This is a genomic window from Pseudomonas sp. GW821-FHT03E01 (genome assembly GCF_059420765.1).
The window spans coordinates 1-227,814 of the sequence record NZ_JBWKUI010000014.1 but is presented as its reverse complement, the minus strand read 5'-3'; the positions used below and the strand labels follow the sequence as shown (position 1 = coordinate 227,814).

The window sequence follows — 227,814 nt, the reverse complement described above, 5'->3', positions numbered from 1 at the left end:
TGCTCGCCACGGTGTTGCACGAGCTCACCCACATCTACGACCGCGCACGCCTGTGGCCGGACGCCGAGCGCACACTGATCCAGCGCTGCACACAACGTAACAGCAGCTCCGGACTGATCGGCATCCCGGATCAGTGCCGCGGACAGACCGACCGACGCTGGACCCTCAGCGACGACCCTCGCCTGCTTGATCTGGCCGGCTGGCCACAATACGTCGGTCGGCGCGGCGAGCGCGAACAGCACAACCGGCAGATTGCCCGCAGCCCGGACATCTACGAGACGAGCAGCCCGAAGGAGTTCGTCGCGGTCAACATGGAGTACTTCCTCCTCGACCCAAGCTATGCCTGCCGTCGCCCTGCGCTGTATCGCTACTACAAAGAACACTTCGGCTGGGCGCCCGCCGCCAAAGACACCTGCGCCCGATCATTCGCCTTCCTCAATGCCGGTAATGATTTCGCCAAACAGCCCTTGGGCCAGGTCGATCCGGAACGGGTGTATGCCGTCGACTATCTGCTGGCAGAAGCCAATCAGAACTGGGTCAGCCGCTGGGGTCACAGCATGCTGCGACTGGTGATCTGCGCGCCCGGTCGGCCTCGCGGGCCGGATTGCCGCCTCGATCTGGATCAACATCTGGTGCTGTCTTACCGCGCCTTCGTCGGCGACGTACAGTTGTCGAGTTGGGATGGGCTGGTGGGCAAATATCCATCGCGCCTGTTTGTGCTGCCGCTGGCCCAGGTGATCGACGAATACACCAAGACCGAACTGCGCAGCCTGGCCTCGGTACCGCTGAACCTGTCGCGCAGCGAGATCGAAGACGTGGTGGAGCACGCCGCCGAGATGCACTGGAGTTACGACGGCAATTACTTCTTCCTGTCCAACAACTGCGCCGTGGAAAGCCTGAAGCTGCTGCGCAGCGGCAGCAATAATGCCCAGCTGACAGGGCTCGACAGCATCATGCCCAACGGCTTGCTGGAAGTACTCAAGAGCCGTGGACTGGCGGATACCAGCGTGCTCGACGACCCTCGCGAAGCGTTACGCCTGGGCTATCGCTTCGACTCCTTCCGCGAGCGTTATCAAGCGATGTTCGAGGTGCTGAAAAAGCACTTGCCGATCAAGCAGGAAAAGGTCGAAGACTGGCTGGCATTGAAAGCTGATGAGCGCCGCAAATGGATTGACCAGGCGGACCTGCGCACCAGCGCGGCATTGCTGTTACTGGAGCAGGCGAGCTTCCGCCAACAATTAGTATTGGCCCAGGACGAAGTGAAGCAACGCTATCTGGGCGCTCAGGAATTGAACAACGGCAGCATGGATAAGGCCAACGCGACCTTGAAGCAGATTCTCGCCAACAGTGGCTTCCTCAGCCGTCCGGCCGAACTGCTCGGCACCGGTGGCTATGGTTTGCCGCAGCCGAACGAGTGGACGCGCCTGGAGTCGGAAAGCAATCTGCGTCAGAAGCAGCTTCAAGTGCTGACCGGGGACCTCGACAAGGAAGTGCGAGCGCTGCTCGAGCCAAGCCGCGCTGCTGAAATGGCCGCCAACGAAGAGAACCTGAAACAGGTTGGCGAACATTTGAGGAAGTTGCACAAGGCTGCGGGTGGGTTGGAGTTGCCCTGAAAGCAAAAAGGGCTTCAGAACATAGTCCTGAAGCCCTCGGTCTTGCTGTATGTGCTGTGCCGCGAGGCACTAATTCCTCTCTTACTTTCAGCTGACCCGCGCTTTACGCACGCCGTCGGACAAGGCCGCGCACAGGCTGAGTACGCCCTCCACAGCCTGATCAGGGGTCGAGGCGTTGGCGATGTGATCAATCAGCGCCGACCCCACCACCACACCATCAGCCAGACGCGCGATTGCCGCTGCCTGTTCCGGTGTGCGAATACCGAAGCCGATGCTGATCGGCAGATCGGTATGGCGACGCAGACGGGTGACGGCCTCTTCGACATGTTCCAGAGTCGCCGCGCCCGCACCGGTCACACCCGCCACAGACACGTAGTAAACAAATCCGGAACTGCCATTCAGTACGGTCGGCAGACGCCCATCGTCAGTCGTCGGAGTGGTCAGACGGATGAAGTCCAGGCCCGCCGCCTGTGCCGGGTCGCACAATTCAGCGTTATGTTCTGGCGGCATGTCGACCACGATCAGGCCATCGACACCGGCTTCTTTGGCTTCAGCGATGAAACGCGGCACGCCGTACATGTGAATCGGGTTGAAGTAACCCATCAACACCAGCGGAGTCTCGCTGTTGCCTTTGCGGAACTCGCGAACCATTTGCAGGGTTTTCGCCAGGTTCTGCTTGGCGCCCAAGGCACGAATGTTGGCCAACTGGATCGCCGGACCATCGGCCATCGGATCAGTGAAGGGCATGCCCAACTCGATCACGTCGGCGCCGGCACCGGGCAAGCCTTTGAGGATCGCCAGGGACGTGTCATAGCTCGGATCGCCGGCGGTCACGAAGGTCACCAGGGCGGCGCGGTTCTGTTCCTTGAGTTCGGCAAAACGCGTTTGCAGGCGGCTCATCAGTGTTTCTCCTGCTTGGACTGCACTTGTTGAGAGTTTTCCATGTGGTGCATCACGGTTTGCATGTCTTTGTCGCCACGGCCGGACAGGTTGACCACCATCAGGTGATCTTTCGGCAGGGTCGGTGCGCGCTTGAACACTTCGGCCAGGGCATGGGCGCTTTCCAGTGCAGGAATAATCCCTTCCAGGCGGCAGCACTTATGGAATGCGTCGAGGGCTTCGTCGTCGGTCACCGAGGTGTACTGGACGCGGCCGATGTCATGCAACCAGGCGTGTTCAGGGCCGATGCCTGGATAGTCGAGACCGGCTGAAATCGAGTGCGCGTCAATGATCTGGCCATCATCGTCCTGCAACAGGAACGTACGGTTACCGTGCAGCACGCCTGGTACGCCACCGTTCAGGCTGGCCGCGTGCTTGCCGGTTTCGATGCCGTAACCGGCCGCTTCGACGCCGATGATCTCGACGCTCTTGTCATCGAGAAATGGGTGGAACAGGCCCATGGCATTGGAACCACCGCCGATGCACGCCACCAGGCTGTCTGGCAGGCGACCTTCCTGGGCTTGCAACTGCTCGCGGGTTTCCTTGCCGATGACGGCCTGGAAGTCGCGAACCATGGCCGGGTACGGGTGCGGACCGGCCACGGTGCCGATCAGGTAGAAGGTGCTGTCGACGTTGGTCACCCAGTCACGCAGGGCTTCGTTCATTGCGTCTTTGAGGGTGCCGGTGCCCGCGACTACCGGGATCACTTCGGCGCCCAGCAGCTTCATGCGAAACACGTTGGCTTGCTGACGTTCGATGTCAGTGGTGCCCATGTAGATCACGCATTCGAGGCCGAAACGCGCGGCCACGGTGGCGGTCGCCACGCCGTGCATGCCGGCGCCGGTCTCGGCGATGATGCGTTTCTTGCCCATGCGCCGCGCCAGCAGGATCTGGCCGATGCAGTTGTTGATCTTGTGCGCGCCGGTGTGGTTCAGCTCTTCGCGCTTGAGGTAAATTTTCGCGCCACCGCAGAACTCAGTCAGGCGTTCGGCGAAATACAGTGGGCTTGGACGTCCGACGTAATCACGCTGAAAGTAGGCCAATTCTTCTTTGAATGCCGGATCTTCCTTGGCTGCTTCGTATTCACGGGCCAGATCGAGGATCAACGGCATCAGGGTTTCGGCGACGTAACGGCCACCGAACGCGCCAAACAGGCCGTTGGCGTCGGGGCCGTTGCGCAGATTAGTCTGGGTCATGGGTCGCTCCAGTTGTATTCGAGAGGTGACGATGGGGTTCACTCTACCCCTGACATCCCACGCTGAAAACCGATAAGATCGCCGCAACCTGTCAGGAAAACTCACAGATCCCATGAGCCATGACCTCCCCCCGCTGAACGCGCTTCGCGCCTTCGAAGCCACTGCCCGCCTGAACAGCGTCAGTCAGGCTGCCGAACAGCTGCACGTCACCCATGGCGCGGTCAGCCGGCAACTCAAGGTACTGGAGGAACACCTCGGCGTGAGCCTGTTCATCAAGGATGGACGCGGCCTTAAACTCACAGATGCCGGCGTTCGATTGCGCGATGCCAGCGGCGAAGCCTTCGAGCGTTTGCGCAGCGTTTGCGCCGAGCTGACCCAAAGCACCGCCGATGCGCCGTTCGTGCTCGGCTGCTCGGGCAGTCTTTTGGCGCGCTGGTTCATTCCGCGTTTGGGGCGCCTGAATGCGGACCTGCCGGATCTGCGCTTGCACCTGTCGGCTGGCGAAGGCGATCTCGATCCACGACGGCCCGGTCTGGATGCCCTGCTGGTGTTTGCCGAGCCGCCGTGGCCGGCGGATATGCAGGTCTACGAGTTGGTGAGCGAACGCATCGGCCCGGTCATGAGCCCGCGATTTGCCGGCTACGAAAGGCTACGAAACGCACCAGCAAGCACACTGTTGAGCGAACCCTTGCTGCACACCACCTCACGTCCGCAAGCCTGGCCGATCTGGGCACAGCAAAGCGGCCTCGACGACAAGGCGCTGAAGTACGGTCAGGGCTTCGAGCATTTGTATTATTTGCTGGAAGCGGCAGTGGCCGGGCTGGGCGTGGCCATCGCGCCCGAGCCGCTGGTGGCCGAAGACGTGAAGGCCGGTCGCCTGGTTGCGCCATGGGGCTTCCGTGAAACCCCGGCGCAACTGGCGTTGTGGCTCCCCAAGCGCGCCGCGGACGGGCGCGCTCGGCAGTTGGCGCAGTGGCTTAAAAACGAACTGCGCCAGACACCTTAATGACCGCGCTTGAACAATAAATAGGCCGCAAGCAATCCCAGCGCACCAACGGCAACACCGGCTGTAGTCCAAGGGTGCTCCTGGGCGTAGTCACGAGTCGCGATCCCGGTTTCACGGGTTTTGACCTTAACCTCTTCATAAGCATCGGTGAGCAGATGGCGTGAGTGTTTCAGCGCGTTCTCGGCGTTGCTTTTCAACGTCTTGATAGTTTTACGCGACTCGTCCGAGGCGTCGTCCTTCAAGCTTTCCAACGATTTCAACAGACTCTCGATCTCGGCTTCCATGCTTTGCAATGAGGCGTTGCGTAACGACGTGTTGGCCATGATGGCTCTCCTGCATTGTTGATGAGTGACGTGTGTTGGTTGGGACTTCAGGGGTTCGAGAAAGTGCAGTAAATCTGAACGTCACTACGGATTGGTCGACAGAAGAAATAAGAAAAATCACTGCTAGGCTGTATTTCACACCTCAAGGAGAACGCCATGTCTGACCATCACACCTACAAGAAAGTCGAACTGGTTGGCTCGTCCACCAGCAGCATTGAAGACGCCATCAACAATGCCTTGGCCGAAGCCAACAAAAGCCTCAAGTACATGGAATGGTTTGAAGTGACCGAAACTCGCGGGCATATCAAAGACGGCAAAGCTGCACACTTCCAGGTGACACTCAAAGTCGGGTTCCGGATTGCCAGCAGCTGAGTTTGAGCCAGCCGTCTGAACTTGCGCGACGACTGAATGCCATAGGAAACAGCAAAGCGCTACAGAATGAGCGCATCCGGTAGCTGGATGCCCTCCCTCTATTGATCCGACCAAGGAGTGCAACCCATGAAGAAGTTTATTCTGGCGGTAGGTTTGTTGAGCCTTGCGGGAACAGCCTTTGCCCAGGTCAAGTCGTGTGAAGAGCTGAAAGCCGAAATTGCTGCAAAACTGGACGCCAAGGGTGTTTCCAATTACACGCTGGAGATCGTCGACAAAGGCACTGCTGCCGGTGGAAAAGTCGTCGGGAAATGCGAGAAGGGCTCCAAGGTAATCGTTTACAAACAGGGCTGACTTCCCTCAATAACGAAAAGCCGACGCCATGGCGTCGGCTTTTTGTGGATGCCGTTTAAGTGTCAGCCCTTCATGACCTGCGCCAACAGTTCATAGGAGTGCACGCGATCGGCATGTTCATACAGGTCACAGGTGAAAATCAGTTCATCCGCCTGGGTCTGTTCGATCAGCACCTCAAGCTTGGCGCGGATTTTCTGCGGGCTGCCGACCATCGCCAGCCCCAGGAAATCACCGACCGCTTCTTTCTCATGGGGCAGCCACAGGCCGTCCATGGTCTTCACGGGTGGGCGTTGCACCAGGCTCTGGCCACGCATCAACGCAAGAATCCGCTGGTACACCGAAGTGGCCAGGTAATCGGCCTGCTCGTCGGTGTCTGCCGCCACCAGCGGCACACCGAGCATCACGTAAGGCTTATCCAACACCGCTGATGGCTTGAAGTGGTTGCGGTAGACGCGAATCGCTTCATGCATGAAGCGCGGTGCGAAATGTGAAGCGAAGGCGTAGGGCAATCCGCGCTCACCGGCCAGCTGCGCACTGAACAGGCTCGAACCCAACAACCAGACCGGGACATTGGTGCCGGTACCCGGCATGGCAATGATCCGCTGATCCGGCGTGCGTGGGCCGAGGTAGCGCATCAACTCGGCCACGTCTTCCGGGAAATCGTCGGCGCTGCCGGAACGCTCGCGACGCAAGGCGCGGGCGGTCATTTGATCGGAGCCGGGCGCGCGCCCCAGGCCCAGGTCGATCCGGCCTGGATACAGGCTTTCAAGGGTGCCGAACTGCTCGGCGATCACCAGCGGCGCATGGTTGGGCAACATCACGCCCCCCGAGCCGACACGAATGGTCGAAGTGCCACCGGCCAGATAGCCCAGCAGGACCGAGGTCGCCGAGCTGGCGATCCCGTCCATATTGTGGTGTTCGGCGACCCAAAAGCGGTTGTAGCCGAATTTTTCGACGTGCTGCGCCAGGTCCAGGGAATTGCGCAGAGACTGGGCCGCACTGCCGTTCTCGCGCACGGGCACCAGATCGAGGGTCGAAAACTTGATCTCAGACAGTCGTTTCATAAACCTGCTTCTCCAATGGGTAAGCAGGTTTTTTCACCAACGAAAACCTGCCGAGGCTATAAGCGTGTTCTATGCAATGAGGGCATATACCCGAGTTTCAATAGAAGAGACAAAATTCCTGCACGATTAGAGGACTGATCAGATGAGGTGAACTTTGCCCGACGGTCTATCCTCAGAACCCTGGTAACCGAAAACCACGAAGGCGCGACGTTTCGCACCGGATCTTGAGGAGGCAGACATGGCTATCACAAAGAAAGCATCGGCTCATTGGGAAGGTGACCTGAAAACCGGCATTGGCTCAATCTCCACGGAAACCGGCGTACTCAGAGAAGCCCCTTACGGCTTCAAGGCCCGTTTCGAAGGCGGTAAAGGCACCAATCCGGAAGAGTTGATCGGTGCGGCCCACGCGGGCTGTTTCTCCATGGCATTTTCAATGATTCTCGGCGATGCCGGCCTCAAGGCCGACAGCATCGACACCAATGCCGAAGTCACTCTGGACCAGGTGGACGGCGGCTTTGCAATCACCGCAGTGAAACTGATCCTCAAGGCGAAAATCCCTGGGGCGACCCAGGCGCAATTCGAGGAATTGAGCAACAAGGCCAAAGAGGGCTGCCCGGTGTCCAAGGTGCTGAATGCGAAAATCAGCCTGGATGCGACGTTGGTCAGCTAAACCGATAAAAGATCGCAGCCGTCGGCAGCGCCTGGATTATTGATTGATCGGTAGGCGCTGTCGAAAGCTGCGATCTTTTTTTGCGTTGGAACAAAACATGGCTGGCGTAATTGTGGTCGAATAAATGACAGCAGCTTTAGCGCATCACCGTGCGCGCTGCCTCAAGGGAGCTTCAACCATGAAACGTTTTGCCTTGGCGGTTATCTGTTGCACGCTGGCCACATCGGCTCTCGCGGTAACCAAATCGTGTGAGGAACTCAAGGCTGAGATCGAAGCCAAGATCCAGGCCAATAACGTCTCGTCCTACACCCTGGAAATCGTCACCGACGACGAAGTGCACGATCAGAATATGGTGGTCGGCACGTGCGACGGCGGCACGAAGAAAATCATCTACCAAAAAAATGACCGTTGATTCGCCTCACATGAGGCAGTAGCTCTCGCGATCTTCGGCGACAATCTCCCGCTTGGCGTTATACAGCCGGGCGCTGGGGCTGAACGCTATGGAGCGAGCCTCCAACAGATAACGCTGGCCGGCCTCGAAATGGTCGTAATTGATGGTCAGGTAGCATATTCGCTCCAGAGGAGTGTTCAGCAACCCCGGCCCTCCGCCAAACACTTCAAAGTCAAAACGTACCCTGAGCTCATGACTACCCGGGGTGACCTGAAAGTAACGGCCATCGCTCAACCGCTGGTTGTCCAGACGATCGGCCATCAGCAGTTTCCCGCCGGGAACTGGCGTAGCGAAGTCGACCCAGGCCATCTGCGGATTGACCGCCGGCAACGGACTCGTGCAGCCGACAAAGGCACCTGCAGCGAGCAACAGCAACAACCTGCGCATGATGAATATCCCAAGGACTGATCATTCAGCATAGCGCCGATCAGGTGCGTTGGCAGCCCGCTGGCTTACCCTGCCCAATCACTTTTCGCTGCTGATCATAAAGCTTTGCCCACGGCCGAAAGCCGATATTCCCCGCTTGCAGCTGATACCGCTGCCCGGCGTTGAAGTCCTTGAATTTCACATTCAACTGGCAGTCGCGCCACAACGGCTCGGCATCGGGGCCAATGTTGGTCGGCTGGACCGCGAACAAATAGCGAACCTTCAGCTCATGGCTGCCGGGCTGCACCTGGAAGTAGCGCTTGTCGATGGACGCCTTGTCATCGACTTTCAGCGCTTGCAGCGCGGCGTCTTGTTGTAATGGATCAAGATCGATCCAGGCCTGCGAAGGATCAGGGGTGGGCAATCCGGCACAGCCGGCCAGCATCAGCAGGCCTCCCGTCAGCATCAATTTGCGCATAGCGGAGCTCCAATAGGCGGGATAGTCTTGCGGGCAGACTTTCCAGGGATTTTTTTATTTTGATCAGGCCGCGTCCAAGCCTTGGGTTACTTGATCGCGTTTTACGCATTTTGTTTCCGGGTGTTTTTCTTTTGTCGCTCAATGGCTGCGCGAGCGTCAGCTATTACGGCCAATTGGCCAGTGGTCAGCTGCACTTGCTGCGGGCCCGGGAGCCGATTGCCAATGTGATTGCCGACCCCGACCGCGATCGGCAATTGCGTGCGCACCTGGCCCAGTCACAAAAGGCCCGAACGTTCGCCAGCCAACACCTGCATCTGCCGGACAACCAGAGCTACCGCTTGTACGCCGACATCGGCCGACCGTTTGTAGTCTGGAATGTCTTCGCCACGCCGGAGTTTTCGCTGAAGCCGCAGAACCATTGCTTCCCCGTCGCCGGCTGCGTCGCTTATCGCGGTTTTTACAGTCAGAGCGCTGCTCGCGGTGAGGCCGCCTTGCAACGCCTGCAAGGTATGGACGTGTCGATCGGCGGCGTCGAGGCCTATTCGACGCTCGGTTGGTTCAACGATCCGATTATTAGCTCGATGATGGCGTGGGGCGACGAGCGGTTGGCGACGCTGATATTCCACGAACTCGCGCACCAACGTTTTTATGTGAAAGACGACACCGAGTTCAACGAGTCCTTCGCCACGTTCGTCGAACAGGAAGGCACTCGCCAATGGCGCGCATTCCGAGACATGCCGCCGGATAATGGAGCGTTGGTACGCCAACGCGACCAGTTCATCCAATTGATTCTGGACACCCGCACCCGGCTTGAACGGCTTTACGCCCTACCGCTGCCGGCCGACCAAATGCGTGAGCGAAAAGCGGCCGAGTTCGAACAATTGCGCCGTGAGTACAGGACCCTGCGTGACAGCCAATGGGCTGGCAACAATCGCTACGATGCATGGATCAACGCCCCGATGAACAACGCCCGATTACTGCCGTTTGGTTTGTATGACCAGTGGGTGCCAGCGTTTACCACACTGTTCAGGCAGGTCGATGGTGATTGGGTGAGGTTTTATGCGGCAGTGGAGAAGGTAGGCACGTTGCCGGTTGGGGAGCGCAAGGCGGCGTTGAGGGCGTTGGCAGGATCAGCGAATTCCGGTGGCTGAACGGGCACCTTCGCGGACTTGCCCGCGAGGGGATTTGATCAGCGCTGCAAAAACGCCTGATGCAACTCATCCAGCGTCTCGAAGTGATACGCCGGTGCTTCGGCGCTCAATTCTTCCCGGCTGCCAAACCCATAACCCACCGCTGCCGCGTCCAGCCCATTGCTGCGGGCACCGATCAGGTCGTGCTTACGGTCGCCGATCATCAGCGTATTGGCCGGGTCGAGACCTTCTTCGGCCATCAAGTGTGCAATCAGCTCGACCTTGTTGGTCCGCGTGCCATCCAGCTCACTGCCATAAATCATCTTGAAATGCTTGGCGAAGTCGAAGTGCCGGGCAATTTCCCGGGCGAAAACCCATGGCTTGGAGGTCGCGATGTACAGCTGCCGCCCTTGGCCACCGAGGGTTTCCAGTAGAGGCGTGACGCCGTCGAACACGCGGTTTTCATACAGGCCGGTGACCTTGAAGCGTTCACGATAGAAGTTCACTGCCTCCCAGGCCTTGGGTTCGTCGAAGTCATAGAACTGCATGAACGCCTGCAACAATGGCGGGCCAATGAAATGTTCGAGCCTGGTCAGGTCCGGTTCATCGATACCCAGTTTGCTCAGGGCGAACTGGATGGAGCGGGTGATACCTTCGCGCGGGTCGGTCAGCGTGCCATCGAGGTCGAACAGTACGGTTTGGTAATGCATGGAAATTCCTGAGCAATAGCGAGACGCTTTCCGTTATCAAGAGGCTTAGAGCTGGTCGTAGCCTTCGGCCAGATGCAGGTCCTTGAGCTTCACGTAATTCGCTGCACTGTAGGTGAAAAAGGCTTTTTCCTTGTCCGTCAGCGGCCGGATCTGCTTCACCGGGCTCCCGACATAAAGGAAACCGCTTTCCAGGCGCTTACCCGGTGGCACCAGGCTACCGGCGCCGATGATCACATCGTCCTCGACCACCGCACCGTCCATGACGATGCTGCCCATGCCGATCAGAATCCGGTTGCCCACGGCGCAACCATGAAGCATGACTTTATGCGCGATGGTCACATCGTCGCCGATCAGTAACGGAAAGCCATCGGGGTTGAATGGCCCTGCATGGGTGATGTGCAACACGCAGCCGTCCTGCACGCTGGTGCGCGCACCGATCCGGATGCGATGCATGTCGCCGCGGATCACCGTCAGCGGCCAGACGGAGCTGTCTTCGCCGATTTCGACGTCGCCGATCACCACTGCCGAGCCGTCGACAAAAGCGCCTTTGCCCAGCAGCGGCGTGTAGTTCTGATACTTGCGAAGGGTCACGATAGGGTTTCTCTCTGTTGCCGATAGCTGCGGTGAGCGTCGATTGTAATTAAGATGGGCGCATGTTTCTTCCGCATGTTTTCCAGCCAAGGTGCCAACCGTGAGCGTGAACAACCCTCTTCTGCAGTCCTACGACCTGCCGCCGTTCTCGGCGATCCGTGCCGAACACGTGCAACCGGCCATTGAAAAGATCCTGGCTGACAACCGCGCCGCCATTGTCGAAATCCTCAAGACCCAGGCCAAACAACCGACCTGGGCCGGCCTGGTGCTGGCGATGGACGAACTCAACGATCGTCTGGGCGCCGCCTGGAGCCCGGTCAGCCACCTCAATGCCGTGTGCAACAGCGCTGAGTTGCGCGAGGCTTACGAGTCCTGCCTGCCGGCCCTGAGCGCCTACGCCACCGAGCTGGGCCAGAACCGTGAACTGTTTCAGGCCTATGAAGCGCTGGCGAACAGTCCTGAGGCCGCCGGTTTCGACGTGGCGCAGAAAACCATCCTGGAGCACGCCCTGCGTGACTTCCGCCTGTCGGGTATCGACCTGCCTGAAGCCGAACAGAAGCGTTATGCCGACGTGCAGAGCAAACTGTCGGAGCTGGGCAGTCGCTTCTCCAACCAGTTGCTCGACGCCACTCAGGCCTGGACCAAGCACATCACTGACGAAGCCGCCCTCGCTGGCCTGACCGATTCGGCCAAGGCGCAGATGGCCGCCGCCGCGCAAGCCAAAGACCTCGACGGCTGGCTGATCACCCTGGAATTCCCGAGTTACTACGCGGTGATGACCTACGCCCAGGACCGCGCCCTGCGCGAAGAAGTCTACGCCGCCTACTGCACCCGTGCGTCGGACCAAGGTCCGAATGCCGGTCAGAACGATAACGGCCCGGTCATGGAAGAAATCCTCGACCTGCGTCAGGAACTGGCAAAACTGTTGGGTTTCACCAGCTTCTCGGAGCTGAGCCTGGCGACCAAAATGGCCGAATCCAGCGATCAGGTACTCAGCTTCCTACGCGACCTGGCCAAGCGCAGCAAGCCGTTCGCCGTCCGGGATCTGGAGCAGCTCAAGGCCTACGCCGCCGAACAGGGTTGCCCGGACCTGCAAAGCTGGGACAGCGGTTTCTACGGTGAAAAACTTCGCGAGCAGCGCTACAGCGTTGCCCAGGAAACCCTTCGCGCGTACTTCCCGATCGACAAGGTTCTGGGTGGGCTGTTCGCCATCGTCCAGCGGCTGTACGGCATCGAGATCGCCGAGCTGAAAGGCTTCGATACCTGGCACCCGGACGTTCGCCTGTTCGAAATCAAGGAAAACGGCCAGCACGTCGGCCGCTTCTTCTTCGACCTCTATGCCCGCGCCAACAAGCGTGGCGGTGCCTGGATGGACGGCGCCCGCGATCACCGCCGCACAATCAATGGTGTGCTGCAAAGCCCGGTAGCGAACCTGGTGTGCAACTTCACCCCGGCCGACAGCGGTAAACCAGCCCTGCTGACCCACGACGAAGTGACCACCCTGTTCCATGAATTCGGTCACGGCCTGCATCACCTGCTGACCCGCGTCGAGCACGCTGGCGTGTCCGGCATCAACGGCGTGGCCTGGGATGCGGTCGAGCTGCCAAGCCAGTTCATGGAAAACTGGTGCTGGGAGCCGGAAGGTCTGGCACTGATTTCCGGACATTACGAAACCGGCGAACCGTTGCCTCAGGATCTGCTGGAGAAAATGCTCGCGGCGAAGAACTTCCAGTCCGGACTGATGATGGTCCGCCAACTGGAGTTCTCGCTGTTCGACTTCGAGCTGCACGCCACTCACGGCGACGGCCGCAGCGTGTTGCAAGTGCTCGAAGGGGTACGTGATGAGGTTTCGGTCATGCGTCCACCGGCCTACAACCGTTTCCCCAACAGCTTCGCCCACATCTTCGCCGGTGGCTACGCGGCGGGTTACTACAGCTACAAGTGGGCTGAAGTATTGTCGGCCGATGCCTTCTCGAAATTCGAAGAAGACGGCGTGCTCAATGCCCAGACCGGTCGTGCCTTCCGCGAAGCGATCCTGGCACGAGGTGGTTCCCAGGAGCCGATGGTGCTGTTCGTCGACTTCCGTGGCCGTGCGCCATCGATTGACGCACTCTTGCGCCACAGCGGCCTGACCGAGGACGCGGCAGCATGAGTGAGGGACCTGTGATTACCAAAAAACGCTTTATCGCCGGGGCGGTCTGCCCGGCCTGTAGCGAGCCGGACAAATTGATGATGTGGAACGAAGATACCGTTCCGCATCGCGAGTGCGTGGCCTGCGGTTATTCCGACACGCTGAATGAACAAGGTCTGTCGGTGCCCAAGGAATTGGGCACCCGGGTTAACACCTCGGCACCCAAGGTGCCGGACGCCAAGGTTCAGGCCGTGCAGTTTTTCCCGAACCCGAAGCTGAAGAAAAAGCCTGACGAGCAACACTGAGTATCGAAAAACACCTTCCACTGCGCAACGCAGTGGAAGGTGTTACTTACTCGACATGGGCCGAGTTGAACCAACTCTTCATCGAACACATGGCAAACGGACTTGTGCTGCACTCACCATTGGCCAGCGCCGTACGAAGTTTGTCGACATCGGCCTGCATCATGTAGCGAATGCCGTCCTTGAAGTGGGTGCTATCGCCAAAACCGCCCTGAGTCATTTCACTCAGCGCATCTTCCTTACTCCAGCCCTGCACCACCACACGGTACATCGCCGCCATCAGGCCGGTGCGATCCGAGCCGTGTTTGCAGTGCATGAGCACAGGCCCTTTGGCCTCCGCGCTCTGAATCGTGCGAAGAGCCTTGAGCACATCACTGTCATCCACATGATTGGTGCGGTAGGGCAGTTGTATCTGGGTGATTCCGGGTTTTGACAACCAGCTCGAGTCCGGTTCAGGCAGGAAGTTGATGACGGTGGCGACCTTGAGTTTTTCCAGCAACGGCACCGCCCCCTTGTCCGGCAACGCACTGCGATAGAGGGTCGGGGACATCTGATAGAGGTTGTACTGAACCTCCACCGATTGAGCCCAGTCCGCAGGCCGGGATAGAGCAGCGTCGTCAGCGTGGGCCAGCGTCAGGTTGAAAAGTGCGGCCAGCGACAAAAGAAGCGTCGCAGGTAGAAGGCGCAGTAGGGACATGCTCAGGCGACCGTGAAGTGGTGGATAAGTGATCGATAGCCTGAACTCGGGACAGTCAAAGACCTGTGAGGGCACTGTCAAAGAATCGTGAATAGAACAGCAAATGCCCGAGGCTGGTGGTCATTCAGATCAGTCAGACTGTCCGACATCGCTAGTTGATTGAGAGACACTATCCGGCAAGACCTTGAGTTAATAGACACCGATAAAACCAGGCCTGCATGGAGTCTCATGCAGACCTGGCAACAACTATCAACTTCAGGGATTTACGATACTGGAATAAGCCTTGGCCAAGGCCAGCAGTTTTGCTTTGTCATCACCATCGATATCGCCATCACCGTCCACATCGCTGTTAATGGTTTTGATCGTGAAGGACTGACCACCATCGCTGGAAACCGCTGTCACATAGACGGAATCGACCAGTGCCTCTGTCTGCACTTCATTTACCGCATCCCATCCCGGCTCTTTACGGGCAAGCTGCATCGATACTTGTGCTTCGCGAGGATTGGTTATGCTGGGCGCCAACAGTTGTAAAAAAATACCACGCTGATTAAAAAACGACATGACTAAATCCTTTTAATTAATAATCCACGACAACTTCGTGTGGCAAGGATAGTACTAACAGCCTTTGTAATTTCGCCACTTGATATATATTTCCGGTGATGACAGTTGCGCGATGCGCTTGATCCATAAACTTGTCTTGTTAGTTCCTTTATATAATCTCCGATGTTCACTCGCCGAACGGCACTGGTTTGTCGCTTTCCTCCTTGATACTGTATGCACATACAGCCAATGGGTTTTTATCGATGAACACGCCTCTGCCACCCCGCGGTCGCGGCACCGCCACCAACCCGCACAACCGTTTCGCACCGAACCGTTCGGTGGCCGAGGATGACGGCTGGTATCAGGAAGCGCCGATCACCCAAGGCACCGAGGTGCGCATCGAGACGGCGAAGACCATCATTACCCGCAACAACTCGCCGGACTTGCCCTTCGACCGCTCGATCAATCCCTATCGTGGCTGCGAGCATGGCTGTATCTATTGCTACGCGCGGCCAAGCCACGCTTATTGGGACATGTCGCCGGGTCTGGATTTCGAAACCAGACTGATCGCCAAGACCAACGCCGCCGATGTGCTGGAAGAACAACTGTCCAAACGCGGCTATCAATGCGCGCCGATCAACCTGGGCTCCAACACCGATCCTTATCAGCCGATCGAGCGTGAATACAAAATCACCCGCAGGACCCTCGAGGTGCTGCTGCGCTATCGCCATCCGGTGACCATCATCACCAAGGGCTCGCTGATTCTGCGCGATCTGGACCTGCTGGCCGAACTCGCCGAGCAACGACTGGTGGCGGTAATGATCAGCCTCACCACTCTGGACGATGAGCTCAAACGCATCCTCGAACCCCGTACGGCTGCGCCCAAGGCACGACTGCGGGCGATCCGGGTAATGCGTGAAGCGGGGATTCCGGTGGGTGTCTTGTGTTCACCGATGATTCCGATGATCAACGACAGCGAACTCGAAAGCCTGCTGACTGAAGCCCATGCGGCCGGAGCGCAAACTGCGGCTTACATGATGTTGCGCCTGCCGCTGGAAGTGGCGCCGCTGTTCGAAGAGTGGCTGGCCGCCCACTATCCTCAACGTGCAGCTCATGTGTTGAGCCTGATCCGCCAGAGCCGTGGTGGGGAGCTTTACGACAGTCGGTTTGGCGCCCGTATGCGCGGTGAAGGACCGTTTGCCGATCTGCTGGCGCAGCGTTTTGCCAAAACCATCAAGCGCCTGGGGCTCAACCGTCGGGAAGGTTTCGATCTGGACTGCAAAGCCTTTTGTCCGCCGGGTCGCCAGATGTCATTGATTTAAGGACAATCGGACCTATGGTGGAGTAGTGAAAAAAGTACGTCGCGTTCAAGCTGGTCATATTTCTTATGACCTGGAACGTACGTTCTAGAGCGCTTGATTCAGTTTGAGTTAAGCTTCGGCCGCTACCTTGTTCATCGAGTGACTGATGGGTCTGCTTTTCGACCTGGATGTTTTTTATACAGCCACTGGCTTCACATCGGACAAAACGGGAAAATTCCCTGACTCCGCCAAAGAGGATGAATCATGAGTGACAAGGATAAACAGCCTTTGGCTGCGTCGGCTTCAGCCCAACCCGAGGCGGAAACCGCCGATGCAGCGCTGCAGCATATCGTTGACGGCTTTTTGCATTTTCATCACGAGATCTTTCCGCAGCAGGAAGAACTCTTCAAAAAACTCGCCACGGCCCAGCGGCCTCGGGCGATGTTCATCGCGTGCGCCGATTCGCGCATTGTTCCCGAGCTGATCACCCAAAGCGCCCCCGGCGACCTGTTCGTCACCCGTAACGTCGGCAACGTCGTGCCGCCTTATGGGCAAATGAACGGTGGTGTTTCCACAGCCATCGAATACGCAGTGCTAGCGCTCGGCGTGCAGCACATCATCATCTGCGGCCACTCCGACTGTGGCGCCATGCGCGCAGTACTCAACCCGCAGAGCCTGGAAAAGATGCCGACGGTCAAAGCCTGGCTGCGCCATGCGGAAGTGGCGAAAACCATGGTTCAGGACAACTGCCATTGCTCGAATGAAAGCGAGAGCATGCACATCCTTACCGAAGAGAATGTGATCGCTCAGTTGCAACATTTGCGCACGCACCCGTCGGTGGCCTCGCGCATGGCCAACGGTCAGCTGTTTATCCATGGTTGGGTGTACAACATCGAAACCAGCGAAATCCAGGCTTACGACGCGGATCAGGGTTGTTTCCTGCCGCTCGATGGCAGCCATCCGATTCCGGTGGCGACGCCCAAAGCGCGCTTCTAAATCCTCTTCGTAGCCTGTCTCACAACAACGTTTGCGAGACAGGTCAACAGATCCCTGTGTGGTTTAGCCGAGGCTGCTGATCAGGCAGCCCGGCTTTGCCATGCCTGAAGAAAACTTCGGGAGAGTCACCATGCGTGCCGCTCAATTAAAAGCTGTTCTGCCACGGGAGCTGCTGGCTTCGGTGGTTGTGTTTCTGGTTGCCCTGCCTTTGTGCATGGGCATCGCCATCGCCTCTGGGCTGCCACCGGCCAAAGGCCTGATCACCGGCATCATCGGTGGGCTGGTAGTTGGCTGGCTTGCCGGTTCACCGCTGCAAGTCAGCGGTCCGGCGGCAGGCCTGGCGGTATTGGTGTTCGAACTGGTGCGCCAGCATGGTATCGCCATGCTCGGGCCGATCCTGCTACTGGCGGGTTTTCTGCAATTGGTAGCCGGGCGTTTGAAACTGGGTTGCTGGTTTCGGGTCACGGCGCCGGCTGTGGTGTACGGCATGCTCGCCGGCATCGGCGTGTTGATCGTGCTGTCGCAGGTGCACGTAATGCTCGATGCCGTGCCCAAGCCCTCAGGGCTGGATAACCTGGCGGCCTTTCCTACTGCAGTGATTCAGGCTTTGCCTTCGTTTGGCTGGCAAGCGGGTTTGCTCGGGCTGTCGACCATTGCCGTGATGTGGCTGTGGGAAAAATTCCGCCCGCATTCCCTGCGTTTCGTTCCCGGCGCATTGCTCGGGGTCGGTCTAGCAACGATCGCCAGCCTGGCGCTCGCCTTGCAGGTCAAACGTGTGGAGGTCCCGGCTAACCTGGCGGAGGCCATCGATTGGCTACGCCCGGCGGATCTGCTCAACCTGGCTGACCCAACCCTGCTGATCGCCGCCTTCGCCGTGGCCTTTATCGCCAGCGCCGAAACCCTGCTCTCGGCCGCCGCCGTGGATCGCATGCACAGTGGTCAACGCTCGGACTTCGACCGCGAATTGTCGGCACAAGGTGTGGGCAACATGTTGTGTGGCCTGCTCGGCGCGCTGCCGATGACCGGGGTGATCGTGCGCAGCTCGGCCAACGTTCAAGCCGGCGCCACCACCCGCCTGTCGACGGTGTTCCATGGCCTGTGGTTGCTGGCTTTCGTACTGCTGCTATCGAGCGTGCTGCAAAGCATTCCGGTGGCGAGCCTGGCGGGCGTGCTGGTTTACACCGGTTTCAAACTGGTGGACCTCAAAGCCTTTCGCGGCCTGGGCCGTTATGGCCGGATGCCGATGTTCACCTATGCGGCGACTGCACTGGCAATCATCTTCACCGACCTGCTGACGGGCGTGCTGATCGGCTTTGGCCTGACGCTGGCCAAACTGGCCTGGAAGGCTTCGCGCCTGAAAATCAGCCTGATCGATCTACCGGCGGACGGCGAGATGGAACTGCGTCTGGTGGGGGCGGCGACTTTCCTCAAGGTGCCGGCGTTGACCCAGGTGCTGGGGAGCATTCCCGCAGGCGCGACGGTGCATGTGCCGCTCAATAACCTGAGCTACATCGATCACTCGTGCCTTGAGTTGCTGGAGGAGTGGGGCCGGGCCAATGCGGCCAAGGGTTCGAAGTTGGTGATTGAAGCGCGGGGGTTGAAGCGCAGACTTGAAGGGCGGTTGCGGACCACCACCGGGGTAGGCTCAACGGGCGGTTGAAGCCCCCCTGTAGGAGCGAGCGGTGCGGCGATCCGACTTGCCCGCGAAGCTTTTGGCGTACTTTGGGACGCCTTCGCGGGCAAGCCTCGCTCCTACAGGGTTGCATAGACTTACGCGGCTGGTTGATCCAGCTCCAGCTCCACGCCCAATTGGCGCGACAGACACGGCCAGCGCTTCCACGCGGCGCCGGTGTCCGGGCTGTTGAGTTTCTCGCGGTAGGCCTCCACCGACTCCAGCGCGAAACTTTCATCGTCAAGCATCTCGTCCACGGCGTGATGCACCGCCTCATCCAGTTGGTTGGCAAATTCCTCGCCAATCAATTGGTGGGCAATCAGGTTGGCGACAGTCATGTCCAAGGGGATCAATGGCTGACCAAAATGCTTGATGTACAGGTCGTTGACCTCTTCGACCAGGCGGTGCGCCAGATAAGCTTCGTCCAGCAGGCTGTCCAGGCCAACGTGACCGGCCATGATCGCCGGCGGTTGGAGGAAGAACTGCTCGGCGATTGTCAGCACCGGCTTGATCTGCGATTCGATGCCCGCTTCCCTGGCGACTTCATTGGCTGCATCCAGCAGGTCTGGCACTTGTTCTATATACGCGGCCACAAAACGCGTCATCACGCCGTTAGCGTCGACATCCGGCAATTGGATGGCGGAGTGAAGGTGCGGCAGTTGGGTTTCCAGCTGACGAGTCAGCAGGCCGGTCTCGGCCTCGTGTTGTTGGGCTTGTTGGATCTGCTCGCGCAATGCGGCGGTGTTCATGAAAACTCCAGGAAACAAAGGCAATGAAATAGGGAAGACATAACTTAGCTGGCTCAGGAAAAAGGCTAAGACGCATTTGTCATAATTATTTCATCCTTGAGACATCGAAGTTATATCGATTTGCCACCACTCGTCTGCATCCTTCTCCATTCGTGACCTGGAACGCAAGTCCAACCTGTTTCAGCTGATTTACCCCATCGCGTTGCGAGGTGGCAGTCGCTGTCTATACTCGGTTCTGAATGGAGTTAGCTGATGACACCCGACTGCATACGCAGCAAGGCTCGGCGATTCAAGTTCGTGGTCTGAAAATGCCGCTCCCTTGCCGCAGGCGTTACGCCTACGGGATAACAAGAACGATAAGGGGAACCCGCAATGATGCGACATCCACATGTCTGGATGGGCCTCCTGTTGTGGTCGATTTTCAGTCAGGCGCAAGCGGCCTGGACTGTCAATATGGCGCCTGGAGCGACTGAGATCAGTCACGCAGTATTCGATCTGCACATGACCATTTTCTGGATTTGTGTGGTGATCGGCATCATCGTCTTCGGCGCCATGTTCTGGTCGATGATGATCCACCGCCGCTCGACCGGGCAGGTGGCCGCAAAATTTCATGAAAGCACCACCGTTGAAATCCTCTGGACCATCGTCCCCCTGCTTATCCTGGTAGCCATGGCGGTCCCCGCAACCGCCACACTGATCAAGATGTACGACAACACGGAGCCGGATATCGATATCCAGGTCACCGGCTATCAGTGGAAGTGGCATTACAAATACCTGGGTCAGGACGTCGAATTTTTCAGCAACCTGACTACCCCCGCCGATCAGATCCACAACAAGGAAGCCAAGGGCGAGCATTACCTGCTGGAGGTCGACAAGCCACTGGTGCTGCCGATCGGTGCCAAGGTGCGTTTTCTGGTGACCTCCGCCGATGTCATCCACTCCTGGTGGGTGCCGGCCTTCGCAGTCAAGCGCGATGCTATTCCGGGCTTCGTCAATGAATCCTGGACCCGTGTCGACAAGCCCGGCATCTACCGTGGCCAGTGCGCCGAGCTGTGCGGCAAGGACCACGGCTTCATGCCGATCGTGGTCGAGGTCAAGGAAAAGGCCGACTACGAAAAATGGCTGGGCGAGCGCAAGGCGGAAGCCGCGCAACTCAAAGAGCTGACCAGCAAGGAATGGACCCTCGACGAGCTCAAGGAGCGCGGCGACAAGATTTATCACACCACTTGCGTGGCCTGTCACCAGGCCGAAGGCCAGGGCCTGCCGCCGATGTTCCCGGCACTCAAGGGCTCGAAAATCGCCACCGGGCCGAAAGAGGCTCACCTGAGCCTGGTCTTCCATGGCAAGCCCGGCACCGCGATGGCGGCGTTCGGCAAGCAGCTCTCGGAAGTCGATATCGCGGCGGTCGTGACCTACGAACGTAACGCCTGGGGCAACAACAAAGGCGACATGGTCACCCCTAAAGAAGTGCTGGAGCTGAAACAGGCGGAAAGCAAATGACCCGGTCTATTGCGTACTCAAGGAATCGGTCGGGGCATGACGTCCCGGTTCGCCCAGCCCAGCCGTTTGCAGGAGACAGGACATGACTGTTGTAGTCGATGACCATGTTCATACCGATACCGCCCACGCCCACGGCCCCGCCAAAGGCCTGATGCGCTGGGTGTTGACCACCAACCACAAGGATATCGGCACGCTGTACCTGTGGTTTGCATTCACTATGTTCCTGCTGGGCGGCTCGTTCGCCATGGTGATCCGTGCCGAGCTGTTCCAGCCGGGACTGCAAATCGTCGAACCGGCGTTCTTCAACCAGATGACCACCATGCACGGTCTGGTGATGGTCTTCGGCGCGGTGATGCCGGCCTTCGTCGGCCTCGCCAACTGGATGATCCCGTTGATGATCGGCGCGCCGGACATGGCCCTGCCGCGAATGAACAACTTCAGCTTCTGGCTGTTGCCGGCCGCGTTCATTCTGCTGGTATCGACCCTGTTCACCCCCGGTGGCGGGCCGAACTTCGGCTGGACCTTCTACGCACCGCTGTCGACCACCTACGCGCCGGAAAGCGTGACGTTCTTCATCTTCGCCATCCACTTGATGGGGATCAGTTCGATCATGGGCGCAATCAACGTGATCGCGACCATCCTCAACCTGCGCGCCCCCGGCATGACGTTGATGAAAATGCCGCTGTTCGTCTGGACCTGGCTGATCACCGCGTTCCTGCTGATCGCGGTGATGCCGGTGCTGGCCGGCTGCGTGACCATGATGCTGATGGACATCCACTTCGGCACCAGTTTCTTCAGTGCCGCCGGTGGCGGTGATCCGGTGCTGTTCCAGCACGTGTTCTGGTTCTTCGGTCACCCCGAGGTGTACATCATGATCCTGCCGGCCTTCGGTGCCGTCAGCTCGATCATTCCGGCGTTCTCGCGCAAGCCGCTGTTTGGCTACACCTCGATGGTCTACGCCACGGCCAGTATTGCGTTCCTGTCATTCATCGTCTGGGCGCACCACATGTTCGTGGTCGGCATTCCGCTGGTGGGCGAGTTGTTCTTCATGTACGCCACGCTGCTGATCGCAGTGCCGACCGGCGTGAAGGTGTTCAACTGGGCCAGCACCATGTGGCAAGGCTCGCTGACCTTCGAGACGCCGATGCTGTTCGCCGTGGCGTTCGTGATCCTGTTCTCCATTGGCGGATTCTCCGGGCTGATGCTGGCCATCGCCCCGGCAGACTTCCAGTACCAGGACACCTACTTCGTGGTCGCGCACTTCCATTACGTGCTGGTGCCGGGGGCGATCTTCGGGATCTTCGCCTCGGCTTACTTCTGGCTGCCGAAATGGACCGGCCACATGTACGACGAAACCCTCGGCAAGCTGCACTTCTGGCTGTCTTTCATCGGCATGAACATGGCGTTCTTCCCGATGCACTTCGTGGGCCTGGCGGGCATGCCGCGGCGGATTCCGGACTACAACCTGCAATTCGCCGACTTCAACATGGTGTCGTCGATCGGCGCGTTCATGTTTGGTGCCACGCAGATCTTCTTCCTGTTCATCGTGATCAAGACCATTCGCGGCGGCGAGCCGGCACCGGCCAAGCCGTGGGATGGTGCCGAAGGCCTGGAATGGAGCATTCCATCGCCCGCGCCGTATCACACCTTCACCACACCGCCGGAAGTGAAATGAAACGCCTCGGTCCTGTAGGAGCCGGCTTGCTGGCGATGAACGCAGCGCGGTGTGTCAGACACTCCGCCTTCGCTGGCAAGCCAGCTCCTACAGGATATGGCGTAGAGGCTGGAAATAATGGCTGACTCGATCTCGATGAAGAAACTGGTCACCCGCCTGTTACTGGTGGTGGCGGCGATGTTTGTCTTCGGCTTTGCCCTGGTGCCGATCTACGACGTGATGTGCAAGGCATTCGGCATCAATGGCAAAACCGCCGGGCAGTATGAAGGCGAGCAAACGGTCGACGCCTCGCGGCAGGTTCGCGTGCAGTTTCTGTCGACCAACGCTGCTGACATGCCCTGGGATTTCTATCCCAAGACGGATGAGCTGACCGCGCACCCCGGGGCGGTGAACGAGATGATTTTTATCGCCCACAACCCCACCGACCGGCCGATGAGCGCCCAGGCGGTGCCGAGTATCGCGCCGAGTGCAGCCGCGGCGTACTTCCACAAGACCGAATGTTTCTGCTTTACCCAGCAAGTGCTGCAGCCCGGTCAACGCATCGAGATGCCAGTACGGTTCATCGTTGACCGCGACATGCCCAAGGATGTGAAGCACCTGACGCTGTCCTACACGCTGTTCGATATCACCGCACGTCATCCGCCCGTGGCTGTTGCAGCAAGCACAGGTGGCTAGGCGTTAAAGCGTGCCCGATAAGGAGAACAATAAATGGCAACTCATGAACATTATTACGTTCCAGCCCAGAGCAAATGGCCGATCATCGCCACGATCGGCATGCTGGTCACGGTGTTCGGCCTGGGCACCTGGTTCAACGACCTGAAGGCTGCGCGGCCGGAATCCCATGGCCCGCTGATCTTTTTCGTCGGCGGACTGCTGCTGGCCTACATGCTGTTGGGCTGGTTCGGGACGGTGGTCAAGGAGAGTCGCGCGGGGTTGTACAGCCCGCAACTCGACCGCTCGTTCCGCTGGGGCATGAGCTGGTTCATTTTCTCGGAGGTGATGTTCTTCCTGGCCTTTTTCGGTGCGCTGTTTTATGTGCGCAACATCGCGGGCCCGGCACTGGGTGGTGAAGGCACCAAAGGCATCGCCCACATGCTGTGGCCGACGTTCGAATTCACCTGGCCGCTGCTGAACAACCCGGACTCGAAACTCTTTCCTCCCCCCAAGGAAGTCATCAGCCCCTGGGGTCTGCCGCTGCTCAACACCGTACTGCTGGTGAGTTCCAGCGTCACCGTGACCATCGCTCACCACGCCTTGAAGAAAGGCCATCGCGGGGCGCTGAAAATCTGGCTGGCGCTGACCGTGTTGCTCGGTTGCGGCTTCCTGGGCTTTCAAGCCAAAGAATACCTGCACGCCTACCACGAACTGGGCTTGACCCTCGGTTCCGGCATCTACGGCGCAACGTTCTTCATGCTCACCGGTTTCCACGGTGCCCACGTGACCATCGGCACCATCATTCTGTTCGTGATGCTGATGCGCATCATGCGCGGGCACTTCAATGCAGACCACCATTTCGGCTTCGAGGCGGCGACCTGGTACTGGCACTTTGTGGATGTGGTGTGGATCGGGTTGTTCGTTTTCGTCTACGTACTTTGAGCCTGGCACTCATGACTACCAAGGCACGTGGGACACCAACTGGCCGCTGAAAAAACCCCAGGCGATCAAGCCGACAGTAATGGCGGCCAGCGCAACACGAATACTCAAGGCGATGACCAGGCGATTCGAGCTGCTGTCGTCCTTGACCAGAAAAAACAGGCCGCTGAACAGGCTGACAACCGTGGCAATCAGCATCAGGACGATGGCTGCTTTGAGCATGGTGACACTCCGGGGGACAGGCGATGCATGTGAGTATAGCTATCGCGATGACCGACTTTCTGGCGACGCCATGAAGCGCTTCCGGCTGGGCCTCGTGCCGACTCTGGTGGTCGCGGTGCTGCTGCCCTTGCTGGTGTCACTCGGCTTCTGGCAGTTGAGCCGGGGCGCGGAGAAAAGCGCGCTGCTGCAAAATTACGCCGAGCGCCGGGCGGCCGAACCGATGGCCAGCACCGAACTGCAACACACCGAAGATCCGGCCTTTCGCCGGGTTCGCCTGCACGGCCAGTTCGATGCCGAACACAGCCTGCTGCTGGATAACCGGCAGCGCGACGGCAAGGTCGGGGTCGAGCTGTTGCAACCATTTCAGGATCAGGCCACCGGGCTCTGGTTGCTGGTCAATCGCGGCTGGCTGCCGTGGCCGGATCGGCGTACCCCGCCGTCATTCACCACACCGACTCAGGTGTTGAGCCTCGACGCCTGGGTCTACGTCTCCCCCGGCGCAACGTTCCAGTTGCACGCCGACCCCAACACCACGACCTGGCCACAACTGATCACCGCCGTTGAACCGGCCAGGTTGTGGACGGCGCTTGAACGTGACGGTTTCGCCTACGAATTACGCGCGCAAAGTGGCCCTGCGACCTACCGGGCCGATTGGCCGGTGGTGGCCATGGGGCCGGAAAAGCACCTGGCTTACGCCGTGCAGTGGTTCGCCCTGGCGATCGCGCTGTTCGGCCTTTATCTCTATCTCGGATGGCACAACGCAAAGGAGAACAATAATGGGAGTGGCCATGAATCCACCCGGAATGTCTGAGGCGAAAACACCGGTGAATCGGCGGCGCGGACGCTTGCAGTTGCTGCTGATCCTATTGGGGGTGATCGGTCCGATGATCCTCGCCACCGGCATGTACAAATTGCAGTTCTGGGTACCCGAAGGCCGCAGTTATCACGGTGAACTGATCGGCAACGGCCAGACCCGCGCCGACATCGGCGTACAGGCGCAGGAAGACCGCTGGCAGTTGCTGGTAACGGCACCGAAGGACTGCTCGGTGGATTGCCAGCAGCTGGTTTATCTGGCGCGGCAGATCCAGATCGGCCTTGGTCGCGATGCTGCCCGCGCCAGCCATGCGCTGGCCATCGCGCAGCCGCTGAACAGCGATTACGAGACTAAACTTCAACGCGAGTACCCACAGTTGCAACGCTACTCATTGGACCTGCCGTCCTACATCAAAGGCGCGCAGAGCAATGACACGCCGCACCTGTGGATCATCGACCCTCACGGCAATCTGGTGCTGCGTTACGACCCGACGGTGAAGGGCAAGGATCTGCTCAACGACCTGCGCCACCTGCTGAAACTGTCGAACATCGGATAAGGGCATCGTCATGGCCAAACCTGGATTTCGCCTCGCGCTGTTTGCCACCTTGCTGGCACTGATTGTGGTGTTGCTCGGCGCTTACACACGCCTGACCCACGCCGGCCTCGGCTGCCCGGACTGGCCCGGCTGCTACGGTTTTATCAGCGTGCCGCAAAGCGAAGCCCAGCTGGCTCATGCCGAACTGCATTTTCCAGACACCCCGGTGGAAGCCCACAAGGGCTGGAACGAAATGGTCCATCGCTACTTCGCCGGCACGCTGGGGCTGCTGATCGCGGTGCTGGCGGGCCGCGCCTGGGTCCATCGTCATCATCCGGGGCAGCCGGTGAAGTTGCCGCTGTTCCTGCTGGCGTTGGTCATTGGCCAAGCGGCTTTCGGCATGTGGACGGTGACGCTCAAGCTTTGGCCGCAAGTGGTCACCGGACATTTACTCGGTGGTTTTGCGACCTTGAGCCTGTTGTTTCTGCTGACCTTGCGCCTGTCCGGCGTATTGCCGGCGCTGACCGTGCCTCGACGTTTGCAATACTGGGCAACCGCCGGCTTGCTGTTGGTGATCCTGCAAATTGCTCTCGGTGGCTGGGTCAGCTCCAACTACGCGGCGGTAGCCTGCATCGACTTTCCAACCTGCCACGGCCAATGGCTGCCGCCGGCTGATTTCGCCAACGGTTTTCACCTGACCCAGCACATCGGCCCGAATTATCTGGGCGGGCAGCTGGACAGCGATGCCCGCACCGCGATTCACCTGACTCACCGCATCGGCGCGTTACTGGTCACCTTTGTTCTGCTCGGTCTGGCTTGGCAACTGAAGGTCGTCGGCATGACGCGCCTGGCCGTCATGGTGCTGATCGCCCTTGCCGCACAAATCACCTTGGGCATCAGCAACGTGGTGTTCCACTTGCCGCTGCCGGTGGCCGTCGCCCACAACGCCGGCGGTGCGGCGCTGTTGCTGACGATGGTGCTGGTCAATTATCACGCGCGAACCAGCCTGGTTCGGGTCAAGCATCAGCCCCCTCGGCGCTGGCGACTACGCCTGCGTAAACACTCGGCCGGGCCCATAACAATAAAAGGAGAGATGCCATGGCGACTCTGATCGGCGAACGTCACAGTCAGGCCATCTGGCGAGACTATCTGGAACTGACCAAGCCGAAAGTGGTGGTGTTGATGCTCATCACCTCGCTGGTCGGCATGTTCCTCGCGACCCGCGCCGGGGTGCCATGGACGGTGCTGGTGTTCGGCAATCTGGGGATCGCCCTGTGTGCCGGCGGTGCCGCGGCGGTCAATCATGTGGTGGACCGGCGCATCGACGCGGTCATGGCCCGGACCCACAAACGGCCCCTGGCCGAAGGCCGGGTATCTCCAGCCGCCGCGCTGACCTTCGCCCTGATACTGGCGATGCTCGGCCAGGCCTTGCTACTGACTTTCACCAACCCGTTGACGGCGTGGCTGACCCTCGCCTCCTTGCTCGGTTATGCCGTGGTCTACACCGGTTTCCTGAAACGCGCGACGCCGCAGAACATCGTCATCGGCGGCCTCGCCGGAGCTGCCCCGCCACTGCTCGGCTGGACCGCCGCCACCGGTCATGTCGGCGCCGAACCATTGTTGCTGGTGCTGATCATCTTCGCCTGGACCCCACCGCACTTCTGGGCGCTGGCGATTCACCGCAAGGAGGAATACGCCAAGGCTGACATTCCGATGCTGCCGGTGACCCATGGCGAGCACTACACCAAAGTCCACATCCTGCTCTATACCTTTGCGTTGCTGGCCGTCAGCCTGATGCCCTACGTGATCCACATGAGCGGCGTGCTCTACCTGATGTGTGCCCTTTTACTGGGCGCAAGGTTTCTGCAATGGGCCGTGGTGCTGTACCGTGGCACTCGACCGCACGCGGCGATCAACACGTTCAAGTACTCTATCTACTACTTGTTCCTGCTGTTTATCGCGCTGCTCGTAGACCACTACTTACTGCTGATCCTATGACCCGAACCCAGAAAACCGTCTTCATCCTCGTTGCCCTGATCGCGCTGATCCTGGGCCTGACCGTCAATAAAGTACTGACCGGGAAAAACCAGGGCGACCCGACGGCGCTGATCGATGCAGGGATCATCCTGCTGCCCCAAAGCCGCAATCTGCCGGACGTGAAGATGACCGATCAGGACGGCAAGCCAGTGGCGATCAACGAACTGAAAGGCAAGTGGAGTTTGCTGTTCTTCGGCTACACCTTCTGCCCGGACATCTGCCCGACCACCCTCGCCCAGCTGCGGCAGATCAAGAGTGAACTGCCGGCGGATGCGGTGAACAAGTTGCAGGTCATCCTGGTCAGCGTCGACCCGAACCGCGATACGCCCAAGCAACTCAAGCAGTACCTGGGCTACTTCGATCCGCAATTCATCGGGCTGACCGCAGCCTCGGTCGAAGACCTTCAGAAAATGGCCAACGCGGTGAGCATTCCGTTCATTCCGGCGGACACCAGCAAGCCGAACTACACCGTCGACCACAGCGGCAACCTGGCGGTGATCGGACCGGACGGGACTCAACGCGGGTTCATTCGTGCACCGCTGAATAACCAGAAACTGGTGGCGCAGTTGCCGGTGATGCTCAACCGTCAATAAGCACCACACTCTTTCTAGGAGCCAGGCTTGCCGGCGAAGGCGATCTCACGGGCGCCTTCGCCGGCAAGCCTGGCTCCTACAGAACGGGGCAAACAGACAAAAAAAGGGGCGCATTCAATTCAATGCGCCCCTTTTTCGTTTACGTCAGCCGATCAGAACGCCGGCAATACCGCGCCTTTGTACTTCTCGAGAATGAAGGCTTTCACTTCCGGGCTGTGCAGGGCAGCAACCAGTTTCTGCATTGCCGCGCTGTCCTTGTCGTCCGGACGGGCAACGAGGATGTTCACGTACGGCGAGTCGCTGCCTTCGATGACCAGCGCGTCCTTGGACGGATCGAGCTTGGCTTCCAGCGCGTAGTTGGTGTTGATCAGCGCCAGGTCGACCTGAGTCAGCACGCGGGGGATGGTCGCGGCTTCCAGTTCACGGAATTTCAGATCCTTGGTGTTCTCGGTGATGTCCTTCACGGTCGACAGGATATTTTTCGAATCCTTCAACTTGATCAGGCCAGCCTTCTCCAGCAGCAACAGCGCACGGCCGCCGTTGGTGGCGTCGTTCGGGATCACCACGTTGGCGCCGCCCGGCAGCTCTTCCAGTTTCTTGTACTTGCTGGAGTAAGCGCCCAGCGGCTCCAGGTGCACACCGGCAACGCTGACGAGGTTGGTGCCCTTGGCCTTGTTGAACTCATCCAGGTACGGTTGGTGCTGGAAGAAGTTGGCGTCCAGACGCTTCTCGGCCACCTGTACGTTCGGCTGGATGTAGTCGGTGAAGACTTTGACTTTCAGGTCCACGCCTTCTTTGGCCAGGGCTGGTTTAACGAACTCGAGGATTTCCGCGTGGGGCACCGGGGTGGCCGCAACGGTCAAGGTGTCGGCAGCGTGGGCGGAAAAGGCTGCAATGGCAGCGAATGCGACGAGTAGTTTTTTCATTCAGCTAACTCCTTGTGAGGCGCCAGTCTTCGGCGCCTGCCAGCGAATGGCCGGCTCATGTCTTAAGTGACGAAAACTGTTTATTTGCGGGAGAAATGAACCACCAGCTTGTCGCCGACGGTTTGCAGCACTTGAACCAGCACCAGCAGCAAGACCACAGTGACCACCATCACGTCGGTCTGGAAACGCTGGTAACCGAAACGGATCGCCAGGTCGCCCAAGCCGCCAGCGCCGACCACACCGGCCATTGCTGTGTAGGACACCAGTGTAATCGCTGTCACCGTAATCGCTGCGAAGATGCCCGGGCGGGCTTCCGGCAGCAAGGCGTTGGTGATGATCTGACGGGTCGTCGCGCCCATGGCCTGGGTCGCTTCGATGATGCCGCGATCCACTTCACGCAGGGCGGTTTCCACCAGTCGCGCGAAGAACGGCGTGGCGCCCACCACCAGCGGTGGGATCGCACCGGCGACACCGAGGGAGGTGCCGGTAATCAATACGGTGAACGGAATCATCACGATCAGCAGAATGATGAACGGCAGCGAACGCAGAATGTTCACCACCAGCGATAGCATCGCGTAGACGCCTTTGGCTTCCAGCAACTGGCGCGGGCTGCACAAGAACAACAGCACGCCCAACGGCAACCCCAGCAGCACGGTGAACAACAGCGAACCGCCAAGCATCAGCAGGGTGTCGCCGGTGGCCAGCCAGATTTCGTACCAGTCGATATTGGAAAAGAAACTCATCAGGACTTCCATCAGCGCAGCACCTCCATATGGACATCAGCTGCGGTGAAGTGAGCAAACGCCGCTTCCATGTCGCCACCGGTGACGGCCAGGGTCAATTGGCCGTAGGGAACCTCTTTGATGCGATCGATACGACCGGCCAGGATGCTGTAGTCCACGCCCGTTTCCCGGGCGACGGTACCCAGCAATGGTGCGTAGGTCGCTTCGCCCTGGAAGGTCAGACGCACGATGCGGCCCGGCACATGAGCGAAGTCGTCGCGCTGTTCGTTCTCGTCGATCTGCTCGTCTTCCTGGACGAAGCGCTTGGTGGTCGGGTGCTTGGGGTGCAGGAACACTTCGGCCACCGAACCTTGCTCGACGATCACACCGGCATCCATCACCGCCACCTGATCGCAGACTCGACGAATCACATCCATCTCGTGGGTGATCAGAACAATGGTCAGCTTCAGCTCGCGATTGATCTCGGCCAGCAATTGCAGAACCGACGCCGTGGTCTGCGGGTCGAGGGCACTGGTGGCTTCGTCGCACAGCAAAATTTTCGGCTTGGTTGCCAGGGCGCGGGCGATGCCGACACGCTGCTTCTGACCACCGGACAGTTGCGCCGGGTATTTTTTCGCATGGTCGGCCAGGCCAACCCGCGCCAGCAACTGCGCCACACGCTGGTCGATTTCGCTACGCGACAGCTCACCGGCGAGGGTCAGCGGTAGCGCAACGTTATCGGCCACGGTCTTGGACGCCAGCAAGTTGAAGTGCTGGAAAATCATCCCGACCTGCTGACGGAAACGTCGCAGGCCGTTGGCATCCAGCGCTGTGACTTCTTCACCATCGACGATGATCTTGCCGCCACTGGCGTTTTCCAGGCGGTTGATCAGGCGCAGCAGGGTACTTTTTCCCGCACCGGAATGGCCGATCAGGCCAAAGACCTGACCGTTCTCAATCGTCAGACTGGTCGGATGCAGGGCGGGAATATCCTTACCGGCGACGCGGTAAGTTTTGTGGACGTTTTGAAACTCGATCACGTAGCGAACCTTGTGGGGCGCGTTAGAAAAGGATCAGCGGTTAGCCGGGCGCGCATTTTAGCCTGTCCGTATAGAGGTTCTTAGCATTTATTTCGCCTTCAACCAGCGATTTGGCAATAAGGCGATCAAAGGTAGGAACCTGGGACCGAGGCAATTGCGGCCTGATGCATCTAGAAAAGCAAAAGATCGCAGCTTGCGGCAGCTCCTAAACGGTCCGTTGGAGCTGCCGCAGGCTGCGATCTTTTCTTTATGGCTTGCGAGGGCTCAAAACCATCTGCGCCGGAATATTGCGCAGAATCTGCTTCTCAAGCTTCAGATCAAACCCCGAATCCAGCTTCTTCACCCGTTTGGTCAGCAACGTGGCCAACCATGGGTAGTCCTGAGTACGGGGAACCTGAATGCTCACGTCGCACTGATAATTCACCACATCGGCGGCGATAGCATCCAGTTGACGACGAAGTTTGCTCATATCGTTGAGGCTCAATGCCACCGTCGTGCTTTCAGCCGTCGGGTCGATCACTTTGGCCTGCGGTCTGGCTTCGGCAGCCTTGAGGGCCGCTTCGGCTTTATCCAGTTCAGCCTTGCGTGCATGAACGATGGCATTGTTAACGCCACCGGTCAGCGCCGGGGCCTTGGGCATCAATACCCGGGCACGGCTGAGGGCAGTGGCCGCGGCATTCACATCACCTTTTTGCAACACGATCTGGCTGCGCAGTAAATAGGCTTCGGCCAATTGCCGCTGGTATTGCTCAAGGGATTGATCGTTGGGCGACTCGGCCTGCAAGGCCGCCAATTGATCCTCGGCGGTGGCCAGCTCGCTGCTGGCCAGGCTTTGTTCCAGTTGTGCAATAGCCGTGGCCCGTGCATCGGGGGCCTCGGTGGCCGCCGGCGGCGTGCTTTGGCAAGCACCCAGTAGCAGCGAAAATGCGACAAGGAGCAGATAACGGGAGGCGAACGGCTTCATTCCTGCGACTCTCTATTTGCGCAAAAAACGAGCAAGTCTACACCCCTCGGCGGGGCAGGACAAAACTCAGCAGAAACAACGCGGCGGCCGCCACCACAATCGACGGGCCAGCCGGGGTGTCCTTGAACCAGGACAACGCCAGCCCGCCACACACCGCGAGCATGCCCAGCAGGCTCGCGCCCAGTGCCATCTGCTCCGGCGAGCGGGCGTGACGCTGTGCCGCAGCCGCCGGAATAATCAGTAACGAAGTTATCAGCAACACGCCGACGATTTTCATCGCCACCGCGATCACCACGGCGATCAGCAACATCAGGACCAGACGCAACGCCGCCACCGGCAAACCTTCCACCCTGGCCAGTTCTTCATGCACGGTGATCGCCAGCAAGGGTCGCCACAGCGTGACAAGCAATACCAGCACCGCCGCGCTGCCGCCGAGGATCCAGGCCAGATCGATCGGGCTGATCGCCAGCAGGTCGCCGAACAGATAGGCCATCAGGTCGATCCGCACTTCATGCATGAAGCTTAGTACCACCAGGCCCAGGGAGAGCGTGCTCGGTGCGAGAATTCCCAACAGCGTGTCAGACGCCAATGGCTGCCGCTGTTGCAGCGTCACCAGCAACACTGCCAGCAACAGGCAGCCTACGGTGACAGCCACGGTCGGGCTGACATCCAGCAGAAAGCCCAGCGCCACACCCAGCAGCGCAGCGTGGGACAGGGTGTCGCCGAAATAAGCCATGCGCCGCCAGACCACAAACGAACCCAACGGGCCCGCAACCAGTGCCAGGGCCAGACCTGCAAGCAGGGCGAAGAGCAGAAAATCAGCCATGCTTGCAGCTATCTCCATGAACGTGGGTATGGGCCGACGGGGTCGCAATGACCACCGAGCCATGCAGGTCGTGAGCGTGGTCGTGATGGTGGTGATAAATCGCCAGACTTTGTGCGTTCTTTCCGAACAGTTCGACGAACGCGGGATCGCCGCTGACCTGCTCGGGATGCCCGGAGCAGCAGACATGGCGATTCAGGCACACCACCTGGTCGGTGGTGCTCATCACCAGATGCAAATCGTGAGAGACCATCAATACGCCGCAGCCATGACGGTCGCGCAGACGTGTGATCAGGCTATAGAGCTCGGCTTGACCGGCCACGTCGACGCCTTGTACCGGCTCATCGAGCACCAGCAACTCCGGCTCGCGCAGCAATGCCCGGGCCAGCAGTACTCGCTGCATTTCGCCACCGGAAACACTTTGCACCGGGCTGTCGATCACCTGCTCGGCGCCGACTTCCTTGAGGGCGGCCAAGGCCCGAGCGCGGTCCACGCCAGGGACCAGACGCAAGAAACGCAGCACTGATAGCGGCAGGGTTGGATCGACATGGAGTTTTTGCGGCATGTAACCGACGCGCAACTTCGGCTTGCGCCAGACGCTGCCGCTGTCCGGCGTCAACAAACCGAGCACCGCGCGCACCAGCGTGGTTTTGCCGGCGCCATTAGGGCCGATCAGGGTAACGATCTGCCCCGGCTCGACGCTCAGTTCGATGTTATCCAGCACGTTTTGCCCGGCAAAAGTGACGGCCACCTGCTCAAGACGGATCAGCGCATTGCTCATTAAGCCCCCTGGCAACCCGAGCAGAGACCGATGACTTCAACAGTCTGGGCCTCGACGATAAATCCGACGTCCCTGGCGCTGCCGACGATCGCGTCGCTGATGGACTTCTGTTCAAGCTCGATGGCGGCGTGGCATTGGCGGCAAATCAGGAACTGGCCTTGGTGAGCGTGTTCCGGGTGATTGCAGCCGACGAAGGCGTTCAGCGAGGAGATGCGGTGTACCAGGCCATTTTCCAGCAGAAAATCCAGCGCACGATACACGGTCGGCGGCGCAGCTCGGCGGCCGTCCTGCTCGCTGAGCACCGCCAGAATGTCGTAGGCACCCAGCGGTTTATGGCTTTGCCAGACCAGTTCCAGCACCCGCCGGCGCAAAGCGGTCAGGCGTAGCCCCTGACGTGCGCACAAGGCATCGGCCTCAGACAATGCGCTATGGACGCAATGAGAGTGGTCGTGGGGACGACTGGCAATCGGTGTTTTAGGCATGAGCGGCGACGAGTGTTGTGAGAGACGTTATTATGTTACCCGTTCTCGCCTCTTCGAGTGGTCATCGTGTCCCGACTTTTTTCTATCTTTGTCGCATTTGTCGCAAGTTTTCTGCTGATCGGTTCAGCCCAGGCCGAAGTCAAAGTACTTACCAGCATCAAGCCGCTGCAGCTGATTGCTGCTGCGGTGCAGGAAGGTGTGGCGATTCCGGAAGTGTTGCTGCCACCCGGGGCATCGCCGCATAACTATGCCTTGCGCCCATCCGACGTACGGAAGGTGCAGTCGGTGGACCTGGTTTACTGGATCGGTCCGGACATGGAGGGTTTTCTGCCTCGCGTACTGAAAGGTCGTACGCTGCCCAGCGTCGCAGTGCAGGATTTGCCTGGCCTGAAGCTGCGACGTTTCGCCGAAGACAGCCACTCCCACGCCGAAGAAGCCGATGAGCATGACCACGATCATCGCCCCGGCAGCCTGGATGCGCACTTGTGGTTGTCACCGATCAACGCCCGAGTGATCGCCAGCAAAATGGCGGCCGATCTGAGTGCAGCCGATCCGGCTAACGCGGCGCGCTATCAGAGCAACCTCAAAGCCTTCGATGAACGCCTGGATGCCCTGGACCTACGCCTGAAGGCTCGCCTGGCAGGGATCGCGAACAAGCCTTACTTCGTGTTCCACGAAGCCTTCGACTACTTCGAAGACGCCTACGGCCTCAAGCACGCCGGTGTGTTCAGTGTCGCAGCCGAAGTACAGCCCGGTGCCCAGCACGTCGCGGCGATGCGCGCGCGGTTGCAGGAAGTCGGCAAAACTTGCGTGTTCAGCGAACCGCCGCTGCGCCCGCGCCTGGCAGAAACCCTGGTGGCCGGGCTACCGGTGAAACTGGCAGAGCTGGATGCGCTGGGCGGGTACACGCCAGCGACCGCCCAGGGGTATGAGCAGGTGCTGGAAAAATTGGGAAATGATTTGGCCGGGTGCCTGGAGTCGTTGTAAGCGGGAAGTTTGGTAGTGAATCGTTCGCGGGCAAGCCTCGCTCCTACAGGGATCGCGCACATCCTGTAGGAGCGAGGCTTGCCCGCGAAGCTTTTAGAGGGCGAAAGGCAGCGGCGTGTCGACCTTCTGCCGCTGTGCCAAGCGCAGTTGAAACTCCATCGGATCGTGAATCAACACGTCCTGCCCGGCGAAAGACTCCGCCGCAATCAACCGCGACAACCAGAACCGCACGCACGCCACGCGCAGCATGGTCGGCCACAGCTCCGCTTCGGCAGCGGTGAACGGTCGCAGCGCGGCATAAGCGCCCAGCAACGCCCGCGCCCGAGCCCCGTCGAGCTGCCCTTGCTCGTCCGAACACCAGTCGTTCAAGGCAATTGCCACGTCATAGAGCATCGGCCCTGAACAAGCGTTGTAGAAGTCGATCAACCCGGTCAGGTGCGTGCCTTCGAACATCGCATTGTCGCGGAACAGATCCGCATGGATGTTGGCCCGCGGCAGCGCCAGAATTTTCGTCTTCTGCTGGGTGATCTCTTCCAGAGCCCGTTGCAGCAAATCGCTTTGTTCGGCGTTCAGGTGCGAGAGAAACTGCGTGCCCTCTTCCAGCATCCAGTCCAGGCCACGATCGGTTTTGCGCTTGATCATGTTGGCCTGGGTCGCCAGGTGCAGGTGAGCCAGCAGCTCGCCGACCTGAGCGCAATGCTGGGCGTTGGCGTCCTTGATGTGCTTGCCCGCCAGACGTGGCTGCAACAGCGCAGGTTTACCGGCCAGCTCACGCAATGCAACGCCGTCGGTGGTGCGCAGGGCATAAGGCACAGGCAGGTTGGCGTCGTGCAGCACGTCGAGCAGTTCGATGAAGAACGGCATCTCCTGCACCGGACCGCGCTCGACCAGGGTCAGGACAAACTCGCCCTGCTCCAGGCTGATAAAGAAATTGGTGTTTTCGCTACCGGCGGCGATCCCCTGGAAATCAAGCAGGCGGCCGAGCCCGTAAGGGGCGAGAAAGGTTTCCAGCTCGGGCCGAGCCAGGGGGGTGAACACAGACATGGTTAAAACTGCCAGTACGGGCGCCGCGGTTGAGCCAGCGCCGATTGAAATTAAGAAACTACTTCCACTCAAAGATTTTCCACGAGGGAATCAGCATATCCGGCTGATCCGAGCGGATATAGTTTGCATCTGTTCCGTCCGCACGTATCAGAAAGTACGGTTTTCCGACCTTCGGGGTGACCTTGATCGCGTACACGAAGCCGTTCTGGCGATACTCCTGAATGGTTTTATCGCCTTCCGTGCGGATCGTTACTTCCGGGTCCGCCGAGGGCTTGTCATCCGCCGCCATGACAGCCAATGGAGTGATTGCAAACAAGCCAGCCAGCAACAAGCGATTTAGTGTGCGCATGATAACCTTGTCCCTTTGTCGTCAACGGTCCCGCTATTCTAGCGCCGGACCCGCCGAAAAGGTTGATCCTGCTCATGAGCCAAGCCCCCCTCGTCCTGGTGGACGGTTCTTCTTATCTGTACCGCGCCTTTCACGCGCTGCCTCCGCTGACCACGTCCAAAGGCCTGCCGACCGGAGCGGTCAAAGGCGTGTTGAACATGCTCAAGAGTCTGCGCAAGCAGTACCCGGACAGCCCGTTCGCCGTGGTGTTCGACGCCAAGGGCGGGACGTTCCGCGACGCGATGTTCGCCGAATACAAGGCCAACCGCCCAAGCATGCCTGACGATATGCGGGTCCAGATCGAGCCGCTGCACGCCAGCGTCAAGGCCTTGGGCTTTCCATTGCTGTGCGTGGACAACGTCGAAGCGGACGATGTGATCGGCACCCTGGCCCGCAGCAGCGCGGCCGCCGACCGTCCGGTGGTGATTTCCACCGGTGACAAGGATATGGCACAACTGGTCGACGGGCACATTACCTTGGTCAATACGATGACCGGTAGCGCGCTGGACGTGGAAGGCGTGAAGGAGAAATTCGGCGTCGCTCCCGAGCAGATCATCGATTATCTGGCGTTGATGGGCGATTCGTCCGACAACATCCCGGGCGTTCCGGGTATCGGTCCGAAGACCGCTTCCGGCCTGCTGGTTGGCGTGAATGGCGGCCTGACCGAGCTCTATGCGCAGCTCGATATCGTCCCGACCCTGCCGATTCGCGGCGCCAAGACCCTGCCGGCCAAGCTCGAAGAGCATAAGGAAATGGCCTTTCTTTCTTACCGATTGGCAACCATCAAGATCGACGTGCCGCTGGACATCGGCCTCGACGATCTGCAGATGGGCCCACCGGATCACGACAAGCTTGCCGAACTCTATTCCCTGCTGGAGTTTAAGAGCTGGTTCGAAGAGAACCAGCGCGACGCCAAGCGTTCGGGTCAGGACATCGTCGAGGTCGCCCAGGAGCAGCCGGGTGCCGCCGAAGCGAAATACGAAACCATCCTCGACCAGAAGCGCTTCGAGGCCTGGCTGGACAAACTCGACAAGGCGCCGCTGATCGCCTTCGTCACCGAAACCAACGGCAGCGATGCCCAACACGCGCAACTGGTAGGCCTGTCGTTCTCTGTCGCGGCCAACGAAGCAGCCTACATTCCGCTGACCCATTCCTACATGGGCGTACCGGAACAACTGGACCGTGACACCGTGCTGCTGGCGTTGAAACCGCTGCTGGAAAACCCGAATAAACTGAAAGTCGGCCAACATGCGAAGTTCGACACCAATATCCTCGCCAATTGCGCCATCGGTGGCGATCAGAACAACGGGATTACTGTTCAAGGTATTGCCTACGACACCATGCTCGAGTCCTACGTACTGGACTCAACGGCCACCCGCCACGACATGGACAGCCTGGCGCTCAAGTACCTGGGCCAAAGCAAGACCGACATCCAGGAGATTGCGGGCAAAGGCGTCAAACAGCTGACCTTCGACCAGATTTCCCTTGAGCTGGCGGGTCCCTATGCCGCCGAAGACGCCGATGTCACCTTCCGCCTGCATCTGGTATTGCAGGAAAAACTGGCCGCGACGCCAAGCCTGGTCAAAGTGCTCAACGAGATTGAAATGCCGCTGATGCCGGTCCTGGCCCGTATCGAGCGCCAGGGCGCGCTTGTAGACGCCAACCTGCTGGGCATCCAGAGCGTCGAGCTGGGCGAGAAACTGGTCGCCCTTGAGCGTGAGGCCTTTGCCATTGCCGGTGAAGAATTCAACCTTGGCTCGCCAAAGCAACTGGGCGTGATCCTCTACGAAAAGCTCGGTTTGCCTGTACTCAGCAAAACCGCCAAGGGTCAGGCGTCGACTGCCGAAGCCGTGCTGGCCGAGTTGGCAGAACAGGACTACCCGCTGCCCAAGGTGCTGATGCAATACCGCTCGCTGAGCAAGCTCAAAAGCACCTACACCGACCGTTTGCCAGAGCAGATCAACGCACGCACCGGGCGCATTCATACGTCTTACCAGCAAGCTGTCGCAGCCACCGGGCGTTTGTCGTCCATCGACCCGAACCTGCAGAACATTCCGATCCGTACCGCCGAAGGTCGCCGGATTCGTCAGGCGTTCGTCGCGCCGAAAGGCTACAAACTGCTGGCCGCGGATTACTCGCAAATCGAACTGCGGATCATGGCGCACCTGGCCAAGGACGAAGGCTTGCTGCATGCCTTCCGCAACAACCTCGACGTCCACCGGGCCACGGCCGCAGAAGTGTTCGGCGTCGAGCTGGATGCGGTCACCAACGATCAGCGTCGAAGCGCGAAAGCCATCAACTTCGGCTTGATCTACGGCATGAGCGCGTTTGGCCTGGCCAAGCAGATCGGCGTTGACCGCAAACAGTCCCAGGCCTACATCGACCGTTATTTCGCCCGTTATCCCGGCGTGCTGCAGTACATGGAGCGCACGCGCGCCCAGGCCGCCGAGCAAGGCTTCGTCGAAACCATCTTTGGTCGTCGCCTGTACTTGCCGGAAATCAACGCGAAAAACCAGGCCCTGCGCAAAGCTGCCGAGCGCACGGCGATCAACGCCCCGATGCAAGGCACCGCGGCGGACATCATCAAGAAAGCCATGGTGGCGGTGGACAACTGGCTGGCATCGTCAGGCCTGGACGCCAAAGTCATCCTGCAGGTACACGATGAATTGGTGCTCGAGGTGCGTGAGGACCTGGTCGACCAGGTACGCGAGGAGATTCGCGTGCACATGAGCAACGCCGCACAACTGGACGTACCGCTTCTGGTTGAGGTGGGCGCAGGCAACAACTGGGATGAGGCGCACTGAGCCACCTGAAAAGACGTTTGTGCTGCGGCCTGGCGCCGCAGCACATGACGAAGGGCTATAGAGCGAAAAACGACAGTGATTATTTCCAAAGGATTTTGAAAATAGTCTGAACTAAATCCGCGAACCGCCACTCAGAGATACTGAATGGCTGGTGAAGCCCTTCGATGCTCCTATGTTGTGTTAAGTGTTGGCAGATATCTGGACCCCGCCCTAGCGGTCCGGAACTTGAACCCCGGAACTTCTCCCTCCCCATACGAAGTCCGGGGTTTTTTTTGCCTGCCAATTGGCCTCGAGAGACTTACTCGGCAGCCTCGGCACCCTTGTCCGCCAACTCCATCCAGTCCGCCAGTACGGTGTAGGCTTCTTCCAGGCCCATGCGCTTGGGGGCCGAAAACAGCTGGATAGTAATCGTATCGCCCCAACCCTTGCGGATTTCCGATTGAACCTTGAGCAGCGTGTTTTTTGCCGCGCCGTAGGTCAGTTTGTCGGCCTTGGTCAGCAGGATATGCATCGGCATGCCGCTGGCAACGGCCCAATCGAGCATCAACAGGTCGAAGTCGGTCATTGGATGACGGATGTCCATCATCAGAATCAAACCTTTCAAACTCTCACGGCCACCCAGATAGGCTTCCAGGTGACGCTGCCAGTGCATCTTCAACGGGATCGGTACTTTTGCATAACCGTAGCCTGGCAGGTCGACCAGACGGCGTTCATCGTCTAGCTTGAAGAAGTTCAACAGCTGTGTGCGACCCGGTGTTTTCGAGGTCCGCGCCAGGCTGGCGTGGGTCAGAGTATTCAACGCGCTGGACTTGCCGGCGTTGGAACGCCCGGCGAAGGCCACTTCAAAGCCTTCGTCGTCGGGACATTGGTCGACTTTGGCGGCGCTGAGCATAAAGGTGGACTGTTGGCACAGGCCGAGGATGGGATTCTTGAGTTGCATGGGATTTCCGATGTGGGCGGCGCCGGGAATGGACGCGGCAAGCAGTGTCGTTTCCGTTTCAGTGACGCCAGTATATAATGCCGCAGATTTTGTGTGCGCTTTGTCCCAGCGTAGGATGAAGTTCACGAGAGCGATTGACCTTGATTGCGCATTAGAACGCAGCACGCTCTCAACCCTGAAAAGGTCGTTTTATGACGAAATGGCTGCTAGCTGCCGGTGTCTTGATGCCGCTTTACAGCGCTCAGGCTACACAGGATCCGGAAGCTGTGTACAACCGTGTTTGTGGTGCCTGTCATTCCGGCCAACTACCCATGGCGCCCCGCAGGGGCGATCAGGAAGCTTGGACGCCGAGGTTGGCGAAAGGTATGGAGACGCTGGTGCAACACGTGACCCAGGGTTTCAAGGCGATGCCGCCGCGTGGTTTGTGCATGGACTGCAGTGCCGAGGATTACCGAGACATCATCCAGTGGATGAGCGAGTAAACCCGGTCCATAACTCTTTAACCCTTAGCCGTAGTTGGATTAGCTGATGAACAAATTGATCGTGAGTCTGCTGTTGACCGTGGGGATCTCCGGTATTGCCCATGCTGCAGGTGATGCGACTGCTGGTCAGGCGAAAGCCGCAGTATGTGGCGCCTGTCATGGCCCGGATGGCAATAGCATGGCGCCTAACTTTCCGAAACTGGCAGGCCAGGGCGAGCGTTATCTGAACAAGCAGCTGCACGACATCAAGTCCGGCAAACGCACGGTACTGGAAATGACCGGCCTGCTGACCAACCTCAGCGATCAGGACCTGGCCGATATCTCCGCCTACTTCGCCAGCCAGAAAGGCAGCGTCGGTGCCGCCGACCCGAAAATCGTGGCTCGCGGTGAAGCACTGTTCCGTGGCGGCGACCTGGCCAAAGGGCTGCCAGCCTGCACCGGCTGCCACTCGCCCAATGGCGCAGGCAACGCAGCTGCCGGCTTCCCGCACCTGGGCGGCCAGCATGCTCAGTACGTCGGCAAGCAATTGACCGAATTCAGAAAAGAAGAAGGTGGCCGGACCAACGACGGCGACACCAAACCAATGCAAAGCATCGCTAAAAAGCTGAGCGACGAAGATATCGCCGCCGTCTCCAGCTATATTCAAGGCTTGCACTAAGGCCTGTGATCGAGCGTTGTGAGTGATGTACATCTCTTGCAACGTTAACTCTCGATTAATCCGTCGATGCAAACATAAAAAGGGTAGCTTTGGCTGCCCTTTTTTGTGGCCGCTGCCGTTACACTACAGAACTCAAGCCCGCCGGAATCTGTCTGAAAACAGGTCGCGCGAGGCGCCCAAATTGTCCAGGAGTAAAGCATGCGTAATCTGATCATCAGCGCCGCACTCGTCGCTGCCAGCCTGTTCGGCATGACTGCCCAAGCCGCCGAAAAACCTGAAGCGCCCTATGTCGAACTGAGCAACCCGGTCCCGGTGGCCGAGCCTGGCAAGATCGAAGTCGTGGAGCTGTTCTGGTACGGCTGCCCGCATTGCTATGCCTTCGAACCCGTCATCAACCCATGGGTTGAAAAGCTGCCTTCCGACGTGAATTTCGTACGTATCCCGGCCATGTTTGGCGGCCCTTGGGATGCCCACGGCCAGATGTTCCTGACGCTTGAGGCCATGGGTGTCGAGAGCAAGGTTCACGCTGCGGTGTTCAACGCAATCCAGAAAGAACACAAGAAACTGACCGACAAAGAAGACATGGCGGACTTCCTGGCGACCCAAGGTGTAGACAAGGAAAAATTCCTGGCCACCTTCGACTCCTTCGCCATCAAGGGCCAGATCAACAAAGCCAAAGAGCTTGCCAAGAAATATGAAATCTCCGGCGTGCCTACCATGATCGTCAATGGCAAGTATCGCTTTGACATCGGCTCTGCCGGCGGCGCCGAACAAGCGTTGAAACTGGCTGACCAACTGGTCGCCAAAGAGCGAGCGGCAACCAAGGCCGTTGCCAACTAAGCGCGGCGACCGCCATGCGCCGCTGGGGAACTGAACGCATCGTTGGCCTGCACGACCCGCGGGTCAACGAGCATCACCTGGAATCAACGGGGTTGCCCGTGGACAGCCGTCTGCGTTTGCTCAGTTTCAATATCCAGGTCGGCATCAGTACCGAGCGTTATCGGCACTATCTGACCCGCGGCTGGCAGCATCTGCTGCCGCACACCGGGCGTGCCGACAACCTGCAAAAAATCGGCAATCTGCTGGGCGACTTCGATCTGGTCGCCTTGCAGGAAGCCGATGGCGGCAGCCTGCGATCGGGCTACGTCAATCAGGTCGAACACCTGGCGCAGCTCGGCGCCTTCCCTTATTGGTATCAACAACTCAATCGCAATCTCGGTCATCTCGGCCAGCACAGCAATGGCGTGCTCAGCCGCCTGCGCCCGTGGGCGATCGAGGATCATCCGCTGCCGGGGCCCAAGGGTCGCGGGGCCATTCTGGTGCGCTTCGGCGAAGGTCCGGAGGCGCTCGTGGTGGTGATGATGCACCTGGCGCTGGGCGCTCGCGCCCGTAGCATGCAACTGGCTTACATCCGCGAGTTGATCGGCGGTTATAAGCACCAGGTGCTGATGGGCGATATGAATACCCACGCCGGTGACTTGCTGCAACATTCCCCGCTGCGCGATTTAGGCCTGCTCGCGCCGCAGATGGAAGCGACCTTTCCCAGCTGGCGCCCACAGCGCTGTCTGGACCACATTCTGCTCAGCCCCACCCTGACGCTTGAAAAGGTCGAGGTGCTGGCACAACCCATTTCCGATCACCTGCCGGTCGCGGTAGAAATTCGTCTGCCGGGCTCGCTCACGGCCGATGCATTCCCCGCGTTGAGTCCTGTCTGAATGAGCGACGAAGCACAGCGCTGGAAAGAGAAATACCTCAAAAGCATCGAACAACAGGAAAAGCTCGAACGTCGATGGGACGCCCGGCTCGACCTGCTGCGTCGCGGGCTGGTGCGCAGCACCCTGGCTGCCGAAGGCACCGATCGCGCCGTTGACCTATGCATGAAGGAAATGCGCGAAGTCGTACGCACAGACGACATGGACGCCGGCCTGGCAGCCTTGCTGCCGCGCCTGGAAAAAGCCGTGCTCGACTCCGAGCAACGCCGGGAAACCCGGGTTGATCAAGTCAGCGCCGCACTGACGGCGCTGGTCTCTCAGTTGCAAGCATTGCCGCTGCCACGGGAAGTGAGCCGGCCACTGAAGAGTTTCGCCAAGCAGCTGAACGGACGTGTCGGCCAGGCTCGCGAAATCCCGTTGCTGCTCAGCGAACTGAGCGGCTTGCAAGGCAAAGCCTTGAGCCTGTTGGAGAACCCTGTGGAACCGGGTCGTCCGGGTTTTCTGCAGCGCCTGTTCGGTAGCCGGGATGCAGACGAGGCTGCGCCACAGATCGCCGCCCCCGAATTGCCAATGCCTGCACCGCAACCTGTCGAGCCGGTTGCAGCTCCACTGGCCGAACTCCCACTCGCGACGGCCAATCTCGCGCCAGCCGCCAACAAACCGCAAGCGGTAATGCCAACCGTTGAAGCTGCCCTGCCCGCCGCTGCGCCCGCTGAACCCGTGGACACTCCGGCTCCCACAGCAACAACGGCACCCATAGCCGAAGTCGTGGCGTTCGCCCCGCCCATCCTGGAGCCAGAGGCCACGAGCAGCCAGGCCCCGGAGCCACAAATCCAGCCGAACCTCGAACACCCGCAAGAGCCGGCTCCATCGATCGCCGTACCGGCCACCCAGGCTCCGCCGGCAATCAACCCGGATGAACTGATCCCGGAGGCCAGCGATCCGCAGACGTCAGAACACGACATTCTGTATGCCCTGCCGGACTCGCCGGAACCGTCCTACAGCTCTGTGGCCAAGCACATCGAAGACACTCTGCTGGGCCTTCTCGACGACCTGACGCTGCCCGAACGCCATCGACCGCAAGCCGAAGCGATGCGCAATCGTCTTCAAAACGGCTTGAATTGGTACGAACTGCTACCCATCCTCGATGATCTTGCAACATTAATGCTGGCCATTACCGACAGCGGCCAACACGAATTCGAAGCCTATCTGCAACGACTCAACGAACGCCTCGAATCATTTCAGAGCAACCTGCAAGCCGCCAGCGAAGGCCACGCCGACAACCGCTCTGCCGCGCGAGTGATGGACACGCAGATTCGCGAGCAAGTCGACGGCCTGCAAAGCAGCATGCAGGACGCGGCGGACCTCGATGACCTCAAGCACATGCTGGAAGACCATCTCGAAGGCCTGCTCGGCACCATGGACCAGCACCAGAAGCAACGCGACGAGCGCGAGCAGGAAGTCGCTGCCCGCCTGCAAAGCCTGGCTGAAAGGGTGGCCCACATGGAGCAGGAAGCGCTGGGTTACCGCGAGCACCTCGAAGAACAGCGCCAGAAGGCTTTGATCGATCCGTTGACCGGCCTGCCGAATCGAGCGGCCTGGAGCGAACGGCTGGACCACGAAATCAGTCAATGGCAACAACACGGCAATACCCTGTTACTGGCGATGCTCGACCTCGACCATTTCAAACGCATCAATGACAACTACGGCCATCTCGCGGGCGACAAGGTGCTGAAAATCATCGCCAGTGTGCTGCGCAAGCGTCTGCGCGGGACGGACTTCATAGCCAGGTTTGGCGGTGAGGAGTTTGTGCTGTTGATGCCTGCCACGGCGCCGATGGCCGGCGCGAAACTGTTGGAAACCTTGCGCGCATCGATCGAAGCTTGCCCATTCCACTTCAAGGGCGAGCGAGTCACTATCACCATTTCCATGGGACTGACCGCCTTCAGAGCGGGCGAACATAGCGACCTGGTGCTTAAAAGAGCTGATCAGGCGTTATATCGCGCGAAAAACACCGGGCGTAATCGGATAGAACTGGGCTGACAGTTAATTGTTCCATTTTGTTTAAAGGCGCGCTTTTGCGGTCGGCGCGCAAGGCAATACGTTACACTGTTGCATTATTGTCTCGTGTATATTGCCTCCACCATGAAACTTCTTGCTCTTATTGCTTCGCTGCTCGTATTAGCCGGTTGCGCCAGCGGTCCCCGGATTGACACCAGCCACCCTTCTGTCAATCACGACAGCCGTATTCAGTTCGTGGTGATGCATTACACCTCCGCATCCCTGGAGGACTCGCTGCAATTGCTGACCCATGGCGAAGTCAGCAGCCACTACCTGATCGGCGACGACGAGCACGCCACCATCTATAAGCTGATGGATGAAAATCTTCGAGCCTGGCACGCCGGCGAAAGCCAATGGCAAGGCCGGACCTGGCTGAATTCCAGTTCCATTGGCATCGAAATCGTCAATCCGGGCTTCCAGGACACCCCGACCGGGCGTCTCTGGTATCCCTACAGCGAAGCCCAGGTCCAATCGATGATCTTTCTGCTCAAGGACATCAGCAAGCGCCAGGGCATCAGCCCTCGCCATATCATCGGCCATAGCGACATCGCCCCCATGCGCAAGCTCGACCCTGGCCCGCTGTTCCCCTGGAAACGCCTGGCGGCCGAAGGCCTGGGAATCTGGCCGAACGAGCAGGCCGTGGCGCGTCAGCAAGCGCAGTTCGCCGTGCAGCTGCCAAGCATCAGTTGGTTTCAGGCACAACTTGCCCGCCTGGGCTACGCCACGCCACAAACCGGCGAACTGGATGCAGCGACACGCAATGTGCTGGCGGCTTTTCAGCTGCATTTTCGCCCGTCCCGTTTCGACGGCACGCCGGACGCGCAAACCGCGGCGCTTCTCCAGGTGTTGAACCAGACAAAATAATGACGCCCGCCCGACGGTCAGGGTCTTTTCCCAATCAGCAGCTATAACTCATTGGTAATCCTTCGGATATTCCATGATGACGGCTGCTCGAGAGAAGCTGCGTAGCTGGTTCTATCGCCCTTGGTTTCTGGCGACGCTGGCGGCTGCCTTGAGTGCCACGCTGCTGATGACCGGCAGTCTGTTCATTGCGATGCATCAGGTCGAGGACAACGAAAGCCAGGAGATGAACGCCCAGGGGGAGCGCTTTCTGGTCCGTCTGGAGCAGCTGTTCGGGCAACTGCGCGAAAGCCTCGATGACCTTGAAGCTCAACCGCTGCGGGGCTGCGACGATGAAATGATCGCCACATTGCAGCAAGTCAGCTTCAATTACCGCTTCGTTTACGAAGCCGCTTACATGGATGCTTCAGGAATCTGCTCCAACCGCCCACGCCAGGAAGGGCTTTCGGTGATCCGGCCACCGGACATCGAGGGCCCCACCTACAGCTATTGGTTGAACACCACCACCGAACCCGATGAGAACCGCGCCGCACTGATGCTGGGGCGTGGCAATTTCCGGGTGGCTACGTCTCGCGGGCATTTGACCGACATGGTTGATCTGTCTCCGGGGAGCAGCCTGCTGGTGGTGCTCGACCACGACACCCGCGCGATTCCCGTGCTCGGTGCCGAGCAGGAGTGGCCCCCGACGCAACCCTGGCCCCCGAAAAATCACGATGCACTGCAAGTCACCCCTACCCGCCTGATTTACCGAATGCCGACCAACACTCCCGAATACCAACTGGTGCTGATCACCCCGCGTACCGGGATGCATGTGCCGGCCGTTTGGTGGTGGCTGCTTCCGGCCAGCCTCGCGCTAAGTGCCTGCGTAGGCATTCTGGTGTTTCTGCTGGTGCGCCAGCGTCAATCACTGGATGCCGAACTGCACGGCGCGATACAACGAGGCGAATTGCAGGTGTTGTATCAACCGATCTTCGACCTCGACAGTCGCAACTGTGTCGGAGCCGAAGCCTTGCTGCGCTGGCGAAGGCCGGACGGCACCTTGACCAGCCCCGAGCTGTTCATTCCCATGGCGGAAAACACCGGCCAGATCCGCCAGATGACTGATTTCGTATTACAGCGCCTGCTGGAACAGCTCGGACAACTGTTGCGCGCCAATCCGCAGTTGTATATCTCGGTCAACCTGGCGGCCTGCGACGTCATGGTGCCGCGTATCGGTCAGGTGATGGCGCGCCTGCTGGCCTTGCACCGTGTAGCCGCCAGACAGATTGCCTTTGAGGTGACCGAGCGCGGATTGGTTGATGTCGTGGTGGCCAGAGAAAACCTGCAGGCCTTGCGCGATGTCGGGCATCAGGTGCTGATCGATGACTTCGGCACTGGCTATTGCAGCCTCGCCTACCTGCAAACACTGCCCGTGGACTGCCTGAAAATCGACAAGGCATTTATCGACGCGCTGGGTCATGACGCCGCCAGCAGCGGCGTGGCACCGCACATCATTCGCATGGCCCAGGCCCTGCAACTCAAGGTGATTGCCGAGGGCATCGAACATGAAGCCCAGGCAGAGTTTCTGAGCAGCGAGGGGGTGAAGTTCGGTCAGGGCTGGCTGTTCGCGCACCCATTGAGCGCTGTGCAATTCATCGAATTGATTACCCGTGGCCGCCGACAGGCAACGCGGCGTCTGGATGACGAAGACTGAGAGGGTTCAGGCTTATACCGCCAGCGCCATGTAGAACTGCGAACCCTGCCCCGGCCGTGAGTACACGCCCATCCGCCCACCGTGCAACTGCACGATCTCCTTGCACAGCGCCAGACCGAGCCCGGCGCCGCCCTTCTTGCGGCCGACCTGAACAAAAGGCTCGAATATCCTTCCTTGCTGGCTGTAGGCAATGCCTTCGCCGTTGTCTTCGACACTGATAATCACCCGCTCCCCATGACGTCGAGCCTGCAAACGTATCAGCCCGTCGCGGGAGGTATGACGCAAGGCGTTGTCGATCAGGTTATCGAGCACCCGCTCCAGTTGCGCCTGATCGGCTTGCAGCCGTGGCAACGTTCCCTGCACTTCCACCAACAGCTCAATGCCCTTCTCCTGCGCCGGGCCGGCAAAGCGTGCCTGGGCCTGCTCCAGTAAATCTTTGATGGAGCACGGCGCCAGGGTGAGTTTTTGCAGGCCATTCTGATAGCGAGAGAAATTCAGCAGGTCGTTGATCAACTGCATCAAGCGCTGCATTTCTTCATTCACGGTGTTCAGCAAGTCGGCCTCACGGGAATCCTCGGCAAAATGCGCCCGCTCGCGGAACAGGCCGAATGCCATGTGCATCCCGGTGACTGGCGTGCGTAACTCATGGGAAGCACGCAAGACGAACTCGCTGCGCACCCGTTCGAAGGCACGCTGTTCGGTGACGTCATGCAACACCATCACGGCGCCGAGAATATGCCCCTGGGTATGGCTGACCGGCGTCAGGCTATACGTCAGCAATCGCGACTCCCCGTCAACCTCGATGCTCAGGTCGTCCGGCACTCGCTCCAGGGTGCCGCCGCGCAGCACCAGGTGCAGTTGTTCATCCACTTCGGGACGCTCAAGTGCCGTGCCCAGCCCTTGGCCGAGACGCTCGGTGTCCCAGCCTAACTGGCGCTGAGCCACCGGGTTGAGGTGCTCGAGCTGACCTTGACGATCAATGATCAGCAAACCGTCGTCGATGCTATCGAGCACTGCTTGCAAACGCTGCTGTCCGGCGAGTAGCTCGTCGATATTAGTGGCTTGGTGCTGTCGCAGGGCCTCGGCCATGATTCCGAAGCGTCGGGTCAGCTGGTTCATTTCCACTGCGGAGGAAATCGGCAGAGTCACTTCGAAATTGCCTTGGCCGATGTTGTCAGCCGCCGCCGCCAGGGCCTCGATCGGGGCTCCGAAACGCTGGGCGATCGCATGGGCGGTAATGAACCCGATGAACAGCACCCCCACCCCGATCAACCCGAGCAGGCCGGCAATCAGCAACGCGCGGTCCCGGGCCTGGCGTTCGGTTTCACTGATGTTATCCAGCGCGCGCTTCTGTTCGGCGATCAAACCGTTGCGCAACGTGTTGAATTTTTCCGTGAGATCCCCGCCCCCAGTGAGCACCTGTGCTGTATCGCGGGAAAGATCGTAGGCCTGCAGAAAGCTCTGGTAATCAGCCTTGGCTTTTTTGAACCCGTACTGGGCGCCCTCGCTGGACGGCTCGCGAGCAATGCCTTCATCGAGCAATTCGAGGTAATGCTGTCGGGATGCCTCGAGCGCCGCGGGATCAGGCTTCTCGCCGAGCATGATGATCAGTTGATCACCCAGGGTCTGGCGCAGCTTCAATCCCAGGTCCAGCCTGACGAAGTTGTCACGGATCAGGGCCTCCTGCGTACCAGCCATCTGCATCACGCTGACCAGCCCGAGCAACAGCCCGAGCAGCGCCACGGTGATCAAGGCTGAAATACTCAGGAACAACCGGGTGCGCAATGTCATCGCCAGTTTCATCGGGTGCAGCTCACAGGTTGTACTGCTTGCGTTTGCGGTACAGGGTCGAGGCGTCGATACCCAGGGTCTTGGCCGCCTGATCCAGGGTATCGGCGGTGGCAAGGACCGCGCCGATGTGGGCTTTCTCCAACTCATCCAGGCTCAACGCGGCGCCAATGCGTGGCGTACTGTTGGTCGGAGCTTCGGCCATGCCCAAGTGGCTGATCTCGACCCGCTCCTGCGGACAAATAATGCTCGCCCGCTCCACCACGTTGCGCAGCTCGCGGATATTGCCGGGCCAGCGGTAGCTGAGCAGCGCCTCGCGGGCCTCGTCGCTGAAACACCGGGCCGGACGCGAGTATTCCTTGACGAAGCGCGCCAGGAAACGGTCAGCCAGGTTCAGGATGTCTTCCCTGCGTTCGCGAAGCGGCGGCAGGTGCAAAGTGATGACGTTCAGCCGATAGAGCAAATCCTCACGAAAGCGCCCGTCGCGGACCATGTCTTCAAGGTTGAGGTTGGTAGCCGCGAGGATTCGCACGTCGGCGCGACGGGTCACCGGATCACCCACACGCTCGTATTCCTTGTCCTGGATGAAACGCAGCAACTTTGGCTGCAAAGTCAGGGGAAAATCGCCGATCTCGTCGAGAAACAACGTTCCGCCATCAGCCTGATTGACACGCCCCAAGGTGCTTTCGCTGGCACCGGTGAACGCGCCACGGCTGTGGCCGAAGAGTTCACTGTCCATCAATTCCGCTGTCAGGGAGGGGCAGTTGATGGTGATGCAGGATTTCTTCTGGCGTTTGCTCCAGCCATGAATGGCCTGTGACAGCTCACCTTTACCGGTGCCGGACTCTCCGAGAATCAGAATGTTGGCGTCGGTACTGGCGACCTGGCGGGCGGTTTCAAGCACCACTTTCATCGCCGGGCTGTGGGAGTCCAGCCCCTCCTTGGGTTTACGCACTTCACCTTCGAGGGCTTCCAGGCGTGCCGAGAGTTGCCGCACTTCCAGCTGTTTGGCGGTGGCCAGACGTAACTGATCGGGGCTGCAAGGTTTGACCAGATAGTCGGCGGCACCGGCCTGAATTGCATCCACGGCAGTGTCTACGGCGGAGTGAGCGGTGACGATCACCACACGCATCCAGGGCGCCTGAATTCGCATCTGGGCCAGCACATCGAGGCCATTGTCTTCACCCAGGCGCAAATCGAGGAAGCACAGATCGAAAACCTGACGCTGCAACAAGGCTTCGGCCTGAGCAGCGCTGGTCGCGGTGGCCACGCTGTAGCCTTCGTCTTCGAGGCAATAGCGAAAGGTTCGAAGGATGGCGGATTCGTCGTCCACCAGCAGAATGCGGCCTTGATGCTCAGTGGCTGATTCCATGTTCCTACGCTCCTTTAATAGGTGTTCTTGGTTAGTCCCGGAAAAATCGGGCAAGTTGCATGATTGATTCTGGTCGATTCCAGCCACAACAGGCTATCTATCTACTCAAAGTTCAGCTAATACGCTGATTTATTTGAACTTTTATTTACAGACCATTCTTTCAGCGATTGCCTGCGTCCCTTTCTGACATCTACGCCCTCCCCGCAATTCCAAAAATATTGAAAGTGCCTGCGAACTCATCGTGCATTACGCACGACTGCAAACGGATCATCGTGCAGGATGCGTCTAAAACGTTTTCTACAAACACAATAACCTTTTGATTTCTATCGTATTTATTCTTTATTAAAGCTGGCATGCAGGCTGCAATGGTCTAGGTAATCAGGGCATTTAATGAACCAGCGCCCGCCAAAGATCACTACCCGTATGGGAGGAACTTCAGGATGAATCGCCAAAGTGCCGCCCAATTGCGTCTTTCGCCACTGCATGTCCAGCAAGGCTTGTTTGCCCTGTTGGCGTTGTTGATCACCCTGATTGGTGGCCAGCAGTACATGCGTTGGGAGCAAAGCGCGCAACCGGCGCCAGTGCACCTTTCGATTCCACATCCCCCCCAAAGCCACTTCAGCGCCGTCAGCAGCAACCCGGCTGACAACGCCTCAATACGAATGATGGGCGTCGACCAGGCCCGGCCTGTGGACGAGACGCCCTCCCAGGAACGTTGGGTGTTTTAAGCAAACGAACTTGGCGCGCTCAACGCGCCGGGAAATGCACCACAAGCAACATCCTTAAATAGAAGCGTAAGGAGAATCACCATGTTGAGCTGGGCAATCACATTCCTGATCATTGCCATCATCGCTGCAGTATTGGGCTTCGGTGGTATCGCGGGCACCGCCACGGGTATCGCCAAGATTCTCTTTGTCGTATTCCTGGTGATGTTCATTGCTTCCTTCTTCTTTGGCCGTCGCGGTCGAGGTTGATATGTGTGTTTTGGTTAAAGACATTGGCGGCCGCCCTGCTTCTGGGCGGCAGTGCCATGACGATCGCGGCCACCCACGCGACATGCCGACTACCGCTTACTCGGTAAACCGGACGAAGGCATGCAGAAGATGTGGATGGCGCGACTGAAGAAAGATCCACGCCGGTATTGAGTTCGAAACACGAAAGAGGCCTCACGCTTCTTTCCACTGCGCTACCCGAGGACGGTAGACGCATGACCAAGGGGTCGGGACGTTCTGACTGCTTCAGGGTCGGAGTGACCTACGGGTACAGGGAGTAGCCGCGCAAGGGCCGGGTCAGGTGAAGCTGCGACGCAAGTTCGTCGGCCTAGCGTGGCTCGACGGACTTGCGGAGAGCTTCAACGTGCAAAACGTTGATCTAGAGCATTCTGCTCATATGTTCTTGCTGCATATTCCCCGCAAAACCGTTTCGCGGTGTTTCTTCGTGACCGTATATCGAGAAAGCTCTGACTTTCATGAGAAGAAAAATCGCAGTCGAACGTAGGACATCTCCTAAATTTTCACTGGTTCAAAAAAACATCAACCGGCGCTGAAATGGCCGGTTCACGGCACTTATACCTGCCGAAATGTCGCATTCGAACCGGCTGGGACGTGGGTTTCAGTTGAAAAATCTCATGCCGATTCGGCATAGGGTAGGCGTTTACGGCATTAGACGGCGCTTCCCCGCATCGGAATAGTTGCGCCTTTTTCGCTGCCAGAGAGCTGTAAATGCTCGCTCGCGGGGACCTTATACGGGGGTTGGTGCAAGACGGCTTCGCCATTGAGCGTTGCAGTTCATGCATCGGCCTGAGTCAAACGCAAGTAAGGGTAAAGATATGAAGAAGGCAAAGCTTAGCCTCGCCTGGCAGATCCTCATCGGTCTGGTTCTGGGGATAGCAATAGGTGCACTGCTCAACCACTTCAGCGCTGAAAAGGCCTGGTGGATCAGCAACGTCCTGCAACCAGCAGGCGATATCTTTATCCGTCTGATCAAGATGATCGTGATCCCGATCGTAATCTCCTCGCTGGTCGTCGGCATCGCTGGCGTTGGGGACGCGAAAAAACTCGGGCGTATCGGTCTGAAGACCATCATTTACTTCGAGATCGTCACCACCATCGCCATTCTGGTCGGTCTGGTGCTGGCCAACGTGGTCCATCCGGGCAGCGGCATTGACATGAGCACCCTGGGTACCGTGGATATTTCCAAGTACCAGGCCACTGCTGCCGAGGTTCAGCATGAACACGCGTTCATCGAAACCATCCTCAACCTGATCCCGTCGAACATCTTTGCGGCCATGATGCGCGGCGAGATGCTGCCGATCATCTTCTTCTCCGTGTTGTTCGGTCTCGGTCTGTCGAGCCTGCAATCGGACCTGCGCGAACCTCTGGTGAAGATGTTCCAGGGCGTGTCGGAAAGCATGTTCAAAGTCACCCACATGATCATGAACTACGCCCCGATCGGCGTGTTCGCACTGATCGCGGTGACCGTGGCCAACTTCGGCTTCGCCTCCCTGCTGCCACTGGCCAAGTTGGTCGTCCTGGTTTACTTCGCCGTCGCCTTCTTCGCCTTCGTGGTGCTGGGCCTGATCGCTCGCCTGTTCGGCTTCTCGGTGATCAAGCTGATGCGCATCTTCAAGGATGAGCTGGTCCTGGCCTACTCCACCGCCAGTTCCGAAACCGTGCTGCCGCGCGTGATCGAGAAGATGGAAGCCTACGGCGCGCCGAAAGCCATTTGCAGCTTCGTGGTACCGACCGGCTACTCGTTCAACCTCGACGGTTCGACCCTGTACCAGAGCATCGCGGCGATCTTCATTGCCCAGCTGTACGGCATCGACCTGTCGATCAGCCAGCAACTGCTGCTGGTGCTGACCCTGATGGTCACCTCTAAAGGCATCGCCGGCGTACCGGGTGTGTCCTTCGTGGTGTTGCTGGCCACTCTGGGCAGCGTCGGTATTCCGCTGGAAGGCCTGGCATTCATCGCCGGTGTCGACCGCATCATGGATATGGCCCGTACCGCGCTGAACGTGATCGGCAACGCCTTGGCCGTGCTGGTCATCTCGCGTTGGGAAGGCATGTACGACGACGCCAAGGGCCAGCGCTACTGGAACTCCCTGCCGCACTGGCGCAGCAAGGAAAAGCTGCCGGTTGGTGAAACCTCCAGCAACTAATGCCCGCTCCCACAAGAGCCCCCAACAAACCCCGGAGAAATCCGGGGTTTGTCGTTTCTGCCTACCCCGCTATCATTCGCCGCATCTTCCGGGGGATTTGACTGATGCTTAATGGCCTGTGGCTTGGCTTCTTCATCGTGGCAGCCGTATCGGCGCTGGCGCAGTGGCTGATCGGTGGTAACGCCGGGATCTTTGCGGCGATGGTGGAAAGTATTTTCGCCATGGCCAAATTGTCGGTCGAGGTCATGATCCTGTTGTTCGGCACCCTCACCCTCTGGCTGGGCTTTCTGCGGATCGCCGAGAAGGCCGGGATCGTCGAGTGGCTGGCCAAGGCGCTGGGGCCACTGTTCCTGCGTCTGATGCCGGAAGTGCCGGCCGGCCATCCCGCCATCGGCCTGATCACCCTGAACTTCGCCGCCAACGGCCTGGGCCTGGACAACGCCGCCACACCGATCGGCCTCAAAGCCATGAAGGCGCTGCAAGAGCTCAACCCCAGTGCAACGATCGCCAGCAACGCGCAGATCCTCTTCCTGGTGCTCAACGCCTCCTCCCTGACCCTGCTGCCCGTGACGATCTTCATGTACCGCGCCCAGCAAGGCGCGCCCGATCCGACGCTGGTGTTCCTGCCGATCCTGCTCGCCACCAGCTGCTCAACCATCGTCGGCTTCCTGAGCGTAGCGTTCATGCAACGCCTGCGCATCTGGGACCCGGTGGTGCTGGCGTACCTGATTCCCGGCGCCCTCGCCCTTGGCGGCTTCATGGCACTGCTGGCGACGCTCTCGGCGACCGCGCTGGCGAGCCTGTCATCGGTCCTCGGCAACGTGACGCTGTTCGGCTTGATCATGCTGTTTATGATCATCGGCGCATTACGCAAGGTGAAGGTCTACGAGGCATTCGTCGAAGGCGCCAAAGAAGGCTTCGACGTCGCCAAGAACCTGCTGCCATATCTGGTGGCGATGCTCTGCGCCGTGGGTGTGCTGCGGGCGTCCGGGGCGCTGGACTTCGGTCTGGACGGGATTCGTCACCTGGTGGCGTGGGCCGGGTGGGACACACGCTTCGTCGATGCGCTGCCGACGGCCATGGTCAAACCGTTCTCCGGCAGTGCCGCCCGGGCAATGCTGATTGAAACCATGAAGACCGAGGGGGTGGACAGCTTCCCGGCGCTGGTGGCGGCGACAGTCCAGGGCAGTACCGAAACGACCTTCTATGTCTTGGCGGTGTATTTCGGCGCGGTGGGCATCCAGCGTGCACGGCATGCAGTGGGCTGTGCGCTGCTGGCGGAGCTTGGCGGGGTGCTGGGGGCCATCGGGGTTTGCTACTGGTTCTTCGGCTAAACGAAAACCCTGTGGGGGCAAACCCACTCCCACAGGGTTCAGCGGTGGCTTCAGGGCCTCAGCGGCGGCACGACTTTCTGACCCTGCTCCACCGTCCAGGCCACCACCTGTGCCGTCAACTGGTCGCTGGCCTGGCCGAACCCGGCGACCACCGCCGGCACCTTCACATCGCTCAACGGCTGACGCACTTCAAAGCGCCGACTGGCGAGGATGCGCTGGTCATACCCACGCACCAGCAATGCATCCAGCCGCACGACCACGCTCGCCGTCGTGCCTTGGTATTCGGTCTGGAACGCCTGCAGGTTGCCGCCCAGCTCCAGGTCCGCCTGCAAATTGCTGTCATCGGTGCTGAGCAACGGCACCCGACCGTCACGCTGGAAACCATCGAGCAGACGATTGCGCAGCAGCACCGGCGCCGGGTCGCTCCAGCGGGAAGCCTTGTAGCTGCTGATCAGGTCACCTTGAGGGATCACGGCGATCTTCGGGTTGTTCAAGGCTTCGCTGGTCTGCGGCTTGGCCAGCCGCAGCGACCAGTGCAGCGCCGTGCTGTGATTGGCCGGTGCGCCGCTCTGGGCCGAGGGCAACCGGTAGACATCGGATGGCTCGGACTTGGGCAGAATCGAGCAGGCACTGGTCAGGGCAAAACCGACAGCCAAGGCTAACGGGATCAGCTTCATGGCGTGAACTCCTTGTTCTTGTCACTGCCCAGCAGGTAACCGCTGGGGTTGGCCTCAAGCCGCTGGGAAATGGTGCGCAGCGAGCTCAAGGTGTCGCGCAACTCACGCACTGCCGGCGCCAGGCCATTGAGGCCCTGCATGCCGTTGTTGAGGGAATCCTGATTAGTGGTGAGCAATGAGTTGATGGTCGCGCTGCTCCGTTCCAGGGACTTCATGGCTTGCTCGGCACTGCCGAACATCTGCTTGCCCTGATCGTTGAGCAGGCTGTTGGCGTTGCGCATCAGCCCAGCAGTTTGTTCGAGTGTGGCGGAGGCCTGTTTACTGATCGACGCCAGTTGCTGCATGGCTTGGCCGATGTCGCCGCGCTGGTCGGCGATGATGCCGGTGGTTTGCTCCAGATGCTCAAGGGTCTTGCTGATGCGCTCGACGTTTTCCGAAGAAAACATCTGATTGGCGTTCTGCATCAACACGTTCACACCGGTCATCAGATCGTTACTGTCGCTCATCAAACGGGCGATAGGCGAGGGTGATGCCACGATGGTCGGCAAATTGCCGCCCTTGCCCTTGAGTGTCGGACTTTGCGGCGTGCCGCCGCTGAGCTGAATGATCGAGGTGCCGGTGATCCCGGTCAGCGCCAGTTTGGCCTGGGTGTCTTCCTTGATCGGGGTATCGCCGCCCAGGCGGATCCGCGCCAACACCCGGCGCGGATCATTCGGGTCCAGGCGCAGCGTCACTACGTCGCCGACCTTGATCCCGCTGTACTGCACGGCGCTGCCCTTGGACAAACCGCTGACCGCCTCGTTGAAGACGATTTCATAATCCTTGAATTCAGTGTCGACGCTGGACTTGGCCAGCCACAGACCGAAGAGCAGGGCGCCTGCCACCACTATGACGGTGAACAGGCCGATCAATACGTGATGGGCTCGGGTTTCCATGTCAGACCTCGTTGAGCTGGTTAGCGGCCGTCAGCGCCGCGCGGCCGCGAGGGCCATGGAAGTATTCGTGAATCCACGCGTCGTCGGTTTCCGAAACCTTGTCGATGGCATCCGCCACCAGTACTTTCTTTTGCGCCAGCACCGCCACCCGGTCGGTGATGGTGTAGAGCGTGTCGAGGTCGTGTGTGACCAGAAACACACTCAAACCCAACGCGTCGCGCAGGGTCAGAATCAATTGATCGAACGCCGCCGCGCCAATCGGGTCGAGACCAGCGGTGGGCTCGTCGAGAAACAGAATGTCCGGGTCCAGCGCCAGCGCCCGGGCCAGGGCGGCGCGCTTGATCATGCCGCCAGACAGTGAAGCAGGGTACTTGTCGGCCGCCGACAACGGCAATCCGGCCAATGCCAGTTTCACCGCCGCCAGGTGCTCGGCATCGGTACGGCTCAGGCCGGCGTGTTCGATAAGGGGCAGGGCGACGTTCTCGGTCACTGTCAGCGAAGAGAACAGGGCGCCTTTCTGGAACAACACGCCGAAGCGCCGCTCGACCAGCGAACGCTCGTGCTCCGACAGGCTCGGCAAGTTCTTGCCGAAGACCTTCACCAGCCCTTCGCTGGGCTGGCGCAAGCCGACGATGCTGCGCAACAGCACCGATTTGCCGCTGCCGGAACCGCCGACCACCGCCAGAATTTCGCCTTTGTACAAATCCAGGTCGAGGTTCTCGTGCACGCTCTGGCGGCCGAAGCGATTGCACAGCCCACGGACTTCGATCACCGCCTCGGAAGGCGCTCGGGGTAGACGACTCACCAGCCCATCTCCATGAAAAACAATGCGGCCACGGCATCGAGGACGATCACCACGAAAATCGACTGCACCACACTCGACGTGGTGTGCGCACCGACGGACTCGGCGCTGCCGCTGACCTTGAAGCCTTCAAGACAGCCGATGGCGGCGATCAGGAACGCAAAAATCGGCGCTTTGACGATCCCCACCAGGAAGTGCTGAACGCCGATGTCCGATTGCAGCAGCGACAGGAACATCGCCGGCGATATATCCAGCGACAGCGCACACACCACGCCACCGCCGACAATCCCCGACAACATCGCCAGGAAGGTCAGCATCGGCAGCGCCACCAGCAACGCCAATACCCGCGGCACCACCAGCAACTCCATCGGGTCGAGGCCGAGGGTGCGGATCGCATCGATTTCTTCGTTGGCCTTCATCGAGCCGATCTGCGCGGTGAACGCACTGGCGGTGCGGCCGGCCATCAGGATCGCGGTGAGCAACACGCCGAATTCGCGCAAAAAAGAAAACGCCACCAGGTCCACGGTAAAAATGCTCGCGCCGAAGCTCGCCAGCACAGTCGCACCGAGAAACGCTACCACGGCGCCCACCATAAAGGTCAGCAGGGCGACGATGGGAGCGGCGTCGAGGCCAGTCTGCTCAATGTGCGCGACCATCGGCGTGAGGCGCCAGCGCTTGGGACAAAACAGCCCGCGCGCGATGGTTTGCAGGATCAGGCCGACAAAACCCAGCACCTGCAGGGCGTCCTGCCAGACCGCATCGACCGCACGGCCGATACGGGTCAGCAGTTGAATGCCGACGCTGATTTCCGGCTCTTTGATCGGCACGCAGAAATCAGTCAGCGAGCAATACACCGTCTGCAACAAGGCGCGATCGGCGGAGGAAAGGGTGCAATCAGGGTGTTCGGCGGACTTGCCCAGACGCTCGGAACCCAGCAACTCCACCAACAGCGATGCACCCGCCGTGTCCAGGGCACCGAGGCCGTTGAGGTCGATGGGGGTGTTGTTGTCGTATTGGCCACGGAGCTTTTCGCTCAGGTGGCTGAGATCGGCGTAATGAGCGAGCGTCCAGTCACCCGTGACCCGCAGCAGGGCAGGGATGTGCGAGGTATCCAGTCGGACATTGCCAGGCGTTGTGCTGCTGGTCATAAGCTCCTGCTTGTTCGGCAATTGCGCAGACCAGATTAATAGCACGAACCGCGTTACTTATCTTTGATGGGTGTGCTGTCCATGACCTTGAAGCGCAGCACGCCGATCAACTGGCCGTCTTCGGTGAGCACCCGAACTTGCCATTTACCCGCGGGATTGCCGGGGAAATTCTGCTTGTGGGTCCAGGCGCGGTAGCCTTCCTTGCGCCCGCCGTGGATATCCAGAGGGATGCGGTCGACCTCTTTACCGTTGAACATCCAGACGTGATAAATCCGCTCGTCCAGCCCCCGTGGGGCATTGATCGCGGTGTAGGCGTACAAACCGTCGCCACGAATCTGCTCGGCGCTGACTTCTTCCAGGCTCTTGCCGGGGGTGCGGTCCTGCATTTGGGTGCTGATCGCCACATCGGTCATCCACAGGGTGGCCGGCGGAACCCAGGAACGCAGCACCCAGCCGACAGCGCCGATGCCCACGGTGATGCTGAGGATCGCCAACGCATTGCGCACGGTCCGAATCGGGAAGATCGACGCCAGACTCGGGAACGACAGCACCATGGCAATGCCCAGCGCCAGTTTGAAGCTCTGGGAGGTGGTCAGGTGCAGGATGACGGGCAGGGCGGTCAGCAGGGCGGCGAAGAGGGTCAGGGTATGCAGCGCCAGGAATGCCCAGCGGCGCGGCGCCAGCCATTTGTAGTAGAGCGGGTCGGTGATCGAGATCAACGCCGCCATGCCCAACAACCCCGTGAAAAACAGTTGGCCGCTGTTCCAGGTGGTGGTGATGAAAAAGAACGGCAGGACGAAGAACAGGCTTTCCTGATGGATCATCTGCGTCGCATAACGCAGCAGGGGCTGGGGTATTTCGCGCTTGAAGACCTTGGCGAACAACTCAGTGAGGCTGTTTTCCAGCATCAGCCAGACCCAGCTGACCAGCATGATGGTGGTGATCCAGGTCGCCAGGCCTTGCTGGCGATCCACCAAGATGAAGCTGCCGACCCCGGAAATGAAACCGCCGAGCGCGATGACCCCGGGGTAGCGCTTCATCAATTCCAGGATGCGCTGTATGTACAGGGTCAGAGTCGGCATTCGGCGGTTCACAATAGTCGTGGGAAAAATCCCCGACAGGGTACCGTCCGAGGGGGCCTGTGGCGAGGGTTCCGGTTACGTTGACCAACCCCAAACCCTGTGGCGAGGGAGCTTGCTCCCGCTGGGTCGCGAAGCGGCCCTAAAACCACCCACCGCGTAATTTCAAGTAGATCTCCGATACCGGTTTACGGCTGCTGCGCAGCCGAGCGGGAGCAAGCTCCCTCGCCACAGGGAAATAACTACTTTCTGCGGTGAACACGCCAACCCAATGCCCCAAGCACCATCAATCCAAATACCCCGGCAATCGCCCACATCAACTGGTCATAACTCACCAACGGCTTCTCGATCCGCAAATACCCCGGTTGCAGCAGCAACTCACGCATCGCCTGGTTCGCCTCGGCCAGCGTCACTTCTTGCAGTGCCTTGGCCGGGTTGGTGAAATGGCCGTCCTCGTAGTCCCCAAGGGCGCTCCAGTAGTAATCCGCCAGGGCGCTGTTGCCTTGCACGGCCCAGGCCTGACGGGCGATGGCGGCCTGCTTGAGGCGGGCGAAGGTGGTGGCGTCGAGACCGTCCTTGAGCAAACCGGCTTTGAGCTCATCCAGCACCTGTTCAGCTGCCGGCACGTCGCCGCGTTCAAGATCGGCGTTCAGGCTCATGAAGCCCACTCCGCCAAACACCTCACGCTCGGCCGAGGGCCCATAGGACAACCCATGGACCAGGCGCAGTTGGCGATAAAGCGCCCAGTCCAGGTAGTCCTTGAGCAGATCGAACGTTTCGTCGGGCTGGTCTTCCTGCACCGGTTCCGGCACCAGCCAGTGCAACTTGGCGCCGCCACCGACAAAACCGTGGCTCAGAGTACGCTCGTGGGCCGCGCTGGCCTGGATTGTCGGCAAGGGCAGGTGATCGGCAGGCTCGACGGCTACGAGCGCGCCATACGCCCGTTCCAGATAGGCCGGCAGCAGGCGGTCGAGCTCGCCGACCACGATCAGGGTCATGTTGTTGGGCGCGTACCAGGCTTTGCGCACCTTCTCCAGTTGCTCGCGGGTCAGGTGACTGACTTCGGCGCGCTCCTGGCATTTGAGGCCCAGTTCCACCGCCAACTGATTACTGGCGGTGTGGCCCAGGTCCTGGCGATCCAGCCAGCGTTGCAGGTGCGAATAATGGCCACCGTCTTCGCGCTCGACCACCTGCTTGGCGACGTTGATAGCGTTGTCGTCGATACGGGTCTGGGTCAGCAGAGCCAACAACAGATCGAGGGCCTTACGCTGGTTTTTCGCCGGTGCTTCGATGACGAACGTGGTGTCGGCGTTGCTGGTGTAAGCGTTCCACTCACCCCCCAGGGCCTGCATGCGCTCCTCCAGACCACCTTCGCCGGTGGCGTCGATGCCGCTGAACAGCAAGTGTTCGAGCAGATGCGGCAGCTCCTTGTCGGCGCAGCTGAAATCATCCAGACCCACGCCGACTACCAGCCGAATCGCCACATGCCCGCGCTCGGTGCCCGGTTTGAGGACCAATTGCAGGCCGTTGGGCAGCGTATAGCCCTCGACCTGAAAGCGATCCAGGGCAAATGAGGGCAGGGCGCCGAGCAACAGACAAGCGAATAGCAGACAGCGCATAACGAGTTTCCGTACGACAGCGTAAGTACAACAGACTTCAGGCAACTGTGGACGTTCAGGGTGAATGAGTGATGTCAGCCAAATCGTCGACCGCCAGAGCACCGGTGTCCGAAGTGCCCAACACCGCATAGGCACTGCTGCAAAACAGCGAATTGAGGCGCCTCATGTCAGCGATCAGCTCCAGATGCAGCGAACTGGTCTCGATGCTTTGCACAATCTTACGGTGCAAACGACTGACATGAGCGTGGGCCAGGCGGCGTTCCTGTGCGCGAAAGCGACGTTTCTCACGCAGTAACTGGCGAGCACTTTCCGGATCGGAACTGAGGAACACCGACAACCCCAGGCGCAGGTTGGCAATCAGCTGGCTGTGCAGGCCCGCCAATTCTTCCAGACCGACCTCGGAAAATGACCGCCGCTGCGCGGTTTTCTGCTGCTGAACCTTGCGCAGCATGCGTTCGATCAGGTCACTGGCCAGTTTCAGGTTAATCGCCAGCTCGATGGTTTCAGCCCACCGTTGGCTATCTTGTTCGCTGAGGTCTTCCCGAGGCATTTGCGCCAGATAGAGTTTGATCGCGCTGTAGAGCGCTTCGACATCATCGGTCAGGCGACGGATTTCCTGGGTAACGGCGGTCTGTTTGCCACGCAGTACGGCGAGCATGGCTTCGAGCATGTTGTCGACCAGATCGCCGATGCGCAGGGTTTCCCGGGCGGCATTGGCCAGCGCCAAGCTGGGGGTCACCAATGCCGTCGGGTCAAGGTGCCGCGGTTTGGCCGTGCCGTTGATGTCCGGCCGCTCCGGCAGCAGCCAAGCACAGAGCCTGGCCATCAGCCCGACGCTGGGCAACAGGATCAGGCAGCGCGCGGTGTTGTAGAGCAGGTGGAAGCCGATGACCATTTCCTGAGCGCTGAAGTCGAAGCTGTCGATCCAGTGCACCAGTGGATCGAGCACCGGAATGATCAGCAGCAGACCAATCAGTTTGTACAACAGGCTGCCCAGCGCCACCTGACGGCCGGCGGCGTTCTGCATGCTGGTGCTGAGGAAGGCGAGAACGCCGCTGCCGATGTTGGCGCCGATCACCAGGCCGATGGCCACTGGCAGGCTGATCACGCTGGCACCGGCGAGGGTCGCGGTCAGCAATACGGCGGCCAGGCTGGAGTATGAAATCATCGCGAACAGTGCACCGACCAGCGCATCGAGCAGGATGTCGCCGGTCAGTGAGGCGAAAATCACCTTCACTCCCTGAGCATGAGTGATCGGCGTGGCGGCCTCGACGATCAGTTGCAGCGCCAGAATGATCAGCCCCAGACCGATGCTGACCCGCCCCATCTGCCCGACCCGGGTCTGCTTGCGCGACAGAAAGAAAATCACCCCGAGGAAGATCAGCAGCGGTGACAGCCACGACAGGTCGAGGGTCAGTACCCGCGCCATCAGTGCGGTACCGACGTCGGCACCGAGCATCGTCGCCAGGGCCGGGGTCAGCGCCATCAGGCCCTGACCGACAAACGAAGTGACGAGCATGGCGGTGGCGTTGCTGCTCTGGACCATGGCGGTCACCATGATCCCGGCGATAAACGCCAGCCAGCGCCTGGCCATGTTCTGCCCGATCACATGGCGCAAGTTGGAGCCATAAACCCGCAGGATGCCGGTTCGGACGATGTGCGTGCCCCAGATCAGCAAGGCCACGGCCGATAACAAATTGAGCAGGGTGAGCATACAGGCCCCCTGTGGTGGTAGCGCCCCAGCGGGGCAAGTTAACGATGCCGCGATCTTCTACGTTCTGTACTTAAGCTGTAGTTGGCTAACGGTCTGGACGCCAGCATCGCATAGCTAAAGAAGCGATTGAAACAAAACTGTCATGAAAACAGTTTGATGCAGACATGACAAAGGGGCCCGAAGGCCCCTTTGTCACAGCAGGGTGTTCGGGTTACTGACCCGGAACATCCTTGCGCAGTTTCACCGGCTCTTGCTGTGTGCGTTTTTTCGCAATCGCGGTGCGCATCCTGATGTTGATCGCTTCCACTGCCAGCGAGAACGCCATGGCGAAGTAGACGTAGCCTTTCGGCACATGCACATCGAAAGATTCGGCAATCAGCACGGTACCGACGATCAACAGGAAAGACAGCGCCAGCATTTTCAGCGACGGGTGCTTGTCGATGAACTCGCTGATGGTGCCGGAAGCCCACATCATCACCAGCACTGCGACGATGATTGCCGCGACCATGACCGGTACGTGGGACACCATGCCAACGGCAGTGATGACGGAGTCCAGCGAGAACACGATGTCGATGATCGCGATCTGGATAATGGTGTAGAGGAAGTTACCGCCCTTGCCACTTGGCTCGTCGCTGGTTTCATCCTCGCCTTCCAGCGCGTGATACATCTCTTGCGAGCTTTTCCACAGCAGGAACAGACCACCGAAGAACAAGATCAGGTCACGCCCGGAAATACCCTGGCCGAACACTTCGAACAGGTCCGCGGTGAGACGCATGACCCAGGTGATCGACAGCAGCAACAGAATCCGGGTGACCATGGCCAGCGCCAGGCCGAAGATCCGGGTACGCGCCTGCATGTGTTTGGGCATGCGGCTGACCAGGATCGAGATCATGATGATGTTGTCGATGCCCAGGACGATCTCCAGGGCGGTCAGGGTGAAGAAGGCAACCCAGATTTCAGGGTTGGTCAGCCATTCCATGTGTATTCCTTTGAGGATGTGTTTAAACCACGAAGGGCCCAGGCTTCAAACAAAGCCTGGACCCCTCATGGCGAGTCTTGGCTTATAGCGTGCTGAACAGTGGAAATATCCCCATCAGCAAGGCCGCCACCAGTATGCACAGGCAAACCAGCACCGCCCACTTCAAGGTGAACCGCTGATGGTCACCGAATTCGATACCGGCCAGGGCCACCAACAGGTAGGTCGATGGTACCAGCGGGCTCAGCAAGTGGACGGGCTGACCGACGATCGAGGCACGTGCCATTTCTACCGCGGTTATACCGTAATGACTGGCGGCTTCAGCAAGCACTGGCAACACGCCGTAATAAAATGCGTCGTTCGACATGAAGAACGTGAACGGCATGCTCACCAGCGCGGTGATCACGGCGAGGTACGGGCCGAGGAAATCCGGGATGACTGCCAGCAGGCTCTTGGACATGGCGTCGACCATGCCGGTGCCCGTCAGGATACCGGTGAAGATACCCGCGGCAAAGATCAACCCGACCACCGCCAACACGCTACCGGCGTGGGCCGCAACGCGGTCCTTCTGCTGTTGCAGGCAAGGATAGTTGACGATCATCGCGATACTGAACGCCACCATGAACAGCACTGGCAGCGGCAACAGGCCGGCGATCAAGGTGCCCATCAGTGCCAGGGTCAGCGCGCCGTTGAACCAGATCAGCTTTGGACGACGGGCGTCCGGGAACTGCGAAACGCTGATTTCGCTGTGGTCGATTTCATCACCGACCAGATGCAATTCACCCAGACGCGCACGCTCGCGTTTACCGTAGACATAGGCAATCGCCAGAATCGCCACCACACCGGCCAGCATCGCCGGAATCATCGGTACGAAGATCGCGGACGGGTCCACATGCAGCGCACTGGCCGCACGAGCGGTCGGACCGCCCCAAGGGGTCATGTTCATCACGCCACCGGCGAGGATGATCAGACCGGCCATGATCCGCGGGCTCATGCCGATGCGGCTGTAGAGCGGCAGCATGGCGGCCACGCAGATCATGTAAGTGGTGGCGCCATCACCGTCCATGGACACGATCAGCGCCAGCACGGCGGTACCGACCGACACCTTCAACGGGTCGCCCTTGACCAGTTTGAGGATCTTGCGCACGGCCGGGTCAAACAAGCCGGAGTCGATCATCAGGGCGAAGTAAAGGATGGCGAACATCAGCATCACGCCGGTCGGCGCAAGCTTGGTGATGCCTTCGAGCATCATCGGGCCGATCTTCGGCGAGAAACCGCCGAACAGGGCGAAGATGATCGGGATGATAATCAGGGCAATCAGCGCGGACAGGCGCTTGGTCATGATCAGGAACATGAACGTGATGACCATGGCAAAGCCAAGGAAAGTCAGCATAGGAATACTCCAGGCGTAGCGCGGCTAGGGAATGGGCGAACCGATGAGGTCAGCGCAGAACGGGAAGCACGAAACGTACGGGCGGAGGTGCAGCGAAGAGGCGGATAGGAGCGGACATCAGAATCACCATTGTTGTTGTTAAATGGGCCGGGCGGGCAATGAAACACTCGCGTTGGCCAACCGGTCTGTTGCCGGCAGTGAGGCGATCCTAATCGGGGAAGCTTTCAGCCAGCTTTCGCGGATGAAAGCATTGACCGAATGTACGACCGGTCGTCGGCCGGGTTGAAAGTCTGTAGATGTGGGTCAGGAGCAAGACATTGGCGACCCCATGCAGGATATCGCCCACTGCCATTGCTCGATTTGCCGTCCGGCGAGCCCGAAGAACAACTCTGATCAGAAAACAGACAGGTCCAGCGGCCGGATCGCACCCATCCAGATCGCGTGTTCGGTGTGGTCGAGCAGATCGTTGCCGGTCTCCGGGTGCAGGAACACCACCAACCCCTTGCGATTGAGCGCCAGCCACGGCAATACCTCGCCAAGGTATTGCGGCTCGAAAGCCAATTGGCAGCTCCAGTCCGGGTGCGGGCCAACCAGGCGTTCATGCACGCGGCCCATCTTCAGTGGAAACAATTGTGCGGCCTGCTCACACAAGGCCCGGGCCTGCGGGAGAGTATTGGCGTCGAAATAGACATGGGCGTGGTAGCCCTTGATCTGTTGCATCTGAAACCCCTTTGAACCTGGTCGAACCCACACCGTTCCCCACAGGTCTTACGTTATATAGGCAGGACGTTCGGAGCACAGCCATGAAAAATGCCGAAACCCCGGTAGTGAAGGTAGTGCTTTATGGTGCCATGAGTAGCCTGGGCAGTGCGCTGATGGCGGAAATGCTGCGGCGCCAACATGAAGTGATCGCGATTCTCGATGACCTGACGGCACTCGCGCCACGCCCCGGATTGCGCACCAAGGCCGGCAATCTGTTCGATGCCAAACGGGTCAAGCAAAGCGTGGCCGGCTGTTCGGCGGTGATCTGCCTGCTGGATGCGCCGGGGTTGCCGATGAACAGCGAACACATCGAAAAATCCATCGTGCCTGGCCCGGTCGAGCAGGTGCTGGCAGTGGATGCACTGATTGACGGCATGCAGGCCGCGGGTATCGCGCGGTTGTTTGTGGTGGGTGATTTCGAGGTGCTGGACGATCCGGAGATAGAAGACGAACTGCAACGCCACGCCGCAGAAGAAATCCGCGAGGCACTGCAAAGCAGCCCATTGCACTGGACCCTGGTGAATGCCCCACGCGGCGTACCAGGACTGTCCATCGAGCATTTCAGTCACGTCAGCACGAGCCTGGAACCCGGCCTGGCCGAACCGCTGGAACGGCTGAACCGAGTTGCCGTCGGGATTGCCGATGAGTTATGGCTGAATTTGCATGTCGGTCAGCATGTGAATTTTGTCGCGACTTCGGAACCGTAAAGCCCTCATACCGCAATCGATGGCAAAGGAAGACCATTAAGCGATTGCGCACTGCTGGCCTGTTCCGCCATCAACCAATCCACAAATGTTTGAATCAACGCCCCGCGCCGTTTGCGCTGGGGCAGGACCACGTAATAACCCAGCCTGGAAATCACTGTCTCGGCAATCGGTCGACACAACAGACCTTGCGCCAGCAAGTTATCCACAAGGTGCCGCCAACCGATCGCAACGCCCTGGCCGCCAATCGCCGCTTGAATCAGCAAGGTGTAATTGTCGAAGCGCAGTTGCCCCGGCGCTGGCGCCGACGTGATCCCCAGTTCGCGAAACACGCCGCTCCAGTCGAACCAGTTGCTGCTGTGTTCGCCACGCAGGTGCAACAGCGGAAACTCCAGCAATGACTGAGCCGGCAAGGGCAGGGGACGATCCTTCAAGAGCAGCGGGCTGCACACCGGAAACACTTCTTCACTGAACAACCAATGGCTCTCGCCTTGCTTGAACCGGCCATCGCCGAACAGCACCGCCACATCGATATCAGTGCGCAGCATGTTGTGGCTGCGCTCACTGGTAACCAGGCTGACGTCCACTTGAGGATGGGCGGTATGGAAGCGGTGCAGCCGTGGCATCAGCCAGTACGCGGCGAAGGCGAAGTCGGTGGCCACCTGCAACACTTCGTGTTGCTGCTGTGCACTGATCGCGCTCAATCCGGCGTCGATATTCTGTAAACCGAGCTGAACTTGCTCAAACAGAATCGCGCCAGCCTCGGTCAGTTCGATACCGCGATAAATGCGGTCAAACAATCGTGTAGCGAGCTGCTCCTCCAATCGTTTGATCTGCTGACTGATGGCCGGTTGCGTGGTGCCGAGCTCCACTGCAGCGGCAGTGAAACTGCGCTGGCGGGCCGCGGCTTCAAAGGCGCGCAACAGGTCCAGAGACAAATCACCGAGGGCGTCATACATAAGCTGTGCTTATCCTAGTCATTGCCTGGCGTGGGCTTTACCACAAGTTCCATGGGTTGCATGCTCGATCACAGCACTCTCGCATAAATATCCACTATGGAATGCCGCGATCACATGAAGCGCAAAAATATTCTTTTCATCATGGCCGATCAAATGGCCGCGCCAATGTTGCCGTTCTACGGCCCTTCGCCCATCAAACTGCCGAATCTGAGCCGCCTCGCCGCCGAAGGCGTGGTGTTCGACGCCGCGTACTGCAACAGCCCGCTCTGCGCACCGTCACGTTTCACCCTGGTCAGCGGTCAGTTGCCGAGCAAGATCGGCGCTTACGACAACGCGGCCGATTTCCCCGCCGACGTTCCGACCTATGCCCACTACCTGCGGCGCCTCGGTTACCGCACCGCGCTGTCGGGCAAAATGCACTTCTGCGGTCCGGACCAGTTGCACGGCTATGAAGAACGCCTGACCAGTGACATCTACCCGGCCGACTACGGTTGGGCGGTGAACTGGGACGAGCCGGACGTGCGGCCGACCTGGTACCACAACATGTCGTCGGTGCTGCAAGCCGGGCCCTGCGTGCGCACCAATCAGCTGGATTTCGACGAAGAGGTGGTGTTCAAGGCCCAGCAATACCTGTTCGATCACATCCGCGAGGATGGCGATCAGCCGTTCTGCCTGACCGTGTCGATGACGCACCCACACGACCCGTACACGATTCCCAAGGCGTTCTGGGATCTGTACGACGACGCCGACATCCCTTTGCCGGAAACACCCGCACAGGATGAACTCGATCCTCACTCCCAGCGCCTGCTCAAAGTCTATGACCTGTGGGACAAGCCGCTGCCTGTGGATAAGATTCGCGACGCGCGCCGTGCCTACTTTGGTGCGTGCAGCTATATCGACAGCAACGTCGGCAAACTCCTGCAAACACTCGAGGAAACCGGGCTGATCGATGACACCATCATCGTGTTCTCCGGTGACCACGGCGACATGCTCGGCGAGCGCGGCCTCTGGTACAAGATGCACTGGTACGAAATGGCCGCCCGCGTACCGCTGCTGATCAGTGCGCCGGGGCAATTCGGCGCCGGACGGGTCAGCGCAGCGGTATCCACCGCCGACCTGCTGCCGACCTTTGTGGAACTGGCCGGCGGCTCATTGGAGCCAGGCCTGCCGCTGGACGGCCGCTCGCTGGTTTCACACCTGCAAGGGCAGGGCGGTCACGACGAGGTGTTCGGTGAATACATGGCCGAAGGCACCATCAGCCCGTTGATGATGATTCGTCGCGGCGCCTACAAATTCATCTACAGCGAAGACGACCCTTGCCTGCTCTTCGATGTGCATAACGACCCGCGTGAACAGGAAGAACTCAGCCATTCGCCGCAACATCGTCAGCTGTTCGAGGATTTTCTCGCCGAAGCACGGGCCAAATGGAATATCCCGGCGATCCACCAACAGGTGCTCGCCAGTCAGCGACGCCGGCGTTTCGTCGCCGACGCCCTGACCATCGGCAAGCTGAAGAGTTGGGACCACCAGCCGCTGGTAGATGCCAGTCAGCAGTACATGCGCAACCACATCGACCTCGACGATCTGGAGCGTAAAGCCCGTTATCCACAACCCTGCCAAAACCAATAATGTTAAGGGGACGTCCATGCAAAAGTTATCCACAGTACTGACAGTCGGGCTTCTGGCTCTGGGCAGCACCTCGGCCTACGCCGAGCAAAGCTGCGAAACGGTGAAGATGGCCGACCCTGGCTGGAGCGACATCGCCGCCACCAACGCCATCACCGGGATTCTGCTGGACGGCATGGGCTACAAGGCCAAGGTCGACACGCTGGCGGTGCCGATCACCTTTGGCGGTCTGAAGGATGGCCAGGTGGACGTGTTTCTGGGTAACTGGATGCCGGCGCAGCAAGGCTTCTACGACAAGTTCGTGGCCAACGGCGATGTCACGCAGCTGGCGAAGAACCTCGACGGCACCGAGTTCACCCTGGCGGTCCCGGATTACGTCTGGGACGCGGGTGTGCATAACTTTAACGACCTGAACAAGTACGCCGAGCTACACCCCAAAGAAGTCGACAAGAAGATCTATGGCATCGGTTCCGGTGCCCCGGCGAACATTTCGCTGCAAGAGATCATCAAGAAGAATGACTTCGAGATGGGCCAGTGGAAACTGATCGAGTCCAGCGAGCAGGCGATGCTGGCCGAAGTATCCCGCGCGGTGAAGAAACAGAAGTTCGTGACCTTCCTCGGCTGGACGCCACACCCGATGAACGTGCAGTTGAAAATGCATTATCTGAAGGGTGGCGAGAAGTACTTCGGTGACACCGGCAGTGTTTATACACTGACCCGCAAAGGTTATGCACAGGCCTGCCCGAACGTCGGCAAACTGCTCACCAACCTGAGTTTTACTCAGGAAATGGAGAACAGCATCATGGCCGAAGTGGTGAACAAGAAGGTCAGCAACGCCGACGCGGCCAAGGCGTGGATCAAGGCCAATCCGGTGGTGCTGGATAAATGGCTGGAGGGCGTGAAGACCGTGGACGGCAAGGATGCTCTGCCGGCGGTCAAAGCCAAGTTGTAAGGTTCCCCTGTGGCGAGGGAGCTTGCTCCCTCGCCACAATGATCTGCCCACTACGAGCCAATGCTTTACCCTGACGATTTACCCCGTACCGAGAGGTCCCATGGCCTTCCCCAGCCGCCATTCACTCTTTCCCTTCCTGACCTGGTTGCCCCGGCAAACCCGCGCCAGCGTCGGTCGTGACCTGATCGTCGGCCTGAGCGGTGCGATTCTCGCGTTGCCACAATCCATTGCCTACGCCCTGATCGCCGGCCTCCCACCGGAATATGGCCTGTACGCCGCCATCATCCCGGTGCTGATTGCCTGCCTCTGGGGTTCGTCGTGGCATTTGATCTGCGGCCCTACGGCGGCCATTTCCATCGTCCTGTATGCCAGCGTCAGTCCTCTGGCCGTCCCTGCATCGCAGGACTACGTCACGCTGATCCTGCTTCTGACTTTCCTTGCGGGCATTTTCCAGTGGTTGCTGGGTTTGCTGCGGTTCGGCGCCCTGGTGAATTTCGTCTCTCACTCGGTGGTGCTGGGCTTCACCCTCGGCGCGGCGGTGGTGATTGCCATCGGGCAGCTGCCGAACCTGCTGGGGCTGGATGTGCCCAATCAGGCCACGGCGCTCAACAGCTTGATGATGCTGCTCAATCATCTCGGCGAAGTAGACAAACCCTCGCTGCTGCTGGGCCTGGCCACAGTCGCGGTTGGCATCGTGCTGAAACTGCTGGTGCCGCGCTGGCCGACGCTGTTGATCGCTCTGGCCCTGAGCGGATTGCTGGTGTGGCTGTGGCCAGCGATGTTCGGTCATGTGAAGCTGGTCAGCGCGTTTGTCGGGCGGCTGCCGCCCTTCAGCTCGCTGCCGCTGGATCTGGACCTGATATTGCGCCTGCTGCCCAGTGCGGTGGCGGTCGGCATGCTCGGGCTGGTGACGAGCCTGTCGATTGCCCGCTCCCTGTCGGCCCGCTCGCAGCAGTTGCTCGATGCCAATCAGGAAGTTCGCGCCCAGGGTTTCTCGAACATGGTCGGGGCGTTTTTTTCCGGTTCGCTGTCCGCCGGTTCCTTCACTCGCTCGGGCCTGAGCTACGATGCCGGCGCCTGTTCACCGCTGGCCGGGGTTTTTTCGGCGCTGTGGGTGGCTCTGTTCGCGATCTTCGGTGCGGCATTGATTGCGCACATCCCGATCCCGGCCATGGCTGGCAGCATCCTTTTGATCGCTTGGGGATTGGTGGATCATCGCGGCATCCGTGCCTTGTTGCGGGTCAGCCATGCCGAATTCCTGGTCATGGCGCTGACCTGTGTCGCCACCCTGTTGCTCGAGTTGCAGACGGCGATCTACGCCGGGGTGCTGGCGTCACTGTTCTTCTACCTCAAACGCACCTCACAGCCACGGGTGCAGCACTGGCGCAATGGTGACGAAGACATCCTGAGGGTCGGCGGCTCGATCTTTTTCGGCGCCAGCCATTACCTGCAAGTGCGCCTGCAACGGATGCAAGGCCCGCGAGTGGTGATCGAGGCACAGCAGATCAACTTCATCGACTACTCGGGCGTGGAAATGCTGCACCAGGAAGCACGACGGCTGCTGCGTCAGGATCGCAGCCTGACCCTGCGGCAGGCACGGCCGCAAGTGGTGGAGGAATTGAGGAAGCTGGAAGGCGCGGAGAAATGCCCGATCCGGTTTGAGGACTAAACGCCACTGTTTTGACAAACAGATAACCTGTGGCGAGGGAGCTTGCTCCCTCGCCACAGAACTACAGCGCCAGTTGCCGGCGAAGTTCGGCCAGCACCGGCGCCGTATCCGGGCGCACACCGCGCCACAGATAGAATGCTTCCGCCGCCTGCTCGGCCAACATGCCCAAGCCATCCATCGACACGCCAGCCCCATGTTCACTGGCCCAACGGCAGAACGAGGTTGGGTCCTTGCCGTACATCATGTCGTAGCAAACCGTCTTGCCCGGTTCGATCAAACTGCCGGCAATCGGCGGTACATCGCCGGACAAACTGGCGGATGTGGCGTTGATGATCAGGTCCACCGGCTCGCGCAGCCAGTCGAAACCGCTGGCCGACACCGGCCCCAGATCGGCAAACAATTGCGCCAGCAATTCGGCTTTTTCCACGGTGCGGTTGGCAATGATCACCGACGCCGGTTGCTCCGCCAGCAGCGGCTCCAGCGCGCCGCGCACCGCACCACCGGCCCCCAGCAGCAGGATGCGTTTGCCCGCGAGGCTGAATCCGGCGTTGACCGTCAGGTCCCGCACCAGCCCGGCACCATCGGTGTTGTCGCCCAGCAGACTGCCATCAGCCAGTTTGCTCAGGGTATTCACCGCGCCGGCCCGTTGCGCCCGCTGGGTCAAGCTGTTCGCCAGGCGATAGGCGTCTTCCTTGAACGGCACTGTCACATTCGCCCCACGGCCTTCGCGGAAAAACTCCAACGCACAGCCGGAAAAATCGTCGAGAGGTGCCAGCAAGGTGCTGTAGTCCAATTTCTGCCCGGTCTGCTCGGCGAACAGACGGTGGATCAGCGGCGACTTGCTGTGGCCGATCGGGTTACCGAATACGACATAACGGTCCATCAGAATTCCTCGTTCAGGCCTTGGCCAACCAATCGCGGTCTTGCAGGAAGTATTCGGTCAGGCGTGCTTCTTCACTGCCCGGCTCGGCCTTCCAGTCGTAGGCCCAGCGTACTTGCGGCGGCAGCGACATCAGAATCGACTCGGTACGCCCGCCCGATTGCAGGCCGAACAGCGTGCCGCGGTCATAGACCAGGTTGAATTCAACGTAACGACCACGGCGAAACTCCTGGAACTCACGCTGTTTGGCGCTGAACGCATCATTCTTGCGACGTTGCACGATCGGCAGGTACGCGTCGATGAACGCATCGCCGATGGCGCGCATGAAGGCGAAGCTGGTATCGAAGTCCCACTCGTTCAAGTCATCGAAAAACAGGCCGCCGATGCCCCGTGGCTCATGGCGATGCTTGATGTGGAAGTAGCTGTCGCACCAGGCCTTGTAGCGCGGGTAAACGTCCGGGCCGAACGGCGCGCAGGCCTGTTCGGCGACGCGGTGCCAATGCACGCAATCTTCTTCATTGCCGTAATAAGGGGTCAGGTCGAAGCCTCCACCGAACCACCAGACCGGCTCTTCACCTTCTTTTTCGGCGATGAAAAAGCGCACATTGGCGTGGGACGTCGGCACATGGGGGTTATGCGGGTGAATCACCAACGACACGCCCAAGGCTTCGAAGCCTCGACCGGCCAGTTCCGGCCGATGGGCGCTGGCGGACGGTGGGAGGCCGCTGCCAAACACGTGGGAATAGTTGACGCCGCCCTTTTCGATGACTGCGCCGTTCTCAATCACCCGGGTGCGACCACCGCCGCCGGCAGGCCGGGTCCAGGCGTCTTCGACGAAACGCGCGCCGCCGTCTTCGGCTTCCAGGGCAGCGCAAATACGGTCTTGCAGGTCGAGCAGGTAGGCTTTTACGGCCTCGGTGCGGGTAGTCATGGCATCACCTTGAATCGGGCAAAGCTACGCGGCGCTCCATCAGAGCGGGGGGCCGGCGCAAATGGGTCCGTAGCATAACATCGCAGGCGAGCCTGCCGCAGTTGACGAAGATCAAGCTTGGGAGTTCGATAGGGCGCTTGGCGCTACGACTCTAGAAGCCAAAGACCTAAGGAGAGAGCAGATGGCAAAGCGTATCCAGTTCCGCGTCCATGGCGGCCCCGAAGTGCTCGAATACGTGGATTACCAACCCGCCGAGCCCGGCCCGCAACAGGTACGCGTGACCAACAAGGCCATTGGCCTGAACTTTATCGACACCTATTACCGCAGCGGCCTTTATGCGCCGCCAGCCCTGCCATCGGGCCTGGGCGCCGAAGGCGCGGGCGTGGTCGACGCAGTCGGTAGCGAAGTCACCCGCTTCAAGGTTGGCGATCGCGTGGCTTATGGCAGTGGCCCGTTGGGCGCCTACAGCGACGCGCATGTCTTGCCGGAAGCCAACCTGGTGCACCTGCCGGACGCCATCAGCTTCGAACAAGCCGCCGGCGTGATGCTCAAAGGCCTGACCGTGCAGTACTTGCTGCGTCAGACCTATGAACTCAAGGGTGGCGAAACCATCCTGTTTCACGCCGCGGCCGGCGGCGTCGGATCGCTTGCCTGCCAATGGGCCAAGGCCCTGGGGGTGAAGCTGATCGGCACGGTCAGTTCAGCGGAAAAAGCCGCCCTGGCGAAAGCCAATGGTGCCTGGGCGACCATCGATTACAGCCATGAGAACGTCGCACAACGCGTGCTGGAACTGACTGACGGTAAAAAAGTCCCGGTGGTGTACGACGGTGTAGGCAAAGATACCTGGCTGACATCGCTCGACAGCGTTGCGCCTCGGGGGTTGGTGGTGAGCTTTGGTAATGCTTCAGGCGCAGTAGACGGGGTGAATCTGGGGATTCTCGCGGCCAAGGGTTCGCTGTACGTGACCCGGCCGACGCTGGCGACCTACGCCAACAATGCTGAAAACCTGCAACGCATGGCTGATGAACTGTTCGAGATGATCATCAGCGGCAAGCTGAAGGTGGACATCAGCCAGCGGTATCCACTGGCTGATGCAGCGAAGGCGCAGACTGAGTTGTCGGCGCGCCGTACGACTGGTTCAACGATTCTGTTGCCTTGAGGGCCTCTTCGCGGGCAAGCCTCGCTCCTACAGGATTTGTGTCGTTCACACGATCACGGAACGACATTGATCCCCTGTAGGAGCGAGGCTTGCCCGCGAAGAACGATGACGCGGTCTCAATCCGGGCGCACCACATGCCCCGTCGCCAGATCGCGAATCACACTCGGATTCTTGCGCCCGCCCAGATTGCCACCGAGTACATAATCAACCTGCCCCCGGAAATACTGCTCCACGCGAATCCGCGTCCGTGCCGCCGGTCGGCCCTGAGGGTTCGCCGAGGTCGACACCAGCGGGCCGACCACCGCACACAAGTCCCGCACCAGAGGGTGGTCGCTGACCCGCAACGCCACCGTTTCATGCACACCGGTAATCCACTGGGGCAACAGATTCTGATGCGGCACCAACCAGGTGTTGGGGCCCGGCCAGGTGCTGGCCATGCGGTCCATCCACAACTCCGGGAAGTCTTCGAACAGGAAGTCGAACTGACGAATATTGTCGGCCACCAGAATCAGGCCCTTATCCACAGATCGGCCCTTGATCATCAGCAGACGATCCACCGCCTCTTCGTTCCACGGGTCGCAACCCAGTCCCCAGACGGCTTCCGTTGGGTAGGCAATGACCGCCCCGGCGCGAATTTCTCGTGCGGCTTGTTGCACACGCCAACTGTTAACCATGAAAAAACTCTCCGGAATAAGGCTCTGCGCAGTTTACCGATCTTCCTTATAAAACCTAGTTTACCCGCGCAAACCATCGACCGCTCTCACAGACCGCCCGGCCATCCATCTCCAGCTCCGTCAGCGCTGCCAGCACTTTCGACAAGGCCCAGCCGCTGGTGACCGCCAGGGCTTCGCTGGTATGAGGCGCCGCGTGGAGCAACATGAGCAGTGGATGAGTTACCGTCGTTTGCGGCGTTTCTGTGGATAACGGCAGCCGTTGCCAGCCGCGCAAGGCCTCAAGGATGTGTTCGATGGTTTCCACCAGCACCGCACCGTCGCGGATCAACTGATGGCAACCCTTTGCGCCAGGGTGGTGAATCGAACCTGGAATCGCATACACCTCACGCCCCTGTTCCGCCGCCAGCCTCGCGGTAATCAATGAACCGCTGGCAATACTTGCCTCGACCACCAACACACCAAGGGACAAACCGCTGATGATTCGATTGCGCCGGGGGAAGTTGCCCGGGGAAGGCCCGGCGTCCAGCGGGAACTCCGAAAGTACCGCGCTTCCCGAGGCGATCATGGCGTCCGCCAGTCGTCGATTGCGCTGTGGATAAAAATTTTCAAGTCCAGTGCCAAGCACCCCTACCGTTTGCCCGCCAACGTCCAGAGCCGCCTGATGCGCGGCGGCATCGATGCCCAGGGCCAGACCGCTGGTGATGACAAAACCGGCGCCGGCCAGACTGCGGGAAAACGCACTGGCGGTATCCATGCCCGGTCGCGATGCGCGACGGCTGCCGACCATCGCCAACTGCGGTTTTTCCAGAATGCCCGGATCGCCCGCGACGAATAATAGCGGCGGCGCATCACTGATTTGCGCCAGCAGCGCGGGGTAGTCAGGTTGGTCCCACATCAGTAAATGCTGGCCCGGACGCTCTAGCCAGGCCAATGCGTGGCTGGCGCCATCACGAATTTCACTGCAGCGCCGGGCCTCCGCGCAAGCGAGGGGCAGGCCCAACGCGCGCCAGGCACTGGCGGGTGCGCTGATGGCTTTAGAGGCAGAACCGAAAGCCTCCAGCAACTTCTTGAAACGTGCCGGACCGAGTTCAGGCAAAAGGTGCAGGCGTAAACGGGCTTCCAGTTCCGCAGGGGAAACGGACGTACAGGCAGACAGCGACATGGATCATCCTTGATCGTTATAAGGTCCCGTCGAATCGGGAATAAGCTGTGGATAACTCTGTTGGTAACTTGTGAGCAGGCTTAAGGATTTCGCACCTTGTCCATCACCGCCAAGGAGCGCGATGCGTTGAGCACCAGCCCGTAGCTGAGCTTGTCGTAGGTGCGGAATACCATCAGCAGGCCGGCCCGTTCGTCGGGGATTTTCAAGGGCTGACCGGTGATCCGGTCGCGCACGGTTTCGCCGGTTTTCATCACCACCAGCACATTGCCCTCGGCCAGGCCATCGCGCTGCCCCTTGTTCAGCGTGACGACATCCAGCGCGCCAATCTGGGTGACCCCACGCGGCACATCGATGATCAGGCCATTGATGTCGGTGGTTGGCGCACTGGGCATGAAGGTCGAATTGATCGAGCGCTCTTCGCCGCTGAACAACCGGTCGCCGAGTCGCACCTCTTGAGTGGTGCGTTGCAGGGCCAGGGTGGCGACGTCACCTTCAGTGGCAATGATCTCGCCGCCACCGATGTCGTCGGCGTTGATCCCCAGGAACTCCTTGCTCTGTGGATCGGTGTAGACCTTGCCCTGACGAAAGATGCCGTAGACCGGTTGTGCCGGATCGAAATGGCCACGCGCGAAGATTCGATCGCCGGTGCCGCTGAGTACCCGTTCGGCATCTCCGGCAACGATGTAGGGCGCCTTGTCGAAATCCTCGACCTTGTCGACGATGCGATTGCTCAACAGAAAACTGTTGATCAACTTCAGCGGAATGCTCGGGATGGCGTCGGCCACCGGTGAACTGCGGACTCGTGGCGACAGCTTGATGGTGCCCCGGGAAGCGCCGCGGTTGAGGGTCAGGCGTGGCTGACCGTTGACGTAGACCAGCGACAGCGTATCGCCGGGATAGATGAGATTGGGGTTTTCAATCTGTGGATTGGCTTGCCAAAGCTGCGGCCACTGCCACGGCTCACGCAGGTATTTGCCGGAAATGTCCCAGAGTGTGTCCCCTGCCACCACGGTGTATTGCTGTGGAAAACCTTCCCTGAGTTGCACTTGCCCATGCGCAAAACCGGCCGAGGCCAGAAGGAGCAAGGCGAGTAGTGATTTCCTCATGCGGTGAATCCCTTTATTATGTACGTTCGCGTGAAACGCCAGAGCCCTCGTGGCTCGCCTCCGGCTCATTATTGAAAAGCCGGAAGCTACGTTCACAACGGTAGCCTGCATCTTCGGACTCGCCAGGCCATCGACCCGACTTTACCTCACACGTGCAGCAATTAAGCTTATGGCCATTTTAGACATCCTCGAATTCCCCGATTCGCGCCTGCGCACTATCGCCAAACCAGTGGCCGTAGTGGACGACGAAGTGCGTCAGTTGGTCGATGACATGTTTGAAACAATGTATGAAGCGCCAGGCATCGGCCTCGCCGCTACCCAGGTCAACGTGCACAAACGTATCGTCGTGATGGACCTCTCCGAAGACCGCAGTGAACCGCGGGTGTTCATCAACCCCGAGTTCGAAACCCTGACCGACGAGATGGGTCAGTACCAGGAAGGCTGCCTCTCGGTGCCGGGCTTCTACGAAAACGTCGATCGCCCGCAAAAGGTCAAGATCAAGGCCCTGGACCGCGACGGCCAGCCTTACGAACTGATCGCCGAAGGCTTGCTCGCCGTGTGCATCCAGCATGAATGCGACCACCTCAACGGCAAGTTGTTCGTCGATTACCTGTCCACGCTCAAACGCGACCGGATCAAGAAGAAACTGGAAAAGCTCCACCGCCAGAACGCTTGATGCCCTTCTTTCAAAGGCTTGCCGCGGCAAGCCTTTTTCTTTTCAAGATGCTTTGCAATTGAGAGCTTCCATGACTGAGCCACTGCGCATTGTCTTTGCCGGCACCCCGGAATTCGCCGCCGAACACCTCAAGGCCCTGCTGGGCAGTCCTTACGAGATCGTTGCGGTCTACACCCAACCGGACCGTCCGGCGGGCCGTGGACAGAAGCTGATGCCAAGCCCGGTCAAGCAATTGGCTCTGGAGCACAACATCCCGGTGTTGCAACCGCCAACCCTGCGCAACGAAGACGCTCAGGCGGAACTGGCCGCGCTGAAACCGGATTTGATGGTGGTGGTCGCCTACGGCCTGATCCTGCCGCAAGTGGTGCTGGATATCCCACGCCTGGGTTGCATCAACAGCCACGCCTCCTTGCTGCCACGCTGGCGCGGTGCGGCGCCGATCCAGCGTGCCGTTGAAGCGGGCGACAGCGAAAGCGGCGTGACCGTGATGCGCATGGAAGCCGGCCTCGATACCGGGCCGATGCTGCTCAAGGTCACCACGCCGATCAGCGCCGAAGACACCGGCGGCAGCCTCCACGATCGCCTCGCAGAGATGGGCCCACCGGCCGTGATCCAGGCGATTGCCGGCCTGGCTGCGGGCACACTGGAAGGCGAAGTGCAGGACGACAGCCTCGCCACCTACGCACACAAATTGAACAAGGACGAAGCGCGCATCGACTGGAACCGCCCGGCGGTTGAGCTGGAGCGTCTGGTTCGCGCCTTCAATCCATGGCCGATCTGCCACAGCACGCTGAACGGCGAAGCGCTGAAAGTGTTGGCCGCAAGCCTGGCCGAAGGGCAGGGCGCACCGGGGAAAATCCTCAGCGCCAGCAAGGACGGCTTGATCGTCGCCTGCGGTGAACAGGCGCTGTGCCTGACCCGTCTGCAATTACCCGGCGGCAAGGCACTGAACTTCAGCGACTTGTTCAACAGCCGTCGTGAGAAATTTGCCGTCGGCACCGTCCTCGGTCAAACGGCAGACGCTCAATGAACCCACGTCTGGCCGCCGCCAAGGCACTTGCTGCAGTCCTTAACGGAAAAGCCTCACTCAACAGTTCTCTGCCGACACAAATGGACAAGGTCGAAGACCGCGATCGCGGCTTCACCCAGGACCTGGCGTTCGGCACGGCTCGCTGGCAGCCGCGCTTGTCGGCGTTGGCGGCCAAGCTGCTGCAAAAGCCGTTCAAGGCGGCTGATGCCGATGTCGAGGCGCTGTTGCTGGTGGGGCTTTATCAACTGCTCTATACCCGCGTCCCGGCTCACGCCGCCATCGGCGAAACCGTCGGTTGCGCCGACAAACTGAAAAAGCCGTGGGCTAAAGCCTTGCTCAACGCCGTACTGCGCCGCGCCCAACGGGAAAGCGAAGCGCTGCTGGCCGAGCTGGAACGCGACCCGGTGGTGCGCACCGCCCACCCGCGCTGGCTGCAAAAATCCCTCAAGGCCTTCTGGCCTGAACAATGGGAAGCCATTTGCGCAGCGAACAACGCACACCCGCCGATGATTCTGCGGGTCAATCGTCGTCATCACACTCGCGACGCTTACCTTGGCTTGCTGAGTGACGCTGGCGTAGCCGCCAAGCCCTGCATTTATAGTCGCGACGGCATCATTCTCGATGCTGCTGCCGACGTGCGCAGCCTGCCGGGTTTCGCCGAAGGCTGGATCAGCGTGCAGGACGAAGCCGCTCAATTGGCCGCCGATCTGCTGGACCTCGCGCCGGGCCAACGGGTGCTGGACGCCTGCTGCGCACCGGGCGGCAAGACCTGCCACATCCTTGAGGCCGAGCCCAAACTGGCCGGCGTGGTGGCTGTGGATCTGGAAGCCAAGCGTCTGGTGCGGGTGCGGGAAAACCTCGCACGCCTGGGTCTGAGTGCCGAACTGATCGCCGCCGACGGTCGCGATACCGCCACCTGGTGGGACGGCAAGCCGTTCCAGCGCATTCTGCTCGACGCGCCATGCTCGGCCACCGGGGTGATCCGCCGTCACCCGGATATCAAACTGACCCGCCAACCCGACGACATCGCCGCACTGGCGGTGCTTCAGGGCGAACTGCTCGACGCCATGTGGATAACTCTGGAGGTGGGCGGCATTCTGCTTTACGCCACCTGCTCCACGCTGCCGACCGAAAACACCGAAGTCATCGAAGCGTTCCTCGCCCGCACGCCAGGCGCCCGTGAACTGGACCTCGCCACGGCCGCCGGCATCAAGCAGCCCCATGGTCGCCAGTTGCTGGCCCAGGAAGGCGGCCACGACGGGTTCTACTACGCCAAGCTGATCAAGATTGCCGCCGCGCGCGGTTAACCGGGTTTAAGGGAGTGACTGGATGAAGATCATCATCCTCGGCGCAGGGCAGGTCGGCGGTTCGCTGGCAGAACACTTGGCCAGCGAGGCCAACGACATCACCGTGGTCGACACCGATGGCGAACGCCTGCGCGACCTCGGCGATCGGCTGGACATCCGCACCGTGCAGGGTCGCGGCTCGCTGCCAACCGTACTGCGGCAGGCTGGTGCCGACGACGCTGACATGCTGGTGGCCGTGACCAACAGTGACGAAACCAACATGGTCGCCTGTCAGGTCGCCCACACCCTGTTCCACACCCCCACCAAGATCGCCCGGGTCCGCGAAGCCGCGTACCTGACCCGTGCCGAACTGTTCGACAACGAAGCGATTCCGGTCGACGTGCTGATCAGTCCGGAGCAAGTAGTCACCAATTACATCAAGCGCCTGATCCAGCATCCGGGCGCATTGCAGGTGATCGACTTCGCCGAAGGCAAAGCGCAGCTGGTAGCGGTCAAGGCGTACTACGGCGGGCCGCTGGTGGGCCAGCAATTGCGCCAGTTACGCGAACACATGCCGAATGTCGAAACCCGCGTCGCGGCGATTTTCCGTCGTGACCGGCCGATCCTGCCCCAAGGCGATACGGTGATCGAGGCTGACGACGAAGTGTTTTTCATCGCCGCCAAAGCGAACATTCGCGCAGTGATGAGCGAAATGCGCCGCCTCGATGAAAGCTACAAACGCATCGTCATCGCCGGTGGCGGGCAGATCGGTGAACGCCTGGCCGAGGCCATCGAAAGCCGTTACCAGGTGAAGATCATCGAGATGAACCCGGCCCGCTGCCGCTACCTCTCGGACAACCTCGACAGCACCGTGGTGTTGCAGGGCAGTGCTTCAGACCGGGATCTGTTGCTGGAAGAGAACATCGCCGACGCCGATATTTTCCTGGCCCTGACCAACGATGATGAAGCCAATATCATGTCTTCGCTGCTGGCCAAGCGTCTGGGCGCGAAGAAGGTGATGACGATCATCAACAACCCGGCCTACGTCGACCTGATCCAGGGCGGCGACATCGACATCGCCATCAGTCCGCAACTGGCGACCATCGGCACCTTGCTGGCCCACGTCCGGCGCGGGGATATTGTCAGCGTGCACTCACTGCGCAGGGGCGCGGCGGAAGCCATCGAGGCGATTGCCCACGGCGATGCGAAGTCGAGCAAGGTGATCGGCAAGGCCATCGAAAACATCGGCCTGCCACCGGGCACCACCATCGGCGCGATCATCCGCGATGAAGAAGTGATCATCGCCCACGACGACACCGTGATCGAAACCGGCGACCATGTGATTCTGTTCCTTGTGGATAAGAAGCATATTCGGGATGTGGAGAAGCTGTTCCATGTGGGGTTGAGCTTCTTCTGATCCGAAGGCCTCTTCGCGGGCAAGCCTCGCTCCTACAGGTTTGAGCCGTCCAGCTATTATGCGAACGACTGAACCGTGTAGGAGCGAGGCTTGCCCGCGAAGGCGATTTCGAACTCCCCCAAAAAACCAGAGGTGCCACCCAATGATCGAATCCCTGGAAAAAATGCTCGCCAAGGGTGTGGATAACTCATTGCTGCGCTTCGGCCTGGGCAAGGGTTATCTGGATCTTGGGGAAAACGCCAAGGCCGCAGAGCATTTCCAGCGCTGCGTCGAGTTCGATCCGAAGTATTCGGCAGCCTGGAAGCTCTTGGGCAAGGCCCATCTGGCGCTGGCGGATTATGCGGCGGCGCGACAGGCTTGGGAGCAGGGTCTGGAAGCTGCCCGCGCCCATGGCGACAAGCAGGCGGAGAAGGAGATGACGGTGTTTCTGAAAAAGCTTGAGCGACAGGCGCACTGATCAGCGGTAACGCAGGCCAAGATCAATAGATCGCAGCCTGCGGAGTTATCCACAGCAACCTCAATACCAGCGTGCTTCGCCCGGTGGACGCTTCTTGAAGCGCTTCATGCTCCACATGTACTGGCTCGGATAAGCCCGCACGTAGCGCTCGACTACCTGGCTCATGGCCGCGCAGGAGGTTTCGGTATCGGTGCTGTACATGGCCTCTGGCGCGGCTTCGAGAATCACTTTGTAACCCGAACCGTCCGGCAACCGCAGGGCATGCAGGAACACGCCGACCGCTTTGCCACCGGCGAGCATGTTCGGCACGAATTTGCTGGTCAGGGCCTGAGTGGCGAAGAACGGCACGAAGATCCCGGCGGATTCGGCCGGTTCCGGGTCAGCCGGAATGCCTACCGCGCCCCCCTTGCGCACTTCCTTGATCACGCTGAGGATGCCTTCCTTGGTGGAAGCCGCCACCCGGTTACCCAATTGCACCCGCTGCTTGCGCAGCAACTCATCCACCGCCTTCAGTTTTGGCGGACGGTAGAAAATGATCGGTTTGCACTGGCTGCAATAGAAGTGGTTCAACACTTCCCAGTTGCCCAAGTGGCTGGTGATGCCAACCACGCCTTTACCGGACGCCAACGCCTCTTTCAAAACGTCGAGGCCTTCGACTTCGCGCACCAGTTCAATGGAACGCTGGGCCGGCCAGATCCACGCGCAGGCGCTTTCAGTCAGAGACTTGCCGATGTCTTTCAGGCTTTGACCCACCAGACGCTCACGCTCGGCCGGGTCCATCTGCGGAAAGCACTTGGCGAGGTTGATCCGCACCACGTCGCGGGAACGGTTGGGGGTTTTCCACATGATCCAGCCAATCGCCGAACCCACCGCCTGCACTGCCCGCCATGGCAGTAGGGCAAACAGCCGCAGAGCGCCTACCAGCAAGGCGCCTTTAAACTTATCCACAGGTCACTCCTGATCTTGTGCTGTGCGCGAGGCGGCTATTCTAACCGCCGTTCGTCAACGTGGCGTAGCGATCGCAATCCAGGGTGTGGTCCATGACCATGCCTGAAGCCTGCATCAGCGCGTAACAAATGGTCGGGCCGACGAACGTGAAGCCGGCTTTTTTCAGGCCTTTACTCATCTCGATGGCGGCCGGTGTCACCGCCGGCACTTCACTGCGATCCTTGAAATGATTGATCACCGGCGTGCCGCCGACGAACGACCAGAGAAACGCCACCGGGTCTTCCAGCTCCAGCCAGGCCTGGGCATTGCGCCGGGCTGCGTTGAGTTTGAGACGATTGCGGATGATCCCCGGATCGAGCATCAATTCATCGATTTCCGCATCGCTCATCTGCGCCACGCGCTGCACGTCGAAGCCGAACAGCACCTCGCGATAACGCTCTCGCTTGCGCAATACAGTGATCCAGGAAAGCCCGGCCTGGAACCCTTCGAGCAAAAGCAACTCGAACAATCCCTGCGCATCGCGTAGCGGCGTGCCCCACTCCTGATCGTGATAAGCCATGTACAGCGGATCTTCGGTACACCAAAAGCAGCGTGGCATAAGGCTCCAGGGGGCGTGCGCAGGACCGAATCGGGTATACTCCCGCTCTTTAAATCGCAGCCCAAGAAACAGGTGAATTTCGTGAGCCAGCCTACGCCAGCCGTGCGTACCTTCCAAGACTTGATCCTCGCCCTCCAGCAATACTGGGCCGAGCAAGGTTGTGTGGTACTTCAGCCCTACGATATGGAAGTAGGCGCCGGCACTTTCCACACTGCCACGTTCCTGCGCGCCATTGGCCCGGAAACCTGGAACGCCGCTTATGTGCAGCCCAGTCGTCGCCCGACTGACGGCCGCTACGGTGAAAACCCGAACCGTCTGCAGCACTACTATCAGTTCCAGGTAGTGCTGAAGCCGAACCCGGACAACTTCCAGGAACTGTACCTGGGCTCCCTCAAGCACGTGGGTCTGGACCCGCTGGTGCATGACATCCGTTTCGTCGAAGACAACTGGGAGTCGCCAACGCTGGGCGCCTGGGGTCTGGGCTGGGAAGTCTGGCTCAACGGCATGGAAGTGACTCAGTTCACTTACTTCCAGCAAGCGGGCGGCATCGAGTGCTACCCGGTGACGGGCGAGATCACTTACGGTCTGGAGCGTCTGGCCATGTACCTGCAAGGCGTGGACTCGGTCTACGACCTGGTCTGGGCTGACGGTCCGTTCGGCAAGGTGACCTACGGCGACGTGTTCCACCAGAACGAAGTGGAGCAGTCGACCTACAACTTCGAACACGCCAACGTCGAGAAGCTGTTCGAACTGTTCGACTTCTATGAAAGCGAAGCCAAGCGCCTGATCGAACTCGACCAGCCGCTGCCGTTGCCGAGCTACGAAATGGTGTTGAAGGCTTCCCACACCTTCAACCTGCTGGATGCGCGCCGGGCGATCTCGGTGACCGCGCGTCAGCAATACATTCTGCGTGTACGCACCCTGGCGCGTTCCGTCGCGCAAGCCTATCTGCTGGCTCGCGCCAAGCTCGGCTTCCCGATGGCGACCCCGGACCTGCGTGATGAAGTACTGGCCAAGCTGGAGGCTGCACAATGAGTGCTCAAGATTTTCTGGTTGAACTGGGCACCGAAGAACTGCCACCCAAAGCGCTGAACACCCTGGCCGAGGCATTCCTGGCCGGTATCGACAAAGGCCTGCAAGCCGCGGGCCTGAACTACGAGAGCAAAACCGTCTACGCCGCGCCGCGTCGTCTGGCCGTGCTGATTACCGCGCTGGCGACCCAGCAGCCGGATCGCAGCATCAACCTCGACGGCCCGCCACGTCAGGCTGCGTTCGATGCCGAAGGCAACCCGACTCAAGCAGCCCTGGGCTTCGCCAAGAAGTGCGGCGTCGAGCTGAGCGAAATCGATCAGAGCGGCCCGAAGCTGCGCTACAGCCAAAGCATCGCCGGCAAGCCGACCGCGAGCCTGATGCCGACCATCGTCGAAGATTCCCTGAACGACCTGCCGATCCCCAAGCGCATGCGCTGGGGTGCTCGCAAGGAAGAATTCGTTCGTCCGACCCAATGGTTGGTGATGCTGCTCGGTGACCACGTCATCGACTGCACCATCCTCGCCCAGAAGGCCGGCCGCGATTCCCGTGGTCACCGCTTCCACCACCCTGAAAGCGTGCGCATCACCTCGCCGGCCAACTACCTGAACGATCTGCGTGCTGCTTATGTACTGGCCGATGCCAACGAGCGTCGCGAGCTGATCAGCAAGCGCACCAATGAACTGGCGACCATGCAGGAAGGTACGGCGATCGTTCCGCAAGCCCTGCTCGACGAAGTGACCGCGCTGGTTGAATGGCCGGTGCCGCTGGTGTGCTCGTTCGAAGAACGTTTCCTCGACGTGCCGCAAGAAGCGCTGATCACCACCATGCAGGACAATCAGAAGTACTTCTGCCTGCTGGATGCCGACGGTAAGTTGCTGCCTCGTTTCATTACCGTGGCCAACATCGAAAGCAAGGATCCACAGCAGATCATCGCCGGTAACGAGAAAGTGGTTCGCCCACGCCTGACCGACGCCGAGTTCTTCTTCAAGCAAGACAAGAAGCAAAAACTCGAAGAATTCAATCTGCGTCTGCAGAACGTGGTGTTCCAGGAAAAACTCGGCAGTGTCTACGACAAGGCCGAGCGCGTGTCGAAACTGGCGGCCTACATTGCCGCTCGCATCGGCGGTAACGCTTCCTGGGCGGCGCGTGCCGGCCTGCTGTCCAAGTGCGACCTGGCGACCGAAATGGTCGGTGAGTTCCCGGAGATGCAAGGTGTCGCCGGTTACTACTACGCCCTCAACGACGGCGAGCCGGAAGACGTCGCCCTGGCGCTGAACGAGCAGTACATGCCGCGCGGTGCCGGCGCTGAACTGCCTACCACCCTGACCGGTGCGGCCGTGGCCATTGCCGACAAGCTCGACACCCTGGTGGGCATTTTCGGTATCGGCATGCTGCCGACCGGCAGCAAAGACCCGTATGCCCTGCGCCGCGCCGCGCTGGGTGTGTTGCGGATCCTGATCGACAAGAAGCTCGACCTCGACCTGAACGACGCCGTGGCCTTCGCCGTGAATGCGTTCGGTGCCAAGGTCAAGGCTGCCGGCCTTAATGATGCCGTGCTGGAGTTCATCTTCGACCGTCTGCGTGCCCGTTACGAAGACGAAGGCGTGGACGTCGCGACCTACCTGTCGGTACGTGCCCTGAAGCCGGGTTCGGCCCTGGACTTCGACCAGCGTGTACAAGCGGTAGAAGCGTTCCGCAAATTGCCGGAAGCCGCTGCCCTGGCCGCCGTGAACAAGCGCGTGTCGAACCTGCTGAGCAAAGTCGAAGGCTCCGTGCCGACGGTCGTTGAAGCCAAGTACTTCGACAACGCCAACGAGTTCTCGCTGTATTCGGCGATCCAGCAGGCAGACCAGGCTGTGCAGCCAATGGCCGCTGCCCGTCAGTACAGCGAATCGCTGGCGCGTCTGGCCGCATTGCGCGAACCAGTGGATGCGTTCTTCGAGGCCGTGATGGTCAACGCCGAAGACGCCAAGGTGCGAGCCAACCGCTATGCGCTGCTGGCGCGTCTGCGTGGGTTGTTCCTCGGCGTCGCCGACATTTCGTTGCTGGGCTGAGGAGCTGCTGTTGAAACTGCTGATTCTCGATCGGGACGGGGTGATCAATTACGACTCCGATGCGTACATCAAGTCGGTGGAGGAGTGGATTCCACTCCCCGGTTCGATCGAAGCGATCGCGCAGTTGAGCAAGGCCGGCTGGACGGTGGCGGTCGCCACCAACCAGTCGGGCATCGCTCGCGGCTATTACGACATCGCCACCCTGGAGACCATGCACGCCCGCTTGCGCGAGTTGGTGGCAGAGCAGGGCGGCGAAGTCGGTCTGATCGTCTATTGCCCGCACGGGCCAGACGATGGCTGCGATTGCCGCAAGCCAAAACCCGGGATGTTGAAAACCATCGCCGCGCATTACAACGTTTCGCTGACGAATCTATGGTTCGTCGGCGATACTCTCGGTGACCTGGAGGCCGCCAAAGCCGTCGACTGTCAGCCAGTTTTGGTAAAGACCGGGAAAGGCGAAAAGACTCAGGGCAAGACCCTACCGGCAGGCACCTTGATTTTTGACGATCTGGCGGCGATTGCCGCGGAACTTATCCACAACTAAGGCTCTTCTGACATCCTGGCCAAGGACTGATCGGGAGTGCGCTTGAATAGGCGGGCAGTGCCCGCAACGGTAAATGTCGCCATGTCGATACTGCAGGCCATCAGAACTTTCCTCTTTTACCTGCTGCTGGGCACCAGTTCGTTACTCTGGTGCACCCTGAGCTTTTTTATCGCGCCGTTTCTGCCGTTCAAGGCGCGTTATCGCTTTATCAACGTGTACTGGTGCCGCTGCGCCTTGTGGCTGAGCAAAGTCTTTCTGGGTATTCGCTACGAAGTGAAGGGCGCCGAGAATGTGCCTGAACAGCCCTGCGTGATTCAGTCGAACCACCAGAGCACCTGGGAGACGTTCTTTCTCTCGGCCTACTTCGAACCGTTGAGCCAGGTGCTCAAGCGCGAACTGCTCTACGTGCCGTTCTTCGGCTGGGCCATGGCCATGCTGCGGCCGATCGCCATCGACCGCGACAACCCGAAAGCCGCGCTCAAGCATGTAGCGAAGAAGGGCGATGAACTGCTCAAGGACAATGTCTGGGTGCTGATTTTCCCGGAGGGGACTCGCGTTCCCTACGGCACCATCGGCAAGTTCTCCCGAGGCGGCACCGCGTTGGCCGTCAATGCGTCATTGCCCGTGCTGCCAATTGCACACAATGCCGGCAAGTTCTGGCCAAAAACCGGTTGGGCCAAAAAGCAGGGCGTGATCACCGTGATCATCGGCGCCCCGATGTACGCCGAGGGTAGCGGGCCACGGGCCATCGCCGACCTGAATGACCGGGTGCAGGCCTGGAACGAACAGATGCAGCGCGAAATGGGTTCGCTGCCAGCAGCCCCGGCAGCACCGAGTGCGACCGACCAAGTGACTGTCTGAAGTTCTGTGGATAACCTGTGTACCGTTTTGTTGAAAATCGCTGTATTTAGTTTTTAAGCTTTTGATTTTCATACATATTTCTTAAGCAAATAAAACTTCTGAAAACGTGCATAAGTTTTTTTCGGACGTAAAAAAACCGGCTGATATAGCCGGTTTTTTTATGCCTGTAAAAATGATCAGGCTCACTCGCTCAAAAGGGGTAGCTGGACACTGAACGTCGTGCCTTGTCCTACCACGCTATGACAGGAAATCCGCCCGCCGTGACGATCCACCACCGCCTTGACCATGGACAACCCCAGCCCCAGGCCGTCACTGCCGTGAGCCGATGCAAAGCGTCGATACTGACTGAACAGCTCGGGAAGCTCTTCGACGGCAATCCCTCGGCCCTGGTCGACGATCTCGCACGTTAACCAACCCTCGGTACAACTCACCCGCACGGTGATCCGCGAACCCGCCGGACTGTACTTGATGGCGTTTTCCAGCAGGTTGAACAGTGCCCGTGTCAGTAACGACTGATCGGCCAGGACCAGCGCTTCAGCATCTTCGTCGAGGTCATGCAGCAACTGAATGTTCTTCAGATGAGCGATGCTCGAGGCCTGGTCGAAAGTATCGAGCAGCAACATCGCGAACATGCTCGGCTGAAACTGATAGGCCTCGGATTCAGCCTTTGCCAACTGCACAAAGGCCTCGGTCAGGTTCAGCGCCTTGCGCACTTGTAACTCGATCTGACTGAACACTTGAGTGTCGCCAGACACCTGATGCCGCTGAACGTCGAGCAAAGCCAGAATCGCCGAGTGGGGGGCCCTCAGGTCATGAGACAGAAAACGCAGCAACACGGCCCGCTGCTCCTCGGCGTCCCGTTCGACGCTCAAGTCAGTGAGGCTCAGTAACCAGCCAATCACCGAGTCGCCCTCGGCCGGCAACAGCGGCGCCAGGTCCAGACGCAGGCTGCGTGCCTGAGTGTCACGAAACTCCAGCAGCTCCAGGGTCGACAACGCCGGCAGCGTTCCATCGGACGGCACCGGGTAACCCAACTCGCTCAGTTGCTCGAGCATCTCCTCGCCCACCAGGCTGCTGGAAAATATCTCCCGAGCCTTACGGTTGGCCAACAGAATGCGCCCGTTCGGATCGCTGATCAGCGTCGCCACCGGCAAGTACTCAAGGCCATCGGCAATGAAACGCCGCGTGTCACGTGTCCGGCTCATGGCCTGTTCCAGCGCGACGATTTGCCCTTGCAGCACATCGCCAGCCGGGGCCTGGGTCCGGCGGCGTTCGGGAAACACTTTCGGCTCGCTGTCCAGACGCGCCAGTTCCCAGCCGAAATAGGCGAGCACCGCATTCAGCCTTCGCCAATTCCAGATCAGGTAACCCAACAGCATACCCAGCAGACTCGCGGCCGGTGACCACCACCAACCAAGACGCAACAGCAGGCTCGAACCCAGCAGCGCGACCGCCATTGCCCCCAGGGTCAGCCATAACGCGCGACGCGGACGCACCAACATAAGGCCCAGCAACTCACCGACAATCACCACCGATAACAACGCCGCCAAACGTTCATCGAGAGCCACAATGTTGCGCTGTTGCAGCAACCCATTGAGGATATTTGCCTGAATTTCGATGCCCGGGGTGGTGCCCATGCTCGCCGATTGCGGTGTCACGTAACGGTCCCCCAAACCTGGAGCGGTGGAGCCGATCAGGATCAAGCGATCGCGCAGCAATTCGGGCGGGACTTCACCGCGCAAGACGCTGACGTAGGGCACACTGGGAAAACCCGCATCGGAACGGATGAAAGGAATCCGTATTTTGTGGGCTCGCTGCCAGCCTTGCGTCGACGGCAGGGCCGGGGTCCCGGGCATCGGTACATTCTCCTTGTCGGTAAGGGTCTGTTCGTACAGCAGCCAGGCCAGTTGCGCGCGTGTTTGTTGTGCCGGTCCTTCGCTTAAATACACACTGCGCACGATCCCGTCGGCATCCGCTTGGGCATTGATGTGCCCGATGCCTTTGACGCAATGGCTCAGTGGCGCCACCGGTTCAATTTCCCCCAAAGGCTGTCCATAACGCGCCACGCCTTCACGCAGCAACGGCACGAAGACATTTCCGGCACGGCAGGCCGCCTGGGCCAGAAGCTGATCGTTGCCGGGATGGCTATCGGGCTCGCTGAAAATCACGTCGAACAGAATGCCTTTGGCGTTCGCAGCGCCTAGCCGATCAAGCAACTGCGCGTGCATGGCCCGCGACCAAGGCCATTTGCCTAGCTGCTGCAAGCTGTAGTCATCGATCGTGACGATGAGTATTCGTGGGTCCACCGGCAGCGGGCTCAGCCGACGCAGGTTGTCGTACAGCAGATTGCTCAAGACCAGGCCATGGGTCATGGACAGCACTGCCGTCAGCGGCAACAGGATCAGACTGACCCACAGCCACTCGCGGACCATCCGCCGAAACAGCCGCTGAGCCTGGGTCGGCTCGCGGCCGTCCTTCCTTGGGCGGCCCTTCATCGGTCGTCGGCCAGGGCGCTATTGGACACGCGTGGTCCTGGGGTAATAGAAAATGTCATACACCCCGGTCTCTCCTTCTAACCCCTGAGCGTCATACGCCGACAGGCGAACATGGTAGAACAACGCTTTCAGCCCGCTGAATTTGACCTCGGGCGTGCTGGAAAACTGCTCTTGCTTGATGTCCAGAAAGTTCGCGTCGGTGGCCACTTGCGCCCGATAACGCGTGGCGCCTTCGATGGGCTTCATGATCAATTGCCAGACAGGCACATTACCCGTTTGACCGGCCTGCCCCAACAAACGTGGGGCAGGTAACAAGTCGATTGGCGTCAACGTGCCTTGTTTCTGAATACGCAAGCCCTGACGGGCCATGACCTGGACTTCATCATCCTCAGGGCCCTGAGTCCGTTTGGCAGTGGAGCGGGCAGAGCGGGGGCGCGACAGTTCCTCATCACGATTGACCGCCACTTGCCCATTCAGCACTTCCAGTAATGCCTGGCCACCATCATCGTTGCGCACCCGGAAGTGCGTACCCCGTACGCCCAGTACACCGACCGGCGTGACGATCTGAAAACGATCATGGTCGCTGGCACGCTTGATCACATACGACTCGACCTGACCCTGCTCGAGGATAACCTGAGGGATCGAATGTTCTTCATTGAGGTGTAGCGTGATCTGGGAGCTGGAAGGCAGCACTACCCGCGAGCCATCACCCAGGGAAAGGCTGACAAACGCCGAGGGCGAGGTCTTGATGCCTTCCCGCTCGTCGATCGGCATGCCTTCCTGCAGTGGCGTCTGTTTACCTTTGGCATCCAGCTTCCAGGCTTCGCCAGTCAGATGTTCGACAGTCGCGGGCAGCGGTTGGCCGCGACATTGTTGATTATCATCGATATAAGGCAGACGTTTTGCCGAGGCGGCAGCCGCCGATGCACTCTGGGTGAACAATTCCATCAACCCGGCAACCAGTAAAAGACAAACGCCAGAACGGCGTGGGAGCAATAAGGTCATGAGGTTCATGGATTGGCTTTTATGCTCTTATACAAATCATGCCGGGAAACGCCCGCGCTGACGCACGATACCTGACCGGATGCTCTGGCAGATAGCCATGGGCGCAAAGGAAATGAGATGACACATCCCTGTGTCAGAACTGAGCAGGCACTCCATGTGTTTTCCCCTGAACTGCAGACCCGCCGAAAACCGGCGATCGACGGTCCTGCAGTTTGGCATTGACGCTCCCTGCGTCGGAGCACATCCCAATGCCCCTGTGCCGCTCAGCGAAAACGAATTTACCGGCATAAGCGACCTTGCGCGGTCATTCTCAATATTTGTTCAGAATTGACTGAAGGCGCCTAAAACACCCAACGTTGTTGCGCCGAGCGAATGTCGAGCTGGGCGGCTTCCACCTGTGCGGAGTGCACCGGGGCAAAGCCTGGCGAGTCGCCCATCACCGTGTTCGTCTCTGCCGGGCCGAAGTAACGCGGTGCAACATTCTGCTCGATGACTGATATTGACTGGACCGTGGTGCATCCCAATCCGAGACCCGCGGCCAACATCAACGCTGTTAATCTTGTAAACCCGTTAAAGATAATCTTTAGACGCATTTTTTCCCACAGTCCCTCTGGAGCATTCTGCCGATAATTCATCGCCTACCGGCTAAGTGATATCAGCGTATCCACACTTGGGAAGTTCACAGCAATTCGCCACAATTGTTCAGATTCAACCAATCAGCCTAAACTCCCGCAGGAATTTTCTTAACCGTTGCACTTACGAGATGAAGGAAGCACTCGGCATGCGTGTCGCAATACTGGATGACGAACCCGCCGAACTCCGCCGGGTGGAACAGACACTGCGACAGATCCCCGTCACGGGGGAGCAGACGTGGACGTTGCACAGTTTCGAGCGGGGAGAGGACCTGTTACGGCAACTTCGCCGGGAAACTTTCGATCTGCTGATCCTCGACTGGCAATTGCCCGACATCAGCGGTCTGTCGTTGTTGCGCTGGACCCGGGAACACATGGACTCACCACCGGCCGCGATCATGCTCACCAGTCGCGATACCGAAAGCGATATCGTCCAGGCCTTGAACGCCGGAGCCGACGATTACGTGAGCAAACCGTTTCGTCCTAATGAGCTGATGGCTCGGGTGAGCGCCGTACTTCGTCGGCATGGACTGCAACGCGCGGCAGCCACCGAAATACTCACATTCAATGACCTCGAATTCGACGACGCCGAACTCACTGTCACCCGTGCCTCCACCCCCATCAGCCTGACCGAACGGGAATACCGTCTCGCCCGCTGCCTGTTCGCCAATCTGGGCCGACCTTTGTCCCGTGAATACTTGTATGAGCGCTTTTGGACCCATGAAGAAATCGTGTCCTCCCGGCCTCTGGATACTCATATTTATCGCCTGCGCAACAAACTGGGGCTGACGGCTGATCGCGGTTGGCAACTGCTGACGATTTACGGGTATGGGTATCGGCTTGAGAGCGTAGCCACCGCTAGCGAATGATTCGACGAACAATAAAAACGTCCAACGCTGAGCGTTGGCAGTGTCCATTACGGTAGTTCTGCGCGGGAAATCAATACCCCGCCCATGTAGATTTCAATTGATCAATGTTCTGGCACGACCGCCTTAGTCCGAGCGCAACGTGGCTCTGGGGGCGGCATGGATTGTGTCGGCGGACTTGCGATAGAGGCCGACAGCCAATCCCATAATGATGATCGCAATTGAGATCAAGTTCAGTGTTGAGATGTGTTCGCCGATAATCAGCATCGAACTACCGATGCCGAATACCGGAATCAGCAACGATAGCGGTGCCACTGTTGAAACAGGATAAAGCTTCAACAGCGAGTTCCATCCCCAATAAGCAAAATGTGTGGCCAGATAAACCTGGAAAATAATCGATAGCACAGCTGTCAGGTCGAGACTGCTTTGCAGATTCTCAAAGGGCGCGGCACCTTGCATGAGCCAGGCGATGAAGAAGAGTGGGATGGGTGGAAACAGACTGGCCCAGACCATAAATGAAAAGATCTCTTTGACACCGGATGTCTTGATAATCACGTTGCCGACGCTCCAGGCGACTGCACTCAGCACAATCAGCAGTACTCCAAGTATCGCGTGCTCCCCTTGCTGAGTAGAAATGATGCCCGCCAACCCAACCAATGCCAGCAGTGCCCCGATAAGCTGAGCCCTACGTAGCTTCTCTTTAAATAATAACGCCCCCCAACCCATGGTGAAGAACACGCTGAGCTGGATGATCAGCGAAGCAATACCGGGGCTGACACCGACCTGGATGCCATAGTTGATTACGCCCCACATACCCAATCCGAAAATGAAGCCGTAGGCGACAACATAGCTGAACTTGATGGCGGGGCGCTTTATGAAGAACACCAAGGGTATGGCGGCGAGTGCAAAGCGTATTCCGGTTAACACAAAGGGATCGATCGAGCGTAAACCCAGCTTGGTGATTGGAAAGTTCACTCCCCACACTAAGGTGACGAGTATCGCCAGAACCAAATGTTTTTTCTGCATATCCCTAGCCTCACATTAAGCGGCACACCGCGGTATGCCTCATTCCAATCAGTTCAATGCGAACCGTTTCTGCATCAGGCATTTTTGGAGACGTGATTCTATGGTCCAAAATTTTGGCCTGCTTGCTATAGCAGGTCTATCTTTGTCAAAATCGGGCCATGTCGATCAATCCAACACTGGATCCCTACGAGCATGGAGGCCCCGATGCTGTGGTGAACCTGAGCAAGTATTCTTCGGGTACTGTTTTTGCGCGGCATACGCACAGTCGTGGTCAGTTTGCGTACGCCTCGACGGGCGCGTTGAAGATGTTCACCGATCAGGGGAATTGGGTTGTCCCGCCTCAAAGAGCGCTTTGGGTTCCCGCGTGCGTGTCGCATGAAATGCATATGCGCGGCGACGTGACCATGATCAATACTTACCTCAATGAGGCTGCCTCCATCCGCGCCGGTTTGCCGGAGCATTGCCAGGTCTACGATGTTTCGCCGTTGCTGAGGCATCTGTTGGAAGCAGCGCTGGCCATCGACCCGGAGCAAGCGCCTAGTATCCGAAGCCTGTCCGTACAGACACTGCTGGTGGATGAAATCGGCACCATGTCGGAGCTTCCATTGAGCGCACCATTGCCTTCGGAACCTCGACTGGCCGTTTCGTGCCATCGATTCTTGGATGCCCCCACGCAGAATATCTCCATCAGTGAAATGGCCAGCTGGTCGAACATGAGCCGGCGAACGTTCACGCGATGTTTTCGGGAAGCGACTGGCATGAGTTTTGTCTTCTGGAGACAGCAAGTCTGTCTACTCGAAGCCACGTCCAGACTGAGCAATGGTTCATCTATCACCGAAGTGGCGATGGATCTGGGTTACAGCAGCCCAAGCGCATTTACCTCGGTATTTCGGCGTAACCTGGGGGATTCACCGGGGCGTTATCTGGCCAAGTCCAAAGGCGCATCGATGTTCTGAGCGATTGATCAAGAAGGGTGTCTAGTCCTGAAACAGGTGTAAACCTTATTCAGGACGGGACACGCGCAATAAAAAAGGCCAACGCATAGCGTTGGCCTTTTTTGTTTTAGCGGTCCTGCCGGATCAGAAGTCCAGGTTGGACACCGCCAAGGCGTTGCTTTCGATGAAGTCACGGCGAGGTTCGACCGCATCACCCATCAGGGTGTTGAAGATCTGGTCGGCGCCGATGGCGTCTTCGATGGTCACTTTGAGCATGCGGCGCGAGCCCGGATCCATGGTGGTTTCCCACAGCTGATCAGGGTTCATCTCACCCAGACCTTTGTATCGCTGGATGGTATGACGCTTGGTGCTTTCGGCCATCAACCATTCAAGGGCTTCCTTGAATTCGGTGACGGCTTTCTTGCGTTCGCCACGCTGGATATAAGCGCCATCGTCCAACAGGGTGCTCAGTTGAGCGCCCAGGGAAACGACGGTCTTGTAATCGTTGCTGCCGAAGAAGTCGCGGTTGAAGGTGACGTAGTTCGACAGGCCGTGGGAGATCAGTTCGACCTCTGGCAGCCAGACGTTACGTTCACGGTCTTCGCGCAGGCTGGCCTTGTAGACCAGGCCGGACTTCTCGACGGTGCGCAGGCGAACTTCGTACTGAGCCAGCCAATCCTGCATCGCTGCGTGATCGGACAGTTGCTCCATGCTCACGGCTGGCAGGTAGATGAAGTGCTCGGTCAGTTCCTGCGGGTACAGGCGCGACAGGCGCTTGAGGGTCTTCATCACCAGACGGAAGTCATTCACCAGACGCTCGAGAGCTTCACCGGAGATACCCGGGGCTTCTTCGTTCAGGTGCAGGCTCGCATCTTCCAGGGCCGACTGCGTCATGTACTCTTCCATGGCGTCGTCGTCTTTGATGTATTGCTCTTGCTTGCCTTTCTTCACTTTGTACAGCGGCGGCTGAGCGATGTAGATGTAGCCACGCTCGATCAGCTCCGGCAGCTGACGGAAGAAGAAGGTCAGCAGCAGGGTACGGATGTGCGAACCGTCGACGTCAGCATCGGTCATGATGATGATGTTGTGATAACGCAGCTTGTCGATGTTGTACTCGTCGCGACCGATGCCACAGCCTAGCGCGGTGATCAAGGTGCCCACTTCTTGCGAAGAGATCATCTTGTCGAAGCGCGCCTTCTCGACGTTCAGGATCTTGCCCTTCAATGGCAGGATGGCCTGGGTCTTGCGGTTACGTCCCTGCTTGGCGGAGCCGCCAGCAGAGTCACCTTCCACGAGGTACAGTTCGGAAAGGGCAGGGTCTTTTTCCTGGCAGTCCGCCAGTTTGCCCGGCAGGCCGGCGATGTCCAGCGCGCCTTTACGACGGGTCATCTCACGGGCTTTACGCGCCGCTTCACGAGCACGCGCCGCGTCGATCATCTTACCGACGACCAGCTTGGCTTCGTTCGGGTTTTCCAACAGGAAGTCGGAGAAGTACTTGCCCATTTCCTGTTCGACCGCGGTCTTCACTTCGGAAGACACCAGCTTGTCTTTGGTCTGGGAGCTGAACTTCGGATCCGGCACTTTCACCGAAATGATCGCCGTCAGGCCTTCGCGGGCATCGTCACCGGTGGTGGCGACTTTGTGCTTCTTCGCCAGGCCCTCAGCTTCGATGTAGGTGTTCAGGTTACGCGTCAGTGCCGAACGGAAACCCACCAGGTGAGTACCGCCATCGCGCTGTGGAATGTTGTTGGTGAAGCACAACAGGTTCTCGTTGAAGCTGTCGTTCCACTGCAGGGCGATTTCCACGCCGATGCCGTCTTCACGCTGGATGTTGAAGTGGAACACCTGATTGACCGCAGTCTTGTTGGTGTTCAGGTATTCAACGAATGCACGCAGACCACCTTCATACTTGAACAACTCTTCCTTGCCGCTGCGCTCGTCCTTGAGGACGATGCCGACACCGGAGTTGAGGAAGGACAGTTCGCGAATCCGCTTGGCCAGGATGTCCCAGCTGAAGTGGATGTTCTTGAAGGTGTCAGCTGAAGGCTTGAAGTGAATCTGGGTACCGGTGGATTCGCTGTCGCCAACGATTTTCATCGGTTCTTGCGGAACACCGTGGACGTAGGTCTGTTCCCAGATCTTGCCGCTGCGGCGAACGGTCAGGACCAGTTCTTCGGACAGGGCGTTAACCACCGATACACCTACACCGTGCAGACCACCGGAAACCTTGTAGGAGTTGTCGTCGAACTTACCGCCGGCGTGCAGCACGGTCATGATGACCTCGGCCGCCGAAACGCCTTCTTCTTTATGCACGTCTACCGGGATGCCACGACCGTTGTCGCGAACAGTGATGGATTCATCCGGGTGGATGATGATGCTGATGTCGTCGCAGTGGCCGGCCAAAGCTTCGTCGATCGAGTTATCGACCACCTCGAACACCATGTGGTGCAGACCGCTGCCATCGTCGGTGTCACCAATGTACATACCGGGACGTTTGCGTACGGCATCCAGGCCTTTCAGCACTTTAATGCTCGTTGAGTCGTACGTATTTTCTTCGCTCAATGCCTTCACTCCCGATGGTCGTGGGTCTGGGTGATACGGCCCTGTTCCACGTGGAACAAAGCGACTGGCGTTTCCGTCTGCCAGCCTTCCCTCAATAATTCGTGATCTACACAGGTGATAAAAACCTGGCAGCGTAAGTCTTCCAGCAAGCGACAAAGCGCGCGACGGTGGTGCTCGTCCAGTTCGGACGGCAAGTCATCCACCAGATAAATACACTGGCCGCGTCGGGCCTGGCTGACCAAGTGCCCCTGGGCAATCCGCAATGCACAGACCACCAACTTCTGCTGACCACGGGACAAAATGTCCGCGGCGTTATGTGCGCCTAATCGGAGACGCAAATCAGCCCGTTGTGGTCCGGCCTGGGTATGACCCATTTGCTGATCCCGCTGAAGGGATCCAGCGAGCACTGCACTCAACTCACGGTCTTTGTCCCAGCCTCGGTAATAGCTGAGCGTCAAGCCCTCAAGCTCAACCAGTTCGCTCAAGGTCTGTTCAAAGACTGGTTTCAAGGCTTTGATGTAAGCGCGGCGGTATTCATCTATTTCATCGCTGGCCTGGCACAGTTCCCTGTCCCAAACCGCTTGCGAAACGGCGTCAAGTGTACCATGCCGCAGCCAAGAGTTTCTCTGGCGCAAGGCCTTCTGCAAGCGCTGCCACGTAGACATGAATCGCGGTTCCACGTGGAACACACCCCAGTCGAGAAACTGCCGGCGAATCTTCGGCGCGCCTTCCAGCAGGCGGAAGCTGTCCGGGTTGATCAACTGCAGCGGCAGAATCTCCGCCAGTTGTGCCGCACTACGGGCGTTCTGCCCGTCGATACGTATCTGGAACTCTCCCTGACGATCGCGAGATATCCCCAATGCGCTGTGCCCACCCTCGGCCAATTCGACCTGGCCAAATACTGTGCACGCCAATTGTTCGTACTGAATAACCGGCAACAGGCGGGTGCTACGAAACGAACGGGCAAGCCCCAGCAGATGAATGGCTTCCAGAACACTGGTTTTGCCGCTGCCGTTGGCGCCGTAAAGAATGTTGATTCGGGGGGAGGGGGAGAAGGTCACCGGGTGCAGATTGCGCACCGCGGTGACCGAGACGCGACTTAAGGACATCTAGCTTCTGCTGAGCATGATTACAGACGCATCGGCATGACAACGTAAGCCGAGTCGTCGTTGTCGGACTCTTGCACCAGCGCACTGCTGTTGGAGTCGGACAGGATCAGGCGAACCTGCTCGGTGGTCATCACGCCCAATACGTCGAGCAGGTAGCTCACGTTGAAGCCGATTTCCAGAGAGCCGCCGTTGTACTCAACGCCCACTTCTTCTTCCGCTTCCTCCTGCTCCGGGTTGTTCGCCTGGATCTTCAGCTGACCATTGGCCAGTTGCAGACGGATGCCGCGGTACTTCTCGTTGGACAGAATCGCGGTACGGCTGAACGCTTCACGCAGGGCCTGGCGATCGCCGAGTACCAGCTTGTCGCCGCCTTTAGGCAGAACGCGCTCGTAGTCAGGGAATTTACCGTCAACCAGTTTCGAGGTGAAGGTGAACTCGCCGGTGGTAGCACGGATGTGGTGCTGGCCCAGCACGATGCTGACGTTGCCGTCCGGTTCGGTCAGCAGACGTGCCAGTTCCAGGATACCTTTGCGTGGCACGATGACCTGATGACGATCCGGCTGACCGATATCGGCCTGCATCGAGCACATGGCCAGACGGTGACCGTCGGTCGCCACAGCGCGGATGATCCCGGCCGAGACTTCCAGCAGCATGCCGTTGAGGTAATAACGCACGTCCTGCTGCGCCATGGCGAAGCTGGTGCGTTCGATCAGGCGACGCAGTTTGCTTTGCTCAAGGCTGCAGGTCAGCGAACCCGGGCCTTCTTCCACCGTCGGGAAGTCGTTGGCCGGCAGGGTCGACAGGGTGAAGCGGCTACGGCCGGCCTTCACCACGAGCTTCTGCTCATCGACCTTGATGTCGATCAGCGCGTCGTTTGGCAGGCTCTTGCAGATGTCCATCAGCTTGCGCGCAGGCACAGTGATGGAACCCGGGTCTGCAGGCTCTTCGAGTTGCACACGACCGACCAGCTCGACTTCCAGGTCGGTACCGGTCAGCGACAGTTGCTGGCCTTCGACAACCAGCAGCACGTTGGAAAGCACCGGCAAGGTCTGTCGGCGCTCGACGACGCCTGCGACCAGTTGCAGGGGTTTCAACAGGGCTTCGCGTTGAATGGTGAAATGCATGGTCTAGTCCCTTGCCTTAATAAGCTGCGCTGGTGTTCATCAAGTGGTCAGTGTACGCAGCAGGTTCTTGTAGTCCTCGCGGATGTCCGCGTCGGATTCCTTAAGCTCGTTGATCTTGCGGCAGGCGTGCAAAACAGTCGTGTGGTCGCGGCCGCCAAACACATCGCCGATTTCCGGCAGGCTGTGGTTGGTCAATTCCTTGGACAACGCCATAGCGACCTGACGCGGACGTGCTACCGAGCGTGAACGACGCTTGGACAGCAGGTCGGAGATCTTGATCTTGTAATACTCAGCGACGGTGCGCTGAATGTTATCCACAGAGACCAGTTTATCTTGCAACGCCAACAAGTCTTTCAGGGATTCGCGAATCAACTCGATGGTGATGTCGCGGCCCATAAAGTGCGAGTGGGCGATCACGCGTTTGAGCGCGCCTTCCAGCTCACGGACGTTGGAGCGAATACGCTGGGCGATGAAGAATGCCGCGTCGTGTGGCAGATCGACTTTGGCCTGGTCGGCCTTTTTCATCAGGATCGCTACACGGGTTTCCAGCTCCGGCGGCTCGACGGCAACCGTCAGGCCCCAGCCAAAGCGGGATTTAAGGCGTTCTTCAAGGCCTTCAATTTCTTTCGGATAGCGGTCACTGGTGAGAATGACCTGCTGGCCACCTTCGAGCAGTGCGTTGAAGGTGTGGAAAAACTCTTCCTGCGAACGTTCCTTGCGAGCGAAGAACTGAATGTCATCGATCAGCAAAGCATCCACCGAACGGTAGAAGCGCTTGAACTCGTTGATCGCGTTCAACTGCAGCGCCTTGACCATGTCGGCCACGAAACGCTCCGAATGCAGGTACACGACCTTGGCATTCGGGTTCTTCTTTAATAGGTGGTTACCCACAGCGTGCATCAAGTGGGTTTTACCCAAACCGACGCCACCATAAAGGAAGAGCGGGTTGTAACCGTGCTTGGGGTTGTCCGCCACCTGCCAGGCCGCAGCCCGTGCCAGTTGGTTGGACTTACCTTCGACGAAGTTCTCGAAGGTGAAAGTGCGGTTCAGGTAGCTGGTGTGCTTGAGCGCACCTTCGACCTGCACCGTGCGCTGCTCGGAACGAACCGGGGCCTGTTGCGAACTGGCGCCGGCCATAGGGTCGAAGCTGTCGCGGGACGGCTCTTCACTGACCTCGGCAACTTTTTGCGTCGAACGCTTGGTCGGTGCCGCCGCCGGAGCAGGGGCTGGAGCGCTGACCGGTGCGGCCGCCGCCTGAGCCTGGGACGCCGCAGCGGCCAACGGGGCATTGGGTGCCGCACGCGGTGCCGAACTGCGTTTGCTGCCTATTAATAAGGAAAGCGCCGGCGCCATGCCATTGCCGTGCTCATCCAGCAGTTCAAGGACGCGGCCCAGGTACTTTTCGTTGACCCAGTCGAGAACAAAACGATTCGGTGCGTAGACACGCAACTCGTCGCCTTCGGCTTCGACCTGTAGCGGGCGGATCCAAGTGTTGAATTGTTGGGCAGGCAGCTCATCGCGCAAAAGCTCCACGCACTGCTGCCAAAGTTCCACTGACACGGATATCCCCTAAGTTGAAAGCCGGTGAGGCAAAAACAAGCGGTCATTGTAGCGGCCAGACGCCCACTTATCCACATGCAGGTTGCGCACAGGGCATGAATTATCAACGCGTTAACCCTCAAAAAGAAGACCAACGGTATGTGCATAAGCTCTGTGGATAACCGCCCATGAGGGCACTGGACAAGTGGGGGCGAAACTCGGTGGATAACCTGCCTGTGGATAACTGACCTTTCCACACACAGCTTATCCGACAGCGCAGCACAGGCTGACCACCGTTTTCCACTGTAGTTGTCATTCTCTGTACATCACGGTTTTTAAGGGCTTAAGGCAGTTATCCACAGATGATCGCGTGCCTAGCTTTTACAAGCTTTACAGAAAAGCTTTAAATATTTCCCTTCTTTATTTCTATATCTAGCGAACGACCTGCGGACGAGCAAATCCTCTGGAGATCTATTTATAAGGAAACGTTGGTTGGAAATTGACCTAGAGGCTTGCTTTCTCTAGAATCCCCGGTCTCTTAAAACGGGGGCCATTCCGGCCCGTTGTGGACGAACCAGGTAACACGACAATGAAACGTACTTTCCAACCAAGCACTATCAAACGCGCTCGTACCCACGGTTTCCGTGCTCGCATGGCTACCAAGAACGGTCGTGCCGTCCTGTCGCGTCGTCGCGCCAAAGGTCGTGCGCGTCTGGCAGTTTGATAATCCGGCACTGGAGGTGAGTCAGGACTTCAGTCGGGATAAGCGTCTGCTTACTCCCCGGCATTTCAAGGCAGTCTTTGACTCCCCTACCGGCAAGGTTCCGGGGAAAAATCTCCTGCTCCTTGCGCGCAATAACGATCTTGATCACCCCCGTCTCGGGCTGGTTATCGGGAAAAAGAGCGTAAAGCTCTCCGTCGAGCGCAATCGCCTCAAACGTCTGATGCGCGAATCGTTTCGCCTGAACCAGGATTCACTGGTCGGTTGGGACATTGTTATCGTCGCGCGCAAAGGTTTGGGTGACGTAGAAAACCCCGAATTGATTCAGCATTTCGGCAAACTCTGGAAACGTCTGGCACGCAGCAAGCCGGTACCAGCAGTCAAAGCCGAAACTGTAGGGGTAGACAGTCCCGATGCGTAAACTGGCACTCGTTCCGATCCAGTTTTATCGCTATGCCATTAGTCCCCTGATGGCCAATCACTGTCGTTTCTACCCCAGTTGTTCCTGCTACGCGTTAGAAGCCATAGAAAATCATGGCCTTCTGCGCGGTGGCTGGCTGACCTTTCGTCGTTTAGGTCGCTGTCATCCGTGGAATCCCGGTGGTTATGACCCGGTTCCACCTATCCCTACCTCCCGTTCTTCTTCGATGGCCGAGTAATCATGGATATCAAACGCACGATCCTGATCGTCGCCCTGGCAATCGTGTCCTACGTTATGGTTCTTAAATGGAACCAGGACTATGGCCAGGCTGCCCTGCCGACTCAGAATGTTGCTTCCAGTACTACCGCACCGGGTCTACCGGATACGGCGACTGGCAATAATGCTTCCGCCAGTGACGACATCCCGCGCGCCGCAAGCGATACCAGTGCAACTGCACCTGCTGAAACGCCAGTGGCTGCAAGCAAAGACCTCATCCAGATCAAAACGGATGTGCTCAACCTGGCCATCGATCCACAAGGTGGCGATGTTGCCCAGTTGACGCTGCCGCTGTATCCACGTCGCCAGGACCATCCGGAAATTCCATTCCAGCTGTTCGATAACGGCAACGAGCGGACTTATCTGGCTCAGAGCGGCCTGATCGGCACCAACGGTCCGGACGCAAGTCCTGCCGGTCGTCCGGTTTACTCCTCCGAGAAGAAGATTTATCAACTGGCTGACGGTCAGGACCAATTGGTCGTGGACCTGAAGTTCAGCAAGGACGGCGTCAACTACATCAAGCGTTTCACCCTGAAACGTGGCCTGTATGACGTAACCGTTTCCTACCTGATCGACAACCAGAGCGCTCAGCCCTGGTCCGGTGCAATGTTCGCGCAACTGAAGCGTGACGCCAGTTCCGATCCTTCTTCCAGCACTGCCACCGGCACCGCGACTTACCTGGGCGCCGCCCTGTGGACAAGTAACGAGCCGTACAAGAAAGTGTCGATGAAGGACATGGACAAGGCTCAGCTGAAAGAAACCGTCAGCGGTGGCTGGGTTGCCTGGTTGCAGCACTATTTCGTGACCGCATGGATTCCGGCCAAGGGCGAAAACAACGTCGTCCAGACCCGTAAAGACAGCAAAGGCAACTACATCATCGGCTACACCGGTCCTTCGCTGACTGCTGCGCCAGGTGCCAAAGTTGAAACCAGCGCCGTTCTGTACGCAGGTCCAAAAAGCCAGGCTGTGCTGAAACAGTTATCCCCAGGTCTGGAACTGACCGTCGACTACGGCATTCTGTGGTTCATTGCCCAGCCAATCTTCTGGTTGCTGCAACATATCCACGCACTGGTTGGTAACTGGGGCTTCTCGATCATCTTCCTGACCATGCTGATCAAGGGGATTTTCTTCCCGTTGTCGGCCGCCAGCTACAAATCCATGGCGCGCATGCGTGCAGTGGCACCGAAACTGGCCGCGCTGAAAGAGCAACATGGCGAAGACCGGCAGAAAATGTCGCAAGCCATGATGGAGCTGTACAAGAAAGAGAAGATCAATCCACTGGGTGGCTGCTTGCCAATCCTGGTGCAGATGCCGGTTTTCCTTTCGCTGTACTGGGTTCTGCTGGAAAGCGTGGAAATGCGCCAGGCGCCATTCATGCTGTGGATTACTGACCTGTCGATCAAGGATCCGTTCTTCATTCTGCCGATCATCATGGGCGCAACCATGTTCATCCAGCAGCAGTTGAACCCGACGCCTCCGGATCCAATGCAGGCCAAGGTGATGAAGCTGATGCCAATCATCTTCACCTTCTTCTTCCTGTGGTTCCCGGCCGGTCTGGTACTGTACTGGGTAGTGAACAACTGCCTGTCGATCGCCCAACAGTGGTACATCACTCGTAAGATCGAAGCGGCTACCAAAGCAGCTGCCTGATTTACACTGTGGATAACCACTCAAAACGCCCCCTAGTGGGGCGTTTTGCTATCTGTCACTTTTGTCTGGATACCGGTTTATGAGCGTTCCTCGTGAAACCATCGCTGCCGTTGCCACCGCTCAAGGTCGCGGCGGTGTGGGCATCGTCCGTATTTCCGGGCCGCTGGCGAGTGTGGCGGCCAAAGCCATCAGCGGCCGCGAGCTGAAACCGCGGTTCGCCCATTACGGCCCGTTCCTCAGTGAAAACGAAGAGGTGCTGGACGAAGGCATCGCACTGTATTTCCCGGGACCGAATTCGTTCACCGGCGAAGATGTGCTGGAGCTGCAGGGCCACGGCGGACCAATCGTCCTGGATATGTTGCTCAAACGCTGCCTTGAACTGGGCTGCCGTCTGGCCCGACCGGGTGAATTCAGCGAGCGCGCCTTCCTCAATGACAAGCTTGATCTGGCTCAGGCCGAAGCCATTGCCGACCTGATCGAGGCGAGTTCTGCACAGGCAGCACGAAATGCCCTGCGTTCGTTGCAAGGGGCGTTTTCCCAGCGTGTGCATAACCTAACCGAGCAATTGATAGGCCTGCGCATTTACGTCGAAGCGGCTATCGACTTCCCCGAAGAAGAAATCGACTTCCTCGCCGATGGCCACGTGCTGAGCATGCTGGACAAAGTGCGCGACGAATTATCCACAGTGCTTCGGGAAGCCGGGCAGGGGGCCTTGCTGCGTGACGGCATGACGGTAGTCATCGCCGGTCGGCCGAATGCCGGCAAGTCCAGCCTTCTGAATGCCCTGGCCGGACGTGAAGCCGCGATCGTGACCGAGATTGCCGGCACGACCCGGGACATTCTTCGCGAACATATCCACATCGATGGCATGCCGTTGCATGTGGTCGACACTGCCGGGCTGCGGGATACCGACGATCAGGTCGAGAAAATCGGCGTCGAACGGGCATTGAAAGCCATCGGCGAGGCGGATCGGGTATTGCTGGTGGTCGATGCCACGGCTCCCGAGGCCATTGATCCATTTGCCTTGTGGCCTGAATTCCTCGAAACCCGCCCGGATCCGGCAAAAGTGACGCTGATTCGTAACAAGGCAGACCTGACGGGCGAAGCAATTGCCCTGGAAGTCAGTAACGATGGCCACGTCACGATCAGCCTCAGTGCCAGGTCCGCCGGCGAAGGCCTGGAGTTGTTGCGCGAGCATCTCAAGGCCTGCATGGGTTACGAGCAGACCTCTGAAAGCAGCTTCAGTGCTCGCAGGCGTCACCTGGAGGCACTGCGCCATGCGAGTGCGTCCCTCGAACACGGCCGCGCACAGCTGACGTTAGCGGGTGCCGGTGAACTGCTGGCCGAAGATTTGCGGCAAGCCCAGCAGTCTTTGGGCGAGATCACCGGGGCATTCAGCTCCGATGATCTGCTGGGCAGGATCTTTTCCAGCTTCTGCATCGGTAAATAGTCCTTCTGCGTTACCCACAGACAGGCCGTTCTGGCCTGTCTGCCCCTCTTCTTCTGAAATAGCCCTCCGCTCCCGAGCAGATTTTTCTGTTCGGGCAGATTTTCCGTGCCCGGGATTTGCTCGGTCAGCCCTTTTCTGTGGATTAAGCCCTGTGAATAACTGTCGCTAAGGGCAGTTGATAACAAGGCCTCAAAACTGAAGATAACCGCCTCTGTGGATAACAGCCCCTTTCATCCACAGGCTTACACCGGTTATCCAAGGGCCTCCTCGGCACATGACCACAGGGTTTTGAATCTCTGTACACATTGAAAATAAAGGCCTGTATGAATCTATCCACAGAAAGGTGGGTCAGTAGAAATAAACATAAAAACAAAGATTTAATAAATTTCTCTCTTTTTAATTTCTATAACCCCGACTTCTCCACAGCTGGTTAAATTTTGTGCAAAGGGTTCTTTAGGAAGGGCGAAGTCCCTATACTTGCCGACCAGGTCCAAGAACCTGAGCTCAAACTATTCCGGATTACCTGACTAAAGCAGGCACGAGGTGCGTGGTGGATTTCCCTTCCCGTTTTGAAGTGATCGTCATCGGCGGCGGTCATGCCGGTACCGAGGCAGCACTTGCATCAGCACGTATGGGGGCAAAAACCCTGTTGCTGACGCATAACGTGGAAACCCTCGGTGCCATGAGCTGCAATCCCGCCATTGGTGGGATCGGTAAAAGCCATCTGGTCAAGGAAATCGATGCCCTGGGCGGCGCGATGGCCATGGCTACCGATAAAGGTGGTATTCAATTTCGCGTATTGAACAGCCGCAAAGGCCCGGCCGTGCGTGCAACTCGCGCCCAGGCAGATCGGGTTCTGTACAAGGCCGCTGTCCGCGAAGCTTTGGAAAACCAGCCGAACCTGTGGATATTTCAACAGGCCGCGGACGACTTGATCGTCGAACAGGAACAAGTGCGCGGCGTTGTCACGCAAATGGGCCTGCGTTTCTTCGCCGACTCCGTGGTGCTGACGACGGGCACCTTCCTCGGTGGACTTATCCACATCGGGATGCAGAATTATTCCGGCGGTCGCGCCGGTGATCCGCCTTCGATTGCTTTGGCACGTCGTCTGCGTGAACTGCCATTGCGTGTCGGTCGCCTGAAAACCGGTACTCCGCCGCGTATCGACGGTCGGTCTGTGGATTTCTCGGTCATGACCGAGCAAGCCGGTGATACGCCGATCCCGGTCATGTCGTTCATGGGCTCCAAAGAACAGCACCCGAAACAGGTCAGTTGCTGGATCACCCACACCAACGCCCGGACCCACGAAATCATTGCCGCCAACCTCGACCGTTCGCCGATGTATTCCGATGCCGGGTTGATCGAAGGCATCGGCCCACGTTATTGCCCATCGATCGAAGACAAGATCCACCGCTTTGCCGACAAGGAAAGCCACCAGGTCTTCATCGAACCGGAAGGGTTGACCACTCACGAGCTGTACCCGAACGGGATATCCACATCCTTGCCGTTCGACGTGCAATTGCAGATCGTGCAATCGATCCGCGGCATGGAAAACGCGCACATCGTGCGTCCGGGCTACGCCATCGAGTACGACTACTTCGACCCGCGTGACCTGAAGTACAGCCTGGAAACCAAAGTGATCGCCGGTCTGTTCTTCGCCGGGCAAATCAACGGCACCACCGGTTACGAAGAAGCCGGCGCCCAGGGTTTGCTGGCTGGAGCCAACGCCGCACTGCGAGCCCAGGGCAAAGATGCCTGGTGCCCGCGTCGTGATGAAGCGTACATCGGCGTTTTGGTTGACGACCTGATTACCCTCGGTACCCAGGAACCGTATCGGATGTTCACATCCCGCGCCGAATACCGCTTGATTCTGCGTGAAGACAACGCCGACCTGCGCCTGACCGAAAAAGGTCGCGAACTGGGTCTGGTGGATGACGCGCGTTGGGCGGCTTTCTGCAAAAAACGCGAAAGCATCGATCTGGAAGAACAACGCCTGAAAAGTACCTGGGTTCGCCCGGGCACCGAGCAGGGCGATGCGATTGCCGAGAAGTTCGGCACGCCGCTGACCCACGAATACAATTTGCTCAACCTGCTGAGCCGTCCGGAAATCGACTACGCTGGTCTGATCGCCGTGACTGGCGGGGGCGCAGAAGATCCACAGGTCGCCGAACAGGTCGAAATCAAGACCAAATACGCCGGTTACATCGACCGTCAACAGGATGAAATCGCACGCCTGCGGGCCAGCGAAGACACCAAACTGCCTGTGGATATCGATTACACGAACATCTCCGGTCTCTCCAAGGAGATCCAGAGCAAGCTCGGTGCGACCCGTCCAGAGACTTTGGGCCAGGCGTCGCGTATTCCGGGCGTGACCCCAGCGGCGATTTCGCTGTTGATGATTCATTTGAAAAAACGCGGCGCGGGCCGTCAGTTGGAGCAAAGCGCTTGAGTTCGTTGGTTACCTCGCAACATGCAGAAGAGTTATCCACAGGTGCTCGCCAGCTCGGTGTCACACTGACGGAAACCCAGCACGCTCAGCTGCTGGCTTATCTGGCTTTGTTGATCAAATGGAACAAGGCTTACAACCTGACCGCCGTGCGTGATCCGGACGAAATGGTCTCCCGTCACCTGCTCGATAGCTTGAGCGTGATGTCGTTCGTCGAAAATGGTCGCTGGCTGGACGTTGGCAGCGGCGGAGGCATGCCGGGTATTCCGTTGGCGATCCTGTTTCCTGAGTCCCAGGTGACCTGTCTGGACAGCAACGGCAAGAAAACCCGCTTCCTGACCCAGGTCAAACTCGAACTCAAACTGGATAACCTGCAAGTTATCCACAGTCGCGTCGAAGCCTTCCAGCCAGAACTGCCATTCAACGGGATCATTTCCCGGGCGTTCAGCAGCATGGAGAACTTCAGCAACTGGACTCGCCATTTGGGCGACGCCGATACACGCTGGCTGGCAATGAAGGGCGTTCATCCCGCCGATGAGCTGGTAGCATTGCCGGCAGACTTCCACCTCGATAGCGAACACGCCCTGGCCGTACCCGGTTGCCAAGGCCAACGCCATCTGCTGATACTGCGCCGCACGGCATGATTGGGAACACAAGCAAGAATGGCTAAGGTATTCGCGATAGCGAACCAAAAGGGTGGTGTGGGCAAGACCACCACCTGCATCAACCTCGCAGCTTCCCTGGTCGCTACCAAGCGTCGGGTGCTGTTGATCGATCTTGATCCACAGGGCAACGCCACCATGGGTAGCGGTGTGGATAAACACGGTCTGGAAAACTCGGTCTACGATCTGTTGATCGGCGAATGTGATCTGGCCCAGGCCATGCACTATTCCGAACACGGTGGTTACCAGTTGTTGCCGGCAAACCGCGATCTGACCGCGGCCGAAGTCGTTCTGCTGGAAATGCAGATGAAGGAAAGCCGCCTGCGCAGCGCGTTGGCGCCGATCCGTGAAAACTACGATTACATTTTGATCGACTGCCCGCCATCGCTGTCGATGCTCACGCTCAATGCGCTGGTTGCCGCCGACGGGGTCATTATCCCCATGCAGTGCGAGTACTTCGCGCTCGAAGGGTTGAGCGACCTTGTGGATAACATCAAGCGCATTGCCGAACTGCTGAACCCGAACCTGAAAGTCGAAGGCCTGTTGCGGACCATGTATGACCCGCGCCTGAGCCTGATGAACGACGTCTCGGCGCAGCTCAAGGAACACTTTGGCGATCAGCTCTACGACACCGTGATTCCGCGCAACATCCGTCTGGCCGAAGCGCCAAGCTATGGCATGCCGGCGCTGGCGTACGATAAATCATCGCGCGGCGCGATTGCCTATCTGGCATTGGCCGGTGAGATGGTTCGCCGTCAACGCAAAAATTCACGCACCGCCGCTGCCCAGGCAACTTAAGGAATCCCCATGGCCGTCAAGAAACGAGGTCTCGGACGTGGACTGGATGCACTGCTGAGTGGTCCGACTGTCAGCTCGCTGGAAGAACAAGCGGTGCAAGCCGACCAGCGTGAGCTGCAGCACCTGCCCCTGGACCTGATCCAGCGTGGCAAGTACCAGCCGCGTCGCGACATGGATCCTCAGGCGCTGGAAGAGCTGGCGCAGTCGATCAAGGCTCAGGGCGTGATGCAGCCGATCGTGGTTCGCCCGATTGGCAGCGGTCGCTTCGAAATCATCGCCGGCGAACGCCGCTGGCGCGCCAGCCAGCAGGCTGGCCAGGAAACCATCCCGGCGATGGTCCGCGATGTGCCGGATGAAACCGCCATCGCCATGGCGTTGATCGAGAATATCCAGCGCGAAGACCTCAATCCGATCGAAGAAGCGGTGGCCTTGCAGCGTTTGCAGCAGGAATTCCAGCTGACTCAGCAACAAGTGGCCGAGGCTGTGGGTAAGTCCCGCGTTACCGTGGCCAACCTATTGCGCCTGATTTCGTTGCCGGAAGTCATCAAGACCATGCTGTCTCACGGCGACCTGGAAATGGGTCATGCCCGTGCCTTGCTGGGTTTACCAGAAAACCAACAGGTTGAAGGGGCGCGACATGTTGTCGCACGGGGGCTGACTGTGCGCCAGACTGAAGCACTGGTTCGCCAGTGGTTGAGTGGCAAACCGGAGCCTGTGGAACCGGCAAAACCGGACCCGGATATCGCCCGGCTCGAGCAGCGCCTGGCCGAGCGCCTAGGCTCTGCGGTGCAGATCCGCCACGGAAAGAAGGGTAAGGGGCAGTTGGTGATCGGCTACAACTCTCTTGATGAACTTCAAGGTGTGCTCGCACACATCCGCTGAAACAATTCCTCTTGTAGCGTGAAGTCGGAAATCACTACCTGACAGTTGAATAGGGGCAGAACCGCCCCTATACTCTGCGCGCATTTTGTCGGCACAAATTATGCCAAGTTATTGAATTTCGGCAGCCGACCATTGGGGAGCAAAAGTGATGGAAAACCGCACGCCAGACCGCTTGCCTTTCCATCGATTGGCTGTTTTTCCGGTGTTAATGGCTCAATTCGTCGTTTTGCTGATTGCCGCTTTGGCGCTCTGGCGATGGTATGGAGTCGTTGCCGGGTACTCAGGACTTTGCGGAGGCCTGATAGCCTTGCTTCCCAATATTTATTTCGCTCACAGGGCATTTCGGTTTTCCGGCGCCCGAGCAGCTCAAGCTATCGTCCGGTCTTTTTATGCCGGCGAGGCGGGCAAACTGATTTTGACGGCAGTGCTGTTTGCACTGACGTTTGCAGGTGTGAAGCCATTGGCGCCGCTAGCAGTATTCGGCGTCTTCGTGCTGACCCAACTGGTCAGCTGGTTCGCTCCCCTGCTTATGAGAACAAGACTTTCGAGACCTTAGGGCGTTTGAGGCAACCATGGCAGAAACAACCGCTTCGGGCTATATCCAGCACCACTTGCAGAACCTGACCTTCGGTCAGCTACCCAACGGCGGCTGGGGCTTTGCCCACTCCGCAGCAGAAGCCAAGGAAATGGGCTTCTGGGCTTTCCACGTCGATACCCTCGGCTGGTCGGTCGCGTTGGGTCTGATCTTCGTTCTTCTTTTCCGCATGGCGGCAAAGAAGGCGACTACAGGTGTACCTGGTGCTTTGCAGAACTTCGTTGAAGTATTGGTCGAATTCGTCGATGGCAGCGTGAAAGACAGCTTCCATGGCCGTAGTCCAGTGGTTGCACCGCTGGCACTGACCATCTTCGTCTGGGTCTTCCTGATGAACGCCATCGACCTGGTACCGGTTGACTGGATTCCTCAGCTGGCCATCCTGATCTCCGGCGACCACCACATCCCGTTCCGCGCCGTGTCGACCACCGACCCGAACGCTACCTTGGCCATGGCCTTCACGGTGTTTGCGCTGATCATTTTCTACAGCATCAAGATCAAGGGCCTCGGCGGCTTCATCGGCGAGCTGACCCTGCACCCGTTCGGTAGCAAGAACATCTTTGTTCAGGCGCTGCTGATTCCGGTGAACTTCCTGCTGGAATTCGTGACCCTGATCGCCAAGCCGATCTCCCTGGCTCTGCGTCTGTTCGGCAACATGTATGCCGGTGAGCTGGTGTTCATTCTGATCGCTGTGATGTTCGGCAGCGGTCTGCTCTGGCTGAGCGGCCTGGGCGTAGTTCTGCAGTGGGCGTGGGCTGTGTTCCACATCCTGATCATCACCCTGCAGGCATTTATCTTCATGATGCTGACCATCGTCTACCTGTCGATGGCGCACGAAGAAAACCATTAAGACCAGTCTCGACTGGTCTGATGTCCCACCCGGTCAAACGGGTGGGTGCCCTAAACGGGCTATGAAACGATTTGTTTTACCGCTTTAAAATCTAAAAAACCTAAACCATACGACGTAAAAGTCGGGAGGAAAGATGGAAACTGTAGTTGGTCTAACCGCTATCGCTGTTGCACTGTTGATCGGCCTGGGCGCACTGGGTACCGCAATTGGTTTCGGCCTGCTGGGCGGCAAGTTCCTGGAAGGCGCAGCGCGTCAGCCAGAAATGGTTCCAATGCTGCAAGTTAAAATGTTCATCGTTGCCGGTCTGCTCGACGCCGTAACCATGATCGGTGTTGGTATCGCTCTGTTCTTCACCTTTGCGAACCCGTTCGTTGGTCAAATCGCTGGCTAATTACTCGGATCTTCCGGGTAATTTGGTGTGATGGACAACGTAACTGCGAGGTGTTGGCGTGAACATTAATGCGACCCTGATTGGCCAGTCCGTTGCGTTCCTGATTTTTGTACTGTTCTGCATGAAGTTCGTCTGGCCTCCGGTCATCACGGCTCTGCACGAACGTCAAAAGAAGATCGCTGATGGTCTGGACGCTGCCAGCCGAGCAGCTCGCGACCTGGAGTTGGCCCAAGAGAAAGCGGGTCAGCAACTGCGCGAAGCGAAAGCTCAGGCAGCTGAAATCATCGAGCAAGCCAAGAAACGCGGTACCCAGATTGTCGACGAAGCCCGTGAACAGGCTCGCGTCGAAGCTGACCGTGTGAAGGCTCAGGCTCAGGCCGAGATCGAACAGGAACTGAACAGCGTCAAAGACGCGCTGCGCGCCCAAGTGGGTAGCCTGGCCGTTGGCGGTGCTGCGAAGATCCTGGGCAAAGCAATCGATCAAAACGCGCACGCAGAGCTGGTTAACCAACTGGCTGCTGAAATCTAAGCGAGGGCGATCATGGCAGAACTGACCACGTTGGCCCGACCTTACGCTAAGGCGGCCTTCGAGCACGCTCAGGCCCACCAGCAACTGGCCAATTGGTCAGCCATGCTCGGCCTGGCAGCAGCGGTGTCGGAAGACGACACCATGCAGCGCGTGCTCAAGGCCCCGCGACTGACGAGCGCAGAAAAGGCCGCCACGTTCATTGACGTGTGCGGCGACAAGTTTGATGCCAAGGCACAGAACTTCATTCACGTCGTTGCCGAAAACGACCGTCTCCCGCTTCTGCCGGAGATCGCCGCTCTGTTTGACCTGTACAAGGCCGAACAAGAGAAATCGGTAGACGTTGAAGTGACCAGTGCTTTTGCATTGAACCAAGAACAGCAAGACAAACTCGCCAAGGTTCTCAGTGCACGACTCAACCGGGAAGTGCGCCTGCAAGTCGAGGAAGACTCATCCCTTATTGGTGGTGTTGTCATCCGCGCCGGCGACCTGGTTATCGATGGCTCGATTCGCGGCAAAATCGCGAAACTTGCCGAAGCATTGAAATCTTGAGTTTGAAGGGGCAGCAGAGCAATGCAGCAACTCAATCCTTCCGAAATAAGTGAAATTATCAAGGGCCGCATCGACAAGCTCGATGTGACCTCCCAAGCCCGTAACGAAGGCACTGTCGTCAGCGTATCTGACGGTATCGTGCGGATTCACGGTCTGGCCGACGTTATGTACGGCGAGATGATCGAGTTTCCGGGCGGCGTCTTCGGTATGGCTCTCAACCTGGAGCAAGACTCTGTAGGTGCCGTTGTATTGGGCGCATACCAGACTCTGGCTGAAGGCATGAGCGCCAAGTGCACCGGCCGCATCCTCGAAGTTCCGGTTGGTAAGGAACTGCTGGGTCGCGTAGTCGACGCACTGGGTAACCCAGTTGACGGCAAAGGTCCGCTGAACAACACCGAGACCGACGCGGTCGAGAAAGTTGCTCCAGGCGTGATCTGGCGTAAGTCGGTAGACCAGCCTGTACAGACTGGCTACAAGGCTGTCGATGCGATGATCCCTGTCGGCCGTGGCCAGCGTGAGCTGATCATCGGTGATCGTCAGATCGGTAAAACCGCTCTGGCGATCGACGCGATCATCAACCAGAAAGACAGCGGCATTTTCTGCGTCTACGTAGCTATCGGTCAGAAGCAATCGACCATCGCCAACGTAGTTCGCAAGCTGGAAGAAAACGGTGCACTGGCTAACACCATCATCGTTGCAGCGAGCGCTTCGGAATCTGCAGCACTGCAATTCCTGGCACCGTACTCCGGTTGCACCATGGGCGAATACTTCCGCGATCGCGGTGAAGACGCGCTGATCGTTTATGACGATCTGTCCAAGCAAGCAGTGGCTTACCGCCAGATTTCCCTGCTGCTGCGCCGTCCACCAGGCCGTGAAGCTTACCCAGGCGACGTGTTCTATCTCCACTCCCGTCTGCTGGAGCGCGCATCCCGCGTTTCGGAAGAATACGTAGAGAAGTTCACCAACGGCGCAGTGACCGGCAAAACCGGTTCCCTGACCGCACTGCCGATCATCGAAACCCAGGCTGGCGACGTTTCTGCGTTCGTTCCGACCAACGTGATTTCCATCACCGACGGTCAGATCTTCCTGGAATCGGCCATGTTCAACTCGGGCATCCGTCCTGCAGTGAACGCCGGTGTTTCGGTATCCCGTGTGGGTGGTGCCGCTCAGACCAAGATCATCAAGAAGCTGTCCGGTGGTATCCGTACCGCTCTGGCTCAGTACCGTGAACTGGCGGCATTCGCCCAGTTCGCTTCTGACCTGGACGAAGCGACCCGTAAGCAACTTGAGCATGGTCAGCGCGTTACCGAGCTGATGAAGCAGAAGCAATACGCGCCAATGTCGATCGCCGACATGTCGCTGTCGCTGTATGCCGCTGAGCGTGGGTTCCTGACCGACGTTGAAATCGCCAAGATCGGCAGCTTCGAGCAAGCGCTGATTGCTTACTTCAACCGCGATCACGCCGACTTGATGGCGAAGATCAACGTGAAGGGTGACTTCAATGACGAAATCGATGGCGGCCTGAAAGCCGGTATCGAGAAGTTCAAGGCCACCCAAACCTGGTAAGCCGCAGCGGGAGCCTAGCGGCTCCCGCTTGCTAACCTGATAGGTGTTACATGGCAGGCGCAAAAGAGATTCGCAGTAAGATTGCGAGCATCAAAAGCACGCAAAAGATTACCAGCGCCATGGAAAAAGTGGCGGTCAGCAAAATGCGCAAGGCACAAATGCGCATGGCTGCTAGCCGTCCTTATGCGGAGCGCATCCGCCAGGTTATTGGCCATCTGGCCAACGCTAACCCGGAATATCGCCACCCGTTCATGATCGACCGTGAAGTAAAGCGCGTTGGTTATGTCGTAGTGAGCAGTGACCGTGGTCTGTGTGGTGGCTTGAACACCAACCTGTTCAAGGCTTTGGTCAAGGACATGGCGGTAAACCGCGAAAACGGCGTCGAGATCGATCTGTGTGTCGTTGGTAGCAAGGGTGCGGCTTTCTTCCGCAACTTCGGCGGTAACGTCGTTGCAGCTATCAGCCACTTGGGTGAAGAGCCGTCGATCAATGATCTGATCGGCAGCGTCAAGGTGATGCTGGATGCCTACCTGGATGGCCGTATTGACCGCCTGTCCGTGGTGTCCAACAAGTTCATCAACACCATGACACAACAGCCTACCGTGGAGCAGTTGATTCCACTGGTGGCAACCCCGGATCAAGAACTCAAGCACCACTGGGATTATCTGTACGAACCGGACGCCAAAGAGCTGCTTGACGGCTTGATGGTCCGTTACGTGGAGTCGCAGGTCTACCAGGCGGTGGTCGAGAACAACGCGGCTGAACAAGCTGCGCGGATGATCGCGATGAAGAACGCTACCGACAACGCCGGTGATTTGATCAGCGATTTGCAGCTGGTCTACAACAAGGCGCGTCAGGCTGCGATCACCCAAGAGATCTCGGAAATCGTCGGCGGCGCTGCCGCGGTTTAACGGTTCAAATATTCAGAGGATCCAGCTATGAGTAGCGGACGTATCGTTCAAATCATCGGCGCCGTTATCGACGTGGAATTCCCACGCGACAGCGTACCGAGCATCTACGACGCCTTGAAAGTTCAAGGCGCCGAAACCACTCTGGAAGTTCAGCAGCAGCTGGGCGACGGCGTGGTTCGTACCATTGCGATGGGCTCCACCGAAGGCTTGAAGCGCGGTCTGGACGTCAACAACACTGGCGCAGCCATCTCCGTACCGGTCGGTAAAGCGACCCTGGGCCGGATCATGGACGTACTGGGCAACCCGATCGACGAAGCTGGTCCGATCGGCGAAGAAGAGCGTTGGGGCATTCACCGTCCTGCGCCAACCTTCGCTGAACAAGCGGGCGGCAACGAGCTGCTGGAAACAGGCATCAAGGTTATCGACCTGGTTTGCCCGTTCGCCAAGGGCGGTAAAGTCGGTCTGTTCGGTGGTGCCGGTGTAGGCAAGACCGTAAACATGATGGAACTGATCCGTAACATCGCCATCGAGCACAGCGGTTATTCCGTGTTCGCCGGTGTGGGTGAGCGTACTCGTGAGGGTAACGACTTCTACCACGAGATGAAGGACTCCAACGTTCTGGACAAAGTGGCACTGGTTTACGGTCAGATGAACGAGCCGCCGGGAAACCGTCTGCGCGTAGCACTGACTGGCCTGACCATGGCCGAGAAGTTCCGTGACGAAGGTAACGACGTTCTGCTGTTCGTCGACAACATCTATCGTTACACCCTGGCCGGTACTGAAGTATCCGCACTGCTGGGCCGTATGCCTTCGGCAGTAGGTTACCAGCCGACCCTGGCTGAAGAGATGGGCGTGCTGCAAGAGCGCATCACTTCGACCAAGCAAGGTTCGATTACTTCGATCCAGGCGGTATACGTACCAGCGGACGACTTGACCGACCCGTCGCCAGCGACCACCTTCGCCCACTTGGACGCCACTGTCGTACTGTCCCGTGACATCGCTTCCCTGGGTATCTACCCTGCGGTAGACCCACTGGACTCGACTTCGCGTCAGCTGGACCCGAACGTGATCGGCAACGACCACTACGAAACCGCTCGCGGTGTTCAGTACGTGCTGCAGCGTTACAAAGAACTGAAGGACATCATTGCGATCCTGGGTATGGACGAGCTGTCGGAAGCCGACAAGCAGTTGGTAAACCGTGCTCGTAAGATCCAGCGTTTCTTGTCGCAGCCGTTCTTCGTGGCTGAAGTCTTCACCGGTGCTTCGGGTAAATACGTTTCCCTGAAAGACACCATTGCTGGCTTCAAAGGCATCCTCAACGGTGACTACGACCACCTGCCAGAACAAGCGTTCTACATGGTCGGCGGCATCGAAGAAGCGATCGAGAAAGCCAAGAAACTGTAATCCCGGCGCCCGGCAACGGGCGCTAATTTAGGTTGAGGCAATCAGATGGCTATGACAGTCCATTGCGATATCGTCAGCGCGGAAGGGGAAATCTTTTCCGGCCTGGTCGAGATGGTGGTTGCGCACGGTGCACTGGGTGATCTTGGTATCGCCCTGGGTCACGCGCCGCTGATCACCAATCTCAAGCCGGGCCCGATCCGCCTGATCAAGCAGGGCGGGGAAGAGGAGGTGTATTACATCTCCGGTGGTTTCCTCGAGGTTCAGCCGAACATGGTCAAGGTTCTCGCCGACACCGTGCAACGCGCTGCCGACCTGGACGAAGCCGCAGCTTTGGAAGCCGTTAAGGCTGCCGAGAAAGCCTTGCATGAGCGAGGCGCGGAATTCGATTACGGTTCTGCTGCCGCACGTCTGGCCGAGGCTGCAGCTCAGCTGCGCACCGTCCAGCAGATCCGCAAGAAGTTCGGCCACTAATCGGCCATCGACTTGTTGCGCGATTGATTAAAAAGGGTAGCCTCGGCTACCCTTTTTTCTTTTTCGATATTCATCACCTGGTCGCAGTTGCTGACCACCCAGGATTGGTAGCCAGTCATGTCCCTTGAAATCGTTATCCTCGCTGCCGGCCAAGGCACTCGCATGCGTTCGGCCTTGCCGAAAGTCCTGCATCCGATTGCCGGTAATTCAATGCTCGGCCATGTTATCCACAGCGCCCGGCAACTTGATCCACAGCGCATCCACGTGGTGATCGGCCATGGTGCCGAAGCGGTGCGCGAGCGTCTGGCCGCCGATGACCTGAATTTCGTCCTGCAGGACCAACAGCTGGGTACCGGTCATGCGGTGGCCCAGGCTGTGCCGTTCATCGAGTCCGATACCGTGCTGATTCTCTACGGTGACGTGCCGTTGATCGAAGTCGAAACCCTGCAACGTCTGCTCAAGCAGGCTGCACCGCAGCAATTGGGTCTGCTGACTGTCGAGTTGGATGACCCGACTGGCTACGGCCGTATTGTCCGTGATGCCGCCGGCAAAGTGACTGCCATCGTTGAGCAGAAAGATGCCAACGCGGTTGAGCGTGCGATCACCGAAGGCAATACCGGCATTTTGGCGGTGCCTTCCCAGCGTTTGGGCGATTGGCTGGGCCGCCTCTCCAACAACAATGCCCAGGGCGAGTACTACCTGACCGACGTGATTGCCATGGCGGTCAGTGATGGTCTGGTGGTGGCCACAGAACAACCCCATGACGCCATGGAAGTGCAGGGCGCCAACGATCGCAAACAACTGGCCGAACTGGAGCGTCATTATCAGCTGCGCGCCGCTCGTCGTTTGATGGCTCAAGGCGTAACCCTGCGCGACCCGACACGTTTCGATGTGCGCGGTGAGGTTACCGTTGGTCGCGATATCCTGATCGACATCAACGTGATTCTCGAGGGCAAAGTGGTCATCGAGGACGACGTGGTGATCGGCCCGAACTGCGTGATCAAGGACAGCACCCTGCGCAAAGGCGTGGTGATCAAGGCCAACAGTCATATCGAAGGCGCGATTCTCGGCGAAGGCAGCGATGCCGGCCCGTTTGCTCGTTTGCGTCCTGGCACAGTGCTGGAGGCCCGCGCACATGTGGGTAACTTTGTTGAACTGAAGAACGCTCACATGGGCGAAGGTGCCAAGGCCGGTCACTTGACGTATCTGGGCGATGCCGAGATCGGTGCGCGCACCAACATTGGCGCCGGCACCATCACCTGCAACTACGACGGTGCCAACAAGTGGAAAACCGTGCTGGGTGAAGATGTGTTCATCGGCTCCAACAACTCGTTGGTGGCGCCTGTGGATATCTCCTCCGGTGCGACCACGGCGGCCGGTTCGACCATTACCCAGAATGTGGATAACGCTCAATTGGCCGTTGGCCGGGCTCGACAGAAGAACATCGACGGCTGGAAGCGGCCTGAGAAGATCAAGAAGAGTTAAGTTATCCACAGATCAAAAGATCGCAGCCTTCGGCAGCTCCTACAGGGAATTCGTGTTCACTCTGTAGGAGCTGCCGGAGGCTGCGATCTTTTTTTGAGTTATCCACACATCTTTTTTTCTGAAGCTGGCTTGACGAAGTTTCGCCGATAGGTTTTGATTGCTTACGTTATCTTTCGAATCGAAACTTACCAAGTCATGTCAAAGCGCAACACGCCCCAACGCCGCCACAATATCCTCGCCTTGCTCAATGAGCAGGGCGAAGTCAGTGTGGACGAGTTGGCCAAACGCTTCGAAACCTCGGAAGTTACGATTCGCAAGGATCTGGCCGCGCTTGAAAGCAACGGTCTGTTGCTGCGTCGTTATGGCGGCGCGGTCACCATGCCGCAGGAGCTGGTCGCCGATATCGGCCAACCGGTTTCGAAATACAAGCAGGCCATTGCCCGCGCCGCCGTCACGCGGATTCGCGAGCATGCGCGCATTATCATCGACAGCGGCAGTACCACCGCCGCGATGATCCCGGAACTCGGCCAGCAACCGGGCCTGGTGGTGATGACCAACTCCCTGCATGTCGCCAACGCGTTGACTGAACTCGAGCACGAACCGGTGCTGTTGATGACCGGTGGTACCTGGGATCCGCATTCCGAATCCTTCCAGGGGCAGGTGGCAGAGCAGGTACTACGCTCATATGACTTCGATCAGTTATTTATTGGCGCCGATGGCATCGATCTGGTGCGCGGGACCACCACCTTCAATGAATTGCTGGGACTGAGCCGTGTCATGGCCGAGGTCGCCCGCGAAGTGATCGTGATGGTCGAGGCCGACAAGATCGGCCGCAAGATCCCCAATCTGGAGCTGCCTTGGAGCAGTGTCCATACCCTTATTACCGATGATCGCCTGCCGCTTGAGGCCCGCGATCAGATTCAGGCCCGCGGCATCAATGTGATTTGCGCCGCTGTCAGTCAGGAGAAATAGCATGTGTGGAATTGTTGGTGCAGTCGCAGAACGGAACATTACCGCCATCCTGCTCGAAGGCCTCAAGCGTCTGGAATACCGTGGTTATGACAGCGCCGGTGTGGCGGTGTACACCAACGATGAAAAGCTCTTGCGCCTGCGTCGGCCGGGCAAGGTCAGTGAACTGGAACAGGCGCTGATCGAAGAGCCTCTGGTCGGCCGTCTGGGCATTGCCCACACCCGCTGGGCGACTCACGGTGCACCGTGCGAACGCAACGCTCACCCGCATTTTTCGGGCGATCTGGCGGTGGTGCACAACGGCATCATCGAGAACCACGAAGCCCTGCGCAAGCAGCTCAAGGCCCTGGGCCACGTGTTCACCTCGGACACGGACACTGAAGTCATCGCTCATCTGCTCAACGAAAAACTCAAAGAGCAGCCCGACCTGACCGCGGCCCTGAAAGCGACCGTCAAAGAACTGCACGGCGCCTACGGTCTGGCAGTGATCAGCGCTCGGCAACCGGATCGCTTGGTAGCAGCCCGCAGCGGCAGCCCATTGGTAATCGGTCTGGGCCTGGGTGAAAACTTTCTTGCCTCCGACCAGTTGGCCCTGCGCCAGGTCACTGACCGCTTCATGTACCTGGAAGAAGGCGATATCGCCGAAATTCGCCGCGACAGCGTGCAGATCTGGGACATCAACGGCGTGCTCGTCGAGCGTGAAAGCATTCAGTACCGTGACGGTGCCGAAGCCGCTGACAAAGGCGAGTTCCGGCATTACATGCTCAAGGAAATTCACGAGCAACCGGCCGTGGTGCAACGCACGCTTGAAGGTCGCCTGAGTCAGAATCAGGTGCTGGTCCAGGCGTTTGGTTCACAAGCGGCCGAGTTGTTCGCCAAGGTGCGTAATGTACAGATCGTCGCCTGCGGCACCAGCTATCACGCCGGCATGGTTGCCCGTTACTGGCTCGAAGAACTGGCCGGCATCCCGTGCCAGGTCGAAGTCGCCAGCGAATTCCGCTATCGCAAAGTAGTGGTGCAGCCCGATACCCTGTTCGTGAGCATCTCCCAGTCAGGCGAAACCGCCGATACGTTAGCCGCGCTGCGCAATGCCAAGGAACTGGGCTTCCTTTCCAGCCTGGCAATCTGCAACGTCGGCATCAGCTCCCTGGTGCGTGAATCGGACCTGACGCTGCTGACCCAGGCCGGTCGCGAAATTGGCGTGGCCTCGACCAAAGCCTTCACCACTCAATTGGTGGGCCTGCTCTTGCTGACCCTGGCCCTGGGTCAGGTGCGCGGCACATTGGCCGCAGGCGTCGAAGCCACACTGGTGGAAGAACTGCGTCGCCTGCCGACCCGTCTGGGCGAAGCCCTGGCCATGGACAGCACTGTGGAAAAAATCGCCGAGTTGTTCGCCGAGAAGAACCACACCCTGTTCCTCGGTCGCGGTGCGCAATTCCCGGTGGCTATGGAAGGGGCGCTCAAGCTCAAGGAAATCTCCTACATCCACGCCGAAGCCTACCCGGCGGGCGAGCTGAAACATGGCCCGCTGGCGCTTGTGGATAACGACATGCCAGTGGTCACGGTGGCACCGAACAACGAGTTGCTGGAGAAGTTGAAGTCCAACCTCCAGGAAGTCCGCGCCCGCGGCGGTGAACTGATCGTCTTCGCCGACGAACAGGCCGGCATGACCAACGGTGAAGGCACTCATGTTGTGCACATGCCGCATATCCACGACATCCTGTCGCCGATCCTCTACACGATTCCGTTGCAGTTGTTGTCGTACTACGTGGCAGTGTTGAAAGGCACTGACGTTGACCAGCCACGAAATCTGGCGAAGTCGGTGACGGTGGAATAAGTTATCCACAGGTGATCGAACCAATAAAAATCGCAGCCCACGGTTGCGATTTTTTTTACCTGAACGAAGGACATACCCGATGGACCGATTCCAGGAAATGCAGGTCTTCGCCGCTGTCGCCCAGGACCAGGGTTTCTCGGCGGCGGCGCGGCGCTTGGGGATGTCAGCAGCCAGCGTCACCCGGGCAGTGGCGGCGCTTGAGCAGCGCATTGGCACTCAGTTGCTGACGCGCACCACCCGTAGCGTGCATTTGAGCGAGGCGGGCCAGCGTTATCTGGAGGACTGTCGGAGAATTCTCGCCGAGGTGCAGGAAGCCGAGGATTCGGCCGCCGGGAGCCATGCCCAGCCCCGTGGGCAACTGACGATCACCGCGCCGGTATTGTTCGGCGATTTGTTCGTCACGCCGCTCATGGTCGGTTACCTGACTCAATTTCCTGAAGTCAGCATCAACGCTGTACTGGTCGACCGGGTGGTGAGCATGGTCGAGGAGGGCATCGATGTGGCCGTGCGTATCGGTGAATTGCCTGACAGCAATCAGCACGCAATTCGAGTGGGCGAAGTGCGGCGAGTGATCTGCGCTTCCCCTGGATTCCTGACTGACCATGGTCGGCCTCGGCATCCGGCAGACTTGAGCCGCGCCCCGATCATCGCCACCTCGTCCATCGGGCAGCCCAGAAGCTGGCCGTTCCTTGAGGCGGGAGAGCCGATCAGTGTTCGTCCGGAGCCACGTCTTGTGGTCTCTGCCAATCAAGCGGCGATCACTGCCGCCGCCATGGGCCTGGGATTGACCCGAGTCCTGTCGTATCAAGTGGCGAGCAAGATCGCCACCGGTGAGCTGGAAATCGTCCTGGCTGACTTCGAACTGCCGCCATTGCCCATTCATGTGGTCTACCAGGGTGGGCGCAAGGCCCCGACGCGGGTTCGCAGTTTTGTGGACTTTGCGGTGAAGGGGCTGCGCGAACACCCGGCCCTGCACGGCTGAAGGGTTATTGCACTGGATGAAATAATGGATTGCGTTTGCTGGTTATTCTGTTGCTTTGGTTGTGGATGGAAGATAGCGCTCCATCGGCGCTGATCCTTCCTGAGCGGCGCCACCACCCAGCGGAGTCGACCATGCAAGCCATCAAACTCTACAACTTCCCCCGTTCCGGCCATGCTCACCGTGTAGAGCTGATGCTGTCGTTGTTGCAACTGCCGACCGAGCTGATCTTCGTCGATCTGGCCAAGGGCGCACACAAACAAGCGGATTTTCTTGCGCTCAACCCGTTTGGTCAGGTTCCGGTGATTGAGGATCAAGGCATGGTGCTGGCCGACTCCAACGCGATCCTGGTCTACCTTGCGCAAAAATATGGCAACGGTCGCTGGCTGCCCACCGATCCGGTCGGTGCAGCCAAGGTTCAGCGCTGGTTGTCGGTCGCCGCCGGGCCGATTGCCTTTGGCCCCGGCAGGGCAAGGCTGATCACTGTATTTGGTGCGCCTTACAACGCTGAAGAGGTGATTGCCTATTCTCACACTTGGCTCAAAGTGATCGATCAGGAACTGGGCGCAACGGCCTATCTGGCCGGTAGCGAGCCGACCATCGCCGACATCGCCGCCTACAGCTACATCGCCCATGCTCCGGAAGGCAATGTGTCGCTGGACGACTACGCCAACATCCGGGCCTGGCTGGCGCGCGTTGAAGCCTTGCCAGGGTTTGTCGGCATGCCGCGCACCATCGCCGGTTTGCAAAAAACTGCCTGATGTTCACGGCCCTATTCAGTCGGGCCGTTCTTATTGCGCAATGAGCGCAGGGGAGAAGCCGTTATGGAACGTTCACCTTGGCATGCAGGCGAGAAACAGTTGCAAGCCCACGTGGGTGTCGCGGAGCGAATGGACGCATTGGGTCGTAGGGTGATTCGCGGCGAGATGCCGGACCAGCACCGCACGTTCTATCAGCAACTGCCGTTCATGCTGTACGGCGCGGTGGATGCCGACGGCAACCCTTGGGCGAGCATTCTTGAAGGGGCGCCGGGCTTTGCGAAGTCCCCCGAGCCCGGGCTGTTGCAGATCGGCAGCCTGCCCGGTCGCGACGATCCTGCACAACTGCAAGACGGGGCGGCGATCGGTCTGCTCGGTATCGAGCTGCACACCCGGCGTCGCAACCGTCTCAATGGTCGAGTCGGCGCTGTAACGGCGAGCGGCTTCGAGGTGACGGTGGAGCAATCCTTCGGCAATTGCCCGCAATACATTCAATTGCGCCAGTTTCGCTCGGTGCCATTGGCGGATCCGGAGACCCGTATCGCGCAGCATCTCAATGAGCTGGATGACGCGGCCAAAGCCATGATTGCCAGCGCCGATACCTTCTTTGTCGCCAGCTATGTGGACGTCGATGGCCAACGCTCGGTGGACGTTTCTCATCGGGGCGGCCAGGCCGGTTTCGTCCAAATAGAGGGCAATCGCCTGACCATCCCGGACTTCGCCGGCAACCTGTTCTTCAATACCTTGGGCAACCTGCTGATCAACCCTCGGGCCGGTTTGCTGTTCATCGATTTCGATTCGGGCGATTTGCTGCACCTCAGCGGTCGCACGCAAGTCATCCTTGAAGGCCCGCAGATCGAAGCCTTTCAAGGGGCTGAGCGGCTGTGGACATTCGAGGTGGAGCACGCGGTGCGTCGGTCCGCGGCACTGGCCTTGCGCTGGCGCTTTGACGGCGTGTCGCCCACCAGTCTGCTGACCGGCACCTGGACGCAGGCGAATGCACGCCTGCAAGCCCAGGCGCTGGGGAATCGCTGGCGGCCGCTGCGAGTGACGCGCATCGAGCGGGAGAGCCACAACATCCGTTCAATCTATCTGGAGCCTGCCGATGGCGCCGGGTTGCCGGTGTTTCAAGCCGGGCAACATTTGCCCTTGCGGTTCAACATCGCAGGCGATGTGCACATCCGCACGTACAGCTTGTCGAGCGCGCCATCCGATGACTTTTTCCGCATCAGCGTGAAGCGTGAAGGCCTGGTGTCCTCGCACCTGCATGAGCAGATTCGTGTCGGCGATGTGCTTGAAGCCCGCTCGCCTCAAGGGCATTTCACCGTGGCGCCGAATGAGCGTCGGCCGCTGGTGCTATTGGCTGCCGGCGTGGGGATCACGCCGCTGCTGTCGATGCTGCGGGAGGTGGTTTATCAAGGCCTGCGCACGCGGCGCATCCGTCCTGTGTGGTTCTTCCAGAGCTCGCGGACCTTGGCCGATCAACCGTTTCGCCCTGAGCTGGATCGCCTGCTCGACGGCCTCGGTGATGAGGTGCGGGTGCTGCGTTTGCTCAGTCAGCCGGAGGCCGATGCCCGTGAGGGTGAAGATTACGACCTGACAGGGCGCATCGACGCCGACTTGCTCAAGACCACTCTTGAGGTGGAGGACTACGACCAAGTGGATTTTGTCCTGTGCGGTCCGGGAAGTTTTACCCAGGGGCTGTACGACAGCCTGCGGGATCTGGATGTCCCTGATTCAAGGATTCATGCCGAAACCTTTGGCCCGTCGACGCTGCGTCGCAAGCCGGACCCGGACGCGGTGGTCATCGAGCAATTGCCGGCCGCTACCGTTTCGGTGCCCGTCGTGTTCCAGCGCTCTGCCAAAGAAGCGCGTTGGCAGCCGGACGGCGGCAGTTTGCTGGAGTTGGCGGAGAGCCGTGGCTTGCGCCCGGAATTCAGTTGCCGCGGCGGTTCCTGCGGGACCTGCAAAACCCGGTTGATCAGCGGAGAGGTGAATTATCCACAGCCTCCGGCGGAGGCTCCCGATGCGGGTGAGGTGCTGATTTGTTGTGCGGTGCCGGCGCAGGGTTCGCAGCCGTTGGTGTTGGATCTGTAACTGAACCAGACAACACAGAAAATCCCTCTGTGGGAGCGGGCAGTCAGGTGCTGGATACGGTGGTGGCAAAAAGTCAGGTGATCGTTGCCCGCAAGCCAACGGCTGAGTAGGGTAGCGAGCAGAGCGACAAAGGGCCTTTGAGAGGCCCTTTTTGTATTTCAGGGATAAGGTTTCTCATGGTTTTTTTCGCACGCTTGATCGTTTTGCTGGCAGCGTTGTTGCTCAACGGTTGCGAGCAATCGGACGCGCCGCCGCTCGATCAGCAACTCTATGTCTGGCAACGGCTATGGACGCCAGCCCATGACGCCGCGCTGCGCGACAGCCACACCGATTTCTCGACCTTGCGCGTGCTGGCCTTGCAGGCATTTCCACAGTCTGGCTGGAGCCGGGCGCGGATCGATCCGGCGCTGCTCAAGCGTGATGGCCGACCGCTGATTGCGGTGGTTCGTCTGGATGGCCAGCTCAATGGGCTGGACCGGGACGAGGTCACGGCGCAGATCCAGCAGGTGCTCAGCGATTGGCAAGGGCAGGGGTTGACCCTCTCCGGCGTGGAAATTGACCACGATGCGGGCAACGCCCGGTTACCGGCCTACCGCGAATTCCTCACCCATTTGCGTGGCGTTCTGCCGGCGTCCTTGCCACTGAGCATCACCGCGTTGCCGGCCTGGCTCGACAGTTCTGAATTGCCGGCGTTGCTGGCAACGGTCGACAGCAGCGTGTTGCAGGTGCACGCGGTGAGCGATCCACGGCGTGGGCTGTTCGACCCGGATCAGACACGGCAGTGGGCCAGGGCCTGGAGTCGCAACACATCGAAACCGTTTTATCTGGCGCTGCCGGCTTATGGCGTGGCGCTGTTGCCGGGGGCCGGGGGCGCGCCGGTCGTGGAAAGCGAAGTGCCCATCGAGCGAGGTGGCGAACGTCGGGAGTTGCTGGCGGACCCGCAGCAACTGAGCAAGCTCGGCGCCGAGTTGCGCGCCGATCCACCGGCCCATCTGGCCGGGCTGATCTGGTTTCGCCTGCCCCTGGCCAATGATCGCAGGGCCTGGAGCCTGACGACGCTGGGCGCTGTGGCGCGCGGCGATACGCTCGACAGTCATGTAGGGCTGAAACTCTCGGCGCAGGACGGCCTCTACGACATCAGCCTCAGCAACCAAGGCAACCTCGACAGTGCCTGGCCCGAACGCCTGACGCTGGCGGTGCAGGGCTGCGAGGGCGCCGATGCGCTGGCCGGTTATGCGTTGCAACAGCGCCCGGATCTGCTTACCTTCACCCGCCTGCGTGACGGTCGAATCCCGGCCGGCGGGCAGCGCGCCATCGGTTGGGCTCGCTGCGCACACATTGATCAAGGAGGTTCGAATGTTTACCCGTAACTGGCCCCGCCATGTGCTTTGCCTGAGCCTCAGCCTGCCATTGGGTTCGGCGCTGGCCTGCGGGCCGGACTTCCCCATGCGCCTGCTGGACAACCGTGGCCAGTCGCTGGCGGAACTGCCGGAAAGCAACTTCAACCTTGAGATCAGCCGCCTCGGGCATGCCATCGCGGGACTGAAAAATGTCACCGCCGCCACCAACATTCCGGGGGACGGTTACGGCGATGCGCCTGATTACACCCATCAGCGCGATACCGCCGAACAGGCCGGTCTGACGCCTGAACAACAAGCTTTGGTGAAACAACTGCGCAACCTGACCGATGCCCGTCAGGTTGAAGAGCAAGGCGCGAATCTGCCGGCCGAGCACAGACTCTATCTGGCTGGCGCCGTGGCGTTCAACGCCGGTGACCATGGCCTGGCCGCCGACTACTTCCAGAAAGTGCTGGCGCTGCCGGAGGAACAACGCCCGTTGCGTAGCACCTGGGCGGCGTACTCGTTGGGCCGGGCGCTGTTTGCCATGAGTTCAGAAGCAGGCGCGACCCCTGACCTGTTGGCTCAGTCCCGCAAGGCCTTCGAGCAGACCCGTCAACTGAGCATCGACGGCTTCAGCGACCCATTGGAACTGGGTGTCGCCAGCCTCGGCGAAGAAGCACGAGTGGCCCGCACCGCGGGTGATTGGGACAACGCCATCCAACTCTACGCCACGCAGAACCTTCACGGCTCGGCGGTGGGCTACACCTCGCTGAAGCTGTTGATGGCCGATCTGGCGGCGATGCCCGACGAGCAACTGGCCGGGTTGCTCAAGGGCAAAGCGGTGCAGCAACTGGTGACGGCGTCGTTGATCAGTCGGCTGGGCTGGTCATTCGGTGATCAACCGCCGAACGAACAGAAACTGATCAAACTGCTGCAAAGCAGCACCCGTGGCAGTCTGGATAATGCCGATCGCCTGGCGGCGATGAATTATCAACAGGGCGATTACGCCAGCGCCAAAGCCTTCCTCGAACAGGCTGGTGACGGTGGCCTTGCGTGGTGGTTGCGGGCGAAGCTGGCGGTGCGTGATGGCGACAAAAACGCCGCCGCAGCGGCCTATGCCAAAGCCGCCCAGGCCTTCCCGCAGAACGAATCCTGGGGCGAGCGGCGGACGCCCGACTGGGATTACGAAACGCTCCAGCCCAAATGCCGGGTCGAGGGTGAAAGCGCGATCCTGGCCCTGCAACGCGGGGATTACCTGCAGGCCTTCGATCAGCTCTATCGCAGCCAGGGCATCTACTGGTTCGACGCGGCCACCGTGGCCGAGCGGGTGCTGACCCTCGATGAACTCAAGCAGTACGTCGACACCCAGGTGCCGGCACCGCCACCGCTCAGCCAGCAGGATCGCGACAATTATGTGCCGTTGCCGGTGGCTGCGAGCCTGCGCAATCTGCTCGGGCGGCGTTTATTGCGTGAAGAGCGTTACGATGAGGCTCCGGCTTACTTTGACAACGCGGATTTGCAGGCCAAGGCCAAATGGTATGGGCAATTGCGCAAGGAGGCCGAGTCCAAATGGTGGCCGACCTCCAAGGCATTCGCTTACTACTACGCCGCGACGCTGGCTCGCTACAATGGGATGGAGCTGTTGGGCTACGAGATGTCCCCGGATTACGTGACCTTCGGTGGCAATTACAGCCTGGAAGCTCCGGAGCTCAAGGTCGGACCGCTGATGACCGAGGGCGAAGTGCAGCGTCAGCAAGCTACGGTGGCGCAACCTGATGAGCGTTTCCATTACCGTTATGTCGCCACGGCTCTGGCGAGTAAGGCCGCCGATCATCTGCCCCACAGCAGTCAGGCGTTTGCTTCGGTGCTATGCAAGGCCTCAGGGTGGGGCACCAACCTGCAAGAGCAAAGCGCGTTCTATCGTCGTTATGTCGAGGAGGGGCCCTATGTGGTCTGGGCCGGTGATTTCGGTCATCAATGCCAGGAGCCGGACTTCCAGAACGCCGACAAGCGCTATGTGACCCAGGTCACCGACGCTATGCGGTCCACGCTGCGACCCTACAAAAAACCATTGCAGATCGGCGCCGTGTTGGCCGTTACGGCAGCGGCGCTGTTGTTGATCAGTCGCCGCCGTCGGAAAGCGCGATAACGCTCAAGCTTGTTGAACAAAGGTCAGCCGCACAGCAAAACCAATCAACAGGCTGCCAAACAACCACTGCTGTACCCGCTGGGCCGATGGACTGCGTTGCAGCCAACGGCCCAACGCAGCGCCGACCAGCGCGTAGGCGCTGTCGAACAGCAAGCCGACGCCGACCAGCATCATGCCCAGGGTCGCAAATTGCGCGAGCACCGGTCCGGCTTGAGGGTTGATGAACTGCGGCAGCAGCACCGAGCAAAACAGCAGCGCCTTGGGGTTGAGCAGGTTAGTCAGCAAACCGCGCTGGATCGCCTCCGGCCACCGTGGTTTAGCAGTCGTTGCGTCTGCACCGTTCAAGCTCGGCAGCATCGTGGTGCGCAGGCACTGAATGCCGATCCAGAGCAGGTACGCGGCGCCGGCCAGGCGCACCACGTCGAAGGTCCAGGGCGCAGTCCTGAACAGCGTCGCCAAACCCAATGCCGCCAATGCCACATGACAACCGCGCGCCACGCCCAGCCCCAATGCCGTGGCCAGCGCCGCGCCTTTGCCCTGACGAGCGCCGGTCTGCAACAGCAGAATCATGTCCGGGCCCGGCAACAGGTACACCACTGTCAATGCCATGAAAAACAGCCAGAGTTCTGTCATGTCGCCCCCATTCGTTGTCGATTTGGTGGGGTCAGTCTACGGCCGAGGGGCAGGGCAGGTGGTTGCGTAGTCGGCTTCTAAAGCTTCGATATTTGGCATAACCTGCCAGTTTGTGATGATCGAACCATCAGGATCTACCAAAACATGAAACTGGACGCCTACGACCGCAAAATCCTCACGGCGCTGCAACGGGACGGACGCCTGAGCAACGTACAACTGGCCGATGAGATCGGCTTGTCGGCCTCGCCCTGTTTGCGCCGGGTCCGGATGCTGGAAGAGGCCGGTGTGATTCGTGGCTATCAGGCCAACCTTGATCGAGATGAAGTGGGCCTTGGGCTGACGGTGTTTGTCGGGGTCAAAGTCGAACGGCATAACGATGAACAAGCCGAAGCGTTTCGCCTGGCCGTGACGGCATTGCCTGAGGTGATTTCGGCGTTTCTGGTGTCCGGGGAATCGGATTTTCTGCTGCAAGTGGTGGTACCGGACTTGCGCGCCTATGACCGTTTCCTCACCGGGCGATTGCTGAAATTGCCGGGCGTGAGCGATATCCGCAGCAATTTTGCAATTCACACGGTGAAGACGCCGGGAGCGTTGCCGTTGGGGCATTTGCCTGACTGAAAAAGCGAAAAGATCGCAGTCTTTGGCCGCGATCTTTTGATCGTTCTAAATCTGCGTCGCCATCCCTTCCACATTCATCGCCGCCTGGCGCAAGGCCTCGGAGCGGGTAGGGTGCGGATGGCAGGTCAGGGCGATGTCTTCGGCCGAGGCGCTGAACTCCATGGCCACGCAATATTCGCCAATCATTTCGCTGACGCTCGGGCCCACAAGGTGCACACCGAGAACTTCGTCGGTGCGCTCATCGGCCAGTACCTTGGCGAAGCCTTCGGTTTCGTGGTTGATCTTCGCCCGGCTGTTGGCGGTGAAGGGGAATTTGCCGACCTTGTAGGCGCGACCTTCGGCCTTCAACTGTTCTTCGGTCTTGCCGACGCTGGCCAGCTCCGGTTTGGTGTAGATCACGCTGGGGATCAGGTCGTAATTGACCTCGCCAGCCTTGCCGACGATCTGCTCGATGCAGGCCATGGCTTCGTCTTCGGCCTTGTGGGCGAGCATCGGCCCTGAGGTGACGTCACCGATCACCCAGACGCCCGCGGCTTCGGTGCGGTGGCCCTTGTTGGCGAGCATGCCGCGTTTGTCGGTGGCGAGGCCGACGTTCTCCAGGCCCAGGCCTTGGGTGTAAGGACGACGACCAATAGCCACCAACACGTAGTCGGCTTCCAGCAGCTCGGCGGTGCCACCTGCGGCCGGTTCGACACTGAGTTGAACACCGCTCGCCGAGGAGGTGGCGCTGGTGACTTTCGAACTCAACTTGAAGCGGATGCCTTGCTTGCTCAATGAGCGCTGAAGGGTTTTACCGGCTTCAGCATCCACACCCGGGCAGATCCGGTCGAGAAATTCGACGACCGTCACCTGAGCACCCAGGCGCCGCCATACCGAACCCAGTTCCAGACCGATCACTCCAGCGCCGATCACCACCAGGTGCTTCGGTACTTCAGCCAGCGACAGCGCGCCCGTGGAGTCGAGGATGCGTTGGTTGTCGATGTCCACGCCTGGCAGGGGAGTGGGTTCGGAACCGGTGGCGATGATGATGTCTTTGGCGCTCAGCCGGGTCTTGCCACCCTGATCGTCGGTCACCGTGACGCTGCCCGGCCCGTCGATGTGGCCCCATCCCTTGATCCAGTCGACCTTGTTTTTGCGAAACAGAAACTCGACGCCCTTGGTCAGGCCTGTGACGCTTTCATCCTTCTGTTTCATCATCTGAGCCAGGTTGAGCACAGGTTTGACCTCGATCCCGAGGTTGGCGAATTCCGCCCCCATGGCCGCGTCGTAGAGCTCAGAGGCATGCAGCAATGCCTTGGACGGCATGCAACCGACGTTCAGGCAGGTCCCGCCGAGGGTGGCGCGGCCTTCCACGCATGCCGCTTTCAAGCCCAACTGCCCGGCGCGGATCGCTGCGTTGTAACCGCCGGGGCCGGCGCCCAGAATCACGACGTCATAGGTGCTCATGGTGCAACTCCTGGATTGAGAGGGGCGGGATCGATAAAAAGTAGTCTTCAATAAAAATTACGAACGTAATATGTGCGTTTCTCACCATTTCGGTCAAGGCTTCAGCTTGGCGACAGGTTCAGCGTTTTTAGATAGAACGATTCAGGACGAAAATTTCACCATTTTCGTTATATCGTAACGAATTGTGATGTGAGCAATGGCTGGGGTGGTATGCAAGTCGATCTCGATGGCGATGGGGCACAGATAGCAGGGCTGCCGCGCTTTCAGCAGGCGGTCGTTCAAGGACGTCGATTACGCCAATGGGCAATCGGTTTGGGGGCCTTGGCGGCCGCAGGGCTGGTGCTGGCGTTTTTTGTCGGGCTGTTTGCACCACAGTCGCTCTGGCCCGCGTTGCTGGTCAATCAGAGCGCCGGTTTGCTGGTGTTGGTCGCCGGTCTGCAGTCGGCCTGGTGGATAACGCAGTGGCGCGCACGAGCGATGAATCCATCAGTGTTGGTGCCGGTGGCTATCACCGAAGAAGTCGTTGTCGCCGAAGGTTGGTACGAGCGGTTGCTGGACGGCATCAGTCAGCGTTGGCTGCGGTTGCTTGGGCAGATCGGTGCACCGACGCTCTGGCTTGGCGGCTGGGCGTTGTTGAGTTTGTACAGCATCGAGCAGGTCTGGAACCTCGCTTTGCCACCCGCTGCGTTGGGATTATCGGCCAGTGTCGGCGCGGCGTTGTCGTTGCTGCTGGCGTTCGGTTTGCTGGTGCTGGAGCGGCAACTGGCGCAGGAAAATGTCGCCCAATGGCCTGAAGCCGGGTCGTTGGCGCAGCTGGCGCGGGTCGCGATTATTGGCCTGGTGCTCAGCGCCTTGTGTCTGTTGTTCGGTAGCGAAACAGCCGTCTGGCCGGTGCGTCTGGCGGTGCTGATCGGCTTGTTGCCGGGGCTGGTCGCCATCGAGTTGTTGCTGCGCGCCGTGTTGTCACTGTTCAGCCCCCGTCGTGAACAGCTTGAACCGACCTTGCTGGCGCGAAGCTTCGTCGCCGATATGTTGCGCTGGCCGCCACAGCCCCTGCTCGCATTGCAGCACGAGTTGCACAATCGCTTCGGTATCGACCTGCGACAAATCTGGGCCTTCACCTACATGCGCCGGGCGTTTTTGCCGGTGCTGGCGGTGGTGGCAATCGTCGGTTGGTCGCTCACCGGCATTCATGAAATACCGCTACAGGGGCGGGGCATCTACGAACGTTTCGGCAAACCGGTGGAAGTGTTTGGGCCCGGTTTGCACGCCGGTTTGCCGTGGCCGCTGGGTCGCGTGCTGAGCGTCGAGAACGGCGTAGTCCATGAGTTGGCCACCAGCGTGGGCGAAGCATCGGCCCCGGTCGCGGCCGAACCTGCCGAAGGCCCGGCACCGGCCATTGCCAATCGCTTGTGGGACGCCAGCCATGTGAATGACAAATCCCAGGTCATCGCCAGCAGCCGTGCCGACAAGCAGAGCTTTCAGATCGTCAACATGGACGTGCGCTTCGTCTATCGCATCGGCCTGAGCGATCAGGCGGCTCTGGCCGCGACGTACAACAGCGCCGACGTGCCGACGCTGATTCGCAGCACCGCCAGCCGGATTCTGGTTCATGACTTCGCCTCAAGAACCCTCGACGGTTTGCTCGGCGAAGACAGGGTAGGGCTCTCTGAAGAAATCGGCCGCGCCGTGCAGGCGGATCTGCAAAAACTCGACAGCGGCGTGGAAATTCTCGCCACGGTGGTCGAGGCCATTCATCCGCCAGCGGGGGCTGCCAATGCTTATCACGGCGTTCAAGCAGCGCAGATTGGCGCCCAGGCATTGATCTCCCGCGAGCGCGGTGCCGCAGCGGAGGCGACCAACCAGGCGCAATTGCAGGCCAGCATCGCTCGCGATCAAGCCACGGCCAGTGCGCATGAAATCAACTCGAGCGCTCGGGCCGCCGACCTGAAATTTGCCGCCGAGCGAAAGGCGTACTCCAGCGCCGGCCAGGCTTTTGTACTGGAGCAATACCTCAGCCAACTGACCCAGGGTCTGGCTAACGCCAAGCTGCTGGTTCTCGATCACCGTCTGGGTGGTAGCAGCAATGCGCCGACCATCGACCTACGTACATTCACGCTGCCGGCTGACCCTGCGCCGTCGCGTAATACCGCTCAGCCAGGAGCCGCCCATTGAGCCAGTCGACGCCTACTCACGATCATCACGACCACGATGACCACGCCGGCCACGATCACGGCCATGGCGGGCATCACCACGGTCATCATCACCATCACCACCATGGTGATCCGCACGAAGCTGGCCCTTTTCCGTGGCGGCGAATGGGCTGGGCGGCGCTGCTGGTGGCCTTTGCCGTTGCGGCGGCAAGCCTGGTGCAAGTGCGCTCGGGGGAGGCCACGGTGATTACGCGCTTTGGCAATCCATCGCGGGTGTTACTGGAGCCGGGTCTTGGCTGGCGTTGGCCGGCGCCGTTCGAGGCGGCGATTCCGGTTGATCTGCGGCTGCGTACCACCTCCAGCGGTTTGCAGGATGTGGGCACGCGCGACGGTCTGCGCATCATCGTGCAAGCCTACGTGGCCTGGCAGGTACAGGGCGATCCGGACAACGTGCAACGCTTTATGCGCGCCGTGCAGAATCAACCCGATGAAGCCGCGCGGCAGATTCGTACCTTTGTCGGCTCGGCGCTGGAAACCACTGCCAGCAGTTTCGACCTGGCCAACCTGGTGAACACCGACGCCAACCAGGTGCACATCGCCGATTTCGAAGCGCAGCTGCGCCAGCAGATCGATCAGCAGTTGCTCACCACCTATGGCGTGCGAGTGCTGCAAGTCGGTATCGAGCGCTTGACGCTGCCATCGGTGACGCTCACCGCGACGGTCGATCGTATGCGCGCCGAGCGTGAAACAATCGCCACTGAACGCACGGCTATCGGCAAACGTGAAGCGGCACAAATCCGTTCTGCGGCCGAGCGTGATGCGCGAATCGTACAAGCTGATGCCACTGTGAAAGCCGCAGACATCGAAGCCCAATCTCGCGTCGAAGCCGCGCAGATTTACGGCCGCGCCTACGCAGGCTCACCGCAGCTCTACAATTTGCTGCGTTCCCTCGACACCTTGGGCACCATCGTCGCACCGGGCACCAAACTGATTTTGCGCACCGATGCGGCGCCGTTCCGGGTGTTGGTTGACGGTCCACCGACGCTCGAAAACAAGTCCGGGTCGCAGCCATGAGTTTGGTTCCACGTGGAACAAATGAATTGAGCAGCCCCTGGATTCAGGCCGGGCGCTTGGCTTTTCTCGCGCTTTACGCTGTGACCGTGCTGGCTGCTTTGGCGTGGGCATTTTCCAATGTGCGGCAGATCGACCCGCAGAATCGTGCTGTGGTGCTGCACTTCGGCGCACTGGATCGCATTCAAAACTCCGGTTTGCTGTTGGCGTGGCCGCGACCGTTTGAGCAGGTGATCTTGTTACCGGCAGCGGACCGGGTGATCGAGCGTCGGGTGGAAAATCTGCTGCGCACCGATGCCGCGTTGCAGGCCGACCGGGTGGCGAGCTTCGCCACACCCCTCAGCGATGCGCTCGCCGGCTCCGGTTATCTGCTGACCGGTGACGCGGGCGTGGTGCAGCTGGATGTGCGGGTGTTCTACAAAGTCACTGAGCCCTATGCCTTCGTTCTTCAGGGTGAGCATGTGTTGCCGGCTCTGGATCGACTGGTGACGCGCAGTGCCGTGGCACTCACCGCGGCGCGAGACCTGGACACCATTCTGGTGGCTCGACCGGAACTGATCGGTGCCGACAATCAGGCTGCCGAACGTCGCGAACGTCTGCGCGGCGATCTGGTGCGAGGCATCAATCAACGCTTGGCCGAACTGACGGCGACCGGGCAGGGCTTGGGTATCGAAGTGGCGCGGGTCGATGTGCAATCGAGTCTGCCCGGCCCGGCAGTGAGCGCGTTCAACGCCGTGTTAACTGCCAGCCAGCAAGCTGACAAGGCCGTGGCCAATGCGCGCACGGAAGCCGAGAAGCTGACTCAGTCCGCCAATGAACAAGCCGACCGCACGCTGCAAGTGGCTCACGCCCAGGCCAGCGAACGCCTGGCCAAAGCCTCCACCGACACCGCCACAGTATTAAGCCTGGCCAAGGCGCAACAGCAGGGCACCGACCCGCAAATGCTGCTGCGTATTTACCGTGAGCGGATGCCGAAGATTCTCGGGCAGGCCGGTTCGGTGACGACGGTCGATCCGAAAGACGATTCCCGCCTGATCATTCAGGGAGCTGCGCAATGACTGCCCAAACCGCCGCCGCGCCGAGCATGTTGTCCTCGGCTGAACAACGTAGCGCCGCGCGCCAGTTGACCCTGGCCATGCTTGCACTGGGCTTGCTTGCGCTCGGCCTGATCTGGCGCTGGTTGTTGCCGGAGCAGACCGGGGTCAGCCAATTGCTGTTGGGTTTTGCTTCGTTGCTGGTGGCCGTGCCGGTCATGCGTTCGGCGTGGTACAGCCTGCGTTATCCGAGCCTGCACGGGATCACCGATCAGTTGATTGCCCTCGCCATGCTCGGCGCTTGGGCCACTGGCGATCTGCTGACTGCGGCACTGCTGCCGATCATCATGATCTTCGGCCATGTGCTGGAAGAGCGCAGCGTGATCGGCTCACAGGAAGCGATTCATGCCCTCGGCAAACTGACCCGCAGCCATGCGCGCAAGATTCAGGCTGACGGCGCTATCGTTGAAGTCGATAACGGCACACTCAAGGCCGGCGACCTGGTGGAGGTGCGTGCGGGTGATCGCGTGCCGGCCGATGGTCGGGTGTTGTCCGGTCAGGCGAGCCTCGACACTGCATCGATCACCGGTGAGTCGGTGCCCATAGAGGCCGTTGTGGGCATGCCGGTGTTCGGCGGAGCGATCAACCTTGATGGCTTGTTGCGCATTGAAGTGACCCGCACCGGTCACGAGTCGACACTGGGTAAAGTCATCGCGTTGATGCAAAACGCCGAACGCTCCAAGCCGCCGATCACCCGTTTGCTCGAACGCTACGCCGGTAGCTACATGGTGCTGGTGTTGCTGCTGGCGGCCGTAACCTGGTTCGTCACCAACGATGCCCAGGCGATGCTTGCGGTGTTGGTGGCGGCCTGTCCTTGCGCACTGGTGTTGTCGGCACCGGCCACGGCGATTGCCGGGGTGGCGGTCGCAGCTCGGCACGGGATTCTGATTCGCAGCTCGGCGTTCCTCGAAGAATTGGCTGACCTGACGTCGTTGGTGGTCGACAAGACCGGAACCCTGACGTTCGGCACCTTGCGCCTGCAATCGATCGACAGTCCGCTGAAAGATCGCAGTCACGTACTGAAACTCGCCGCCAGCCTTGGCTCTGCCAGCAGCCACCCGGTCAGCCGCGCGTTGGCCGGGTTGGTCACTCAGGAACATTTTCTGCTGCTCTCCGACATCCGCGAGCGTCAGGGGCTGGGTGTCGTGGCGATGACGGAGCAGGGCGAAGCGGCCCTCGGTCGTCCGGAGCTGTTCGCGCAATTGGGCATCGTCACCTCAGCTGTTCCCGGCCACGATGGCCCGATTGCCGGGCTGGCACTCAACGGTGAATTTCTCGCTTGGCTGTTGCTCGCCGACAGCGTCAAACCCGAGGCGCGGTTTGCCCTGAGCGAGTTGCGTGAACTGGGCTTGGGTCGTCAGTTGTTGTTGACCGGGGATCGACAAAGCGTGGCTCATACGCTGGCCCGGGATGTGGGCATCAGCGATGTCGAAGCCCAGGCCTTGCCCGAGGACAAACTCAATCGCGTGTTGAAAGAAATCGACAGCGGTTTCCGGCCGATGGTGGTGGGAGACGGCATCAACGATTCCCTGGCGCTGAAGGCCGGTGTGGTCGGCGTGGCCATGGGCGCGGGCGGCGCGGACATCGCGCTGGCCTCGGCCGATATCGTACTGATCGGCAGCGACCTGCGCCGGCTCGGAACCTGTGTGCGCCTGAGTCGCCAATGCCGGCAGACTTTACAGGTGAACGTAATCATCGGTCTGGGCTGGACCCTGGCGATTGTCGCCTTTGCCGCATTCGGCTGGCTGGGCGCGGCCGGGGCGATGATTGCCGCGCTGTTGCACAACTTGAGTACGTTATTGGTGCTCGGTAATGCTGGGCGTTTGCTGCGTTTTCAGGAGCCTTTGCTCAAGCTCAAAGATGAGGTTTGAGCGAGGCGAAAAGTTTTTTCATCGCCTCTGTAACGCCGTCAGGGCAGCGCTCTCTAGTGCTGTGTCGGGACTGAACAACCTTCCAGCCGACACCCCTGACGATTACTGAGGATATACAAATGAACTTCAAAACCGCCACCGCCGGTGCCGCTCTCGCCTTTGCCGCTGCAACAATGTTCGCAGGTGTTGCCACTCAGGCTCAGGCCGCCGACGCTGCACAGGTTCACTGCTACGGCGTGACATCGTGCAAAGGCATGAATGACTGCAAGACAGCCGAAAACGCCTGCAAAGGTCAGGCTGTCTGCAAAGGGCATGGCTTCAAGGCAATGACTCAGGCCGAATGCATGAAGGCCGATGGAAAAGTCGGCGAATAACTGACTGCCGAATGCCGTCGCGGTGGCTCTCTTGCCACTGCGGCACTTTGCGAGGAGTCCGCAAAATGTCTGCTTCCCTTTCTTGTCTGGGCTACGGCCTGGGTTTGCGCAGTGCCTACTACCAACAGATTCTTGAACAGTCGCCAGCCGTGGACTGGTTTGAAGTGGTCTCGGAAAATTTCATGGTCCAGGGCGGCAAGGCGCTGTACTACCTGGACGCCATTGCCGAACGGTATCCCGTGGTGATGCATGGCGTATCGCTGTCTATTGGCGGTCCTCATGCCCTCGATCCGCAGTATCTGCAACAGCTGAAACTTCTGGCGGAGCGAGTTGAACCGGCATGGATCTCCGATCACTTGTGCTGGAGCCGTGGCAACGCCCATCAACTCCATGATTTGTTGCCGCTGCCCTACACCGAAGAAAGTCTTTATTACGTGGCCGGCCGAGTGCGGCAGGTTCAGGACGTCTTGCAGCGTCCGCTGGTGCTGGAAAACGTCTCCAGTTACGTGCGCAGCGCTGGCGACGAATTCAGCGAATGGGAGTTTCTTGATGCGCTCAGCCGGTTGAGCGACTGCGAGCTGTTGCTGGACATCAACAACGTCTATGTCAGCTCCCGCAATCATGGCTTCGATCCGTGGACATTCATTCAAGGGCTGCCGGCCAAAAAGGTTCGACAGTTGCACCTGGCTGGCCACAGCGACCACGGCGATTACGTGATCGACACCCATGACCAGCCGGTGAGTGATCCGGTCTGGGCGCTCTATCAACAAACCCTGGAACACCTCGGGCCAGTCGCGACACTGCTGGAACGCGATGATCATTTCCCGCCTTTTGAAGAGCTACTTACCGAGTTGCAAAAGGCCCGGGCATTGGGTGATAGCGTGTTGACCCGGAGACTGAGATGCGCCTGAACGACTGGCAGCTGGCCTTTGAAACGTATCTGCTGGGTGAGCAGACAGCAGCCGATACCGCGCTAGGCGCGAGTCTTATGGGGGGGCCGACACTGGATGTGAGCACCGGGCTGGCGATCTATCACAACGCCTATCAGGCAAGGCTTCAGGAAGTTCTGCGCGGCGACTATCCGGTCATTTGGCATTGGCTGGGTGACGATGAATTCGAGCAGCTCGCGGCGGCTTACATTCGCCAGTGTCCGTCTGTTCATTACAGCCTGAGGTGGCTGGGTGAAGGGTTCGAGTCGTTTATTCGACAGCATTTAGTGCCAGAGCAAAGTGCAGCGCTGGGGGAGTTGGCGGCACTTGAGTGGGCATTCACGCTGGCGTTCGACGCGCCTGAAGGCGCGCCGCTGACGATACAGGACATGGCCGCCCTGAAGCCTGAAGACTGGCCGACGTTGCGGGTCAGCCCCAGCCCCTCTGTGCAATGGCTTGAGTGTGCTTTCAACAGTGTTGCGTTGTGGCGGGCAGTGAAGGATGAAACCGGGTTCCCCGGTAGTGCAGCGTTAGGGGCGCCCCAAGTATTGGTGATCTGGAGAGCGGGGCTGGTTTGTCATTACCGCAGCCTGGAACCTGCGGAGGCGGCAGCTCTAAACGGCTTGTTTCAGGGCGACTGGGATTTCGCTGAACTGTGCTCCGAATTAGCAGTCATCTGTGGTGAGGATGCACCCCTTCAGGCTGTTACATGGCTGAAACAGTGGGTTCAGGACGGTTGGTTGCAGCCTCGAATCATAGAGAGCAGCTATTAAATCGATAGCCGGCTATTTTTCAAGGATGGACTACCCTCAAATCAGACGTCTGAAAATCAGGGGGATTATCCATGCTCGCGCAACTTCCACTGGCCTTACAGAATCTGCAGTTGCCGCTTCGCTTGCGACTCTGGGACGGCCATGAGTTCAACCTGGGGCCGACGCCCAGCGTCACCATTGTGGTCAAGGACCCGCACATGGTTACCCAGTTCACCCATCCGAGCCTGGACGCGCTGGGGGCGGCGTTTGTCGAAGGCAAACTGGAGCTCGAAGGCTCCATCAGCGACGTGATTCGTGTCTGCGATGAATGGAGTCAGGCGCTGATCAGCGAAGACGACGATGCGCAACCGGTGCGCCTGGTTCACGACAAGGAAACCGACGCCAAAGCCATCTCCTACCACTACGACCTTTCCAACGAGTTCTATCAGCTGTGGCTCGACAGCGACATGGCGTATTCCTGCGCCTACTTCGAGACCGGCAGTGAAACCCTTGAGCAGGCTCAACAAGCCAAGTTTCGCCACCTGTGCCGCAAGTTGCGCTTGCAGCCAGGGGAGTATCTGCTGGATGTCGGTTGCGGCTGGGGCGGGTTGGCGCGGTATGCCGCGCGGGAGTTCGGCGCGAAGGTGTTCGGGATCACGCTCAGTCAAGCGCAGTTGGATTTGGCTCGTGAGCGGGTGAAAGCCGAGGGCCTGGAAGACCAGATCGAACTGCAACTGCTCGACTACCGCGATCTGCCTCAGGACGGGCGTTTCGACAAGGTGGTCAGCGTCGGCATGTTCGAACACGTCGGCCATGCCAATCTGGCCGAATACTGCAAGACCTTGTTCGGCGCGGTGAAAGAGGGCGGTCTGGTGATGAACCACGGGATTACCGCCAAACACACCGACGGTCGTCCGGTCGGGCGCGGTGCTGGTGAGTTCATCGAGAAGTATGTGTTCCCCAACGGCGAACTGCCGCACCTGGCGATGATCTCGGCCGAGATCAGCGAAGCGGGGCTGGAGATTGTCGATGTCGAGAGCCTGCGCCTGCATTACGCGCGGACCCTGGACCACTGGAGCGAACGCCTGGAAGACAATCTGGAAGCCGCCGCCAAACTGGTACCGGAGCAGGCACTACGGATCTGGCGGTTGTATCTGGCGGGATGCGCCTATGCCTTCGCCAGAGGCTGGATCAACCTGCATCAAATCCTCGCGGTGAAAGCCCATCCCGATGGCAGCCATGAACTGCCGTGGACCCGCGACGACATCTACAACTAGAGAATCGGCGAAATAAGCCGGGCGATCCGCATGCCGACCTGTTGCAGGCGGTGGGTTTCCCGGCTTTCTTCTTTGGCGATTTCGTGAGCCTGGGCGAAATCGTGGTTGAGCATCTGCTCCACTTCGGCGGCAAACCCGCTGTCGACCGTCAGCAGCATCACTTCGAAATTCAGCCGGAACGAACGGTTGTCCATGTTGGCGCTGCCGATGGCGCTGATTTCGTCGTCGATCAGCACCACTTTCTGATGCAGGAAGCCGGGTTGATAACGGAACACGCGCACCCCGGCACGTACGGCTTCGAAGGCATAAAGGCTGGAAGCGGCGTAGACGATCCGGTGATCCGGCCGCGATGGCAACAGGATCCGTACATCCACACCGCGCAGCACCGCCAGTCGCAACGCGGCGAACACCGCTTCGTCGGGGATGAAGTAAGGGCTGGTGATCCACACGCGTTCCGTCGCCGCATGGATGGCTTCGACGAAGAATAGCGAACAGGTTTCGTAGGAGTCCGCCGGGCCGCTGGCCAGTAATTGGCAGAGCACGCCGTCATCTGGATAAACGTCTGGCAGGATCAGCGGGGGCAGCGAGCGGGCTGCCCAGAACCAGTCTTCGGCGAAGGACTCCTGCATGCAGGCCACCACCGGCCCGCGAACTTGCACGTGGGTATCGCGCCAGGGCGCCAGGGGTGGTTTCTCGCCCATGTACTCGTCGCCGACATTGAGCCCGCCGACAAAGCCGACAAGCCCGTCGACCACTACGATCTTGCGGTGGTTGCGGAAATTCACCTGGAAGCGGTTGAGCCAGCCGCTGCGGGTGGCGAAGGCTTTGACCTCGATACCGGCATCTCGCAATGGTTGCACATACTCGTGGGGCAGGGAGTGGCTGCCGATGCGGTCGTAGAGCAAGTAAATCGCCACGCCCTCGGCAGCTTTCTTCGTCAGCAGGGTGTGCAGGCGTTGGCCGAGGCGGTCATCGTGGATAATGAAAAACTGGATCAGCACCGCTTCACGGGCGTTGCTGATGGCGTCGAAAATTGCATCGAACGTGGCTTGGCCGTCGATCAGCAAGTGCACATCGTTGTTTGCCAGGCATGGCATGCGCCCCAGCTTCGGCATGGCCCGCAAAGACGCGTAAGCGCTGGAGGCACGCGCAGCCAGTGCCTCTTCTACCCAGGGGCGCCAGTTCAGTTCGGAGATGGCCTTGCGCATTTCCTCGTTGGCTTGCCGTCGGGCCTTGATGTAACCATCGAAGGTGCTGCGGCCAAAGACCAGATACGGGATAAGCGTGAGGTAGGGAATGAACAGCAGTGACAGGGCCCAGGCGATCGAGCCCTGAGCGGTCCGAACGGTCAACACGGCATGGATGGCGGCGATCGAGCCCAGTGTGTGCAACAGTGCGATCAGATAACCGAATACATGCGGTCCGAAATAATCCATGGGGCAGCCTTGCTCCTTGAAGATTCAATGCTTAACAGACCATGTTCCGGGCAGAATGTCGCTATTTAATTGGCCCATGAACCGAAGCCCGTGGCTGACGTCTAACGGCCACTAATGATCAGGAGTTACTCGATGAACGTTCGTCTGCTGGGTTTGGCCATGGCGTTTGGTTTGGCACTTCCTGTGGCCGCTCAGGCACAGATGCTGCAACCGGGCTTGTGGGAGTTGACCTCAAGCAACATGAAGGTCGATGACCAGAACATGCCCGATCTGCAATTGATCCTCGGCCAACTACAAAACCAGATGACCCCCCAACAGCGGGCGATGCTGGAGAAACAAGGTATCACCATGGGCGGCAAAGGGATTCGGGCGTGCCTGACACCTGAGCAGGTGAAGAGCGACAACATTCCGCTGACGGACCCGCAATCGGGCTGCAAGCAGGAAATCACCGAGCGTACCGGTAACCAGTGGAAATTCCGTTTCAGCTGTCCGAAAGCGCAGGGCAGCGGAGTGGCCACTTTTATGAGTGACCGTGAGTTCACCACCAAGGTCAACGGCACCTTCAACGCCACCGGCATTCAGCAGAAGGGTAGCCTCGATACCCGCGCTGTGTGGTTGGGTCAGGATTGCGGCACAGTGAAGCCAAGGGCCTAAAAGCTTTGCGGGTAGGCTCGTTCCCACCAGGTCATATGTGATCCCTGTGGGAGCGGGCTCGCCCGCGAAGGTGTCCGCTCAGGCACCAGTCTTGGGCGGGTTCAACAAATCACACACCGCCTCAATCCCTTTCTCTCCGAAATCCTCCCCGCTGCCACTGCGCATGCTGACAAACCCACCGTCCTTTTCCTTCTCTCCGACCACCAACAGGTATGGCACCTTCTGGCTGTGCTGGCGAATCTTGCGGCTGATTTTCTCGTGACGCAGATCCGAGTTGGCGCGCAGTCCGCGCCGGCGCAGCGCTTCGGTCACCGAGTGCGCATAATCGCTCTGACGCTCATCGATATTCACAACCACGACCTGGGGTGGCGCTCGCCAGGTGTCCAGTTCCTGTTGGCTGGACCAACACGTGCCATAGATTCGTTGCTGCAACGTGCCGCTGATGTGGTCCAGTGCAAAGGCCTGCAACACCTTGGTGGTGGGAACATGCGGGCCTGCCGCGAAACCCTCGAAGTCCCCCAGACGATACAGCGATAGCCTTTCGGTTGGCGTTTGCTCCTGCCGGCGGATCGAATGGTTGGTCGCCGCCAATTCGCGCATACGCGCTTCGATCACTGGCAGAGCGGCCAGGGTTAAGGATCGCTGGAAAGCAAACTCATAAAAGAAGCCGTCACCCAGCGCCGATCCGGCCCGCAACTGCGTATTCGGATGTAGCTGTTTTACGGCCATGGCCAGCATCAGCGCACAGGAACGCCGGAGGATCTCCAGACCGTCGGGTTCCTGGGACGTGACGATGCTGACCCGCGCATCGCACTTGATCAGAAATCCGCAGTCCACCAGCACGCCGTCCACCCGACCCGCGAGCGCTGCATTAGCCAGGCCGAGGCTGATACTCGCGGCAACCTCAAACACGGACAGCGGTTGGTCATACTCACGCAATGAACCATCAGGCAGGGTGATGTGGATCATGATCGGTGTTCTCGAATATTTTCGATAACGTGCGTCAGCGCATAAACCGTAGCGGTAAGCCCTGACAGTTATCATTAAGACGTTTGTCGTGCCACGCAATTTGTCCCGACACGACCGTGGTGCTGACGCTGTGGCGAAAGCGATGCCGGGCGAAGGGCGTCCAGCCACATTGCGAAAGGATGGGTTGCCGGGAAACGGCCACGCCATCGGGCTCGGGTTTGATCAACACCAGGTCGGCCCAATACCCTTCGCGCAGGTAGCCGCGGTCGGGGATGGCAAACAGATCGGCGACCCGGTGACTGGTTTTGGCCACAAGGGTGGTGATCGGCACGATCCCATCAGCCACCAGCTCCAGCAGCGCGGGCAGGGCGTGTTGCACCAACGGCAAACCGGACGGCGCCTGGTTGTAGGGGCGCTGTTTTTCGGCCCAGGTGTGAGGCGCATGATCGCTGCCGATCACGTCCAGTCGATTACCCGACAGTGCGTTGCGCAAGGCGTCGCGGTCGGCCTGGGTCTTGATTGCCGGGTTGCATTTGATCAGGTTGCCGAGGCTCGGGTAGTCGCGGTCGTCGAACAACAAGTGGTGCAGACAAACCTCGGCAGTGATGCGTTTCTGTGCCAGCGGCTTGTCTTCGAACAGTGCCAGTTCACGGGCGGTGGTCAGGTGCAAAACGTGCAGCCGGGTGCCGTGACGTCTGGCTAGATCGACGGCCATTGAGGAGGATCGAAAGCACGCTTCGGCATTGCGGATAAGCGCGTGAGCGGCGGGCGGAAGGTGCTCGTCGAACAGCTCTCGCAGGTTCGCCGCGTTGGCTTCAATGCTGGGCGTGTGTTCGCAGTGGGCCAATAAAAGGGTCGGCACTTCGGCGAATAACCGCTCAAGAATTCGCGGATCGTCCACCAGCATATTGCCCGTGGAGGCGCCCATGAACACTTTGACCCCGGCCACTTCGCAAGGATTGAGTGCGGCGACGGTATCGAGATTGTCGTTGCTCACGCCGAAATGAAAACCGTAATTGGCCACTGAGTGAGTTGCCGCTCGACGTTTCTTGTCTGCCAGCGCGGCGAGGGTCAGGGTGGCCGGCGAGGTGTTGGGCATGTCCATGAAGCTGGTGATGCCGCCGGCCACCGCAGCTCGAGATTCAGTATGGAAGCTGCCCTTGTCCGGTGCTCCTGGATCACGGAAATGCACCTGGTCATCGATCATGCCTGGCAGCAGCCATTGGCCGTTTGCGTCGATTTCCACGGCGGCTTTTTCGCCTTCGATGCTGCTGGCGATCTTGACGATGCGACCGTGGCTTACCAGCAGATCACCGTCGAATTCCCGACCTTCGTTCACCAGCCGGGCGTTGCGAATCAGCACGCTGCTCATGGTCAGAACTCGTTCTGCAGGGCTTTGTAGCCGCGCACCAAATCGACGTTGGTGCGCGCTACGTCTTCGGAAAACTCCGAGGCGCTGACGCTGACGGGTGGGAACTGCGACAGGTCGGTGTTGGGGCCGATGCGTGTGGTGGAGGGCACGTAGAAGGCGTCAGGCAAGTCACGACCATCGACTACCGAGTTGTGCCGCACTACGCAGCCGTCGCCCACCGCGCAGTTGAACAGCACGCTGTTGAAACCGATGAACACGCGATTGCCGACGCTGCAGGGGCCATGGACGATGGAGCGGTGGGCGATGGAGCTGAACTCGCCGATGGTCACCGCCGCGCCGGACTTGGAGTGGATCACCACGCCATCCTGGATGTTCGAATTGGCGCCGATGGTGATTGCTTCCATCTCGCCCGAGTCGTCCACTTCATCGGCGCGAATCACCGCGTAGGGGCCGACGAAGACGTTCTCGCCGATCACCACTTTGCCGCAGATGATTGCGGTTTTATCCACGTACGCCGACTCCGCAATCAACGGCAGATCACCTGAAGGATTCTTGCGGATCATGGCTTGCTCAATGCCTCGTACAAGGTGTTGAGGTTGTATTCGAACAGCCCGGTGAAGGTGCTGGCCGGGCCAGTTGCAGCGAGGGCATCGGAGTACAACGTGCCACCGATATGCGCGCCGCTTTCATCAGCGATTTGCTTGAGCAGGCGCGTGTCCTTGATGTTTTCCATGAACACCGCTTTGACCTTGGCCTGACGGATCTGTGTGATCAGCGCAGCGACTTCGGCGGCCGAAGGTTCGCGTTCTGTGGACAGACCTTGCGGCGCCATGAAGTTGATGCCGTAAGCCTGACCGAGATAGCCGAAGGCATCATGGGAGGTGACGATTTTGCGATTACCCGGCGGCAGCGAACCGAGCTTGGCTTTAGCCTCGGCGAGCAAGGCGTAGATCTTTTTCAGATAGGCCTGGCTGTTGTGTTCGTAGTCAGCTTTGTTTGCAGGGTCGGCGGCGATCAGCGCTTTGGTGATGTTGCTGATGTACAACTCGGTGTTCGCCAGGTTGTGCCAGGCGTGCGGGTCGGGAATGGTTTCGCCGTCTTCATCCAGCGAGCGCGGAATGACACCGTGGCTGGCGTTGATGACCGGGGCTTTGGTTTCGGTGCTGGTCACCAGGCGGTCCAGCCATGGCTCGAAACCCAGCCCGTTCTTGATGATCAGTTTGGTGTTGAGCAGTGCCTTTGCATCATCCGGCGTCGGTTCGTAGGTGTGGGCATCGGCGTCCGGACCGACCATGTTGGTGATCTGAATATGGTCGCCGCCAACCTGATGGGTCATGTCGGCGAGGATGCTGAAGCTGGTGACCACCTGGAGTTTTTCCGCGGCAGACAGCGACATCGACAGCATCAGACTGAACAGCACGAGTAAAGCGCGCATCGGGTTACACCTCATTGGGATGTGAGCAAAGGCGGGCGGCGCAGCAAACCGTGTACCGGACCGAACACCACGGACAGCAGATACACACCGCCAGCCACCAGCACGATTGCCGGGCCGCTGGGCAGCGAGTAGTAGAACGACAGCAACAATCCGAGCCAGACCGAGAAGCTGCCGAGCAATGCGGCGATGATGATCAGCACCGGCAAGCGACGACTCCAGAAGCGAGAAGCGGCGGCCGGCAGCATCATCAAGCCGACCACCATCAGCGCGCCGATAGCCTGGAAACCGATCACCAGATTCAGCACCACCAGCGTCAGAAATACTCCGTGAGCCAGCGGCCCGAGGCGGCTGACGGTTTGCAGAAAGAGCGGGTCGAGGGTGTCCAGCAACAGTGGTTTGTAGATGAGCGCCATGGCGATCAGGCTGAAGCCCGAGACCCAGAGCATGCCGGTCAAGGTCGGGCCATCGACCGCCAGCGCCGAGCCGAACAACAGGTGCAACAGGTCCAGACGCTTGCCGGCGATGCCAAGGATCAGCACACCGCTGGCCAGCGATATCGGGTAGATCGCGGCCAGGCTCGCGTCTTCCCGCAAACCGGTGCGACGGGTAATCCAGGCGGCTAATCCGGCCATGCTCAGGCCGGCACCGAGGCCGCCGATGGTCAGCGCGGGCAGGCTCAATCCGGCGAACCAGAAGCCCAATGCGGCACCGGGCAAGATACCGTGAGCCACCGCGTCGCCGATCAGGCTCATGCGTCGCAGGATCAGAAAGACCCCAAGCGGTGCCGTGCTGCACGCCAGGACAAGGCCACCGAGCAGCGCTCGGCGCATGAACACGAATTCGTGGAACGGTTGCCAAAGGTAAGCAGCAGCGATCATCAAGCCACCTGCGTCTGAGGTTGTTGGCGAATCAGCTCGGTACTGGGACCGAGGACGCAACCGCTACTTTTGATCAGTAGTGCTTGTGGTATGTGTTGGCGCACGGCGGCCAGGTCGTGACACACCACGACCAGGGTTCGGCCGTCGGCATGCCAGGCGTGGATGTGTTTCCAGAGCAGCGCCTGGCCGAGTTCGTCGAGTGCGGCGTGGGGTTCGTCGAGCAGCAGCAAGGGCGCTTCGGCGAGGCTCAATCGGGCGAGTAGGGCACGCTGTAATTCACCTCCGGAGAGGGCCATCAACGGGCGGTGCTCCAGACCGGTCAGGCACCAGTCTTCCAGTGCAGACTTGAGGCGCTGGCTGCGTATCTCTGGCGCTTGTTTGTTGCCCCAGAAACCGGCAGCCACTAACGCTTGCAGACTGATGGGGAATTGTCGGTCCAGGTGTTGTTGCTGAGGCAGGAACGAAAGGCCGCCCTTGCGTGGAACATCAATGACGATGTTGCCGGCCAGTGGCTTTTGCAGGCCGGCGATGACTTTCAGCAGGCTGCTTTTTCCCGATCCGTTGGCGCCGATGACGGCGGTCAGACTCCCCTTGGGTAATCCGAAATCAACCGCTGGAGTGAGCGGCTGACCGGGTGCGCCCCAGCGCAAGGCTTGGCATCGGATCATACGGCCTCCCAGTTCCAGCGACTTTCGGCGACGGCATCGTGGGCGTGAAGGCTTTCGGCGTGGACGACTCGCACGTGAAAGGCGTTGATGCCCGGGGAGCGTTTCAATGCCAGGTTCAAGCGTCGCGCGGCGTCTTCGCAGAACATCAGGTTCTGACCGTTGGCGAGGGCGAAAGCTTGTTCGTCGGCGCGTTTCACGGCGGTTTGCACAGCGGTGCCGAGGGCCGCTTCCGCGTCGTTGATCGCAGCGATCAGCGGCAGGTCATCCAGATAGTCGTGCAGACGCAGCTGCAATTGCGCATTACTGCGTTGGCTATGCGGCGTCGCGATAATGCCTTTCGTGGAACCGAGCCAAGCCAGAACGTCTGCGTGTTGCAATGGTTGATTGGCAAAGTCATCAACGAATTGCTGCTGAATCAACTGCCTCGAAAGGGCTGCTGAGCACGGACAAGTTGAGGAATAAGGCACGTCGATTTTTAGTTCCACGTGGAACATCGCGTTTTTCAGACTCGCCTCGATGCTCACCGGATAGGTTTTCCAGCCGGCCAACGGACTGACGAGCGCGGGTCTTTTGAGCAGAAGTTCGGTGTGAATTTTTAGGTAAGCGTTGTGGGAAAGTCCTTCATGAGTCTCGAGAAAACTCAGCAAGACTCGCCGCAACAACGCGGGTGAAAGGTTTTCCTGCTCAAGCATTTCCAGCGCCAGGTACAGCCGCGACATATGGATGCCACGCGCCTCTCCATCGTCGAGGCTAACGCCAGCGTCGGCTTTTGCACTCAGTCGCTGGCCATCGAATAAAACAGGAAGAGCAATGCCGCACATGCCCACCCAATCGAGTGGCAGGGCTTGGCGTGAGGCCTGCGCGGCGATATCCGGCAGAGTCAGCGCATTCATGAGCAGGTCCATCGTGGGAGTTGATTTGGCATGTTATATTATAACAATCAAATCGACGATGCCTTTTTCGTGAACGAGCTTTCATCATGCACAGACGTCACTTGCTCAACCTGATTCTGGCCAGCGCGGCCTTTGCGTTACCTTTTGGTGTGTCGGCCACGCAAATTCGCAATGCACGACTGTGGCGTTCGGACGACAAGCTGCGACTGGTGTTCGATCTGAGCGGGCCGGTGCAGTACAAAACTTTTTCCCTGAGTGCTCCGGAGCGGCTGATCATCGATCTGAGTGGCGCCAACTTCAGTGGCGACTTCAGTCAGCTGGCGCTCGACAACTCGGTGATTCGCGCGATCCGTTCCGGGCATTTCGGTCAGGGCGATACGCGGATCGTCCTCGACCTCAGCGGTCCGGTGCAGCTCAACAGCTTCCTGTTGCCACCACAGGATGGGCAGGGGCACCGATTGGTGCTCGATCTGAAGGCCATTGCTCCGCTACAGATCGCGGCGGCGCCGTCGGAAAAACGTGAGCCCATCATCGACAAGGCTCATCCCAAGCGCGACGTCATTGTGGTGGTCGACCCTGGTCACGGCGGCAAAGACCCGGGCGCGGTCGGCGCCAAAGGTGAGCGGGAGAAAGACGTGGTGCTATCGATCGCCCAGCTGTTGGCCAAGAGGCTGAAGCGTGAAAAGGGCTTCGACGTGAAACTGGTGCGTAACGATGACTTCTTCGTCCCACTGCGCAAGCGCGTGGAGATCGCCCGCAAGCACAAGGCCGACATGTTCATTTCGGTCCATGCGGACGCAGCGCCGCGTCTCACTGCTTCAGGTGCGTCGGTGTACTGCCTGTCCGAAGGCGGCGCGACCTCGGCCACGGCGCGCTTCATGGCGCAACGTGAGAACGGCGCGGACCTGTTGGGCGCCACCAGCCTGCTCAATCTCAAGGACAAGGATCCGATGCTCGCCGGGGTGATTCTCGACATGTCGATGAACGCCACCATCGCCGCCAGTTTGCAGTTGGGCAACACGGTGCTCGGCAGTCTGGCGGGCATTACCACGCTGCATCAGAAGCGTGTGGAACAGGCGGGTTTCGCCGTGCTGAAATCGCCGGATGTGCCATCGATTCTGGTGGAAACCGGCTTTATCTCGAACGCCCGCGACAGCCAGCGACTGGTGACGGCGCGGCATCAGCAGGCGGTGGCTGATGGCTTGTTCGACGGCTTGCAGCGTTACTTTCAGAAGAATCCCCCAATGAACAGCTACATCGCCTGGCAGCAGGAGCAGAAGAAGGCACAGGCCTAGCAACCGGTCATCCGGCTGCAGGTGAACTTCGCGCTGCTGCCCCCGGAACTGGAGAACCGATTGATGGTTGTCCAGCCAACCCGGCGGTTGTAACCGACCCAGGCTTCGCCATCGGATGCGAGGCCGGTAAAGAACGTCAGTTGCCCGTAGCGGCTGTTGGTTTGCGCCCAATGGCGTTTGCCGGCCACTTCAAAGCCGCGCAAGTAGATCGTGCTACCGACGGTGTTAACGCTGTAGGCATTGCCGTCGGCATCCACGCAGGCCAGCAGATTGGCGCTACGGGTGCATTTGGCCAGGCTTGGGATCTGTCCCCAGGCTTCGACCGCAATCAGCAGCGAAAGGCTCAACAGCGAGAATCTCAGAGCGTTTCCCATGGCATTTCTCAAGGGGCGGACGGGTTAAAGCATCGTGCCCTTTGTCGTTGTGGGCAAGAGGGGGAGTGGCTTGTTTGTGTTGTTATACTATAACATAAATTAAGCCCGACATTGCGACCGGGCATCCCTGTGAGGAATACCTGATGCCCAATCGTCTTCCCGTGACCGTCCTGTCGGGCTTTCTCGGCGCCGGAAAAAGTACACTGCTGAATTACGTACTACGTAATCGCGATAATCTGCGGGTCGCGGTGATCGTCAACGACATGAGCGAAATCAACATCGATGGCAGTGAAGTTCAACGCGATGTCAGCCTGAACCGTGCCGAAGAAAAACTCGTGGAAATGAGCAACGGTTGCATTTGCTGTACGTTGCGCGAAGACCTGCTCGAAGAAGTCAGCAAACTCGCCAGGGACGGTCGTTTCGATTATCTGCTGATCGAGTCCACCGGCATTTCCGAGCCGCTGCCCGTGGCGGAAACCTTCACCTTTCGCGATGAAGAAGGGCAGAGCCTGGCCGACATTGCGCGGCTCGACACCATGGTCACCGTGGTCGACGGCATGAACTTCCTGCTCGACTACCAAGCCGCCGAAAGCCTCGCTTCCCGTGGTGAAACCCTGGGCGAGGAGGACGAGCGCTCGATCACTGACCTGTTGATCGAGCAGATCGAATTCGCCGACGTGATCCTGATCAGCAAGATCGATTTGATCAGCAGCCGCGAACGCCAGGAGCTGATCGCGATCCTCGAACGGCTCAATGCCCAGGCCGAGATCATTCCGATGGTCATGGGCGAGGTGCCACTCAAGAAGATCCTCAACACTGGGCGTTTCGACTTCGAGAAGGCCGCTCAGGCACCAGGATGGTTACAGGAATTGCGCGGTGAACACGTGCCGGAAACCGAGGAGTACGGTATTGCCTCCACGGCTTATCGGGCGCGGCGACCGTTTCATCCGCAGCGTTTTTTCAGCTTCATCGATCGCCCGTGGGTGAACGGCAAACTGCTGCGTTCCAAGGGCTTTTTCTGGCTGGCCAGCAAACACATGGATGCCGGTAGCTGGTCCCAGGCCGGTGGCTTGATGCGACACGGGTTTGCCGGGCGCTGGTGGCGTTTCGTGCCGAAAAGCCAGTGGCCGCAGGATGAAGAAAGTACCGCCGGGATCATGGAAAACTGGACGGCCGCCACCGGCGATTGCCGGCAGGAACTGGTGTTTATCGGCCAGAACATCGACTTTGCACAACTCACCGCCGAACTTGATAACTGCCTGCTGACGGATGATGAAATGGCCCTGGGCGTCGAGGGTTGGCGGCTGTTGCCCGATCCGTTCGGTCTCTGGCACGAAGAGGCGGCTGCCTGATGCTGGCGCCCAGTCTGAAGCGGCGACCGCTCATTGCTCAGGTTCAAGGTGAAACGCCAAAGGTGCTGACCGGGATTCTGGACGACGGTGTGAACCTCGCCCTCTGGCAACGCCAACTGCCGGCGCATATAGCCGATTTCGGTCGCTTGCTGTTGTCCCTGAACCAGCCGCTGGCCGAGTCGCTTTCTCTTGAAATGGCCAGTGAAGACACTGAACCCAATCTCCACGGTTTAGCCTCAGGCTTCAGCGATCTTGAAGGTTACGAAGGCTTTATCGCCGACGTTTCCTGGCTGGTCAGCGCGTTCGCCTGCCTGTTGGGTGCCCAACGCATCGGCCTGCGCCTGCGGGTTCTGGACAAAGCCATGTGCCCGCGTTTCCATGTCGATCATGTGCCGGTGCGGTTGATCACCACCTACGCCGGGATCGGCAGCCAGTGGCTGAAAGAAGGGGCGATGGATCGCCGCCGATTAGGCGAGCCTGACGCCGAACCCCAGGATGATTCGCTGATCCAGCGTATCTCCAGCGGCGAAGTGGCGCTGCTCAAGGGAGAGAAGTGGCACGGCAACGAAGGTTTCGGCTTGATACACCGTTCGCCGCAGCCGGCACCGGGCGAGCGTCGTTTGATCCTGACCCTCGACTGGCTGGGCTGACAGCTCAAGGTTTGAGCCAGGTTCCCTGGCTCTGGGCTTCGCAAAACGGCTTCAGATACGCCGCATCGGTGGCCACGCCGTAATAGTGAATATCCTGCCGGTAAGGCATATTGGCGACTTGAGCGTTGCTGCATACCCCGAACGCGCCGGCGGGGCATTGGTCGACGTACTGCACCTCGACTTTCTGCCCGGCCAGATTCGGCTGGCAGAAGCCGTCGGTGAACAGTTTTTCCGGGATGTTGCGGTTCTGCTGGCAGACCTTCACGTCCAGCCGCTCAGCCGTACTATGTACCACGCAGGCCTGGGCCAGCGCTTCACCCGACGTGAGTGCCAGAAGCAACGACCATCCCATCAACCGCATCCTTTACCTCCTCAGAAAACTTCGACCATGTTGCAGAACATTCCCACCCACGTTATCGCCGGCCCGCTGGGTGCCGGCAAGACCAGCCTGATCAAGCACCTGCTGGCGCAGCGGCCGGCCGGTGAGCGCTGGGCGGTGCTGATCAACGAGTTCGGCCAGATCGGCCTGGATGCTGCGCTGCTGACCCAGGACGTCGATGGTATCGCACTGGGGGAAGTGGCCGGGGGGTGTTTGTGTTGCGTCAATGGTGCGCCGTTTCAGGTCGGCCTCGGGCGGCTGCTGCGCAAGGCACGACCGGATCGACTGTTCATCGAGCCCTCCGGGCTGGGGCATCCGGCGCAGTTGCTCAGGCAATTGAGCGAGGCGCCGTGGCAAGGCGTCCTGGTGGTGCAGCCTTGCGTGCTGGTGCTGGACGCCCAGGCGCTCGCGGCTGGAAAACCGCTGCCAGCGGCGCAACTGCAAGCCTTGGACAGTGCCGGGTTGCTGTTGCTGAACAAGGCAGAAAGCCTCGACGACAGTGATCGCCAGCGAGTTGTCGCACAGTTGCCGTCGCGTCCTTTGTACTGGACGCAGCAAGCTGTCTTGCCGCTGAGCGAGTTACCGGGCCTCAAGGCTCAGGCTGTCGCGGGTGTGGATAACTTCATCGTGCCCAAGGGGCTGGCACAGATGCCGGCCATCTGGACTGACCCTGCGCAGCCGATTTGCTTGAGTCAGGCGCAAGAGGGTGGCTGGAGCGTCGGCTGGCGCTGGCATCCGAGTCAGACATTCGATGCCGTGCTTGTCGGAAAGTGGCTTGAGAGCCTTGAATGGCTGCGGGCGAAGCTGGTTATCCACAGCGTCGAAGGTTGGGTGTCGGCCAACGCGCTGAATAACTCGTTACTGGATTGGCAACCCAGCGAATGGCGACGGGATTCGCGCATCGAGCTGATTTTCAGTGAAGTGCAGGATGTTGAGTCGCTGCAAAGAGATCTGGCCGATTGCCGGTCGGTTTGAAGATCAAAAAATCGCAGGCTGCGATCTTTTGATCTTCAGGGACGCCACTTGGTGTGTTCTTGCCGCCACTGGCTCAATTCAATCACCTCGGCGCTGGGTTTTGCGACTTCGACCACCGGCGGTGTGTCGTCGAATGGCATTGGATAGGGCGCGAGCTCGATGTGTGCGCTATGGGCGCCGAACTGAGTGATGGTGCCGTTGTGGCGGGTTTCGCCGGTCACGGTAAATTCGAAGTTATACACACGGGCCAGGCGCCGACGGCCGTTGGCGTCTTTAATGAAAGCGATCTTCTTCAAGGCTACGTTGCCGTCCAGCAGCTCGATCCGCAGCTTGGCGCAATGCTGCTGAACCCGCTCCAGTGCGCGTTCGCGCAAGCCGTGGTTGTGCCACAGCCATGCGCCACCGGTGGCGAGCAGCATCAGCACGAAGATATTTCCTAGGGTCAGCATCAACAGGGTGCTCCAACAAGATAGTGTCAGCTTAACTGCGTCTCTGGTCTGTCGTACAGGCTGCGTTTAGTCGCATACTGCGCGGCTCGAATTTCAATCGGTTTATGGAAAACTCACCGCATGAAACGTACGCCCCATCTGCTCGCCATCCAGTCCCATGTGGTGTTCGGCCACGCTGGCAACAGCGCCGCGGTTTTCCCGATGCAGCGGGTCGGGGTGAACGTCTGGCCGCTCAATACCGTGCAGTTCTCCAACCACACGCAATATGGCCAGTGGGCCGGGGAAGTGCTGGCCCCGCATCAGATTCCGGAGTTGGTGGAGGGCATCGCGGCGATTGGCGAACTGGGCAACTGCGACGCCGTGTTGTCCGGCTACCTCGGCAGCGCGGCTCAGGGGCGGGCGATTCTGGCGGGAGTGGAGCGAATCAAATCGATCAATCCCAAAGCCTTGTACCTCTGCGATCCGGTGATGGGCCATCCGGAGAAGGGCTGCAGTGTTCCAGCCGAAGTCAGCGATTTCCTGCTGGAAGAGGCGGCGGCGTTAGCCGACTTCATGTGCCCGAATCAGCTGGAGCTGAACAGCTTCTCGGGGCGCAAGGCGCAGTCACTGTTCGATTGCCTGGCCATGGCGCGGGCGCTGCTGGCGCGCGGTCCGAAGGCGGTGTTGGTCAAGCATCTGGACTATCCCGGCAAACTGACGGATGGCTTCGAGATGTTGCTGGTGACCGCTGAAGGCAGCTGGCACTTGCGTCGGCCGTTGCTGGCGTTCCCGCGTCAGCCGGTGGGCGTTGGCGATCTGACTTCCGGGCTGTTCCTGGCGCGTGTGCTGCTGGGTGACAGTCTGCTGAGCGCCTTCGAATTCACCGCGGCGGCGGTGCATGAAGTGCTGCTGGAAACCCAGGCGTGTGCCAGCTATGAGCTGGAACTGGTGCGGGCGCAGGACCGGATCGCCCATCCCCGGGTGCGGTTCGAGGCGGTAGCGATCAGTTTGTAACGGTGTGGCGGTAGAAAAGATCGCAGCCTTCGGCAGCTCCTGCGCGTCTGTGGGCGCTGCCCAGGCTGCGATCTTTTGCTTTAAGCGTCGCCCTTGATTTCCTGATAGCGCTTTTCCAGTTCCTGACGAATCTGCCGACGCTGCTGGGCCTGCATGTACCGACGCTTGTCTTCGCTGTTCTGCGGTTGCAGTGGCGGGACGGAGGCCGGTTTACGCTGGTCATCCACCGCGACCATGGTGAAGAAGCAGCTGTTGGTGTGGCGCACCGAGCGCTCGCGAATGTTCTCGGTCACGACCTTGATGCCCACTTCCATCGAGGTATTACCGGTGTAGTTGACCGAGGCCAGAAAGGTCACCAGCTCACCGACATGAATCGGCTCGCGGAAGATCACCTGATCCACCGACAAGGTCACTACGTAACGGCCGGCATACCGGCTGGCGCAAGCGTAGGCCACTTCATCGAGGTATTTGAGCAGGGTGCCGCCGTGGACATTGCCAGAGAAGTTGGCCATGTCGGGGGTCATCAATACCGTCATCGACAGCTGGGCGTTTCCGGGTTCCATAACGTACTCACGGGTTCAAGGCAGGGTTTGGGGGGCACCTCTGTGGGTGCTTGTCGGTGTTTTTCAAACCAACAGTTATCGGGACGCCGGGCGGGGAGGCGCCGTCACGCCCGAAGCGATCTGTTTCCATATATTGCACCGTCTTTGCGCCGGAAGTCGTGGTGTTACCCTTCAAAAGCCCACCCCCGAAGGAGCCACACACCATGCATGCCATCAGTTTCATTCAGGATCTGGCAGTGATCATGTTGATCGCGGGTGTGGTGACCGTGCTCTTTCATCGTCTCAAACAACCGGTGGTGCTCGGCTACATCGTCGCCGGTTTCATTATCGGCCCGCACACGCCGCCCTTCGGCCTGATCCACGACGAAGAAACCATCAAGACCCTCGCCGAGCTCGGGGTGATTTTCCTGATGTTCTGCCTGGGGCTGGAGTTCAGCCTGCGCAAGCTGTTCAAGGTCGGCGCCACGGCGTTTATCGCGGCTTTCCTGGAAATCGTCCTGATGATCTGGATCGGCTACGAAATCGGCCGCTGGTTCGACTGGAATACCATGGATTCGCTGTTCCTCGGCGCGATCCTGGCGATTTCCTCGACCACCATCATCGTCAAGGCGCTCAACGACCTGAAGATGAAGAACGAGCGTTTTGCGCAGTTGATCTTCGGCGTACTGATCGTCGAGGACATCCTCGGTATCGGCATCATCGCCTTGCTGTCGAGCATCGCCGTCAGCGGCACGGTCAGTTCCGGCGAAGTCTTTTCCACCGTTGGCAAGCTTTCCCTGTTCATGATTGTCGCACTGGTCATCGGTATTCTGCTGGTGCCGCGACTACTGGCCTATGTGGCGAAATTCGAAAGCAACGAGATGTTGCTGATTACCGTGCTGGGCCTGTGTTTCGGCTTCTGCCTGCTGGTGGTCAAGCTTGAATACAGCATGGTTCTCGGCGCGTTCCTGATCGGTGCGATCATGGCCGAATCGCGCCAGCTGCTGAAGATCGAGCAGTTGATCGAGCCGGTTCGCGACCTGTTCAGTGCGATCTTCTTCGTCGCCATCGGCCTGATGCTCGACCCGATGATCCTGCTGCAATACGCCTGGCCGATTGCGGTGATCACTGTGGCGGTAGTGCTGGGCAAGATGCTGTCCTGCGGCCTTGGCGCGTTTATCGCCGGCAATGACGGACGCACCTCACTGCGCGTGGGGATGGGGCTTTCACAGATTGGCGAATTCTCTTTCATCATCGCCGCGCTGGGCATGACGCTGCAGGTCACCAGCAGCTTTCTCTATCCGGTGGCTGTGGCCGTCTCGGTGATCACCACGCTGTTGACGCCCTATCTGATCCGCGCGGCCGATCCGCTGTCGATCAAGCTTGCTGCCGTGATGCCGCAGCGCCTGGCTCGTGTGCTGGGGATGTATGGCGAATGGCTGCGCAGCATCCAGCCTCAGGGCGAGGGCGCGCTGTTGGCGTCGATGATTCGGCGGATTCTGTTGCAGGTGGGGGTCAATCTGGCGCTGGTGGTTGCGATCTTTTTATCGGGCGCCTTCTTCGCCGAGCGCATGTCCGTTTACCTGCAAGACTGGATCAGCGACCCGAGCTGGCAGAAAGCGTTGATCTGGGGTGGGGCGTTGCTGTTGTCGCTGCCGTTCCTGATCGCCGCCTATCGCAAGCTCAAGGCGCTGTCGATGCTGCTGGCAGAAATGGGGGTGAAGTCGGAGATGGCCGGCCGCCACACGCAGCGAGTGCGTCGGGTGATCGCCGAAGTGATCCCGATCCTCTCGCTGCTGGTGATTTTCCTGCTGCTGGCGGCCTTGTCGGCCAGTATTCTGCCGACCAACAAGTTGCTGGTGCTGATTGTCGTGGTCGCGGCTGGGATAGCGGCGCTGCTCTGGCGCTGGTTCATCCGCGTGCATACGCGGATGCAGGTGGCCTTGCTGGAAACCCTGGATAACCACAAGGATTCGTCCGAGCATTGAGCGTGACGAGTCCCTGTAGCAGCTGCCGAAGGCTGCGTTCGACTGCGCAGCAGTCGCCAATCAGGCTACGAGGTGATTCAGGTTAACCGAGTGTCAGGGTTTACGACTGCTTCGCAGCCGAACGCAGGCTGCGCCAGCTGCTACAAAAAATCGTGCAGGGGTACATCAGCTTTCCAGCCAGACGTCCCGTGCCCAGTGCCAGACCGATTCCCAGGTTTCTTCGGCGAGTAACTCTTCTTCGGCCAGCCACAACACCACGGTGCCGTCTTCTTCGACGCAGTAGTAGTTGTCACCGTCCTGGCAGATCGGGATCAGGCTGCGATCAACACCAGCGTCCCAGGCGTTGGCGGCAACGTCCGGCAGGTAGGTGTGGGATTGCGGGTCGGTGACGGTCACCGGCTCCAGGCTGCCGTAGACTACATCGCTGACGGTCAGCAGAAATTCTCTGAATACGAAGGGAATGTCGATGAACAGTTGTTCTTCGATTTCTACCAGCAGATCTTCGTCGGGCAACTCCAAGGGGACCGGTACCGGTTCGTTGGCTTCACGCAGTTGTTCGATGATTTCTTCCACGTCCGGGATCCTCTTGCTTGATGGCGCGGTTTAGTTTGGGCGGTTTATACAGTAGCTCGCTATAGATGCAACCGTGAAATAGAAAACCCCGGCAGAGCCGGGGTTTTCATTACAGCATGCGAAACGCGGAGTTATCAGCCGTTCTGGCGGATACCTGCGACCAGCCAAGGCTGGTTTTCGCCCTGTGGACGTTCCATGTTCCAGCTTTCGCTGAACACTTCGCCCTGGTCGAAACGCGAGGTCTTCGACACGCCGCTGAAGGTCAGGGTGGCGATGGTCTTGTCCGCACGGTCATCAACGCCGTCCAGTTGTACCTGGAGGTTGTCGATGTAGGTCGACTGGAAGCCGTCGCCCAGGTCGGCACGTTCGCGCTTGAGGAACTCCAGCAGTTGCGGGGTCACGAACTCGGCGATCTTGTCCATTTCGTTGGCGTCCCAGTGCTGTTGCAGGGACTGGAAATGGTTGCGCGCGGCTTCAACGAAGCGCTGTTCGTTGAACCAGGCCGGAGCATTGATCACTGGACGGGCAACAGGTGCGGCCGAACCGCCGAAGATCGAACCCATGGCTGGCTTCTGCTCGAACACTTCACGTTGCATCGGCGCGCCGGCCGGAGCCATATGCTCCTGCTGTTTGCGACGACGAGCGGCAATGAAGCGGAAGACCAGGAAGGCGATGACCGCCATGATCAGGATGTCGAAGAACTGCATACCCTGGAAGCCGCCGCCCATGAACATGGAAGCCAGCAGGCCACCGGCCGCGATACCGGCCAGAGGGCCGAGCCAACGCGAAGCACCGCCGGCCTTGGCGGCAGCGCCAGCGGCACCGGCCGCGCCGGCAGTGGCGGCTGCACCGCCCACGCCAGGAGAAGAAGGAGCCATTTGGCTGGTCTGGTGAGTCGGCGCAGCGCCGACACTCTTGCCGCCACCAAAGCGCTTGGCGTTGGCGTCCAGGCTCATCGTCAGGCCGATGCACAACGCCATGGCGATGCTAAGAAAACGTTTCATAAAGGGAATTCCCATTTGTGGATGGCACGCGCGCCATGTTGCACAGCTGAAGTGTTACTGGCTAGCGGCAGAGTGTTTCGGGCTTTTGCCTGACAGGTTGTGTTCAGCTTCAGTCAGCGCAATAAGGCCTGTTAGCGTTAGTCTGTAGGACGAGTGGACAGCTTCTGTAGGAAGGATGCCTAGCGCCGCAGCGCCAGCATGACGACACCGGCCGTAATCAGGCCGATTCCGCCCCATTGGCGCAGGTCGAGTTTTTCGCCCAGCAGGATTACGCCGAGCACCGCCACCAGCACCACGCTGAGCTTGTCCACCGGAGCGACCAACGAGGCCGGCCCCAGTTTCAGCGCGCGGAAGTAGCAGATCCACGAGGCACCGGTGGCCAGTCCCGACAGCAGCAGGAACAGGTAGCTCCTGGCCGAGATCGATCCTAATGACTGATATTGGCCCGTGGCGTACAAAATCAAGGCCAGGCTGACCAAAACCACCACCGTGCGCAGCAGCGTGGCGAAGTCCGAGTTAACGTTTTCGATGCCGATTTTGGCGAAAATCGCGGTCATGGCGGCAAACGCCGCCGACATCAGGGCCCAGAATGTCCAGGAAGAAAAGAAACCCGAGCCCATGTTTTCGCGCCTTTCATAAGATCAATCTGAAACACAGAACCTTGTGGGAGCGAGCAGGCTCGCCCCCACAGTAAATCACTGGCAGGTTTTAGATCGCTTCCAGCTTGGCGTAACCGAGCATCAGCCACTTGCTGCCTTCGCTGAAGTTCACCTGCACCCGCGCCTGAGCACCGGCGCCTTCGAAATTCAGGATCACACCGTCGCCGAACACCGAATGCCGCACAGTCTGGCCGAGGCTGAACCCGGTGTCCGGGATCTCGCTGCCGCCGAACAGGCTGCTGGAACTCTGCTGCTGGCCTCCGCCGAACGGACGGCTGACGCTGTTGGACAGTCGCACTTCCTGGATCAGGCCTTTCGGCACTTCACGTACGAAACGCGACACCTTGTTGTAGGTCTCGCTGCCGTACAAGCGTCGGGTTTCAGCATAAGTCAGCACCAGGTTCTGCATCGCCCGGGTGATACCGACATAGGCCAGACGACGCTCTTCTTCAAGGCGACCGGGTTCTTCCAGGCTCATTTTGTGCGGAAACAGGCCTTCTTCCATGCCCACCAGGAACACGTAAGGGAATTCCAGGCCCTTGGCGCTGTGCAGGGTCATCAACTGAATGCTGTCTTCGTGCTCGTCGGCCTGGGTGTCCCCGGCCTCCAGCGAGGCGTGGCCGAGGAATGCCGCCAGTGGCGATTGCTCTTCGTCCTCTTCCGGGTTTTCGAAGTTGCGCGCGGCGCTGACCAGTTCCTCAAGGTTTTCTACCCGGGCCTGGCCTTTCTCGCCTTTTTCCGCCTGGTGGTAGGCGATCAGCCCCGACTGCTCGATGACGGTCTGGGTCATCAGGTGCAGTGGCATTTCCATGCACTTGGCGGCGAGGTTCTCGATCAGCTCCATAAACGCCCCAAGTGCACCGGCAGCGCGCCCGGTCAGGCCCTTGTTGGCCACCAGCTGACGCATGGCTTCCCACATCGACACGTCGCTGTGGCGCGCATGATCGCGAATCGCTTCGACGGTTTTTTCGCCGATGCCACGGGCCGGAACGTTGATCACCCGCTCCAGGGCCGCATCGTTGCCACGGCCTTCCAACAAACGCAGGTAAGCCATGGCGTTCTTGATTTCTGCCCGTTCGAAGAAGCGCTGACCACCATAAATGCGGTACGGGATGCGCTCGCGCAGCAAGGCTTCTTCCAAAACGCGCGATTGGGCGTTGGAGCGGTACAGAATCGCGATATCACTGCGAGCCAAGCCGGTTTTCAGCGCGCTTTCAATGGTTTCAACCACGTAGCGTGCTTCATCGTGTTCGTTGAACGCGGCGTACAGATTGATCGCTTCGCCTTCGCCACCATCGGTCCACAGCTCCTTGCCCATGCGCCCGGTGTTGTTGGCGATCAGGGCGTTGGCGGCCTTGAGGATCCCGGCGGTGGAGCGGTAGTTCTGCTCCAGACGAATGATCTCGGCATCCGGGAAGTCGTCGGAATACTGATAGATGTTCTCGATTTTCGCGCCGCGCCAGCCATAGATCGACTGATCGTCGTCGCCGACCACCATCAGGCTGTCGCCACCCTTGGCCAGCAGACGCAGCCAGGCGTACTGCACGGCGTTGGTGTCCTGGAACTCGTCCACCAGAATGTGCCGGAAGCGCTTCTGGTAATGGGCGAGCAGGCCCGGGTGGTCGCGCCACAGATCGAGGGCGCGCAGCAGCAGTTCGGAGAAGTCGATGACGCCGGCGCGCAGGCACGCAGCCTCGTAGGCTTCATAAATGCTGCGCATGGTCGCCAGGAACAGATCGCCGCTGGCTTGAATATGTTGTGGACGCAGACCTTCGTCTTTCTGCCCGTTGATGAACCACTGGGCCTGCCGGGCCGGCCAGCGTTGCTCGTCCAGGCCCAGCTCACGGATCACCCGCTTGACCAGCCGTTGCTGGTCGTCGCTGTCGAGAATCTGGAAGGTCTGGCTCAGGCCCGCCTCTTGCCAGTGCGCCCGCAATAAGCGGTGTGCCAGGCCGTGGAAGGTGCCGACCCACATGCCGGCCGGGTTGATACCCATCAGCTGCTCGATGCGATGACGCATCTCGGCAGCGGCCTTGTTGGTGAAGGTCACCGACAGAATGGAGTGGGGCGAGGCGTTTTCGACCTGGATCAACCAGGCGATACGGTGCACCAGCACTCGGGTTTTACCGGAGCCAGCACCGGCCAGGACCAACTGACGACCCACGGAGGCAGCTACGGCCTGGCGTTGGGCATCGTTGAGGGAGTTCAGCAGAAGGGAGAGATCATCGCGCATCGGGGCATTCTAGGGTGCGACGTCACACCGGGCAAACCGAGCTTTGCATTAGCCGATGAAAGAAGCACCGATGACGACCGGTCGGTCACTGGCTGCGAGCAGGGGCGGGGCTCGCCTGGCGGCTTTTACCCCGGATGCGGGCGACTAAAACTTTTGTCTATTTTATGACCTGAGGCAGTTTGGTCCGGGCATTTGCTTGTGTATGCTCCGTCCACAATTCGGGCTCGCATGCTCAACTATAAGAACAAGAACATCGCCTATGACCCTCAGCTCCGACCTGTCGGGCCCCTCCGTGGAGCCTCGGGCTATCCGCAAACAGTACGCCATGGAGATGGCGGTCGAACGCACGCGTCTGCTGTACCAGGGCTCGCTCTTGCCGACGCTTTTCATGTTGATCAACGGTCTGGTCTGCGCCGGGTTGCTCTGGAGCCCGCAACGCTACTTCGTGGTCAGTGTCTGGCTGGTCTGGTTATTGTCGCTGGTGGCGTTGCGGGTGATTCAGGTCGCGGCCTTCGATTCGGCGATTCCCAACCGTCAGGCCCATCCGATCTGGCGTCGCATGTTTCTGCTCGGTTCGGCGATGACCGGCCTGACCCTGGCCGGTGCCGGCATCGCGCTGGTGCCCGCTGACAATTTCATCCAGCAAGCCTGGGTATTCGGTCTGATCGGCGCCGCAGCCCTTTCGGCCAGCGTCGCTTATGCGGTCAGCCTGCCAGCATTTCTATCCTTTACCTTGCCCTGTCTGTTGCCCGCCATCGGCTATCTGTTCTGGGGCGGCGATGAACAGGAGCAGGGCTGGGGCTGGTTCGGGCTGATTCTTCTGGGCTCGTTGAGCGTGGTCGCCTGGCAGGTCAATCGGTTGATCGATCAGGGTTTGTTGCGGCGTTTTCAAAATCAGGCGCTGATCGAACACTTGCAGCAAGCGCAAAGTCGCAGCGAGCAACTCAATCACGAGCTGGCCAAGGAAATCGACCAGCGTCGTCGCGCCGAAGAAGAATTGCGCGAAACCCAGGTCGACCTTGAAAACCGGGTTGCCCAACGCAGTCTGGAACTGGATGCGGCCAACCAGGCTTTGAGCAAGAGCGAAGCACGGCTGGCGCTGGCGTTGAAGGCGAGCGAACTCGGTTTGTGGGACTGGAACTTGCAGACCGACGAAGTTCATCACACTCAGCTCCAGGAGTTGTTCGGGCTGGAGCCGGAATACGTGACGGCAATGCTCCGCCACCTCAAGCCGAGGCTGCACCCCGACGACTTGCCAGCGCTGAAGCGGGCGCTGGTCGAGCATTTGAAGGGCCGCACCGAGGATTATCAGATCGAGTACCGCGTTCGGCATGGCGATGGCCATTGGGTCTGGATCGAGGACCGTGGTCGAGCGGTCGAGCGTAGTGAAAACGGCCGGGTGATCCGCATGGTCGGCACCCGTCGCGATATCAGCGCCAGCAAGCACCTGGAAGAACAGCGCCAGCTGGCGGCGACGGTGTTCGAGGCGGCCAGCGAAGGCATCGTGATTTTCGACCCGAATTACGCACTGATCGCGGTCAATCAGGCTTTCAGTCGGGTAACTGGCTATGAAATCGACGACATGCTCGGGCGCAACGTGGTCGATTTGCCTTGCAGCCGCGACGCCCGTCGGCATTACGCGGCGATTCGTCAGGCGCTGGAGCAGCACGGTAGTTGGCAGGGCGAGTTGGTCGAGACCCGCAAGAATGGCGAGTTGTATCCGCAGTGGCTGCAGCTGAATGCCGTACGCGATTTGCGGGGAAATGTCAGTCATATCGTCGGCTTCTTCGCTGATCTGTCCGCTCGGCGTGAATCCGAAGAGCGCATGCGCTACCTCACCCACTACGACGAGCTCACGGGGCTGGCCAACCGTTCGTTATTCCGTGAACGACTAAGCGAGGCTCATCAGCGGGTGCGTCAGGGCGGTCGGCGCAGCCTGGCGCTGCTGCACATCAATCTGGATCGCTTCAAGTTGCTCAACGACAGCCTCGGCCACGAAATCGCCGATCAGCTGTTACAGAAAATGGCCCGGCGGTTGGTCAATGCGTTGCCGGAAGCGGACACCATCGCCCGGTTGTCCGGCGATGAATTTGCGGTGCTGTTCGACGCCTACGGCAACCTGTCGAGCCTGGCGCGCGTGGCGACCCGATTGTCGACCAAGCTGCGTTTGCCGATCACTGTCGAGGGGCATGAACTGGTGATGAGCGCGTCCATGGGCATCAGCCTGTTGCCGGACACCGCACGGGAGATTTCCGCGCTGGTCAGCCAGTCGAACATGGCCATGCAGCATGCCAAACACTTGGGCGGCAACAACTTCCAGTTCTACACCGACAGCTTGCAGGCCAGCACGCTCGAGCGTTTGCAGCTTGAGAACCAATTGCGCAAAGCCATCGAAGAAAAGCAGTTGAAGGTGTTTTATCAACCGAAACTCTGCCTAGCCACCGGCCGGTTGAATGCCGCCGAAGCGCTGGTGCGCTGGAATCACCCGACCCTTGGCCAGGTACCGCCGGGGGATTTCATCGGTCTGGCCGAGGAAACCGGCCTGATCAACGCTATCGGCGAGTTCGTATTGCGTCAGGCCTGCTGGCAAGCCTGCGAATGGCAACGTCAGGGGCTTGAGCCGATTCGGGTGTCGGTCAATCTGTCGGTGCATCAGCTGCGTCAGGGGAAACTGGTCAGCCTGGTGCGCCAGGTGCTGGAGGAAACCGGTCTGGCGCCGCACTATCTGGAGCTGGAACTTACCGAAAGCCAGTTGCTGGACAGCGTCGAGCACATCATCGCGACCTTCCAGCAATTGCGCGATCTGGGGGTGAAGCTGGCGATCGACGATTTTGGTACCGGGTATTCGTCTCTGAGCTACCTCAAACGTATTCCTGTGGATTACGTGAAGATCGATCAGGCATTTATCCGTGGGCTGGGAGAGAGCAGCGAGGATGCGGCGATTACCCGGGCGATCATTGCCATGGCCCACGGCCTGTCGTTGAAAGTGGTGGCCGAAGGCGTCGAACGGCCGGAGCAGCTGGAGTTTCTGAAGGTCGAGCATTGCGATGAAGTGCAGGGTTATTGGATCAGCCGTCCGGTTGAGGCTGCAGACCTGGCTGAGCTGTTGCGCGCGGACGAAAAAACCTCGTAGGTGCTACATGGAGCATATGTCGCGTGATATGGGGACATTGAGTTACGCATTGAGCAGGCAAAAAGCCGATTCATGTAGTATAACTACAAGCGTGCTACATCCCCGGCACCTGCCAATGACAAAGAGTCCAGCCCCTTGAATCTGCTGCAACACATCGCCCAGTCACGCCACCTGTTACGCAAGTCGGAGCTCAAGGTCGCCGACCACGTGCTGCTTGATCCTGCGGCGGTGATGCACAGTTCCATGGCCGACCTGGCCCACAGCGTAGGCATCAGCGAGCCGACCATCGTGCGGTTTTGCCGCGCCATCGGTTGCTCCGGGTTCCAGGATTTGAAACTGAAGCTGGCCCAGAGCCTGGCGGCCGGCGCGAGCTTCGGGCAATTCGCGATCCATGAAGACGATTCGGTTGCCGACTACAGCCTGAAAATCTTCGACACCACCCTGCACACCCTGATGGAAGTTCGCGAGAAACTTGACCCGGTAGCGTTGCAGAAGGCCGTGACCGCGATGTCCCAGGCCCAGCGTGTCGAGTTCTACGGCTTCGGTGCGTCGGGTGCGGTGGCGGCGGATGCCCAGCACAAGTTCTTCCGTTTGTTGCTGACTGCGGCGGCGTATTCCGACCCGCACATGCAGGCGATGTCGGCGGTGACCTTGAAGCCGACCGACGTGGCGATCTGCATTTCCCAGTCCGGTCGCTCAAAGGACCTGTTGATCACCGCCAACCTGGTGCGCGAAAGCGGCGCCACGCTGATCACCCTGTGCCCGAGCCAGACACCGTTGGCCGAGTTGTCGACCGTTAACCTGGCGATCGACGTGCACGAAGACACTGAAATCTACACGCCGCTGACGTCGCGCATCGCCCACCTGGTAGTGATCGATGTGTTGGCGATGGGCGTGGCCATGGCCCGTGGGCCGAGCCTGGTCAATCACTTGAAAAGCGTCAAGCGCAGCCTTCGCAGCTTGCGGTTGTCGCCAAAGTCAGTAAAAGCGCTGGACGATTGATTCTGGCTGCAATTGTGGCGAGGGAGCTTGCTCCCGCTCGGCTGCGCAGCAGACGCAAAATCTTAGGGCTGCTTTGCGACCCAGCGGGAGCAAGCTCCCTCGCCACAGGTTCGCGGTCAGCCAGTGAGTTTCATCGTTCTGTAACCCTCCCGCCGCCAAACCGTCATCCCTCGCGCCTATCTTGAAACTCCCGTACTCGCCTTGGGAGACTCGAAATGGCCCAGCCCTACGAAGAACGCAACAGCGCCGTCAAAACCCGTCGTCAGCAAGAAGACCAGCGCCGCATGGAATTTCGCCGCGCCATCGAAGATCGCTGCGAGCGCCGCCAGCTTCTGGCCGAAATCGGCGAATTTCCCGACGACCTCGAACTCAACTACTGGCAGGCAGCACCGATAACTTCCCGTCGAAACGCTCAACCAGTGCGCTGATTTGCGCTCGTTCGCTGCGGATAAACGCAAGGAATGCGTGGGCCACCGGCGATAGCCGTTTGGCCTTGGCCTGCACCAGGCACCAGCTACGCAGCAGCGGCAGCTCTTCGACCGGCAGCTCGATCAGGCCACCGGTCGCCAACTCAAGGTTCAGGGCGTGGCGCGTCAGCAGCGCCAGGCCCAGACCCGCCAGCACGCATTCACGCTGAGCTTCCGCCGAGGCGACCTCCTGGGTCTGGGTGAAGTGCACGCGCTTCTCTTTGAAATACTCCTCGCAGGCCAGTCGCGTGCCGGAACCGGGTTCGCGCAGCAGCAGCGTGTAGGGTTCCAGATCCTGCAAGCGCAATGGACCCATGTGGCACAGCGGATGATCCGGTGGCGCCACGGCTACAATCGGGTTGTTGAGGAACGGCAGGAATTCCAGCCCCATGTCCTGGGGGACCATCGACATGATCACCAGATCATCGCGGTTATCCGACAGGCGCCGGATGACCTGGCCACGGTTGACCACCGTCAGGTGCAGGTTCACTTCCGGGTGCTGGCGCTTGAACGCGGCAAACAGATGCGGCACGAAATACTTGGCGCTGGACTCCACCGCCAGTTTCAGCTGACCTTGCAATGAGCCTTGCATGTCCGACAGCTGCATATCGAGGTTTTCCAGGCGCCCGAAAATGTCCCGGCTGGCGCGCTGCAGCGCTTCGGCCGCCTCGGTCATGTAGAGTTTTTTGCCGACATAATCGAACAAGGGCTGACCGATCAGCTCTTCAAGTTGACGAATCTGTAGGCTCACGGCAGGTTGTGTGAGAGACATTTCGTCGGCAGCGCGGCTGTAGGACCTTAAATCGCACACCTCATTGAAGATCTGCAATTGACGCAATGTCATACGCATCAATGACTTACGCATTTTCTATAAATCCTGAGCGAAGGTCGATGACTCAACTATAAGTCTTTGCTTATGTCTGACCCAATTATTATTCATTTTTGTTAATCCCTTGCGACAGCTAGTGTGGAGCTGCGACTGAATTGAAACATTTGGTCACGCGTCGACCTGTCTAATCGGGTCGTGGGTGTCACCGGCTCAAGGGAACCTCCAAGTGATAAAAAAGATCCTGATTGCCAACCGTGGTGAGATTGCCGTACGAATCGTGCGCGCCTGCGCCGAAATGGGCATTCGCTCGGTCGCGATCTATTCCGACGCCGACCGTCATGCTTTGCATGTGAAGCGTGCGGACGAGGCCCACAGCATCGGTGCCGAGCCATTGGCCGGCTACCTGAACCCGCGCAAGCTGGTGAACCTGGCGGTGGAAACCGGTTGCGATGCGTTGCACCCCGGCTACGGCTTTCTTTCGGAAAATGCCGAGCTGGCGGACATCTGCGCCGAACGCGGAATCAAATTCATCGGCCCGTCGGCGGAAGTCATTCGCCGCATGGGCGACAAGACCGAAGCGCGCCGCAGCATGATCAAGGCCGGCGTGCCGGTCACACCGGGCACCGAAGGCAACGTGTCGGGCATTGAAGAGGCCCTGACCGAAGGCGACCGCATCGGTTACCCGGTGATGCTCAAGGCTACCTCCGGTGGTGGCGGCCGCGGCATTCGTCGTTGCAACAGTCGCGAAGAACTCGAACAAGCCTTTCCGCGAGTGATTTCCGAAGCCACCAAGGCTTTCGGTTCGGCGGAAGTGTTCCTGGAAAAATGCATCGTAAACCCGAAACATATCGAAGCGCAGATCCTCGGCGACAGCTTCGGCAACGTGGTGCACCTGTTCGAGCGTGACTGCTCGATCCAGCGTCGCAACCAGAAGTTGATCGAGATCGCTCCGAGCCCGCAACTGACTCCGGAACAGCGCGCCTACATCGGCGACCTGTCGGTTCGTGCAGCCAAGGCCGTGGGTTACGAGAACGCCGGTACCGTGGAGTTCCTGCTCGCCGAGGGCGAGGTGTACTTCATGGAGATGAACACCCGGGTGCAGGTGGAACACACCATCACTGAAGAAATCACCGGCATTGACATCGTTCGCGAGCAGATCCGCATCGCATCCGGTTTGCCGCTCTCGGTGAAACAGGAAGACATCCTGCACCGTGGTTTCGCGCTGCAGTTCCGGATCAACGCCGAAGACCCGAAAAACAACTTCCTCCCGAGTTTCGGCAAGATCACCCGTTACTACGCGCCCGGCGGTCCCGGCGTGCGCACCGACACAGCGATCTATACCGGCTACACCATTCCGCCGTTCTACGATTCGATGTGCCTGAAACTGGTGGTCTGGGCGCTGACCTGGGAAGAGGCGATGGACCGTGGCCTGCGGGCCCTCGACGACATGCGTCTGCAAGGGGTCAAGACCACCGCCGCGTACTACCAGGAAATCCTGCGTAACCCGGAATTCCGTAGCGGCCAGTTCAACACCAGCTTCGTTGAAAGCCACCCTGAACTGACCAACTACTCGATCAAGCGCAAACCCGAAGAGCTGGCCCTGGCCATCGCCGCCGCCATCGCCGCCCACGCAGGCCTGTGAGGAATAGAACAATGAGCAAACAAATCCACGTTACCGACACAATCCTGCGCGACGCCCATCAATCGCTGCTCGCCACCCGCATGCGCACCGAAGACATGCTGCCGATCTGCGACAAACTCGACAAAGTCGGTTACTGGTCGCTGGAAGTCTGGGGCGGTGCGACCTTCGACGCCTGCGTACGCTTCCTGAAAGAAGACCCGTGGGAGCGTCTGCGCCAACTGCGCGCCGCGTTGCCTAACACGCGCCTGCAAATGCTCCTGCGTGGCCAGAACCTGCTGGGCTACCGCCATTACAGCGACGACGTGGTCAAAGCCTTCGTCGCCAAGGCCGCGGTCAACGGCATCGACGTGTTCCGTATCTTCGACGCCATGAACGACGTGCGTAACCTGCGCGTGGCCATTGAAGCGGTGAAAGCTGCCGGCAAACACGCCCAGGGCACCATCGCCTACACCACCAGCCCGGTGCACACCATCGAGGCTTTCGTGGCGCAAGCCAAGCAAATGGAAGCCATGGGTTGCGACTCGGTGGCGATCAAGGACATGGCCGGTCTGCTGACCCCGTACGCCACGGGTGAACTGGTCAAGGCTCTGAAGGCCGAGCAATCGCTGCCGGTGTTCATCCACTCCCACGACACCGCCGGCCTGGCTGCGATGTGCCAACTCAAGGCCATCGAAAACGGCGCCGACCATATCGACACCGCGATCTCCAGCTTCGCCTGGGGCACCAGCCACCCGGGCACCGAATCGATGGTCGCCGCCCTTAAAGGCAGCGAGTTCGACACCGGCCTGAACCTGGAGCTGCTGCAAGAGATCGGCCTGTACTTTTACGCCGTGCGCAAGAAGTACCACCAGTTCGAAAGCGCGTTCACTGCCGTCGACACTCGCGTGCAGGTCAACCAGGTTCCGGGCGGGATGATTTCCAACCTGGCCAACCAGTTGAAAGAGCAGGGCGCCCTGAATCGTATGAGCGAAGTGCTGGCTGAAATCCCGCGCGTTCGCGAAGACCTCGGCTTCCCGCCGCTGGTGACCCCGACCTCGCAAATCGTCGGCACCCAGGCGTTCTTCAACGTGCTGGCCGGCGAGCGCTACAAGACCATCACCAACGAAGTGAAGCTTTACCTGCAAGGCGGCTACGGCAAGGCGCCGGGCACTGTGAACGAAAAGCTGCGTCGTCAGGCCATCGGCAGCGAAGAGGTGATCGACGTGCGTCCGGCCGATCTGCTCAAGCCGGAGATGACCAAGCTGCGTGCCGAAATCGGCGCCGTAGCCAAGTCTGAAGAAGACGTGCTGACCTACGCCATGTTCCCGGACATCGGCCGCAAGTTCCTCGAAGAACGCGCAGCCGGCACCCTGACACCGGAAGTGCTGCTGCCGATTCCGGAAGCAGGCGGTGTGGCTTCGGCCGGTGGTGAAGGCGTGCCGACCGAGTTCGTCATCGACGTTCACGGCGAAACCTACCGCGTCGACATCACTGGTGTGGGCGTCAAGGCTGAAGGCAAACGCCACTTCTACCTGTCCATCGACGGCATGCCGGAAGAAGTGGTGTTCGAACCGCTCAACGAATTCGTCAGCGGCGGCAGCAGCAAGCGCAAGCAAGCCACTGCACCTGGCCACGTCAGCACCACCATGCCGGGCAACATCGTCGACGTGCTGGTCAAGGAAGGCGACACCGTGAAAGCCGGCCAGGCCGTGCTGATCACCGAGGCGATGAAGATGGAAACCGAAGTCCAGTCGGCCATCACCGGCAAAGTCACCGCCATCCACGTGGCCAAGGGCGACCGGGTGAACCCGGGCGAGATTCTGATCGAGATCGAAGGCTGAGTTAACAGCCTCGATATACCGCTTTAAACCTCGGGGGGGCATGTGCTCCCCTTTTTTTTCGCACTGGGTTTGTGGCTGTTAGAAACTCATTCGCCACTGACCCGTCACGCCGTGGTTACGGCTGTCGGTGCCGATCTCGCCAGTGAGTCCGATGCCCAGGGTGTGTTTTGCTGACAATCCAAGGTCCAGCCCTGTATCGACCAGCAGGCTGTCACGATCCAGCGGCGCACCGGAAACGGTGAAGTTTTTTCCGCCCGTTACCAATCGTTGGCGGGTATCGCTGTAGACGTCCCCGTAAGTATGTTTCCAGCCGGCACTGAACCGTGGCGTCAGCTGCATGCCGTTATCCAGAGTGTTGAGCTTCGCCAGCCGCAGGCCGAACGTGCTGTTCAAATTGTTCTGCGTTTGACCGTGTACCTTCAGAGCCGCAGCGCCACCTTTTTCCGTGTAAGTGTCGCGTTGATAGCGCTGGTAGCCCAGGCTGGCAAACGGTTCGATGCTGACGTTCGTCCGCCCCAGGTTGTAACCCAATTCCGCAAAGGCCTGCTGGGTGTTGGCATCGTAACGGCCTTCGGGGCGGTCGCTGAAACCTTTGAAGGCAACCCGGCGTTTAGTGTTGCCATCGTGACTGCTGTAGGTCGCACCCAGGCGCAGGGACATTGGTCCGTTTTGACGCAGGGCATAAGCTCCCAAATGCCAGCTGTCGAGATCGCCGTCGAGTCCGCGGCTGTCCAGGCGCGTTTCGGATTTTCCGCTCATCACCCCGATGCGCCATTCTTCATCGATGCCCCAATCAGCTCCCAGTACCAGACCGTGGGTTGTGTGTTTCAGAGCGTCGTAGTCGCGATCCAGCGTTCCACCGTGACCCATTGCTTGAAGCCAGACTCGGCCATTGTCTTCGCTGCCGGCGGCCAGGCGTGGCGCATTGCGTCTGGTGGAATTGCTGTAGCTACTGGCGCTGTGCAGCTGACGCATGGCCGAGAGCATGGTCGCGCTGATTGGGCTGTCACTGTTCAGGGTCGCTTTCGCAAGGTTGGCGTTGTTGCCGCCGTCCAGCTGGTCGATGGCCTGGGAGGCTGTTTCGGTGGTGGAGGCAAGCAGGGCCGTGACAGCGGCGTTCGCGGTATTGGGAGGTGTCTGCGCCGTTGGACTGGCTTTGGGTTCTTCAATACTGCGGGCGAGTTCCCGACCGTTTTTGTTGGTCGCGAGACTCTCGAAAGGCACTTCGTTGCGAGCGTAGGTCAGGCGGACGGCCTTTTCGTCGCTGTAGTCCGGGGTGGCCGTCATGAATGCGAGATTGTTTTCAATATTGCCAAAATGCCCATCGACCTTGTCGGCCTCGATAATGGTGTACTGGGTGGTTTGCGGATAGTCACCCGATACTGCGACGATTTTCAGGGTGGCATTGCCGAGGCTGGCGGTGCCGTCGACTTTGATCGTCTCGTGACGGCCGTCGGGGTTGACCTCATAGGCCAGGATGGCCGAGTTGGACAGGTTCAAATTGCCTTTGACCCTTGGGGCGCCATGCAATCCATCGACGTTGACGCGGCCGGAGACATCCAGGCCGCCGACGGTGCCTGCACCTGCAAAAGTACCGCCGTGCGCGACTGTTACATGACCTTTAATGTCGCCATTGTTGAAGAGCTTTCCGACCGTAATCGCCCCACCTTCGATTTTCCCGTCATTGGTCAGGATGCCGTCATCGAGCACCACCACACCCTTGTTGAAATCTCCGGTACTGGTCAGCGTCCAGGATCCCTGCGAAACATACAGGCCGTTGAAGTTGCGGGTATTCCCCAATCGGCCACCGTCAGTTGCATCAAGCTGTATGACGTTGGTTCCTTTGCCGCCATCGACCCGACCTTCGAAGCTTCCACCATTTTTGACGATGATGAGGTCATCTCTATTTTCCGGTCTCAGGGAAGTACCTCGCCGAGCGGGCTGCGGCGCATCAATCACCGTTTGAAAGGTGGTGTCCGCCTCGATAAAGGCTAGAAGCCGGGTAAGCGGGTGCGGCTCAGTATCAAGCTGCCCGGTTACCTCAGCGATATTCGTCGCCTCAGCTTGCGCGGGTAGTTGTTGGGCGCTTGAAAATTCGGCGCAACCCAGCGCAAGCGCAATGGCCAGCGCCAGGTGTTGTGGTCGGTATTTGTGTTGAACGGGCATCGAGTACGGCCTCTTTTGATGGGAGGCCAAACTCTAAAAGTGAGGCTATAGGTGCCGATGTCAGCTGCTTCCGGCGGGCTTGCGGGGGGTGTCAGCAGGTTGTGTAGAAAATAGCCAGCCGCTTGAGGGCGGCTGTTTTTACCCATTTGAACTGGACGCTTTTTCTTACAGTGAATGAGGACAAGGGGGCTGGCGCTCCAGCAAAAATGCATCTTTCGCGGATCAAAAAAAGCGCAGCTCTCGACGGCTCCTACCGGCTTACGTACGCCTTCCCGTAATGCCGTTCCATCCGCGCCTGAATCAGCTCCAGTCCAATCGACATCAGCCAATAAATGATCGCCGCCGTCGTCAGCATTTCGATATAGCGATAGCTCGAGCGCCCGTACGATTGCGCCAGGAACATCACTTCCCAAACCCCCATCACCGAGATCAGCGACGAGTCCTTGAGCATGGAGATGAACTGGTTGGTGGTGGGCGGGATGATGGCGCGCATGGCCTGGGGCAGGGTGACGCGCCAGAAAATCACGGTTTCGCGCATGCCCAGGGCCAGCGATGCTTCGCGTTGGCCGTGGGGAACGCCGAGGATGCCGGCGCGGAAGATTTCGCTCAGGTAGGCGCCATAGTTCAGCGACAGGGCGATGATGCCGGCGGCGATGGCGCCCGGCACCACGCCCAATTGCGGCAAGCCGAGGTAGATCAGCAATATCTGGATCAGCAGCGGCGTGCCGCGAAAGAACGAGGCATAGAAGCTTGCGATGCCGAACGCCACGGCGCTTTTCGACAGTCGAGCCAGGGCCGTGATGAAGCCCAGCAGCGACGAAGCCACAATCGAGCACAGGCACAAGAACAGCGTCAGTGCCGCGCCTTGCAGAAAGCCGTTGGGCGCCAGGTGCAGGCCGATCAGGTTCGGCAGTTTGTCGAGGATGATCGAGAACTTCAGGTCGAAGCTCAGGAAGAAACTGGCGAACAAGCCGAACATCGCCGCCCAGGTCAGGTACAGCCGGGTACGGAAGCCGAAGACCCGTTGCAGTAATGACTCAGCCACCGGTTGCGGCGGCTGAGGAGGTTTGGGGAAGGAAGTCATTTGCTGATGTCGGCGCCGATCCATTTTTGCGACAGCTTGCTCAAGGTGCCGTCCTGTTTCAACTGAGCGAACACATCACGCACTTTGGCGTCCCACTGCGCGTCACCTTTTTCGATGGCCACCGAGTTCGGCTCCGAGTACAGCGGCTGGCCGGCGAGCTTGAAGCGCTTGTCTTCGTTCAGGCGCGGTTGCGCGGTGACGAGGTTGGTGAGGATCGCGTCCAGACGCACGCCAGCGCCCAGGCCCAGATCCTGGAACGCGACGTTGTCGGTGTCATACGGGGCGATCTGCACGTTCTCGAACGGGTACTGCAATTGGGTGTCTTCGGCGCCTTCGATCACCAGGTTTTTGTTCAGGTAGCTTTCATAGCTGGAGGCGCTGGTGAGACCGACTTTCTTGCCGCTCAGGTCCTTGGCGCTGTGAATGCTATCGTCCTTGGCATTGACCACGATCACGGCAGGGGAGGCGTAGTACTCGACCGGGAAGTCGAAGACTTCGGCGCGGGCCTTGCTCGGGGTCATGGAGCAGATGCAGATGTCGTAACGCCCGCTCCAGCGGCCGGCGGCAATCACATCCCAGGACGGCGTTTCCAGACGCAGCTTGACGCCCAGTTTGTCCGCCACGGCCTTGGCCACGTCGACGTCGAAACCGTCGAGCTGGTTTTGATCGTTGAGGAACGAGAAGGGTGGATAGCTTTCCATCAACACGCCGACCAGTTCTTTCTTTTGCTCGATGCGATCCAGAGTGGCGCCGGCAAAGGCTTGGGTGGAGGCAGCCAGAATCGTCAGGCCCAGGGCCAGCAGCGGTTGAAATTTCACAGTTGATCCCTGAAAAAAAAGAGGTTGTTATTAACCGAGTGGTGCGTATTAAATAGTTATAAGAACGACTCTGATAGTGAGTTATTTTCATAAGCTTATGAGTGAAAAGCATATGGGCGCAGGGACGGTAATTCTGGATGGTGGCATGGGTCGGGAGCTGCAGCGCCGAGGGGCGCCGTTCAGGCAGCCCGAGTGGTCGGCGCTGGCCTTGAGCGAAGCGCCGCAGGCGGTGGAGGCGGTGCACGCGGCTTATATTGAAAGCGGTGCCAACGTGATCACCAGCAACAGTTACGCGGTGGTGCCGTTCCACATTGGCGAGGAGCGTTTCGCGGCTGAAGGCCAGGCCCTTGCGGCGTTGGCCGGTGAGCTGGCTCGGCGTGCAGTCGATGCCTCGGGCCAAGCGATTCGTGTGGCCGGCTCATTGCCGCCGTTATTCGGCTCCTACCGCCCGGACTTGTTCGACGCTGCTCGGGTGACTGAACTGCTGAGCCCTCTGGTCAATGGTCTGGCGCCTCATGTCGACCTGTGGCTGGCCGAAACCCAGAGTTCGATCGTCGAAGCACGGGCGATCCATGCCGGTCTGCCGAAGGACGGCAAACCGTTCTGGCTGTCGTTTACCTTGAAAGATGAAGACACCGATGAAGTGCCGCGTTTGCGCTCCGGTGAACCGGTGGCTGAGGCCGCTGTGGTGGCGGCTGAGTTGGGTGTCGAGACTTTGCTGTTCAACTGCAGCCAGCCGGAAGTGATCGGGGCGGCGATTGATGCGGCGCGGGAAACCTTCGAGCGCCTGGGGGTGAAGATTCACATTGGCGCATACGCCAACGCCTTCCCGCCGCAGCCGAAAGAGGCCACGGCCAACGACGGTCTGGATCCGCTACGCGACGATCTCGACCCGCCGGGTTACCTGATGTGGGCGGCTGACTGGCAGAAGAGGGGAGCCAGCCATTTGGGCGGGTGCTGTGGGATCGGGCCGGAGCATATTGCGGTACTTGCCCAGACATTAGCGTGATGCCATTCGCGGGCAAGTCGGATCGCCGTGCCGCGATCCGACTTGCCCGCGAAGGTGTCGTCCGGGCGCCGAAGCTTACCCGCGGCACTCCGTCAACGTTTTCACCTGCCCCGATTCCGTCTGGTTTTCATCGCTCAACCACCGCTCGAACCCCGCCTTAATCGTCGGCCATTCCGAGTCCAGAATCGAATACCACGCTGTGTCGCGGTTCTGACCCTTGACCACCATGTGCTGGCGGAACACCCCCTCAAAACTGAACCCCAACCGCTCTGCTGCGTACTTGGAGCGAGCGTTGCCGTTGTTGCACTTCCATTCCAGGCGCCGGTAACCCAACGCAAAGGCTTCCCTGGCCAGCAGGTAAACCGCCTCGGTACTTTTCGGCGAGCGCTGCATCGGTGCGCCGAAGGTCACATGGCCGATCTCGATGCGACCCTGGGCAGGAACGATCGACATCAGGCTGAGCAGGCCCTGCACCTCGCCGCTGACACGGTCGATCACACTGAAGAAATACGGATCGCTGTTGGCCGCATGGTTGTTCAGCCAGTCATTGAACGCACTGCGTTCCGGGAAAGGACCGTAGGGCAGATAGTCCCAGAGTTTCGGGTCTGAGCCCGGGCCTTCCAGGGCTTTCCACAAACCGTCGGCGTGACGCGCCGGGTCGAGTTTTTCCAGGCGAATGAAACGCCCTTCGATCAGTTGGACCGAGGGCGCCGGAACGCCTTTCCAGTCTGCGAGTGAAGTCGACATGGTGTTCTCCTTGAACCTTAAAGGGCTTTGCGAAACTGGATGAAACCGGGCCGTTCGGCGATGCGCTCGTAGAGCTGGATCGCGGTGGCGTTGGTTTCGTGGGTCAGCCAGTGGACCTTGCAGCAACCGTCGGCCTTGGCTGTGCTGTAGACGAATTCGATCAGTTGCCGACCGACGCCGGTGCCACGAGTTTCGGGTGTCACCAGCAAGTCTTGCAGGTAACAGGAGTTTTCGATGCTCCAGTTCGAGCGGTGATAGATGAAATGCACCATGCCCACCGCTTTGCCGTCGACCCAGGCCAGCGCCCCGTGGGTCGGTTCGCTCGGGTCGAGCAGGCGCTGCCAGGTGCTTTGAGTGACCGCCTCGGGCAGCTCGGTGTTGTAGAAGCGCAAGTAGGCTTGCCACAACGGCAGCCAGGCAGCGTGATCGTCGGCGGTGACCTGGCGGATGTCGATCTGACTCATGTTCATTCCTTAACGCGTCAAAGTGGCAGGTACATGGAAAATTCCTTGGCGAATGCCTTCATCCTAGGCAGGCTAATGGTCTGTTGTAAGAGCCATTAATGACCAATTTCATAGGTCCATTGTCATGTCGAATACGCCGCTTCCCTCGTCGTTCAACCCGGCGGGTATCGAACTCGACCGCCGCCAGGGCCTGAGTCGACAGCTCTATCAAGCGCTGCGGGTACGCGTACTCGACGGACGATTGGCCAGCGGCACACGACTGCCGGCCAGTCGCGATCTGGCTACGGCCTTATCGATTTCCCGCAACAGCGTGGTTCGTGCCTACGATCAGCTTTACGCTGAAGGCTTCATCGAGGGGCGTGTGGGTGACGGGACTTACGTGGCGCAATTGCCTCAGGCGGCGTTGCCGGCGAAAAAATTATCCACAAAAGTATCCACAGGGTTTTCAACAGGGTTACCCACAACCTTATCCACAAATTGGCTGGATTTACCTGTTGTTCCATCCAGTAAAGTTATCCACAGCAGTGCTTTGGGGCGCGTTGAAAAGAATCATTTGGCTGTGCCGCCTGGTGGTCCGCCGCGCGCATTCAGGGTCGGCGTCCCGGCGTTCGATCTGTTCCCGTTCGAGGTTTGGGCCAAGCTGAATGCGGCTTTCTGGCGTAAGCCGGATTTACAGCAGCTGTGTTATGGCGACCCGGCAGGTGATGAACGCTTGCGCGGATTGATTGCTGCCTACTTGCGCAGCTCGAGAGGGATGCAGTGCGCCGCTGAGCAAATTGTGATCACCAGTGGCGCGCAGCAGGGGATCAGCCTTTGTGCACAGTTGCTGGTGGAGCCTGGCGATGGGGTGGGGATTGAAAATCCGGGTTATCGCGCTGCCGGCCATGCCTTTGCGGTAGCCGGTGCGCAGCTGCACGGTGTGCCGGTGGATGAGGAGGGGATCGACTGCAGCGCCTTGGCGCAGTTGAGCGATTGCCGGCTGGCTTACGTTACGCCTTCCCATCAATACCCGACCGGTGTGGTCATGAGTCTGGCCCGGCGTCTGGAACTGCTCGCCTGGGCCGAGGGCAACCAGGGCTGGATCATCGAGGACGACTACGATGGCGAGTACCGTTACAGCGGCGCGCCACTGGCGCCGCTGGCGGCACTCGATCGCCATGGGCGGGTGCTGTATGTCGGCACCTTCGGCAAGGTCGCTTTTCCGGCGCTGCGCCTGGGTTATCTGGTGCTGCCGCCGGGCCTGGTGGACGCATTCGCGCAGCGTCGGGCGGTGGATGTGCGGCATTCTGAAGTGAGCACTCAAGCGGTGATGGCCGAGTTCATGGCCGCCGGGCATTTCCAGCGGCACATTCGCCGGATGCGGCGTGCCGCCCTCAGCCGTCGCAATTGTTTGCTGGGCGGCTGGCCGGCGGGGATGACCGGAGTGGGTAGCCTGCCCACCGTCTCCGCCGGGCTGCACATGACGGTTTCGGTGGACAGCCTGGCCCGCGAACGGCGACTGATCGAACAAGCGGAAAGTGTGGGTGTGGAGATCAATGGCTTGAGCAACTATTGGCTACCGGACTCCAGGACACCAGTCGATCAGCGCGCCGGTCTGGTATTGGGTTTTGCGGCGGTGCCAGAGCCAGCGATAGAGTCGGCGCTGGCACGGTTGCGACAGGTCTGGCGGGATTGAACGATGGCCTCCCGGTTTTTAAATGAACCGCTGATCTATGAAAAACACTGAGGCGGCGAGTGTGCGACTGATCTCGCCGCGATAAATGGCGATGAGTTCCTGATTGCTGCCACCCGCGCAGATCAAAGCCCCCCCTATTAGCCGTTGACCAAAAAAGACCCGCGATGGCGCGGGTCTTTGATTCACCGGGTGTTTCAGGTCCCGGACTTGATCTTGGTCCAGGCCCGGGTCCGTGCCCGTTCAGCATCGCGAGGCAAGGGTTGCAGGGTGTAAAGCGTGCTCATCGCCGTTTCGGTCGGGTACAGGTTCGGGTTGTTGCGAATCGCCGGGTCGACCATTTCCGTGGCGTCCTTGTTCGGGTTCGGGTAGCCGACGAAGTCGCTGACCGGTGCGATGACCTGGGGTTGCAGCAGGTAGTTGATGAAGGTGTAGGCGTCTTCCGGGTTTTTCGCGCCTTTGGGGATCGCGAGCATGTCGAACCAGATCGGCGCGCCTTCCTTGGGCAGGCGCATGTCGACGATCACACCATTCTTGGCTTCCTTGGCGCGGTTGGCGGCCTGGGAGAAGCTGCCGGAATACCCGACCGCGACGCAGATGTCACCGTTGGCGATGTCGGCCATGTACTTGGACGAATGGAAGTAGGTGATGTACGGCCGGATCTTCATCAACAGCGCTTCAGCCTTGGCGTAGTCCGCTGGCTTCTTGCTGTTGGGGTCCAGGCCGAGGTGTTGCAGGGCCAGCGGCAGGATCTCCGAAGGTGAGTCGAGCAGGGCCACGCCGCACTGCTTGAGCTTGCTGATGTTCTCTTCCTTGAAGATCAGGTCCCAGCTGTTCACCGGTGCGTTGTCGCCCAGCGCAGCCTTGACCTTGGCCGGGTTGAAGCCAATCAGGATGGTGCCGTACATGTACGGCACGGCAAATTTGTTACCCGGGTCGTTGGCTTCGATCAGCTTCATCAGCTTGGGGTCGAGGTGGTTCCAGTTCGGCAGTTTGCTGCGGTCCACTGGCTGGAATACGCCGGCTTCGATCTGCTTGGCGAGGAACACGTTGGACGGCACCACCACGTCGTAGCCGGAGTTGCCGGTCAGCAGCTTGGCTTCCAGCGCTTCGTTGGTGTCGAAGATGTCGTAGACCAGTTTGGTCTGGGTGTTCTGAGCCTTGAAATCGTCCAGGGCTTTGGGGGTGATGTAGTCGAACCAGTTGTAGACCCGCAAAGTACGTTCTTCAGCATGGACGGCGCCACTGAGCAGTGTGGCGCAGAGCGCTGGAGCGATAAGACGCTTGAGTCTGTTCATTCTTCTAATTCCTCATTGGGCGCTTTCAAAACCTTCGAGAACGTTCACGGCGTTGATGCCGATTTCTTCTACCGCGTAACCGCCTTCCATCACGAACAGCGTCGGCTTGCCGAGGCCTGCGATGCGGGTACCCATCGCCAGGTAATCCGGGCTGTCGAGTTTGAATTGGGAGATGGGGTCGTCCTTGAACGTATCGACGCCCAGGGACACGACAACGATGTCGGCGCCGTACGTTTCGATCTCTTTGCAGGCTTGTTCCAGCGCGGCGCTCCAACGGTCCCAAGCACTGCCGGCGGGCAATGGGTAGTTGAAGTTGAACCCTTCGCCTGCGCCTTCACCGCGTTCGTCTTCGTAGCCGAGGAAGAACGGAAACTCGGCTTCTGGATGACCGTGGATCGAGGTGAACAGCACGTCGCTGCGTTCGTAGAAAATCGATTGAGTGCCGTTGCCGTGGTGGTAATCGACATCGAGGATCGCGACCTTTTTATGGCCCTGATCGAGGAACGCTTGAGCGGCGATGGCAGCATTGTTGAGGTAGCAATAGCCGCCCATCAAATCGCTGGCGGCATGGTGTCCCGGTGGACGGCACAGGGCGAAGGCACTGCGGGCGCCGCGCTGGATCGCCGCTTGGGCCGTGAGGGCAACTTGCGCTGCGCTGTACGCCGCTTGCCAGGTGCCGGCGGTAATCGGTGCGCCGCCGTCGAAGCTGTAATAGCCGAGTTGGCCGTGCAGGCTGGTGGGCATGATTCGGCGCAAGGTGCGGGCCGGCCAGGTGTAGGGCAGCAAGTCGCCGTCGGTATTGAATGCGGTCCAGCGCGCCCAGGCGCCTTTGAAGAAGTCGAGGTAGTCGCGGCTATGGATGCGCGCGATCGGATCAAGGCCAAAGTCTTTCGGCACTTCAACCGGGCCGAGGTTCTGGTCCTTGACCCGTTGCAATACGTGATCGGCCCGTGAAGGCATTTCGAAGCAGGGCATCAATTGCCCGTCCATCAATTCACAACGGCCGTGGTGCAGGTGGTGATCGTCCGAGTAGATCGTCAGCATTGTTGTTCTCCGCAGGCTGATTCGGTTTGAACACAGTCTTGCGGCAGGCGACGTTTGGGAGAACGGCAGGAAAGGCCAAAAGGGGATCTATGTGGCCAAAACATTTGACCGAAATTCGCCCCTTATTGGCGCGGGAGTGCCCCGGTCCGGGGCAATAAAGTGCTCAAGCGCTTGGAATGGAGCCTGCCTCTTCCGGGAAGTACCGTTGCAGTACTTGCAGCATGTCTTCACGTTTGCGTTGTTTTAACCAAAAACGCATCACTGCCAGGTTGTCTCCCTTGCACTGGTGACCGGCGCGAGGGTCGGCGCCTTTTTCCAGCATCAACGTGAACAGGTCTAGCGTTTGTTGCTGGTAGGCGACAGGGTCCATTCCGCTCGACAGGTCCCGTCGGGCCAGGCGCAGCAGTGCCGGTTCGAGTACCTCTTCATTGCTGTTGCAGGTGCCTTCTCGATAACCCACGTCCAACTGTGCTCCGCTGTTGATCAACCGTGCAGCGGCAGGGTAGGCGCCGCTTTCGATTGTGAGGTAAAGCGCGGATCGACCTTCTTTCTTTTCTCGCAGGTCGAGGTTCTGAGGGTACTTGAGCAGCCAAGTGAACAGGTCGGAATCCATGATCGTGGCGTGTTGCATCAACACGGTTTCACCGTTCAGATCGGTCTCGTCGATGGCGGCTCCCGCTTCGAGCAAAAATTTTAGGCGCCGGGCCTTTTCGGGGTCTTTGCTTTCCCGGCGATCCTTGTACAGCGCCTGCATCACCAAAGGCTCGCTGCCATTAAGGCCTTGGGTCTTTGCGCCGTGCTCCAGCAGCAAGCGAGCGATTGCAAAGTTGGGTTTATCCAGTGAATGCAGCAACGCACTGCGCCCATCCTCGCCCTGGGTATCGGCAGGAATGCCGGCTTCCAAAAGACTGCGCACGCGGGTTTCATCCTGAGCGTCGACCGCTTGCAACAGCGGCCATTGAGCCTTGCAGGTTTGCGGATCGCCCTGGGTGATATTCAGCCTTTCCAGGACCCGATCGGGAATGCTCATGTCGCGTGCCAAGCGCAGGCCGCAGTAAATTCGGTAGTACTCCAACGCCTGTGCGTGGTTGGTGGTGTACGCGGGGGTCTTTTCGTACCAGGACCACTGCAGGTCTGCCATGTTCAGATAGGTCGGGATACGTTGAGGATCGCGGCGAATGACTTCCTTCAACAAATTGATGGTGACTTTGTCCGGCGTGTTTGCACTTCGCCAGAAAGCGATGTCATTAAGCAGGCCGGCGAAATCTTTCTGGTCGGCGCCGACAACGCGAAAGTCAGTGTTGAGAAACAGCTCTTCGACTTTCTTCAGGCCCGGGCCTTTGTCCTTGGCTTTGGCCAGTTGCTGGTGCAGCTCACGCAGTTGTTTCGCGCCGTCACCGGCGTCGTAGGGTTGAGCCGCAATGCTGAAACCGAATGCCTCGTCCGGGACGTGGTAACGCAGCGCCGGCCGCGAAGATTCCAATGCCTTGAGCCAGGCGTCTGAAGTGTCCGGGAGGGTCGCTTGCAGCGCCTGGAAAACCAGGTGCTGATCGTTTGGGACGCGCCCGATAGCCAGCAACGGCGTGCCCGGATTGCGGCTGTCGACCAGCAGGTAACGTCTGGTGTCCCAGCCGTTGCGCCCACATTCAAAGCTCAGCTCGTTCACCGCGATGCCTGGCGCCAACTCGATATGCGAGGCGCTGGGACTCATGACGAGGTTTTCCTGACTTTTGGTGCAGTCATGGAATTCTTGCGCAGTCATCAGCGGTATCGGGCCGAGCTTATAGGCGCGCTCCCGATAGTTTTCATCGCGATAAACATTCAGATAAAACAAACCGCGATACTGGCTGAGCAAGCCGACCATGGGCGGTGAGACGCCCGTCGCACTTTCCGTGACGGCTGTAGGGACGATGGCAATCTTGTATTCGGGGGTATCGACCACGGCTTGAGGGGGCAGGCCAAACCAGTCCATTTGAATGGCCTGTGCGGCCAGGGGCAGGTTGAGCAGCAAGGCCAGCAAGGCAGCGCGCGTGCAAAGAGAAGAGAAGGGCATCAAGCAGGAACACCGGCAAAGATTGGGCTGCGTAATGTAGTTCAGCCCGGTCGGATGTGCCTGGTTTTATCTCAAGGCCGGAACTGGCTCGGCGCCACGCCACTCCAGCGCACAAACGCATGCCGGAAGCTCGCGGTCTCGCTGAAGCCCAGTGCTTCGGCGATTTGATAGATCGGCAGTTGATCCTCGCAAAGCATGCGTTTGGCCTGTTCGAATCGCAGTTCATCGAGCAATTCCTGATAGCTGCATCCCAGGTCCTTCAGATGTCGGCGCAGGGTGCGCGACGAGCAGTTCAGCTGTTCGGCCAGCCCGTCCAGACCCGGTGCCGCGCTCAGTTGCGCGGCGAGCAATTGGCGGATGCGCCCGAGCCAGGCCTGACGCCCGGTGAACTCGGTGTTTTGCTTGCGACAGCGCTCGGCCATGGCCTGGTGGGTAATGGCGTCGGCCAGTGGCAGGGGGTGTTCGAGCCAGCGCTTGTCGAAGGCAAATCCGTTGGACGCTGCATCAAACTGCAACGGACAGTCGAAACGCTCGCTGTAGCGCGCCTGATAGTCCGGTGCCGGGTAATCGAAGCGAGCGCCAAGCAAAGGTAGAGGGTGGCCGAGCAGGTCTTCGCAGGTGACTTTCATCGAGACCAGGCAAAACTCGACATTGAACGGTGCCAGCGCGGGGTTTTCCCGATAGTCGCCCGCGGTGAGCCAGATGCGCTCGCCATCCTCCTCCAGGCTCAACTCGAACAGTGTTCCCAATAGCGCCGGGTAGTGCAGCGCCAACTGCAAGGCGTCACCTAAAGTGGCGCTGGTGAGTAAGGCGTACCCGAGCATGCCATAGGACGAAACGTGCATCCGCCGGCCCAACTCCAGACCGATATCGCGGCGCAGCGCGACGGCATTGGCGCACACCAGCATCTCTTGATTGGTGGTGATGCGCGTGTCCGCCCGGCTCAGATCCGCCACGCTGATGCCGCTGCCGGCCAATAACGCCTCGCTGGACAGGCCTTCGGCCTTGAAGGTGTTGAGCACCAGGGAGACGGCGTTGAGGGTGGTGAGGTGGGAGTGGAGCATGGAGTCTTCCAGCGTCGAGATGCTGGAACGGGAGCAAGTTATGTGCCCAATAACGATCTTGTGGGAGCGGGCTCCCACAAGGTTATGTGTTGTGTCAGCTCAGTTCGCCACACAGGTCGAGTTCGACCAGCCGCCGAACTTCAGCGGTTTCAAGCCCTGCACCGAGCAGCCCATGCAACTTGCCGAGCGCCGCCTCGCGAGTCATGCCGCCACCGGACAACAGGCCGGCATCGCGCAAGCGGCTGCCCGCCTCATACACGTCGAGCTTCACGCCACCCTCATGACATTGGGTGACCGCAACCACTACCACGCCATTGTCTCGTGCCCGTTCCAGGCTGGCGATAAACCCGGGGTTGTCGCTTGGTCCGGTACCGCTGCCATAACATTCCAGCACCAGACCCTGAATACCGCTGTTGAGCAGGCCATCCAGTTGCTCGGCGCCGATGCCGGGGAACAACGGCAGCACCGCGACCTTCGCCAGTTGCCTTGGCTGGTTGTAGTTCAGTTGGGCAGGTATCGAGGAAGCTTTCACGCCGCCGCCCTGACGCTCCAGTCGCTTGAACGGATGACGACCGAAACTGCGAACCTTGGCGCAGCGGGTCGGGTCGAGCAGTTCGCCGTGGAAGTACAGATGAACACCCGGCGCCAGGCCTTGGCCAAGGGCACCCAGTGCACCACTGATGTTTTCCCAGGCATCACTGTCGGTCACGCCGGCGGGCAGCATGGAGCCGGTGAAACATACACGGGCGTTCAGGCCGAGCAACTGGAAGCTCATGGCCGCGGCACTGTAGGCCAGGGTGTCGGTGCCATGCAGGATCAGCACGCTGTCGCAGCCCTGGGCATCAACGGCGTCGACCACCGCTTCACGCAGTTGCTGCCAGTACGCAGGGGTCATGTTGGCGCTGTCGATCAGTGGCGACATCTCGCGAAAGCGCCACTGCGGCACCACCAACTCAGGCTGGCTGTGCAGGTAGTCGCGCATCCGCGCTTCGAAACCGGACGCCGGGGCCAAGCCGTGGGCACTGGCTTGCATGCCGATGGTGCCACCGGTGTAGAGCACCATGACGTGCTGCGCGGCAGGGTAAGAGGCGGAATTCATTGATGGGTCTCCTGGACGAATGCACCTTGCGCCGCAGCATGCCTGCGTGCGCAAGGTGTGTCACGTCGAGTGGCAGGACGCCACTCGTTGCGGTCTGTCGCGGCGGGTGGCGGGGAGCCACCCGCTAGGGCGATCAGCGTTGCGTGGCAGGCGTGCCCTGGGCTGCGCCTTGCTCGCGTGGAGCCGATTGGCTTGGGCTGCTCGGCCAGGCCTTCAGGTCCAGGTCCAGATCGGTGAATTTGCTGGAGTCGAACACTGGCTGCTTGACGCCGGCGCGGCGCTGCTCGTCGTAGTCGCGCATCACGCGCAGGCCGACCTTGAACAACATGGCCAGGGCCATCAAGTTGACGAAGGCCAGGCAGGTCATGGTGATGTCGGCGAAGGCGAACACGGTCGACAGGTCCTGCATCGAACCCCATACCACCAGCGCCAGAACCAGGCCGCGGAAAACCATCAGCACGGCGCGGTTGCGGCTGAGGAACTGCAGGCTGTTCTCGCCCAGGTAGTAGTTGTAGAGGATGCAGGTGAAGACGAACAGCGACAGCGCGACGCTGACGAACACGCGGCCCCAGTCACCGACCACGGCGGCCAGCGAGTTCTGGGTCAGGACGATGCCGTCACCTTCGAAGCCCGGGGTGTAGAAGCCCGACAGCAGGATCAGCAGCGCGGTGCAGGTGCAGATCACGAAGGTGTCGAGGAACACGCTGAAGGCCTGGACCACGCCCTGGGCGCCCGGGTGCTTCACGGCGGCCACGGCGGCGACGTTCGGCGCACTGCCCAGGCCTGCTTCGTTGGCGAACACGCCACGCTTCACGCCCATCACGATGGCGCTGCCGAGCAGGCCGCCGAAGGCTGGGTCGAGGCCGAAGGCGCTCTTGAAGATGGTTTCCAGCATGGCTGGCACGTGTTCGATCTGGGTGCCGATCACGTACAGGGTCACGCCGATATAGGCCAGGGTCTTGACCGGTACCAGCAGGTCGGACACCGCGGCGATGCGTTTGATGCCGCCGATGAAGGTAATGGCCAGCAGCACCGCCAGGACGATACCGGTGTGGCGTGGGTCGAAGGCAAAGGCGTTCTGCAGCGAGTGGGTCACGGTGTAGGACTGCAGGCCGATGAAGGCGAAGCCGTAGGTGACCAGCAGCAGGATGGAGAACACCACCGCCATGCCTTTCAGCTTCAGGCCGTGCTGAATGTAGTAGGCCGGGCCCCCACGATACAGGCCGTCGCCTTCGGCGCGCTTGTAGACCTGGGCCAGGGTGCATTCGAAGAAGCTGCTGGACATGCCTACCAGTGCGGTGACCCACATCCAGAACACGGCGCCCGGGCCGCCGAGGGTCACGGCGATGCCGACACCGGCGATGTTACCGGCGCCGACGCGGCCGGCGAGGCTCAGCATCAGGGCCTGGAACGAGCTCAGCTGGCCTGCCTGGCCGTGAAGGGACTCTTTGAAGACACTGAACATGTGGCCGAAATGGCGGAACTGGACGAAACGCGAGCGGATCGTGAAGTAGCTACCGAGCCCGACAATGAGCGCGATCAGTACTTTCCCTGAGAGGAAGTCGTTGATGACTTCGAGCATGGATTATTCCTCGCTATTTTTTGTGTGTGCGAATACTGGGTGGTCGACACATCGCGTTACACCAGGTTGTGCGTGGCACAACAGGTGGGTCGAAGGTTCGTCCCTGTTCCATTTCGCGGGTTGTTATTAGTTCGGCTTTCGCATGGGCTTGGGTCTCGTTATCGACGACCGCTCACGCGAAGAGGGCCGGCACTATACATAGGAGAGTGCCGTCCGTCTGCACAGTTGTGGTGCAATCGACGAAACGAAAGTGCTGCAAAATCAAAAAATCGCAGCCTTCGGCAGCCTCTACGGGTCTCTGTCAAACCCTGTAGAAGCTGTCGAAGGCTGCGATCTTGGCGGCACTGAAAACATTCAACATGTTCGTAAAATCCGCAAAGTGTTGGAAAAAAAAGGGCTTGAGGGAGTAAATCCCCAAGCCCTCAAAAGGTGAGAGGTGTCTAGTCCCTCGACCTGGTGAGCGTGCTCTTCAAAAGAGCCTGCGTTTGGTTAAGCCTTCAAAGGCACCAGACGCGGAGCAATCATGTTTTCCGGGCGCAGGATGTCGGCGAGCATTTCTTCGTCGAGCAAGCGTTCCTCGCGCACCAGTTCCAGCACGCCGCGGCCGCTTTCGAGGGCAACACGGGCAATGCGGGTGGCGTTTTCATAGCCGATGTACGGGTTCAGCGCGGTGACCAGGCCAATCGAGTGTTCGACCAGTTCACGGCAACGCTCTTCGTTGGCGGTGATGCCGACGATGCAGTGCTCGCGCAGCATGTCCATGGCACGTTGCAGCAGGCGGATCGAGTCGAAGATCTTGAAGGCGATCAGCGGCTCCATCACGTTCAGCTGCAGCTGGCCGCCTTCGGCCGCGATGGTCAGGGCCAGGTCGTTGCCGATGATCTGGAACGCCACCTGGTTCACGGCTTCAGGGATAACCGGGTTGACCTTGCCTGGCATGATCGAGCTGCCTGGCTGACGCGCCGGCAGGTTGATTTCGTTGATGCCGGTGCGTGGGCCGCTGGACAGCAGACGCAGGTCGTTGCAGATCTTCGACAGCTTGACCGCGGTACGCTTGAGCATGCCGGAGAACAGCACGAAGGCGCCCATGTCGGAGGTGGCTTCGATCAGGTCGGCGGCTGGCACCAGCGGTTGACCGCTGATCAGGGCCAGACGCTGAACGGCCAGGGCCTGGTAACGCGGGTCGGCGTTGATGCCGGTACCGATCGCGGTGCCGCCCAGGTTCACTTCGGTCAGCAGTTCAGGCGCCAGGGATTTGAGGCGTGCCAGGTCTTCGCTCAGGGTGGTGGCGAAGGCGCGGAATTCCTGGCCGAGGGTCATCGGCACGGCGTCTTGCAGCTGGGTACGGCCCATCTTCAGGACGTGGCTGAATTCTTCACCTTTGGCGGCGAACGACTGGATCAGGCTGTCGAGGCTGGCCAGCAGCGCGTCGTGACCCAACAGCAGACCCAGGCGGATAGCCGTCGGGTAGGCGTCGTTGGTCGACTGCGCCATGTTCACGTCGTTGTTCGGGTGCAGGTACTGGTATTCGCCCTTGCTGTGGCCCATGGCCTCCAGCGCGATGTTGGCGATGACTTCGTTGGCATTCATGTTGGTTGAAGTGCCAGCGCCGCCTTGAATCATGTCCACCACGAATTCTTCGTGGAAATCGCCGCGGATCAATCGGGCACAGGCTTCGCTGATGGCAGCGTGCTTGGCTTCGCTCAGGTGACCCAGCTCGCGGTTGGCGTCAGCGGCGGCCTGTTTGACCATCGCCAGACCAACAACCAGTTTTGGGTAATGCGAAATCGGAACGCCGGAGAGACGGAAGTTGTTCACCGCTCGCAGGGTCTGGATGCCGTAATACGCTTGAGCAGGTACTTCGAGTACGCCAAGCAGGTCTTTTTCTGTGCGGAAAGATGCAGCGGAGGACATGATAGAAATCATCTCGATATGGACCCGGTCTATGCCGGAATAGCGCAAATGCTAGGCTTGAGAAGAATTTTGGGCCAATGCTGTTAAACACTGGGCTATGCACATTCGGCATAATGTCGGTGTGACGCCGCGTACGTGGCGAACGTGTGACCTAAATTGGTGCATGTCCGGGAGGGCGTGATGAATCTGGAAAGCAAATGGCTGGAGGACTTTAGTGCTCTGGCTGCCACCCGCAGCTTCTCCCAGGCGGCCGAAAGACGCTTCGTGACTCAGCCCGCCTTCAGTCGGCGGATCCGCAGCCTCGAAGCCGCGCTGGGGCTGACCCTGGTCAATCGCTCTCGCACCCCGGTCGAGCTGACGGCAGCGGGGCAGTTGTTTCTCGTGACCGCGCGAACCGTGGTCGAACAGCTGGGTGAAGTGTTACGTCATCTTCATCACCTGGAAGGCGGGCAGGGCGAGGTGATCCAGGTCGCCGCCGCCCACTCCCTGGCACTGGGTTTCTTTCCACGCTGGATCGCACAATTGCGCAACGAAGGGCTGAACATTGCCACGCGGCTGGTGGCCACCAACGTCGGCGATGCGGTGCATGCGCTGCGTGAAGGCGGGTGTGATCTGATGCTGGCGTTCTATGATCCGGACTCCGCGATGCAAATGGACCCGGAAATTTTCCCGTCACTGCATCTGGGAGACACTGAAATGCTCCCGGTGTGCGCCGCGGATGCTGACGGCAAACCGTTGTTCGACCTGGAAGGCGAGACCAGCGTGCCTTTGCTGGCCTACAGCGCCGGGGCATTTCTCGGGCGCTCGGTGAACATGCTGTTGCGCCAGCGTGCCCTGAGGTTCACCACTATTTACGAGACCGCCATGGCCGACAGCCTGAAAAGCATGGCGCTGGAAGGCCTGGGCATCGCCTGGGTGCCGCGCTTGAGCGCGCGCGCCGAATTGGCTCGCGGCGAGTTGGTCATCTGCGGTGGCCCGCAATGGCATGTGCCGCTGGAGATTCGGCTGTATCGCTGCGCGCTGGTGCGCAAGGCGAATGTGCGGTTGCTCTGGCGCAAGCTGGAAGGCGGCACAGCGCCAAACCCTGCGGGTTAATGATTTTTTGTAGGCGTCGGGCTGACCCTGAAGTCAATAAAACCGGTACTTTGCGCCGTATGACAGATGGTCGTATGGGGGGCTGTTTATCTGCTTCATTGAGGTATACTGCGCGGCCTTCGGCCGGTTTGACTGGCCATAATTCGTACAATCAAGCCACGCATTTTGCGTGGCTTGTTGTTTTTTGACGCGCCCGCGGGCGCCCAGAGAGAAGAGGCACGACGATGAGCGCACTGGTTGGCGTGATCATGGGCTCCAAGTCCGATTGGTCCACCCTTAGCCACACCGCCGATATGCTGGAAAAGCTCGGCATCCCTTACGAGGTGAAAGTGGTCTCTGCCCACCGCACCCCGGACCTGCTGTTCCAGTATGCCGAAGAGGCTGAGGCCCGTGGCATCGAGGTGATCATCGCCGGTGCCGGTGGCGCGGCCCACCTGCCTGGCATGTGTGCGGCCAAAACCCACCTGCCGGTGCTGGGCGTGCCGGTGCAGTCGTCGATGCTCTCGGGCGTCGATTCGCTGCTTTCTATCGTGCAGATGCCAGCCGGCATTCCGGTCGCCACCCTGGCCATCGGCAAGGCCGGTGCGATCAACGCAGCGCTGCTCTCGGCGAGCATCCTGGGCGCCAAGCATCCGCAGTTTCATACCGTGCTGAAAAAATTCCGCGCTGAGCAGACAGACAGCGTCCTGGACAATCCAGACCCACGCATCGCCTGAGGTTGTTGACGATGAAGATCGGTGTAATCGGTGGCGGCCAGTTGGGTCGCATGTTGGCGCTGGCGGGCACTCCGCTGGGCATGAACTTCGCTTTCCTGGACCCGGCGCCGGATGCTTGCGCAGCCGCATTGGGCGAACACCTGCGGGCCGATTACGGCGATCAGGATCACCTGCGTCAGTTGGCCGATGAAGTCGATCTGGTGACCTTCGAGTTCGAAAGCGTCCCGGCCGAAACCGTGGCCTTCCTGTCGCAATTCGTTCCGGTGTACCCGAGCGCCGAAGCGCTGCGCATTGCCCGCGATCGCTGGTTCGAGAAGAGCATGTTCAAGGACCTGGGGATCCCGACTCCCGCGTTCGCCGACATCCAGTCCCAGGCCGATCTGGACGCCGCCGTGGCCTCCATCGGCCTGCCGGCCGTGCTGAAAACCCGCACCCTGGGTTACGACGGCAAGGGTCAGAAAGTCCTGCGCAAGCCTGAAGATGTGGTCGGCACCTTCGCCGAACTGGGCAGCGTCGCCTGCTTGCTGGAAGGCTTCGTGCCGTTCACTGGCGAAGTCTCGCTGATCGCCGTGCGCGCTCGCGATGGCGAAACCAAGTTCTACCCGCTGGTGCACAACACCCACGACAGCGGCATCCTCAAGCTGTCCGTGGCCAGCACCGACCACCCGTTGCAAGCGTTGGCTGAAGACTACTCCAGCCGGGTACTCAAGCAGCTGGACTACGTCGGCGTGATGGCGTTCGAGTTCTTCGAAGTCGACGGTGGCCTAAAGGCCAACGAGATCGCCCCGCGTGTGCACAACTCCGGACACTGGACCACCGAAGGTGCCGAGTGCAGTCAGTTCGAAAACCACCTGCGGGCCGTTGCCGGTCTGCCGCTGGGTTCGACGGCCAAGGTCGGCGAGAGCGCGATGCTCAACTTCATCGGCAAAGTCCCGGACACCGAGAAAGTCCTGGCCATCGCCGATTGCCATCTGCATCACTACGGCAAGGCCTTCAAGGTCGGCCGCAAGGTTGGTCACGCCAACCTGCGTTGTGCTGACCGTGCGACGCTTGCCGCGCAGATCCTCAAGGTCGAAGCGCTGATCGCCGAATAGTTTCATGTAGCAGCGGCGGAACCTTCCGAGGCCGCCGTTCTCTGATGGCAGGATGCCAAAGTCTGGCTAGGCTTTAGCCAATTCAATCAGAGGGAAATGCCATGGGAATTATCGGAACCATCTTTATCGGCTTGATCGTCGGCCTGCTGGCTCGGTTTCTGAAACCGGGCGATGACAGCATGGGCTGGATCATGACCATCCTGCTCGGTATCGGCGGTTCGCTGGCGGCCACTTACGGCGGCCAGGCCCTGGGCATCTACCATGCGGGTCAGGGCGCAGGGTTCATCGGTGCGCTGGTGGGCGCGGTGATATTGCTGGTGGTCTACGGCCTGATCAAAAAGAACTGATTCAAGCGACAAAGCCCTCTCTGCGCCAACACCGGAGAGGGCTAGAATGCTTGGCGTTATACCGTCCTTTCCTTTGCCGAGCACCTTCATGCGCCGTCTTCTGTTGACTCTTCTCTTCCTGGGCAGTGGTTTGGCCCATGCCGGCGAACTGCCGGAAACCGACTGGCTCGAACTGATGCCCAAGTCGGACCAGAAGGCCCTCGAGGCCATGCCCGAAATCGATCACAACTCACCGGAAGCCAATGGCACCTTTACCCAAAAAGGTGGCATGAAGCAGAGCAAGGGCTTGCCGGCGGTGATGTATTCGACCAAGACCGTGCCGTCGATGAACGACAAGCACATCCGCATCGGCGGTTATCCGGTACCGCTGGAATCCGATGCGAAGGGCCGCAGCACGTTGTTCTTCCTCGTGCCGTACCCGGGCGCTTGTATCCACGTGCCACCGCCGCCGCCTAACCAACTGGTGCTGGTGCGTTATCCCAAAGGCCTGAAGCTGAATGACATCTACACACCGCTTTGGGTGACCGGTACGCTGAAGATCGAGAAGGTCAGCAACGACCTGGCGGATGCGGCGTATGCGCTGGATGCGGCGCAGGTGCGGGTGGTCAAGGAGTCGGATTTGTAGGTTTTTAAATGTGGGAGCAAGCCTGCTCCCACATTTATTGTGTGGTGTTAAAGCGGTTTGCTGGCGATGCTCACGCCCAGGGTATGGCTAGCCCCCGGCGCCAGCGTCACCACATCATCCATCACATTTGCCGTTTCAATGCACAACATGCGCTGCCAGCCATCGTCAGCCATGTCGCTGAACGCCGCCGCACGGTCGACCCACGGGTTCCAGATCACCGCCGAGCGCGAACCGCTGCTGGTCAGTTCAATGCGTCGCTCCCAATGCGGGTCAACGATGCTCAATGTCGGCGGGGTATTCAGATAGATGCGGTCGGTCTCACCGGTAAAACGCAGATCACCGGTCTGAGTGACGGTTTTCCAGTCGTCCAGTGTCTCGATGTAACTCAAGCCATCCAGCCCTTCAACGTGCACGTTGCGCACATCGCTGACCGCGAAATAGCTGTGCAGCGCCTGGCTGATCGTGACGGGTTCGGCGCCGTTGTTTTCGCTCGTCAGGCTGATATGCAATTGTTCATCCAGACGAATGCTCAGTTTCAAGTCCACCTGATGCGGCCAGCCTGGCAGTCCGCCTTCAGGGTAGGGCAGGACGAATTCCACCTTCAGGCTTTCGCCCTCGGTTTCGATGCTGCCCAGTTCCCAGTCCATCGCTCGCACCAGCCCGTGAGCGGTCGGCGGCTCCTGGCTGATGCGCATGGCCTGGACACTCTGCGGGTTGCGCGACAGATTGCCGAACCACGGCCAGCACACCGGCACACCGGCACGAATAGCTTTGCCGGTCTTGAACACTGCCTCGTCGTTGAGCCAGATCAGCGGCGGTTGGCCGGCCAATTGATAACTGAGGATGTGCGCGCCTTGCTGGGCCACCAGCAATTCGGCCTGACCGTGGCGGATGCGCCAGCAGTTCAGTTCATCCAGTTTCACGGCTTCGACGGTGGGCGTGCTCATGGGGCGACTCTCAATCAGGAACAATGACTGCTATGGACCGCAAAACGGTCACCGCGTTTAACGAGCGCCTTGTTTAACGAGCTCTGGGCGGAACCGAACGAGTGCGGCCGCTGCCGTCGATGGCGACGAACACAAACACGGCTTCGGTCACTTTACGCCACTCGCTGGACAGTGGATCGTCGCTCCAGACTTCGACCATCATCTGAATCGAGCTGCGACCGATTTCCAGGGCCTGGGTATAGAAGGAGAGCTGAGCGCCCACCGCCACCGGCACCAGAAACGCCATGCGATCGATCGCAACGGTGGCCACGCGACCACCGGCAACCTTGCTGGCCATTGCGGTGCCAGCCAAATCCATCTGCGCCACCAGCCAGCCGCCGAAAATATCGCCAAAGCCGTTGGTTTCACGCGGAAGCGCGGTAATTTGCAGGGCCAGGTCGCCTTGCGGGATTGGATCTTCTTGTTCGAGCTCTATCATGCCGGGGGTGCCTCTGACCCGTGACTCTCATTGGTACTTCAGGTGAATAGCCGTCTCAAGGAAAAACGATTCAGCCCCGAACATACTACGTTCGTCACGTTTTTCGTAAGGCGCCTAAAGGGAAACTCTGCGAAATCGGCTGACGGGTGCCAACGACGGTTTCGCACAGCAACCCCTTACAAACCGTTGCAACGTTGTGAGTATATCGGTCGATAGACTTCGAGACGACCGTCCGGTTCTCATTTCGACCGTCAAATACGCACCTCTATGTGCTTTTTCGAACAATTTGCTATCGTGCCGAACCTGCCCAAGCCTCCGCCAGCGTTGTTGAGGTTGCAGATCTGACTATAAGAGAAGCCCTTGCCATGACCACAGCGCCCTCGAGCATCGCGCAACCAGCCCAACCTGCACGTCCGCTGACCCGCAACGACTACAAGACATTGTCGCTGTCTGCCCTGGGCGGTGCGCTGGAGTTTTACGACTTCATCATCTTTGTGTTCTTCGCCACAGTGGTCGGCAAACTGTTCTTCCCCGCCGACATGCCCGAGTGGCTGCGCCTGATGCAGACGTTCGGCATTTTCGCCGCCGGTTACCTGGCCAGGCCGCTGGGCGGCATCGTCATGGCGCACTTCGGTGACCTGCTGGGACGCAAGAAGATGTTCACCCTGAGCATTTTCATGATGGCGGTACCCACCCTGATCATGGGCTTGCTGCCGACTTATGCGCAGATAGGCATGTGGGCGCCGATCCTGTTGCTGCTGATGCGGGTGATCCAGGGCGCAGCGATTGGCGGCGAAGTGCCGGGAGCCTGGGTATTCGTTTCCGAACACGTACCGCAACGGCATATCGGTTATGCCTGCGGCACGCTGACCAGCGGTCTGACTGCCGGCATTCTTTTGGGCTCGTTGGTCGCCACGGCAATCAACAGCCTCTATACGCCGGTGGAAGTGGCCGATTACGCCTGGCGGATCCCGTTCCTGCTGGGCGGCGTGTTTGGCCTGTTCTCGGTCTACCTGCGCCGCTGGCTGCACGAAACCCCGGTGTTTGCCGAACTGCAATTGCGTAAAGCCCTGGCCGAAGAAGTGCCGCTGCGCGCTGTGCTGCGTGACCATCGCGGGGCGATTCTGATTTCCATGCTGCTGACCTGGTTGCTGTCCGCCGGGATCATCGTGGTCATCCTCATGACGCCGACTGTATTGCAGACCGTTTACCACTTCCCGCCGACTACCGCGTTGCAGGCCAACAGCCTGGCCATCGTGTTCCTGAGCCTGGGCTGTGTGGCCTCCGGTGCACTGGCTGACCGTTTTGGCGCCGGGCGGGTGTTCGTGTTCGGTAGCGCGTTGCTGCTGCTGACCTCGTGGACCTTCTATCACAGCCTGTTCAATCATCCCGACTGGCTGTTCCCGATGTATGCCCTGACCGGTTTGCTGGTCGGCACCATCGGTGCAGTGCCGTATGTGATGGTCAAAGCCTTCCCGGCGGTGGTGCGCTTCAGCGGCCTGTCGTTCTCCTACAACCTGGCCTACGCCATCTTCGGCGGCCTGACCCCGATGGTCGTCACCCTGCTGCTCAAGGAAAGCCCGATGGGGCCGGCGTATTACGTGGCGATTATTTGCGGCGTCGGGATTGTGGTGGGTGGTTACCTCTGGAAGAAAGGTCGCTAAGCCGACCGATGCCTTCGCGGGCAAGTCGGATCGCCGCACCGCTCGCTCCTACAGGTCATGCGCCAGTTTTGAAATGACACTGATCCTGTAGGAGCGAGGCTTGCCCGCGAAGAACGATGACGCGATATCCCTTCAAAAATCCAAATACTGGCCTTTCATCCAATTGTCATATTTCAGCCATAGAGTGTTCACACGGCCTGCTGATACTTGGCCCCGACTTAACACACCCTATCTGCTAGGAGTAAGGCATGAAACTGAAGCGTTTGATGGCGGCAATGACTTTTGTCGCTGCTGGCGTTGCGACTGCCAACGCGGTTGCCGCTGTTGACCCTGCTATCCCGAGCTACACCAAGACCACTGGTGTGTCGGGCAACCTGTCCAGCGTCGGCTCCGATACCCTGGCCAACCTCATGACCCTGTGGGCTGAGAACTACAAAAAAGAATACCCGAACGTAAACATCCAGATTCAGGCCGCTGGCTCTGCCACCGCGCCACCTGCGCTGACTGAAGGCACCTCCAACCTGGGCCCGATGAGCCGCAAGATGAAGGACACCGAACTGGCGGCCTTCGAGCAGAAGTACGGCTACAAGCCAACCGCTATCCCGGTGGCCGTGGACGCCCTGGCGGTCTTCGTACACAAAGACAACCCGATCCAGCACCTGACCATGGAACAAGTCGACGCGATCTTCTCCTCGACTCGTCTGTGCGGCGCCAAAGCTGATGTGAAAACCTGGGGCGACCTGGGTGTGACCGGCGACCTGGCCAACAAGCCAGTACAACTGTTCGGCCGTAACTCGGTATCCGGCACTTATGGCTACTTCAAAGAAGAAGCCCTGTGCAAAGGCGACTACAAGCCAAACGTCAACGAACAACCAGGTTCGGCTTCGGTCGTGCAGTCGATCAGCTCCTCGCTGAACGGCATCGGTTACTCGGGCATCGGCTACAAGACCGCCAGCGTGAAGACCGTGGCCCTGGCCAAGAAAGGCAGCACTGACTTCATCGAAGACAGCGAAGAAAACGCCCTGAACGGTAAATACCCGCTGTCGCGTTTCCTCTACGTATATGTCAACAAGGCCCCGAACAAGCCTCTGGCCCCGCTGGAAGCCGAGTTCGTGAAACTGGTTCTGTCCAAGCAGGGCCAGGAAGTTGTAGTGAAAGACGGCTACATCCCACTGCCAGCCAAGGTTGCTGCAAAAGCACTGGCTGACCTGGGTCTGGCGGAAGGCGGCGCTGAAGTCGCAAAAAAGTAAAACCCTAGGTCCGGGGTAAACCCGGACCTGCAGGAGCGAAGCTTGCCCGCGAAGGAATCGCCGCATCGCTCGCTCCTGCAAAGGCTCAGGGTTGCCACGCTGGCAACCCGGCCCCCCAAATTTCCGATCCACTGCCAGTTTCCACTGGCGGCGGATTTGTTGCGTCACTGCATTGTCATCTTTCTGTCATACAGGATCGCTAGGGTGTGCGCATGAATGATCTGGCCAATTCCACCATGACTACAAATCCCCCCAAGCGAATTGACTTCAATACGCCTGAGCTGCACCGCAAGCGCCGTATTCGTGCGCTGAAAGATCGCCTGACCCGTTGGTATGTGCTTGTCGGCGGCCTCGCCGTCCTGGGCGCGATCACCCTGATCTTCTTCTTCCTCGGTTATGTTGTCGCGCCGCTGTTCCAGGGGGCTGATCTGACCGCCAAAGACGCCATCACGCCCGCCTGGATGCAAGACGCCGGCAAGCCGCTGATGATCTCCCTTGAAGAACAGAACCAGGTGGCCATGCGGGTTTCCGACAAGGGCCAGGCGCTATTCTTTGATATCGATAGCGGCGCCGAACTGCGCCGTGTCGACCTGCCGATCCCGGCCGGTACCAGCGTGACCTCCATCGGTGAAGATCAACCCGGCCATCCATTGGTCGCAGTGGGGTTGTCCAACGGTCAGGTGCTGGTGTTCCGTCACACCTATAAAGTCAGCTACCCGGACGGCAAGAAAACCATCTCGCCGGCCATCGAATACCCGTACGGCGAAACGCCAATCGTGCTGAACGAGGCGGGCGGCGCTCTGGAGCACGTCAGCCTCAATGCCACCGATTCGACCCTGCTGCTGGCTGGCTCCACTGGTGCGCAACTGCATGTCATGTCGCTGACCAGCGAAGAAAACATGATGACCGGCGAAGTCACCAACGAGCAGAAACGTATCGACCTGCCGCAAATGACCGAGCCAGTGAAGAACATCTTCGTCGACCCGCGTCAGCAGTGGCTGTACGTGGTCAACGGTCGTGCTCAGGCTGACGTTTTCAGCCTGCGCGACAAGAGTCTCAACGGTCGCTACAAATTGCTCGAAGACGGCGATGCCGAGATTACCGCCAGCACCCAGCTGGTGGGTGGTATCTCACTGATCCTCGGCGACTCCAAGGGCGGTCTCGCCCAGTGGTTCATGGCTCGCGATCACGATGGCGAACTGCGCCTGAAGCAAATCCGCACCTTCCAGATGGGCGCTGCGCCGATTGTTGAAATCACCGCCGAAGAACGTCGAAAAGGCTTCGTTGCCCTTGATGCGTCCGGCAAGCTCGGCGTGTTCCACAGCACCGCGCACCGCACTTTGCTGGTGGATCAGGTGGTCGACGGCCAAGGCCTGTTCGGCCTGTCGCCACGGGCCAACCGCGTGATCGTGGAGCAAGGCGGCAAGCTGCAACCGTTGCTGCTCGACAACCCGCACCCGGAAGTTTCCTGGAGCGCGTTGTGGAGCAAGGTCTGGTACGAGAACTACGACGAGCCTAAATACGTCTGGCAATCGACTGCCGCCAACACCGACTTCGAACCCAAGCTGAGCCTCTCGCCGCTGACCTTCGGTACCCTGAAAGCCGCGTTCTACGCCATGCTGCTGGCCGCGCCCCTGGCCGTCGCCGCAGCGATCTACACCGCGTACTTCATGGCCCCGGGCATGCGTCGCAAGGTCAAACCGGTGATCGAACTGATGGAAGCGATGCCGACGGTGATCCTCGGCTTCTTCGCCGGCCTGTTCCTCGCACCGTATGTAGAAGGGCATTTGCCGGGCATCTTCAGCCTGCTGATGCTCCTGCCGATCGGCATTCTGGTGGCCGGTTTCGTCTTCAGTCGCCTGCCTGAGTCGATCCGCCTGAAAGTGCCGGACGGCTGGGAAAGCGCGATCCTGATTCCGGTGATTCTGTTCGTGGGCTGGCTGTCGCTGTACATGAGCCCGTACATGGAAGCCTGGTTCTTCGGCGGTGACATGCGTATGTGGATCTCCCACGACCTGGGCATCACCTACGACCAGCGCAACGCTCTGGTGGTCGGCCTGGCCATGGGCTTTGCAGTCATCCCGAACATCTACTCGATCGCCGAAGACGCCGTGTTCAGCGTGCCGCGCGGCCTGACCCTCGGCTCCCTGGCCCTTGGCGCCACGCCGTGGCAGACCATGACTCGCGTGGTGATCCTCACCGCCAGCCCGGGCATCTTCTCGGCGCTGATGATCGGCATGGGCCGTGCGGTCGGTGAAACCATGATCGTGCTGATGGCCACCGGTAACACCCCGGTCATGGAAATGAACCTGTTCGAAGGCCTGCGCACACTGGCAGCCAACGTCGCGGTGGAAATGCCCGAATCGGAAGTCGGCGGCAGCCACTACCGCGTGCTGTTCCTCTCGGCGCTGGTGCTGCTGTTGTTCACCTTCATCATGAACACCCTCGCGGAACTGATTCGTCAGCGTCTGCGCAAGAAATACTCGTCGCTTTAACAAAGGTAGAAGTCTGTGAAACAGAACTCCCTGAATGGATGGTTCAAGAGCGGCGCCCCCGGCGTCTGGATCAGCGGCGGCGCGGTGTCCATTGCGGTCATCATGACCATTGGCCTGCTGGCGGTCATTGCCGTGCGCGGTCTGGGGCACTTCTGGCCGGCGGACCTGATCCACGCCAATTACGACGTGCCGGGCCAGGCCAACCACCTGGTCATCGGCGAAGTGGTGCAGAAGGAAGAAGTGCCACGCGAGCGCCTGAAAACCGCTGGCCTGCCGGTGCCCGATCAGGGCCCGGAGTTCATGACCCGCGAGCTGATCAAGGTCGGCAACCGCGATCTGAACGGCACGGACTTCACCTGGATTGTCGGCGAGTGGCTGACCAACCAGAAAACCCCGCCAGAGCTGATGACCATCGAGCGTCGCGAGTGGGGCAACTTCTACGGCTATCTGGTCAACGTTAAAGAGGACGGCAAGGTCGTCGCTGAAGGCGAAGCCGCATGGCCTGAGTTGCAGGCCCGTGTCGATCGCGTCAACCAGTTGGCTGGGCAGCTCAAGAGCCTGGAAAAAACCGACATCGGCGCGATCAACGCCGGTCTCGAACGTGTTCGTCTGCACGGTCGCAAGCTGGAATTGGCCGGCCGTCTCGACGCTACCGCACAGGCGGACCTGGAGTCTGAGCGCGCCGAGCTGAATGCCCGTTATCAGGAAATCGAAGCGCGTCTGAACGACCTGCACAAGCAGTTCAACCGTGACAGCCTGACGGCTCGTGACGCGAACGGTAAAGAGGTCGAGATCGGTATCGGCAAAGTGGTTCACGCCTATCAGCCGAACGCCATGAGCACCTTTACCAAGGTGGGCTTCTACTTCAGCAAGGTCTGGGAATTCCTCAGTGATGACCCGCGCGAAGCCAACACCGAAGGCGGGATCTTCCCGGCGATTTTCGGCACCGTGATGATGACCCTGATCATGGCGATGATCGTCACTCCGTTCGGTGTGCTGGCGGCGGTCTACCTGCGTGAATACGCCAAGCAGAACACCCTGACCCGAGTGATCCGTATTGCGGTGAACAACCTGGCGGGCGTACCGGCGATCGTTTACGGCGTGTTCGGCCTGGGCTTCTTCGTTTATGTACTGGGCGGCTCGATCGACCGGTTGTTCTTCCCCGAAGCCTTGCCGGCGCCGACCTTCGGTACGCCGGGTCTGTTGTGGGCTTCGTTGACCTTGGCCCTGCTGGCTGTGCCGGTGGTGATCGTGGCCACCGAAGAAGGCCTGGCGCGGATTCCTCGCACCGTACGCGAAGGCTCGTTGGCCCTCGGCGCGACCAAGGCCGAGACCTTGTGGAAGATCGTGCTGCCGATGGCCAGCCCGGCAATGATGACCGGCATGATCCTCGCCGTGGCCCGCGCCGCCGGTGAAGTGGCGCCGCTGATGCTGGTGGGTGTAGTGAAACTGGCACCGTCGCTGCCGCTGGATGGCAACTACCCGTACCTGCACCTGGACCAGAAGATCATGCACCTGGGCTTCCACATTTATGACGTCGGCTTCCAGAGCCCGAACGTAGAAGCCGCGCGGCCGCTGGTGTATGCCACGGCGCTGCTGCTGGTGCTGGTGATCGCGACATTGAACCTGTCGGCCGTTTATATCCGTAACCACCTGCGCGAGAAGTACAAGGCGCTGGATAGCTGATCAACACCGAACTGTAGGAGCCGGCTTGCTGGCGAAGGCATCACCGCGGTGAGCCTGCGGGACCGAGTTGTCTGCATCGCCAGCAAGCCGGCTCCTACAAAGAATTGCGTAACCGCGGGCCTGGCCTGCGGCCCCGAACCGAATTTGTTAGCACAGGGAGCCTCCCATGCAGCACGAAGCACACACTCACGGCATCAACATGTCGGCCCTGGGCCGCGACAAACAGAGCCTGAGTCTCGAGCAGGAAACCGTGGCCATCGAAGTGCCGGGGTTGAGCCTGTTCTACGGCGACAAACAAGCGCTGTATGACGTCAGCATGAACATCCCGAAACAGCGCGTGACCGCCTTCATCGGCCCGTCCGGCTGTGGCAAGTCCACGCTGTTGCGCACTTTCAACCGCATGAACGACCTGGTGGATGGCTGCCGCGTCGAAGGCGCGATCAACCTCTACGGCAACAACATCTACCGCAAGGGCGAGGACGTGGCCGAGCTGCGTCGTCGCGTCGGCATGGTGTTCCAGAAGCCCAACCCGTTCCCGAAAACCATCTATGAAAACGTGGTTTACGGCTTGCGCATCCAGGGCATCAACAAAAAGCGCATCCTCGACGAAGCCGTCGAGTGGGCGTTGAAAGGCGCGGCGCTGTGGGATGAAGTCAAGGATCGTCTGCACGAGTCGGCACTCGGTCTGTCCGGTGGTCAGCAGCAACGTCTGGTGATTGCCCGCACCATCGCCGTGGAGCCGGAAGTGCTGCTGCTCGACGAACCGTGCTCGGCACTCGACCCGATCTCCACGCTGAAAGTCGAAGAGCTGATCTACGAACTGAAATCCAAGTTCACCATTGTTATCGTGACCCACAACATGCAACAGGCCGCGCGTGTTTCCGACTACACGGCGTTCATGTATATGGGCAAACTGGTGGAGTTCGGCGACACCGACACCCTGTTCACCAATCCGGCGAAGAAGCAGACCGAAGACTACATCACCGGTCGTTACGGCTAGGAAGCTGTTGTTGCTCACTGAACTGACGCTGCGGCCCACCGCACCTTACCGGACGCTCCAAGGACGCCAACATGATTAGTAAAGAAGGCCTTACCCATCACATCTCCCAGCAGTTCAACGCTGAGCTCGAGGAAGTGCGCAGCCACCTCCTGGCCATGGGCGGGCTGGTCGAGAAGCAGGTCAACGACGCGGTCACCGCGCTGATCGAGGCCGATTCCGGCCTGGCCCAGCAAGTGCGCGAGGTCGACGACCAGATCAACCAGATGGAACGCAACATCGACGAAGAATGCCTGCGCATTCTGGCCCGTCGTCAGCCGGCGGCGTCGGACTTGCGTCTGATCATCAGCATCTCCAAATCGGTGATCGACCTCGAGCGTATCGGCGACGAAGCCACCAAGATCGCCCGTCGCGCCATTCAGTTGTGTGAAGAAGGCGAAGCGCCGCGCGGTTATGTCGAGGTTCGCCACATCGGCGACCAGGTGCGCAACATGGTTCGCGATGCCCTGGACGCATTTGCCCGCTTCGACGCCGACCTGGCGCTGTCGGTGGCGCAGTACGACAAGATCATCGACCGCGAATACAAGACCGCGCTGCGCGAACTCGCCACCTACATGATGGAAGATCCACGCTCTATCTCGCGTGTCTTGAGCATTATCTGGGTGCTGCGTTCCCTTGAGCGAATCGGCGACCACGCGCGCAATATCTCGGAACTGGTGATTTACCTGGTGCGCGGCACCGACGTGCGTCACCTGGGCCTCAAGCGCATGAAGGAAGAAGTGGAAGGCACAAGTGCCGAAACCGCTAATGTTCCGGACAAAGCTGACGATAAGTAAGGTTGCCCAAGAAAAAGCGCCCGGCCTCTTGGCCGGGCGTTTTTGTTTGTGTGGCTTTTGAACTGAAAAGCCGAATTGAAAAGCAGCACCCGCGAACGAAAAGTCCCGGCGTGACTGAAGAGTTTTGGCAAAGTGCCATCAGCCAGCGTTATGCTTGCCGGGATTTTTAAAGGGGTGTTGGATGAGCAAGATCAGTGTGTTGGTCGTGGACGATGCGTCGTTCATTCGTGACCTGGTAAAAAAGTGCCTGCGCAACTACTTCCCGGGGATCCGGACCGAAGATGCAGTCAACGGTAAAAAGGCCCAGGCCATGCTGGCCAAGGAAGCGTTCGACCTGGTTCTGTGCGACTGGGAAATGCCGGAAATGTCCGGTCTGGAGTTGCTGACTTGGTGCCGTGAGCAGGACAACCTCAAGACCATGCCGTTCGTGATGGTGACCAGCCGTGGCGATAAAGAAAACGTGGTCCAGGCGATCCAGGCCGGGGTTTCCGGCTACGTCAGCAAGCCATTCACCAACGAGCAGCTGTTGACCAAGGTCAAGCAGGCCCTGAACAAGGTCGGCAAGCTCGATACCTTGATGAACAGCGCGCCGACCAAAATGAACTCGGCGTTCGGCAACGATTCCCTGAGCGCATTGACCGGTGGCAAAGCGGCGGTAGTCGCACCCTCGGCTGCAGCGGTCAACCCGTTTGCCAAACCTGCCGCCGCCGCGCCAGCCCCGGCTGCGGCGCCGTCTCGCGGCCTGCTCAACAATCCACCGGTCAAGGCGCCTGCCTCCGCATCAGCTGGCGGTCGTGGCCAAGGCCAACTGCGTCTGTCGAGCGGCACACAGCAATGCGTGATCAAGGCCTTGAGCATCAAGGAAGCGCTGCTGGTGGTGAAACGCACTGACACCTTGCCGCAAGTCCTCGACAACGCCGTACTCGACCTGGAGCAGGGCGACAATGCCGAAACTGCCCGTCTTAACGGCTACTTGCACGCCATCGTCGCCCACGAGCCGAAGCCGGACAGCGAGTGGCTGCAACTGACGTTCCGCTTTGTCGACCAGGATGCACAGAAGCTCGACTACATCTCCCGCCTGATCGCCCGTGGCACCGCGCAGAAGCACTTCGTACCGGGTGCGTAACGTGTACCGCTGATCGTTCCCACGCTCTGCGTGGGAATACCTCCCCGGACGCTCCGCGTCCGCTTCGGATGGGACGCAGAGCGTCCCGTGCTGCATTCCCAGGCAGAGCGTGGGAATGATCATTTGAAACATCTGTCGACTACGCAGGTCCATTTCTGCTGCTAGGCTCCTTCCCAGGCCTACTCAACAGAATTTTGCCCATGCTCGCGCGCCTGCTGTTTTTCTGTGGTCTTTTCATGGCATCCACCTCGGCTGTGGCCATGACGATCTATAAGTCCACTGATGCCAGTGGCGTGGTCTCTTACAGCGACCGCCCCACCAAAGGCGCGAAGGTGTTCGTTTTTCGCGACCGAATGGTCGAACACCTTGAGCGGCAGGTGTACCTCGACATCAAGAGGCTGAATGGCATGGACAGCGTGTTCGTGCGCAACGACCTGTATGCGCCGGTCGAGATCGAGCTGAGTTTCGACAGACTGCAGAACGTCAGCGGAGCGCCGAGCCGACCGATCCGGCGGGTGATGCCGGCGCGCAGTAACCTTCGTCTGGCCCTGCTCACGCCGACGAAGGCCGGAAGGCCGATCGTGTATAACCCAAGGTTCGCATATTTCCTGGGCGACCCCTCAGGGGCTGCCATGGCCTATCGATATCCGTTGCCCTGGCGTGGCGGTCCGTTTCGGCTGACCCAGGGCCCCAATGGCCAATACAGCCACTACGGACCGAAGAACCGTTACGCGATGGATATCGCCATGCCCGAAGGCACGCCGATCATCGCGGCGCGCGGCGGGGTGGTGGTGAAAACCGAGAATGGCCAGACCGGGCGCGGCAACGATCCATCGGGCAATTTCGTGCGGGTGTTGCACGATGACGGGACGATGGGCGTGTACCTGCACCTCAAGAAAGGTTCAGTCTGCGTACGGGAAGGTCAGCGGGTAGTGGTGGGCAGTGCGCTGGCGCTGTCGGGCAACACCGGCAACAGCAGCGGCCCGCACCTGCACTTCGTGGTGCAGCGCAATACCGGGTTGGGCCTGGTGTCGATTCCGTACCAGTTCAATCAACCGGTGGGGGCGTTGCCCAACTTTGCGTTGGGCAGTAGGAGCCGGCTTGCTGGCGATGAACGATAACGCGGTATAACAGAGACACCGCAGCGCTCCTGATCGCCAGCAAGCCGGCTCCTACAAGGGCGTGGCTCAGTCCAGCATCAACACCTTGGCCAATATGATCTTCGGCCCTTTCATCTTTTTGATGATGATCCGCAAACCTTCGACTTCCAGCACTTCTTCCTCTTCCGGCACCCGTTTCAGGGTTTCGTAGACCAGCCCGGCGAGGGTTTCGGCTTCGATGTGGTCCAGGTCGATGCCCAGCAGGCGTTCCACCTTGAACAGCGGCGTATCACCCCGCACCAGCAGCTTGCCCGGCTGATACGCGAGGATCCCGCGTTCAGCCTTGCGGTGTTCGTCCTGAATGTCGCCCACCAGCACTTCCAGCACGTCTTCCATGGTCAGGTAGCCGATGATGTTGCCGTCGGCTTCCTCGACCAAGGCGAAGTGCGAGCCGCCCTTGCGGAACTGCTCCAGCAGTTGCGACAGCGGCATGTGCCGCGATACGCGCTCCAGTGGTCGGGTCAGTTCGGCGAGGTTGAACGACTCGGGAATGTGATCAAGGGCGGCCAGTTCCAGCAGCAGATCCTTGATGTGCAGCAGGCCGACGAACTCCTTGCGCTCGCTGTCGTACACCGGGTAGCGGCTGAACTTGTGGCGACGGAACAACGCCAGGATTTCCTTGAGCGGAGCGTTGAACTCGAGGGTGACCAGGTCTTCCCGGGAGTTGGCCCAGTCGACCACTTCCAGCTCGCCCATTTCCACCGCCGAGGCCAGTACGCGCATGCCTTGGTCGCTTGGGTCCTGGCCACGGCTGGAGTGCAGGATCAGTTTCAGTTCTTCGCGGCTGTAATGGTGCTCGTGGTGCGGGCCGGGCTCACCTTGCCCGGCGATGCGCAGGATCTGGTTGGCGCTGGCGTTGAGCAGGTAGATGGCCGGGTACATGGCCCAGTAGAACAAGTACAGCGGCACCGCCGTCCACAGCGACAGCAACTCGGGTTTGCGGATGGCCCAGGATTTTGGTGCCAGCTCACCGACCACGATGTGCAGGTACGAAATGATGAAGAACGCCGTGAAGAACGAAACCGCCTTGACCACCTCAGCGGAATCTACACCCACGGCACTCAGCACAGGCTCCAGGAGGTGCGCGAACGCCGGTTCGCCGACCCAGCCCAGACCCAGAGAGGCGAGGGTGATACCCAATTGGCACGCTGACAGGTAAGCATCGAGCTGACTGTGTACGGTGCGCAGGATGTGCCCGCGCCAGCCGTGCTGTTCAGCGATGGCTTCGACCCGGGTCGAGCGCAGTTTGACCATGGCAAACTCTGCCGCAACGAAAAAGCCGTTGAGCAAAACCAGGATCAGAGCAAAAAGAATCATGCCGAAGTCGGCGAATATTGTTGCGAGGGTCAAGCCAGGGGAAGGGTCCATGATGGAGTTTTGCGGGTTCCGTGTATTCAAAAAAGGGGGAAATGCAGTGCCTGAAGGGCAGGCACAAGTCAGCCAATGTAGCGGCTGACTGATCGATTGCCTAGTGGCGAGTGCTAGTCGGTATCAGTCCGCGGCGCTGATCACGCGGGATTTGGTGACCTGGGCCGGCGCGAAATGGCAGGTAAACGTGCTGCCATGCCCCGGCACACTGCTGATTTCCATGCGTGCCCGGTGGCGCAGCAACACGTGCTTGACGATGGCCAGCCCCAGCCCGGTGCCGCCGGTGTTGGAATTGCGGCTGGAATCGACGCGGTAGAAGCGTTCGGTCAGGCGCGGCAGGTGTTTGCTGTCGATGCCGATTCCCGAATCCTGCACGCTCAGGTGTGCACCTTGCTCGTCGCCCCACCAGCGAATGCGGATATTGCCCTCGGCCGGGGTGTATTTCACCGCGTTGAACACCAGATTGGAAAACGCACTGCGCAGTTCGGCTTCACTGCCCTTGAGCAGAATCGTCGGGTCGGCTTCCAGGGTGATGCGCTGATTTTTCTGACCCGACAGCTGTTGGGCGTCGCTCTTGATCGATTGCAGCAGGCTATCGATGGACACTGGTTGGTTGTCCGATGGGTAATCGGTGGCTTCCAGTTTGGCCAGCAGCAGCAAATCGTTAAGCAAGGTCTGCATGCGCCCGCCTTGCTGCTGCATTTGCTGCAGGGCACGGGTCCAGCGCGGATTCACGTCCTCGACGTTATCGAGCAGGGTTTCCAGGTAGCCGCAAATCACCGTCAGGGGTGTGCGCAGCTCGTGGGACACGTTGGCGATGAAGTCTTTGCGCATCTGCTCCAGCTGATGGATACGCGTCACGTCGCGCACCAGCATCAAGTGCTCGTTGTTGCCGTAGCGGGTGATGTACAGCTGAATGCGCAGGCGATCATTGATCGGCGACGGAATCTCCAATGGTTCGGCGTAGTTGTCCTGCTCGAAGTATTCCTTGAAACGCGGATGGCGCACCAGGTTGGTCACCGGCTGGCCGCTGTCCTGAGGAGTCTTGAGGCCGAGCAGGGTTTCGGCGGCGCGGTTCCACCACTCAAGGTTGCCGTCGCTGTCGAGCATGATCACTGCGTCTTTCAGCGCGGCAGTGGATTCCTGGACCCGGTCGATCACCGCTTGCAGGCGCCCGCGTACCCGTTGGTCGCGGCGTTGCAGGTGATAGATGCTGTCGAACACTTCGCCCCACAGGCCATAGCCGTCGGGCGGTGCTTCATCGGGTTGGTGCAGGCGCAGCCATTCGTGCAGGCGCAGCAGCTGTTTGAGGGTCCAGGCCAGGTAAACACCCAGGCCCACGGCGAGACTCCAGCCGTAGTAGCCGGAAATCAGGCCGATCACCAGGCAGGCGGTGACCAGCAACAGCATGTGGCGAATCAGGGTGCCATGCCAGTTTTGGTTCACGGAAAATATGCGTCCTTGTCAGCGAGGCTGGCGGCCGGCTCAGGCCTTGGTGGAAAACCGGTAGCCGGTGCCGCGCACGGTTTGTACCAGATTTTCGTAAGCATCGCCGAGGGCTTTGCGCAGGCGACGGATGTGCACGTCGACAGTGCGCTCTTCGACGTAGACATTGCCGCCCCAGACCTGATCCAGCAACTGGCCGCGAGTGTAGGCGCGTTCCTGGTGGGTCATGAAGAATTGCAGCAAACGGTACTCGGTCGGGCCCATCTCGGCAGGTTTGCCGTCGATGGTCACGCGGTGGCTGATCGGGTCCAGCAGCAGGCCGCCGACTTCGATCGGCGCTTCGCCATCGGTCGGGCCGGCGCGACGCAGCACGGCTTTGAGGCGGGCCACCAGTTCGCGGGGGGAAAACGGTTTGGTGATGTAGTCGTCGGCGCCGACTTCCAGGCCCTGGATCTTGTTGTCCTCTTCGCCCTTGGCGGTGAGCATGATGATCGGGATATCCCCGGTCAGTTCGTCGCGCTTGAGGCGGCGGGCCAACTCGATGCCGGAAGTGCCGGGCAGCATCCAGTCGAGCAGAATCAGGTCCGGTTTGCGGTCGACGATAATGGCATGGGCCTGCTGTGAGTTCTCCGCCTCCAGGCAGTCATAGCCGGCCATTTCCAACGCAACGGCGATCATTTCGCGAATGGGCGCTTCGTCGTCGACGATCAGAATGCTCCTGCCAACCATGCCTTAATCCTCTTGTCATTTAACTGTCTTGCGCCGCATTAGATAACGGAATTATTGCAGTCGTGTGACAGTATTTTAGCCGGCCTGCGATTGTCGCGATCCTGAACTAAGCTCTAATTCCGAATCCTGACAACCACAAAAGGAAGGTTTCCATGAATCACATTGCTAAATCCTGGAAGGTCCTGCTGGTCACGGCTGCGTTAACGCTGCCGTCCCTGGCCTTTGCGGCAGAACCCGCCATGATGAAAGGCGGCATGATGGTCGATCAGAAGGGTATGACCTTGTATACCTTTGACAAGGACAAGGACGGCAAGTCGATGTGCATGGGTGAGTGTGCGAAGAACTGGCCGCCGATGATGGCTCCGATGGATGCCAAGCCCATGGGTGAATGGAAGCCGATCAAGCGTGACGACGGCACAATGCAATGGACTTACGACGGTAAGCCAATGTACACCTACAAAATGGACAGCAAGCCGGGAGACATGAAAGGCGACGGCATGATGAAAATGTGGCACGTGATTGGCGAACACAAGTAAGCGATTTGCCTGCCCTGTAAACAGTCTGTAGCAGCTGGCGAAGCCTGAGTTCGGCAGCTGCTACAGATCAATCGCAGTCAACGTAATGCGTAATCCAGCACAATCCCCACAAAAATCGCCAACCCCGCCCAGTGGTTATGCAAAAACGCCTGGAAGCAACGCATCCGGTCTTTGCTGCGGGTGTACCAGAACTCCCACGCAAAGCAGCCTGCCGCCACCAGCAACCCAAGGTGGAACCAGCCACCGAGATGGAATTTCGAGCCAGCCAGCAACAGGCAGCCCAGCGCCAGGCCTTGCAAGGTCAGAATGATCACCCGGTCGGCATCGCCAAACAGGATCGCGGTGGATTTCACCCCGATCTTCAGGTCATCGTCGCGGTCGGTCATGGCGTAATAGGTGTCGTAGCCCACGGTCCACAGCAAATTGGCGATCCACAGCAACCAGGCTGTCGCCGGCAACTCACCAGTCTCGGCAGTGAACGCCATCGGCATGCCCCAGGAGAACGCCGCGCCCAGCACCACTTGCGGGTAATAGGTGTAACGCTTCATGAACGGATACGTGAAGGCCAGGGCCAAACCGCCCAGCGACAGCCAGACAGTCGCCGCGTTGGTGCACAGCACCAGCAAGAAGCTCACGCCCATCAGCACCGCGAAGAACACCAGGGCTTCTTTGGAGCTGATCTTGCCGCTCACCAGCGGCCGCTGCTCGGTGCGTTTCACATGGCCATCGACCTTGCGGTCCGCCCAATCGTTGATCACGCAACCGCCGGCACGGGTCAGTACCACGCCGAGCACGAAAATCACGATATTGGCCAGTGACGGCGAACCTTCACCGGCAATCCACAGTGCCCACAATGTCGGCCACAGCAGCAGGTAAATGCCGATCGGCTTGTCCATGCGGGTCAGCTGAATGAAATCCCAGGCCCGAGGATTCACGCGGTTCAGAGACTTGAGCAGGTTCTGGTACATCAGCAGTTCTCCGGATGCGCGCGGGCGGCGCTCCACAGGGTCGGCAGGAAAACCTCGGCCACCAGCACGCTCAGGGCGCCACGGTCGAAACGCGAGCGCCGGGCCCACAGTTCAGGTGCTTGAGCCTCCATCGGCAACCACGCTTGAGGATAGTGACAAACCTCGATGGCCCGGCGCTGAAATGCCTGATCGCAAAACAGCAATTCACCCAGAGAACGGCTACCCAGCTCATCCATATGCAATCCGTCGCCCTGCAGCGCGCTACGCGCCGCCACGCTGCGGGCAAACACCCAAGCTTCACCGTGGCCGCGCAGATACACCTCGCGCACCCAGCCTTCGCTGCCTTCGGCCAGCTCCAGCGCGGCACATTCGTCGGCGCGCAGCGATTGCCAGCCTTCGAACAGCGGCGTGACGCTGAAACCGTCATTCGACAAACGGGTCAGGCGTCGGGTCAGTGACCCTTCATCGAACAACCAATCGAGCGTAGACGTGTCGGGGCGGGGCATCAGTTGGCTTTGAGAAAGCCAGAGCGGCGTCGGGGAAGGGGCTTTTGAGTGCGGCACAGTGAGTCATTATTGGCAGCAAATGAGGCGGCGAGCTTACCATGTCAGGCGGCGAGTTTGATTGATCCGGCCTGCCGTTGCGCCGAACAGGCTTGCATCTGTCGGGCCCGATCAGTACAAAACGCCCTGAGCCGGACGGCAACGCTTCATCTATCGACCGTTCGCGCCGGCAAAAGCCTGAATCCCGAGGAAATACCTGAATGAAAAAGTGGCAATGTGTGGTCTGCGGCCTGATCTATAACGAAGCCGAAGGCTGGCCGGACGACGGTATTGCGGCGGGCACACCGTGGCAGGACGTGCCGGAAGACTGGCTGTGCCCGGACTGCGGCGTGGGCAAAATGGATTTTGAAATGATTGAAATCAACTAAGCATCCAAGGAGCTAGGAATGAACGCACCTGTCGTGATCGTCGGCACTGGGCTGGCTGGCTACAACCTGGCCCGGGAGTTTCGCAAACTCGATGGCGAAACCCCGCTGCTGTTGATTACCGCAGATGACGGACGCTCCTACTCCAAGCCGATGCTTTCCACCGGCTTTGGCAAGAATAAAGACGCCGATGGCCTGAGCATGGCCGAACCGGGCGCCATGGCCGAGCAATTGAAGGCCGAAGTGCGCACCCACACGCGCATCAGCGGCATCGATCCGGGCCACAAGCGCCTGTGGATTGGCGAAGAATCAGTGATCTACCGTGACCTGATCCTGGCCTGGGGCGCGGAAACCGTGCGGGTGCCGATTGAAGGCGACGCGGCCGACGCGGTTTTCCCGATCAACGACCTTGAAGACTACGCACGTTTTCGCGCGGCGGCGGCCGGCAAGCGTCGGGTGCTGCTGCTGGGCGCCGGTTTAATTGGCTGCGAATTTGCCAACGACCTGATGCTCGGTGGCTACGAAGTGCAACTGGTTGCTCCCTGCGAACAAGTCATGCCGACCTTGCTCCACCCGGCGGCGGCTGCTGCGGTCCAGGCCGGCCTGGAAAGCCTGGGCGCGCGCTTCCACCTGGGGCCGGTGCTCAATCGCCTGCAGCGAGTGGCGGACGGCCTGGAAGCGCATCTGTCTGACGGCCAGGTCATCCCTTGCGACGTAGTGGTGTCAGCCATCGGTCTGCGTCCGCGCATCGACCTGGCGGCCGCTGCCGGGGTGCAGGTCAATCGTGGTGTGGTGGTTGACCGTCACCTGAAAACCTCTCACGCCAACATCTACGCCCTGGGCGATTGCGCCGAGGTCGATGGGCTGAATCTGTTGTACGTCATGCCCCTCATGAGCTGTGCGAGAGCGCTGGCCCAGACCCTCGCCGGAAACCCTACGGCGGTGAGTTACGGCCCGATGCCGATCACCGTGAAAACCCCGGTCTGCCCATTGGTGGTTTCCCCGCCACCACGGGGCGCGGAGGGCGTCTGGACGGTCGAAGGGCAGGGCGCGGACATCAAGGTGCTGTGCCGCGACAGCGCCGGCAAATTGCTGGGCTATGCCCTGACCGGCGCGGCGGTGATGGAAAAACTCGCCCTGAACAAAGAACTTCCGGCCCTGTTGGCGTAAATGCCGGTCGTTCTGTCGGAATCACCCCGTTTTTGCCCCCACAAAGGTCGCGGGGAGACTGGCGCCGCTCTTGCGCGCATGCCATCCTCATTCCCGTCTGCCGCAGAGTAGAGCACCTGCGGCGCCTTGGGCGCTGTTCCAACGAGAACAGCACGGACATAACAACAAAAAACCGTCAAAGGGGCTTCACTCATGCGTAAACCAGAACTCGCCGCTGCCATCGCGGAAAAAGCAGATCTCACCAAAGAACAGGCCAATCGCGTTCTCAACGCCGTTCTCGAAGAAATCACCGGCGCTCTGCATCGCAAGGATAGCGTCACGCTGGTGGGCTTCGGCACCTTCCTGCAACGCCATCGCGGTGCCCGCACCGGCAAAAACCCGCAAACCGGTGAGCCGGTAAAAATCAAGGCCAGCAACACTGTTGCGTTCAAGCCAGGCAAGTCGTTGAAAGACAGCGTTAATCCGTAACACGCACCGACTTCCCGCACAGCGGGCGAGCGGGATAAAAAATGGGCACGCCAACGAGGTTGGGTGCCCATTTTTTCTGTCTGGCGGATCAGCCGACTCGGCTTTGTTTCCTGGCGAGAATCGCTGCTATTTCCGGCTCATTCAGGTGATCCAGCGCGCGCTCCACCAACAAATGCACCCCGTCGGCCAGGCGGCTGAGCGCCTCATTCCTCGTCCAAATCTTCCTCATCGATCAGGCCTTGAACAAACTGGAGGAAATTCGAGCAGACCAGCTTTTCGGATTCAGCCTGATTTTCTTCAGGGCTTAGGTCACTATCAAAGCTGTCAGTGGTGAAGTAACTAACGGCCTCCGTATCAAGATTCAGGCAAAAGAAGTTACCACCCCAGTCGTTCGCGAAAGGCAGAAGGTGTGCAGGAAGTACCTGTTTTTTTAGCATCAACTGGTAGGTGGATAGCAGCGAGGAGTCGCCACCGGGAATTGGCTTGAATGCAGCCACTTCCAGTGGCTCGTCAAAATCTTCGCTGACCCAATAGGTCCGCTCCGGTACACCTCCGTTGTACTTGAGATAATGGTTTTTAAAGGGCGTCGGTAGCTTCTTACCAATGGCGCATTCCAGGTGATCCAGATCCGCTGGCGTAATGGCCGCCTCGTCATTCGAAAATGTGTTTTCGAGCATCATTAATCTCAGCGTTAATGGATCCTCACCGTTCTGATCCACTTTTTTATAAGGGATCAATTCAGCCGCCCTTGAGTAAATCGATTGGTTTGGTTTCGGTTAGTTGGATCTTGAAAAGGGTAATCACCTGCATGCTGAGTGAAACCTAGGCTCTATCTATTGAGCCGACCTTCTCCGTATCGACCACTTCTGCACCTACCAGATCTAGTTCTTTAAGCACAGTGGCGGCGTGAGGCGAAAGAAATACGAATCCAAGTAAAGTTATTTCATCGATACTAAAAAAATCGATGCTGACATTTTCTTTGATTGTCAGGCTGATGATATTTTTGATTTCGCCGCTCGCTCGAAAATTAATCTTCGACTGTGTCTGATCGATCACGTCCACAGGCTCCTTGTCTATTCGTTGCTGGCGCATAAAAAAATATTGGCGCTGTGCGACCGAAACGCCTTTTGGGTTGACAATCTCCAGTTCTGCGATCTCCCATCGGGAAGTCTTGAGGGTCTGGAAGACTTTCAGGAAGCGCTCACTGACAATATGCCCCTCAAAGGCAGTGCAAAAGTCAAAGTCATAGCGCTTGTCCTTGGTAATCAGCACCAGCTTTTTCGGGAGGGGAGCGAGAGCTTCGTCGGGGCCCGCGTCGTGCCAGTCGGCATCCATCGCATCGTCATAGGCGCCAGGGCTGAACGACTCATGAATGACGCCATCAATGAAGGTGGGGCAGTTTTTGTCTTTCTTGAATGCAAGGGTATAGAACATGAAAGCCTCTTGTCAGCAAAGTCGACCGGTACTGGATTTGGTTCGTATTCTTCCTGAAACGGTCTTCTTGCGAAGTTTGAACTGGACACAACCCCAACCCCATTCCTCAGGGTCAGACCCTGTATTTCCTTAAAAACAGGCACTCCAACTGGTTCAAATGCCCGCTTTTGTTGGAAAAAATCAAGCCTCCATGAAGTCGTCGTATTCTCGATAGTGATTGATTGCCTGGATCAAAATGGCGCTATCAGGGGTCTTTATTTTTTTCTGAATTATCTGCGATATGGCTTGAAGGGTTTGCACGTCAACCCAGGTCTCTACATTTTCTTTTTCCAGCGACTTAGGAATGGTTTCTCCGGCGCTGTTTTCTACGGTTTTGTCATCCTCTTCTAGATCATCAATTTCATCTTCGGTAATGAGATAGAAAACCGCATTTTCTGGTTGCTGCTCCCATTCGTCCAAATTTGTATAGATCCAGTCATTATCGGTAACGGAATTGATCGTGCTGAATAGGTCGGTGATGCCTTTCATCTTTTTCATCAGTGATTCCTTATTTTCTACAAGATGACCCACCACCCCATGCCTTCCTGCCGCCGACTCGTTTTCCATTGCGGCCTTTCGGGTGGTAGTCACCATGACGGTTTTTTCGATGCGCCGACCCAGCGGGTCGTAGGTCATCCTGACCACGCTACCGTTTTCATTGCGCACTTCAATCAACCGGCTTTCGGCGTCGTAACCGAAGCGCTGCACGCCCCGTTTAGTACTGCGTTCTTCGATCATCCGGCCAAACGCGTCATAGCGGTAACGTTTGTCCTGATAGGTCAGCAGTTTGTTGTGCACCACCAACCCAGAGCCGCCCCTAAAAATGTCGGCCATCATGGGGGCCAGAAGCCTAGGCCTGATTTTAATAAGGGACAAACGTGCGGTTGGCGATATAGAAACCCAAGCCTTTGTTATTTTTGAATTTTTTCTCGATCATAGAATCGGCCAACTGCTGAGAGATCAGAAGGTCTCCTGACTCTGGCTCACGAGCGATTCCGCGCATGCCGGCAGCACCGTCCAGGAACCAGGTTTTAGTGAAATAGATGATCGATCCGTCATCATCCCGTTCAGCGGCAGATTGCCCTTGATCTATCGCGTTGACGGTATTGATTGCATTCACTATGAAAAAAGCTTCGTCGACCTCTTCCCCGTCTGCAATGACGACAGCAGGTTGAATGAGCTGAATGTCCTGAGCAGATTGATGGGTGAGAAAATCCGCAAGTCGCTCAGTGACTAGTGGGACTCCCCCAAGTAGCCATAGGCAGTCATACGCAAGCAACTTTTTTTTCTTGCACGGAAAATAGACCTTTGGCTTGTCCATATTCAATGGATAGGGTTTTCCCGCCAACAATGACAGGTAGTCAAAATTCGAACCGGCGGTTTCATAAGAACCGCTTTCGATGTCATACGAACCGATCAGTTGTTCGCTGTAATAAGCAGGGGCTTTCCAACTTAAAATCATGTTTGATTTTCCTGGCCGTAATAAACACCGACCGTCAGCAGGTTGGCGGCGAAGTCGTACACGGTATGCTTTTGCATGGCAGCCGGCGTCATCGAGGGCTGGCTGGTGTGTACGGCATTGTCGCGCAGGTAAGCGACCACTGCGGCAATTGGCTGCTGAGCAACCGTCCCTGGGCGTCGTAGCTGAATTGGGTGCGTTCGCCGAGGGCATCGGTGATGGTTTGCAGATAGCCCCGGTTGTCGTAGCTGAACCGCGTCGGATAACCCGAGCAATCAATGTGTTCCACCGACTGGCCGAACGGGTTCCAGCGCAGCTTTTTGCTTTTGCCGGTGGCGTCGATGATCTCGACGACCTGGCCGTGGGTGTCGTAGCGGTATCGCGTGATGTGGCCCAGCGGATCGGTTTCGGCGACGCAGTTGCCGCGCTGATCGTAGCGAGCGTTTGTGGCCATGTGGTGTTGAGCTGGCCATTCTTTTTGAAGCTGCCTTCCAACTGGAATTTTTTGTGGATACCACGCAGCTTTATCAATGCCTTTTCTAACGCGCTCATGTTCGTTCTCCGAATAAAATTGGCGGAGGTGCGGGGGCAGGACTTGAGCCATGGCCCGAAGGCGTATGCGGTTCGTGGCGTGGGAAGTTTGCTCCCTATCGGCGGCGCAGCCGTCGTAACCGGCTGATCGATACCTTTGAAAAAGACGGCGCTGGTGAGATCGATAACGGGCACAACTCAGGTAAATTGAACGAGGAAATATCCAGCTTCGTCGCCTTCCTTCATCTTTTTCGCCCGGTTGTCGGCAAAAACGTAGCCGATGCCACCGCCGAACAATCCTTCGTGGCGAGGACTGATTTTTGCGATATCGGCGTCCAATATCTGGGCTAGAAAATAATAGCGAGGGCTTTCATACAACGGATCTTGCAACCAGCCAGGGCGACCTAATATTTTGCTGATACTGGCGCCGCAGTCCGGATCCTCCAGCTCTTCGGTCATTTGTTCGTCCGTGAGGGGTTGCTGGGCAATGTAGCTTCGCGGAATCGGATCCTCCAGGGTCGGTGGCATAAACTCGAAAGGCGCCAGCGTATGAAGCAGAACTTTACTATGTCCCTGTGCCAGCTTTTCCATCTCGCTCTGTTGGTGGACAGTCAATTGGCGTAACGATGACCGTTTGTACGTATCGCCTTCACGCTCCACGGAAACGAACACTGTCAGAGCCATGCCCGACGGTATAAAAGAAGTGCTGAGGAAATCCGATGTCATCATAAGCACTGGTAGCATCAAATGACCCTTGGTTGGATCCTTTGGCCACAGATCAATATCGGTGAGTCGAGCGCCCCCGCCTATTTGTCCAAGGTTATGGTCTTTTTCGGAGAGGATGATTTGATTGATGCCCATAGTCCGTGATCCTTTAGAAGCAGCCTTTTCTTTTGGCGAATGATGTGGAAAAACGCCTCGCTGTTCGTGCCTGTTGTTGGGTGATGATGCCGGTTCTGACCAATGAGTTGTGAATAGCTTGGGACATGAGGCGAATTTCCAGCTTCCCGCGCTTGAGCATTTGATTAGGTCCCAGCCCGCGAGCACGGCGCAAACGATTTTCCTCGGCATGCACCATGTCGTGATGTTCGGGCGATAGCGCAATGGAAGGGTTACCTTTATAGCGCCGGCCCTTTGCGATACCTTTCTCTTCCAGAAACTTATTACGAACAATCTCGTGTGCTTCCAGCCCATCATTCTTGTGGGCTTTGGCACCGTAACCGGCCACCTCACCTTCTTTTAGCAGCCCAAATGGGTCAATCCACCTGGTGGCGTTGGGAGCCCCATATCCGGATCATAAAGCCGGAACGTGTTGTAGTGCAGTCAGGTCTCTCGGTAGAAAAACTTATTCCTGTTTTTTATCCAAACATGCATGTTATGGTTTTCACTAAAAAGTAGAGCCGGAAGTTGTTTGGCTCTTCCGGCTCCTTTTCTAATCTAGTCTAGAAAGTCATCGTTTTCCAAATAATAAGTAACTGCTTTCAGTAGTTCTTCTTTGCTGGAGTTCGGATGATGTTCTGTTTTATTTTCAATGATCGCTTTGAGTATTGGAGACTCAAGGAATGTTCCGTATTTGTCATCGAACTCCATTTCTTCGTCGTCATTTTCTGCAAGGTAATATTTTTTATTTAGGATGTCGTTTTTTGACTCCAAATCAAAATCAGTATCAACATATAACCATCCTGCATTGGGTAGATCATTACATTTTTGCAGAAGCTCGTCAAAGCCATTAATGGTTATCATAAGTACTCCTTGTTTTCGACATTTCGTACCGCCGCCCCATTTATTTCGACCGCCTTTACCATCAGGGTGGTAGATTTTATGATACGTTTTATGATCATTGAAGTCGGCTAGCTGTAATGAGCCTGGTTTGTTTCCATGATGCCAAGTCAAATTGGCTGGGGATGTTCCTCTGAACGTCCCATTCGACCGTGGCTGCACATGCTCTACAGCGCCAGGGTATTTAGTCTGCATTTGACGTTTAAAGTCCGGATCTGTTTGCATTCGTTTGTAAACAGATTCATTTGCGCGGCTAAAGTGCTCTGCGTCAGTCATTTTGTATTCGGACGCGTTCAGTGAGTGCTCATGGAACACATGATATTTCCCTAGGTCGCGAGATCCTTCACCATTGTATAGCCCAAGCGGATCTATCCAGGTCAGGGGGTTTGGGGCATAACTGTAAAAGTTCAGCCCTCCCGCCAACCCAATCGGATTCCTTGTTGGTTACGGCATGCGCATTAGCGCAGTCCTCAGGCGTTTGATCAGCTTCGGATCCTTGAGGCAATCGGCCGGCCGCATGTTATCCAAGGCCGGCACCTGCTGTTCGACCCACCACAAACCTTCCTTGAGCCCTCTTTTTCCGTAGAGAATGACCGCCATATCGAGGTTGCCATCCAGTTGTTTCGCTAGGGAGCGGGCGTCGTCGTCGAGATAGTCCTCTTCGTATAACCGCACAAGCATATTCCAATCGGAATCGCCGGGGTATTCGTCTTCCAGTTGTTCCATCTTCTGCACTCATTGGCCGGGTCAGATCCATGACCTGAAGATTAACCATAAAAATAATTAAAAAATAGTTCGAAATTTTCTTTCCCAAGCAGGGGGCTGACTTCCTTTGTGAGTAATTTCACGAACTTGCTGGAAAGCTCGTCATCGTCGTTATAGATCTCAAATATTTCGAATTTTCCGTGGACAACCTCAATCAATTTTGCAAGAGCGAAAAAGAAATCAGCCAATGAGTCGGCAATTTTGAAAGGCAAAGCCACGTCATAGCTGGCAAATACAGGTGTACCCTCAATGTCGGTAACAGCGATGACAGGTTTACCACCTCCGATATCATCCATGAATACTACAAAACCGGCTGGCCAGCGTGGGTTGAGCTGCGACTTGTTTGAATTGCCATCCCACTTGTAGCCCACTTGGTCATCTTCAAGGGTGTTCAGATCAAAAAAACGTATCGGAGTCAAACCTGTCTCTATCTCTACACCCACAGGCTCGTAGTTGTCATAGAAAAAGTCAGTTTCGACAGAGCGTTCAAGCGTTTGCGGCCATGTGGCGTTGACTTGGCCATTCTTTTCGAAGCTGCCCTCTAACTGAAACTTCTTGTGGATACGGCGCAGCTCTATCAACGCTTTTTCTAACGCGCTCATGTTCGTTCTTCCCTGTGGGTTACAGCATGCGCATCAGCGCGGCTCTCTCGTTTGTGAGAGCGTCTATAGGCTGTACAAAATATTGTAGAATGAGGTTGAATTGTCTTTTATCGAGGACAGATCCTGGTCTATAGATGCTTTTTCGAATGATGATTTATTGATTGCCATTCGACGAGTGATTATTGCTTCCAGCAGCTTTATGAACAGTGCCTCATCATTGACGTGTTTTTTAAGCTTTAGAATTTCGCGAGGCTTGTTTTTCAGGATGTAAAAGGAATAGTTCATCAAAATAATATTTGAGACAAACAGATTTTCCGTAGACTGAAGGGGGTTGATCGTGTCGATTAAAACATTAAATATCTGTCTCTTGTCTTTAGCGTATGCCTGCAAAAATACATCGGGATACATGAATTCGCTATGGCGATCATTTAGCCTGAAACGGTAATTTGTGTCGCCGGGTTCGGTCAATAATGTGACGAGGCTTGTTTGATAGTTTTTCAACGTGCTTAGCAATACATGTTCTTTTCTGCTATCAAATTTTATCGCTTTGTAAACCAGGTTGATAACATCCAAAAAAGCTACAGGCCCCCGGGTGTCGGTAGCCATTACCAGCTGATTATCCTTGATGCTGAACCGACGATACGCTTCGTCGTCAATGCTCAATTCGAAAAGCAGGAATCTGAGTATATAGTTTCTGAGCTGTGCATCCGAGTCGAGAGAACTGTTTTTCAAACTGATCAACTGGATCAGAAAGAAGAAAATAAAATAGTCTTTATTGGTTCGTTGACGGTTGTCGATGTCAAGTAGATAGCCAAAGCGGGACAGGATCAAGAGAAGGGTATAGCAGTCCGGTTCCGTGAAGCCGTTTTTTGACATGGATTTTTCGAAGGCGCTTATGGAGAACAAATCGTGCCAGCGGCTCACATAGAAGGTCGAACCGTTGTGTTTTCTGGCGGCGACAGAGAGCAGTGAAGGCTCGTCTTCTTGGTAAAAAACAACGCCCAGCTCTTTCGGATATGGACGGATGTTCAGGAAACTCTCAAGCTTGTATGAAAGGAGATTGAATATGTCCATTTAACGCTATCCGCATGTCTTCCACTTTCCGTTCGGGCCTTTTTTCTCGACACGAAACGAACGCCAATTGCTCAGCGCCACCGACCTGCAGGGCGGGCGCTACGAATACTACGACGCCGGGCCTAATTCAAACTTTTTCAGTTTTTCCAACCGATAATTGTTTTTTCATGCTGGTACGGTTAACTCGGACTAAGCCAAGAAGAGAAATCAGAAATATATATTTCATTTAAAATCAAATCTAGAGGTATATCTTCAATGCTATCGGCTATCTCGTCATAAGGGGAGGGTAATACATAGGAAAATCCGAAATCATCATCAAGAATTATTGAGCCATTAAAGATTCGTTGACGCTTTGTAAGTTTTTTTACTTGGCCAAAAGACATCCCTGTAGAAAGCATACCTCTGTAAAGTCCTTTGTAATGTACATTGCAGCCAATTGAGAATATAGCTCCGTCAGAAAGGGTTGCTATGGTGATCGTGTCGTTTACCACATAGGCTACCCTCGTTTCCCCGTCCGGCAGATTATAGTTTTTTATTTTTATGTTGTGTTTTTTATATAGCTCATCGATATAGTTGGAAATGTTTTCCCCTAATAGTATGTCTGCTGCTGAGTGCTTGGAATTGATATCTGCTGTAAAGTCAATCATGTTCAAGTTCCACCGTTCATTAACGTGCCATTAACATAGACTGGAGAGTCTTTTATTAGATCGTAATTTTTGAACCCGCCATGTCCAATTCTACCAAATACAATATCTTCTCCAGATCTATTGGCTTTGTACACTTTCCAGTAATCGTTTCCGTGAATGTTGGGCTGGATGGAACCGCCATCTTGGATGGTAATAAATAACCCTAGAGTACGACCGCCTCTCGAATGCTCTGAGTCTTCAAGTGTGGGTAAACACTTGCTCGTCAAGAGATTGATTTTGTCAATCATTCCTCAGGATAAATTTTCAGTTTGCTATTGTCCGTAAGTATTTCAAAAATGGTTAGGGAATCATCTGCGTGATTGATCTCATAAGACCTTTCCGTGAAGGTGCTTCGCCATATTTTTTCAGTAATCGAAGTGATTTTATCGGCGTTGTATTTATAAAGGGTTTCGAAGTATTCTCCCGTGTTGTTCAAGCAGTAATGCCCTGTAGCTTTGTCATTCAGAAACTTAATCAGGGAAACCGAGTCAAGGTTGGCCTCTAGGTTGCCGTTTAGCTCACTGCCGAATGTAAGCTCAAGGATTTGATCGGCCTCATGCAAAAAAAACTTTCTATAAACAATCCATTGCTTTTTAATTGTTACGTATTTTGCAAATTTTAACTCGCCTATTATTTTGTTATCTTTATTTAAGAAATAACATTGCCTGTTTTTGGCTGGCTCGGAATCTTTTTTTAAAAAACGTCCAGGCTTACATCCCTGGAGCTCCGACATATAGGGGGCCGGCGAATAGGAAGGCATGATCCCCATGCCCCAGATTGTCGTTTTGTAGTTTTTCTCCATAGACGATATAAGCTCTGAATATTTATCCTTATATTCATTGAGTCGTGCATATAAAAAGTCCTTCATGGGGTATCTCCTACTTTGCTAATGGGAAAACCTTTCCACCGTTGAGCTCCAAGTTGAGTTTATTTAAACCCGACTCGAATCCAGATTTTGTGTTCGCCCCTTTTAGGGTTTCCCATACGTGTTGTTTATACGCATTGCCATGTACTCCTTCCCCGGCATGAGCGGTTGCTGTTGTATTTGGTAAACGGGACTGTGGGTTTACAGGCAGCCATATACCATTTTCTTTCTGATTTATGTCAATGCCAAGTCTGTCCATACGTCTTCTCAACCAGCGCATACGCACATCCTTCGAATTGGACATTACTATATGGTGGGCTCGATAGTTCGAGTTTGGCGCTTTACCCAAACGGCTTCCAAGAACTTTAGCATCGCTCGAGCAACTTAGGCCCAGAGCGTCTATCCAAGTGAATGGGTTAGGTGAGTATTGATAAAGATTGATTCCCCCCGCCAACCCAATCGGATCCGGCGTCGTAAACCGCCCCACATCCGGATCATAAAACCTGAACGTATTGAAATGCAGCCCCGTCTCCCGGTCCAGGTACTGCCCCTGAAACCGCAGGTTCTGCTCTTCAATGTAATACGGCTCGCGCACCTCTTCTAACGTGTTGCCCCACACCCGATAACTCGCCTTCCAGACGTTGTGGCCGTCTGCCTCGGTGAGTTGTTCCGGCAGGCCGTTGAGGTCGTTGTGGTAGTAGCGGATCTTTTGCAGCGGGCCGGTGCCGTCGACACGGGCCAGGGGTTCGTAACCTTCGTCTTCGTAGAGGTAGAGGCTGGTCTGTTGATGGCGATGTTCCTGCAACAGGCGCAGGCCGTCCCAGGTGAAGCGGGTTTCGCCGAGAGGGTAGCCGTTGGTGTCGTGTACGGTTTTTTCGATGCGCCGGCCCAGTGGGTCGTAGGTCATTCTGACCACGCTGCCGTTTTCATTGCGCACTTCAATCAACCGGCTTTCGGCATCGTAACCGAAGCGCTGCAGGCCTCGTTTAGCGCTGCGTTTTTCGATCATCCGGCCAAAGGCGTCGTAGCGGTAACGCTTGTCCTCATAGGTCAGCAGTTTGTTGTGCACCACCAGCCCGGCGCCGGGTTGTGGGCCGTCCAGCAGGTTGGCGGCGGCGTCGTAGGCGAAGGTTTCGCGCTGGCCGTGCAGGCTGTCCTGGCTGGCGATGATGCGGCCAGTGGCGTCGTAGTGCAGCAGTTGGCGGTGTTGCGTGGTGGGTTGCTGGTCGAGTTTGCCGATCAGGTTGTCGGCGGGGTCGTACTCGAAATGTTTCTGCACCGCTGCCGGCATCAGCGATGGCTGGCTGGTGTGTCGGCGTTGGCGTGAGCGTAAGCGCCCGCTGCGGTCGTATTCGCTGCGGGTGCTGATCTGGCCCTGGGTGCGCAGCACTTCGCGGTGCAGGCGGTCGCGTTCGAAGTCGCTGATGACCTGGCCGTCGAGGTTGATCTGGTGCAGGTGGCCGCTGCCGTAGTACAGGCGATTGAGCCAGCGGCCGTCGGGCAGTTGGGTCTGGATCAGGTTGCCGAGTTCGTCGTAGTGGTAGTGCAGGTTGCCGGCCGCGCTTTGTTCTTCGAGCAACTGGCCGAGGGCGTCGTAGGCGAAGCTCAGGGTTTGTGCGTTGTCCTGGTGGTCGGTGAAGGTGACGGCGGTGAGTTGGTCCAGTGGGTCGTAGGAGTAGTCGGTGCGGCCATCGTCGGTGACTTTGGCGATCAGCCGGCCGACGGCGTCGCGTTCCAGTCGGTGAACGATGGGAGCGGGGGGCGACTCGGGGACGACGGCCAGACCGTTGCCGTAGGGCGCCGGAACAGCCGTGACCGCCGCGACGTTATCCAGCAGGTCATAGGTGTAGCGCTTGGCACTGCCATCCAGATCCTGTTGTTCTGTCAGCCGATCTCCAGCGTCCCAGGCAAACCGATAACTCTCGCCGTTCTCATTGGTCAGCGCCTGCAGCCGCCCGTAGCGGTCATACCCGAACTGCACCTGTCGGCCGTGGGCGTCGGTGCGCTGGCGCACCTGGCCGCGACGGTTGTGTTGGTACAGCGTGGTGTGCCCGGCCGGGTCGGTGTAGCCGATCAACTGGCCACTGACGTCGCGCTGATACTGCTCGGTGCGGCCGTCCGGCAATTGGCTGCTGAGCAACCGTCCCTGGGCGTCGTAACTGAATTGGGTGCGTTCGCCGAGGGCATCGGTGATCGTTTGCAGATAGCCCCGGTTGTCATAGCTGAACCGCGTCGGGTAACCCGAACAATCGATGTGTTCGACCAGTTGGCCGAACGGGTTCCAGCGCAGCCTTTTGCTTTTGCCGGTGGCGTCGATGATCTCGACGACCTGGCCCTGGGTGTCGTAGCGGTATCGCGTTACATGGCCCAGCGGATCGGTTTCGGCGATGCAGTTGCCGCGCTGATCGTAGCGATACTGCCAACTGTTGCCCGCGGCATCGGTTTCCACCAGCGGCAAGGCCCAGTGCTCGAGCCATAAGGTCGAGTCGCTGCGGCCCAGCGGGTCGGTTTCGCCGATCAGGTTGCCGGCGTTGTCGTAGCTGTATTCGTAGCGCCCGCCCTGCGGGTCGGTCGCGTTGAGCAATTGGCGCTCGTCGTTCCATTCGAACT

The 227,814-nt window shown here is 59.1% G+C and carries 217 protein-coding genes and 5 pseudogenes (1 of these 222 only partly in view); 118 read left to right on the top strand and 104 right to left on the bottom strand.

Features of this window, described 5'->3' with window-relative positions; genetic code table 11:
* Positions 1–1,613, top strand: partial view of a DUF7844 domain-containing protein gene (locus tag AC07VO_RS23615; RefSeq protein WP_064615709.1) — the 3' portion only. The gene continues 349 nt to the left of window position 1, outside the view; only the last 1,613 of its 1,962 coding nucleotides appear in the window; its start codon lies beyond the left edge, outside the window; the stop codon is at positions 1,611–1,613.
* An 87-nt stretch (positions 1,614–1,700) separates the two neighbouring features.
* Here the strand turns inward: AC07VO_RS23615 and trpA are convergent, their stop codons facing one another.
* Both trpA and trpB read right to left on the bottom strand, forming a co-directional pair.
* Entirely contained in the window at positions 1,701–2,513 is an 813-nt protein-coding gene (gene trpA / locus AC07VO_RS23610; protein WP_018927236.1) for a tryptophan synthase subunit alpha, read from the bottom strand.
* Positions 2,513–3,748, bottom strand: a complete 1,236-nt coding sequence (gene trpB, locus AC07VO_RS23605; protein ID WP_018927237.1) for a tryptophan synthase subunit beta — start codon at positions 3,746–3,748, stop codon at positions 2,513–2,515. Before trpB ends, trpA begins: the two co-directional genes overlap by 1 nt.
* 112 nt (positions 3,749–3,860) lie before the next feature.
* Between trpB and AC07VO_RS23600 the strand changes: the two genes are divergently transcribed.
* The gene (locus tag AC07VO_RS23600; protein ID WP_018927238.1) at positions 3,861–4,754 is read left to right on the top strand and encodes a LysR family transcriptional regulator; all 894 of its coding nucleotides are present in this window, start codon (positions 3,861–3,863) and stop codon (positions 4,752–4,754) included.
* On the opposite strand, the gene AC07VO_RS23595 is transcribed toward AC07VO_RS23600, so the two are convergent.
* Positions 4,751–5,077 (bottom strand): ElaB/YgaM/YqjD family protein, encoded by a 327-nt coding sequence (locus tag AC07VO_RS23595; RefSeq protein WP_064615705.1) that lies wholly within the window; start codon positions 5,075–5,077, stop codon positions 4,751–4,753. The two genes, AC07VO_RS23600 and AC07VO_RS23595, sit on opposite strands and share 4 nt — an antisense overlap.
* A 156-nt stretch (positions 5,078–5,233) precedes the next feature.
* On the opposite strand from AC07VO_RS23595, the gene AC07VO_RS23590 reads away from it, so the two are divergent.
* Together AC07VO_RS23590 and AC07VO_RS23585 are read left to right on the top strand one after the other, a co-directional pair.
* On the top strand, positions 5,234–5,449 hold the full coding sequence (locus AC07VO_RS23590; protein WP_018927240.1) for a dodecin: 216 nt from the start codon (positions 5,234–5,236) through the stop codon (positions 5,447–5,449).
* 126 nt (positions 5,450–5,575) lie between these two features.
* Complete coding sequence (locus tag AC07VO_RS23585; protein WP_018927241.1) at positions 5,576–5,800, top strand: DUF1161 domain-containing protein; 225 nt, start codon at positions 5,576–5,578, stop codon at positions 5,798–5,800.
* A gap of 62 nt (positions 5,801–5,862) precedes the next feature.
* Here AC07VO_RS23585 and AC07VO_RS23580 read toward each other — a convergent pair whose 3' ends face one another.
* Entirely contained in the window at positions 5,863–6,864 is a 1,002-nt protein-coding gene (locus AC07VO_RS23580) for an LLM class flavin-dependent oxidoreductase (protein ID WP_064615703.1), read from the bottom strand.
* Between the two features lie 238 nt (positions 6,865–7,102).
* Between AC07VO_RS23580 and AC07VO_RS23575 the strand changes: the two genes are divergently transcribed.
* Both AC07VO_RS23575 and AC07VO_RS23570 read left to right on the top strand, forming a co-directional pair.
* Positions 7,103–7,534 (top strand): OsmC family protein, encoded by a 432-nt coding sequence (locus AC07VO_RS23575; RefSeq protein WP_008152515.1) that lies wholly within the window; start codon positions 7,103–7,105, stop codon positions 7,532–7,534.
* A 178-nt stretch (positions 7,535–7,712) separates the two neighbouring features.
* Positions 7,713–7,946 (top strand): DUF1161 domain-containing protein, encoded by a 234-nt coding sequence (locus tag AC07VO_RS23570; protein ID WP_495007671.1) that lies wholly within the window; start codon positions 7,713–7,715, stop codon positions 7,944–7,946.
* Positions 7,947–7,952: 6 nt separating this feature from the next.
* On the opposite strand, the gene AC07VO_RS23565 is transcribed toward AC07VO_RS23570, so the two are convergent.
* Positions 7,953–8,372, bottom strand: a complete 420-nt coding sequence (locus AC07VO_RS23565) for a PA0061/PA0062 family lipoprotein (RefSeq protein WP_064615701.1) — start codon at positions 8,370–8,372, stop codon at positions 7,953–7,955.
* Between the two features lie 40 nt (positions 8,373–8,412).
* Positions 8,413–8,829 (bottom strand): PA0061/PA0062 family lipoprotein, encoded by a 417-nt coding sequence (locus AC07VO_RS23560; protein WP_018927245.1) that lies wholly within the window; start codon positions 8,827–8,829, stop codon positions 8,413–8,415.
* A gap of 59 nt (positions 8,830–8,888) precedes the next feature.
* On the opposite strand from AC07VO_RS23560, the gene AC07VO_RS23555 reads away from it, so the two are divergent.
* Positions 8,889–9,980, top strand: a complete 1,092-nt coding sequence (locus tag AC07VO_RS23555) for an aminopeptidase (protein WP_086945263.1) — start codon at positions 8,889–8,891, stop codon at positions 9,978–9,980.
* A 38-nt stretch (positions 9,981–10,018) separates the two neighbouring features.
* Here AC07VO_RS23555 and AC07VO_RS23550 read toward each other — a convergent pair whose 3' ends face one another.
* Both AC07VO_RS23550 and AC07VO_RS23545 read right to left on the bottom strand, forming a co-directional pair.
* Positions 10,019–10,669, bottom strand: a complete 651-nt coding sequence (locus AC07VO_RS23550) for an HAD family hydrolase (protein WP_086945262.1) — start codon at positions 10,667–10,669, stop codon at positions 10,019–10,021.
* 45 nt (positions 10,670–10,714) lie between these two features.
* Positions 10,715–11,260 carry a gamma carbonic anhydrase family protein gene (locus AC07VO_RS23545; protein WP_007940736.1) on the bottom strand — a complete coding sequence of 182 codons (546 nt, stop codon included), beginning with the start codon at positions 11,258–11,260 and terminating at the stop codon, positions 10,715–10,717.
* A gap of 100 nt (positions 11,261–11,360) precedes the next feature.
* On the opposite strand from AC07VO_RS23545, the gene prlC reads away from it, so the two are divergent.
* Together prlC and AC07VO_RS23535 are read left to right on the top strand one after the other, a co-directional pair.
* Complete coding sequence (gene prlC / locus AC07VO_RS23540) at positions 11,361–13,412, top strand: oligopeptidase A (protein WP_018927248.1); 2,052 nt, start codon at positions 11,361–11,363, stop codon at positions 13,410–13,412.
* Positions 13,409–13,696 (top strand): YheV family putative zinc ribbon protein, encoded by a 288-nt coding sequence (locus AC07VO_RS23535; protein WP_064615693.1) that lies wholly within the window; start codon positions 13,409–13,411, stop codon positions 13,694–13,696. The genes prlC and AC07VO_RS23535 overlap by 4 nt, the downstream gene beginning before the upstream one ends.
* A 46-nt stretch (positions 13,697–13,742) precedes the next feature.
* On the opposite strand, the gene AC07VO_RS23530 is transcribed toward AC07VO_RS23535, so the two are convergent.
* Both AC07VO_RS23530 and AC07VO_RS23525 read right to left on the bottom strand, forming a co-directional pair.
* Positions 13,743–14,390 carry a dual specificity protein phosphatase family protein gene (locus tag AC07VO_RS23530; RefSeq protein ID WP_064615691.1) on the bottom strand — a complete coding sequence of 216 codons (648 nt, stop codon included), beginning with the start codon at positions 14,388–14,390 and terminating at the stop codon, positions 13,743–13,745.
* A 255-nt stretch (positions 14,391–14,645) separates the two neighbouring features.
* A complete protein-coding gene (locus tag AC07VO_RS23525) occupies positions 14,646–14,951 on the bottom strand; it encodes a hypothetical protein (protein ID WP_064615689.1) in 306 nt (101 codons plus the stop codon).
* 242 nt (positions 14,952–15,193) lie between these two features.
* Here AC07VO_RS23525 and AC07VO_RS23520 point away from each other — a divergent pair, with 242 nt between their 5' ends.
* From AC07VO_RS23520 to AC07VO_RS23510, 3 genes are all read left to right on the top strand, one after another.
* Positions 15,194–16,252 (top strand): PA0069 family radical SAM protein, encoded by a 1,059-nt coding sequence (locus AC07VO_RS23520; protein ID WP_019651195.1) that lies wholly within the window; start codon positions 15,194–15,196, stop codon positions 16,250–16,252.
* Positions 16,253–16,495: 243 nt separating this feature from the next.
* Positions 16,496–17,227, top strand: a complete 732-nt coding sequence (locus AC07VO_RS23515; RefSeq protein ID WP_018927254.1) for a carbonic anhydrase — start codon at positions 16,496–16,498, stop codon at positions 17,225–17,227.
* Positions 17,228–17,357: 130 nt separating this feature from the next.
* The gene (locus AC07VO_RS23510; RefSeq protein WP_086945261.1) at positions 17,358–18,887 is read left to right on the top strand and encodes a SulP family inorganic anion transporter; all 1,530 of its coding nucleotides are present in this window, start codon (positions 17,358–17,360) and stop codon (positions 18,885–18,887) included.
* A 110-nt stretch (positions 18,888–18,997) separates the two neighbouring features.
* Here AC07VO_RS23510 and AC07VO_RS23505 read toward each other — a convergent pair whose 3' ends face one another.
* A complete protein-coding gene (locus tag AC07VO_RS23505; RefSeq protein WP_018927256.1) occupies positions 18,998–19,648 on the bottom strand; it encodes a hypothetical protein in 651 nt (216 codons plus the stop codon).
* Positions 19,649–20,020: 372 nt separating this feature from the next.
* Between AC07VO_RS23505 and coxB the strand changes: the two genes are divergently transcribed.
* From coxB to AC07VO_RS23485, 4 genes are all read left to right on the top strand, one after another.
* Positions 20,021–21,148 carry a cytochrome c oxidase subunit II gene (gene coxB / locus AC07VO_RS23500; protein WP_019580289.1) on the top strand — a complete coding sequence of 376 codons (1,128 nt, stop codon included), beginning with the start codon at positions 20,021–20,023 and terminating at the stop codon, positions 21,146–21,148.
* 82 nt (positions 21,149–21,230) lie between these two features.
* Positions 21,231–22,823, top strand: coding sequence for a cytochrome c oxidase subunit I (gene ctaD / locus AC07VO_RS23495; RefSeq protein WP_064615680.1), 1,593 nt, complete (start codon positions 21,231–21,233; stop codon positions 22,821–22,823).
* Between the two features lie 117 nt (positions 22,824–22,940).
* A complete protein-coding gene (locus AC07VO_RS23490) occupies positions 22,941–23,498 on the top strand; it encodes a cytochrome c oxidase assembly protein (protein WP_018927259.1) in 558 nt (185 codons plus the stop codon).
* 33 nt (positions 23,499–23,531) lie between these two features.
* Positions 23,532–24,419: a cytochrome c oxidase subunit 3 gene (locus tag AC07VO_RS23485; RefSeq protein ID WP_086945260.1), complete on the top strand. Its 888-nt coding sequence runs from the start codon at positions 23,532–23,534 to the stop codon at positions 24,417–24,419.
* A 15-nt stretch (positions 24,420–24,434) separates the two neighbouring features.
* On the opposite strand, the gene AC07VO_RS23480 is transcribed toward AC07VO_RS23485, so the two are convergent.
* On the bottom strand, positions 24,435–24,638 hold the full coding sequence (locus AC07VO_RS23480; protein ID WP_018927261.1) for a twin transmembrane helix small protein: 204 nt from the start codon (positions 24,636–24,638) through the stop codon (positions 24,435–24,437).
* Positions 24,639–24,708: 70 nt separating this feature from the next.
* Between AC07VO_RS23480 and AC07VO_RS23475 the strand changes: the two genes are divergently transcribed.
* The 5 genes from AC07VO_RS23475 to AC07VO_RS23455 are packed head-to-tail and all read left to right on the top strand — an operon-like array spanning position 24,709 to position 28,617.
* A complete protein-coding gene (locus AC07VO_RS23475) occupies positions 24,709–25,449 on the top strand; it encodes an SURF1 family protein (protein ID WP_086945259.1) in 741 nt (246 codons plus the stop codon).
* Positions 25,415–26,008, top strand: coding sequence for a PA_0111/PP_0108 family redox-active disulfide protein (locus AC07VO_RS23470; RefSeq protein ID WP_086945258.1), 594 nt, complete (start codon positions 25,415–25,417; stop codon positions 26,006–26,008). Before AC07VO_RS23475 ends, AC07VO_RS23470 begins: the two co-directional genes overlap by 35 nt.
* Positions 26,009–26,018: 10 nt before the next feature.
* On the top strand, positions 26,019–27,098 hold the full coding sequence (locus AC07VO_RS23465) for a COX15/CtaA family protein (protein WP_018927264.1): 1,080 nt from the start codon (positions 26,019–26,021) through the stop codon (positions 27,096–27,098).
* Positions 27,086–27,985: a heme o synthase gene (gene cyoE / locus AC07VO_RS23460; RefSeq protein ID WP_018927265.1), complete on the top strand. Its 900-nt coding sequence runs from the start codon at positions 27,086–27,088 to the stop codon at positions 27,983–27,985. The genes AC07VO_RS23465 and cyoE overlap by 13 nt, the downstream gene beginning before the upstream one ends.
* Complete coding sequence (locus AC07VO_RS23455; RefSeq protein ID WP_019651205.1) at positions 27,982–28,617, top strand: SCO family protein; 636 nt, start codon at positions 27,982–27,984, stop codon at positions 28,615–28,617. Before cyoE ends, AC07VO_RS23455 begins: the two co-directional genes overlap by 4 nt.
* Positions 28,618–28,769: 152 nt before the next feature.
* Here AC07VO_RS23455 and AC07VO_RS23450 read toward each other — a convergent pair whose 3' ends face one another.
* The 7 genes from AC07VO_RS23450 to zur all read right to left on the bottom strand — a co-directional run bounded on the left by AC07VO_RS23450 (position 28,770) and on the right by zur (position 34,355).
* A complete protein-coding gene (locus AC07VO_RS23450) occupies positions 28,770–29,543 on the bottom strand; it encodes a MetQ/NlpA family ABC transporter substrate-binding protein (RefSeq protein WP_018927267.1) in 774 nt (257 codons plus the stop codon).
* A gap of 80 nt (positions 29,544–29,623) precedes the next feature.
* Entirely contained in the window at positions 29,624–30,298 is a 675-nt protein-coding gene (locus AC07VO_RS23445; RefSeq protein ID WP_018927268.1) for a methionine ABC transporter permease, read from the bottom strand.
* A complete protein-coding gene (locus AC07VO_RS23440) occupies positions 30,298–31,305 on the bottom strand; it encodes a methionine ABC transporter ATP-binding protein (RefSeq protein ID WP_064615674.1) in 1,008 nt (335 codons plus the stop codon). The genes AC07VO_RS23445 and AC07VO_RS23440 overlap by 1 nt, the downstream gene beginning before the upstream one ends.
* A 247-nt stretch (positions 31,306–31,552) precedes the next feature.
* Positions 31,553–32,269 (bottom strand): PA5502 family lipoprotein, encoded by a 717-nt coding sequence (locus AC07VO_RS23435; RefSeq protein WP_086945257.1) that lies wholly within the window; start codon positions 32,267–32,269, stop codon positions 31,553–31,555.
* Positions 32,270–32,306: 37 nt separating this feature from the next.
* Entirely contained in the window at positions 32,307–33,095 is a 789-nt protein-coding gene (znuB, locus tag AC07VO_RS23430; protein ID WP_018927270.1) for a zinc ABC transporter permease subunit ZnuB, read from the bottom strand.
* A complete protein-coding gene (znuC, locus tag AC07VO_RS23425; RefSeq protein ID WP_086945256.1) occupies positions 33,088–33,873 on the bottom strand; it encodes a zinc ABC transporter ATP-binding protein ZnuC in 786 nt (261 codons plus the stop codon). Before znuC ends, znuB begins: the two co-directional genes overlap by 8 nt.
* Entirely contained in the window at positions 33,873–34,355 is a 483-nt protein-coding gene (gene zur / locus AC07VO_RS23420; RefSeq protein WP_026286509.1) for a zinc uptake transcriptional repressor Zur, read from the bottom strand. The genes znuC and zur overlap by 1 nt, the downstream gene beginning before the upstream one ends.
* Before the next feature lie 66 nt (positions 34,356–34,421).
* Between zur and AC07VO_RS23415 the strand changes: the two genes are divergently transcribed.
* Complete coding sequence (locus AC07VO_RS23415) at positions 34,422–35,342, top strand: zinc ABC transporter substrate-binding protein ZnuA (RefSeq protein WP_086945255.1); 921 nt, start codon at positions 34,422–34,424, stop codon at positions 35,340–35,342.
* A 93-nt stretch (positions 35,343–35,435) separates the two neighbouring features.
* Here AC07VO_RS23415 and AC07VO_RS23410 read toward each other — a convergent pair whose 3' ends face one another.
* Positions 35,436–36,386, bottom strand: a complete 951-nt coding sequence (locus tag AC07VO_RS23410) for a homoserine kinase (protein WP_018927273.1) — start codon at positions 36,384–36,386, stop codon at positions 35,436–35,438.
* 58 nt (positions 36,387–36,444) lie between these two features.
* Positions 36,445–36,735, bottom strand: a complete 291-nt coding sequence (locus AC07VO_RS23405) for a DUF2782 domain-containing protein (RefSeq protein WP_018927274.1) — start codon at positions 36,733–36,735, stop codon at positions 36,445–36,447.
* Positions 36,736–36,809: 74 nt separating this feature from the next.
* On the opposite strand from AC07VO_RS23405, the gene polA reads away from it, so the two are divergent.
* The gene (polA, locus tag AC07VO_RS23400; RefSeq protein WP_018927275.1) at positions 36,810–39,578 is read left to right on the top strand and encodes a DNA polymerase I; all 2,769 of its coding nucleotides are present in this window, start codon (positions 36,810–36,812) and stop codon (positions 39,576–39,578) included.
* Between the two features lie 298 nt (positions 39,579–39,876).
* Here polA and yihA read toward each other — a convergent pair whose 3' ends face one another.
* Positions 39,877–40,518: a ribosome biogenesis GTP-binding protein YihA/YsxC gene (yihA, locus tag AC07VO_RS23395; RefSeq protein ID WP_007940707.1), complete on the bottom strand. Its 642-nt coding sequence runs from the start codon at positions 40,516–40,518 to the stop codon at positions 39,877–39,879.
* A 191-nt stretch (positions 40,519–40,709) separates the two neighbouring features.
* On the opposite strand from yihA, the gene AC07VO_RS23390 reads away from it, so the two are divergent.
* From AC07VO_RS23390 to AC07VO_RS23360, 7 genes are all read left to right on the top strand, one after another.
* Positions 40,710–41,000: a c-type cytochrome gene (locus tag AC07VO_RS23390; RefSeq protein WP_086945254.1), complete on the top strand. Its 291-nt coding sequence runs from the start codon at positions 40,710–40,712 to the stop codon at positions 40,998–41,000.
* A gap of 46 nt (positions 41,001–41,046) precedes the next feature.
* Positions 41,047–41,658, top strand: a complete 612-nt coding sequence (locus AC07VO_RS23385) for a c-type cytochrome (protein ID WP_007940706.1) — start codon at positions 41,047–41,049, stop codon at positions 41,656–41,658.
* Positions 41,659–41,856: 198 nt separating this feature from the next.
* Positions 41,857–42,498 (top strand): thiol:disulfide interchange protein DsbA/DsbL, encoded by a 642-nt coding sequence (locus AC07VO_RS23380; RefSeq protein ID WP_018927277.1) that lies wholly within the window; start codon positions 41,857–41,859, stop codon positions 42,496–42,498.
* 14 nt (positions 42,499–42,512) lie between these two features.
* Positions 42,513–43,373, top strand: a complete 861-nt coding sequence (locus tag AC07VO_RS23375) for an endonuclease/exonuclease/phosphatase family protein (protein ID WP_064615668.1) — start codon at positions 42,513–42,515, stop codon at positions 43,371–43,373.
* A complete protein-coding gene (locus AC07VO_RS23370; protein WP_064615666.1) occupies positions 43,374–45,413 on the top strand; it encodes a GGDEF domain-containing protein in 2,040 nt (679 codons plus the stop codon).
* Positions 45,414–45,515: 102 nt separating this feature from the next.
* Positions 45,516–46,295, top strand: coding sequence for an N-acetylmuramoyl-L-alanine amidase (locus tag AC07VO_RS23365; RefSeq protein WP_064615664.1), 780 nt, complete (start codon positions 45,516–45,518; stop codon positions 46,293–46,295).
* A gap of 73 nt (positions 46,296–46,368) precedes the next feature.
* The gene (locus tag AC07VO_RS23360; RefSeq protein ID WP_018927280.1) at positions 46,369–47,985 is read left to right on the top strand and encodes an EAL domain-containing protein; all 1,617 of its coding nucleotides are present in this window, start codon (positions 46,369–46,371) and stop codon (positions 47,983–47,985) included.
* A 12-nt stretch (positions 47,986–47,997) separates the two neighbouring features.
* Here the strand turns inward: AC07VO_RS23360 and AC07VO_RS23355 are convergent, their stop codons facing one another.
* Both AC07VO_RS23355 and algB read right to left on the bottom strand, forming a co-directional pair.
* Positions 47,998–49,788, bottom strand: a complete 1,791-nt coding sequence (locus AC07VO_RS23355) for a KinB sensor domain-containing domain (protein ID WP_495007670.1) — start codon at positions 49,786–49,788, stop codon at positions 47,998–48,000.
* A gap of 10 nt (positions 49,789–49,798) precedes the next feature.
* Positions 49,799–51,145 carry a sigma-54-dependent response regulator transcription factor AlgB gene (algB, locus tag AC07VO_RS23350; RefSeq protein ID WP_086945253.1) on the bottom strand — a complete coding sequence of 449 codons (1,347 nt, stop codon included), beginning with the start codon at positions 51,143–51,145 and terminating at the stop codon, positions 49,799–49,801.
* Between the two features lie 440 nt (positions 51,146–51,585).
* On the opposite strand from algB, the gene AC07VO_RS23345 reads away from it, so the two are divergent.
* From AC07VO_RS23345 to AC07VO_RS23325, 5 genes and pseudogenes are all read left to right on the top strand, one after another.
* Positions 51,586–51,873: a hypothetical protein gene (locus AC07VO_RS23345; protein WP_064615662.1), complete on the top strand. Its 288-nt coding sequence runs from the start codon at positions 51,586–51,588 to the stop codon at positions 51,871–51,873.
* Positions 51,874–51,954: 81 nt separating this feature from the next.
* Positions 51,955–52,119: a DUF1328 domain-containing protein gene (locus AC07VO_RS23340; RefSeq protein WP_003177151.1), complete on the top strand. Its 165-nt coding sequence runs from the start codon at positions 51,955–51,957 to the stop codon at positions 52,117–52,119.
* A 66-nt stretch (positions 52,120–52,185) separates the two neighbouring features.
* Positions 52,186–52,290, top strand: a pseudogene (locus AC07VO_RS23335) (inhibitor of vertebrate lysozyme family protein); the annotation flags it as partial.
* 683 nt (positions 52,291–52,973) lie between these two features.
* Positions 52,974–54,305: a glutamate/aspartate:proton symporter GltP gene (gene gltP, locus AC07VO_RS23330; protein ID WP_018927284.1), complete on the top strand. Its 1,332-nt coding sequence runs from the start codon at positions 52,974–52,976 to the stop codon at positions 54,303–54,305.
* Positions 54,306–54,409: 104 nt separating this feature from the next.
* Positions 54,410–55,639 carry a nucleoside recognition domain-containing protein gene (locus AC07VO_RS23325; protein ID WP_086945252.1) on the top strand — a complete coding sequence of 410 codons (1,230 nt, stop codon included), beginning with the start codon at positions 54,410–54,412 and terminating at the stop codon, positions 55,637–55,639.
* Between the two features lie 50 nt (positions 55,640–55,689).
* Here AC07VO_RS23325 and AC07VO_RS23320 read toward each other — a convergent pair whose 3' ends face one another.
* The 10 genes from AC07VO_RS23320 to AC07VO_RS23275 form a co-directional block, all read right to left on the bottom strand.
* The gene (locus AC07VO_RS23320; RefSeq protein ID WP_019651219.1) at positions 55,690–56,316 is read right to left on the bottom strand and encodes an ABC-type transport auxiliary lipoprotein family protein; all 627 of its coding nucleotides are present in this window, start codon (positions 56,314–56,316) and stop codon (positions 55,690–55,692) included.
* The gene (locus AC07VO_RS23315; RefSeq protein ID WP_018927287.1) at positions 56,313–57,251 is read right to left on the bottom strand and encodes an MlaD family protein; all 939 of its coding nucleotides are present in this window, start codon (positions 57,249–57,251) and stop codon (positions 56,313–56,315) included. Before AC07VO_RS23315 ends, AC07VO_RS23320 begins: the two co-directional genes overlap by 4 nt.
* 1 nt (position 57,252) lies before the next feature.
* The gene (locus AC07VO_RS23310; protein ID WP_018927288.1) at positions 57,253–58,056 is read right to left on the bottom strand and encodes an ABC transporter ATP-binding protein; all 804 of its coding nucleotides are present in this window, start codon (positions 58,054–58,056) and stop codon (positions 57,253–57,255) included.
* Positions 58,053–59,201 (bottom strand): MlaE family ABC transporter permease, encoded by a 1,149-nt coding sequence (locus AC07VO_RS23305; protein WP_018927289.1) that lies wholly within the window; start codon positions 59,199–59,201, stop codon positions 58,053–58,055. The genes AC07VO_RS23310 and AC07VO_RS23305 overlap by 4 nt, the downstream gene beginning before the upstream one ends.
* A gap of 53 nt (positions 59,202–59,254) precedes the next feature.
* Positions 59,255–60,283, bottom strand: coding sequence for a DUF5924 family protein (locus AC07VO_RS23300; protein WP_028940067.1), 1,029 nt, complete (start codon positions 60,281–60,283; stop codon positions 59,255–59,257).
* Positions 60,284–60,522: 239 nt separating this feature from the next.
* A complete protein-coding gene (locus AC07VO_RS23295) occupies positions 60,523–61,899 on the bottom strand; it encodes a M16 family metallopeptidase (protein ID WP_018927291.1) in 1,377 nt (458 codons plus the stop codon).
* Between the two features lie 55 nt (positions 61,900–61,954).
* Complete coding sequence (locus AC07VO_RS23290; protein WP_018927292.1) at positions 61,955–63,613, bottom strand: Na/Pi cotransporter family protein; 1,659 nt, start codon at positions 63,611–63,613, stop codon at positions 61,955–61,957.
* Between the two features lie 211 nt (positions 63,614–63,824).
* Complete coding sequence (locus AC07VO_RS23285) at positions 63,825–64,592, bottom strand: TerC family protein (protein WP_018927293.1); 768 nt, start codon at positions 64,590–64,592, stop codon at positions 63,825–63,827.
* Positions 64,593–64,674: 82 nt separating this feature from the next.
* Positions 64,675–65,982, bottom strand: coding sequence for a CitMHS family transporter (locus tag AC07VO_RS23280; protein WP_018927294.1), 1,308 nt, complete (start codon positions 65,980–65,982; stop codon positions 64,675–64,677).
* Positions 65,983–66,375: 393 nt separating this feature from the next.
* On the bottom strand, positions 66,376–66,702 hold the full coding sequence (locus tag AC07VO_RS23275; RefSeq protein WP_019580317.1) for a DOPA 4,5-dioxygenase family protein: 327 nt from the start codon (positions 66,700–66,702) through the stop codon (positions 66,376–66,378).
* Positions 66,703–66,785: 83 nt separating this feature from the next.
* Between AC07VO_RS23275 and AC07VO_RS23270 the strand changes: the two genes are divergently transcribed.
* The gene (locus AC07VO_RS23270) at positions 66,786–67,451 is read left to right on the top strand and encodes an NAD(P)-dependent oxidoreductase (protein WP_018927296.1); all 666 of its coding nucleotides are present in this window, start codon (positions 66,786–66,788) and stop codon (positions 67,449–67,451) included.
* Positions 67,452–67,456: 5 nt separating this feature from the next.
* On the opposite strand, the gene AC07VO_RS23265 is transcribed toward AC07VO_RS23270, so the two are convergent.
* Entirely contained in the window at positions 67,457–68,407 is a 951-nt protein-coding gene (locus tag AC07VO_RS23265; RefSeq protein WP_018927297.1) for a choline sulfate utilization transcriptional regulator, read from the bottom strand.
* 114 nt (positions 68,408–68,521) lie between these two features.
* Here AC07VO_RS23265 and betC point away from each other — a divergent pair, with 114 nt between their 5' ends.
* The 3 genes from betC (at position 68,522) to AC07VO_RS23250 (ending at position 72,654) form a co-directional block, all read left to right on the top strand.
* The gene (gene betC / locus AC07VO_RS23260) at positions 68,522–70,036 is read left to right on the top strand and encodes a choline-sulfatase (protein WP_064615656.1); all 1,515 of its coding nucleotides are present in this window, start codon (positions 68,522–68,524) and stop codon (positions 70,034–70,036) included.
* Positions 70,037–70,052: 16 nt separating this feature from the next.
* Entirely contained in the window at positions 70,053–70,985 is a 933-nt protein-coding gene (choX, locus tag AC07VO_RS23255) for a choline ABC transporter substrate-binding protein (protein WP_192351649.1), read from the top strand.
* 100 nt (positions 70,986–71,085) lie between these two features.
* Positions 71,086–72,654 carry a SulP family inorganic anion transporter gene (locus tag AC07VO_RS23250; RefSeq protein ID WP_086945250.1) on the top strand — a complete coding sequence of 523 codons (1,569 nt, stop codon included), beginning with the start codon at positions 71,086–71,088 and terminating at the stop codon, positions 72,652–72,654.
* 61 nt (positions 72,655–72,715) lie between these two features.
* On the opposite strand, the gene aroE is transcribed toward AC07VO_RS23250, so the two are convergent.
* Both aroE and hemF read right to left on the bottom strand, forming a co-directional pair.
* Positions 72,716–73,537, bottom strand: coding sequence for a shikimate dehydrogenase (gene aroE, locus AC07VO_RS23245; protein ID WP_018927301.1), 822 nt, complete (start codon positions 73,535–73,537; stop codon positions 72,716–72,718).
* Between the two features lie 13 nt (positions 73,538–73,550).
* Complete coding sequence (gene hemF, locus AC07VO_RS23240; RefSeq protein WP_086945249.1) at positions 73,551–74,465, bottom strand: oxygen-dependent coproporphyrinogen oxidase; 915 nt, start codon at positions 74,463–74,465, stop codon at positions 73,551–73,553.
* A 181-nt stretch (positions 74,466–74,646) separates the two neighbouring features.
* On the opposite strand from hemF, the gene AC07VO_RS23235 reads away from it, so the two are divergent.
* Positions 74,647–75,624 (top strand): NADPH:quinone reductase, encoded by a 978-nt coding sequence (locus tag AC07VO_RS23235; protein ID WP_086945248.1) that lies wholly within the window; start codon positions 74,647–74,649, stop codon positions 75,622–75,624.
* Positions 75,625–75,740: 116 nt separating this feature from the next.
* Here the strand turns inward: AC07VO_RS23235 and tsaC are convergent, their stop codons facing one another.
* From tsaC to AC07VO_RS23220, 3 genes are all read right to left on the bottom strand, one after another.
* The gene (tsaC, locus tag AC07VO_RS23230; protein WP_018927304.1) at positions 75,741–76,298 is read right to left on the bottom strand and encodes an L-threonylcarbamoyladenylate synthase type 1 TsaC; all 558 of its coding nucleotides are present in this window, start codon (positions 76,296–76,298) and stop codon (positions 75,741–75,743) included.
* A gap of 55 nt (positions 76,299–76,353) precedes the next feature.
* Complete coding sequence (gene dprA / locus AC07VO_RS23225; protein ID WP_018927305.1) at positions 76,354–77,460, bottom strand: DNA-processing protein DprA; 1,107 nt, start codon at positions 77,458–77,460, stop codon at positions 76,354–76,356.
* Positions 77,461–77,540: 80 nt separating this feature from the next.
* Positions 77,541–78,566 (bottom strand): LysM peptidoglycan-binding domain-containing protein, encoded by a 1,026-nt coding sequence (locus AC07VO_RS23220; RefSeq protein WP_086945247.1) that lies wholly within the window; start codon positions 78,564–78,566, stop codon positions 77,541–77,543.
* Positions 78,567–78,735: 169 nt separating this feature from the next.
* Between AC07VO_RS23220 and def the strand changes: the two genes are divergently transcribed.
* From def to AC07VO_RS23195, 5 genes are all read left to right on the top strand, one after another.
* Complete coding sequence (gene def, locus AC07VO_RS23215; protein ID WP_007941507.1) at positions 78,736–79,242, top strand: peptide deformylase; 507 nt, start codon at positions 78,736–78,738, stop codon at positions 79,240–79,242.
* Between the two features lie 70 nt (positions 79,243–79,312).
* On the top strand, positions 79,313–80,272 hold the full coding sequence (fmt, locus tag AC07VO_RS23210; RefSeq protein ID WP_018927307.1) for a methionyl-tRNA formyltransferase: 960 nt from the start codon (positions 79,313–79,315) through the stop codon (positions 80,270–80,272).
* Positions 80,269–81,579 carry a 16S rRNA (cytosine(967)-C(5))-methyltransferase RsmB gene (rsmB, locus tag AC07VO_RS23205; protein WP_019580328.1) on the top strand — a complete coding sequence of 437 codons (1,311 nt, stop codon included), beginning with the start codon at positions 80,269–80,271 and terminating at the stop codon, positions 81,577–81,579. Before fmt ends, rsmB begins: the two co-directional genes overlap by 4 nt.
* A gap of 22 nt (positions 81,580–81,601) precedes the next feature.
* On the top strand, positions 81,602–82,975 hold the full coding sequence (trkA, locus tag AC07VO_RS23200; RefSeq protein ID WP_018927309.1) for a Trk system potassium transporter TrkA: 1,374 nt from the start codon (positions 81,602–81,604) through the stop codon (positions 82,973–82,975).
* Positions 82,976–83,117: 142 nt separating this feature from the next.
* A complete protein-coding gene (locus AC07VO_RS23195) occupies positions 83,118–83,432 on the top strand; it encodes a tetratricopeptide repeat protein (protein WP_018927310.1) in 315 nt (104 codons plus the stop codon).
* 60 nt (positions 83,433–83,492) lie between these two features.
* On the opposite strand, the gene AC07VO_RS23190 is transcribed toward AC07VO_RS23195, so the two are convergent.
* Positions 83,493–84,380, bottom strand: coding sequence for a lysophospholipid acyltransferase (locus AC07VO_RS23190; RefSeq protein ID WP_019580330.1), 888 nt, complete (start codon positions 84,378–84,380; stop codon positions 83,493–83,495).
* Positions 84,381–84,420: 40 nt separating this feature from the next.
* Positions 84,421–84,978: a DNA-3-methyladenine glycosylase I gene (tag, locus tag AC07VO_RS23185; protein WP_018927312.1), complete on the bottom strand. Its 558-nt coding sequence runs from the start codon at positions 84,976–84,978 to the stop codon at positions 84,421–84,423.
* An 81-nt stretch (positions 84,979–85,059) separates the two neighbouring features.
* Here tag and glyQ point away from each other — a divergent pair, with 81 nt between their 5' ends.
* The 4 genes from glyQ (at position 85,060) to AC07VO_RS23165 (ending at position 89,469) form a co-directional block, all read left to right on the top strand.
* Positions 85,060–86,013: a glycine--tRNA ligase subunit alpha gene (glyQ, locus tag AC07VO_RS23180; RefSeq protein ID WP_003213601.1), complete on the top strand. Its 954-nt coding sequence runs from the start codon at positions 85,060–85,062 to the stop codon at positions 86,011–86,013.
* A complete protein-coding gene (gene glyS / locus AC07VO_RS23175; protein ID WP_019651238.1) occupies positions 86,010–88,064 on the top strand; it encodes a glycine--tRNA ligase subunit beta in 2,055 nt (684 codons plus the stop codon). Before glyQ ends, glyS begins: the two co-directional genes overlap by 4 nt.
* A 4-nt stretch (positions 88,065–88,068) precedes the next feature.
* Positions 88,069–88,608, top strand: coding sequence for a D-glycero-beta-D-manno-heptose 1,7-bisphosphate 7-phosphatase (gene gmhB, locus AC07VO_RS23170; RefSeq protein ID WP_167331188.1), 540 nt, complete (start codon positions 88,069–88,071; stop codon positions 88,606–88,608).
* Positions 88,609–88,689: 81 nt separating this feature from the next.
* Positions 88,690–89,469 (top strand): lysophospholipid acyltransferase family protein, encoded by a 780-nt coding sequence (locus tag AC07VO_RS23165; RefSeq protein WP_018927315.1) that lies wholly within the window; start codon positions 88,690–88,692, stop codon positions 89,467–89,469.
* Positions 89,470–89,651: 182 nt separating this feature from the next.
* Here the strand turns inward: AC07VO_RS23165 and AC07VO_RS23160 are convergent, their stop codons facing one another.
* From AC07VO_RS23160 to AC07VO_RS23150, 3 genes are all read right to left on the bottom strand, one after another.
* On the bottom strand, positions 89,652–91,964 hold the full coding sequence (locus AC07VO_RS23160; RefSeq protein WP_086945246.1) for a CHASE2 domain-containing protein: 2,313 nt from the start codon (positions 91,962–91,964) through the stop codon (positions 89,652–89,654).
* 18 nt (positions 91,965–91,982) lie between these two features.
* On the bottom strand, positions 91,983–92,969 hold the full coding sequence (locus AC07VO_RS23155) for a FecR family protein (RefSeq protein WP_064615640.1): 987 nt from the start codon (positions 92,967–92,969) through the stop codon (positions 91,983–91,985).
* Positions 92,970–93,310: 341 nt separating this feature from the next.
* Complete coding sequence (locus AC07VO_RS23150) at positions 93,311–93,514, bottom strand: hypothetical protein (RefSeq protein ID WP_172901216.1); 204 nt, start codon at positions 93,512–93,514, stop codon at positions 93,311–93,313.
* Between the two features lie 236 nt (positions 93,515–93,750).
* Between AC07VO_RS23150 and AC07VO_RS23145 the strand changes: the two genes are divergently transcribed.
* Complete coding sequence (locus tag AC07VO_RS23145; RefSeq protein ID WP_026286512.1) at positions 93,751–94,470, top strand: response regulator transcription factor; 720 nt, start codon at positions 93,751–93,753, stop codon at positions 94,468–94,470.
* A gap of 123 nt (positions 94,471–94,593) precedes the next feature.
* Here AC07VO_RS23145 and AC07VO_RS23140 read toward each other — a convergent pair whose 3' ends face one another.
* Entirely contained in the window at positions 94,594–95,493 is a 900-nt protein-coding gene (locus AC07VO_RS23140) for an EamA family transporter (protein ID WP_086945244.1), read from the bottom strand.
* Positions 95,494–95,651: 158 nt separating this feature from the next.
* On the opposite strand from AC07VO_RS23140, the gene AC07VO_RS23135 reads away from it, so the two are divergent.
* Complete coding sequence (locus tag AC07VO_RS23135) at positions 95,652–96,449, top strand: AraC family transcriptional regulator (protein WP_192351653.1); 798 nt, start codon at positions 95,652–95,654, stop codon at positions 96,447–96,449.
* Between the two features lie 123 nt (positions 96,450–96,572).
* Here the strand turns inward: AC07VO_RS23135 and gyrB are convergent, their stop codons facing one another.
* The 4 genes from gyrB to dnaA are packed head-to-tail and all read right to left on the bottom strand — an operon-like array spanning position 96,573 to position 102,783.
* Positions 96,573–98,990, bottom strand: a complete 2,418-nt coding sequence (gene gyrB / locus AC07VO_RS23130; protein ID WP_007934319.1) for a DNA topoisomerase (ATP-hydrolyzing) subunit B — start codon at positions 98,988–98,990, stop codon at positions 96,573–96,575.
* A gap of 5 nt (positions 98,991–98,995) precedes the next feature.
* The gene (gene recF, locus AC07VO_RS23125; RefSeq protein ID WP_018927321.1) at positions 98,996–100,099 is read right to left on the bottom strand and encodes a DNA replication/repair protein RecF; all 1,104 of its coding nucleotides are present in this window, start codon (positions 100,097–100,099) and stop codon (positions 98,996–98,998) included.
* Between the two features lie 20 nt (positions 100,100–100,119).
* On the bottom strand, positions 100,120–101,223 hold the full coding sequence (dnaN, locus tag AC07VO_RS23120) for a DNA polymerase III subunit beta (RefSeq protein WP_007903001.1): 1,104 nt from the start codon (positions 101,221–101,223) through the stop codon (positions 100,120–100,122).
* A gap of 39 nt (positions 101,224–101,262) precedes the next feature.
* Complete coding sequence (gene dnaA, locus AC07VO_RS23115) at positions 101,263–102,783, bottom strand: chromosomal replication initiator protein DnaA (RefSeq protein ID WP_007934322.1); 1,521 nt, start codon at positions 102,781–102,783, stop codon at positions 101,263–101,265.
* Between the two features lie 568 nt (positions 102,784–103,351).
* Here dnaA and rpmH point away from each other — a divergent pair.
* From rpmH to AC07VO_RS22985, 26 genes are all read left to right on the top strand, one after another.
* Complete coding sequence (gene rpmH / locus AC07VO_RS23110) at positions 103,352–103,486, top strand: 50S ribosomal protein L34 (protein WP_003213577.1); 135 nt, start codon at positions 103,352–103,354, stop codon at positions 103,484–103,486.
* A gap of 16 nt (positions 103,487–103,502) precedes the next feature.
* On the top strand, positions 103,503–103,904 hold the full coding sequence (gene rnpA, locus AC07VO_RS23105; protein WP_026286513.1) for a ribonuclease P protein component: 402 nt from the start codon (positions 103,503–103,505) through the stop codon (positions 103,902–103,904).
* Positions 103,897–104,142, top strand: coding sequence for a membrane protein insertion efficiency factor YidD (yidD, locus tag AC07VO_RS23100; RefSeq protein ID WP_003213574.1), 246 nt, complete (start codon positions 103,897–103,899; stop codon positions 104,140–104,142). The genes rnpA and yidD overlap by 8 nt, the downstream gene beginning before the upstream one ends.
* Before the next feature lie 2 nt (positions 104,143–104,144).
* Positions 104,145–105,830, top strand: a complete 1,686-nt coding sequence (gene yidC / locus AC07VO_RS23095) for a membrane protein insertase YidC (RefSeq protein WP_018927323.1) — start codon at positions 104,145–104,147, stop codon at positions 105,828–105,830.
* Positions 105,831–105,909: 79 nt separating this feature from the next.
* Positions 105,910–107,280, top strand: coding sequence for a tRNA uridine-5-carboxymethylaminomethyl(34) synthesis GTPase MnmE (mnmE, locus tag AC07VO_RS23090; protein WP_064621183.1), 1,371 nt, complete (start codon positions 105,910–105,912; stop codon positions 107,278–107,280).
* A gap of 550 nt (positions 107,281–107,830) precedes the next feature.
* Positions 107,831–109,729, top strand: coding sequence for a tRNA uridine-5-carboxymethylaminomethyl(34) synthesis enzyme MnmG (gene mnmG, locus AC07VO_RS23085; protein WP_018927325.1), 1,899 nt, complete (start codon positions 107,831–107,833; stop codon positions 109,727–109,729).
* Positions 109,726–110,370 carry a 16S rRNA (guanine(527)-N(7))-methyltransferase RsmG gene (rsmG, locus tag AC07VO_RS23080; RefSeq protein WP_086945242.1) on the top strand — a complete coding sequence of 215 codons (645 nt, stop codon included), beginning with the start codon at positions 109,726–109,728 and terminating at the stop codon, positions 110,368–110,370. Before mnmG ends, rsmG begins: the two co-directional genes overlap by 4 nt.
* A gap of 18 nt (positions 110,371–110,388) precedes the next feature.
* Positions 110,389–111,186, top strand: a complete 798-nt coding sequence (locus tag AC07VO_RS23075; RefSeq protein ID WP_007934331.1) for a ParA family protein — start codon at positions 110,389–110,391, stop codon at positions 111,184–111,186.
* Between the two features lie 9 nt (positions 111,187–111,195).
* On the top strand, positions 111,196–112,068 hold the full coding sequence (locus AC07VO_RS23070; RefSeq protein WP_007934333.1) for a ParB/RepB/Spo0J family partition protein: 873 nt from the start codon (positions 111,196–111,198) through the stop codon (positions 112,066–112,068).
* Positions 112,069–112,216: 148 nt separating this feature from the next.
* Positions 112,217–112,624: a F0F1 ATP synthase subunit I gene (locus AC07VO_RS23065; protein WP_064621181.1), complete on the top strand. Its 408-nt coding sequence runs from the start codon at positions 112,217–112,219 to the stop codon at positions 112,622–112,624.
* A gap of 16 nt (positions 112,625–112,640) precedes the next feature.
* Entirely contained in the window at positions 112,641–113,510 is an 870-nt protein-coding gene (gene atpB, locus AC07VO_RS23060) for a F0F1 ATP synthase subunit A (protein WP_007934337.1), read from the top strand.
* A gap of 133 nt (positions 113,511–113,643) precedes the next feature.
* Positions 113,644–113,901, top strand: coding sequence for a F0F1 ATP synthase subunit C (gene atpE, locus AC07VO_RS23055; protein ID WP_003097235.1), 258 nt, complete (start codon positions 113,644–113,646; stop codon positions 113,899–113,901).
* Between the two features lie 58 nt (positions 113,902–113,959).
* Entirely contained in the window at positions 113,960–114,430 is a 471-nt protein-coding gene (locus AC07VO_RS23050; RefSeq protein ID WP_064621180.1) for a F0F1 ATP synthase subunit B, read from the top strand.
* Positions 114,431–114,442: 12 nt separating this feature from the next.
* The gene (locus AC07VO_RS23045) at positions 114,443–114,979 is read left to right on the top strand and encodes a F0F1 ATP synthase subunit delta (RefSeq protein ID WP_086945241.1); all 537 of its coding nucleotides are present in this window, start codon (positions 114,443–114,445) and stop codon (positions 114,977–114,979) included.
* A gap of 21 nt (positions 114,980–115,000) precedes the next feature.
* The gene (gene atpA, locus AC07VO_RS23040; RefSeq protein ID WP_007969905.1) at positions 115,001–116,545 is read left to right on the top strand and encodes a F0F1 ATP synthase subunit alpha; all 1,545 of its coding nucleotides are present in this window, start codon (positions 115,001–115,003) and stop codon (positions 116,543–116,545) included.
* 50 nt (positions 116,546–116,595) lie between these two features.
* Positions 116,596–117,456 (top strand): F0F1 ATP synthase subunit gamma, encoded by an 861-nt coding sequence (gene atpG, locus AC07VO_RS23035; protein WP_007934344.1) that lies wholly within the window; start codon positions 116,596–116,598, stop codon positions 117,454–117,456.
* 27 nt (positions 117,457–117,483) lie between these two features.
* Positions 117,484–118,860: a F0F1 ATP synthase subunit beta gene (atpD, locus tag AC07VO_RS23030; protein WP_007969907.1), complete on the top strand. Its 1,377-nt coding sequence runs from the start codon at positions 117,484–117,486 to the stop codon at positions 118,858–118,860.
* 45 nt (positions 118,861–118,905) lie between these two features.
* Positions 118,906–119,331: a F0F1 ATP synthase subunit epsilon gene (locus tag AC07VO_RS23025; RefSeq protein WP_007934346.1), complete on the top strand. Its 426-nt coding sequence runs from the start codon at positions 118,906–118,908 to the stop codon at positions 119,329–119,331.
* 117 nt (positions 119,332–119,448) lie between these two features.
* Entirely contained in the window at positions 119,449–120,816 is a 1,368-nt protein-coding gene (gene glmU, locus AC07VO_RS23020; protein ID WP_019580347.1) for a bifunctional UDP-N-acetylglucosamine diphosphorylase/glucosamine-1-phosphate N-acetyltransferase GlmU, read from the top strand.
* 195 nt (positions 120,817–121,011) lie between these two features.
* Complete coding sequence (locus tag AC07VO_RS23015; protein ID WP_007934349.1) at positions 121,012–121,788, top strand: DeoR/GlpR family DNA-binding transcription regulator; 777 nt, start codon at positions 121,012–121,014, stop codon at positions 121,786–121,788.
* A gap of 1 nt (position 121,789) precedes the next feature.
* A complete protein-coding gene (glmS, locus tag AC07VO_RS23010) occupies positions 121,790–123,622 on the top strand; it encodes a glutamine--fructose-6-phosphate transaminase (isomerizing) (protein ID WP_086945240.1) in 1,833 nt (610 codons plus the stop codon).
* 79 nt (positions 123,623–123,701) lie between these two features.
* The gene (locus AC07VO_RS23005; RefSeq protein ID WP_018927331.1) at positions 123,702–124,604 is read left to right on the top strand and encodes a LysR family transcriptional regulator; all 903 of its coding nucleotides are present in this window, start codon (positions 123,702–123,704) and stop codon (positions 124,602–124,604) included.
* Between the two features lie 131 nt (positions 124,605–124,735).
* On the top strand, positions 124,736–125,362 hold the full coding sequence (locus AC07VO_RS23000) for a glutathione S-transferase family protein (protein ID WP_018927332.1): 627 nt from the start codon (positions 124,736–124,738) through the stop codon (positions 125,360–125,362).
* Positions 125,363–125,425: 63 nt separating this feature from the next.
* Entirely contained in the window at positions 125,426–127,456 is a 2,031-nt protein-coding gene (locus AC07VO_RS22995) for a 2Fe-2S iron-sulfur cluster-binding protein (protein WP_086945239.1), read from the top strand.
* Positions 127,457–127,632: 176 nt separating this feature from the next.
* Entirely contained in the window at positions 127,633–128,826 is a 1,194-nt protein-coding gene (locus AC07VO_RS22990) for a DUF3142 domain-containing protein (RefSeq protein ID WP_086945238.1), read from the top strand.
* Positions 128,813–130,945, top strand: a complete 2,133-nt coding sequence (locus tag AC07VO_RS22985) for a hypothetical protein (protein ID WP_086945237.1) — start codon at positions 128,813–128,815, stop codon at positions 130,943–130,945. Before AC07VO_RS22990 ends, AC07VO_RS22985 begins: the two co-directional genes overlap by 14 nt.
* Positions 130,946–130,948: 3 nt before the next feature.
* Here AC07VO_RS22985 and AC07VO_RS22980 read toward each other — a convergent pair whose 3' ends face one another.
* Positions 130,949–131,578: a LysE family translocator gene (locus AC07VO_RS22980; RefSeq protein ID WP_019651261.1), complete on the bottom strand. Its 630-nt coding sequence runs from the start codon at positions 131,576–131,578 to the stop codon at positions 130,949–130,951.
* 144 nt (positions 131,579–131,722) lie between these two features.
* Here AC07VO_RS22980 and AC07VO_RS22975 point away from each other — a divergent pair, with 144 nt between their 5' ends.
* A complete protein-coding gene (locus AC07VO_RS22975; protein WP_019580354.1) occupies positions 131,723–132,196 on the top strand; it encodes an Lrp/AsnC family transcriptional regulator in 474 nt (157 codons plus the stop codon).
* A 45-nt stretch (positions 132,197–132,241) separates the two neighbouring features.
* Here the strand turns inward: AC07VO_RS22975 and lpdA are convergent, their stop codons facing one another.
* Positions 132,242–133,642, bottom strand: a complete 1,401-nt coding sequence (lpdA, locus tag AC07VO_RS22970; RefSeq protein WP_086945236.1) for a dihydrolipoyl dehydrogenase — start codon at positions 133,640–133,642, stop codon at positions 132,242–132,244.
* A 210-nt stretch (positions 133,643–133,852) separates the two neighbouring features.
* On the opposite strand from lpdA, the gene hflK (AC07VO_RS22965) reads away from it, so the two are divergent.
* The 8 genes from hflK (AC07VO_RS22965) (at position 133,853) to cfaB (ending at position 143,163) form a co-directional block, all read left to right on the top strand.
* On the top strand, positions 133,853–135,817 hold the full coding sequence (hflK, locus tag AC07VO_RS22965; RefSeq protein WP_086945266.1) for a protease modulator HflK: 1,965 nt from the start codon (positions 133,853–133,855) through the stop codon (positions 135,815–135,817).
* On the top strand, positions 135,814–136,869 hold the full coding sequence (gene hflC, locus AC07VO_RS22960; RefSeq protein ID WP_086945235.1) for a protease modulator HflC: 1,056 nt from the start codon (positions 135,814–135,816) through the stop codon (positions 136,867–136,869). Before hflK (AC07VO_RS22965) ends, hflC begins: the two co-directional genes overlap by 4 nt.
* Complete coding sequence (hflK, locus tag AC07VO_RS22955) at positions 136,866–137,924, top strand: protease modulator HflK (protein ID WP_026286517.1); 1,059 nt, start codon at positions 136,866–136,868, stop codon at positions 137,922–137,924. The genes hflC and hflK (AC07VO_RS22955) overlap by 4 nt, the downstream gene beginning before the upstream one ends.
* On the top strand, positions 137,921–139,831 hold the full coding sequence (locus tag AC07VO_RS22950; protein WP_064621174.1) for a heavy metal translocating P-type ATPase: 1,911 nt from the start codon (positions 137,921–137,923) through the stop codon (positions 139,829–139,831). The genes hflK (AC07VO_RS22955) and AC07VO_RS22950 overlap by 4 nt, the downstream gene beginning before the upstream one ends.
* Positions 139,832–139,950: 119 nt before the next feature.
* Positions 139,951–140,205 (top strand): BufA2 family periplasmic bufferin-type metallophore, encoded by a 255-nt coding sequence (bufA2, locus tag AC07VO_RS22945; RefSeq protein WP_018927345.1) that lies wholly within the window; start codon positions 139,951–139,953, stop codon positions 140,203–140,205.
* 65 nt (positions 140,206–140,270) lie between these two features.
* Positions 140,271–141,116 carry an MNIO family bufferin maturase gene (bufB, locus tag AC07VO_RS22940; RefSeq protein WP_064621173.1) on the top strand — a complete coding sequence of 282 codons (846 nt, stop codon included), beginning with the start codon at positions 140,271–140,273 and terminating at the stop codon, positions 141,114–141,116.
* Positions 141,107–141,907 (top strand): HvfC/BufC N-terminal domain-containing protein, encoded by an 801-nt coding sequence (locus AC07VO_RS22935; RefSeq protein ID WP_086945234.1) that lies wholly within the window; start codon positions 141,107–141,109, stop codon positions 141,905–141,907. The genes bufB and AC07VO_RS22935 overlap by 10 nt, the downstream gene beginning before the upstream one ends.
* Before the next feature lie 71 nt (positions 141,908–141,978).
* The gene (gene cfaB / locus AC07VO_RS22930) at positions 141,979–143,163 is read left to right on the top strand and encodes a C17 cyclopropane fatty acid synthase CfaB (RefSeq protein WP_018927348.1); all 1,185 of its coding nucleotides are present in this window, start codon (positions 141,979–141,981) and stop codon (positions 143,161–143,163) included.
* Here cfaB and cls read toward each other — a convergent pair.
* Positions 143,160–144,599, bottom strand: a complete 1,440-nt coding sequence (gene cls / locus AC07VO_RS22925; protein ID WP_018927349.1) for a cardiolipin synthase — start codon at positions 144,597–144,599, stop codon at positions 143,160–143,162. The genes cfaB and cls overlap by 4 nt on opposite strands.
* Positions 144,600–144,731: 132 nt before the next feature.
* Between cls and AC07VO_RS22920 the strand changes: the two genes are divergently transcribed.
* Positions 144,732–145,253: a DUF3617 domain-containing protein gene (locus tag AC07VO_RS22920; protein ID WP_019580360.1), complete on the top strand. Its 522-nt coding sequence runs from the start codon at positions 144,732–144,734 to the stop codon at positions 145,251–145,253.
* Positions 145,254–145,331: 78 nt separating this feature from the next.
* Here AC07VO_RS22920 and AC07VO_RS22915 read toward each other — a convergent pair whose 3' ends face one another.
* From AC07VO_RS22915 to folE2, 7 genes are read right to left on the bottom strand one after another with little or no spacing between them, the layout of a single operon-like run.
* Entirely contained in the window at positions 145,332–146,222 is an 891-nt protein-coding gene (locus AC07VO_RS22915; RefSeq protein WP_064621171.1) for a His/Gly/Thr/Pro-type tRNA ligase C-terminal domain-containing protein, read from the bottom strand.
* 34 nt (positions 146,223–146,256) lie between these two features.
* Positions 146,257–147,594 (bottom strand): dihydroorotase, encoded by a 1,338-nt coding sequence (locus tag AC07VO_RS22910; RefSeq protein ID WP_086945233.1) that lies wholly within the window; start codon positions 147,592–147,594, stop codon positions 146,257–146,259.
* Positions 147,595–147,596: 2 nt separating this feature from the next.
* Entirely contained in the window at positions 147,597–148,157 is a 561-nt protein-coding gene (locus AC07VO_RS22905) for a gamma carbonic anhydrase family protein (RefSeq protein WP_019580363.1), read from the bottom strand.
* Positions 148,154–149,029 (bottom strand): metal ABC transporter substrate-binding protein, encoded by an 876-nt coding sequence (locus AC07VO_RS22900; RefSeq protein ID WP_018927354.1) that lies wholly within the window; start codon positions 149,027–149,029, stop codon positions 148,154–148,156. Before AC07VO_RS22900 ends, AC07VO_RS22905 begins: the two co-directional genes overlap by 4 nt.
* Before the next feature lie 11 nt (positions 149,030–149,040).
* Positions 149,041–149,907: a metal ABC transporter permease gene (locus AC07VO_RS22895; protein ID WP_086945232.1), complete on the bottom strand. Its 867-nt coding sequence runs from the start codon at positions 149,905–149,907 to the stop codon at positions 149,041–149,043.
* On the bottom strand, positions 149,907–150,575 hold the full coding sequence (locus AC07VO_RS22890) for a metal ABC transporter ATP-binding protein (RefSeq protein WP_086945231.1): 669 nt from the start codon (positions 150,573–150,575) through the stop codon (positions 149,907–149,909). The genes AC07VO_RS22895 and AC07VO_RS22890 overlap by 1 nt, the downstream gene beginning before the upstream one ends.
* Positions 150,572–151,468, bottom strand: coding sequence for a GTP cyclohydrolase FolE2 (gene folE2, locus AC07VO_RS22885; RefSeq protein WP_086945230.1), 897 nt, complete (start codon positions 151,466–151,468; stop codon positions 150,572–150,574). The genes AC07VO_RS22890 and folE2 overlap by 4 nt, the downstream gene beginning before the upstream one ends.
* 86 nt (positions 151,469–151,554) lie before the next feature.
* On the opposite strand from folE2, the gene AC07VO_RS22880 reads away from it, so the two are divergent.
* On the top strand, positions 151,555–152,763 hold the full coding sequence (locus tag AC07VO_RS22880) for an N-acetylmuramoyl-L-alanine amidase (protein ID WP_086945229.1): 1,209 nt from the start codon (positions 151,555–151,557) through the stop codon (positions 152,761–152,763).
* On the opposite strand, the gene AC07VO_RS22875 is transcribed toward AC07VO_RS22880, so the two are convergent.
* Positions 152,760–153,137 (bottom strand): glutamine synthetase, encoded by a 378-nt coding sequence (locus AC07VO_RS22875; RefSeq protein ID WP_086945228.1) that lies wholly within the window; start codon positions 153,135–153,137, stop codon positions 152,760–152,762. The two genes, AC07VO_RS22880 and AC07VO_RS22875, sit on opposite strands and share 4 nt — an antisense overlap.
* A gap of 143 nt (positions 153,138–153,280) precedes the next feature.
* Between AC07VO_RS22875 and zigA the strand changes: the two genes are divergently transcribed.
* Together zigA and AC07VO_RS22865 are read left to right on the top strand one after the other, a co-directional pair.
* Positions 153,281–154,489, top strand: coding sequence for a zinc metallochaperone GTPase ZigA (gene zigA / locus AC07VO_RS22870; RefSeq protein ID WP_086945227.1), 1,209 nt, complete (start codon positions 153,281–153,283; stop codon positions 154,487–154,489).
* Positions 154,489–155,139 carry a DUF1826 domain-containing protein gene (locus AC07VO_RS22865; protein ID WP_086945226.1) on the top strand — a complete coding sequence of 217 codons (651 nt, stop codon included), beginning with the start codon at positions 154,489–154,491 and terminating at the stop codon, positions 155,137–155,139. Before zigA ends, AC07VO_RS22865 begins: the two co-directional genes overlap by 1 nt.
* A gap of 4 nt (positions 155,140–155,143) precedes the next feature.
* Here AC07VO_RS22865 and AC07VO_RS22860 read toward each other — a convergent pair whose 3' ends face one another.
* Complete coding sequence (locus AC07VO_RS22860; protein WP_111453092.1) at positions 155,144–155,500, bottom strand: NADH:ubiquinone oxidoreductase; 357 nt, start codon at positions 155,498–155,500, stop codon at positions 155,144–155,146.
* 27 nt (positions 155,501–155,527) lie between these two features.
* On the opposite strand from AC07VO_RS22860, the gene AC07VO_RS22855 reads away from it, so the two are divergent.
* A complete protein-coding gene (locus AC07VO_RS22855) occupies positions 155,528–156,493 on the top strand; it encodes a CobW family GTP-binding protein (RefSeq protein WP_086945224.1) in 966 nt (321 codons plus the stop codon).
* Positions 156,494–156,528: 35 nt separating this feature from the next.
* On the opposite strand, the gene AC07VO_RS22850 is transcribed toward AC07VO_RS22855, so the two are convergent.
* Complete coding sequence (locus AC07VO_RS22850) at positions 156,529–156,942, bottom strand: DUF3301 domain-containing protein (protein WP_064621161.1); 414 nt, start codon at positions 156,940–156,942, stop codon at positions 156,529–156,531.
* Between the two features lie 120 nt (positions 156,943–157,062).
* Between AC07VO_RS22850 and pdxY the strand changes: the two genes are divergently transcribed.
* The gene (gene pdxY, locus AC07VO_RS22845) at positions 157,063–157,935 is read left to right on the top strand and encodes a pyridoxal kinase PdxY (RefSeq protein ID WP_018927365.1); all 873 of its coding nucleotides are present in this window, start codon (positions 157,063–157,065) and stop codon (positions 157,933–157,935) included.
* A gap of 80 nt (positions 157,936–158,015) precedes the next feature.
* Here pdxY and AC07VO_RS22840 read toward each other — a convergent pair whose 3' ends face one another.
* Positions 158,016–158,498, bottom strand: coding sequence for an acyl-CoA thioesterase (locus AC07VO_RS22840; protein ID WP_007934430.1), 483 nt, complete (start codon positions 158,496–158,498; stop codon positions 158,016–158,018).
* A 203-nt stretch (positions 158,499–158,701) separates the two neighbouring features.
* On the opposite strand from AC07VO_RS22840, the gene AC07VO_RS22835 reads away from it, so the two are divergent.
* The gene (locus tag AC07VO_RS22835) at positions 158,702–160,465 is read left to right on the top strand and encodes a cation:proton antiporter (RefSeq protein WP_086945223.1); all 1,764 of its coding nucleotides are present in this window, start codon (positions 158,702–158,704) and stop codon (positions 160,463–160,465) included.
* Positions 160,466–160,630: 165 nt separating this feature from the next.
* Here AC07VO_RS22835 and AC07VO_RS22830 read toward each other — a convergent pair whose 3' ends face one another.
* From AC07VO_RS22830 to uvrD, 4 genes are all read right to left on the bottom strand, one after another.
* Positions 160,631–161,038: an SMI1/KNR4 family protein gene (locus tag AC07VO_RS22830; RefSeq protein ID WP_007934432.1), complete on the bottom strand. Its 408-nt coding sequence runs from the start codon at positions 161,036–161,038 to the stop codon at positions 160,631–160,633.
* 134 nt (positions 161,039–161,172) lie between these two features.
* Positions 161,173–162,042, bottom strand: a complete 870-nt coding sequence (locus tag AC07VO_RS22825; RefSeq protein ID WP_086945222.1) for a Tim44 domain-containing protein — start codon at positions 162,040–162,042, stop codon at positions 161,173–161,175.
* 179 nt (positions 162,043–162,221) lie between these two features.
* A complete protein-coding gene (locus AC07VO_RS22820; protein ID WP_007934436.1) occupies positions 162,222–162,662 on the bottom strand; it encodes an EamA family transporter in 441 nt (146 codons plus the stop codon).
* Positions 162,663–162,750: 88 nt separating this feature from the next.
* Positions 162,751–164,934, bottom strand: coding sequence for a DNA helicase II (gene uvrD / locus AC07VO_RS22815; protein WP_007934438.1), 2,184 nt, complete (start codon positions 164,932–164,934; stop codon positions 162,751–162,753).
* A gap of 259 nt (positions 164,935–165,193) precedes the next feature.
* Here uvrD and AC07VO_RS22810 point away from each other — a divergent pair, with 259 nt between their 5' ends.
* The 3 genes from AC07VO_RS22810 (at position 165,194) to AC07VO_RS22800 (ending at position 169,497) form a co-directional block, all read left to right on the top strand.
* Positions 165,194–168,067: an EAL domain-containing protein gene (locus tag AC07VO_RS22810; protein ID WP_086945221.1), complete on the top strand. Its 2,874-nt coding sequence runs from the start codon at positions 165,194–165,196 to the stop codon at positions 168,065–168,067.
* 135 nt (positions 168,068–168,202) lie between these two features.
* Positions 168,203–169,069 carry a transcriptional regulator HexR gene (gene hexR, locus AC07VO_RS22805; RefSeq protein WP_017850032.1) on the top strand — a complete coding sequence of 289 codons (867 nt, stop codon included), beginning with the start codon at positions 168,203–168,205 and terminating at the stop codon, positions 169,067–169,069.
* 215 nt (positions 169,070–169,284) lie between these two features.
* Complete coding sequence (locus tag AC07VO_RS22800; RefSeq protein WP_086945220.1) at positions 169,285–169,497, top strand: PA3496 family putative envelope integrity protein; 213 nt, start codon at positions 169,285–169,287, stop codon at positions 169,495–169,497.
* On the opposite strand, the gene AC07VO_RS22795 is transcribed toward AC07VO_RS22800, so the two are convergent.
* Positions 169,439–170,401 carry a LysR family transcriptional regulator gene (locus AC07VO_RS22795; RefSeq protein WP_086945219.1) on the bottom strand — a complete coding sequence of 321 codons (963 nt, stop codon included), beginning with the start codon at positions 170,399–170,401 and terminating at the stop codon, positions 169,439–169,441. The genes AC07VO_RS22800 and AC07VO_RS22795 overlap by 59 nt on opposite strands.
* Before the next feature lie 190 nt (positions 170,402–170,591).
* Here AC07VO_RS22795 and AC07VO_RS22790 point away from each other — a divergent pair, with 190 nt between their 5' ends.
* Together AC07VO_RS22790 and oadA are read left to right on the top strand one after the other, a co-directional pair.
* Positions 170,592–172,007, top strand: coding sequence for an acetyl-CoA carboxylase biotin carboxylase subunit (locus tag AC07VO_RS22790; RefSeq protein ID WP_018927371.1), 1,416 nt, complete (start codon positions 170,592–170,594; stop codon positions 172,005–172,007).
* An 11-nt stretch (positions 172,008–172,018) separates the two neighbouring features.
* Positions 172,019–173,827: a sodium-extruding oxaloacetate decarboxylase subunit alpha gene (oadA, locus tag AC07VO_RS22785; protein ID WP_018927372.1), complete on the top strand. Its 1,809-nt coding sequence runs from the start codon at positions 172,019–172,021 to the stop codon at positions 173,825–173,827.
* 78 nt (positions 173,828–173,905) lie between these two features.
* On the opposite strand, the gene AC07VO_RS22780 is transcribed toward oadA, so the two are convergent.
* The 3 genes from AC07VO_RS22780 to AC07VO_RS22770 all read right to left on the bottom strand — a co-directional run bounded on the left by AC07VO_RS22780 (position 173,906) and on the right by AC07VO_RS22770 (position 177,895).
* Positions 173,906–175,993 (bottom strand): autotransporter outer membrane beta-barrel domain-containing protein, encoded by a 2,088-nt coding sequence (locus AC07VO_RS22780; protein ID WP_495007669.1) that lies wholly within the window; start codon positions 175,991–175,993, stop codon positions 173,906–173,908.
* Positions 175,994–176,243: 250 nt separating this feature from the next.
* Positions 176,244–177,077 (bottom strand): amino acid ABC transporter permease, encoded by an 834-nt coding sequence (locus AC07VO_RS22775; RefSeq protein ID WP_086945218.1) that lies wholly within the window; start codon positions 177,075–177,077, stop codon positions 176,244–176,246.
* Positions 177,074–177,895 (bottom strand): ABC transporter substrate-binding protein, encoded by an 822-nt coding sequence (locus AC07VO_RS22770; protein WP_064621156.1) that lies wholly within the window; start codon positions 177,893–177,895, stop codon positions 177,074–177,076. Before AC07VO_RS22770 ends, AC07VO_RS22775 begins: the two co-directional genes overlap by 4 nt.
* 112 nt (positions 177,896–178,007) lie before the next feature.
* Between AC07VO_RS22770 and AC07VO_RS22765 the strand changes: the two genes are divergently transcribed.
* Complete coding sequence (locus tag AC07VO_RS22765) at positions 178,008–178,904, top strand: homocysteine S-methyltransferase family protein (RefSeq protein WP_064621155.1); 897 nt, start codon at positions 178,008–178,010, stop codon at positions 178,902–178,904.
* Positions 178,905–178,979: 75 nt separating this feature from the next.
* Here the strand turns inward: AC07VO_RS22765 and AC07VO_RS22760 are convergent, their stop codons facing one another.
* Together AC07VO_RS22760 and AC07VO_RS22755 are read right to left on the bottom strand one after the other, a co-directional pair.
* Positions 178,980–179,651, bottom strand: a complete 672-nt coding sequence (locus AC07VO_RS22760) for a GNAT family N-acetyltransferase (protein WP_086945217.1) — start codon at positions 179,649–179,651, stop codon at positions 178,980–178,982.
* A 17-nt stretch (positions 179,652–179,668) separates the two neighbouring features.
* Entirely contained in the window at positions 179,669–180,115 is a 447-nt protein-coding gene (locus AC07VO_RS22755; protein WP_018927378.1) for a GNAT family N-acetyltransferase, read from the bottom strand.
* A 124-nt stretch (positions 180,116–180,239) separates the two neighbouring features.
* Here AC07VO_RS22755 and pdxR point away from each other — a divergent pair, with 124 nt between their 5' ends.
* Positions 180,240–181,790, top strand: a complete 1,551-nt coding sequence (gene pdxR / locus AC07VO_RS22750) for a MocR-like pyridoxine biosynthesis transcription factor PdxR (protein ID WP_026286518.1) — start codon at positions 180,240–180,242, stop codon at positions 181,788–181,790.
* 194 nt (positions 181,791–181,984) lie between these two features.
* Here pdxR and AC07VO_RS22745 read toward each other — a convergent pair whose 3' ends face one another.
* From AC07VO_RS22745 to AC07VO_RS22720, 6 genes are all read right to left on the bottom strand, one after another.
* Positions 181,985–183,085, bottom strand: coding sequence for a polyamine ABC transporter substrate-binding protein (locus AC07VO_RS22745; RefSeq protein ID WP_086945216.1), 1,101 nt, complete (start codon positions 183,083–183,085; stop codon positions 181,985–181,987).
* 12 nt (positions 183,086–183,097) lie between these two features.
* Complete coding sequence (locus AC07VO_RS22740) at positions 183,098–184,129, bottom strand: histone deacetylase family protein (protein WP_018927381.1); 1,032 nt, start codon at positions 184,127–184,129, stop codon at positions 183,098–183,100.
* 163 nt (positions 184,130–184,292) lie between these two features.
* Positions 184,293–186,182: an ankyrin repeat domain-containing protein gene (locus tag AC07VO_RS22735; protein ID WP_140393630.1), complete on the bottom strand. Its 1,890-nt coding sequence runs from the start codon at positions 186,180–186,182 to the stop codon at positions 184,293–184,295.
* A 71-nt stretch (positions 186,183–186,253) separates the two neighbouring features.
* Positions 186,254–187,246 carry an AraC family transcriptional regulator gene (locus tag AC07VO_RS22730; RefSeq protein ID WP_086945214.1) on the bottom strand — a complete coding sequence of 331 codons (993 nt, stop codon included), beginning with the start codon at positions 187,244–187,246 and terminating at the stop codon, positions 186,254–186,256.
* 94 nt (positions 187,247–187,340) lie between these two features.
* Positions 187,341–188,345: an asparaginase gene (locus AC07VO_RS22725; RefSeq protein ID WP_019651301.1), complete on the bottom strand. Its 1,005-nt coding sequence runs from the start codon at positions 188,343–188,345 to the stop codon at positions 187,341–187,343.
* Positions 188,346–188,478: 133 nt separating this feature from the next.
* Positions 188,479–189,927, bottom strand: a complete 1,449-nt coding sequence (locus tag AC07VO_RS22720; RefSeq protein ID WP_018927384.1) for an alanine/glycine:cation symporter family protein — start codon at positions 189,925–189,927, stop codon at positions 188,479–188,481.
* 250 nt (positions 189,928–190,177) lie between these two features.
* Here AC07VO_RS22720 and AC07VO_RS22715 point away from each other — a divergent pair, with 250 nt between their 5' ends.
* Positions 190,178–190,360 carry a hypothetical protein gene (locus AC07VO_RS22715; RefSeq protein ID WP_138866537.1) on the top strand — a complete coding sequence of 61 codons (183 nt, stop codon included), beginning with the start codon at positions 190,178–190,180 and terminating at the stop codon, positions 190,358–190,360.
* A gap of 56 nt (positions 190,361–190,416) precedes the next feature.
* Here AC07VO_RS22715 and aspA read toward each other — a convergent pair whose 3' ends face one another.
* The gene (gene aspA, locus AC07VO_RS22710; RefSeq protein ID WP_007934488.1) at positions 190,417–191,841 is read right to left on the bottom strand and encodes an aspartate ammonia-lyase; all 1,425 of its coding nucleotides are present in this window, start codon (positions 191,839–191,841) and stop codon (positions 190,417–190,419) included.
* A gap of 180 nt (positions 191,842–192,021) precedes the next feature.
* On the opposite strand from aspA, the gene AC07VO_RS22705 reads away from it, so the two are divergent.
* From AC07VO_RS22705 to AC07VO_RS22685, 5 genes are all read left to right on the top strand, one after another.
* The gene (locus AC07VO_RS22705) at positions 192,022–192,936 is read left to right on the top strand and encodes a LysR substrate-binding domain-containing protein (RefSeq protein ID WP_018927385.1); all 915 of its coding nucleotides are present in this window, start codon (positions 192,022–192,024) and stop codon (positions 192,934–192,936) included.
* A 224-nt stretch (positions 192,937–193,160) separates the two neighbouring features.
* Positions 193,161–193,652 (top strand): 5-(carboxyamino)imidazole ribonucleotide mutase, encoded by a 492-nt coding sequence (gene purE, locus AC07VO_RS22700; RefSeq protein ID WP_003196369.1) that lies wholly within the window; start codon positions 193,161–193,163, stop codon positions 193,650–193,652.
* Between the two features lie 11 nt (positions 193,653–193,663).
* Positions 193,664–194,746 (top strand): 5-(carboxyamino)imidazole ribonucleotide synthase, encoded by a 1,083-nt coding sequence (locus tag AC07VO_RS22695; RefSeq protein ID WP_007934491.1) that lies wholly within the window; start codon positions 193,664–193,666, stop codon positions 194,744–194,746.
* A gap of 101 nt (positions 194,747–194,847) precedes the next feature.
* Complete coding sequence (locus AC07VO_RS22690) at positions 194,848–195,093, top strand: GlsB/YeaQ/YmgE family stress response membrane protein (protein ID WP_018927386.1); 246 nt, start codon at positions 194,848–194,850, stop codon at positions 195,091–195,093.
* 88 nt (positions 195,094–195,181) lie between these two features.
* Entirely contained in the window at positions 195,182–195,718 is a 537-nt protein-coding gene (locus AC07VO_RS22685) for a DUF3299 domain-containing protein (protein ID WP_026286519.1), read from the top strand.
* A 47-nt stretch (positions 195,719–195,765) separates the two neighbouring features.
* Here the strand turns inward: AC07VO_RS22685 and AC07VO_RS22680 are convergent, their stop codons facing one another.
* Together AC07VO_RS22680 and AC07VO_RS22675 are read right to left on the bottom strand one after the other, a co-directional pair.
* Positions 195,766–196,665 (bottom strand): D-hexose-6-phosphate mutarotase, encoded by a 900-nt coding sequence (locus tag AC07VO_RS22680; RefSeq protein WP_018927388.1) that lies wholly within the window; start codon positions 196,663–196,665, stop codon positions 195,766–195,768.
* 73 nt (positions 196,666–196,738) lie between these two features.
* Positions 196,739–197,143 (bottom strand): acyl-CoA thioesterase, encoded by a 405-nt coding sequence (locus AC07VO_RS22675; protein WP_007896491.1) that lies wholly within the window; start codon positions 197,141–197,143, stop codon positions 196,739–196,741.
* Between the two features lie 365 nt (positions 197,144–197,508).
* Between AC07VO_RS22675 and AC07VO_RS22670 the strand changes: the two genes are divergently transcribed.
* The 8 genes from AC07VO_RS22670 (at position 197,509) to AC07VO_RS22635 (ending at position 208,318) form a co-directional block, all read left to right on the top strand.
* Entirely contained in the window at positions 197,509–198,807 is a 1,299-nt protein-coding gene (locus AC07VO_RS22670) for an MFS transporter (RefSeq protein WP_018927389.1), read from the top strand.
* A gap of 248 nt (positions 198,808–199,055) precedes the next feature.
* The gene (locus tag AC07VO_RS22665) at positions 199,056–200,057 is read left to right on the top strand and encodes a phosphate ABC transporter substrate-binding protein PstS (RefSeq protein ID WP_018927390.1); all 1,002 of its coding nucleotides are present in this window, start codon (positions 199,056–199,058) and stop codon (positions 200,055–200,057) included.
* 461 nt (positions 200,058–200,518) lie between these two features.
* A complete protein-coding gene (locus AC07VO_RS22660; protein ID WP_172901218.1) occupies positions 200,519–202,552 on the top strand; it encodes an ABC transporter permease subunit in 2,034 nt (677 codons plus the stop codon).
* 15 nt (positions 202,553–202,567) lie between these two features.
* Positions 202,568–204,238 carry a phosphate ABC transporter permease PstA gene (gene pstA / locus AC07VO_RS22655; protein ID WP_018927392.1) on the top strand — a complete coding sequence of 557 codons (1,671 nt, stop codon included), beginning with the start codon at positions 202,568–202,570 and terminating at the stop codon, positions 204,236–204,238.
* A 166-nt stretch (positions 204,239–204,404) separates the two neighbouring features.
* The gene (gene pstB / locus AC07VO_RS22650; protein WP_008150054.1) at positions 204,405–205,238 is read left to right on the top strand and encodes a phosphate ABC transporter ATP-binding protein PstB; all 834 of its coding nucleotides are present in this window, start codon (positions 204,405–204,407) and stop codon (positions 205,236–205,238) included.
* A 71-nt stretch (positions 205,239–205,309) separates the two neighbouring features.
* Positions 205,310–206,071, top strand: coding sequence for a phosphate signaling complex protein PhoU (gene phoU / locus AC07VO_RS22645; protein ID WP_007934507.1), 762 nt, complete (start codon positions 205,310–205,312; stop codon positions 206,069–206,071).
* Positions 206,072–206,252: 181 nt separating this feature from the next.
* Entirely contained in the window at positions 206,253–207,197 is a 945-nt protein-coding gene (locus AC07VO_RS22640) for a response regulator (protein WP_086945212.1), read from the top strand.
* A gap of 200 nt (positions 207,198–207,397) precedes the next feature.
* A complete protein-coding gene (locus AC07VO_RS22635; protein ID WP_018927394.1) occupies positions 207,398–208,318 on the top strand; it encodes a peptidoglycan DD-metalloendopeptidase family protein in 921 nt (306 codons plus the stop codon).
* A 66-nt stretch (positions 208,319–208,384) separates the two neighbouring features.
* Here AC07VO_RS22635 and AC07VO_RS22630 read toward each other — a convergent pair whose 3' ends face one another.
* The 3 genes from AC07VO_RS22630 to phoB all read right to left on the bottom strand — a co-directional run bounded on the left by AC07VO_RS22630 (position 208,385) and on the right by phoB (position 211,900).
* Positions 208,385–209,725: a hemolysin family protein gene (locus tag AC07VO_RS22630; RefSeq protein ID WP_018927395.1), complete on the bottom strand. Its 1,341-nt coding sequence runs from the start codon at positions 209,723–209,725 to the stop codon at positions 208,385–208,387.
* A gap of 123 nt (positions 209,726–209,848) precedes the next feature.
* Entirely contained in the window at positions 209,849–211,171 is a 1,323-nt protein-coding gene (phoR, locus tag AC07VO_RS22625) for a phosphate regulon sensor histidine kinase PhoR (RefSeq protein WP_018927396.1), read from the bottom strand.
* A gap of 39 nt (positions 211,172–211,210) precedes the next feature.
* On the bottom strand, positions 211,211–211,900 hold the full coding sequence (gene phoB / locus AC07VO_RS22620; RefSeq protein WP_007896474.1) for a phosphate regulon transcriptional regulator PhoB: 690 nt from the start codon (positions 211,898–211,900) through the stop codon (positions 211,211–211,213).
* A 152-nt stretch (positions 211,901–212,052) separates the two neighbouring features.
* Here phoB and AC07VO_RS22615 point away from each other — a divergent pair, with 152 nt between their 5' ends.
* The gene (locus AC07VO_RS22615; protein ID WP_018927397.1) at positions 212,053–212,436 is read left to right on the top strand and encodes a COG4315 family predicted lipoprotein; all 384 of its coding nucleotides are present in this window, start codon (positions 212,053–212,055) and stop codon (positions 212,434–212,436) included.
* Positions 212,437–212,513: 77 nt separating this feature from the next.
* Here the strand turns inward: AC07VO_RS22615 and ubiA are convergent, their stop codons facing one another.
* Both ubiA and AC07VO_RS22605 read right to left on the bottom strand, forming a co-directional pair.
* The gene (gene ubiA / locus AC07VO_RS22610) at positions 212,514–213,404 is read right to left on the bottom strand and encodes a 4-hydroxybenzoate octaprenyltransferase (RefSeq protein ID WP_018927398.1); all 891 of its coding nucleotides are present in this window, start codon (positions 213,402–213,404) and stop codon (positions 212,514–212,516) included.
* Positions 213,404–213,967 (bottom strand): chorismate--pyruvate lyase family protein, encoded by a 564-nt coding sequence (locus AC07VO_RS22605; protein WP_086945211.1) that lies wholly within the window; start codon positions 213,965–213,967, stop codon positions 213,404–213,406. Before AC07VO_RS22605 ends, ubiA begins: the two co-directional genes overlap by 1 nt.
* A 200-nt stretch (positions 213,968–214,167) precedes the next feature.
* Between AC07VO_RS22605 and AC07VO_RS22600 the strand changes: the two genes are divergently transcribed.
* From AC07VO_RS22600 to AC07VO_RS22590, 3 genes are all read left to right on the top strand, one after another.
* Positions 214,168–214,335 (top strand): rubredoxin, encoded by a 168-nt coding sequence (locus AC07VO_RS22600; protein ID WP_007896465.1) that lies wholly within the window; start codon positions 214,168–214,170, stop codon positions 214,333–214,335.
* Positions 214,336–214,353: 18 nt separating this feature from the next.
* The gene (locus tag AC07VO_RS22595; RefSeq protein WP_086945210.1) at positions 214,354–215,502 is read left to right on the top strand and encodes an NAD(P)/FAD-dependent oxidoreductase; all 1,149 of its coding nucleotides are present in this window, start codon (positions 214,354–214,356) and stop codon (positions 215,500–215,502) included.
* Positions 215,503–215,694: 192 nt separating this feature from the next.
* Positions 215,695–215,970 carry an HU family DNA-binding protein gene (locus AC07VO_RS22590; RefSeq protein WP_003213368.1) on the top strand — a complete coding sequence of 92 codons (276 nt, stop codon included), beginning with the start codon at positions 215,695–215,697 and terminating at the stop codon, positions 215,968–215,970.
* Positions 215,971–216,058: 88 nt separating this feature from the next.
* On the opposite strand, the pseudogene AC07VO_RS22585 reads toward AC07VO_RS22590, so the two are convergent.
* The 16 genes and pseudogenes from AC07VO_RS22585 to AC07VO_RS22510 all read right to left on the bottom strand — a co-directional run.
* Positions 216,059–216,172, bottom strand: a pseudogene (locus tag AC07VO_RS22585) (DUF6124 family protein); the annotation flags it as partial.
* Between the two features lies 1 nt (position 216,173).
* The gene (locus AC07VO_RS22580; RefSeq protein ID WP_225609317.1) at positions 216,174–216,707 is read right to left on the bottom strand and encodes an SMI1/KNR4 family protein; all 534 of its coding nucleotides are present in this window, start codon (positions 216,705–216,707) and stop codon (positions 216,174–216,176) included.
* Between the two features lie 85 nt (positions 216,708–216,792).
* Positions 216,793–217,404 carry an Imm43 family immunity protein gene (locus AC07VO_RS22575; protein WP_064621147.1) on the bottom strand — a complete coding sequence of 204 codons (612 nt, stop codon included), beginning with the start codon at positions 217,402–217,404 and terminating at the stop codon, positions 216,793–216,795.
* Between the two features lie 636 nt (positions 217,405–218,040).
* A pseudogene (locus tag AC07VO_RS22570) lies at positions 218,041–218,256 on the bottom strand (hypothetical protein); the annotation flags it as partial.
* A 49-nt stretch (positions 218,257–218,305) separates the two neighbouring features.
* Positions 218,306–218,905: an imm11 family protein gene (locus AC07VO_RS22565; RefSeq protein WP_173861144.1), complete on the bottom strand. Its 600-nt coding sequence runs from the start codon at positions 218,903–218,905 to the stop codon at positions 218,306–218,308.
* Between the two features lie 142 nt (positions 218,906–219,047).
* Positions 219,048–219,341, bottom strand: a pseudogene (locus AC07VO_RS22560) (hypothetical protein); the annotation flags it as partial.
* A gap of 290 nt (positions 219,342–219,631) precedes the next feature.
* A complete protein-coding gene (locus tag AC07VO_RS22555) occupies positions 219,632–220,294 on the bottom strand; it encodes a hypothetical protein (protein WP_086945209.1) in 663 nt (220 codons plus the stop codon).
* Positions 220,295–220,307: 13 nt separating this feature from the next.
* Complete coding sequence (locus AC07VO_RS22550) at positions 220,308–220,661, bottom strand: hypothetical protein (RefSeq protein WP_064621142.1); 354 nt, start codon at positions 220,659–220,661, stop codon at positions 220,308–220,310.
* A gap of 209 nt (positions 220,662–220,870) precedes the next feature.
* Complete coding sequence (locus AC07VO_RS22545; RefSeq protein WP_207238812.1) at positions 220,871–221,488, bottom strand: DUF7716 domain-containing protein; 618 nt, start codon at positions 221,486–221,488, stop codon at positions 220,871–220,873.
* Positions 221,489–221,566: 78 nt separating this feature from the next.
* Positions 221,567–221,653, bottom strand: a pseudogene (locus AC07VO_RS22540) (RHS repeat-associated core domain-containing protein); the annotation flags it as partial.
* A 3-nt stretch (positions 221,654–221,656) separates the two neighbouring features.
* Positions 221,657–221,938 carry a hypothetical protein gene (locus tag AC07VO_RS22535; protein WP_019651906.1) on the bottom strand — a complete coding sequence of 94 codons (282 nt, stop codon included), beginning with the start codon at positions 221,936–221,938 and terminating at the stop codon, positions 221,657–221,659.
* 41 nt (positions 221,939–221,979) lie between these two features.
* Positions 221,980–222,579 (bottom strand): hypothetical protein, encoded by a 600-nt coding sequence (locus AC07VO_RS22530; RefSeq protein WP_064621140.1) that lies wholly within the window; start codon positions 222,577–222,579, stop codon positions 221,980–221,982.
* 63 nt (positions 222,580–222,642) lie between these two features.
* Complete coding sequence (locus tag AC07VO_RS22525; RefSeq protein ID WP_064621139.1) at positions 222,643–223,653, bottom strand: hypothetical protein; 1,011 nt, start codon at positions 223,651–223,653, stop codon at positions 222,643–222,645.
* Positions 223,654–223,832: 179 nt separating this feature from the next.
* Positions 223,833–224,300, bottom strand: a complete 468-nt coding sequence (locus tag AC07VO_RS22520; protein ID WP_086945208.1) for a hypothetical protein — start codon at positions 224,298–224,300, stop codon at positions 223,833–223,835.
* Positions 224,301–224,583: 283 nt separating this feature from the next.
* Positions 224,584–225,207, bottom strand: coding sequence for a hypothetical protein (locus AC07VO_RS22515; protein ID WP_086945207.1), 624 nt, complete (start codon positions 225,205–225,207; stop codon positions 224,584–224,586).
* Between the two features lie 10 nt (positions 225,208–225,217).
* A partial coding sequence (locus AC07VO_RS22510) for an RHS repeat-associated core domain-containing protein (protein WP_492568235.1) occupies positions 225,218–227,814 on the bottom strand: 2,597 nt, incomplete at its 5' end.

Bases quoted from the DNA above. Each gene is read 5' to 3' on its own strand.
- trpA (WP_018927236.1), bottom strand. From the start codon at position 2,513: ATGAGCCGCCTGCAAACGCGTTTTGCCGAACTCAAGGAACAGAACCGC.
- trpB (WP_018927237.1), bottom strand. From the start codon at position 3,748: ATGACCCAGACTAATCTGCGCAACGGCCCCGACGCCAACGGCCTGTTT.
- AC07VO_RS23600 (WP_018927238.1), top strand. From the start codon at position 3,861: ATGAGCCATGACCTCCCCCCGCTGAACGCGCTTCGCGCCTTCGAAGCC.
- AC07VO_RS23595 (WP_064615705.1), bottom strand. From the start codon at position 5,077: ATGGCCAACACGTCGTTACGCAACGCCTCATTGCAAAGCATGGAAGCC.
- AC07VO_RS23590 (WP_018927240.1), top strand. From the start codon at position 5,234: ATGTCTGACCATCACACCTACAAGAAAGTCGAACTGGTTGGCTCGTCC.
- AC07VO_RS23585 (WP_018927241.1), top strand. From the start codon at position 5,576: ATGAAGAAGTTTATTCTGGCGGTAGGTTTGTTGAGCCTTGCGGGAACA.
- AC07VO_RS23580 (WP_064615703.1), bottom strand. From the start codon at position 6,864: ATGAAACGACTGTCTGAGATCAAGTTTTCGACCCTCGATCTGGTGCCC.
- AC07VO_RS23575 (WP_008152515.1), top strand. From the start codon at position 7,103: ATGGCTATCACAAAGAAAGCATCGGCTCATTGGGAAGGTGACCTGAAA.
- AC07VO_RS23570 (WP_495007671.1), top strand. From the start codon at position 7,713: ATGAAACGTTTTGCCTTGGCGGTTATCTGTTGCACGCTGGCCACATCG.
- AC07VO_RS23565 (WP_064615701.1), bottom strand. From the start codon at position 8,372: ATGCGCAGGTTGTTGCTGTTGCTCGCTGCAGGTGCCTTTGTCGGCTGC.
- AC07VO_RS23560 (WP_018927245.1), bottom strand. From the start codon at position 8,829: ATGCGCAAATTGATGCTGACGGGAGGCCTGCTGATGCTGGCCGGCTGT.
- AC07VO_RS23550 (WP_086945262.1), bottom strand. From the start codon at position 10,669: ATGCATTACCAAACCGTACTGTTCGACCTCGATGGCACGCTGACCGAC.
- AC07VO_RS23535 (WP_064615693.1), top strand. From the start codon at position 13,409: ATGAGTGAGGGACCTGTGATTACCAAAAAACGCTTTATCGCCGGGGCG.
- AC07VO_RS23530 (WP_064615691.1), bottom strand. From the start codon at position 14,390: ATGTCCCTACTGCGCCTTCTACCTGCGACGCTTCTTTTGTCGCTGGCC.
- AC07VO_RS23525 (WP_064615689.1), bottom strand. From the start codon at position 14,951: ATGTCGTTTTTTAATCAGCGTGGTATTTTTTTACAACTGTTGGCGCCC.
- AC07VO_RS23520 (WP_019651195.1), top strand. From the start codon at position 15,194: ATGAACACGCCTCTGCCACCCCGCGGTCGCGGCACCGCCACCAACCCG.
- AC07VO_RS23515 (WP_018927254.1), top strand. From the start codon at position 16,496: ATGAGTGACAAGGATAAACAGCCTTTGGCTGCGTCGGCTTCAGCCCAA.
- AC07VO_RS23510 (WP_086945261.1), top strand. From the start codon at position 17,358: ATGCGTGCCGCTCAATTAAAAGCTGTTCTGCCACGGGAGCTGCTGGCT.
- AC07VO_RS23505 (WP_018927256.1), bottom strand. From the start codon at position 19,648: ATGAACACCGCCGCATTGCGCGAGCAGATCCAACAAGCCCAACAACAC.
- coxB (WP_019580289.1), top strand. From the start codon at position 20,021: ATGATGCGACATCCACATGTCTGGATGGGCCTCCTGTTGTGGTCGATT.
- ctaD (WP_064615680.1), top strand. From the start codon at position 21,231: ATGACTGTTGTAGTCGATGACCATGTTCATACCGATACCGCCCACGCC.
- AC07VO_RS23490 (WP_018927259.1), top strand. From the start codon at position 22,941: ATGGCTGACTCGATCTCGATGAAGAAACTGGTCACCCGCCTGTTACTG.
- AC07VO_RS23485 (WP_086945260.1), top strand. From the start codon at position 23,532: ATGGCAACTCATGAACATTATTACGTTCCAGCCCAGAGCAAATGGCCG.
- AC07VO_RS23480 (WP_018927261.1), bottom strand. From the start codon at position 24,638: ATGCTCAAAGCAGCCATCGTCCTGATGCTGATTGCCACGGTTGTCAGC.
- AC07VO_RS23475 (WP_086945259.1), top strand. From the start codon at position 24,709: ATGAAGCGCTTCCGGCTGGGCCTCGTGCCGACTCTGGTGGTCGCGGTG.
- AC07VO_RS23470 (WP_086945258.1), top strand. From the start codon at position 25,415: ATGGGAGTGGCCATGAATCCACCCGGAATGTCTGAGGCGAAAACACCG.
- AC07VO_RS23465 (WP_018927264.1), top strand. From the start codon at position 26,019: ATGGCCAAACCTGGATTTCGCCTCGCGCTGTTTGCCACCTTGCTGGCA.
- cyoE (WP_018927265.1), top strand. From the start codon at position 27,086: ATGGCGACTCTGATCGGCGAACGTCACAGTCAGGCCATCTGGCGAGAC.
- AC07VO_RS23455 (WP_019651205.1), top strand. From the start codon at position 27,982: ATGACCCGAACCCAGAAAACCGTCTTCATCCTCGTTGCCCTGATCGCG.
- AC07VO_RS23450 (WP_018927267.1), bottom strand. From the start codon at position 29,543: ATGAAAAAACTACTCGTCGCATTCGCTGCCATTGCAGCCTTTTCCGCC.
- AC07VO_RS23445 (WP_018927268.1), bottom strand. From the start codon at position 30,298: ATGGAAGTCCTGATGAGTTTCTTTTCCAATATCGACTGGTACGAAATC.
- AC07VO_RS23435 (WP_086945257.1), bottom strand. From the start codon at position 32,269: ATGAAGCCGTTCGCCTCCCGTTATCTGCTCCTTGTCGCATTTTCGCTG.
- znuB (WP_018927270.1), bottom strand. From the start codon at position 33,095: ATGGCTGATTTTCTGCTCTTCGCCCTGCTTGCAGGTCTGGCCCTGGCA.
- znuC (WP_086945256.1), bottom strand. From the start codon at position 33,873: ATGAGCAATGCGCTGATCCGTCTTGAGCAGGTGGCCGTCACTTTTGCC.
- zur (WP_026286509.1), bottom strand. From the start codon at position 34,355: ATGCCTAAAACACCGATTGCCAGTCGTCCCCACGACCACTCTCATTGC.
- AC07VO_RS23410 (WP_018927273.1), bottom strand. From the start codon at position 36,386: ATGTCTGTGTTCACCCCCCTGGCTCGGCCCGAGCTGGAAACCTTTCTC.
- AC07VO_RS23405 (WP_018927274.1), bottom strand. From the start codon at position 36,735: ATGCGCACACTAAATCGCTTGTTGCTGGCTGGCTTGTTTGCAATCACT.
- polA (WP_018927275.1), top strand. From the start codon at position 36,810: ATGAGCCAAGCCCCCCTCGTCCTGGTGGACGGTTCTTCTTATCTGTAC.
- yihA (WP_007940707.1), bottom strand. From the start codon at position 40,518: ATGCAACTCAAGAATCCCATCCTCGGCCTGTGCCAACAGTCCACCTTT.
- AC07VO_RS23390 (WP_086945254.1), top strand. From the start codon at position 40,710: ATGACGAAATGGCTGCTAGCTGCCGGTGTCTTGATGCCGCTTTACAGC.
- AC07VO_RS23385 (WP_007940706.1), top strand. From the start codon at position 41,047: ATGAACAAATTGATCGTGAGTCTGCTGTTGACCGTGGGGATCTCCGGT.
- AC07VO_RS23380 (WP_018927277.1), top strand. From the start codon at position 41,857: ATGCGTAATCTGATCATCAGCGCCGCACTCGTCGCTGCCAGCCTGTTC.
- AC07VO_RS23375 (WP_064615668.1), top strand. From the start codon at position 42,513: ATGCGCCGCTGGGGAACTGAACGCATCGTTGGCCTGCACGACCCGCGG.
- AC07VO_RS23370 (WP_064615666.1), top strand. From the start codon at position 43,374: ATGAGCGACGAAGCACAGCGCTGGAAAGAGAAATACCTCAAAAGCATC.
- AC07VO_RS23365 (WP_064615664.1), top strand. From the start codon at position 45,516: ATGAAACTTCTTGCTCTTATTGCTTCGCTGCTCGTATTAGCCGGTTGC.
- AC07VO_RS23360 (WP_018927280.1), top strand. From the start codon at position 46,369: ATGATGACGGCTGCTCGAGAGAAGCTGCGTAGCTGGTTCTATCGCCCT.
- AC07VO_RS23355 (WP_495007670.1), bottom strand. From the start codon at position 49,788: ATGAAACTGGCGATGACATTGCGCACCCGGTTGTTCCTGAGTATTTCA.
- algB (WP_086945253.1), bottom strand. From the start codon at position 51,145: ATGGAATCAGCCACTGAGCATCAAGGCCGCATTCTGCTGGTGGACGAC.
- AC07VO_RS23345 (WP_064615662.1), top strand. From the start codon at position 51,586: ATGAATCGCCAAAGTGCCGCCCAATTGCGTCTTTCGCCACTGCATGTC.
- AC07VO_RS23340 (WP_003177151.1), top strand. From the start codon at position 51,955: ATGTTGAGCTGGGCAATCACATTCCTGATCATTGCCATCATCGCTGCA.
- gltP (WP_018927284.1), top strand. From the start codon at position 52,974: ATGAAGAAGGCAAAGCTTAGCCTCGCCTGGCAGATCCTCATCGGTCTG.
- AC07VO_RS23325 (WP_086945252.1), top strand. From the start codon at position 54,410: ATGCTTAATGGCCTGTGGCTTGGCTTCTTCATCGTGGCAGCCGTATCG.
- AC07VO_RS23320 (WP_019651219.1), bottom strand. From the start codon at position 56,316: ATGAAGCTGATCCCGTTAGCCTTGGCTGTCGGTTTTGCCCTGACCAGT.
- AC07VO_RS23315 (WP_018927287.1), bottom strand. From the start codon at position 57,251: ATGGAAACCCGAGCCCATCACGTATTGATCGGCCTGTTCACCGTCATA.
- AC07VO_RS23305 (WP_018927289.1), bottom strand. From the start codon at position 59,201: ATGACCAGCAGCACAACGCCTGGCAATGTCCGACTGGATACCTCGCAC.
- AC07VO_RS23300 (WP_028940067.1), bottom strand. From the start codon at position 60,283: ATGCCGACTCTGACCCTGTACATACAGCGCATCCTGGAATTGATGAAG.
- AC07VO_RS23295 (WP_018927291.1), bottom strand. From the start codon at position 61,899: ATGCGCTGTCTGCTATTCGCTTGTCTGTTGCTCGGCGCCCTGCCCTCA.
- AC07VO_RS23290 (WP_018927292.1), bottom strand. From the start codon at position 63,613: ATGCTCACCCTGCTCAATTTGTTATCGGCCGTGGCCTTGCTGATCTGG.
- AC07VO_RS23285 (WP_018927293.1), bottom strand. From the start codon at position 64,592: ATGGAATGGCTGACCAACCCTGAAATCTGGGTTGCCTTCTTCACCCTG.
- AC07VO_RS23280 (WP_018927294.1), bottom strand. From the start codon at position 65,982: ATGCTGACTTTCCTTGGCTTTGCCATGGTCATCACGTTCATGTTCCTG.
- AC07VO_RS23275 (WP_019580317.1), bottom strand. From the start codon at position 66,702: ATGCAACAGATCAAGGGCTACCACGCCCATGTCTATTTCGACGCCAAT.
- AC07VO_RS23270 (WP_018927296.1), top strand. From the start codon at position 66,786: ATGAAAAATGCCGAAACCCCGGTAGTGAAGGTAGTGCTTTATGGTGCC.
- AC07VO_RS23265 (WP_018927297.1), bottom strand. From the start codon at position 68,407: ATGTATGACGCCCTCGGTGATTTGTCTCTGGACCTGTTGCGCGCCTTT.
- betC (WP_064615656.1), top strand. From the start codon at position 68,522: ATGAAGCGCAAAAATATTCTTTTCATCATGGCCGATCAAATGGCCGCG.
- choX (WP_192351649.1), top strand. From the start codon at position 70,053: ATGCAAAAGTTATCCACAGTACTGACAGTCGGGCTTCTGGCTCTGGGC.
- AC07VO_RS23250 (WP_086945250.1), top strand. From the start codon at position 71,086: ATGGCCTTCCCCAGCCGCCATTCACTCTTTCCCTTCCTGACCTGGTTG.
- aroE (WP_018927301.1), bottom strand. From the start codon at position 73,537: ATGGACCGTTATGTCGTATTCGGTAACCCGATCGGCCACAGCAAGTCG.
- hemF (WP_086945249.1), bottom strand. From the start codon at position 74,465: ATGACTACCCGCACCGAGGCCGTAAAAGCCTACCTGCTCGACCTGCAA.
- AC07VO_RS23235 (WP_086945248.1), top strand. From the start codon at position 74,647: ATGGCAAAGCGTATCCAGTTCCGCGTCCATGGCGGCCCCGAAGTGCTC.
- tsaC (WP_018927304.1), bottom strand. From the start codon at position 76,298: ATGGTTAACAGTTGGCGTGTGCAACAAGCCGCACGAGAAATTCGCGCC.
- dprA (WP_018927305.1), bottom strand. From the start codon at position 77,460: ATGTCGCTGTCTGCCTGTACGTCCGTTTCCCCTGCGGAACTGGAAGCC.
- AC07VO_RS23220 (WP_086945247.1), bottom strand. From the start codon at position 78,566: ATGAGGAAATCACTACTCGCCTTGCTCCTTCTGGCCTCGGCCGGTTTT.
- def (WP_007941507.1), top strand. From the start codon at position 78,736: ATGGCCATTTTAGACATCCTCGAATTCCCCGATTCGCGCCTGCGCACT.
- fmt (WP_018927307.1), top strand. From the start codon at position 79,313: ATGACTGAGCCACTGCGCATTGTCTTTGCCGGCACCCCGGAATTCGCC.
- rsmB (WP_019580328.1), top strand. From the start codon at position 80,269: ATGAACCCACGTCTGGCCGCCGCCAAGGCACTTGCTGCAGTCCTTAAC.
- trkA (WP_018927309.1), top strand. From the start codon at position 81,602: ATGAAGATCATCATCCTCGGCGCAGGGCAGGTCGGCGGTTCGCTGGCA.
- AC07VO_RS23195 (WP_018927310.1), top strand. From the start codon at position 83,118: ATGATCGAATCCCTGGAAAAAATGCTCGCCAAGGGTGTGGATAACTCA.
- tag (WP_018927312.1), bottom strand. From the start codon at position 84,978: ATGCCACGCTGCTTTTGGTGTACCGAAGATCCGCTGTACATGGCTTAT.
- glyS (WP_019651238.1), top strand. From the start codon at position 86,010: ATGAGTGCTCAAGATTTTCTGGTTGAACTGGGCACCGAAGAACTGCCA.
- AC07VO_RS23165 (WP_018927315.1), top strand. From the start codon at position 88,690: ATGTCGATACTGCAGGCCATCAGAACTTTCCTCTTTTACCTGCTGCTG.
- AC07VO_RS23160 (WP_086945246.1), bottom strand. From the start codon at position 91,964: ATGAAGGGCCGCCCAAGGAAGGACGGCCGCGAGCCGACCCAGGCTCAG.
- AC07VO_RS23155 (WP_064615640.1), bottom strand. From the start codon at position 92,969: ATGACCTTATTGCTCCCACGCCGTTCTGGCGTTTGTCTTTTACTGGTT.
- AC07VO_RS23150 (WP_172901216.1), bottom strand. From the start codon at position 93,514: ATGTTGGCCGCGGGTCTCGGATTGGGATGCACCACGGTCCAGTCAATA.
- AC07VO_RS23145 (WP_026286512.1), top strand. From the start codon at position 93,751: ATGCGTGTCGCAATACTGGATGACGAACCCGCCGAACTCCGCCGGGTG.
- AC07VO_RS23140 (WP_086945244.1), bottom strand. From the start codon at position 95,493: ATGCAGAAAAAACATTTGGTTCTGGCGATACTCGTCACCTTAGTGTGG.
- AC07VO_RS23135 (WP_192351653.1), top strand. From the start codon at position 95,652: ATGTCGATCAATCCAACACTGGATCCCTACGAGCATGGAGGCCCCGAT.
- recF (WP_018927321.1), bottom strand. From the start codon at position 100,099: ATGTCCTTAAGTCGCGTCTCGGTCACCGCGGTGCGCAATCTGCACCCG.
- dnaN (WP_007903001.1), bottom strand. From the start codon at position 101,223: ATGCATTTCACCATTCAACGCGAAGCCCTGTTGAAACCCCTGCAACTG.
- rpmH (WP_003213577.1), top strand. From the start codon at position 103,352: ATGAAACGTACTTTCCAACCAAGCACTATCAAACGCGCTCGTACCCAC.
- yidD (WP_003213574.1), top strand. From the start codon at position 103,897: ATGCGTAAACTGGCACTCGTTCCGATCCAGTTTTATCGCTATGCCATT.
- yidC (WP_018927323.1), top strand. From the start codon at position 104,145: ATGGATATCAAACGCACGATCCTGATCGTCGCCCTGGCAATCGTGTCC.
- mnmE (WP_064621183.1), top strand. From the start codon at position 105,910: ATGAGCGTTCCTCGTGAAACCATCGCTGCCGTTGCCACCGCTCAAGGT.
- AC07VO_RS23075 (WP_007934331.1), top strand. From the start codon at position 110,389: ATGGCTAAGGTATTCGCGATAGCGAACCAAAAGGGTGGTGTGGGCAAG.
- AC07VO_RS23070 (WP_007934333.1), top strand. From the start codon at position 111,196: ATGGCCGTCAAGAAACGAGGTCTCGGACGTGGACTGGATGCACTGCTG.
- AC07VO_RS23065 (WP_064621181.1), top strand. From the start codon at position 112,217: ATGGAAAACCGCACGCCAGACCGCTTGCCTTTCCATCGATTGGCTGTT.
- atpB (WP_007934337.1), top strand. From the start codon at position 112,641: ATGGCAGAAACAACCGCTTCGGGCTATATCCAGCACCACTTGCAGAAC.
- atpE (WP_003097235.1), top strand. From the start codon at position 113,644: ATGGAAACTGTAGTTGGTCTAACCGCTATCGCTGTTGCACTGTTGATC.
- AC07VO_RS23045 (WP_086945241.1), top strand. From the start codon at position 114,443: ATGGCAGAACTGACCACGTTGGCCCGACCTTACGCTAAGGCGGCCTTC.
- atpA (WP_007969905.1), top strand. From the start codon at position 115,001: ATGCAGCAACTCAATCCTTCCGAAATAAGTGAAATTATCAAGGGCCGC.
- atpG (WP_007934344.1), top strand. From the start codon at position 116,596: ATGGCAGGCGCAAAAGAGATTCGCAGTAAGATTGCGAGCATCAAAAGC.
- atpD (WP_007969907.1), top strand. From the start codon at position 117,484: ATGAGTAGCGGACGTATCGTTCAAATCATCGGCGCCGTTATCGACGTG.
- AC07VO_RS23025 (WP_007934346.1), top strand. From the start codon at position 118,906: ATGGCTATGACAGTCCATTGCGATATCGTCAGCGCGGAAGGGGAAATC.
- glmU (WP_019580347.1), top strand. From the start codon at position 119,449: ATGTCCCTTGAAATCGTTATCCTCGCTGCCGGCCAAGGCACTCGCATG.
- AC07VO_RS23015 (WP_007934349.1), top strand. From the start codon at position 121,012: ATGTCAAAGCGCAACACGCCCCAACGCCGCCACAATATCCTCGCCTTG.
- glmS (WP_086945240.1), top strand. From the start codon at position 121,790: ATGTGTGGAATTGTTGGTGCAGTCGCAGAACGGAACATTACCGCCATC.
- AC07VO_RS23005 (WP_018927331.1), top strand. From the start codon at position 123,702: ATGGACCGATTCCAGGAAATGCAGGTCTTCGCCGCTGTCGCCCAGGAC.
- AC07VO_RS23000 (WP_018927332.1), top strand. From the start codon at position 124,736: ATGCAAGCCATCAAACTCTACAACTTCCCCCGTTCCGGCCATGCTCAC.
- AC07VO_RS22995 (WP_086945239.1), top strand. From the start codon at position 125,426: ATGGAACGTTCACCTTGGCATGCAGGCGAGAAACAGTTGCAAGCCCAC.
- AC07VO_RS22990 (WP_086945238.1), top strand. From the start codon at position 127,633: ATGGTTTTTTTCGCACGCTTGATCGTTTTGCTGGCAGCGTTGTTGCTC.
- AC07VO_RS22985 (WP_086945237.1), top strand. From the start codon at position 128,813: ATGTTTACCCGTAACTGGCCCCGCCATGTGCTTTGCCTGAGCCTCAGC.
- AC07VO_RS22980 (WP_019651261.1), bottom strand. From the start codon at position 131,578: ATGACAGAACTCTGGCTGTTTTTCATGGCATTGACAGTGGTGTACCTG.
- AC07VO_RS22975 (WP_019580354.1), top strand. From the start codon at position 131,723: ATGAAACTGGACGCCTACGACCGCAAAATCCTCACGGCGCTGCAACGG.
- lpdA (WP_086945236.1), bottom strand. From the start codon at position 133,642: ATGAGCACCTATGACGTCGTGATTCTGGGCGCCGGCCCCGGCGGTTAC.
- hflK (WP_086945266.1), top strand. From the start codon at position 133,853: ATGCAAGTCGATCTCGATGGCGATGGGGCACAGATAGCAGGGCTGCCG.
- hflK (WP_026286517.1), top strand. From the start codon at position 136,866: ATGAGTTTGGTTCCACGTGGAACAAATGAATTGAGCAGCCCCTGGATT.
- AC07VO_RS22950 (WP_064621174.1), top strand. From the start codon at position 137,921: ATGACTGCCCAAACCGCCGCCGCGCCGAGCATGTTGTCCTCGGCTGAA.
- bufA2 (WP_018927345.1), top strand. From the start codon at position 139,951: ATGAACTTCAAAACCGCCACCGCCGGTGCCGCTCTCGCCTTTGCCGCT.
- bufB (WP_064621173.1), top strand. From the start codon at position 140,271: ATGTCTGCTTCCCTTTCTTGTCTGGGCTACGGCCTGGGTTTGCGCAGT.
- AC07VO_RS22935 (WP_086945234.1), top strand. From the start codon at position 141,107: ATGCGCCTGAACGACTGGCAGCTGGCCTTTGAAACGTATCTGCTGGGT.
- cfaB (WP_018927348.1), top strand. From the start codon at position 141,979: ATGCTCGCGCAACTTCCACTGGCCTTACAGAATCTGCAGTTGCCGCTT.
- cls (WP_018927349.1), bottom strand. From the start codon at position 144,599: ATGGATTATTTCGGACCGCATGTATTCGGTTATCTGATCGCACTGTTG.
- AC07VO_RS22920 (WP_019580360.1), top strand. From the start codon at position 144,732: ATGAACGTTCGTCTGCTGGGTTTGGCCATGGCGTTTGGTTTGGCACTT.
- AC07VO_RS22915 (WP_064621171.1), bottom strand. From the start codon at position 146,222: ATGATCCACATCACCCTGCCTGATGGTTCATTGCGTGAGTATGACCAA.
- AC07VO_RS22910 (WP_086945233.1), bottom strand. From the start codon at position 147,594: ATGAGCAGCGTGCTGATTCGCAACGCCCGGCTGGTGAACGAAGGTCGG.
- AC07VO_RS22905 (WP_019580363.1), bottom strand. From the start codon at position 148,157: ATGATCCGCAAGAATCCTTCAGGTGATCTGCCGTTGATTGCGGAGTCG.
- AC07VO_RS22900 (WP_018927354.1), bottom strand. From the start codon at position 149,029: ATGCGCGCTTTACTCGTGCTGTTCAGTCTGATGCTGTCGATGTCGCTG.
- AC07VO_RS22895 (WP_086945232.1), bottom strand. From the start codon at position 149,907: ATGATCGCTGCTGCTTACCTTTGGCAACCGTTCCACGAATTCGTGTTC.
- AC07VO_RS22890 (WP_086945231.1), bottom strand. From the start codon at position 150,575: ATGATCCGATGCCAAGCCTTGCGCTGGGGCGCACCCGGTCAGCCGCTC.
- folE2 (WP_086945230.1), bottom strand. From the start codon at position 151,468: ATGAATGCGCTGACTCTGCCGGATATCGCCGCGCAGGCCTCACGCCAA.
- AC07VO_RS22880 (WP_086945229.1), top strand. From the start codon at position 151,555: ATGCACAGACGTCACTTGCTCAACCTGATTCTGGCCAGCGCGGCCTTT.
- AC07VO_RS22875 (WP_086945228.1), bottom strand. From the start codon at position 153,137: ATGGGAAACGCTCTGAGATTCTCGCTGTTGAGCCTTTCGCTGCTGATT.
- zigA (WP_086945227.1), top strand. From the start codon at position 153,281: ATGCCCAATCGTCTTCCCGTGACCGTCCTGTCGGGCTTTCTCGGCGCC.
- AC07VO_RS22865 (WP_086945226.1), top strand. From the start codon at position 154,489: ATGCTGGCGCCCAGTCTGAAGCGGCGACCGCTCATTGCTCAGGTTCAA.
- AC07VO_RS22860 (WP_111453092.1), bottom strand. From the start codon at position 155,500: ATGCGGTTGATGGGATGGTCGTTGCTTCTGGCACTCACGTCGGGTGAA.
- AC07VO_RS22855 (WP_086945224.1), top strand. From the start codon at position 155,528: ATGTTGCAGAACATTCCCACCCACGTTATCGCCGGCCCGCTGGGTGCC.
- AC07VO_RS22850 (WP_064621161.1), bottom strand. From the start codon at position 156,942: ATGCTGACCCTAGGAAATATCTTCGTGCTGATGCTGCTCGCCACCGGT.
- pdxY (WP_018927365.1), top strand. From the start codon at position 157,063: ATGAAACGTACGCCCCATCTGCTCGCCATCCAGTCCCATGTGGTGTTC.
- AC07VO_RS22840 (WP_007934430.1), bottom strand. From the start codon at position 158,498: ATGGAACCCGGAAACGCCCAGCTGTCGATGACGGTATTGATGACCCCC.
- AC07VO_RS22835 (WP_086945223.1), top strand. From the start codon at position 158,702: ATGCATGCCATCAGTTTCATTCAGGATCTGGCAGTGATCATGTTGATC.
- AC07VO_RS22825 (WP_086945222.1), bottom strand. From the start codon at position 162,042: ATGAAACGTTTTCTTAGCATCGCCATGGCGTTGTGCATCGGCCTGACG.
- AC07VO_RS22820 (WP_007934436.1), bottom strand. From the start codon at position 162,662: ATGGGCTCGGGTTTCTTTTCTTCCTGGACATTCTGGGCCCTGATGTCG.
- uvrD (WP_007934438.1), bottom strand. From the start codon at position 164,934: ATGCGCGATGATCTCTCCCTTCTGCTGAACTCCCTCAACGATGCCCAA.
- AC07VO_RS22810 (WP_086945221.1), top strand. From the start codon at position 165,194: ATGACCCTCAGCTCCGACCTGTCGGGCCCCTCCGTGGAGCCTCGGGCT.
- AC07VO_RS22800 (WP_086945220.1), top strand. From the start codon at position 169,285: ATGGCCCAGCCCTACGAAGAACGCAACAGCGCCGTCAAAACCCGTCGT.
- AC07VO_RS22795 (WP_086945219.1), bottom strand. From the start codon at position 170,401: ATGCGTAAGTCATTGATGCGTATGACATTGCGTCAATTGCAGATCTTC.
- oadA (WP_018927372.1), top strand. From the start codon at position 172,019: ATGAGCAAACAAATCCACGTTACCGACACAATCCTGCGCGACGCCCAT.
- AC07VO_RS22780 (WP_495007669.1), bottom strand. From the start codon at position 175,993: ATGCCCGTTCAACACAAATACCGACCACAACACCTGGCGCTGGCCATT.
- AC07VO_RS22775 (WP_086945218.1), bottom strand. From the start codon at position 177,077: ATGACTTCCTTCCCCAAACCTCCTCAGCCGCCGCAACCGGTGGCTGAG.
- AC07VO_RS22765 (WP_064621155.1), top strand. From the start codon at position 178,008: ATGGGCGCAGGGACGGTAATTCTGGATGGTGGCATGGGTCGGGAGCTG.
- AC07VO_RS22760 (WP_086945217.1), bottom strand. From the start codon at position 179,651: ATGTCGACTTCACTCGCAGACTGGAAAGGCGTTCCGGCGCCCTCGGTC.
- AC07VO_RS22755 (WP_018927378.1), bottom strand. From the start codon at position 180,115: ATGAGTCAGATCGACATCCGCCAGGTCACCGCCGACGATCACGCTGCC.
- pdxR (WP_026286518.1), top strand. From the start codon at position 180,240: ATGTCGAATACGCCGCTTCCCTCGTCGTTCAACCCGGCGGGTATCGAA.
- AC07VO_RS22745 (WP_086945216.1), bottom strand. From the start codon at position 183,085: ATGAACAGACTCAAGCGTCTTATCGCTCCAGCGCTCTGCGCCACACTG.
- AC07VO_RS22740 (WP_018927381.1), bottom strand. From the start codon at position 184,129: ATGCTGACGATCTACTCGGACGATCACCACCTGCACCACGGCCGTTGT.
- AC07VO_RS22735 (WP_140393630.1), bottom strand. From the start codon at position 186,182: ATGCCCTTCTCTTCTCTTTGCACGCGCGCTGCCTTGCTGGCCTTGCTG.
- AC07VO_RS22730 (WP_086945214.1), bottom strand. From the start codon at position 187,246: ATGCTCCACTCCCACCTCACCACCCTCAACGCCGTCTCCCTGGTGCTC.
- AC07VO_RS22725 (WP_019651301.1), bottom strand. From the start codon at position 188,345: ATGAATTCCGCCTCTTACCCTGCCGCGCAGCACGTCATGGTGCTCTAC.
- AC07VO_RS22720 (WP_018927384.1), bottom strand. From the start codon at position 189,927: ATGCTCGAAGTCATCAACGACTTCCTCTCAGGGAAAGTACTGATCGCG.
- aspA (WP_007934488.1), bottom strand. From the start codon at position 191,841: ATGTCCTCCGCTGCATCTTTCCGCACAGAAAAAGACCTGCTTGGCGTA.
- AC07VO_RS22705 (WP_018927385.1), top strand. From the start codon at position 192,022: ATGAATCTGGAAAGCAAATGGCTGGAGGACTTTAGTGCTCTGGCTGCC.
- purE (WP_003196369.1), top strand. From the start codon at position 193,161: ATGAGCGCACTGGTTGGCGTGATCATGGGCTCCAAGTCCGATTGGTCC.
- AC07VO_RS22695 (WP_007934491.1), top strand. From the start codon at position 193,664: ATGAAGATCGGTGTAATCGGTGGCGGCCAGTTGGGTCGCATGTTGGCG.
- AC07VO_RS22690 (WP_018927386.1), top strand. From the start codon at position 194,848: ATGGGAATTATCGGAACCATCTTTATCGGCTTGATCGTCGGCCTGCTG.
- AC07VO_RS22685 (WP_026286519.1), top strand. From the start codon at position 195,182: ATGCGCCGTCTTCTGTTGACTCTTCTCTTCCTGGGCAGTGGTTTGGCC.
- AC07VO_RS22680 (WP_018927388.1), bottom strand. From the start codon at position 196,665: ATGAGCACGCCCACCGTCGAAGCCGTGAAACTGGATGAACTGAACTGC.
- AC07VO_RS22675 (WP_007896491.1), bottom strand. From the start codon at position 197,143: ATGATAGAGCTCGAACAAGAAGATCCAATCCCGCAAGGCGACCTGGCC.
- AC07VO_RS22670 (WP_018927389.1), top strand. From the start codon at position 197,509: ATGACCACAGCGCCCTCGAGCATCGCGCAACCAGCCCAACCTGCACGT.
- AC07VO_RS22665 (WP_018927390.1), top strand. From the start codon at position 199,056: ATGAAACTGAAGCGTTTGATGGCGGCAATGACTTTTGTCGCTGCTGGC.
- AC07VO_RS22660 (WP_172901218.1), top strand. From the start codon at position 200,519: ATGCAAGACGCCGGCAAGCCGCTGATGATCTCCCTTGAAGAACAGAAC.
- pstB (WP_008150054.1), top strand. From the start codon at position 204,405: ATGCAGCACGAAGCACACACTCACGGCATCAACATGTCGGCCCTGGGC.
- phoU (WP_007934507.1), top strand. From the start codon at position 205,310: ATGATTAGTAAAGAAGGCCTTACCCATCACATCTCCCAGCAGTTCAAC.
- AC07VO_RS22640 (WP_086945212.1), top strand. From the start codon at position 206,253: ATGAGCAAGATCAGTGTGTTGGTCGTGGACGATGCGTCGTTCATTCGT.
- AC07VO_RS22635 (WP_018927394.1), top strand. From the start codon at position 207,398: ATGCTCGCGCGCCTGCTGTTTTTCTGTGGTCTTTTCATGGCATCCACC.
- AC07VO_RS22630 (WP_018927395.1), bottom strand. From the start codon at position 209,725: ATGGACCCTTCCCCTGGCTTGACCCTCGCAACAATATTCGCCGACTTC.
- phoB (WP_007896474.1), bottom strand. From the start codon at position 211,900: ATGGTTGGCAGGAGCATTCTGATCGTCGACGACGAAGCGCCCATTCGC.
- AC07VO_RS22615 (WP_018927397.1), top strand. From the start codon at position 212,053: ATGAATCACATTGCTAAATCCTGGAAGGTCCTGCTGGTCACGGCTGCG.
- ubiA (WP_018927398.1), bottom strand. From the start codon at position 213,404: ATGTACCAGAACCTGCTCAAGTCTCTGAACCGCGTGAATCCTCGGGCC.
- AC07VO_RS22600 (WP_007896465.1), top strand. From the start codon at position 214,168: ATGAAAAAGTGGCAATGTGTGGTCTGCGGCCTGATCTATAACGAAGCC.
- AC07VO_RS22595 (WP_086945210.1), top strand. From the start codon at position 214,354: ATGAACGCACCTGTCGTGATCGTCGGCACTGGGCTGGCTGGCTACAAC.
- AC07VO_RS22590 (WP_003213368.1), top strand. From the start codon at position 215,695: ATGCGTAAACCAGAACTCGCCGCTGCCATCGCGGAAAAAGCAGATCTC.
- AC07VO_RS22575 (WP_064621147.1), bottom strand. From the start codon at position 217,404: ATGTTCTATACCCTTGCATTCAAGAAAGACAAAAACTGCCCCACCTTC.
- AC07VO_RS22565 (WP_173861144.1), bottom strand. From the start codon at position 218,905: ATGATTTTAAGTTGGAAAGCCCCTGCTTATTACAGCGAACAACTGATC.
- AC07VO_RS22555 (WP_086945209.1), bottom strand. From the start codon at position 220,294: ATGGGCATCAATCAAATCATCCTCTCCGAAAAAGACCATAACCTTGGA.
- AC07VO_RS22545 (WP_207238812.1), bottom strand. From the start codon at position 221,488: ATGACTGACGCAGAGCACTTTAGCCGCGCAAATGAATCTGTTTACAAA.
- AC07VO_RS22535 (WP_019651906.1), bottom strand. From the start codon at position 221,938: ATGGAACAACTGGAAGACGAATACCCCGGCGATTCCGATTGGAATATG.
- AC07VO_RS22530 (WP_064621140.1), bottom strand. From the start codon at position 222,579: ATGAGCGCGTTAGAAAAAGCGTTGATAGAGCTGCGCCGTATCCACAAG.
- AC07VO_RS22525 (WP_064621139.1), bottom strand. From the start codon at position 223,653: ATGGACATATTCAATCTCCTTTCATACAAGCTTGAGAGTTTCCTGAAC.
- AC07VO_RS22520 (WP_086945208.1), bottom strand. From the start codon at position 224,300: ATGATTGACTTTACAGCAGATATCAATTCCAAGCACTCAGCAGCAGAC.
- AC07VO_RS22515 (WP_086945207.1), bottom strand. From the start codon at position 225,207: ATGAAGGACTTTTTATATGCACGACTCAATGAATATAAGGATAAATAT.